General features: G+C 37.0%; 213 protein-coding genes and 1 pseudogene (2 of these 214 cut by a window edge). 49 read left to right on the top strand and 165 right to left on the bottom strand.

Going from position 1 to position 230,686, the window contains the following annotated elements; translation table 11 throughout:
- The 5 genes from ACFOOI_RS01065 to ACFOOI_RS01085 all read right to left on the bottom strand — a co-directional run.
- A protein-coding gene (locus ACFOOI_RS01065) for an efflux RND transporter permease subunit (protein ID WP_379834011.1) crosses the window boundary here: on the bottom strand, positions 1-291 show its 5' end (the start). Its footprint begins 2,811 nt before the window's first position; only the first 291 of its 3,102 coding nucleotides appear in the window; it begins with the start codon at positions 289-291; the stop codon falls past the left edge of the window.
- 7 nt (positions 292-298) lie between these two features.
- The gene (locus tag ACFOOI_RS01070) at positions 299-1,375 is read right to left on the bottom strand and encodes an efflux RND transporter periplasmic adaptor subunit (protein WP_379834014.1); all 1,077 of its coding nucleotides are present in this window, start codon (positions 1,373-1,375) and stop codon (positions 299-301) included.
- Between the two features lie 4 nt (positions 1,376-1,379).
- Positions 1,380-2,624 carry a TolC family protein gene (locus tag ACFOOI_RS01075; protein ID WP_379834016.1) on the bottom strand — a complete coding sequence of 415 codons (1,245 nt, stop codon included), beginning with the start codon at positions 2,622-2,624 and terminating at the stop codon, positions 1,380-1,382.
- Between the two features lie 83 nt (positions 2,625-2,707).
- Positions 2,708-4,057 carry a sensor histidine kinase gene (locus ACFOOI_RS01080; RefSeq protein ID WP_379834019.1) on the bottom strand — a complete coding sequence of 450 codons (1,350 nt, stop codon included), beginning with the start codon at positions 4,055-4,057 and terminating at the stop codon, positions 2,708-2,710.
- A 4-nt stretch (positions 4,058-4,061) separates the two neighbouring features.
- Positions 4,062-4,748, bottom strand: coding sequence for a response regulator transcription factor (locus ACFOOI_RS01085; RefSeq protein WP_379834021.1), 687 nt, complete (start codon positions 4,746-4,748; stop codon positions 4,062-4,064).
- Positions 4,749-5,411: 663 nt separating this feature from the next.
- On the opposite strand from ACFOOI_RS01085, the gene ACFOOI_RS01090 reads away from it, so the two are divergent.
- The 4 genes from ACFOOI_RS01090 (at position 5,412) to ACFOOI_RS01105 (ending at position 11,769) form a co-directional block, all read left to right on the top strand.
- Positions 5,412-5,831, top strand: a complete 420-nt coding sequence (locus ACFOOI_RS01090; RefSeq protein ID WP_379834023.1) for a hypothetical protein — start codon at positions 5,412-5,414, stop codon at positions 5,829-5,831.
- Positions 5,832-5,976: 145 nt separating this feature from the next.
- Positions 5,977-7,059, top strand: a complete 1,083-nt coding sequence (locus ACFOOI_RS01095; RefSeq protein ID WP_379834025.1) for an efflux RND transporter periplasmic adaptor subunit — start codon at positions 5,977-5,979, stop codon at positions 7,057-7,059.
- Positions 7,060-7,083: 24 nt separating this feature from the next.
- Positions 7,084-10,329 carry an efflux RND transporter permease subunit gene (locus ACFOOI_RS01100; protein WP_379834027.1) on the top strand — a complete coding sequence of 1,082 codons (3,246 nt, stop codon included), beginning with the start codon at positions 7,084-7,086 and terminating at the stop codon, positions 10,327-10,329.
- A gap of 12 nt (positions 10,330-10,341) precedes the next feature.
- Positions 10,342-11,769, top strand: coding sequence for a TolC family protein (locus tag ACFOOI_RS01105; protein ID WP_379834029.1), 1,428 nt, complete (start codon positions 10,342-10,344; stop codon positions 11,767-11,769).
- 138 nt (positions 11,770-11,907) lie between these two features.
- Here ACFOOI_RS01105 and ACFOOI_RS01110 read toward each other — a convergent pair whose 3' ends face one another.
- The 7 genes from ACFOOI_RS01110 to ACFOOI_RS01140 form a co-directional block, all read right to left on the bottom strand.
- The gene (locus tag ACFOOI_RS01110) at positions 11,908-12,879 is read right to left on the bottom strand and encodes a glycosyltransferase (protein WP_379834031.1); all 972 of its coding nucleotides are present in this window, start codon (positions 12,877-12,879) and stop codon (positions 11,908-11,910) included.
- A 564-nt stretch (positions 12,880-13,443) separates the two neighbouring features.
- Complete coding sequence (locus ACFOOI_RS01115; RefSeq protein WP_379834033.1) at positions 13,444-16,662, bottom strand: PAS domain S-box protein; 3,219 nt, start codon at positions 16,660-16,662, stop codon at positions 13,444-13,446.
- Positions 16,663-17,069: 407 nt separating this feature from the next.
- Positions 17,070-17,963: a cation diffusion facilitator family transporter gene (locus tag ACFOOI_RS01120; RefSeq protein WP_379834035.1), complete on the bottom strand. Its 894-nt coding sequence runs from the start codon at positions 17,961-17,963 to the stop codon at positions 17,070-17,072.
- Between the two features lie 191 nt (positions 17,964-18,154).
- A complete protein-coding gene (locus tag ACFOOI_RS01125; RefSeq protein WP_449274512.1) occupies positions 18,155-18,928 on the bottom strand; it encodes a type 1 glutamine amidotransferase domain-containing protein in 774 nt (257 codons plus the stop codon).
- Between the two features lie 75 nt (positions 18,929-19,003).
- On the bottom strand, positions 19,004-19,585 hold the full coding sequence (locus tag ACFOOI_RS01130; RefSeq protein WP_379834037.1) for a Crp/Fnr family transcriptional regulator: 582 nt from the start codon (positions 19,583-19,585) through the stop codon (positions 19,004-19,006).
- A 70-nt stretch (positions 19,586-19,655) separates the two neighbouring features.
- Positions 19,656-20,105 (bottom strand): acyl-CoA thioesterase, encoded by a 450-nt coding sequence (locus ACFOOI_RS01135; RefSeq protein ID WP_379834039.1) that lies wholly within the window; start codon positions 20,103-20,105, stop codon positions 19,656-19,658.
- Positions 20,106-20,318: 213 nt separating this feature from the next.
- On the bottom strand, positions 20,319-20,660 hold the full coding sequence (locus ACFOOI_RS01140; RefSeq protein ID WP_379834040.1) for a hypothetical protein: 342 nt from the start codon (positions 20,658-20,660) through the stop codon (positions 20,319-20,321).
- Positions 20,661-20,823: 163 nt separating this feature from the next.
- Between ACFOOI_RS01140 and ACFOOI_RS01145 the strand changes: the two genes are divergently transcribed.
- The 5 genes from ACFOOI_RS01145 (at position 20,824) to ACFOOI_RS01165 (ending at position 24,992) form a co-directional block, all read left to right on the top strand.
- A complete protein-coding gene (locus ACFOOI_RS01145) occupies positions 20,824-21,384 on the top strand; it encodes an RNA polymerase sigma factor (protein ID WP_379834042.1) in 561 nt (186 codons plus the stop codon).
- The gene (locus tag ACFOOI_RS01150) at positions 21,381-21,788 is read left to right on the top strand and encodes a hypothetical protein (protein ID WP_379834044.1); all 408 of its coding nucleotides are present in this window, start codon (positions 21,381-21,383) and stop codon (positions 21,786-21,788) included. The genes ACFOOI_RS01145 and ACFOOI_RS01150 overlap by 4 nt, the downstream gene beginning before the upstream one ends.
- 388 nt (positions 21,789-22,176) lie before the next feature.
- Positions 22,177-22,617: a YMGG-like glycine zipper-containing protein gene (locus tag ACFOOI_RS01155; RefSeq protein ID WP_379834046.1), complete on the top strand. Its 441-nt coding sequence runs from the start codon at positions 22,177-22,179 to the stop codon at positions 22,615-22,617.
- Between the two features lie 247 nt (positions 22,618-22,864).
- Entirely contained in the window at positions 22,865-24,142 is a 1,278-nt protein-coding gene (locus ACFOOI_RS01160) for a hypothetical protein (protein WP_379834048.1), read from the top strand.
- A 136-nt stretch (positions 24,143-24,278) separates the two neighbouring features.
- Complete coding sequence (locus ACFOOI_RS01165; RefSeq protein WP_379834050.1) at positions 24,279-24,992, top strand: DUF6503 family protein; 714 nt, start codon at positions 24,279-24,281, stop codon at positions 24,990-24,992.
- A gap of 26 nt (positions 24,993-25,018) precedes the next feature.
- On the opposite strand, the gene ACFOOI_RS01170 is transcribed toward ACFOOI_RS01165, so the two are convergent.
- The 6 genes from ACFOOI_RS01170 to ACFOOI_RS01195 all read right to left on the bottom strand — a co-directional run bounded on the left by ACFOOI_RS01170 (position 25,019) and on the right by ACFOOI_RS01195 (position 31,336).
- On the bottom strand, positions 25,019-25,480 hold the full coding sequence (locus ACFOOI_RS01170; protein WP_379834052.1) for an RES family NAD+ phosphorylase: 462 nt from the start codon (positions 25,478-25,480) through the stop codon (positions 25,019-25,021).
- Positions 25,480-25,995, bottom strand: a complete 516-nt coding sequence (gene parS, locus ACFOOI_RS01175) for a type II RES/Xre toxin-antitoxin system antitoxin (RefSeq protein WP_379834054.1) — start codon at positions 25,993-25,995, stop codon at positions 25,480-25,482. Before parS ends, ACFOOI_RS01170 begins: the two co-directional genes overlap by 1 nt.
- A 375-nt stretch (positions 25,996-26,370) precedes the next feature.
- Entirely contained in the window at positions 26,371-26,739 is a 369-nt protein-coding gene (locus ACFOOI_RS01180; protein ID WP_379834056.1) for a DMT family protein, read from the bottom strand.
- A 65-nt stretch (positions 26,740-26,804) separates the two neighbouring features.
- The gene (locus tag ACFOOI_RS01185; RefSeq protein ID WP_379834058.1) at positions 26,805-28,148 is read right to left on the bottom strand and encodes a monooxygenase; all 1,344 of its coding nucleotides are present in this window, start codon (positions 28,146-28,148) and stop codon (positions 26,805-26,807) included.
- Between the two features lie 1,268 nt (positions 28,149-29,416).
- Complete coding sequence (gene tnpA / locus ACFOOI_RS01190; protein WP_379834060.1) at positions 29,417-29,887, bottom strand: IS200/IS605 family transposase; 471 nt, start codon at positions 29,885-29,887, stop codon at positions 29,417-29,419.
- Positions 29,888-29,986: 99 nt separating this feature from the next.
- On the bottom strand, positions 29,987-31,336 hold the full coding sequence (locus tag ACFOOI_RS01195) for a glycoside hydrolase family 28 protein (protein ID WP_379834062.1): 1,350 nt from the start codon (positions 31,334-31,336) through the stop codon (positions 29,987-29,989).
- Between the two features lie 560 nt (positions 31,337-31,896).
- Between ACFOOI_RS01195 and ACFOOI_RS01200 the strand changes: the two genes are divergently transcribed.
- From ACFOOI_RS01200 to ACFOOI_RS01210, 3 genes are all read left to right on the top strand, one after another.
- Positions 31,897-32,658: a response regulator transcription factor gene (locus tag ACFOOI_RS01200; RefSeq protein ID WP_379834064.1), complete on the top strand. Its 762-nt coding sequence runs from the start codon at positions 31,897-31,899 to the stop codon at positions 32,656-32,658.
- A 478-nt stretch (positions 32,659-33,136) separates the two neighbouring features.
- A complete protein-coding gene (gene bglX, locus ACFOOI_RS01205) occupies positions 33,137-35,383 on the top strand; it encodes a beta-glucosidase BglX (RefSeq protein ID WP_379834066.1) in 2,247 nt (748 codons plus the stop codon).
- 220 nt (positions 35,384-35,603) lie between these two features.
- On the top strand, positions 35,604-36,875 hold the full coding sequence (locus tag ACFOOI_RS01210) for an alkaline phosphatase family protein (RefSeq protein WP_379834068.1): 1,272 nt from the start codon (positions 35,604-35,606) through the stop codon (positions 36,873-36,875).
- Positions 36,876-36,995: 120 nt separating this feature from the next.
- Here the strand turns inward: ACFOOI_RS01210 and ACFOOI_RS01215 are convergent, their stop codons facing one another.
- The 7 genes from ACFOOI_RS01215 to ACFOOI_RS01245 all read right to left on the bottom strand — a co-directional run bounded on the left by ACFOOI_RS01215 (position 36,996) and on the right by ACFOOI_RS01245 (position 44,458).
- Positions 36,996-38,108 carry a hypothetical protein gene (locus tag ACFOOI_RS01215; RefSeq protein WP_379834070.1) on the bottom strand — a complete coding sequence of 371 codons (1,113 nt, stop codon included), beginning with the start codon at positions 38,106-38,108 and terminating at the stop codon, positions 36,996-36,998.
- Positions 38,109-38,164: 56 nt separating this feature from the next.
- Positions 38,165-39,709 carry a glycoside hydrolase family 28 protein gene (locus tag ACFOOI_RS01220; protein WP_379834072.1) on the bottom strand — a complete coding sequence of 515 codons (1,545 nt, stop codon included), beginning with the start codon at positions 39,707-39,709 and terminating at the stop codon, positions 38,165-38,167.
- A 543-nt stretch (positions 39,710-40,252) separates the two neighbouring features.
- Positions 40,253-40,687 carry a hypothetical protein gene (locus tag ACFOOI_RS01225; RefSeq protein WP_379834074.1) on the bottom strand — a complete coding sequence of 145 codons (435 nt, stop codon included), beginning with the start codon at positions 40,685-40,687 and terminating at the stop codon, positions 40,253-40,255.
- Between the two features lie 603 nt (positions 40,688-41,290).
- Positions 41,291-41,866 (bottom strand): YdeI/OmpD-associated family protein, encoded by a 576-nt coding sequence (locus ACFOOI_RS01230; RefSeq protein WP_379834076.1) that lies wholly within the window; start codon positions 41,864-41,866, stop codon positions 41,291-41,293.
- 26 nt (positions 41,867-41,892) lie between these two features.
- Positions 41,893-42,330: a VOC family protein gene (locus tag ACFOOI_RS01235; RefSeq protein ID WP_379834078.1), complete on the bottom strand. Its 438-nt coding sequence runs from the start codon at positions 42,328-42,330 to the stop codon at positions 41,893-41,895.
- Between the two features lie 146 nt (positions 42,331-42,476).
- Positions 42,477-43,211 carry a WGR domain-containing protein gene (locus ACFOOI_RS01240; protein WP_379834080.1) on the bottom strand — a complete coding sequence of 245 codons (735 nt, stop codon included), beginning with the start codon at positions 43,209-43,211 and terminating at the stop codon, positions 42,477-42,479.
- 44 nt (positions 43,212-43,255) lie between these two features.
- Positions 43,256-44,458: an NAD(P)-dependent oxidoreductase gene (locus ACFOOI_RS01245; protein ID WP_379834082.1), complete on the bottom strand. Its 1,203-nt coding sequence runs from the start codon at positions 44,456-44,458 to the stop codon at positions 43,256-43,258.
- Between the two features lie 407 nt (positions 44,459-44,865).
- Between ACFOOI_RS01245 and ACFOOI_RS01250 the strand changes: the two genes are divergently transcribed.
- The 3 genes from ACFOOI_RS01250 to ACFOOI_RS01260 all read left to right on the top strand — a co-directional run bounded on the left by ACFOOI_RS01250 (position 44,866) and on the right by ACFOOI_RS01260 (position 48,329).
- Complete coding sequence (locus ACFOOI_RS01250; protein WP_379834084.1) at positions 44,866-45,846, top strand: hypothetical protein; 981 nt, start codon at positions 44,866-44,868, stop codon at positions 45,844-45,846.
- 250 nt (positions 45,847-46,096) lie between these two features.
- Positions 46,097-46,729 carry a murein L,D-transpeptidase catalytic domain family protein gene (locus ACFOOI_RS01255; RefSeq protein WP_379834086.1) on the top strand — a complete coding sequence of 211 codons (633 nt, stop codon included), beginning with the start codon at positions 46,097-46,099 and terminating at the stop codon, positions 46,727-46,729.
- The gene (locus ACFOOI_RS01260; RefSeq protein WP_379834088.1) at positions 46,698-48,329 is read left to right on the top strand and encodes a L,D-transpeptidase family protein; all 1,632 of its coding nucleotides are present in this window, start codon (positions 46,698-46,700) and stop codon (positions 48,327-48,329) included. The genes ACFOOI_RS01255 and ACFOOI_RS01260 overlap by 32 nt, the downstream gene beginning before the upstream one ends.
- A gap of 5 nt (positions 48,330-48,334) precedes the next feature.
- Here the strand turns inward: ACFOOI_RS01260 and ACFOOI_RS01265 are convergent, their stop codons facing one another.
- The 4 genes from ACFOOI_RS01265 to ACFOOI_RS01280 form a co-directional block, all read right to left on the bottom strand.
- Positions 48,335-48,703 (bottom strand): DUF1801 domain-containing protein, encoded by a 369-nt coding sequence (locus ACFOOI_RS01265; RefSeq protein ID WP_379834090.1) that lies wholly within the window; start codon positions 48,701-48,703, stop codon positions 48,335-48,337.
- Between the two features lie 20 nt (positions 48,704-48,723).
- Positions 48,724-49,638 carry a glutaminase gene (locus tag ACFOOI_RS01270; RefSeq protein WP_379834092.1) on the bottom strand — a complete coding sequence of 305 codons (915 nt, stop codon included), beginning with the start codon at positions 49,636-49,638 and terminating at the stop codon, positions 48,724-48,726.
- 505 nt (positions 49,639-50,143) lie between these two features.
- Positions 50,144-51,553, bottom strand: a complete 1,410-nt coding sequence (locus ACFOOI_RS01275; RefSeq protein WP_379834094.1) for a BNR-4 repeat-containing protein — start codon at positions 51,551-51,553, stop codon at positions 50,144-50,146.
- A gap of 195 nt (positions 51,554-51,748) precedes the next feature.
- A complete protein-coding gene (locus ACFOOI_RS01280; RefSeq protein WP_379834096.1) occupies positions 51,749-52,633 on the bottom strand; it encodes a hypothetical protein in 885 nt (294 codons plus the stop codon).
- Positions 52,634-52,840: 207 nt separating this feature from the next.
- Here ACFOOI_RS01280 and ACFOOI_RS01285 point away from each other — a divergent pair, with 207 nt between their 5' ends.
- The 4 genes from ACFOOI_RS01285 (at position 52,841) to ACFOOI_RS01300 (ending at position 55,198) form a co-directional block, all read left to right on the top strand.
- A complete protein-coding gene (locus ACFOOI_RS01285) occupies positions 52,841-53,227 on the top strand; it encodes a hypothetical protein (protein ID WP_379834099.1) in 387 nt (128 codons plus the stop codon).
- A gap of 132 nt (positions 53,228-53,359) precedes the next feature.
- Positions 53,360-54,016, top strand: coding sequence for a DUF6624 domain-containing protein (locus ACFOOI_RS01290; RefSeq protein WP_379834101.1), 657 nt, complete (start codon positions 53,360-53,362; stop codon positions 54,014-54,016).
- Between the two features lie 43 nt (positions 54,017-54,059).
- Positions 54,060-54,425: a glyoxalase gene (locus tag ACFOOI_RS01295; protein ID WP_379834103.1), complete on the top strand. Its 366-nt coding sequence runs from the start codon at positions 54,060-54,062 to the stop codon at positions 54,423-54,425.
- A 227-nt stretch (positions 54,426-54,652) separates the two neighbouring features.
- Positions 54,653-55,198, top strand: coding sequence for a hypothetical protein (locus ACFOOI_RS01300; RefSeq protein WP_379834105.1), 546 nt, complete (start codon positions 54,653-54,655; stop codon positions 55,196-55,198).
- A gap of 269 nt (positions 55,199-55,467) precedes the next feature.
- Here the strand turns inward: ACFOOI_RS01300 and ACFOOI_RS01305 are convergent, their stop codons facing one another.
- From ACFOOI_RS01305 to ACFOOI_RS01370, 14 genes are all read right to left on the bottom strand, one after another.
- Entirely contained in the window at positions 55,468-56,016 is a 549-nt protein-coding gene (locus ACFOOI_RS01305) for a hypothetical protein (RefSeq protein WP_379834107.1), read from the bottom strand.
- A 47-nt stretch (positions 56,017-56,063) separates the two neighbouring features.
- On the bottom strand, positions 56,064-56,327 hold the full coding sequence (locus ACFOOI_RS01310) for a hypothetical protein (RefSeq protein WP_379834109.1): 264 nt from the start codon (positions 56,325-56,327) through the stop codon (positions 56,064-56,066).
- A gap of 333 nt (positions 56,328-56,660) precedes the next feature.
- Entirely contained in the window at positions 56,661-61,328 is a 4,668-nt protein-coding gene (locus ACFOOI_RS01315) for a 3-coathanger stack domain-containing protein (protein WP_379834111.1), read from the bottom strand.
- A 126-nt stretch (positions 61,329-61,454) separates the two neighbouring features.
- A complete protein-coding gene (locus ACFOOI_RS01320; protein ID WP_379834113.1) occupies positions 61,455-62,006 on the bottom strand; it encodes a hypothetical protein in 552 nt (183 codons plus the stop codon).
- A 163-nt stretch (positions 62,007-62,169) separates the two neighbouring features.
- A complete protein-coding gene (locus tag ACFOOI_RS01325) occupies positions 62,170-65,976 on the bottom strand; it encodes a hypothetical protein (RefSeq protein WP_379834115.1) in 3,807 nt (1,268 codons plus the stop codon).
- 6 nt (positions 65,977-65,982) lie between these two features.
- On the bottom strand, positions 65,983-66,984 hold the full coding sequence (locus tag ACFOOI_RS01330; RefSeq protein WP_379834117.1) for a hypothetical protein: 1,002 nt from the start codon (positions 66,982-66,984) through the stop codon (positions 65,983-65,985).
- A 5-nt stretch (positions 66,985-66,989) separates the two neighbouring features.
- On the bottom strand, positions 66,990-67,358 hold the full coding sequence (locus ACFOOI_RS01335) for a LytTR family transcriptional regulator DNA-binding domain-containing protein (RefSeq protein ID WP_379834118.1): 369 nt from the start codon (positions 67,356-67,358) through the stop codon (positions 66,990-66,992).
- A 111-nt stretch (positions 67,359-67,469) separates the two neighbouring features.
- On the bottom strand, positions 67,470-68,393 hold the full coding sequence (locus ACFOOI_RS01340) for a hypothetical protein (protein ID WP_379834120.1): 924 nt from the start codon (positions 68,391-68,393) through the stop codon (positions 67,470-67,472).
- 113 nt (positions 68,394-68,506) lie between these two features.
- A complete protein-coding gene (locus tag ACFOOI_RS01345) occupies positions 68,507-69,178 on the bottom strand; it encodes an ABC transporter ATP-binding protein (protein WP_379834122.1) in 672 nt (223 codons plus the stop codon).
- An 8-nt stretch (positions 69,179-69,186) separates the two neighbouring features.
- Complete coding sequence (locus ACFOOI_RS01350; RefSeq protein ID WP_379834125.1) at positions 69,187-70,449, bottom strand: ABC transporter permease; 1,263 nt, start codon at positions 70,447-70,449, stop codon at positions 69,187-69,189.
- Positions 70,449-71,531, bottom strand: a complete 1,083-nt coding sequence (locus ACFOOI_RS01355; RefSeq protein ID WP_379834128.1) for an efflux RND transporter periplasmic adaptor subunit — start codon at positions 71,529-71,531, stop codon at positions 70,449-70,451. The genes ACFOOI_RS01350 and ACFOOI_RS01355 overlap by 1 nt, the downstream gene beginning before the upstream one ends.
- A gap of 224 nt (positions 71,532-71,755) precedes the next feature.
- Positions 71,756-72,778: a proline iminopeptidase-family hydrolase gene (locus ACFOOI_RS01360; protein WP_379834130.1), complete on the bottom strand. Its 1,023-nt coding sequence runs from the start codon at positions 72,776-72,778 to the stop codon at positions 71,756-71,758.
- Positions 72,779-72,840: 62 nt separating this feature from the next.
- Positions 72,841-74,181: a GH1 family beta-glucosidase gene (locus ACFOOI_RS01365; protein WP_379834132.1), complete on the bottom strand. Its 1,341-nt coding sequence runs from the start codon at positions 74,179-74,181 to the stop codon at positions 72,841-72,843.
- A 156-nt stretch (positions 74,182-74,337) separates the two neighbouring features.
- Positions 74,338-75,798, bottom strand: coding sequence for an aminotransferase-like domain-containing protein (locus tag ACFOOI_RS01370; RefSeq protein ID WP_379834134.1), 1,461 nt, complete (start codon positions 75,796-75,798; stop codon positions 74,338-74,340).
- 101 nt (positions 75,799-75,899) lie between these two features.
- Here ACFOOI_RS01370 and ACFOOI_RS01375 point away from each other — a divergent pair, with 101 nt between their 5' ends.
- Positions 75,900-76,529: a pyridoxamine 5'-phosphate oxidase family protein gene (locus ACFOOI_RS01375; RefSeq protein ID WP_379834137.1), complete on the top strand. Its 630-nt coding sequence runs from the start codon at positions 75,900-75,902 to the stop codon at positions 76,527-76,529.
- Positions 76,530-76,943: 414 nt separating this feature from the next.
- On the opposite strand, the gene ACFOOI_RS01380 is transcribed toward ACFOOI_RS01375, so the two are convergent.
- The 11 genes from ACFOOI_RS01380 to ACFOOI_RS01430 all read right to left on the bottom strand — a co-directional run bounded on the left by ACFOOI_RS01380 (position 76,944) and on the right by ACFOOI_RS01430 (position 86,566).
- Positions 76,944-77,402, bottom strand: coding sequence for a GyrI-like domain-containing protein (locus ACFOOI_RS01380; protein ID WP_379834139.1), 459 nt, complete (start codon positions 77,400-77,402; stop codon positions 76,944-76,946).
- 171 nt (positions 77,403-77,573) lie between these two features.
- Positions 77,574-78,008: a VOC family protein gene (locus ACFOOI_RS01385; protein ID WP_379834141.1), complete on the bottom strand. Its 435-nt coding sequence runs from the start codon at positions 78,006-78,008 to the stop codon at positions 77,574-77,576.
- 67 nt (positions 78,009-78,075) lie between these two features.
- Positions 78,076-78,429, bottom strand: a complete 354-nt coding sequence (locus ACFOOI_RS01390) for a glyoxalase/bleomycin resistance/extradiol dioxygenase family protein (protein WP_379834144.1) — start codon at positions 78,427-78,429, stop codon at positions 78,076-78,078.
- Positions 78,430-78,442: 13 nt separating this feature from the next.
- Entirely contained in the window at positions 78,443-78,907 is a 465-nt protein-coding gene (locus ACFOOI_RS01395) for an SRPBCC domain-containing protein (protein WP_379834146.1), read from the bottom strand.
- Positions 78,908-78,983: 76 nt separating this feature from the next.
- The gene (locus tag ACFOOI_RS01400) at positions 78,984-79,730 is read right to left on the bottom strand and encodes a hypothetical protein (RefSeq protein WP_379834149.1); all 747 of its coding nucleotides are present in this window, start codon (positions 79,728-79,730) and stop codon (positions 78,984-78,986) included.
- 12 nt (positions 79,731-79,742) lie between these two features.
- Complete coding sequence (locus ACFOOI_RS01405; protein ID WP_379834152.1) at positions 79,743-80,789, bottom strand: MBL fold metallo-hydrolase; 1,047 nt, start codon at positions 80,787-80,789, stop codon at positions 79,743-79,745.
- Between the two features lie 75 nt (positions 80,790-80,864).
- Entirely contained in the window at positions 80,865-81,932 is a 1,068-nt protein-coding gene (locus tag ACFOOI_RS01410) for an NAD-dependent epimerase/dehydratase family protein (RefSeq protein WP_379834155.1), read from the bottom strand.
- 384 nt (positions 81,933-82,316) lie between these two features.
- Positions 82,317-83,225: a helix-turn-helix domain-containing protein gene (locus ACFOOI_RS01415; protein ID WP_379834157.1), complete on the bottom strand. Its 909-nt coding sequence runs from the start codon at positions 83,223-83,225 to the stop codon at positions 82,317-82,319.
- A gap of 146 nt (positions 83,226-83,371) precedes the next feature.
- Complete coding sequence (locus ACFOOI_RS01420) at positions 83,372-84,286, bottom strand: helix-turn-helix domain-containing protein (RefSeq protein ID WP_379834160.1); 915 nt, start codon at positions 84,284-84,286, stop codon at positions 83,372-83,374.
- An 11-nt stretch (positions 84,287-84,297) separates the two neighbouring features.
- Positions 84,298-85,059, bottom strand: coding sequence for an SDR family oxidoreductase (locus tag ACFOOI_RS01425; protein WP_379834163.1), 762 nt, complete (start codon positions 85,057-85,059; stop codon positions 84,298-84,300).
- 97 nt (positions 85,060-85,156) lie between these two features.
- On the bottom strand, positions 85,157-86,566 hold the full coding sequence (locus tag ACFOOI_RS01430) for a serine hydrolase domain-containing protein (RefSeq protein WP_379834165.1): 1,410 nt from the start codon (positions 86,564-86,566) through the stop codon (positions 85,157-85,159).
- Positions 86,567-86,961: 395 nt separating this feature from the next.
- Here ACFOOI_RS01430 and ACFOOI_RS01435 point away from each other — a divergent pair, with 395 nt between their 5' ends.
- The gene (locus ACFOOI_RS01435) at positions 86,962-87,273 is read left to right on the top strand and encodes a hypothetical protein (RefSeq protein ID WP_379834168.1); all 312 of its coding nucleotides are present in this window, start codon (positions 86,962-86,964) and stop codon (positions 87,271-87,273) included.
- Between the two features lie 462 nt (positions 87,274-87,735).
- Here ACFOOI_RS01435 and ACFOOI_RS01440 read toward each other — a convergent pair whose 3' ends face one another.
- The 14 genes from ACFOOI_RS01440 to ACFOOI_RS01505 all read right to left on the bottom strand — a co-directional run bounded on the left by ACFOOI_RS01440 (position 87,736) and on the right by ACFOOI_RS01505 (position 101,110).
- Complete coding sequence (locus tag ACFOOI_RS01440; RefSeq protein ID WP_379834170.1) at positions 87,736-87,945, bottom strand: GDCCVxC domain-containing (seleno)protein; 210 nt, start codon at positions 87,943-87,945, stop codon at positions 87,736-87,738.
- A gap of 179 nt (positions 87,946-88,124) precedes the next feature.
- The gene (locus tag ACFOOI_RS01445; protein WP_379834173.1) at positions 88,125-89,180 is read right to left on the bottom strand and encodes a hypothetical protein; all 1,056 of its coding nucleotides are present in this window, start codon (positions 89,178-89,180) and stop codon (positions 88,125-88,127) included.
- A gap of 149 nt (positions 89,181-89,329) precedes the next feature.
- Positions 89,330-90,169: a carboxylesterase family protein gene (locus ACFOOI_RS01450; protein ID WP_379834176.1), complete on the bottom strand. Its 840-nt coding sequence runs from the start codon at positions 90,167-90,169 to the stop codon at positions 89,330-89,332.
- Positions 90,170-90,778: 609 nt separating this feature from the next.
- Complete coding sequence (locus tag ACFOOI_RS01455) at positions 90,779-91,339, bottom strand: hypothetical protein (protein ID WP_379834178.1); 561 nt, start codon at positions 91,337-91,339, stop codon at positions 90,779-90,781.
- A 295-nt stretch (positions 91,340-91,634) separates the two neighbouring features.
- Positions 91,635-92,633, bottom strand: a complete 999-nt coding sequence (locus ACFOOI_RS01460) for a type II toxin-antitoxin system antitoxin SocA domain-containing protein (protein WP_379834180.1) — start codon at positions 92,631-92,633, stop codon at positions 91,635-91,637.
- Positions 92,630-92,989 carry a hypothetical protein gene (locus ACFOOI_RS01465; RefSeq protein ID WP_379834182.1) on the bottom strand — a complete coding sequence of 120 codons (360 nt, stop codon included), beginning with the start codon at positions 92,987-92,989 and terminating at the stop codon, positions 92,630-92,632. Before ACFOOI_RS01465 ends, ACFOOI_RS01460 begins: the two co-directional genes overlap by 4 nt.
- Before the next feature lie 155 nt (positions 92,990-93,144).
- A complete protein-coding gene (locus ACFOOI_RS01470; RefSeq protein ID WP_379834184.1) occupies positions 93,145-94,302 on the bottom strand; it encodes an exo-beta-N-acetylmuramidase NamZ family protein in 1,158 nt (385 codons plus the stop codon).
- A 211-nt stretch (positions 94,303-94,513) separates the two neighbouring features.
- The gene (locus ACFOOI_RS01475; protein ID WP_379834186.1) at positions 94,514-94,981 is read right to left on the bottom strand and encodes a hypothetical protein; all 468 of its coding nucleotides are present in this window, start codon (positions 94,979-94,981) and stop codon (positions 94,514-94,516) included.
- A 212-nt stretch (positions 94,982-95,193) separates the two neighbouring features.
- On the bottom strand, positions 95,194-96,186 hold the full coding sequence (locus ACFOOI_RS01480; protein WP_379834189.1) for a hypothetical protein: 993 nt from the start codon (positions 96,184-96,186) through the stop codon (positions 95,194-95,196).
- 275 nt (positions 96,187-96,461) lie between these two features.
- Positions 96,462-97,364, bottom strand: coding sequence for a sulfite exporter TauE/SafE family protein (locus ACFOOI_RS01485; RefSeq protein WP_379834191.1), 903 nt, complete (start codon positions 97,362-97,364; stop codon positions 96,462-96,464).
- Between the two features lie 5 nt (positions 97,365-97,369).
- The gene (locus ACFOOI_RS01490) at positions 97,370-98,080 is read right to left on the bottom strand and encodes a DUF2490 domain-containing protein (RefSeq protein WP_379834193.1); all 711 of its coding nucleotides are present in this window, start codon (positions 98,078-98,080) and stop codon (positions 97,370-97,372) included.
- A 278-nt stretch (positions 98,081-98,358) separates the two neighbouring features.
- Complete coding sequence (locus ACFOOI_RS01495) at positions 98,359-98,559, bottom strand: hypothetical protein (protein ID WP_379834196.1); 201 nt, start codon at positions 98,557-98,559, stop codon at positions 98,359-98,361.
- Positions 98,560-99,056: 497 nt separating this feature from the next.
- On the bottom strand, positions 99,057-99,707 hold the full coding sequence (locus ACFOOI_RS01500) for a formylmethanofuran dehydrogenase subunit E family protein (protein ID WP_379834198.1): 651 nt from the start codon (positions 99,705-99,707) through the stop codon (positions 99,057-99,059).
- Positions 99,708-100,327: 620 nt separating this feature from the next.
- Positions 100,328-101,110 (bottom strand): YHYH protein, encoded by a 783-nt coding sequence (locus ACFOOI_RS01505; RefSeq protein WP_379834200.1) that lies wholly within the window; start codon positions 101,108-101,110, stop codon positions 100,328-100,330.
- Positions 101,111-101,632: 522 nt separating this feature from the next.
- On the opposite strand from ACFOOI_RS01505, the gene ACFOOI_RS01510 reads away from it, so the two are divergent.
- Positions 101,633-102,901, top strand: a complete 1,269-nt coding sequence (locus ACFOOI_RS01510; protein WP_379834202.1) for a phosphatidylserine decarboxylase — start codon at positions 101,633-101,635, stop codon at positions 102,899-102,901.
- A 287-nt stretch (positions 102,902-103,188) separates the two neighbouring features.
- On the opposite strand, the gene ACFOOI_RS01515 is transcribed toward ACFOOI_RS01510, so the two are convergent.
- From ACFOOI_RS01515 to ACFOOI_RS01605, 19 genes are all read right to left on the bottom strand, one after another.
- Positions 103,189-103,914 carry a DUF3667 domain-containing protein gene (locus ACFOOI_RS01515; RefSeq protein WP_379834205.1) on the bottom strand — a complete coding sequence of 242 codons (726 nt, stop codon included), beginning with the start codon at positions 103,912-103,914 and terminating at the stop codon, positions 103,189-103,191.
- Positions 103,915-104,304: 390 nt separating this feature from the next.
- Positions 104,305-104,808, bottom strand: coding sequence for a VOC family protein (locus ACFOOI_RS01520; RefSeq protein ID WP_379834207.1), 504 nt, complete (start codon positions 104,806-104,808; stop codon positions 104,305-104,307).
- Positions 104,809-104,885: 77 nt separating this feature from the next.
- On the bottom strand, positions 104,886-105,023 hold the full coding sequence (locus ACFOOI_RS01525) for a hypothetical protein (protein ID WP_379834209.1): 138 nt from the start codon (positions 105,021-105,023) through the stop codon (positions 104,886-104,888).
- On the bottom strand, positions 105,020-105,700 hold the full coding sequence (locus tag ACFOOI_RS01530; RefSeq protein ID WP_379834212.1) for a DUF6597 domain-containing transcriptional factor: 681 nt from the start codon (positions 105,698-105,700) through the stop codon (positions 105,020-105,022). Before ACFOOI_RS01530 ends, ACFOOI_RS01525 begins: the two co-directional genes overlap by 4 nt.
- 401 nt (positions 105,701-106,101) lie before the next feature.
- Positions 106,102-107,331, bottom strand: a complete 1,230-nt coding sequence (locus ACFOOI_RS01535; RefSeq protein WP_379834214.1) for a glycosyltransferase — start codon at positions 107,329-107,331, stop codon at positions 106,102-106,104.
- Between the two features lie 380 nt (positions 107,332-107,711).
- Entirely contained in the window at positions 107,712-108,674 is a 963-nt protein-coding gene (locus tag ACFOOI_RS01540; protein WP_379834216.1) for an MBL fold metallo-hydrolase, read from the bottom strand.
- A 62-nt stretch (positions 108,675-108,736) separates the two neighbouring features.
- Positions 108,737-109,312 carry a Crp/Fnr family transcriptional regulator gene (locus ACFOOI_RS01545; RefSeq protein ID WP_379834219.1) on the bottom strand — a complete coding sequence of 192 codons (576 nt, stop codon included), beginning with the start codon at positions 109,310-109,312 and terminating at the stop codon, positions 108,737-108,739.
- A gap of 482 nt (positions 109,313-109,794) precedes the next feature.
- On the bottom strand, positions 109,795-110,577 hold the full coding sequence (locus tag ACFOOI_RS01550) for a hypothetical protein (protein ID WP_379834222.1): 783 nt from the start codon (positions 110,575-110,577) through the stop codon (positions 109,795-109,797).
- 1,447 nt (positions 110,578-112,024) lie between these two features.
- Positions 112,025-113,389 carry an IS110 family transposase gene (locus tag ACFOOI_RS01555; RefSeq protein WP_379834224.1) on the bottom strand — a complete coding sequence of 455 codons (1,365 nt, stop codon included), beginning with the start codon at positions 113,387-113,389 and terminating at the stop codon, positions 112,025-112,027.
- A gap of 411 nt (positions 113,390-113,800) precedes the next feature.
- On the bottom strand, positions 113,801-114,847 hold the full coding sequence (locus ACFOOI_RS01560) for a serine hydrolase domain-containing protein (protein WP_379834227.1): 1,047 nt from the start codon (positions 114,845-114,847) through the stop codon (positions 113,801-113,803).
- Positions 114,848-114,986: 139 nt separating this feature from the next.
- Positions 114,987-115,367, bottom strand: a complete 381-nt coding sequence (locus ACFOOI_RS01565; protein WP_379834229.1) for a KTSC domain-containing protein — start codon at positions 115,365-115,367, stop codon at positions 114,987-114,989.
- Between the two features lie 478 nt (positions 115,368-115,845).
- Positions 115,846-116,058 carry a hypothetical protein gene (locus tag ACFOOI_RS01570; RefSeq protein WP_379834232.1) on the bottom strand — a complete coding sequence of 71 codons (213 nt, stop codon included), beginning with the start codon at positions 116,056-116,058 and terminating at the stop codon, positions 115,846-115,848.
- A 353-nt stretch (positions 116,059-116,411) separates the two neighbouring features.
- A complete protein-coding gene (locus ACFOOI_RS01575; RefSeq protein ID WP_379834235.1) occupies positions 116,412-117,035 on the bottom strand; it encodes an MCP four helix bundle domain-containing protein in 624 nt (207 codons plus the stop codon).
- A gap of 219 nt (positions 117,036-117,254) precedes the next feature.
- Positions 117,255-117,851, bottom strand: a complete 597-nt coding sequence (locus ACFOOI_RS01580) for a c-type cytochrome (protein ID WP_379834237.1) — start codon at positions 117,849-117,851, stop codon at positions 117,255-117,257.
- 177 nt (positions 117,852-118,028) lie between these two features.
- On the bottom strand, positions 118,029-118,457 hold the full coding sequence (locus ACFOOI_RS01585) for a hypothetical protein (protein ID WP_379834240.1): 429 nt from the start codon (positions 118,455-118,457) through the stop codon (positions 118,029-118,031).
- Positions 118,458-118,853: 396 nt separating this feature from the next.
- Entirely contained in the window at positions 118,854-119,234 is a 381-nt protein-coding gene (locus tag ACFOOI_RS01590; protein ID WP_379834242.1) for a hypothetical protein, read from the bottom strand.
- A 41-nt stretch (positions 119,235-119,275) separates the two neighbouring features.
- Positions 119,276-119,590, bottom strand: a complete 315-nt coding sequence (locus ACFOOI_RS01595) for an HPF/RaiA family ribosome-associated protein (RefSeq protein WP_379834245.1) — start codon at positions 119,588-119,590, stop codon at positions 119,276-119,278.
- Positions 119,591-119,620: 30 nt separating this feature from the next.
- Positions 119,621-120,127 carry a hypothetical protein gene (locus ACFOOI_RS01600; protein WP_379834248.1) on the bottom strand — a complete coding sequence of 169 codons (507 nt, stop codon included), beginning with the start codon at positions 120,125-120,127 and terminating at the stop codon, positions 119,621-119,623.
- Positions 120,128-120,511: 384 nt separating this feature from the next.
- Positions 120,512-121,546 (bottom strand): GntR family transcriptional regulator, encoded by a 1,035-nt coding sequence (locus ACFOOI_RS01605; RefSeq protein ID WP_379834251.1) that lies wholly within the window; start codon positions 121,544-121,546, stop codon positions 120,512-120,514.
- A gap of 516 nt (positions 121,547-122,062) precedes the next feature.
- Here ACFOOI_RS01605 and ACFOOI_RS01610 point away from each other — a divergent pair.
- From ACFOOI_RS01610 to ACFOOI_RS01620, 3 genes are all read left to right on the top strand, one after another.
- The gene (locus ACFOOI_RS01610) at positions 122,063-125,173 is read left to right on the top strand and encodes a SusC/RagA family TonB-linked outer membrane protein (protein ID WP_379834253.1); all 3,111 of its coding nucleotides are present in this window, start codon (positions 122,063-122,065) and stop codon (positions 125,171-125,173) included.
- A gap of 12 nt (positions 125,174-125,185) precedes the next feature.
- Positions 125,186-126,739, top strand: a complete 1,554-nt coding sequence (locus ACFOOI_RS01615; protein ID WP_379834255.1) for a RagB/SusD family nutrient uptake outer membrane protein — start codon at positions 125,186-125,188, stop codon at positions 126,737-126,739.
- A 328-nt stretch (positions 126,740-127,067) separates the two neighbouring features.
- Positions 127,068-129,101, top strand: a complete 2,034-nt coding sequence (locus tag ACFOOI_RS01620; protein ID WP_379834258.1) for an aceric acid hydrolase — start codon at positions 127,068-127,070, stop codon at positions 129,099-129,101.
- 412 nt (positions 129,102-129,513) lie between these two features.
- On the opposite strand, the gene ACFOOI_RS01625 is transcribed toward ACFOOI_RS01620, so the two are convergent.
- The 8 genes from ACFOOI_RS01625 to ACFOOI_RS01660 all read right to left on the bottom strand — a co-directional run bounded on the left by ACFOOI_RS01625 (position 129,514) and on the right by ACFOOI_RS01660 (position 140,062).
- Positions 129,514-130,662: a glycoside hydrolase family 130 protein gene (locus ACFOOI_RS01625; protein ID WP_379834261.1), complete on the bottom strand. Its 1,149-nt coding sequence runs from the start codon at positions 130,660-130,662 to the stop codon at positions 129,514-129,516.
- A 655-nt stretch (positions 130,663-131,317) separates the two neighbouring features.
- The gene (locus ACFOOI_RS01630) at positions 131,318-131,728 is read right to left on the bottom strand and encodes a DoxX family protein (RefSeq protein WP_379834264.1); all 411 of its coding nucleotides are present in this window, start codon (positions 131,726-131,728) and stop codon (positions 131,318-131,320) included.
- A gap of 82 nt (positions 131,729-131,810) precedes the next feature.
- A complete protein-coding gene (locus ACFOOI_RS01635) occupies positions 131,811-132,335 on the bottom strand; it encodes a Crp/Fnr family transcriptional regulator (RefSeq protein WP_379834267.1) in 525 nt (174 codons plus the stop codon).
- A 321-nt stretch (positions 132,336-132,656) separates the two neighbouring features.
- A complete protein-coding gene (locus ACFOOI_RS01640) occupies positions 132,657-133,061 on the bottom strand; it encodes a group III truncated hemoglobin (protein WP_379834270.1) in 405 nt (134 codons plus the stop codon).
- Between the two features lie 197 nt (positions 133,062-133,258).
- Complete coding sequence (locus ACFOOI_RS01645; protein WP_379834273.1) at positions 133,259-135,685, bottom strand: glycosyl hydrolase 115 family protein; 2,427 nt, start codon at positions 135,683-135,685, stop codon at positions 133,259-133,261.
- 208 nt (positions 135,686-135,893) lie between these two features.
- Positions 135,894-136,655: a type VI secretion system tube protein Hcp gene (locus ACFOOI_RS01650; RefSeq protein WP_379834276.1), complete on the bottom strand. Its 762-nt coding sequence runs from the start codon at positions 136,653-136,655 to the stop codon at positions 135,894-135,896.
- A gap of 118 nt (positions 136,656-136,773) precedes the next feature.
- Positions 136,774-137,478 (bottom strand): endonuclease/exonuclease/phosphatase family protein, encoded by a 705-nt coding sequence (locus tag ACFOOI_RS01655; RefSeq protein WP_379834279.1) that lies wholly within the window; start codon positions 137,476-137,478, stop codon positions 136,774-136,776.
- A gap of 118 nt (positions 137,479-137,596) precedes the next feature.
- Positions 137,597-140,062, bottom strand: coding sequence for a glycoside hydrolase family 95 protein (locus ACFOOI_RS01660; RefSeq protein ID WP_379834282.1), 2,466 nt, complete (start codon positions 140,060-140,062; stop codon positions 137,597-137,599).
- A gap of 715 nt (positions 140,063-140,777) precedes the next feature.
- Between ACFOOI_RS01660 and ACFOOI_RS01665 the strand changes: the two genes are divergently transcribed.
- The 4 genes from ACFOOI_RS01665 (at position 140,778) to ACFOOI_RS01680 (ending at position 145,488) form a co-directional block, all read left to right on the top strand.
- Positions 140,778-142,019: a ribulose-bisphosphate carboxylase large subunit family protein gene (locus tag ACFOOI_RS01665; protein WP_379834285.1), complete on the top strand. Its 1,242-nt coding sequence runs from the start codon at positions 140,778-140,780 to the stop codon at positions 142,017-142,019.
- A 10-nt stretch (positions 142,020-142,029) separates the two neighbouring features.
- On the top strand, positions 142,030-143,316 hold the full coding sequence (locus ACFOOI_RS01670; protein WP_379834288.1) for a four-carbon acid sugar kinase family protein: 1,287 nt from the start codon (positions 142,030-142,032) through the stop codon (positions 143,314-143,316).
- Between the two features lie 74 nt (positions 143,317-143,390).
- The gene (locus tag ACFOOI_RS01675; RefSeq protein ID WP_379834291.1) at positions 143,391-144,080 is read left to right on the top strand and encodes an aspartate/glutamate racemase family protein; all 690 of its coding nucleotides are present in this window, start codon (positions 143,391-143,393) and stop codon (positions 144,078-144,080) included.
- Between the two features lie 136 nt (positions 144,081-144,216).
- Positions 144,217-145,488 carry a bile acid:sodium symporter family protein gene (locus ACFOOI_RS01680; RefSeq protein ID WP_379834293.1) on the top strand — a complete coding sequence of 424 codons (1,272 nt, stop codon included), beginning with the start codon at positions 144,217-144,219 and terminating at the stop codon, positions 145,486-145,488.
- A 158-nt stretch (positions 145,489-145,646) separates the two neighbouring features.
- Here the strand turns inward: ACFOOI_RS01680 and ACFOOI_RS01685 are convergent, their stop codons facing one another.
- From ACFOOI_RS01685 to ACFOOI_RS01715, 7 genes are all read right to left on the bottom strand, one after another.
- Positions 145,647-146,531, bottom strand: coding sequence for a carboxypeptidase-like regulatory domain-containing protein (locus ACFOOI_RS01685; protein ID WP_379834296.1), 885 nt, complete (start codon positions 146,529-146,531; stop codon positions 145,647-145,649).
- 81 nt (positions 146,532-146,612) lie between these two features.
- Positions 146,613-147,137, bottom strand: coding sequence for a hypothetical protein (locus ACFOOI_RS01690; protein WP_379834299.1), 525 nt, complete (start codon positions 147,135-147,137; stop codon positions 146,613-146,615).
- 279 nt (positions 147,138-147,416) lie between these two features.
- Positions 147,417-147,638, bottom strand: a complete 222-nt coding sequence (locus ACFOOI_RS01695) for a hypothetical protein (RefSeq protein ID WP_379834302.1) — start codon at positions 147,636-147,638, stop codon at positions 147,417-147,419.
- 217 nt (positions 147,639-147,855) lie between these two features.
- Entirely contained in the window at positions 147,856-148,725 is an 870-nt protein-coding gene (locus ACFOOI_RS01700; protein WP_379834304.1) for an NADAR family protein, read from the bottom strand.
- Between the two features lie 11 nt (positions 148,726-148,736).
- Complete coding sequence (locus ACFOOI_RS01705; RefSeq protein ID WP_379834307.1) at positions 148,737-148,991, bottom strand: hypothetical protein; 255 nt, start codon at positions 148,989-148,991, stop codon at positions 148,737-148,739.
- A gap of 46 nt (positions 148,992-149,037) precedes the next feature.
- Positions 149,038-149,421 (bottom strand): DoxX family protein, encoded by a 384-nt coding sequence (locus tag ACFOOI_RS01710; RefSeq protein ID WP_379834310.1) that lies wholly within the window; start codon positions 149,419-149,421, stop codon positions 149,038-149,040.
- Positions 149,422-149,703: 282 nt separating this feature from the next.
- Complete coding sequence (locus ACFOOI_RS01715; protein ID WP_379834313.1) at positions 149,704-150,306, bottom strand: NAD(P)H-dependent oxidoreductase; 603 nt, start codon at positions 150,304-150,306, stop codon at positions 149,704-149,706.
- Positions 150,307-150,401: 95 nt separating this feature from the next.
- On the opposite strand from ACFOOI_RS01715, the gene ACFOOI_RS01720 reads away from it, so the two are divergent.
- A complete protein-coding gene (locus ACFOOI_RS01720; RefSeq protein WP_379834316.1) occupies positions 150,402-151,310 on the top strand; it encodes a LysR family transcriptional regulator in 909 nt (302 codons plus the stop codon).
- Between the two features lie 154 nt (positions 151,311-151,464).
- Here ACFOOI_RS01720 and ACFOOI_RS01725 read toward each other — a convergent pair whose 3' ends face one another.
- From ACFOOI_RS01725 to ACFOOI_RS01800, 16 genes and pseudogenes are all read right to left on the bottom strand, one after another.
- A complete protein-coding gene (locus tag ACFOOI_RS01725) occupies positions 151,465-151,776 on the bottom strand; it encodes a cyclic nucleotide-binding domain-containing protein (RefSeq protein ID WP_379834319.1) in 312 nt (103 codons plus the stop codon).
- A 65-nt stretch (positions 151,777-151,841) separates the two neighbouring features.
- Positions 151,842-152,255 (bottom strand): VOC family protein, encoded by a 414-nt coding sequence (locus tag ACFOOI_RS01730; RefSeq protein WP_379834321.1) that lies wholly within the window; start codon positions 152,253-152,255, stop codon positions 151,842-151,844.
- Between the two features lie 47 nt (positions 152,256-152,302).
- Positions 152,303-153,076, bottom strand: coding sequence for an NPP1 family protein (locus tag ACFOOI_RS01735; protein WP_379834323.1), 774 nt, complete (start codon positions 153,074-153,076; stop codon positions 152,303-152,305).
- Between the two features lie 78 nt (positions 153,077-153,154).
- Positions 153,155-153,619, bottom strand: a complete 465-nt coding sequence (locus ACFOOI_RS01740) for a hypothetical protein (protein WP_379834325.1) — start codon at positions 153,617-153,619, stop codon at positions 153,155-153,157.
- Between the two features lie 85 nt (positions 153,620-153,704).
- Positions 153,705-153,848 carry a hypothetical protein gene (locus ACFOOI_RS01745; RefSeq protein WP_379834327.1) on the bottom strand — a complete coding sequence of 48 codons (144 nt, stop codon included), beginning with the start codon at positions 153,846-153,848 and terminating at the stop codon, positions 153,705-153,707.
- Between the two features lie 192 nt (positions 153,849-154,040).
- A complete protein-coding gene (locus tag ACFOOI_RS01750) occupies positions 154,041-154,472 on the bottom strand; it encodes a DUF6326 family protein (protein ID WP_379834329.1) in 432 nt (143 codons plus the stop codon).
- Positions 154,473-154,482: 10 nt separating this feature from the next.
- Positions 154,483-155,109 (bottom strand): hypothetical protein, encoded by a 627-nt coding sequence (locus ACFOOI_RS01755; protein ID WP_379834331.1) that lies wholly within the window; start codon positions 155,107-155,109, stop codon positions 154,483-154,485.
- A 199-nt stretch (positions 155,110-155,308) separates the two neighbouring features.
- Positions 155,309-155,935, bottom strand: coding sequence for a hypothetical protein (locus tag ACFOOI_RS01760; RefSeq protein WP_379834333.1), 627 nt, complete (start codon positions 155,933-155,935; stop codon positions 155,309-155,311).
- An 83-nt stretch (positions 155,936-156,018) separates the two neighbouring features.
- Entirely contained in the window at positions 156,019-156,600 is a 582-nt protein-coding gene (locus ACFOOI_RS01765; RefSeq protein ID WP_379834335.1) for a Crp/Fnr family transcriptional regulator, read from the bottom strand.
- Between the two features lie 237 nt (positions 156,601-156,837).
- Complete coding sequence (locus tag ACFOOI_RS01770) at positions 156,838-157,773, bottom strand: hypothetical protein (protein WP_379834337.1); 936 nt, start codon at positions 157,771-157,773, stop codon at positions 156,838-156,840.
- 114 nt (positions 157,774-157,887) lie between these two features.
- Positions 157,888-158,637, bottom strand: a complete 750-nt coding sequence (locus ACFOOI_RS01775; RefSeq protein ID WP_379834339.1) for a hypothetical protein — start codon at positions 158,635-158,637, stop codon at positions 157,888-157,890.
- A gap of 503 nt (positions 158,638-159,140) precedes the next feature.
- Positions 159,141-159,401 (bottom strand): annotated as a pseudogene (locus tag ACFOOI_RS01780) (type II toxin-antitoxin system RelE/ParE family toxin); the annotation flags it as partial.
- 42 nt (positions 159,402-159,443) lie between these two features.
- A complete protein-coding gene (locus tag ACFOOI_RS01785) occupies positions 159,444-159,665 on the bottom strand; it encodes a hypothetical protein (protein WP_379834341.1) in 222 nt (73 codons plus the stop codon).
- 345 nt (positions 159,666-160,010) lie between these two features.
- Entirely contained in the window at positions 160,011-160,847 is an 837-nt protein-coding gene (locus ACFOOI_RS01790) for a maleylpyruvate isomerase N-terminal domain-containing protein (protein WP_379834343.1), read from the bottom strand.
- Between the two features lie 674 nt (positions 160,848-161,521).
- The gene (locus ACFOOI_RS01795; protein ID WP_379834345.1) at positions 161,522-161,824 is read right to left on the bottom strand and encodes a type II toxin-antitoxin system RelE/ParE family toxin; all 303 of its coding nucleotides are present in this window, start codon (positions 161,822-161,824) and stop codon (positions 161,522-161,524) included.
- Complete coding sequence (locus tag ACFOOI_RS01800) at positions 161,821-162,063, bottom strand: type II toxin-antitoxin system ParD family antitoxin (RefSeq protein WP_379834347.1); 243 nt, start codon at positions 162,061-162,063, stop codon at positions 161,821-161,823. Before ACFOOI_RS01800 ends, ACFOOI_RS01795 begins: the two co-directional genes overlap by 4 nt.
- 286 nt (positions 162,064-162,349) lie before the next feature.
- Here ACFOOI_RS01800 and ACFOOI_RS01805 point away from each other — a divergent pair, with 286 nt between their 5' ends.
- Entirely contained in the window at positions 162,350-162,670 is a 321-nt protein-coding gene (locus ACFOOI_RS01805; protein ID WP_379834349.1) for a hypothetical protein, read from the top strand.
- Between the two features lie 519 nt (positions 162,671-163,189).
- Here the strand turns inward: ACFOOI_RS01805 and ACFOOI_RS01810 are convergent.
- Both ACFOOI_RS01810 and ACFOOI_RS01815 read right to left on the bottom strand, forming a co-directional pair.
- Positions 163,190-163,567 carry a hypothetical protein gene (locus ACFOOI_RS01810; protein WP_379834351.1) on the bottom strand — a complete coding sequence of 126 codons (378 nt, stop codon included), beginning with the start codon at positions 163,565-163,567 and terminating at the stop codon, positions 163,190-163,192.
- Between the two features lie 4 nt (positions 163,568-163,571).
- Positions 163,572-165,209: a M43 family zinc metalloprotease gene (locus ACFOOI_RS01815; RefSeq protein ID WP_379834353.1), complete on the bottom strand. Its 1,638-nt coding sequence runs from the start codon at positions 165,207-165,209 to the stop codon at positions 163,572-163,574.
- 376 nt (positions 165,210-165,585) lie between these two features.
- Between ACFOOI_RS01815 and ACFOOI_RS01820 the strand changes: the two genes are divergently transcribed.
- The gene (locus tag ACFOOI_RS01820) at positions 165,586-165,867 is read left to right on the top strand and encodes a group II intron maturase-specific domain-containing protein (protein WP_379834355.1); all 282 of its coding nucleotides are present in this window, start codon (positions 165,586-165,588) and stop codon (positions 165,865-165,867) included.
- Positions 165,868-166,238: 371 nt separating this feature from the next.
- On the opposite strand, the gene ACFOOI_RS01825 is transcribed toward ACFOOI_RS01820, so the two are convergent.
- Positions 166,239-167,444, bottom strand: a complete 1,206-nt coding sequence (locus ACFOOI_RS01825) for a hypothetical protein (RefSeq protein WP_379834357.1) — start codon at positions 167,442-167,444, stop codon at positions 166,239-166,241.
- Positions 167,445-167,553: 109 nt separating this feature from the next.
- On the opposite strand from ACFOOI_RS01825, the gene ACFOOI_RS01830 reads away from it, so the two are divergent.
- On the top strand, positions 167,554-167,964 hold the full coding sequence (locus ACFOOI_RS01830; RefSeq protein WP_379834359.1) for a hypothetical protein: 411 nt from the start codon (positions 167,554-167,556) through the stop codon (positions 167,962-167,964).
- Between the two features lie 482 nt (positions 167,965-168,446).
- Here the strand turns inward: ACFOOI_RS01830 and ACFOOI_RS01835 are convergent, their stop codons facing one another.
- The 8 genes from ACFOOI_RS01835 to ACFOOI_RS01870 form a co-directional block, all read right to left on the bottom strand.
- Positions 168,447-169,052, bottom strand: a complete 606-nt coding sequence (locus tag ACFOOI_RS01835) for a VOC family protein (RefSeq protein WP_379834361.1) — start codon at positions 169,050-169,052, stop codon at positions 168,447-168,449.
- Between the two features lie 217 nt (positions 169,053-169,269).
- Entirely contained in the window at positions 169,270-169,782 is a 513-nt protein-coding gene (locus ACFOOI_RS01840; protein ID WP_379834363.1) for a DinB family protein, read from the bottom strand.
- Positions 169,783-170,324: 542 nt separating this feature from the next.
- Entirely contained in the window at positions 170,325-170,615 is a 291-nt protein-coding gene (locus ACFOOI_RS01845; RefSeq protein WP_379834365.1) for a hypothetical protein, read from the bottom strand.
- Positions 170,616-171,168: 553 nt separating this feature from the next.
- The gene (locus ACFOOI_RS01850) at positions 171,169-171,990 is read right to left on the bottom strand and encodes a carcinine hydrolase/isopenicillin-N N-acyltransferase family protein (protein WP_379834367.1); all 822 of its coding nucleotides are present in this window, start codon (positions 171,988-171,990) and stop codon (positions 171,169-171,171) included.
- A 39-nt stretch (positions 171,991-172,029) separates the two neighbouring features.
- Positions 172,030-172,875 carry a hypothetical protein gene (locus ACFOOI_RS01855; protein WP_379834369.1) on the bottom strand — a complete coding sequence of 282 codons (846 nt, stop codon included), beginning with the start codon at positions 172,873-172,875 and terminating at the stop codon, positions 172,030-172,032.
- A 6-nt stretch (positions 172,876-172,881) separates the two neighbouring features.
- Positions 172,882-173,400, bottom strand: a complete 519-nt coding sequence (locus tag ACFOOI_RS01860) for a DinB family protein (protein WP_379834371.1) — start codon at positions 173,398-173,400, stop codon at positions 172,882-172,884.
- 163 nt (positions 173,401-173,563) lie between these two features.
- Positions 173,564-174,193 carry a hypothetical protein gene (locus ACFOOI_RS01865; RefSeq protein WP_379834373.1) on the bottom strand — a complete coding sequence of 210 codons (630 nt, stop codon included), beginning with the start codon at positions 174,191-174,193 and terminating at the stop codon, positions 173,564-173,566.
- Between the two features lie 21 nt (positions 174,194-174,214).
- A complete protein-coding gene (locus tag ACFOOI_RS01870) occupies positions 174,215-174,379 on the bottom strand; it encodes a hypothetical protein (RefSeq protein WP_379834375.1) in 165 nt (54 codons plus the stop codon).
- 104 nt (positions 174,380-174,483) lie between these two features.
- Here ACFOOI_RS01870 and ACFOOI_RS01875 point away from each other — a divergent pair, with 104 nt between their 5' ends.
- Together ACFOOI_RS01875 and ACFOOI_RS01880 are read left to right on the top strand one after the other, a co-directional pair.
- Positions 174,484-175,395: a tyrosine-type recombinase/integrase gene (locus tag ACFOOI_RS01875; RefSeq protein WP_379834377.1), complete on the top strand. Its 912-nt coding sequence runs from the start codon at positions 174,484-174,486 to the stop codon at positions 175,393-175,395.
- Complete coding sequence (locus ACFOOI_RS01880; protein WP_379834379.1) at positions 175,374-176,516, top strand: IS91 family transposase; 1,143 nt, start codon at positions 175,374-175,376, stop codon at positions 176,514-176,516. Before ACFOOI_RS01875 ends, ACFOOI_RS01880 begins: the two co-directional genes overlap by 22 nt.
- A gap of 241 nt (positions 176,517-176,757) precedes the next feature.
- Here the strand turns inward: ACFOOI_RS01880 and ACFOOI_RS01885 are convergent, their stop codons facing one another.
- The 9 genes from ACFOOI_RS01885 to ACFOOI_RS01925 form a co-directional block, all read right to left on the bottom strand.
- Positions 176,758-177,132, bottom strand: a complete 375-nt coding sequence (locus tag ACFOOI_RS01885) for a hypothetical protein (RefSeq protein ID WP_379834381.1) — start codon at positions 177,130-177,132, stop codon at positions 176,758-176,760.
- A 13-nt stretch (positions 177,133-177,145) separates the two neighbouring features.
- Positions 177,146-177,418, bottom strand: coding sequence for a hypothetical protein (locus ACFOOI_RS01890; RefSeq protein ID WP_379834383.1), 273 nt, complete (start codon positions 177,416-177,418; stop codon positions 177,146-177,148).
- A gap of 112 nt (positions 177,419-177,530) precedes the next feature.
- Positions 177,531-178,991: an alpha/beta fold hydrolase gene (locus ACFOOI_RS01895; protein WP_379834385.1), complete on the bottom strand. Its 1,461-nt coding sequence runs from the start codon at positions 178,989-178,991 to the stop codon at positions 177,531-177,533.
- 73 nt (positions 178,992-179,064) lie between these two features.
- A complete protein-coding gene (locus tag ACFOOI_RS01900) occupies positions 179,065-180,429 on the bottom strand; it encodes an IS110 family transposase (protein WP_379834387.1) in 1,365 nt (454 codons plus the stop codon).
- A 364-nt stretch (positions 180,430-180,793) separates the two neighbouring features.
- A complete protein-coding gene (locus tag ACFOOI_RS01905) occupies positions 180,794-182,047 on the bottom strand; it encodes a hypothetical protein (RefSeq protein ID WP_379834389.1) in 1,254 nt (417 codons plus the stop codon).
- A gap of 127 nt (positions 182,048-182,174) precedes the next feature.
- Positions 182,175-183,512, bottom strand: a complete 1,338-nt coding sequence (locus ACFOOI_RS01910; RefSeq protein WP_379834391.1) for an alpha/beta hydrolase family protein — start codon at positions 183,510-183,512, stop codon at positions 182,175-182,177.
- 129 nt (positions 183,513-183,641) lie between these two features.
- Positions 183,642-184,712 carry a HEAT repeat domain-containing protein gene (locus ACFOOI_RS01915; RefSeq protein WP_379834393.1) on the bottom strand — a complete coding sequence of 357 codons (1,071 nt, stop codon included), beginning with the start codon at positions 184,710-184,712 and terminating at the stop codon, positions 183,642-183,644.
- Positions 184,713-184,810: 98 nt separating this feature from the next.
- Complete coding sequence (locus ACFOOI_RS01920; RefSeq protein WP_379834395.1) at positions 184,811-185,533, bottom strand: SMI1/KNR4 family protein; 723 nt, start codon at positions 185,531-185,533, stop codon at positions 184,811-184,813.
- 70 nt (positions 185,534-185,603) lie between these two features.
- Positions 185,604-186,761 (bottom strand): tyrosine-type recombinase/integrase, encoded by a 1,158-nt coding sequence (locus ACFOOI_RS01925; RefSeq protein ID WP_379834397.1) that lies wholly within the window; start codon positions 186,759-186,761, stop codon positions 185,604-185,606.
- A 361-nt stretch (positions 186,762-187,122) separates the two neighbouring features.
- Between ACFOOI_RS01925 and ACFOOI_RS01930 the strand changes: the two genes are divergently transcribed.
- Positions 187,123-187,356, top strand: coding sequence for a hypothetical protein (locus tag ACFOOI_RS01930; protein WP_379834399.1), 234 nt, complete (start codon positions 187,123-187,125; stop codon positions 187,354-187,356).
- A gap of 114 nt (positions 187,357-187,470) precedes the next feature.
- On the opposite strand, the gene ACFOOI_RS01935 is transcribed toward ACFOOI_RS01930, so the two are convergent.
- The 14 genes from ACFOOI_RS01935 to ACFOOI_RS02000 form a co-directional block, all read right to left on the bottom strand.
- On the bottom strand, positions 187,471-189,102 hold the full coding sequence (locus ACFOOI_RS01935) for a tail fiber domain-containing protein (RefSeq protein ID WP_379834402.1): 1,632 nt from the start codon (positions 189,100-189,102) through the stop codon (positions 187,471-187,473).
- A 1-nt stretch (position 189,103) separates the two neighbouring features.
- On the bottom strand, positions 189,104-190,741 hold the full coding sequence (locus tag ACFOOI_RS01940) for a tail fiber domain-containing protein (protein ID WP_379834404.1): 1,638 nt from the start codon (positions 190,739-190,741) through the stop codon (positions 189,104-189,106).
- A complete protein-coding gene (locus ACFOOI_RS01945) occupies positions 190,738-192,375 on the bottom strand; it encodes a tail fiber domain-containing protein (protein ID WP_379834407.1) in 1,638 nt (545 codons plus the stop codon). Before ACFOOI_RS01945 ends, ACFOOI_RS01940 begins: the two co-directional genes overlap by 4 nt.
- A gap of 394 nt (positions 192,376-192,769) precedes the next feature.
- On the bottom strand, positions 192,770-193,267 hold the full coding sequence (locus tag ACFOOI_RS01950) for an SRPBCC family protein (RefSeq protein WP_379834409.1): 498 nt from the start codon (positions 193,265-193,267) through the stop codon (positions 192,770-192,772).
- 5 nt (positions 193,268-193,272) lie between these two features.
- Positions 193,273-193,584 (bottom strand): ArsR/SmtB family transcription factor, encoded by a 312-nt coding sequence (locus tag ACFOOI_RS01955; RefSeq protein WP_379834412.1) that lies wholly within the window; start codon positions 193,582-193,584, stop codon positions 193,273-193,275.
- Between the two features lie 398 nt (positions 193,585-193,982).
- The gene (locus tag ACFOOI_RS01960) at positions 193,983-194,300 is read right to left on the bottom strand and encodes a hypothetical protein (RefSeq protein ID WP_379834415.1); all 318 of its coding nucleotides are present in this window, start codon (positions 194,298-194,300) and stop codon (positions 193,983-193,985) included.
- A gap of 326 nt (positions 194,301-194,626) precedes the next feature.
- On the bottom strand, positions 194,627-196,024 hold the full coding sequence (locus ACFOOI_RS01965; RefSeq protein ID WP_379834417.1) for an ADP-ribosylglycohydrolase family protein: 1,398 nt from the start codon (positions 196,022-196,024) through the stop codon (positions 194,627-194,629).
- Positions 196,025-196,107: 83 nt separating this feature from the next.
- Complete coding sequence (locus tag ACFOOI_RS01970; protein WP_379834419.1) at positions 196,108-196,932, bottom strand: alpha/beta fold hydrolase; 825 nt, start codon at positions 196,930-196,932, stop codon at positions 196,108-196,110.
- A 317-nt stretch (positions 196,933-197,249) separates the two neighbouring features.
- A complete protein-coding gene (locus ACFOOI_RS01975; protein ID WP_379834422.1) occupies positions 197,250-197,636 on the bottom strand; it encodes a DUF1801 domain-containing protein in 387 nt (128 codons plus the stop codon).
- A gap of 9 nt (positions 197,637-197,645) precedes the next feature.
- The gene (locus tag ACFOOI_RS01980) at positions 197,646-197,924 is read right to left on the bottom strand and encodes a DNA-directed RNA polymerase subunit alpha C-terminal domain-containing protein (protein ID WP_379834425.1); all 279 of its coding nucleotides are present in this window, start codon (positions 197,922-197,924) and stop codon (positions 197,646-197,648) included.
- Positions 197,925-198,103: 179 nt separating this feature from the next.
- Positions 198,104-198,475 carry a DoxX family protein gene (locus ACFOOI_RS01985; RefSeq protein ID WP_379834428.1) on the bottom strand — a complete coding sequence of 124 codons (372 nt, stop codon included), beginning with the start codon at positions 198,473-198,475 and terminating at the stop codon, positions 198,104-198,106.
- Positions 198,476-198,479: 4 nt separating this feature from the next.
- Positions 198,480-198,893 (bottom strand): SRPBCC family protein, encoded by a 414-nt coding sequence (locus ACFOOI_RS01990; protein ID WP_379834430.1) that lies wholly within the window; start codon positions 198,891-198,893, stop codon positions 198,480-198,482.
- A gap of 218 nt (positions 198,894-199,111) precedes the next feature.
- On the bottom strand, positions 199,112-199,801 hold the full coding sequence (locus ACFOOI_RS01995; RefSeq protein WP_379834433.1) for an ABC transporter ATP-binding protein: 690 nt from the start codon (positions 199,799-199,801) through the stop codon (positions 199,112-199,114).
- 6 nt (positions 199,802-199,807) lie between these two features.
- Entirely contained in the window at positions 199,808-201,271 is a 1,464-nt protein-coding gene (locus ACFOOI_RS02000; protein WP_379834435.1) for a DUF5687 family protein, read from the bottom strand.
- Positions 201,272-201,683: 412 nt separating this feature from the next.
- On the opposite strand from ACFOOI_RS02000, the gene ACFOOI_RS02005 reads away from it, so the two are divergent.
- Complete coding sequence (locus tag ACFOOI_RS02005) at positions 201,684-202,520, top strand: oxidoreductase (protein WP_379834437.1); 837 nt, start codon at positions 201,684-201,686, stop codon at positions 202,518-202,520.
- A gap of 219 nt (positions 202,521-202,739) precedes the next feature.
- Here the strand turns inward: ACFOOI_RS02005 and ACFOOI_RS02010 are convergent, their stop codons facing one another.
- The 10 genes from ACFOOI_RS02010 to ACFOOI_RS02055 all read right to left on the bottom strand — a co-directional run bounded on the left by ACFOOI_RS02010 (position 202,740) and on the right by ACFOOI_RS02055 (position 215,699).
- Complete coding sequence (locus ACFOOI_RS02010) at positions 202,740-203,090, bottom strand: helix-turn-helix domain-containing protein (RefSeq protein WP_379834440.1); 351 nt, start codon at positions 203,088-203,090, stop codon at positions 202,740-202,742.
- A 2-nt stretch (positions 203,091-203,092) separates the two neighbouring features.
- On the bottom strand, positions 203,093-203,392 hold the full coding sequence (locus ACFOOI_RS02015) for a type II toxin-antitoxin system HigB family toxin (protein ID WP_379834443.1): 300 nt from the start codon (positions 203,390-203,392) through the stop codon (positions 203,093-203,095).
- Positions 203,393-203,909: 517 nt separating this feature from the next.
- Positions 203,910-204,665, bottom strand: coding sequence for a 3-keto-disaccharide hydrolase (locus tag ACFOOI_RS02020; protein WP_379834445.1), 756 nt, complete (start codon positions 204,663-204,665; stop codon positions 203,910-203,912).
- Positions 204,666-204,738: 73 nt separating this feature from the next.
- Positions 204,739-205,149, bottom strand: coding sequence for a VOC family protein (locus ACFOOI_RS02025; RefSeq protein WP_379834447.1), 411 nt, complete (start codon positions 205,147-205,149; stop codon positions 204,739-204,741).
- Between the two features lie 431 nt (positions 205,150-205,580).
- Entirely contained in the window at positions 205,581-206,087 is a 507-nt protein-coding gene (locus ACFOOI_RS02030; protein ID WP_379834448.1) for a fasciclin domain-containing protein, read from the bottom strand.
- Between the two features lie 342 nt (positions 206,088-206,429).
- Positions 206,430-212,375, bottom strand: coding sequence for a 3-coathanger stack domain-containing protein (locus ACFOOI_RS02035; RefSeq protein WP_379834450.1), 5,946 nt, complete (start codon positions 212,373-212,375; stop codon positions 206,430-206,432).
- An 11-nt stretch (positions 212,376-212,386) separates the two neighbouring features.
- On the bottom strand, positions 212,387-212,701 hold the full coding sequence (locus ACFOOI_RS02040) for a LytTR family transcriptional regulator DNA-binding domain-containing protein (RefSeq protein WP_379834453.1): 315 nt from the start codon (positions 212,699-212,701) through the stop codon (positions 212,387-212,389).
- Between the two features lie 205 nt (positions 212,702-212,906).
- On the bottom strand, positions 212,907-214,562 hold the full coding sequence (locus ACFOOI_RS02045) for a tetratricopeptide repeat protein (protein WP_379834456.1): 1,656 nt from the start codon (positions 214,560-214,562) through the stop codon (positions 212,907-212,909).
- A gap of 51 nt (positions 214,563-214,613) precedes the next feature.
- Positions 214,614-214,760 (bottom strand): hypothetical protein, encoded by a 147-nt coding sequence (locus ACFOOI_RS02050; RefSeq protein ID WP_379834458.1) that lies wholly within the window; start codon positions 214,758-214,760, stop codon positions 214,614-214,616.
- 180 nt (positions 214,761-214,940) lie between these two features.
- Positions 214,941-215,699, bottom strand: coding sequence for a hypothetical protein (locus ACFOOI_RS02055; RefSeq protein ID WP_379834461.1), 759 nt, complete (start codon positions 215,697-215,699; stop codon positions 214,941-214,943).
- Positions 215,700-216,180: 481 nt separating this feature from the next.
- On the opposite strand from ACFOOI_RS02055, the gene ACFOOI_RS02060 reads away from it, so the two are divergent.
- On the top strand, positions 216,181-216,588 hold the full coding sequence (locus ACFOOI_RS02060; RefSeq protein WP_379834464.1) for a hypothetical protein: 408 nt from the start codon (positions 216,181-216,183) through the stop codon (positions 216,586-216,588).
- Positions 216,589-216,640: 52 nt separating this feature from the next.
- Positions 216,641-216,913: a hypothetical protein gene (locus ACFOOI_RS02065; RefSeq protein WP_379834467.1), complete on the top strand. Its 273-nt coding sequence runs from the start codon at positions 216,641-216,643 to the stop codon at positions 216,911-216,913.
- A gap of 36 nt (positions 216,914-216,949) precedes the next feature.
- On the opposite strand, the gene ACFOOI_RS02070 is transcribed toward ACFOOI_RS02065, so the two are convergent.
- Positions 216,950-217,534: a thymidine kinase gene (locus ACFOOI_RS02070; protein WP_379834470.1), complete on the bottom strand. Its 585-nt coding sequence runs from the start codon at positions 217,532-217,534 to the stop codon at positions 216,950-216,952.
- 98 nt (positions 217,535-217,632) lie between these two features.
- Between ACFOOI_RS02070 and ACFOOI_RS02075 the strand changes: the two genes are divergently transcribed.
- Positions 217,633-218,832 (top strand): hypothetical protein, encoded by a 1,200-nt coding sequence (locus ACFOOI_RS02075; RefSeq protein WP_379834472.1) that lies wholly within the window; start codon positions 217,633-217,635, stop codon positions 218,830-218,832.
- 448 nt (positions 218,833-219,280) lie between these two features.
- Here ACFOOI_RS02075 and ACFOOI_RS02080 read toward each other — a convergent pair whose 3' ends face one another.
- Positions 219,281-221,599, bottom strand: a complete 2,319-nt coding sequence (locus ACFOOI_RS02080; protein WP_379834475.1) for a RecQ family ATP-dependent DNA helicase — start codon at positions 221,597-221,599, stop codon at positions 219,281-219,283.
- 176 nt (positions 221,600-221,775) lie between these two features.
- Between ACFOOI_RS02080 and ACFOOI_RS02085 the strand changes: the two genes are divergently transcribed.
- The 3 genes from ACFOOI_RS02085 (at position 221,776) to ACFOOI_RS02095 (ending at position 224,771) form a co-directional block, all read left to right on the top strand.
- Complete coding sequence (locus tag ACFOOI_RS02085) at positions 221,776-222,750, top strand: KpsF/GutQ family sugar-phosphate isomerase (protein WP_379834478.1); 975 nt, start codon at positions 221,776-221,778, stop codon at positions 222,748-222,750.
- Positions 222,751-222,787: 37 nt separating this feature from the next.
- A complete protein-coding gene (gene nadB / locus ACFOOI_RS02090) occupies positions 222,788-224,380 on the top strand; it encodes an L-aspartate oxidase (RefSeq protein ID WP_379834480.1) in 1,593 nt (530 codons plus the stop codon).
- A gap of 169 nt (positions 224,381-224,549) precedes the next feature.
- Complete coding sequence (locus ACFOOI_RS02095) at positions 224,550-224,771, top strand: PspC domain-containing protein (RefSeq protein WP_379834482.1); 222 nt, start codon at positions 224,550-224,552, stop codon at positions 224,769-224,771.
- On the opposite strand, the gene ACFOOI_RS02100 is transcribed toward ACFOOI_RS02095, so the two are convergent.
- Positions 224,772-225,986 (bottom strand): NADH-quinone oxidoreductase subunit D, encoded by a 1,215-nt coding sequence (locus ACFOOI_RS02100; RefSeq protein ID WP_379834485.1) that lies wholly within the window; start codon positions 225,984-225,986, stop codon positions 224,772-224,774.
- Between the two features lie 63 nt (positions 225,987-226,049).
- Here ACFOOI_RS02100 and ACFOOI_RS02105 point away from each other — a divergent pair, with 63 nt between their 5' ends.
- The 6 genes from ACFOOI_RS02105 to ACFOOI_RS02130 form a co-directional block, all read left to right on the top strand.
- On the top strand, positions 226,050-226,613 hold the full coding sequence (locus ACFOOI_RS02105; RefSeq protein ID WP_379834487.1) for a hypothetical protein: 564 nt from the start codon (positions 226,050-226,052) through the stop codon (positions 226,611-226,613).
- A gap of 69 nt (positions 226,614-226,682) precedes the next feature.
- Positions 226,683-227,495, top strand: a complete 813-nt coding sequence (epsC, locus tag ACFOOI_RS02110; RefSeq protein WP_379834490.1) for a serine O-acetyltransferase EpsC — start codon at positions 226,683-226,685, stop codon at positions 227,493-227,495.
- A gap of 3 nt (positions 227,496-227,498) precedes the next feature.
- Complete coding sequence (locus tag ACFOOI_RS02115) at positions 227,499-228,257, top strand: class I SAM-dependent methyltransferase (RefSeq protein ID WP_379834493.1); 759 nt, start codon at positions 227,499-227,501, stop codon at positions 228,255-228,257.
- A gap of 81 nt (positions 228,258-228,338) precedes the next feature.
- Positions 228,339-229,844 (top strand): glutamate--tRNA ligase, encoded by a 1,506-nt coding sequence (gltX, locus tag ACFOOI_RS02120; protein WP_379834496.1) that lies wholly within the window; start codon positions 228,339-228,341, stop codon positions 229,842-229,844.
- A gap of 22 nt (positions 229,845-229,866) precedes the next feature.
- Positions 229,867-230,598: a tyrosine-protein phosphatase gene (locus ACFOOI_RS02125; RefSeq protein WP_379834499.1), complete on the top strand. Its 732-nt coding sequence runs from the start codon at positions 229,867-229,869 to the stop codon at positions 230,596-230,598.
- A gap of 55 nt (positions 230,599-230,653) precedes the next feature.
- Positions 230,654-230,686 carry the start of a hypothetical protein gene (locus tag ACFOOI_RS02130; RefSeq protein ID WP_379834502.1) on the top strand. It continues 858 nt past the right edge of the window, so only the first 33 of its 891 coding nucleotides appear in the window; it begins with the start codon at positions 230,654-230,656; the stop codon falls past the right edge of the window.

Consider the following 230,686-nt stretch of genomic DNA (forward strand, 5'->3'; position numbering starts at 1 on the left):
TTTAATGACCGAAAGACCAAACATGGTGATGCTCCTTACGCTCGTTTTTTTCTGAACCGAGTTCATGGCTATTTCTACCGGAGTAGTCACGAAACGCTCAATTTCTTCGGCACTTCGGCCGTTCCATTCGGTTACAATTATTATCTGTGTGTTGGTTACATCAGGAAAGGCTTCGATTGGCATATTTTTAAATGCCACCACACCTGATATCACCAATGCACCTACCCAAAAGAAGGTGAAAGGCTTATTCTTTAAAGAAAAAGCAATTATGTTTTTTATGAACTTATTCATCTTTTAATCAATCGTTTAGGGCGTCGTAAATTAGCAATTGATTTTCGGTGATTACCTTTTCGCCAATGGCAAGGCCAGAAGTTATATACGTCACATCGCCTACTTGTCTAAACACTTCCACCTGTCTGGTTTCTATGTTGTTGCGGTCTTTAAATATCATCACGTAGCTTTTGCTTTTATCAAAAATTACGGCCTGCGAAGGCACCGATATCATCGACGTGTTTTCGTTATATGAGAGTTTTATGGTGGCTCTCATTTCTGGTTTTAGTAAAAAATCTTTGTTAGAAAGCTTAATTCTAACTTTCATGGCCTTGGTTTCAGGGTCGATGATGTTAAAGATTTTGTCTACTCGGCCATAAAACTTTTTGTCAGGATAACTCAATGTGCTCACGGCAGCGTCAATACCCAATTTTACTTGGTTTATGTCGCTCTCGTTTACGTTTGCTATGGCCCATACGTCATCTATTTCGGCTATATCGAAGATGTTGTCTGACTTGTCGCTTCTAAGTAGCATGTCAGCATTTATGTTTTTTTGGATTATAAAACCACTCAGCGGCGAACGAACCTCAAAAGTGGCTCCGCCTTTGATGTTATAAATTTTATACGTTTCCTGAATTCTGTGCAGCTGTGACTGTGCCTTGTCAAAATGGCTCTTAGCTTCCACCACATCTCTCTCAGGGCTTAGTTTGCCTTCGTAAAGTTCTTGTGCTACTTTTAGACTATTTTTTGCTACCAATAAGTCGTTTTTGGCATCGTCTAGATCTTTCTCAAAACCCGCCACTTCGGTACTTCTGATGGTTGCTAGCAGCTGTCCTTTTTTTACGTAATCGCCCAATTCCACATATACTTTGGTTACGTTTCCTCCTACAATCGGAAATATCTCGATCATTTTGTTGTTGTCTGCCGTTATTTTCCCATAAAAATTAAGCTCGTTTTTAAGAGGCAATTCTTTGGCTAAGTCAGTTTTGGTTGAGGCCAACATTTTGTCGCTCAATACAAAAGTCTCCTGTACTGTTTCTTCCTTTTTTTCTGTTTTACAGGCAGCGGTAAGGTATAAAAGACCGATAATTATATAGATTCTCATTTTCTTAAAATATTTCTTTGTTAGTGATATAGTTCAAACTGATGCTGGCCAAAATCCAGCCTTTTTTTATTTCGTTTATCTGCAAAGTAGTTTGGTTGTAACTTTCCATAAAGTCGGTAAACTCAAGCATAGAAATGTTTCTTTTTTGAAAATTAGAAACCACACCATCATATACCGCCTCGAGGTTTTTTGTGGTAGACTGCTGTATACTATTGAGCTGGTTTTGGTTCATTACATACAGCTTCCAGTATGCGTCTACTTTGGTTTCAAGTTCAAATTTCTTGTATTCGATATTTGCCTGAGTTTGCTTCACCTGTGTTTCCACTATTTTAATATTTCCTTTGTTTTTGTTCCAAAGCGGTATCGGCATGCCAAACGTGAGGTTTATTTGATTTTGGAAAGCTCCACCACGCTGGTCATAAGCTAAGCCTGCGGTTAGATCAGGCGTATTGAGTGATCTTTGCCATTGCAAAAGCAATTCCTGACTCTCCGAAATTTTCTTGGCGGTTAGGTAATCGAGGTTGTTTTGTAGGGCGTAAGCCAGTATGCTGTCTTTAGATACTTCCGTGTTTTGGAATTTCGAAACCAGCTGGATTTCATTTACCGAGGGTACTATGGTTTCGGTTACACCGGTGAGCAAAGCCAGTGTTTGCTGAGCCTCTATGGTGCTTGTTAAGAGGGCATTTTTCTCATTTTTAAGGTCAAGAATCAAACTTTGGAGTCGCACCACTTCTTTAAGGGGAATGTTTCCATTACTCACCTGTTTTTCATAATAACCATAAAGGGTCTCGAGCTTGGCTAGTTGGTTTTCTATGGCCGTTATTTTTTGGTTGTCGTAGTAAACTTCATAAAAAGTTTGGGCTAACTCATACTTAAGATTTCTGATAAGCTGCTCAAACTGAAGTTGGGCTATTCCGATGTTAGACTTGGCAAAAGCAACCTCGTTTTTCTTTTTTCCTCCTAAATATATGAGTTGCTGTACGGCAAGGCCTTTCTGACCTTTTCCTCCTACGCTAAGCACGCTTTTGTTTTGCGGGTTTATGGCATTAAACTCACCAGACACATAGGGTAATTCCCATATTTTGGCTTGGATTACGGCTGCTTCAGCTATCGGGATGTTGTATTGTTCTGCTAAAAGCAGCAGGTTGTTTTTTTGTAGTTCCTCTTCAGCTTCTTTTAGGGTAAGCGTTTTTTGTGCGAAACTTAAAGAGGTGGATAAAATTAAAAATAGAACGATGTTTTTTTTCATTTGCACTTTTGAAATGTTTTTTCAGCGTGCAAAAATGCGTTTGTGAATCTTTAAGGCGGCTTAAATATGGACTTAAAAACACCTTAAAGCTCAAAAGTTAAGAGGAAATTGTTTGATGTCTGGGTATTTGAAAAATAGAAAATACTGGCATTGTGCTGAATAAGAATCCGCTGTACGATACGCAAGCCTATACCCAGGCCCGATTTTGATTTTGCGTTTTGTCCCCGCATAAATGGCTGGAAGAGTGTGCTTTGTTCCTCGTCAGATAGCGAAGGGCCATTGTTAGAAATCCAAACTTTAAGTTCCTTTTCGTTTGATTCTATTTTGACACTCGCTTGCTTATTTTCGGAGTATAAATAGGCGTTTTTAAATAAATTATTAAATGCTATTATGAGCAAAGATTTGTTTCCTCTGACGTCTAAAGTCTCCACATTTAAGATATCAAGGTCAAGTTTAAAGTCTGGGTAAATCTTATTTATGTTTTCTAAAGCCTCAAAAATTAGCTCATCTACACGGCATTCTTCTAGGTATTTGTTGGTTTCTAAATCCAGTTTCGAAAGCAAAAGCAATGAACTGATCAGCTCCGAAAGTTGGTTTATTTCCTCAAGCAGCGATTCATAAAACTTGGTTGTAGTTCCTTCTAGTTTTGCGGCTATTATTTTATTTTCTAACTGTACAGATATCCGGGCAATGGGCGTTCTAAACTCATGCGAGGCATTTGCGGTAAATTCCTTTTGTTTTTTGTAAGAAACATCAATTCGTTCCAACATTTGATTAAACTCGTTAGCCAGCAAATCTATTTCGTCTTTTTGGTCTTTTACGGCTATTCTGGTGTCGAGGTTATTTTCGTTTATTCCTTTTATTTTATTTAAAAAAACGTGAATAGGAGTTAAAAGTCGGGCCACTAAAAAGTAGGTAATAACCCAACAAACTATAGTGAATATGATGTAGGTTATAATTAGTATTACGAGTAAGTATTCTAGTTTTCGTTTGCCGTAATTGTCTTTGGCAGACACCAACGCATAAAAATCTTTGTTATTAGTATCATAAAACACACCATAGATTTCTTGCTCTTTGTCTCTCTTAAAAAACGATTTATTTTTCTTTAAAAATTTCAGATCATCCAAGGTCCATTTTACTTCAGTGTCGTCTAGTGAGCTGTAAATTAAGTTGTAGTCTTGGTCAAAAATGAGGGTTTTCTCTTCGTAAAGTTTGTTGATATCATTTTGGTCGATTATTTTCAGAAGCTGGCGGTCAATCTGCTCTACTTCTACCAAAAGTTTGATAGAAGACATCGCTTTTTCATTAAGCCTACTTTCAAATTCTTCGGTACGAAAATCGTCAAATAAGAAGTAAATAACAGAAGCAGAGATACCAAAAATAATGGTAAACAGTAATGAAATTATTAACGAGATCTTATTTCTTAAAGACATGTTTTTAATCTTCTAATTTTAAATAATATCCGTAACCTATTTTGGTGTGAATGAGCTTTTTACCAAAATCTTTCTCTATTTTTTTTCTTAAAAAATTAATATAAACCTCTATTGTGTTTTGGTTGGTTTCTATGTGGTAGTCCCAAAGTTCGTCAGCAATCTGGCTTTTAGATAGCACCCTGCCGTTAGCTTTGGCGAGGATGTTTAGCAGTTTAAATTCCTTCGGACTTAGGCTTATCTCAATGTTATTTCTGCTGACCTTCATCTCGTCGTTATCTATCTGGAGGTCATCTATTTTTATAATATTGGTTTTGGCTTGAGGTACTTCTTTTCTTCTAAAAAGCGATTTTATTCTCACTAAAAGCTCTTCGAAGTGAAACGGTTTTACCAAGTAGTCGTCTGCTCCGGCATTGAAAGCCAATACTTTATCTTCAACTTCGCCAAAGGCGGTAAGCATCAAAATAGGAATTTTGGTGTCATTCTCTCTCAGTTCTTTGCATACTTCTGTGCCGTTTTGCCCCGGTACATTAATGTCTAATATTACGAGGTCATATTCTTTCAGTTTAAACTGACTTTTTACCAAAGAGCCATCGTACACACAGTCACAGTTGTAAGCATTGTTTGTTAGAAACGTGCTTATTTCTTTTGAAAGAATGGCGTCGTCTTCAAGTAAAAGAATGTTATAGCTCATGTTTGCTTGTTGGCCGAAGCCAAGAATATGTTAATAAGTCAAATTTACTAATGTTTGGATGCCAAAGCTAAATTATCTTTTTCGGAGGTATTTTTTTTACAATAAAAATGTTGCAAAAATATAGTTGAGTAATTACAATTTACTGTCAAACGTTTAACTTTTATTTTTAAAGAAAACATAGCTTAAACTTATCATTGAAGCCATTTTTTTAAACATTTTGAAAAACACCCCCCTTTCATTTACTGGGTCGCCTGCCAGCGGGGCCTCCATTTTTTTTCGAAAAAAAACGGAGCAAAAAAAACTGCACCCTGCAAACTCGCACAATTAAAATTCTTGTTGTCAATGTTCTAATAAAATATACCTCCCAAAAGAATTTTAACAGTGCTCAAACAGTGCAGGGCGATGTAAAGATTTATTTTCTATTTTTTTACCCGTTTGACAGTAATTACAATTTAAATAAATAATTGAATAATAATGTGAAATTGAATCTCAAATTTTTGGGGAATAGCAAGGCGTTGAATTATGATAAAAATCATTTTTTGAAAAATTCATTGGTAATATTTCAAGAATTTATTTTGGTTTTAAAAGTAATCCGAACTTTTATTTGATTTATCTAATTTATCTTTTGTCTGTTTAAAATACTCTCTTTTACTTTCGGACCTTATGCTGAAATCAATAAAAAACCAATTTTTCATTCTGCTCTGCCTTTTGGGTGTGCTTTCGCAAGTACAAGCTCACAAGGCTACGGATGGAATTAGTGGTTTTCAGATTGAGAACACAGCACCGCAAACTGAGACTACTTCTCAAAATCTTGTTCATAACCACTTTCACAGTTTATCACTTGCACATTACGAACTCACCCAAAGTGTTTTTGTCTTGGATGTGGAAGAAACCGAGGAAGAAGAAAGAGAAACTACAACGAATTTTAATTTACAAAAAGAGTATCCTGCCCAAGGTTCTATCTTTGTATTTTCGGCTTTAGTAGTTCATTTATATCATTTGAGTGGGCCTGCTCCTCAAATAAATACCCATTTTTTTTCAAAAACCAAAAGCTATATACTCCACGAAGTGTATAGAATTTGATTGTTTCTAACCTGACTTTTATCAAAGTCTGAAAGTCCTTTTTGTCGATGCTCGTTTAATCTATTTAGGTTCTAAAAACCTAAAGGAAAACGTTGCGTTTCGGCCTACCTCTATATTTCTAATTTTTATAAAAAATCATTTTATTATGAACAAAGTACTCATGGCCATGAGCATGTCTGCTCTATTGTTTGCGACAGCCTGCCATTCAGAAAAAGAAAAAGCTAAAGAAGAAGAGACGTTTTTGGTAACAAGTCCAATTCTTAGAGACACGACCGTCACCAAATCGTATGTGAGTCAGATTCATTCCATACAGCACATTGAGCTTAGGGCTTTAGAAAAAGGTTACTTACAAAACATTTACGTGGACGAAGGTCAATTTGTTAAAAAGGGCCAACTGATGTTTCAGATTATGCCTGCCCTATACAAAGCGGAGCTGCAAAAAGCAGTAGCTGAGGCAAATTATGCTGAAATAGAATATGAAAACACAAAGTCTTTGGCTTCAACTAATATCGTTTCAAAAAACGAATTGGCATTAGCAAAAGCAAAATTTGATAAAGCCAAAGCAGAGCAATCTTTGGCACAAGTTCATTTGGGATTCACCGAAATTAGAGCCCCTTTCAGTGGCATCATGGACCATTTTCAAGTAAGGCTCGGTAGTTTGGTAGACGAAGGCGACTTGCTGACTACGCTATCTGACAATAACCAAATGTGGGTGTACTTTAATGTTCCTGAGGCTGAATATTTGAACTTAAAACAACACGCAGCAAACGATAACATGTTAAAGGTGAATTTGTTAATGGCTAACAATGAGATTTTCGAATACCCAGGTGTCGTGAAGACCATCGAGGCGGATTTTAACAACGAAACGGGTAACATAGCCTTTAGAGCTACTTTTCCTAATCCAAAAGGACTGCTAAGACATGGCGAAACAGGAAATATTCAAGTTACTATTCCGCTAAAAAATGCCATGCTGATTCCTCAGAAATCTACATTTGAGGTTTTGGATAAAATATATGTATATGTTTTAGATAAAAACAATGTGCTTCATTCTAGAAATATCACAATAGCAGCCGAAATGCCACATTTATATGCGGTATCAAGTGGGTTACAAATTGGAGATAAGATTTTGTTAGAGGGATTACGTAAAGTAAAAGAAAATCAAAAAATCAAGTTTGATTTCGAAGAGCCTGCAAAAGTGATTTCGAATTTAAGTCTTTATGCTGAATGAGTTAATCCCTAAAAAAATAAAAATATGTTTAGTAATATAATACACAGGCCGGTGTTGGCCATTGTGATTTCTGTAATCATAATATTCACCGGATCCTTGGCAATAAAACAATTGCCCACCGCCCAGTTTCCCGAAATTGCCCCCACTACCGTCAATATTTTTATTGCGTATCCGGGTGCTAGTGCAGACGTTTTAGTTAAGTCGACTTTGATTACCCTAGAGAATGCCATCAACGGTGTTCAAGATGTGAGATATATGGCCACAGATGCCACCAGTGCGGGTGAGGCCACGTTGCGTATAATTTTTGAACCCGGCACAGACCCCAATCAGGCAGTAATACGGGTAAAAACCAGAGTGGATCAAGTTATGCCACTTTTGCCTGATTTGGTTCAGAGAGAAGGGGTGGTAATAACGCCCATACAGCCGAGTATGTTGATGTATGTGAACCTCTACAGTAAAGACAAAAACTTAGATGAGAAGTTTTTGTATAACTATGCCAGTATAAATATGATTCCTGAAATTAACAGGATACACGGAGTAGCAAGAACACAGATTTTGGGGAGTAGGCAATACGCCATGCGTGTCTGGTTAAACCCAGACCGCATGCGAGCGTATAGTATTTCTGCTGAGGAGGTTATGGCATCGTTGGCAGAGCAGAGTATCATCGGCCGCCCGGGCAGGTTGGGTCAAAGTTCGGGTATTCAGGCTCAGTCATTGGAGTATGTATTGACCTACAAAGGTAGATTTAGTAAGCCAGAAGAATACGAAGATGTGATTATCAGAGCCAATCCTAATGGAGAGAGCATTAAACTAAAAGACATAGGGAAAGTAGAATTGGGTAGTGAGTTTTTTGATATATATTCCAATCTTGATGGGCATCCGTCTGCGGCAATTGTCTTAAAACAAAACTTCGGTAGTAATGCCACCGAGGTAATAGCAGATGTAAAAAGCAAACTGGAAGAAATGAAGGTTAATTTCCCTCCAGGAGTTGACTACAAGATTTCGTATGACGTTTCTAAGTTTTTAGATGCTTCGGTAGAGCAGGTTACGCATACACTTAGAGATGCATTTATTCTGGTGGCCTTGGTGGTGTTCCTCTTTTTGGGAGACTGGCGATCTACTATTATTCCCATTATTGCGGTTCCGGTTTCGCTCATCGGGGCGTTTTTTGTGATGCAGCTTTTTGGCTTGTCCATTAACCTTATCACACTCTTTGCATTGGTTTTGGCTATCGGTATCGTGGTCGATGACGCCATCGTGGTGGTGGAGGCCGTCCATGCCAAGATGGAAGAAGAACACCTTTCTCCGTATAACGCTGTCAAGAAAGTAATGGGTGAAATCAGCGGTGCCATTATAGCCATCACCTTGGTTATGGTTTCGGTGTTTTTACCTATTGCGTTTATGTCTGGGCCAGTCGGTACATTCTACCGCCAGTTCTCTATCACCATGGCCAGTGCTATTATACTTTCAGCGGTAGTAGCATTAACGTTAACACCGGTTTTGTGTGGCATGATTTTGAAAAATAATCACGGTAAACCCAAGAAAAAATCACCAATAGACTGGGCCATTGATAAGTTTAATCAAGGTTTTGATAAACTTACGGGTCGTTATGTAAGTATTTTAAGGCTTATTGTAAACAAACGATTGCTCACGTTCGTGATTTTGTTTGTGTTTGGATTGGGTATTGTGTTTGTCAATAAAATACTTCCTTCTGGTTTTATTCCGGGCGAAGACCAGGGTACTATTTATGCCATTATTCAAACTCCTCCGGGAGCTACTTTGGAGCGGACCAATCAGGTTTCAAGAGAATTACAGAAAATATGTGAGGACGTAGAGGGTGTAGAGTCAGTTTCGTCACTTGCGGGTTACGAAATCATGACCGAAGGTAGAGGTTCAAATGCAGGAACGTGTTTGATTAACCTTAAACCTTGGGAAGACAGAGAGCATACCGTTCATGAGGTGATAGAAGAATTAGAAGAAAAATCAAAAGATTTGGGTGCCATTATCGAGTATTTTGAGCCGCCAGCCGTACCGGGCTTTGGTTCTTCGGGCGGTTTCTCTATGCGTCTTTTGGATAAAACTACTTCTACTGACTACCAAGAGTTTGATAAGATAAACAAAGCCTTTATGGCGGAATTGGGCAAAAGAAAAGAGCTTTCGGGGCTGTTTACATTTTTTGCAGCAAACTATCCGCAATACGAACTTGAGATAGACAATCAGGCGGCTATGCAAAAAGGCGTTTCTATCGGTAAAGCCATGGAAAATCTCAATATTTTGATTGGTAGCACCTACGAGCAGGGTTTCATTAGGTTCGGAAGGTTCTTTAAAGTGTATGTGCAGGCTGCACCCGAATTTAGGAGGCTACCTACTGATGTTTTGAATCTTTTTGTAAAAAATGACCACGGTGAAATGGTGCCCTATTCTTCATTTATGAAAATAATAAAGAAACAAGGTCCAAACGAGATTACGAGATATAACATGTATAACTCGGCCTCTATTCAAGGTTTGCCTGCCAAAGGTTATACCACAGGAGATGCCATTGCAGCTATAAAAACAGTAGCCAAAGAAACGCTGCCAAAAGGCTATGATATTGCCTGGGAGGGACTTTCGTATGATGAATCAATTAGAGGAAATGAGTCTATTTACGTTTTCTTGGTTGTTTTGATTTTCGTTTATTTGGTTTTAGCAGCTCAGTACGAGAGTTTCTTATTGCCACTTGCGGTTATATTTTCGCTTCCGGTCGGAATATTTGGTTCATTCCTTTTGCTTAAGCTCATGGGCTTGGCCAATGACGTGTATGCTCAAGTAGGATTAATCATGCTTGTGGGTCTCCTCGGTAAAAACGCCGTGTTGATTGTGGAATTTGCCGTTCAAAAACGCCAGCAAGGTTTCACCGTTTTTGAGGCAGCGATAGAAGGTGCTAAGGTGAGGTTTAGACCAATTTTGATGACTTCGTTTGCTTTTGTGGCGGGACTTATACCTTTGGTAATGGCACATGGGGCAGGTGCTATTGGTAATCGTACTATTGGTGGATCTGCAATGGGTGGTATGTTGTTCGGAACGCTCATCGGTGTGGTTATCATTCCTGGTTTGTACTATATTTTTGGTACACTTGCTGATGGTAAACACTTGATTAAAGATGAGGACGAGGAGTCATTGTCTGAGAAATTTGTGAGAGATTCAGAAGAACGTAGTTCGGTTCTTGAAGACATCAAGAATGCCAATGCTAAACTGAAAAAATTGTTGGGTTTAACAGATAAAGAAGACTAAAATTTAAGAGAAATGAAAATATCAAAAATAATAATATTCTTTAGCTTTAGTACCTTGGTGTTTAACGCATGTAAAGCACCCGAGATAGTTAGCAAAGATGCAAATAAGTATATTCCGAGCAGTTTTAATGCATCAAAAGATACCACTAATTCAGCGGCTTTGAAGTGGCAAAATTACTTTAAAGATCCGTATTTGAGTGCACTGATAGATACTGCTTTGATAAATAATCAGGAGTTAAATATCATAATGCAGGAGATAGAAATCTCTAAAAATGAGATTATGGCCAAGCAAGGGGAATACAAGCCTTTTGTAAATATTGGCGGCGGTGCAGGTCTTGACAAAGTAGCCAGATATACGTCTAGAGGTGCCATGGAGGCTAATACCGAAATGAAGCCAGGCAGAGAAATGCCAGATCCGCTCCCTGACTTTCAGTTTGGGGCGTATGCCAGATGGGAAGTAGATATTTGGCACAAATTACGTAATGGCAGGAAAGCCGCCGTGGCTCGTTATTTGGGTTCTGTAGAGGGTAAAAACTTTATGGTAACGCACCTGATAGCCGAAATCGCCAATTCATATTATGAGCTCCTTGCCTTGGATAATCAGCTTGAGATAGTAAAACAAAACGTGGAGATACAGTCAAATGCTCTTCAAATAGTGAGACTTCAAAAAGAAGCAGCTAGGGTCACGGAGTTGGCCGTGAAAAGGTTCGAGGCAGAGGTATTTAAAACCAGAAGTATGCAGTTTGAAATTCAGCAGAACATCATCGAAACCGAAAACAGGATTAACTTCTTGGTAGGTAGGTTTCCAAAAACTGTAGATAGAAACAAGGCAGGGTTAACCGATATAGTGACCGAAATAGCAAAAGTAGGGGTGCCGGCTCAATTGATTCAAAACAGACCGGATGTAAAACAAGCAGAGCTAAGGCTGCAAGCGGCTAAAATAGACGTAGAGATAGCAAGAGCTAATTTTTATCCTTCATTAGGTCTTTCGGCAGGTATAGGTCTTCAGGCCTTTAATCCACTGTATTTTGCTAAGTTGCCGCAGTCTATCCTTTCTAATATTGCAGGAGACATGATGGGACCATGGATTAATAAAAACGCAATTAAGGCGACCTATTTTAATGCCAACGCTATGCAAACTCAGGCGGTGTATGATTACGAAAGAACGGTTTTGAGTGCCTACCTCGAAGTGGTAAATCAAATGGCAAAAATCAATAACCTCAAAAGTAGTTTTGATTTAAAAAGCCAGCAGGTAGATGCTCTTACGCAATCCATTGATATTTCAAACCGATTATTTAGTTCGGCTCGTGCAGACTATATGGAGGTTTTGCTAACGCAAAGAGACGCACTAGAGTCTAAGTTTGATTTAATAGAAACTAAAAAAGCTCAAATGAATGCCTGGGTAAATGTGTACCAGGCACTGGGGGGAGGTTGGAATTAAATCTCTTGATTTCGGAACAAACAAAAAGCCTTCGAATATTATTTTCGAAGGCTTTTTCCGTTTTTATCTACGCAATAGATGGTGCTTATCTTTTACGTTTTTATGTTAAAGTATTGTTGTCGTCATAGGCGAAAGGCATTATTTGTTAAACGCTATTTTTACTAATTCTTTAAATATTTTTAGTGAGTCTTTGAATCCCAAGTTTGAACCATCTCTGTGAATCCACCTTTTGAGCGGTTGCTCACATATCATACTCGAAGATCTTTCTAGTCCAAAACTCGCATTCATTCTTTGGAATATCTCTACATCAAATAACCATTTGGTTTTAAATGGCTTCGCAAAAGTCTGGTTTATAATTTGGCGTGTCATTACTTTGGCTCCACACTGCGTGTCTTGAAAGTTTAGTTTCAAAATCGTGTTTATCATCATATTTATGCTTTTGCTAATCACGCTTCTCGACGATTTTCTTTGAATATTTGCCCCCATTCTTTCTATTCTAGAGCCGCTCACGATTCCAAATTCAGATTTTTCTATCGTGTAAACCAGATTTTTAAGATCTTCGAAGTCCGTAGACAAATCAGCATCTAAAAAGCCGAAATGCTCTATTCTAGTATATCTTTTTATGTAGTTTATACCCGCTCTTACAGCTTCGGCTTTGCCTTTGTTTTTTAGGCAGTCTACTACTATTACTTGTTCTTTGTAAGCTATTCTTAGTTTGTTTAGTACACTTAGTGTTCCGTCTGAGCTACCATCGTTTACAAAACATAACAGGTAGTCGGGGTGGGATTCTATAAATGTTTTAAACTGCTCAGTTTCTAGTCTATCGTGTTCGTTGTAGCAAGGTATCACGATTCCGTTTTTAGGGAAAGAATACGTGATAGAAGTATTTTGACCCATTAGGTTTTTGATTTCATTTTTTCTAGCATTTAAAGAAAAAATCAAATCATCGTACACGTGTATTTCATCTTGGTTGTTGTATTTTTTAAAATTTTCTGGACTTCCTGTTTTTACATAAGTATTTCCGGTGTTGTTTTCTACCAGTCTAACATGTTTGAAATTTAAATTGTCTTTGTATTTTGGTACAAATAACGGACGCACAAAATTTGTCATAGATACTTTAAGTAATTGGTTAGTTTCTGTTTAGTATATTTTTTTGGGGATTACACCTTGGGAAAGATTTGTCTCCTGAAAAGTCTTATAATTCACAATCATTTAGTATCAAAAGGTGAAAAATCCATGCCAAAACCAGTAATTCTGTCGATAAAACTATATTGAAGCCAATGCTACCGTTTGTTAAGTTTAATTCAGAAATAATTCATTTTTATATTTCTCGGAATGATTGTTGAGACCCTAAAAGCATACACACAAACTCCATTTTTCTTACTCTTCTTTCAAAATACACATTCATTCATTTTGTCCATTTTTCTTCTAATTGCCATTTCAGATGCATTTATATTTGGTTGAAAGAATTCTTTATATATTGACTATTTGCCTTCATAAATGCCTCTAAAATGCCTTTATGTCTATAATTTTTATAGATTACAGAATTGGTGGTATTAATTGAGGTAAAAAAAAATGACCAAAGAGTTCGATTCTTTGGCCATTCTGAAGTTCGATTTATATGATTTGATTTCAAGAAAAAAATCCAGTTTCTGGAAAATCGCCTTTAACTGATTACGTCAGATCACATACTTCCTTTATTTTATCAATCAATTCTTTTTGTTTAAATGGTTTTGCTACATAAGCATTCATGCCGAGATCAAAACATTTGGTTTGTTCACCTACTAGAGAGTGAGCCGTCATTGCAATAATTGGGATGTCCATTTTGAGCTCCTGACGTATAAATGTGGTTGCTTGATACCCATCTTTTACTGGCATCTGAAGGTCCATTAATACGAGGTCGTATTTTTTCTTAACCAAAAGGTCTATGCCTTCTTGTCCATTGTTTGCGATATCTAACTCAAAACCGAAGTTTTCAATCACCTTGGCTGCTAATAGCTGATTCATTCTGTTGTCTTCACAAAGTAGCACCGATAAGCTTCTACTTGGTTTCGTAGGTTTAAAGCTCTCGGTTTGCCTTGCCTCTACTTCTGACTTGACTTTTGGAAACGTGAGCACAAAAAAGAATTCAGAGCCTTTGCCCAATGTACTATTGACTTGAATTTCCCCTTTTTGGAGCTCTATCAACTGTTTGACAATATTTAACCCTAAACCCGTACCTCCAAATTTGCGAGTAGTACTTTCTTCAGCTTGCCTAAATCTTTCAAAAATAGCAACTTGCTTGTCTTCCGGTATTCCTATTCCAGTATCTTTTACAGAGAATCTAAGTGAAACTGTTTCTTCGGCTTCTTCTACTTTTTTAACTGAAATAGTAACTTCTCCTTCCTCTGTAAACTTAAGTGAGTTTCCAGCCAAATTCATCATTATTTGGTTTAGTCGGCCTTTGTCGCCCATTACATATTCTGGCATGTCGGCGTCTAGAAGCAAATTGAAATCGAGGTTTTTGTTTGTTGCTTTATTTTTTAGTAGATCATAAACGTGTTTTAAGGTAACTTTTAGACTAAACGGCTGACTTTCTATAACCAACTGACCAGATTCTATTTTTGATGTATCTAATATGTCATTTATGATATTTAGCAAATTGTCTCCCGCCACGTGAATATGATCCACATACTCACATATAGTATCGGGAAGGTCTTGCTGCGTCAATAGTTCCGTAAAACCAATAATGGCATTCAAAGGGGTTCTGATTTCATGACTCATATTTGCCAAGAAACTGTCTTTTACTTCAGCTGCCTGAACAGCCATGTTTTTGGCGTTTAGCAAATCCAGCTCAGCTTGTTTCTTTTGCGTATAGTCTTCTGCCGCACTAAAGAATCCAATTGGTTCACCTTTGGTGTTTTTTATACAAGTGATACTCACCCAAACTGGAATATGTTTTCCAGATTTTGTAACGTATGTCCATTCATTGGCTTCGGCACCTTCTTTTTCGCAAGTTTTTGCAGCCAAAGTCATAAAGTCGGGTGTTATTTCTCGATTTAATTCTTTAGTTAGTTCATTAGCACGAGTATAAATTTCTTCTTGTAAATGAAAATCAGTGAGATTCATGTTATTTAAAATCTCTGCCTCAGTGTATCCCAATAAGTTTAAGCATGCCTTGTTTGTTCTGACAATCTTTCCTGTTAAACTTGTAAACATTACCGCATGGCTTACCCCATTAAATATCGCAATTTGGGTTTCCATCAAAGTATTTATCTGTAGGATTTTTTCTTTCTTCTCAGTTATATCAGAGCCAATAGAAATAAAGTTTTTTACTTCACCTTCTTCATTAAAAACTGGGCTAATGCCGAGTTCAAGCCAATATTTAGTGCCATTTTTACTTCTATTTTTAATTTCTCCTTTAAATGGTATATTTTGTTCTAAGCACTCCCTAATTTTGTTAATGGTTTGTGGGTCAGTGTCTTCGTATTGAACTAATTTGCCCGGGCTTGTGCCAATAAACTCTTCTAAAGTATAACCTGTTTTGGTTTCACAGGCCTTATTTACCCATTCTACTTTCCGGTATTTGTCTGTGATTATTACAATGTTATCTGTTTTTTTAGCCACTAACGAAAGCCTTTTGTTTTCCTCGTCTATGGCTCTCATTAGCGATATGTCTCTTGCGGTTGCATATAGCATCCCCGATTCTTTATCGGCAGAGGCGTGCCAGCTGAGAAGTTTATAGCTGCCGTCTTTACATTTAAATCGTGTTTCAAAATTTATAGTCGGTATTCCTAAACCCAGATTCTGAATTTCTAATTGCGTTTTTTCTAAGTCCTCTTCGTGTATAAAATCAAAGAAAGGTCTTGAAAGTAATTCATCATTAGAAAAACCCAATTCTTTTGAGAAAACATTACTTATTTTTTCAAAATAGCCTTTCGTATTTGCCAAGCAGAAATAGTCTATCGATAAGTCAAAAAACTTATCCAGCCTGTTTTCTTCAAATATCTGCTTTGTTATATCTCTTTTTATAGAGATGAACTTTAAAGGCTCATTATTTTTATCTAAAAAAGGCACCACGATAGTGTCTGACCAATAGTAAGTGCCGTCTTTGGCTTGATTGTTAATTTTACCTTTCCAGATTTTGCCCTGCATGATGGTTTCCCATAGATTGGCAAAAAAATCATCTGGGTGGAAGCCAGAATCAAAAATGGTGCTGTCTTTTCCTATAAGTTCCTCTCTTGAATATTTTGATGCCCTACATGTTTCTTCGTTTACAAATGTAATTAGCCCGTTTTTATCAGATATTATTACGCCTGCAGTTTCATCAAGGGCTATTTTATAACTATTGAGCTCGCTCGTTACGTTTTCTATTGCGGTTTCAGACAAGGCATAAACCTCATCAAGTAGTTCTGAGTTTTTCTTTCTTAATTCCAAATGTGTAATAACATGCTTTGCCAAAGTGTTTAAAGCTAGTCTTTGTACATCGGTTAGTTTTTTTGGCACTTCGTCTACCACTACCAAAGCCCCTATGTTGTAGCCTTCGGGTGTAGTTAAGGGCATGCCAGCGTAAAATCTAATGTAAGGTGAGTTTAACACCAATTGGTTGTCTCTGAAAATCTCACTTTCATGGGTATCACAAACCTCAAATATGTCTTCGCCTAAAAGTGTGTATTGGCTAAAAGAGACATCTCTCGGTAATTCCTCAAATCTCAAACCCACACGCGACTTAAACCATTGACGATTGGCATCGATGAGCGAAATGTAAGCTATTGGCACTTCGCAAATTTGTGAGATAAGCTTTGTGATATCATCGAATTTTCCTTCGGGGAAAGTATCCAGGATATTGTAGTCACGCAAAGCCTGAAGTCTTTGTTGCTCGTTTTCAGGAATTAGATTTTTAGTTATTACCATTTTTGGAAAAGGGTTTTGGTCTAAAAAGTTTTCAAAATTTCAAATTCTCAGGACTGAGTTTATCTTTAGTTTTTTTTAACTTTTACAGATTCTATTTTTAACTTTTGCAGCAAAATTTATACCGATGTATCTTTCTGTTAATAAAATACTTATTAAACGGTGTAGTAATTCATTAATATTTTTAAATCAAGACTTTATTTCTTTTTTTTCGAAGGAAAATTGATGTCTTATTTTTGGAATATTCCAATTTTGGGAAAGATTAAGTGTAATTAAAAAACCTTAAAGTGATGACTAGAAAGGTCCTTTTTTTTGAAGAGATGTGCAGGATGGTATTAAACGATTTTACTATTGCAAAAAGCTTCTTGGGCTAAAATAAAAGTATTTTATTTTAATTGAAAAAAACAAAATCAATTAGGTTCGATATGAATCAAAACCTGCCCCAACTGCGGAAACTTTAGTTTGAGGGTGTCTTTTAAATCATGTGAAATTTGGTGGCCTTCTTTTACCGAAATATGGGCGTCTACTATGGCGTGCAGGTCTACATGATAGGTCATGCCGGCTTTTCTGATGTAGCATTTTTCTGTGTCTAAAACTCCCTCAACAGTGGTTGAGACTGCTCGGATTTCTTCTAAAAGGTCGTCATACAGGTGTTCATCCATTATTTCGCCGAGAGCCGGTCTAAATATCAAATAGCTGTTATAAAGTAAAAATCCTGAAGCGAATAGTGCCGCCCAGTCGTCGGCGGTTTCGTAACCTTTTCCAAAATAAACCGCAATAGAAATTCCAATAATTGCCGCAATAGAAGTAATGGCGTCGCTTCTATGGTGCCAAGCGTCTGCTTTAAGGGCACTGCTGTTAGTTTCTTTGGCTTTTTTTGATACCAATTGATACGATATTTCTTTCCAAATAATAAGAGGAGCAAGCACCAGAAGTGTCCATGGTTTGGGTATTTCGTGGGGTGTTTGAATATTTAAAATGCTCTCATAGGCTATAACTGTAGCGGAGGTTATCAGAAAGCCTACGACCAAAAACGTAATAAGTGGTTCAGCTCTTCCGTGGCCGTAAGGATGATTTTCATCGGCAGGTCTATTAGCGTATTTTAACCCAAATAATACTAAAAATGAAGAGAAAATATCTGTGGTAGATTCTATTGAATCTGCAATTAAAGCATAAGAATTACCCAAAATACCCGCGATACCTTTTATGATAGCCAAAGCGAAATTTCCAACTATGCTGAGATAGGTCGCTTTTATAGCGATTTGTTGTGGTGTGTCATTTATTTGGGTCTGTTTTTCTTTCATAATTTGAATAGAGCCCAAATCCAAATTGAGTACTCTGCTATTATTCCTCAAAATTAATAGCCTGGCATTGTAAAAGAGAATAATTAGGAATTATTTTTAGTATTTAATTCAATTTAAGAATTAAAAAATAGTAAAAAAAAGGCCCATTTCGTAAATAAACGAAACAGGCCATATCGAATTTCAATCCAAACTTACTTCAATTTTTTTAGTAACAATTCAGCTACTAGTTCAGACGATGCAGGATTTTGTCCCGTTATAATCAGTTCGTTTTCAACTGCATACGGGTTCCAGTCTGCTTTTTTAGAATAAATGCCACCATTAGCTTTTAGCATATCTTCTACCAAGAAAGGTACTACGTTGGTAAGTTGAACAGCCTCTTCCTCTGTGTTAGTAAATCCTGTTACTTTTTGACCTTTCACAAGCGGCGTTCCGTCTGCTTTTTTGGTATGTTTAAAGATTGCAGGTGCATGACATACGGCTCCAACTGGCTTTCCGTGAGCATAAAATGCCTCGATGAGGGCAATTGAGTTTTTGTCTTCGGCAAGGTCCCAAAGTGGTCCGTGTCCGCCCGGATAAAACACTGCGTCATAGTCTGCCTGATTTACATCTGCTAGTTTTAAGGTTTTTGCCAATTGTGCTTGGGTTTCATTGTCTGCATAAAATCTAACAGTAGCAGGTGTTTGAGACTCAGGGGCTGAGCTTTTAGGGTCAATCGGGGGCTGTCCTCCTTTTGGAGAAGCGATTGTGATTTCAATACCGTTGTCTTTTAAATAATAAAAAGGAGCGGCAAATTCTTCTACCCAAAATCCGGTTTTATGTCCGGTGTTTCCTAGTTCGTCGTGGCTGGTTAATACAAAAAGTACTTTTTTCATTTTAGTTTGTTTTTGAGTGTTGTAACTATTTTCTTGAGGATTTGTAAACGAAAACAAACCCAAGGCCATGGCCATTACAATTGCGACTTTCAATAAATGTTGTTTTTAATTATGACACAAAACTAAGGCGAAGAAAATCAGGAAAAATTGATGTATGGTAAGAAACGATTATTGTGAAATTTCTTTTCTAATTCTGCTGAGGCTTTCAGTGGTTATCCCCAAAAAGGAAGCGATGTGGTAGTTTTTAACTATCTGCTCGATGTTTGGATAGGTTTCAATGAAGCTTATATAACGCTGAGTGGCCGTTTGTGAAAGTGTAGCTAATATCCGTTTTTGAAAACTAGCGAAAGCCCGCTCCATTTTCCTTCTAAAAAATGTTTCTACTTTAGGTATTTGGGCATAAAGCTGCTCCATTTGTGTGTGTGATACTTTATATAAGGTGGCGTCTTGTATGCATTCGATAAACATCATCGCTTTGCCTTCTGTGAAATATGCCGTGTAGTCGCTTATCCACCAATCGTTTATGGCAAACTGCAAGGTGTGCTCTTTGCCCGAAGGGTCAATAAAGTAGGTGCGTAAACATCCAGTTTGAACATAATATTCAAAATTTACTTGATCATGTGCTTGTAATAAAATATCTCCTTTTTTGACGCTTATTTTCTCAAAACTATCACAGACTAGGTTTACTTCAAAAGGTGTTAAATTTTCGCTTTCAAATATTTTAGTAACAATTTCGCTTTCGGGTTTCATGGGTCAATTATATAATTTGTGTATGAATTTAGAATCATTTTTCGAGTAATTAATCCTCAAAAGCTTTATCTCAACCCAACTTTTTGCTTTTGTATTCATAATATTCGCCACTTGGTAATGATTGAAATGCTGCAGTTAATTCAGCCGGTGGTAGGGTAAGCTTGCGGAGTTCTAAGTTCATCCAAGCTCCTTTTGCGGTAATGTGGGCACATTTATCGCCATTTTGATTAAAAATTTCGTGGTGTACCGTCCACCTACCTCCATCTTCCGAAATCTCTCCTTTTAGTATATTTACACGCACGGTGTCTTGTATCTTAAGTTCTTTTATGAACGTACATTCTTCTTTAAACAGGATTGGCCCAATCTGCAATTCCGCCATTTTTTCTGAATTAAAGCCGGACTCTATGAAGAAACTTACCCTGCAATGTGCACCGTAATCGTAATATTTTGAGTGTGTTACGTGTCTGTTTGGGTCACAGTCTGACCACCTAACTTCCAGTGTTTTTTCGAAGGACTTCATGCCGATTTTTCTGAGTTTGTTTTAAAAGTATTGCTTTACATACAAGATACAGCAGTTTTTAGTTTCCAAACCAATATGGCTGTTGAAGTTTTGGAAGAAAATAAGTTGAGCAATGTTTAAATGTTTCGTTTGGGATAATTCAATTTTTAAAACAAAAAAAAAAGGAAAGGGCACTTAGGCTCCTTTCCTTTTAGTTTTCTGGTGATACTGTTTTTAATCCACCTTGTTTTTTACTAAAAAATAGTATGTTAAAAAGCCAAAAGCTACCATCACCATTTCTACGCCGATGGGCAGTACTGAGTCTTCTCTCAAAAAATGTGGCAAATGGGCGATTAGCATAAATCCTATTCCGCCAAATAATAAGATGAGGCCCCATTTGAGGTTATCAAATTTGAAACTTGTAAAATTTTTCGAGATTAGCGAAAGGCTCTCTGGATCTAGCTGCTTGCTGTCTATCATTTTTCGTTTCAAAAAGAAGTTAGTGATTGTCATGGTGAACAATAATAAACTCCCAAAAATGGATGCTACTACTAATACGGTTGTTAAATCTATCATTTTGTTTTCTGGTTTAAATGTTTTGGGCAGTAGACAAACTAACTTTGAAAAATGTTGCAAAGCAGTTGGTATTATTTTTATGGAGTAAATTGGGGCCGTTTATTTTTCCAAAAATTATTTCTCACCTTGCAACATATTGGTGGAGGTCATTGTCTAATGCAATATGTTAGAAGAAAAACACGTGGTTTCGTTGGTATTGGAAGGCAATCAGGCGGCTTTTAAGAGCCTCGTGAAGCAATATGAGCGTATGGTGTTTTATATTGTATACAAGCTAACCGACAATCCTGATATAGCAAAAGATATCGCACAGGAAGTTTTTATTAAGGTTTATCGGAATATTTCGAAGTTTAAATTTGAGTCTAAACTTTCTACTTGGATTGGTAAAATAACCTATAGCGAAACCGTAAATTATCTCAAAAAAGAAAACAGATACACCACCGCAGATAGGTTAGACGAAATACACGCCACCACACTAAAAAGCGACGATAATCCGTTTGATAATACGCATAAGAACGACATTTCTTTTCACCTAAAAAATGCGATAGCCCGATTGCCTGAGCATTACAGAAGGGTTTTGGTGCTGTATCATCTGGACGAGTTTGACTATAAAGAAATAGGGGATATTTGTCAAATGCCGGAAGGCACCGTAAAAAACTACATTTTTAGAGCGAGAAAGCTACTCAAGGAAGATTTGGAATTAAACTTTAAAGAAGAATGGGTATGAAACAGAAAAAAAATATAAGTGATTTATTAAAGGAACAAGCTGAATTTGAACATGCAGCTTTTGACCCCAAAGATCAAAAAATATACGAAATGATTTTTGAGGAGCTTTCAGTTAAGCCAGAATTAGACATCGATGTGTTTTTTGCTCAGGAAGTGGTAGAGACCATAGAAAAGCAGGAAGAAGTGAAAGCCAAAATATGGATGTACGCGACTCATTCCTTGTTTTTTGTGCTGATGTGTGGCGTCATTTTCGGGACCATTTTTTATCTAAAAAAATCTTCGAATGTCTTTTTACTTGAAAGTCTAAGTGCAAATTTTGTTTACATATTATTAGTTACGTTTGTTTATTTCGTGATTCAGACCTTGGATACCCTTTTGGTAAAAAACAAAAACTCCTTCGTTTAGAGGTTTTCAGTTTTATAGTCATTCTTCAATACCGATTGCATGTTGTATTTTCCAAAACCGCAATCGGTTTTTTTTATGTGCAATCCTGCCTGATTCGCAACTTTGAATTTGTGTGATTTTTGTAGAAATTCCTTAAAAGCTATTAAATCCACCTTAAATTTTCCGTTTTAAGGTAAATTTAATCCGCCTTTTTCTACTAAAAAAAGCCTATGTAAAGCATTGATGTTAAGAAAATTGAATGTTAAATATATTGATAATGAGTATATTATGAAATTAAAATGACCTTAAAGCCATTTTTTGTTTCGATATACTTGCTATACTTTTATGCCAAGAACCAAATGAGGTTCGGAAATAAACAATATTTTAAATCACTTTAAAAAATACTCTCATGAAACATTTAATGATTATCGCTTTATTTACTTTTGGTTTAATGAATTGTGCAAAGACAAGTTCAGAGTCAAATCAAGAAAGATTAGAAACGTTAGAATTATCTAAAAGAACGGCAGACTCACTAAACGCCATCGCTGAAATCAGAATTGCAGATTCTTTGAGTACCGTGGCTGCCCAAGAGTCGGGTCAATTGAGCAGCGGGTCTGCTTCAGGCTCTGAAAATGCAGTGGCTACAGCCAATACGACTCCCGCTGCTCCTGCAAAAAAGAAATGGTCTAATAAGAAAAAAGGTGTTGTAATAGGTGCGGCTTCTGGAGCCATCACGGGTGCAGTAGTAGGCAAAAAGCCTGTTAAAGGAGCCTTGATAGGTACCGCAGTAGGTGGAGGTGTTGGTTTGGCAGCAGGTGCTATTCTTGACAAAAAAGAGAATAATAAGTAAGGATTTCGTTTCCCCATATATAAGTAAGAAGTGCTAGTCGGGTTTATCCTGATTAGTACTTTTTTTTTGGATTAATTTCTATTAAATAAATGAAAACCGTTATTCACACATTCAGACTCGTCATAAACTAAATTAGGCAGTTTGATTTTTATTAAACCTATAGTTTTGTTATAAAAAAAGGTCATTTCTATTCATTTCTGTCTTTAAATATAGGCTTTAGAATGATTTTTTTAGAAAAAATGAAACTATGAAAAATACACGCCTCACTTTAATTCTCCTCTTCACCTTTAGTCTGGTTTCTACCTTTAGTTGTAAGAAAAACTCAGATTTAGGTCCCACAGATAATGCCTTAAATATAGAATTCCAAAGCGGAGCCGTGGTTTTAGATAATTCGGTTTCTAATCCTGTAGTTTCTATAGATTCGGTAAGTCAAGTTTATGTAATGAAGACTTCGGCTTTTAAGTCAAAACCAAGCAAAGGCCAAACCATTTTAGTGCCTGGTAAATATATGCGTAAAGTTGTTTCGGTAGAGAGCACAGGTGGGAATTATAAAATAAAAACCGAAGATGCAATACTTACAGATGTAATAAAAAATGGGGAAATTAGTTGGGAGGTTTCGCCCGACTGGGATCAGGTTTCGTCTATCGTTATTGACGGAAACAAAGAGATACCATTTGCAAACTTGCGTAGAGGCGGCCCCATAGAATTTACCTACAGCGAAGGCAACGTAGATCACTTGATATCAATAGAGCCAATGCTGGATAACGGAAAAATAAATGCCTGCAAGTTTACTTTTAAAATGGCAAAAAAGGTCGGAGGCTCTGCCACAGCGGCATTTACAGTAGAAGGAACGGTAAAACTTCCAACGCAAAACACGCAGATTAATATTGAAGAAGGTAAACTCACCAAGTTTAAATCAGACAATAAAGGTATAACGGCAAACGTAAAATTGAGCTTATCGGCGGCCGGTTCAAAAAGCGGTTCTCATTCTTTAAAATTGCCGGGAGTGGCACTTAAAATTCCGATTAGTTTTATCCCTACACCTGCAGGATTGGTGCCGCTTCCTATTCCTGTTTCTATCGATATCGGCATTCAGTTTGTTACCCAAATGACCATGCCCGACGTAAATTCGTCTGCACAAGCGAGTAGCTCAGTCAGTCTTTCGGCCGATGGCGGTTTTGAGTACAAAGGCAGTTCGGTCAGTACTTCAGGAAGTATAGGGAACGATAAGTTTACTGACGGCAAATTTGATTCCGCGGCATTTATAGGAACGCCGGTGGATGTACAGTTTGGCGTTGCTTTTCCTAGAATAGGCCTAAATATTGCCGGGCAAGAGGTTGCATATATTCATACAGGTTTTACTAGTGGGAGCAGTTTGCAGTGGGGGCCTGTCTGTAAAAAAGGGTATGTAAAAATGGTGGTAGAAGGTGGTTATGAACTAAAGGTTTTGGGGCAAACACTCGCCGCAGAAAAGAAAACCTTTGCTGAAAAATCAAAAGAAGTTAAAGGTGATCAATGTCCGTAAGGTGCTGCATTACAGAGTGTTGAGTTTTTTCTAGATTTGCTTTTCTAGTTTCAGTTTGTTTTTAGTTTTTATTCTAAAAGGAGAAATCTATTTTTTTATGTGAACGCAAATCGTAAATTGAGAAAAATAATAAAACATGAAGTATAAAATTCTCTTAGTTTTAGGTTTGGTCTTTAATCTAAAAGTTTCAAACGGCCAGACGCTTTCTGCAAATGATTTTCTCAATAAAGTAATAAAACATCATGACCCGAAAGCGAAATGGGAGAAATTTAAAGGTGATATAGTGGTTACTATGTCTACGCCAAATAAGTCGGACAGAGTCACAGATATTTACATGGATAATTCGAAGGGTATTTTTATTCTTTCGAACATAAAAGAAGGCAAGAAAATTACAAGTTCAGTGGTAGGGGAGCAGGTTACGTTTTTGATGGATAAAGTTGTTGTTTCTGATGAAACAGAATTAGATGCCCAAAAGCTTACCAAAGAGAGGGCACTTTTTATGCGTAATTATTATACGTATTTATACGGTTTGCCCATGAAACTAAAAGACAAAGGCACTCAAATAGACCCGATTTTAAGTACTAAAGAATTTAAAGGGAAAACCTACAATGTAGTTAAGGTAACGTATGATAAAAGCGTAGGTAAAGACACATGGTATTTCTACTTTGACCCTAAAACCTTAGATATGGAAATCTATCAGTTTTTTCATAATGAAGCCAAAAACGACGGCGAATATATTCTGCTTTCAGATTTTATTGACATGAAAGGAATGAGAATTCCAGCCAAAAGAGCATGGTACACAAACTTAGACGATAAACTATTGGGAACAGATGTTTTAGTAGTAAAATAGGAGCTTTAAGATTTCTAAAAAGGGCCTTATGCTTTAAATATTCTTTTATCAAATGGAAACTCTTCTATACTTAAAATGTTGATTTTCTTCAGGTCTCTGTGATAGGGATTAATTAAGTAATTGTAATCTCCTTTTACCACCGCCGAAGGTACTTTTAACACACAAAACTCCATATTGTCTATAAAAGCATCTCCTATTTTTTGAGTTTCTTGTATGGGTGGGTGAGAGTTCCAGTCGGTTGAAAGGTCATTTGGGCTAAGTTTTGAAATTTTAACTTCTTCTGGTATCTCGATTTCTATCATTACATAGTCGCTAGGTAAATTTCCTAAGGGCAAATGCACGACAATTTCTGCCATGGCCAAAGCCCGACTTTCGGCGGTATAGATAATCTCCGTTCCCTTGGAGTTCCATCTATTGCCAAATTTGGCAGCACCTTTTCCATTGAGCTCACTGGCGTATTTTCTTTTAGATAGCCTAAATACCTTCATTATACGAATATTCCGTGTTCAATTCTATTCAGCTCGGCCATCACCATTTCTTTGCCATATGAGTCTTTCAATAACTCGGCTGGCTTTAGGTCGCCCATTGCAAATGATGGCGTATTTAACCAAAGATAGAATTGCTCCTTAGAGTCAAAAACCTCTTTGCCATAGTTAGTTACCTCGGCTAGTTCTATTATCTTTTCGGTATGAATCGGTTTAAAATAATAGTCGGTTTCATTGCTATGGCGTTGTAAAGTCTTTTTAGAAAGATTCAAATAGTCTGCCCAGTCATCTTCTGTAAACGGGGTTAGTTCTTTTATTTTGGTAAATAAATCATAGGGAAGCCCTTGTCTAATGGCATGGATAATCAACATTTTGTTTTCAAAAAAAGTGGTATACGTTATTTTTTCACTTTTAATGTTAAAATGAGTTTTTTTGTCGATTTTCTGCACATAAACTCGAATGGCCTTGTTTACCTCGTTAAAATCGCTCGTTTGTTTTTTTAGATCTTCAGTTACCATATTTCAGACATTTGTCTACAAATATAAGACATTTGTTTTAGGTAAGAAATATTTTAAAGATAGTTTATTAAAAAATAGTCAATTTAGGATGTTTAGATAGATTGAGTTTAAAAAATAGAGTAAGATGGTTTTGGATGAAAACATTATTTCCAACTTTTTAAAATGTTAAATTCAGAAAAATATTAGCATAAAAAATGAGGGAGAGATAGCATTTCGCTTGCTTTTTATAAGATTGATTCAAAGCTTGGTTGGCTTATGATATCAAATCTATTAAAAGGAAATTGTTTCAAAATTGATTAGGTACTGTGATTGAAGTTGGTATTTTAGTTTTTGAAAGAATGTCTTAAATGAATACATTTAAAATGGAAGTTGAATTTATTTCTTAAACATAAAATAAACAGCTAAAATAAGAAATGCGAACGAAATGAGGTGATTAAGCCTGAAGCTTTCAGTTTTGAAAACAAATAATGTAAATATCGCGAAGACTATTAAAGTGATAACTTCCTGAATAACTTTTAGTTGGATGAGGGTAAAAGGGCCACCGTTTTGGTTAAACCCGATTCTATTTGCAGGTACTTGAAACATATATTCAAATAAGGCAATGCCCCAACTGACAAATACGATAGCTACCAATCCGAGCTTATTAAACCAACTCCATTCCGAAAATTTAAGGTGCCCATACCAAGCCATTACCATAAAAGAATTGCTTAAAAATAAGAGCCCAATCGTGAGAAATGCTTTCATTAAAAAAATAAATGGTGTAAGTGTACTTAAAGTAAATTAGTGTGATTTTGATTTGAATTATTTACTTATTCTTCAAAATAGTAACCAAAAATAATTCCCATTTCGTCTTCGCTAGTAAAGCCAAAACGGACTACTTTGTCGCTGGTGTTGTTATACGTTATTCGTGAGGTTAAACCTTCGCCTTTTTTGAGCGAAATAGGAGTAGCATAGTCGGTTTTGGTGGGGTGTTCCCAGTTTTTACTTGTGTAGATTATTTCCCCATCACGTGAGCCCCCTTTAATCAGGATTTCGAATTTTTGACCCAATTTGTGTGTATGTGAAAATAGCGTAACTATTTTGACATTGCTATTAAAAGTAAATGACTTAGTGGCAACGGTAGTTTTGTTTGGTGGTAACTCAAAAGTAGTATTTCCTAGGTCAAGCACCTTCAATGGATTTTTTACTTCAGACTTTGGAACTGTATGCAGGTTAATGTTCACTTCGCCATTGTAAGGTTTAGCTCCTTTGTTGAAATAGTGCGAGTTCATGTCAAATTGCATATTAGCGGGAAGTTCAACAGCAGTTCCAGCAGGAAAATTAAAAGTAAAATTACTCTCACTACCACCAAAATAAAAAATGTGGTTCGACATTTCGGTAAATGTACTGATATTTAAAGAGTTGTCTTTATTACGTAAATCTCTAACTGCGTTTGCAATAGGTAATGTTGCGGTATTTCGGAAACCATAAAGTATAAAATGGTGGCTTCCAGGATGCATTTTTATCTGAAATTTATTCACATAAACGGTCTCGGAGTTTTGAAGTGGTTTTCTAACAAAAATCTCTCTTTCGAAATAAGGAAAAATTTCAAATGGGTCAAGTTTCATTTGAAATCCCTGCCCCACAGCTGGCGGGCTTAATGGCTCAAAGGTGGCCAATGAAGGGGTGCGGTCATCAAGTAATGCTACGTCGGCCACTATACCGGTTTTGGGTGCTCCGGCTTCTATCCATTTTCTTATAAATTCTACTTGGCCTTTAAAAAGCATGTCGTTTCCAAGAGGCATAATACTTCCAAAATTCAGTTCGCTTTCGTGGCTACTTTCAAATAATAGTTTTTGGTATAAAAGACTGTTTTCAAAGTCATAAGGAATCACTCTTTTGAGATGATGTTCTTGGGCTGTGATGTTTTCAGGAGATTTGTTTACTAGGTTTTCATAGGCTACATCTGACGTTAAAATCAGTCCGTGCTGAATAAAACTCGGATCTTTTTCTGATTGGTGGCAACCTGAAGTTGCACAACTTTTATTTAGTATTTCGGATTGTATTACACTGAAAGTATCGGCACTAGTAAGGTCAATTTCGGTAGGTTTACAGCTGTAAACCAAACAGCTTGCAAATGAAACGATCACAAATAATCGAAATATGTTTTTCATCTTAAAAATAAGGGAATAAATAAGGTATAAATGTACGCTATTCTTTTATAATTTAATTGGGGCTAATTGGAAAAAAAGTAGTCAAGGTTTGAGAATGTATTTTTTCAATAATATATCGTTCCTCTAGAGCCTTTGATATACTTGCCCCATCGGGGCAATATATCAATAGAAAGAAAAGTTAAAGGAAAGCAAAACGCTCCAGCGGAGCGTGACACTATTGCTTATGAATAGCAAATAGCACCTCCGAAATTAGAGGAAATCAATTTATGTATTGCTCCTCTGGAGCAAATTTCCTATCATGTTTGTGGTGTTTTTTTATTAATATATTGCTCCTCTGGAGCAAATTGGCATATGATATCTTGGGTATTTTCTATTAATATATCGCTCCTCTGGAGCGAAGCGAATTCTTGCCACATCGGGGCAATATATCAATAGAAAAAAAAGACCATGTAAAGCAAAACGCTCCAGCGGAGCGTGACGAAGTTGGTTATGAATAGCAAATAACATTTCCGAAATTAGAGAAAATCAATTAATGTATTGCTCCTCTGGAGCAAATGTCCAATCATTTTTATGGTGTTTTTCTATTAATATATTGCTCCTCTGGAGCAAATTGGCATATCATATCTTGGGTATTTTCTAACAATATATCGCTCCTCTGGAGCGAGGTGTATTTTTGCCACATCGGGGCAATATATTAATAGCAAGAAAAGGCAATGGAAAGCAAAACGCTCCAGCGGAGCGTGACAAATCATTTTACGAATATTATATCGCACCTCCGATTAAAGAGCTTATTTATTAATGTATTGCTCCTCTGGAGCAATTGGCATATCATATCTTGTGTATTTTCTATTAATATATCGCTCCTCTGGAGCGAAGTGTTTTTTTTGCCCTATTAGGGCAACATATTAATAGAAAGAAAAGGCAATGGAAAGCAAAACGCTCCAGCGGAGCGTGACAAAGCATTTTACGAATAGAATATCACATCTCCGAAAAAAGAGCTTGTTTATTAATGTATTGCTCCTCTGGAGCAATTGACATATCATGTATTTGGTATTTTCTATTGATATATCGCTCCTCTGGAGCGAGGTGTATTCTTGCCCCATCGGGGCAATATATTAATAGAAAGAAAAGTCAATGGAAAGCAAAACGCTCCAGCGGAGCGTGACATAGTTGCTTTGGTTTAGCTAATGATGTACGAATAATATATCTCTCCTTTGGAGCGAGTTGAATTTTATCACATCGGGGCTAAATATCAATAAAAGAGAAACTTAATCCTTGTCTTCAATATCTTTGAAAATGTATTCGGGTTTAAAGTCAATTTGATAGGCTTTTAAAAATTCTGTGTATTCTTCTTTAAAGGTCTTTTTATTGTGGTGCTCTTTTTGATTTAATATGTATTTTATGACCGCATCTATTCCTGACTGACTTACAGAAAACGCACCAAATCCTGTTTGCCACTCAAACTTTCCTACCACATGTTTATTTTCATGTATCCATTTTGTAGAAGCCACTTTAACATCCCTTATTAAGTCAGATAAATTACAATCAGGCTTCAGACCAACCAAGATATGTACATGGTCGGGCATGCCGTTAATAATCATCATTTTTTGGTTTTTATTTGAGATAGTGCCCGTAATATATTTGTAAAGTTCAGCCTCCCAAATAGGGGAAATTAAACTTGAACGACCTTTAACTGCAAAAATAATATGGGTATAAAGTTGGGTGTATGTATTTGCCATGTATCGATTTATTTTCTGAAAATTAAAGAAAAAAATCTAATTTGAGAAAAGTAGATACAAGAAAATTACTTGAAGTGTAGCCTAATAAATTGGGGGAGGCTAGTTTTTAATAATCACATTGTCAACGTTTTCTGAAACTATCCAAGGTCTCGCATCAGCTTCATTTACAGTGACTTTACAGTTTGTAAAAGTGATGTTATCAGCGTGTCTTACATAAAATCCGTGAGTTCCAGTATTTCCAAATTTGCTTCCTTCTGGGTAAGTGCCATCATATTCCATCACTTTTTTTTCAGAAGTTTTAATGCCGCCTTTCATTTGGAAGTTCAAGTTTTTAAAACTCACATTTTGAATATTATGGCCTTTTATTCCGGTGATAATGCTTGGGTAATTTTGAGTAAAATTGCTCCCATTTATATGTTCAAAACTAACATTTGAAATACTGCCAATTCGTGCTTTACGACCGGGTACGGTTCTTTTTCTGTCAGCTAAAATTATAAAAATGGCCTGTCCGCAGTTGGTAATATTGCAGTTTTTAAAGTTTAGATTATCAATAACTGCACCGTCCATAGACTCTATAACTATGGCAGAGTTTTGGAAAGCATTTTTTAAAACTAAATCAGAAACCTCGAAATTCGTAAAGCTACCTAAACCGTCGGTTCCAAGTTTAAAGCAGTTGCCGGCATTTACATTTAATTTGTCTATTGTGCAGTTTTTTACCACTATGTTATTACATCCGTATTCGCTTCCAGATTTAAAACAGATGCCGTCGTCTTCGGATTTAATTTGGGCGTTTTCTATCAATACATCGTGACAATCTACAATGTCTATGCCATCACGGTTAGGGGTCAGTTGCCCGGTGTGAACATTTATATTTTGAATTTTAATGTTGTTCGACTCAATATATACCTGCGTCCAGCATGCAGGATTCAGCATTGTAATATTTGAAACGCTAATGTTTTCACAGCCCACAAAAGCCAAAATAGAAGGGCGGTCTTTCTCGGTGCCCAGTTCCTTTACGTGCATCCAAGGTTCGTAGTCGCCTTGTCCATTAATGGTTCCGCCACCTGTTATGCGTACATTTTGGATATGGTTTCCGTACAAAAGCCTTCTCTGACAGTCTTGCAGCATGCGGTTTGGGAATTTTGTTTCTATCAAATGGTGTGGATAGTCTACTTCTTCGTTTGATTTTATCCCCAGAAGCGTGGCTGTTGACTCAATTTGTAGCGTAAGGTTGCTACAAAGCAAAAGTTGGCCGCTTATAAAATTTCCATCTTTAAGAATCACAGTTCCACCTGTTTTTTTACAGGCATCTATCGCTTTTTGAATCGCCTTTTGGTCGTTGTTAATTCCGTCACCCTTGGCTCCAAAATCCTTTACATTATATGTTTTTTGAGCAAATATAGCATATGGTAAAAGCATAACGAGGGCAGACAAAAAGTAGTTTTTCATATTTTATTCTTTTTAAGAATTAGGAATTGCCTAAAGTTAAAATATAAAATGAGTGCCAATGACATGTAGTCTACTGCTTTTTAGGAAAAATCAGCTAATTTTCAAAAGCTAGGAGGGAAATTGACTGTGAAATTAAACCGGACTTCGATATGCACCGAAGCACATATCGAAGCGATTAGAAAAAGGTTGTGAATTTAAATTTATTCTTGGCTATAATACTTTCAAAATGGTCAACAATTATTATTTTTTGTGTGTAATCTAGTCCTGTTTTTTAGTGTGATTTAATTTTAAGTTGAAATGTGAAATAAAAGCGTGAAAGGCGTAGTCGAATTTTCATTACAAATAAATAATTTCATTAAGTTTTATTTCTTTTGAATATACTTTTTGGGTTACTTATTTACATTTTATTTACTTTTTGGTTCAAAAAAATGGCATTAATGATTTTAAAACATTTATAAATATTGTGCATTAATGTCAAATCGACTATTTTGGACATGTTTTACAAAATTCAAATTATTTTTTTAATTCCTTTTTACACTAAAGTGTAGTATTTTTGGTAAATGGAAGAGACAATACAGAGCCTTTTGAGCAGAAATAGAGTAAATGAAATTACTGATAATGACAAAAGACAATATGGTTTTTATCTTGATGTGGTCAAGTCTTTTGCTCAAATAACCTATAGAAGTTTGTATGTTATTGACTACGAAAAAATGGTTTTTGAATACGTTTCTAATAATCCACTTTTTCTGTCGGGCTATACCTCAGATGAGGTCTTAGAAATGGGGTATGATTTTTATCTTAAAACCTTACCAAAAGCAGACTTGGAGCTGTTAGGTGAAATTAATATGGCAGGGTTTGATTTTTTTGACAAACTCCCCAATAACGAAGATCGAAAACTTTACAGTATCTCTTATGATTTTCATTTGAAAGGAAAATACGAGAAGCCTGTCTTGGTAAATCAAAAGTTGACGCCAATTTTTTTGAATGAGAAAGGGATGCTTTGGAAGTCACTTTGCGTCGTTTCACTTTCTCACAGTAAAACTGCTGGAAATGTAACCATAAATAAACAGGGATCTGGCCTTTGGTGGAAACTTGATATGATCACAAAAACTTGGATTCAAGTAGATAAGCCAACATTAAAGGAGCGAGAACTTGAAATTTTAAGACTTTATGCTCAAGGACTCACCATTACCGAAATAGCGGACTTGATTTGTGTTTCGCCTGATACAATAAAGTATTACCGAAGAAAAATATTTGAAGCTTTTGAGGTTAAAAGTTTTGCCGAAGCCTTGCATTTTGCGATAGATAATAAAATTATTTAGCTGTTCTGAGGCAAATAAGTCCTTTTTATCGAATATAAAAAAAGCTAAAAAGCATACTAATAAATTGCTAAAGGTCTGATAATTAGATTCTATCCATTTTGTAAGATGGTTATTACTTTCTTCGTTTTAAAAATAAATTGCCTCGTGTTTTAACTTATATTTTATTGATGCTGACTTCTGTTACGCTATCCCAAAAGTTCGGTTAGTTTCTTTTTTAATCTAAATCATTAAAGCTCATTTAGAAGGTCTTTAACCAAGTTTTCGTAATTAATTCAAGGTTTGAAAAAATGTATACCTTCTAGTTAATATTTCGCTTGCTCCATTCTGTTTCTTTTTTTAAAAAGCAATTTAGAGTCTTTTTGAAAAGAATTATTACTAAAATTGAACCCACTCAAAAGGGTTTTCACAACTAGCTTCGAGGTTTTTTTATCCATTTATATTGTTTAATTTTGATTTATTCTTAACCAAAAAAACATATATGAAAAAAACATTGATATTCACATTTGGCCTTTTGATAAGCGTTAGCTGTCTGGCTCAAATTCCTGCATATAAAGATAAAAATCTAAGCGTTAATCTGCGGGTAAAAGATTTGCTTTCGCGAATGACTGTAGAAGAAAAGGTAGGTCAGCTTAATCAAGTAAATGGGGGAGTACTTACAGGCCCAACAGTGGCAAACGACCCAGGAGCGGCAGGAAAAATGAATTTGCTTAGACAGGGTAAAGTAGGTTCTTTTCTCAACGTGGTAGGTACCGAACAAACGCTTGCGGTTCAAAAAGAGGCGATAAATAATACACGATTGGGTATTCCGCTTTTGTTTGCTTTTGATGTTATTCATGGCTATAAAACCGTTTTCCCTATTCCTTTAGCCGAAGCTTGCTCGTGGGATCTTGCAGGTGCACAAAACACCGCGGCTATAGCCGCTAAAGAGGCGTCTTCGGCGGGCCTGCATTGGACTTTCGCACCAATGATGGATGTGTCGAGAGAGCCAAGGTGGGGTAGGGTAATGGAGGGCTCAGGAGAAGATCCTTATCTACAAGCCCGATTTGCGGAGGCTAGAGTTACTGGTTTTCAGGGAGATTTGTCAGACAATGAGCACGTAATGGCGTGTGTGAAGCACTTTGCTGCTTATGGTGCTGTAGAGGCGGGCAAAGAATATAACACAGTGGATTTAAGTCGCTACGCACTTTGGAACTACTATATGCCTTCTTATAAGGCTGCGGTAAAGGCAGGTGCAGCTACTGTAATGAATAGTTTTAATATTTTAGACGGAGTACCAGCAAGCGGAAATGGCTATTTGGTAAATGACGTTTTAAAGAAAAAATGGGGCTTTGACGGTTTTGTGGTATCAGACTGGGCGTCTTTTGGAGAAATGATTGCTCATGGATACTCGGCAAACGAAACTGAAGCAGCCAAACAAGCCATAATGGCGGGGTCAGACATGGACATGGAGTCTCAGGTGTTTAATAAAACTTTGGTAAATACCGTAAATGAAGGCGATGTGCCACTTGCAAGGCTCGATGAGGCCGTAGAAAGAATATTGAGAATGAAGTTTAAATTGGGTTTGTTTGACGATCCCTATAAATATCATGATGCCGAAAGAGAAAAAAGAACGTTGTTAGCCCCAGAGCATATAAAAGTGGCAAGGGACGCGGCTTCGAGTTCAATGGTGCTTTTGAAAAATGAAATATTACCTCTTAAAAAAGAGTTAAAAAATATTTTGGTTTTGGGGCATTTGTCTGAAAGTCAAGACGACGTCTTAGATTTTTGGAAAGGCCAAGGAGACCATAAAAATACGGTCACGATTTTGGAAGGAATTAAAGCCAAATATCCAAATGCAAAAGTAAGTTTTGTGAAAACGTGTACTCGCGATGGTGAGTTTATAAAAGGTTCAGAAAAAGAAATAAAAAGCTTAGCTAAGAAAGCAGATGTGATAATCGCAACTATAGGTTTGTACGGCGACTTAGCCGGCGAGGCTCGTGCCTTAGGAAACCTAAACCCACCTGCAGGGCAAATGGAAATGTTAGCAGCCGCAAAAGCTACTAAAACTCCAATGGTGGTATTGGTTCAGGCAGGCAGGCCTTTGATTTTGACCGATGTGGTGAAAGAGTATGGTACCATATTATACACTTGGATTGGAGGTTCGCAGCATGGTAACGGGGTTGCAGATATATTGGCCGGCGACGTAAACCCTTCTGCAAAAACCGTTATGTCGTTTCCTGCTAGTTTGGGTCAGGTGCCAGTTTATTATAACCACTACAACTCGGGCAGGCCGCATTCTGATGGGCAAGAAGGTCCCGACCATTTTTGGGTGTCGAGATACAGGGATATTCCCAATGAACCATTGTTTCCTTTTGGTTATGGTTTGAGCTACTCAACGTTTGTATATAGCGACTTGAAACTATCTAAAACAGAGATTAATAAAAACGAAACGGTAACGGTAGAGGTAAAAGTTACGAATACGAGCAAAATAGATGGCATAGAAATCGTGCAGCTGTATATTAGAGATCTTGTGGCTCAGCCCATCAGACCTGTGAAAGAACTGAAAGATTTTAAAAGAATCATGATAAAAGCAGGTGAAACTGCGGTTGTTAATTTTGAGTTGCCAGCTGTTAAATTAGGTTTTTATGACGAAAACGGCGACGACCTTTTGCAGAAAGGTGCCTTTAAGGTTTTTGTTGGTACAAACTCCAAAGAGGTTTTGAGTGCTGATTTAGAACTGAAATAATTATAAAATATTTTAGAATTTGGTCTAGTCTTGTATTGGCTTTTTGCTTTCACAAGACTAGACTTTTTTTATGTAAAAAGTAAGAAAGTGTCGTTTTCTTTGGATCAAAAAAAAATATTTTAAGAATTGAAAAATATTTGATTCCAAAAAATAATATTGCTAGGGCTATTTTCAAGCAGATTACCCTTATTTTTGCACTACTTATTACAAAAATCAACAAATGAAACACTTATTCGCCATTGTTTTGGCATTCTTTTTCGTGGAGGCAGTTGCCCAAGTGCCCACTTATGATGAAATTCTCAAAAATGAAATTCTCTCTAACTCTTTAGAAAACTCAAAAGAAGGCCTCAAAAAGCCGTACGTGATTATCGTTTCTATTGACGGTTTTAGGTATGACTATGCCGAGAAATTTGGAGCAGAAAATATTTTAGATATCGCCAAAGAAGGCAGCTCGGCTAGCAGACTGATTCCTTCTTTTCCGTCAAAAACATTCCCCAATCACTACACATTGGTAACGGGGCTTTATCCTCAAAATCACGGTATAGTTTCCAATTCGTTTTATGACAAAACCATTAACGATACCTACAGCATTGGCAAAAGAGAATCTGTAGAAAATGGGTCTTGGTACGGTGGAACTCCAATTTGGAATTTAGCTCAACAGCAAGGCTTAGTGGCAGCATCTTATTTTTGGGTGGGTTCTGAGGCTAATATCAATGGTTTACATCCAAGATATTATTATCCGTATTTGAAGGTAAGCCCTATCGAGTACCGTGTGCAGCGTGTGAAGCAATGGTTGGAGTTACCAGAGAAAATTCGACCCCATATGATCACCATGTATTACTCAGACGTAGACGATAAAGGACATGCGTTTGGACCTGAATCAGAAGAAAATAAAGAAGCAGTTTTAAAAATAGATAAACAAATCGGTGAACTAAGAGCTGCCATAAAAGCTTCTGGACTACCAATTACACTGATTGTTACGGCCGATCACGGTATGGTGGAGGTTAATCAAAATATAAATGTGCACGATTACATAACCTTAGAGAAAGGCCAGTTTTATAGCGGTCCTGTGGCTATGATTTATACCAAAAACGAACTTGAGAAAGAAACGTTTTTTCAGGCTTTGAGTAAACAAAATAGATTTAAAGTTTATAAAAAAGAGGCAGTGCCAAATTACCTTAATTACAACCACGGCGACAGAATTGGCGACCTAGTTTTGGTAGCTGATGCTCCAGATGAAATCATTTATACAGAAAAAGAAATGTACCCAAAAAAGCCAGGCGGTACGCACGGATACGACCCTTTTGAAGAGAGAAAAATGAGCACTATTTTTTATATAGAAGGACCTAGAATAAAGAAAGGTTTTAAGTTGGCAGCCACAGAAAACATCCACGTGTATCCTTTGATTGCAGAGATTTTAGGATTGAAAATTACCGAACCTATTGACGGCAAATTAGAAGCCATGTCTGAGGTTTTAATAAAGGAAAAATAGGCTTAAAACTTTTTTTTAGAAAATATATATTGAAGGCCGAAGCACTTACTGTTTCGGTCTTTTTTGTTTAGGAAAAAGCAATTCTTGATTTTCTCAAAAATGTAATTGCTGTAAAAAAATCTATTTCCAACCAAGCGTGCATTTGCCAATACCAAAGAAAGGTAGACCGGTTGGTCTTGTATATTTTGCGGTATAAATTACTGTAAAAGTACCGTCAGCTTCTTCAATGGCACACAGAGGCGTTCGCATAGCGTGGTCGCCGTCGTCGCTCCATTTGTTTTGGTCGGTTTGAATTTTTACTCGGATTTCTTTTTTCCAGTTTACGCCATCTGTGGAGGTGCTGTAACCTATTTCTTGGTCGCCAAATGAATCAAAAACTATAAGGTAACGACCATCTTTAAGTCTACTAGTTACCGGGTTTTCCATAAATATATCCACGATTTTGAGTGGATTAAATGGCTCCGGCATACGTGTCCATGGCCCATTTAAATTATCAGCAACTGCCAAGCCCGTTGGCCATGGTCCGATAGGTAAATGTGTATGTCCATCATAGAAAGAGTACCATTTGTCCCCAGCTTTGTAGGGGTTAAAACTTGCCACGGCTTGCTGGCCCTCCCACGCTTGTGAGTTTTGGTCGGGTTGCAATACTATCGCCATATCTGCGTATGGTCCCGCTATGCCATCCAAGCCGTGTACCACAGATTTTGCTCGCCAAATTCTACCTGCATAGTCAGCACCTGCAATTTCGCCCTTTGTAGCGTCGCCGCCTCTATAGGCTACATAGAATATATTCCATGCGTTTTCTTCTTCATTAAAAATCACAGCAGTTACCCAAACTTCTGATCTTGGGTTGGTATGCGTTCTGCCTGGAATTGATTGCACAATTGTAGATTGTCGGTTCCAATTTACAGCGTCTGTGCTCGTCCAATACGATACTCTTAAGTCACGGTGTGGGCGGTCAAACATCTCATTGACAAACATGTGGTAAACACCTTCAAGTTTTATGACTTGCCCAGTTTCAAAACCCGATTTGTTATTTGTAGCCAAAACATCTTTGTGCATTTCGTTAATCACCGGACCTACATGTTCAGCAATTAACACTAAAGTATTTTGCTTATTTTCTTTAAGGTCACTTTTTTGACTAAATGCGTTTTTTAAAGTAATAACTAAGGTAGTTAATACAATAAAATAGAATTTCAAATGAATCTGCTTTGGCATTTTGTTTGCGTACATTTTAGCTTTTTAAAATTAATCTTCTTTTTGGTTAAAAGTCTGTTCTAGAGAGAAGATTATTTTATCTCTTTTACCAATTTTTGTTCAGGGTTTGCTATTTCGGCATTGGTCGATTTATACAGTATTATTTGCTCTTTTTTTTCATTGGGCAATTTTACTTTTTCTATTTTTAGATTTTTGACATCGTCAAATACAAAAGCAGGTCTAAAGTCTTCTGCTTCGAGGTTTAGTTTTATGTTTTTAAAAGTGATTCCATTAATGTGTCTGACATAAAAACCGTATGAGGGCAGTTCGCCAAACTTGCTAAATTCGGGATAACCGGCGATATCCTCAGGTATGGTGCTTAGTCTCCAGAGCGGCACATACGCCATGGCTTTTGAGGCTCTGCCTGGGTAGGTTATTTCTATGTTTTCCAAGCTGATATTTTCCATGTCGTGTCCGGGTATGCCTGCTATCACCATCGGGTGTATGTTATGAAAATAGGTAAGTGCTGGTCCACGCAAGTCATAGTTGAGGTCAGGTCTGCCAAAAGGTACCTGCACCTTCACGTTTTTTATGTTTACATTTTTTACATACCCAGGTTTTTCGCCTGCTCGGTGCCCAAGTCGCACAAAAACGGCGTTGCCAGTGTTTATGGCATTGATATTAGAAACTTCGATGTTTTCTATAAAGCCACCGTCTACAGCCTCAAGTGCCACTGCCGAGCGGTAGGTGTCGTATACTTCTATGTTTTTTATCGTTACGTTTTTAAAACCGCCATACGACGCCGTTCCAAATTTTACGGCACTGGCACTGCTTCTTATTCGGCAGTTTTGAATCACTACGTTATCGCTAAATTTGTCTGGAAAATAAGACTTCAGCGTGATGCCGTCGTCTGCCGCGTTTATGTCACATTTTTCTATCAAAACGTTTTTGCTGTCGGTGATGTTTATGCCGTCGTTATTCCAATAGGCGGTGCTGTTTATTCTTAGATTTCGGATAATAATGTTTTCTGACAGTTCATAGGTTTGTACCCAACTTGAGGAGTTTAAAATGCTCAAGTTTTCCACTTTTATGTTTTCACATTCCAGCACATTTATGATTTTCGGTCTGACGGTTTCGCTTGGTCTCTTGCCATAGTTTGGGTCTATCACTATGCCCGAGTGGTGTAGGCTGTCTATCGTCAAAGCCAATGCTCTGCCTTGCCCGTCTATGGTTCCTTCACCGCAAATGCTAATATTTTCCGCTTTGTAAGCCCATATCAGGGCCAGTTTGGAGTTGTCGTCGGTTTTGCTTGAAACCTCTGTGCCAGACAAGTCTAACTTTGGGTAATCTTTTGGGTCGGTGCTGCCTAGCAATGTTGCGTTTTTCTGAATGTCGAGTTCCACATTTGACTTCAAAATAAGCGTGCCCGTCAAAAAACTGCCTTTCGGAAAAATTACCTTTCCGCCTCCGCTTTTGTGAGCGGCGTCTATCGCATTTTGTATTGCTATGGTGTTTATAGTTTTGCCATCAGGCTTGGCGTTGTAGTCTAAAACATTATAGGTTTGTGCAAACACACCTGTGATTGATAGATTTATTAAAAGTAGAAGGATACACTTTTTGAGGAAAATAGCAGGCATGTTTTTTTCGGAGGAAAAAATAAAATTTAAACGATTCATATTCTTATTTAAGGCATTAAATATTATCCAAAAATAAGAATTAGTAGGGGAGTATACTTATACTTTCATCGCAAATCATGATGCATTTGCAGTTAAAAGCTTTGGTTCGACTAGCTTACTGCCAATATTTTTAAATATATCTCTGAAATGGATATGGCCACTCCGAAACTAATCAAAGTGCCTATCAGGATATATTCGGTGAGTTTTATTTCTTTATTTTCTTTTAGGTCGCCAAACCTAAAAATAGATTTTGCTGCTTATTATTGACAGTAAACTACCAGTTCAGGGAACAGTAGGCTTTTTTTGACCAATATTAATGAATTGGTTTATATTGACCAATTTGTAATGTAAGCTTTTTATTGAAAGCGTTTTTTGAGAGAATAAACACATAAAAAGAAAAGAAGTAAAAAATACATCCACAGCGGCAGAATTTGGCAATAGCAAGTATGTGATACTGAAAAAAAACAGCACCTTAAAATTAAAAACATACTCAATATGAAGGAATTACTTTTCGCTTTGGTAAATTTCTAACAAAACATTATTCATTAGCTGATTTTGAGCAGTAATCATTTTTTTGAAAAACAAACGACTGCCAATCATCCTACTTTTCATATAAACCCTAAATTTTATTTCAAATTCTTTTTCGGTAATTTCAATAAATTCATAGTTGAAATTAAGCTTGGTAAAGGGGAGTTTTTTTATTTGAAAACCAATCAAATTTTTGTGTTTTTTTACCAATGCTTGGTACCTAACTTGAATAGGAACCCAACCAAATGGCCGTTCGCTTACTTCAAATAAAGAAACTGATGCGTCTTGAGTTTTGAGTTCTTTAACGGTCCTAATAAGCGGGTGTAATTTCCCATAAACCTTTAAATCACTGAAATAGGGCTGGATTTTTGCAATTTCACCCTTGAAGTGGTACTGGCTTTTAAATTTCATAACAATTATTGTTTTTCATGTTAGCTATATTGTAAACTTATATTGGGTGTGGAACGAGGTGACAGTTGCTTATAAAAAGCAACTAAAAATTCATGCCTTTTTTATGAGAAAATTTTCAATAATTTTCAAAAAGGAAGAGGGGTATTTAACTTTTATAATGGTTTTATATAATATGGCTTATTAAACTGAGCACATATTTTGTAAGCGTGAAAGTAAGTTTTTTTAAAGGAAGTCAATGTTAAATTTTCCATAATTCATCGAATTTCCACGTTCTTTTTTTGAATAGTTATATTCAAAAATGATATAGTTAAATTTACAAGCAAAAAAAGTATTATCAAGGCTATTTCGCATTTCTGCCTTGTTTTTGGTAAGTTTTTGGCTAAAAACAAGAATGTATCCACTTAATCAGTTTTTAGGTGGTTTTGGATTTGTGAGGAAAGCGAAATATGGCGGTTATTAAAATTTTATAATAAGCAAATTAAAGGTGGTTGGTATTTTTAGATAAAATAGGCATTACTAAAACCATATCTCAACACTAAGCTTTAAGCATTTAAAACATACAATTGGAATTAAAAAAAACTCCAAATTCGTACGAAGAAATTTTCAGGTTTTTGGCTTTGCTTTTTGCTTCGCTGCAGCTATTACTTCGCTAATTCGTTTTTGTCTTGTTTCGGGTAGTTTGGCTAAAGCCAGCTTATGCAGAATTCCCTTTTTGCCGGTTTTACTTAGTGCCCAGTAAAAATTTCGGACATCAGCGTTTGCTTCAAATTCCATTTGGAGGTCAGCCGGTACTATGAGTGCTTCTGCCTCGTCAAAGATGGTCCAAGAGCCATTGGCTTTGGCTATTTTTATGCATGCGTGGCCCGCGGGCTCCATTAGGCCTTTTTCTATGAGTTGTTGAACTTTCAGTTTGTTTATTTTTGACCAGGTACTCTTTGGTTTTCTTCTGCTAAAAAACTGATGGGAAGTTTCGCTATTGATTTTTACTTTTTTGCTATCTATCCACCCAAAGCACAAAGCCACATCGACAGATTCGCTCCAAGTGATCGCCTTTTTGCCGGAAGATTTAGAATAAAAGACAAGCCAAACTGCGGATTCTGTAGCATGATTTTGTGCTAACCACGCCCTCCAATCAGCGAGGTTTGCTGGACTAAATATTTTGATTTCAGCGTCTGCCAATTTCTTTTTGAGTTTGTTTTAGAATGCTATTTTTTAATTTCATTTTTGATAGGTTCCCAAAGCTCTATTTTGTTGCCTTCGGCATCCATTATGTGCACAAACTTGCCGTAGTCGTAGGTAGCGATGCTGTCTAAAACATTTACGCCGTTGGCTTTGAGTTTTGCTACCAAACCTTCTAAGTTTTGCACCTGATAGTTAATCATAAACTCCTTTTTTGAAGGCTCAAAATAGTCACTACTTTTTTTGAAAGGCGTCCATTGCAAGGCATTTATTTCTTCAGGCTTTTTTATGTCTCTCGACTCAAAACTAGACGATCCCCAATCATTAAATTCAAACCCGAGAATTTTGGCATACCAATCTTTCATTTCTTTCGGGTTTTCTGCAAAAAAGAAGATGCCACCTACGCCCGTTACTTTTGGTGTTTGTTGGTCATCTGATGCTGCTTGGTCAGTTTGGTTTTTCATTTTTGTCTTTTTAGGTAAAGGTTTACAGTTTACACATATAAGTACCGAAATTATCAAAAAAAAGCGTTTCATACTACGGATAATTGGAAGAAATAATCAAAATGTAACGAAATATTATTAAACTAATTTATACAAAAAAAGTGAATTCATACCTGGTTTAAGACCTCCTGCATTTTTGCTATATGCTTTAGCCTTTCTTCGTCTCCATGCTGGTCTAAAATCACATTTAGTGTTTGCCTAGTCAATGCGTTTTTTGCAATATTTTTTAATTCCTCATCAATCTTGCCTTTTAATACCAGTTGCCCAAACGCTGCCGCCCAGATGGCACTGTCTTGAATAATTACATAATATAAATCTATATTCAGAGCTTTGAGTTCTACTTCATCAATACAATTTAGGTCTTTTAGTGGATAGACTTCTGTGCTTTCATTGAATATATTTAATAAAAAATCAAGAGTTTTTTTTCCGGGGTTTTCTTGGTAAAACTCTTTCAAAAATGAAAATGTATCGTCTCCTTCGTCGCTTCCAAATGGGCTAGATTCTTCAATACAACTCCAATAAAAAGGCTCATTCATTAATTTTTTAGATATTGGGCTGGCTTTTACATCCCAATTCTCTTCAAATTCTAAAATATTTAGATGAGTTTCGGCGTCCTTTATTGGCCTGTTTGAAATCAAGGTTTCTTTATATCCTTTCTTTATTTTTGAAGCTATTTGTTTTTCTGCCTCTTTTATACATTCTTCATTTGTAGCAAAGCTTTTTTCTTCTACTCTTCCTGCTGAGCCTATACGTCCAAAAAAAACTGTACTTTTAGTTTCTTTACAAACTATCTCCCAATATTTATCAGATTTTTCATCTGTAAAACGTAAGTATTTTTCCATTATTAAAATTTGATAATCAATAAACTATGTAGTCATTAATTCATTCATTTTCCTTCCAAGTAATCTCTCAAATATTCGAAGTCTGGCCCTAAGGTTTTGTTTTGAGCTATTGTGGCTTTGTTTAACATTTCGCTGTTTTCTTTCTGTAGTTCGGGCAAAACATGTGCAATAAACATATCGCCGAATGCCTCGGAGGCATCTCGCGGCAGTTCGTTCGGCAGGTTGTCTACGGTCATCATGTCTATGGTGTCGGTACCAAAAGCCGCTACTTCAGACTTAGTTTTTGGGTCGTAGCCAAACACCGGCTCTGCAATGGTGCTCGCCCTCAGCGTGGAGGGAATTGAACTTACAGGAGCTATGTCGCAGGTGACATCAGCTATAACCTTTATCTTGAAATTTGGACTTGCCATCTGATCCGCCGTAAAAAACGCAGGACCGGTGTTTGTCCAGTAAATGCCATTAATCATGATGTCAGACATCGGCAAAAAGTGGTCAAAATCGGAGTCGTAGTCTTGTGGGTTTTTATAGAAATCAAGCACTTCGTCAAACACCTCGCCGTCTTTTCTTTTGGCATAAAAAAAGCTGTTTAGCTGGGTATATACGGGCTTGTCAAATTCATTTTTTACATAATCTATTGGGCGTACTTTGGTAAAACCCATGTCGTTTAAAACCATGGCTGCACCTTTGGCCACGCGGCCCGTGCCGGTCAGCACTATTTTGATGTTCGGAAACTTAGTTTTGCCATAAACCTCCTTGGCGGCTTGGTAGTCGAAGAGGTCTTTCATGCGGGGCAACTCAAACTCGGCAGTCCGCTTGCCGTAGGTCCAGAGGGCATTGTGGGCACCCACCATTCCGGCAAATTTGCCAAAGGCGATCACACGGGCGTTGTTTTCGTTTGTCAATACTTCATAGTCTATCAGGCGTATATTTTTGTCTACTATCGCTCGCAATAGTTTTTGATTGTATACCTGTGATTTGTAAGTATGCGAAAAAAAGAAATAGGTTTTGTCGGCCAAAAGTGAGTCAATAGGCACCTCTTTTACGCCAATCAAAATGTCTCTGTCGCTCAAGTCTTCGGCCATCGGTACACCGTTTTGTAAATAATCAGCATCAGGAAAACACCTCACCGCCGAAGGCTGCACCACCAAGTCAATGCCCTGCTCAATCAATGCTATACAATGCCTCGGACTTAATGTTACCCTACTATCTGGTGGATTTTTCTCTTCTCTTATTATTCCTATTTTCATTTTTTCCCTTTGGTTAAAAGTCTCTCCTCGTTCACCTGTTTCTCACAAACTTACTAAAATAATACACGCCATTCTCGGGAGGGAATCTAGTTTTTTTGATTTTTTGGGTGAGTTTTTTGATTTTGAGCGTTTAATAGAAGGGAAAATCAATGAACAACTTTTAAATTATTAAAACTTAAATGCACTATTTTTTTCAAAATAAACATATAATCTAGTGATTAAGGGGGTATTTATTTTTAAGTTTTAATTTAATGTGTTGTTTAAATTATATAAGTTCGTGAGAGTTTCTTAAAAAAAAGATAGTTATTAAAGCCAATAGTAACTTACAATGTTTAGAAATCGACAACGTATAGAAAACAACTACACAGTTTGAAATACTAATCACATAAATATATAAAAAAATTAAAATGAGTAAAAGAAATTATTGGTGTTATAGAATTGACACAAGCAAAATTGATTTTTTCACCAACGAACTAAACGAGGGACGATTAAGACAAGGTTGGGGTTGGGATGAATCCCAAGATTTAAGAGACTTTAAGTTAGACGAAGGTGCTGGACGAAACAAGCCAATGTTTAACAGCGTTAAAAAAGGTGACATTCTCTTAATTCCTCAATTACCGAATTGGGGTGAAGTTGCTTTGGTAGAGGCAACCGAAGACTGGAACAAAGGATATTTTTTTGAAATAGACAAAAAACTTGGGGATTACGGACACATTTTCCCAGCAAAATATCTAAAAAAATTTACAAGGAACAATGAGAATGTTACAGGAAGCTTACGTTCGACATTGAAAAATCCTTCAAGATTTTGGAACATTAATCATTATTCAAAAGATGTCGATTTATTGCTGAACTTGCAAGTAACAGAACTTTCAAAAAGACAAGATTACAACAGTAGATTAGAAAGTTCAATTGGAACTGTGTTTAATGACGTTTTTGACGAAAGATTATTTTCAAATAAATTATATGAAAAATTAACAGAACAATTTACAAGAGAAGAGTGGGAATTTGCATTAGTTTATGGACTGAAACAAATGTTTCCATTTTACCAAGTTGAACGAGTTGGTGGAATGGAAGAAAAAAATCACGGTACAGACATTTTGATTAAAATTCCAAGTATTCTTTCAAATTATGGTTATGCAATTGCTATACAAGTTAAGGATTACGAAGGTTTTGTAGCTAAAGAAGTTGTTTCTCAAATAAATAAGGCTGACAATTACTGGGATAGTGAGAACTTAAAATTGATTGAAAAAATAGTAATTATCACTAAAGCAAAAAGAGACGATAATATTAGCCTTCTTGATCATGACAAGAATATAAAGTATATTTTTGCTAACGAGTTAAAACAACTATTGTCAGAAATTGGAAAATGTTTTATCGGAATGAAATAAATACGCCAGGTTACAATATATATATATTAGGCGTGATAGTATTAGCATCAAGGATTAAAGCTCGTTTCAACTTTCTTGTAACTTGAAAGATAAGTGCATTGAAATCGCTTGCTATTTATATTCTTTTCGTTACTACAAATTAAACTCCAATTTTAGTATTTACACAAAAGAAAACCCAAGCCATCTGCAATGATTTGCCTAGTAAGCGTGTTATATCAGAAGTGTCGCTTCAATCACAAACCTAAAGTTTATGTTAGCCATATTTAAAATCATTCCTTTTTTTCTTAGCTTAAGCATTATTTTTCCTCCCAAAACCACCTCCAAACCTGTTGTTGTTGCTGTAAAAGAATCATCTTTGTATGAGTCTTGTGGCCTTTCGGGTATTGTCAGTGATGCCGTTTTTGAGGAGGCTATGGCTGGCATTGAGAAATATAAACCTGAAAAGCCGGTGGTTACCATCGTAGACTTTTCGCTTCCTTCTACCGAAAAACGTTTTTTTGTTATAGATTTGGAACAGAAGAAATTATTGGTGGCTACGTGGGTGGCACATGGCAAAAACTCGGGCGACAACATGGCACGAAAGTTTTCTAACGTGATGGAGTCGCATCAGAGCAGTTTGGGTTTTTACAAGGTTGGGAGTCAAATAAATAGCCCCAAACATGGTGCAGCACTTCTGCTTCATGGCTTAGAAAAAGGCCTAAACGATAATGCCCGCCGCAGAGAAATTATTATTCATGGAGCTACCTATGTAAGTGAGTCATTTATTAAACAACACGGAAGGCTTGGCCGCAGCTACGGATGCCCGGCATTGCCAACTGACATAATACCGCAGGTAATACCTGTACTAGCAGATGGAAGTTTACTCTACATTCACGGAGCGTAAAAAATGGGCCGCAGGGGCTGTGGTTATTGCCGTTGTAGGCATTATAGCCTTTTGGTCTTTTTCGAGCTACAACAGTCGAAGAGCTCAAATCGGTATTTTACCAGACTCCACGCTTTACACCACCGAAAACTACACCGATATATTTTTGGATAGCAATGTGGTTGTCAACTTCTTAAATTCGCACCAAATATCAGACTCGGCCAAGGTGCAAGTAAGCGAGTTTTATGCCCGTAGAAACTATCAATTTGCTTGGCTAAACTCCCAGGACTTAAATAGCTCCGTCGATATATTTTTGGCCCAACTGCATAACTACGAATTTGAATTTGATGACAATAGCCTCAAAAATGCACATTTTGATAGCCTGCTGACGATTGCCCAACAAAACCCCAAGAAGTTTTTAAAAGACAAAACCCAAGCCGAGCGACTGGAGCTTTGGCTCACGAGTACATTTTTTGTGTATTCTCAAAAAGCCTTTGGTGGCACAGTCGAAAATACGCTTGACCTAGAATGGTTTATTCCCCGTAAAAAGAAAAACTACCAAACCCTGCTTGACTCTTTGGTGACAAACTCGAAAGATTTAGCTCAGCAAGAACCAGTAAATAGATATTACACGGCTCTGAAAGCCAAACTAAAACAATATAGAACCATACAGAAAGCAGGCGGCTTGCCGAAGGTCGAAAATCTTTCTGGTTCGCTTTCATTGGGCGATTCACTCCCTGGAATTGTCTCTCTTAAGAAGCTTTTGTATTTAGTGAACGACCTCCGTTTTTCGGATGATTCGCCTGTAGTAAATGAGAGTTTGTTGGCAGGAATAAAGAGCTATCAGCACCGCATGGGCTTGGTAGAAAATGGCAAATTAGACAAGAATACACTAGCCGAACTAAACAAACCGATAGATGAGCGGATTAGACAAATGATGGTAAACCTTGAGCGTCTCAGATGGGTGCCTGTGGAAGTAGAAAGCGATTATCTGTTGGTGAATATCCCGGAGTTTAGGCTGCATGTTTTTGAGAATAACAAGCAAGTGTGGGTCACCAATGTGGTGGTGGGCAAGGAGGTACACAAAACCACAATATTTAAAGGGAATATATCGCAAGTGGTGTTTAATCCGTATTGGGGAATTCCGAATAGCATCGTTCAAAATGAGATTTTGCCGAAGATTAGACGCGACCCAAATTACTTGTCTCGCAACAACATGGAGGTGGTAAATGGCTACTACAGACAAAAGCCAGGCAGAAACAATGCCTTGGGGCAAATCAAGTTTTTGTTTCCCAATCAATATTCTATTTATCTGCACGATACGCCTTCAAAAGGCCTTTTTGAATCAAATACGCGGGCGTTTAGTCACGGGTGTATTCGGGTAAAAGACCCTAAGACATTGGCGAAGTTTGTACTCAGAAACGACGATAGTTGGTCAGAAGAGCGAATGGACGAAGTGCTGAAAACTAACACAGAAACCCAAGTTAATGTAAAGCCTACGCTGCCGGTGTATATTGCGTATTTTACATCATGGGTTGACAATACCGGGCAACTGAATTTCAGAAAAGATATATATGGCTTAGATGCGAAACTGGAGAGCGATATTTTTGGAAAGAAATAAGGGATTTATTTGACTTGGATAGTGCCGTTTCTGTAAAGTGTTAAGCCTTCTTGTAAAACTTCCTTTATCGTATCAATATCCAAATCTTGGTTTGGGTTTACACTAAGAATTTTCATTCGGGCTCGGCTTCCGGCTTCTAATTTGGGGTGGGAGAGGAGCATTCCTTCTACCATCAAAATATAAGGCTCAGCGGTTTTTTTGTCGGTCCACAAATAGCAAAACATCTTCTTTTTGTAACAAAAACATGGCATTCCGTATTTGACGGTTTCTGTTATGTCTGGCGACAGTCGCAATATTATGCTCCGAAGTGCCAATAAGCAGCTTTTGTTTGGTTCAGTTTTTGAGAGATAGAAGTTTTCATTAGCTGGATTCATGGTGTCAAATTATTTTTTTTCTAAAAAATCGAGGACTCGGTTTTAGTGGTAAATTTTTCTAAGAATTTCATGCCGCGGTAAGAGTTGCCTTTGTAGTTTAGTCTTGGGCTCCACACCGCTATGCAGTATTTGCCCGGATGAATGGCTATAATGCCGCCACCGACGCCACTTTTGCCCGGCAAACCTACTCGGTAAGCAAACTCGCCCGATTCGTCATAGAAACCACAAGTTAGCATAACTGCGTTTATTCTTTTGGCTTCACTGAGTGTTAATATTTGACTTCCGTCTGCTCCTTTAAAGTTATTGTCTGCCAAAAATAAGAAAATCCGAGAAAGTTCTTGACAGCTCATCTCTAATGAACAAATAGTAAAATAAAAATCAAGGACAATGTCGGTGTCGTTGAGGATATTTCCGTACGATTTTATGAAATTACAAAGGGCAATATTTCGATATCCGACAGACTTTTCGGAGGTGGTGATTTTATCCGAATATTTAAGTTCTTGGTTGTTGGCGATGTTTTGGCAGAAACGTAAAAACTCTTCTTTGGGGTTTGATAAATTACTAATCAATATATCACAAATAACCAATGCACCCGCATTTACGAAAGGATTTCGAGGAATTCCGTTGTCGAGCTCAAGTTGTGAAAGCGAGTTAAAGGCCGTGCCCGAAGGCTCCACATCCAGCCGCTTCCAAATATCTTCTCCCACGATCTTAAATGCTAAACTAAGCGAAAGCACTTTTACAATACTCTGAATAGAAAATTTCTCGAGGTGATCGCCTGTACCAAACCCAAAGCCCTCAACGGTGGAAATATGAATACCTAATTTGTTGACATCAACGTTGGCCAGTTCAGGAATATATGACGCCAAAGCACCATCATTTTCTCCCGATTTCACTGTTTTGTGAATGTCCTCGATTATTTCTTTGTAGTTCATTTTGTATTTGTAAGTGCTTTGGGCACAAAAGTAATTCTTTAATCTAAAAAATGGCGAATAAATATAGTTTGACTGGAAACTGGATGGTGTGCAAATGTCTAAAGTGTTTCGTCTAAAGGTCACTTTTTAGTATTCTGTGGGAGGGGAGTTTTAAAATGTCGTCCCGCTGGGGCTTGTACTTTTCCTTTTAAGCTTATGGTATTACCATAATGCCGTACCTATGGTGCTGGGTGTACGTAGGTAGGTTTCGCTGTTAGTTATTAATGTATCGCCCCGCTGGGGCTGTTTTTTTGAGAGGTTTTGTTATGTTGTTAATATATCGCCCCGATAGGGCTTTTGTTTTACATACTATTTGACTTATTATTAAGATATAGCACCTCTGGTGCTAATGCTAAATTTAGATAAGTGGGTTAGAAAAGGCCCATCGGGCCGATATTTTTGTAAAAAACGTGAGTCGGTATGTGTTAGGAGCCCCATCGGGGCGGCATTTATATCTTCTGTTTTTTTACGGCTTTTCTAATACTATGCCCATCACATTGGAGTCGTAATCTTTGTAGGTGGCCCATGGCCCATTTAGCCACATGACTACTTTATATCCTTCACCTGCTACCACCATTGGTCTTAGGTTTTTGTGGTTTGAGTTTGCCGTTATTGGTTTCCATTTTATGTTTTTTATGTCAGCACCATTTTTTATTTTGGCCGTATAAATCTCATTGTTTTTTGCAAATGGTTCACCAGTTTTTGGGTTTACTTCGGTGGCTATAAATGCTCTTTTTGGATTTGTGGGGTCTAAGGTTATCAGCCCTATATAACTACTTTCTGCAGGGTAAAGGCCATCTCCAGCATAAGCTACCTCTCGGTCTATCCATTTTTTGCCGTTCCATTTGGCCATTCTATATCTGTGGTCATGGTCGTTTATGGTTACGGTGTATCCTATCACGGGATTTCCTTTTTTGTCGGTCGACATGGTGCTTGTCCAGGCACTATTTGGCACGCTGTCTGCACCTTTTGGTTTTACTTTCGTTTCGCTACCGATGTATATCTTTTCGCCTTCTTTTGTTTTTAGTGGGCCTTCAGATAGATCTTTTATTTTTTTGCCTGAAACTGTATAAAAGCCTCCGTCGTGATATTCTACGTAGTATAGACTGTTGCCATAGTCTCTAGGGTGGGCGTCTGAGTATGAAATACCGATTGTATTTTCGTCTTTTTGGAAATACCTGGCATATGGTCTCTGGAAACCAGAAACGTCATTTGCTATGAAATGGGTTCTATTTTTCCATGTCGCTCCTTCGTCTGTGGACGTTATAAATGTGGGGTTATAGTTTAAACCATCTCTGAAAATATTATATAAAAGGCCTTCATTTTTTATGGTCAAAAGGTTCATGTAAGTTACCCCTTGTTTGCCTTCATAGTCATGGGTGAATGTCTTAGTTTCGCCCCATTTTAAATAATCATTTGGGTCTGAAATACTGTAATAGTGTTTTTTCTCTACCGAGTGTTTGGCCCAAACCGCCAATATGCTTCCATCGGAGCGTACATGCAGTGCCGGCACGTTGTGGTCGTCTCTTTCAAAATCTTTGTGAAGGGTATGCTCTCCCAGCATCTTTTCATTTTTTAAGTCATATACGCCAATCCTTACATCGCCACTTACACCGCTCAGTCCTGCTATAATTAGTTTTCCTTTGCTAATTACCGCACGAGGGTCTTGGTACCAACACCAGCCTCCATCGCTCATTAGCTTCACTATTTTATTTGATTTTTTGGGAGATTTTAGGCTCTTTTTATTTTCCTTAGAAATATTATTTTGCGAATATTCCGATTGGTTTTGTGCTATACCAGTAAGCGTACAAATTCCCAAAAAAGTAGAAAGGGCAAAAGCCTTTAGACGAAATGAGTTTGTGATAAACTTTTTCATGTTTTTATTTTTAGTTGAATTTCCAGTTTTGTTATAACGTAATCAAAACCTGATAGTGGAGTAAGTTTAAGGTATTTTTATTAAGAGTACAAATTACTTTTAATATTTACCAATATTGGATAAAATCAGACTATTTTAACTTGATGCAGTTTTGATTTTTTGCATAAAATGCATACAACTTGTTTTAAGCTAATACTATTTAATTGCCGACTGTGCATTTGTGTAGGCGAATATTTTATAGCCCACAAAGCTTAGGTCATTCAATAGGCTGGGGCTTTTCTGAATGAGTTGCTGCATAAACTCTTGGTAGGCTATTTCAAAAGTTTTATTTTTCTCAAAATAGGCATGCATAAAATCTGTTTCGGCACTAAAAAGCATGACAATTTCGGGCTTTTTGCCTAGTTTTTTTGCGGCTGTAGCCATTTGAGTAAGTCTTTCTTCGGTATATGAAAACCTCGGAGCATCTGTGTAGCAATGCACCAAAATTCGGTTCATGTTATTTACCAAAAACTCAGGTTCGGCAGTGCCCAATTTGCTATTAAACCAGCCTATATACACTTCATTGGGTAGTTTGTCTTCCGGGTTTGTGGGGTTGTTGAGGTGGTCTATCATGCTTTTGGTACATTCAAAATCGCACTCGGGGTTGCTTAGCCACCACTCGTTTTCTATCGTAAAAGCATCGAATTTTTCTTCTGGAATATATCGAGAAAAATTATATGAACGCGAATATGAAAAGCCGGCCTCCGTACTATGAACCGCCGAAACAGACGACATGCCATAGGTGGTCTTGGCTTTTTTTATGAAGTTCGCCAAAGACTCATATTTACCTCTGCGGTTTGTGACAATATAAAGTCCATACAGACTCAGGTTTTTGAACCCTTGTTTTTGGCACCAGGCTAGAGCCGTATTTTCTGTGGCTGTATCGCCTAAGAAATTATTAAACCCATCGATATATATTCCCCTGTAGGAAACCTCAGGGATTGGAATAGGGACTTCTATGGTGTTTTTAGAACAACCATTAATTAATAATATAGATAAAACGCTGGCCAAAAGCCAGACGAGTTTGATGTTATATTTCATGCTGGGAAAGCTCTTTTAAAAAACAATATTTATGCAAAAAACGAGCCATTTTTATGTGCCCATCTAATCATAAAGGCAGGTTAACCTTGATTTTGTTTTTGTATAAAAGAAGCTCACGAAATCTGTTCTGAAACAGTACAACATGTGATGCAACTCATAAAAGGTTTCAAGTAGAAAATTGACATTTGTATCATAAATTTTAAGAATATGAAAAACGAAGAAAAATACATCACAGAAGAGCATCAGGACCATGTAAAATGGACGAAAGATTTAGAATTTTACACAGAAGATCTTGCTTTTTTAAGAAAGCAACTTGAAGAAGTAAGTTCAAAAAATACAGCTACCGAGGTAAAACAAGAAGTAGAAAAATATCAGAATCAATTCATCATTCAAAAAAATGAGATTGATATCCTAAACCATGCTATCAACGCAGAAGAGGAGCTTTTGGTAGAAAATGTAGTGGATAATCCTGTGGCTGTAGACCATAGAAAAGTAGAAGACAATGTATCACTTCGTGACCGTGTAGAAACGTTCGCTAAGTTATTTAAAGAAATGAAGGAGGAATTCAACACTTTCTTGGCTAAGAACTTTTAAGAGTTTTTCCTTTTATATTAAAGCCGGCATTTGTCGGCTTTTTTTATGTCTTTTTTTTGCTAAAATTGAAATGAAATTCTATTTTTATAAGGATATTTAATTTTCAAAAAATTCAACTCAACTTTATTTTTTATGAAAATCATTTTGTTTTTTATCACACTTTCCTTTTTTTCTTTTCATTCAAAAGCTCAATCTGAAAGTGAAATTAGTTATGAAGTAAGAAAAGAAATTACTGAAAAACTGCATGAGGTACACATAAAGGACCAAGAGAATAGGCTTAAAATAAATGACGTTGCAGCTAAATATGGTTGGGATTCTAAAGAAATGAAAGACTTTTGGGAAGAAATATCCCAGCAAGATGAAAAGAACTTTATAATTGTAAAGGAAATATTAGATAAATACGGTTGGGTTGGCAGTAATAAAATTGGTTCTGAAGCGAATACTACCTTGTTTTTGGTGATTCAACATGCTAATTTAGAAAAACAAGTTAAATACTTGCCGATGCTGAGAGAAGCTACTAAAAATGGGAATGCAGATTTACAAAGTTTAGCTTTACTTGAAGACAGGGTTTTATTGGCTTCAGGAAAAAAGCAACTGTACGGTACACAAATTGGCCGTGACCCGAAAACAAATACGTATTTTGTTCAACCTTTAGAAGATCCTGATAATGTGGATAAAAGAAGGGTAGAGATGAAAATGGAGCCGATTGCTAGTTACGTTAAGACATGGCATATTGCTTGGGATGTGGAAGAGTACAAAAAAGATTTAAAATTAAAAGAAAAGAACTAAAAGCTATAAAAAATTCTACTTTTGAAAATAGAAATAAAACAAAATGGAAATTAAATTTAAATCTCTTATTCCGTTTTTGGGATGTAGAGACTTCAATGTTTCGCGAGGGTTTTACAAAGCCATGGGTTTTGAAGAAATAGTGATTGAGCCCAAAATGAGCCTTTTCAAAATCAATGAAAACCGTAGTTTTTACTTACAAGACGCCTACGTCAAAGACTGGATAGACAATACCATGCTTTTTTGGGAGGTAGAAAACTTAGAAAAAGTACAGGAACATATTAAATCCTTGGATTTAGAACAGCAATTTGAAGGTGTCAGAGTTTCTGAAATACGGTTTGATGTATGGGGCAATGAGTTTTTTGTGCATGATCCCGCTGGTATTTTGTGGCATATTGGGGAGTTTAAATAGGCGTTCTTCAGTTTTATAATAAACTCCGCATTTTCTCATTATTAAAATATTTCCGGATTCAGTACACATAAATTCATTTTCTTTTTGGTTAAAATGTAGAAATAAAATTTAGCAAATTTGCACCTAGAATTTTGCTTTGTGGGTTTTAAAACTAGCTCTAAATTTGATATTTGAGAAATTTGGCTATATTATTGTATAGTTGTGTATAGAACATCAAATTTATAGTTATGAATAATATTAAGAGAACGTTTTTGGCCATCGGTTTTATGTTTTTTGGATTGCTTGCATGTAATTCTGAACAAACCACCGAACAATCCACTGTAATTGACAATCCTTCTCCAAGTTCTGAAGCAAATGAAGCGTCTGAATATCCGCCATTGTCTTCAATTCCTGAGTCAACTCCCGTAGGACCTACGGATGTTCCAATTCCAGAATCATTGAAGCCTACACTTTCATTTGCTACTCCTGGAGCTTCTTTAAATACTGCTCAAGCTGCTACTAGTACTGCTCGCTTAAATCCTGCCCATGGACAGCCCGGCCATGATTGTGGAATACCTGTTGGTTCTCCACTGAAAGGTAGTGTGGCAGCAAAAGCAGCCCCAGCAACCGAAATGCCCGTGGCAGTTTCTTCGCCTGTAGAAACTAAGGCTGTTGATTTTTCAGGATTGAGCTCAGAACCAAAACTTGACCCCAACGTAAAGATAAATCCAGCACACGGCCAGCCCGGTCATGATTGTTCGGTAGCGGTTGGTGAACGCTTACCTGTAAAGTAAGTTCTTGGGTTTGTTCGAAATTGATTTCTTCTTTCTTAAAAGTAAAGTTTTTAATAAAAGCATCTGAGATTTCTAGGATTCTTGTAAGGCGAAATTCTGTGTAGTTTTTAAATTTCAGCAATATCTAAAATTTATGAATTTCTGAAGGGTGGTAATAAAACCTCTAAGAGATTACTTAGTGTTTTCTTTGCCTTGTTATAACAAATTTTAATTCTTTTTTGAATTGAAAGAGGAGTAATATAATCTTCACAAAGTTTTATCAAACAAGGTTATATGCTCAATATATAGCTAATGTCATCCTGTAAAAAACTCTTGCCTCGAAATAACGGTGGCCTCGAAAATATTAGCTCATCAGATTTGGTTGGATTTTCAAAATAAGGTAATGAAATAGACTCAAACGGTTCTTTGGATATTTGCAATAATTGTTGTTTGCTTACAGGTATCGTAAGGAAAGTAATGTACCCGTCTTGAGACCGAAAAAGTATAAAGTCGTTTACTTCATTGTGTTCTACAATCGAAGAACTAGCCTTTTCAAGGTTCAAATAAATTGCTTTTCCACTTTTAAAAGCTATTGATAAATAGCTTTTCTTGGATAAGTATACCTCCTTATACTCCATTGATGGAATATAAAGTCGGAAACGCATATAATATGAAGTATCAATTTTACCTACAACAATTCCAATATTTAAACCTGGGAGTTCTGTAGTTGTTGCACCCACATATTTTATTTTTGTTTCGATCTGAGAAAAACAAATCTTCGAAAAAAGTAATAAAATTATGAAAAGTAATGGGATTGATTTGATAGGATTTATAGCCAATGTTTTTCTGTTTAGATCAAGTTCAAATGGTTAAATATATTATAACCTCAAATAGATTTTTTCTCAATTTCAGCTTTTACTTGCTCAATCATTAGTTTGATTTTCTTGCCTCCTTTACTTAAAATATAAATCAAAAAAAGTGAAATAGAAATGTAAACCCACCCAAAGCCTTTTGTGAAAAAGCCATAAGCCATAACGCCTACCATAAAACCAATTAGAACCGCCGTGGAAATTTGCTGTGTTTTTAGCTTTTTTTGTTCCAAAAGTAATTCTTCCTTCGTCATTTCGGTGTATTTGATAACTTCAGCCATATATGTATTCTTTAATAAGTAAATGTTTTATTTGAAACTCAGTTTAGTTTTTCAACCAAGTACACAAATGTATTAAAAAATGCCAAAGGACACCATCAGTAGACATCTGAAAATGTAGATTAAATTTTTACTGTATTACTTGAAATAGTTTCATATTTAAAGCATATCACTGTTTTTTTACTTATTAAAATAATCTCGATTCAGCCGAAATATCCCAATCTTTGTTTTTTTTAAGAAAGTTTATTCAATCCAAATAAAATTGTTTGATAATTACTTTAGTGGGTAGAAAACTCATATTTATGGACATATTATTTCATGCTAAATCTGTTTTTATTAGTTCCCACATCCGCCAATTTTCGCTTCAAATACCACTCCTTGTTTGGCTTCAAAAACACCTTGATGGCCGTCAATTAATATAGATTTTCCCGAATTAAAAATTGTATTCGCGTTTCCTTGTATTATGATATTGGCTTTTATCTCGAGGTTAGAACTCTTGGTGACCGAGCCGCCTGAAATATCATCTGTAGGACTGCTTAAAACCAATATGCTGTTACAGTCATTGGCACCACAAGCTATTGAATTTTGGATTTCGGTGACCAATACATCATCTATAAAATAGTAGGCGTTATCGCTGTAATTGCTGTTGTATCCACCACTATTGCCTCCTGATATATCTGAAGCAGCTTGACTTATGGTATTTTTTTCACTAGAAAAATTTCCCAAAAACAAATGTGTATAGGCTTGGTCTGCCACAAATGATGCAGAAATGTTTACCCAATTTTCGGATTCAAAAATTACATTGTTTTGCGTTGGCAGTATGACTTTGTTTACTACTAAGGTATCTAAAGTAACTACGCTTTTTTCTTCTATATTTAATCCAAAACCTAAATTGTTTGAAGCATAAGCATAATAATCAGCTCGGCTTACATACATACTCAGCAGATATTTTTTTCCTATAACCAAAGGAGAAGTAAGTGGGGTGGACAAATACTCTCTGTAGCCGCTTGGCCCACCTGTAAAAATGCCTCCATTCGCAGTTCCGTTTCTTGGGTTCTGGGTTCCAAATGTATTGTTTCTTGGGTTTTCTATTGGAGCATCAAAGTCTGCACAATCGTTAAAATAATCAGATGATCCCATAGTGGGAATTTTCCAGAAGTTATTTGGAGATAACCATTGACCTGGGGTAGAAGGCGAAGGGATATAGTTAGTGGGGCAGGTTACAAAATATTCAAATCCCGGATTTGGAAGTAAATTAGTGCCTAAACAGCTCAGATCATACAATGGGTTTTCATTTGGTTCAGGGTTAGGCTCGGTATAGATTCTAAACTCAAGCGGTACTTCATAAAAGTTAGGGTAAGTGCCGGCTTCACCTGTGGTTATTACACGCACAAAATAAGTTTCTCCGACTGTAAGTGCCGAAAGGTTTAGAATATTGTTTTTTAAGGTAAAAAGTTCCGCCACATACGTGCAAGCAACCTGAGTTAGTGCTCCGCAGTTTCCTCTATAAACGGTTATGGCACTATTTGTATTTAGGTTTTCTACTATCACTTTCATTTTTGGGTGTGTGGCGGTCATGGTAAACCAAACATCAGATTTAGGTTTGTAATAACAGTCCGCTTGGTCGGCAGTAGCTAAGTTTGTGGTATGGTATGAGCCTTGCACGAGCGGAATAGCGTTAGAACATAAATCGTTTTGTGGCACCGTTGGAGTACTTACCGCAATTTTGAAATTACCGACAGCATCTACGCCACTATTACTTCCAATAGAAATGTAATATTGAGCACCTACAGTCAAACCAGATGCACTCATGGCGTTGCCATGTATGGCCGTCATACTTGCAAATGTGCTTTTGTTGACACAAGTGCCTGATAGTAAGCAGATTTTTACTCCCTGAATATAGCCTTCATAGTTTATCCTTTGGGAGGTGGCTGTGGCTGTAAATTTATAAAATACATCGGGCCCTCCAGAGCATGTTCCAGTTTCTGCTTTTGCGTTTTCGGTGTTTCCATTTACAAAATTCGGAATGTTTGTGGTGGACACATTTAAGGCTATTGCATTGTCGCAAATATCATTTAATGGGATATCGGTATCTTCAGAGAGTCCTATTTTTATGAATCCCCTAACCGTAGCTGAGTTCGCACTACTAAAAACTCGGATTAAGTAGGTTTGACCTACCACCAAATTTTCGATCACTTTATTAAGTTTTCTATCGCTCGATAAGTCAGTCTTTTGGCAGCTGTTTGACACTAAACTGCCGCAAGTTCCGCCGTAAATGGCAACGCTAGGAGAAACATAGTTAGAAGTAAGTAAAACCCTAATTCGAGATTTGGTGGCTGTGAATTTATACCAAATGTCGTCATCAGCGGTGCCAATTGAAGTACAAATTAGCCCTTCAGTGCTAGAGGTTGCTTGTATTGTATTGCCTTCTTTATAGCTAATTTGGTTTGCTTTCGGTGCTATGTGGAGTGTTTCGGCATTCATACAGTCGTCGTTACTAGGTGGAGAGGTTTGGCTGTTTACTTGTATATTGAAAAAACCTTGGTTGGCAATACTAGCAGTGCTGCTGTATACTTTTATTATATACTTTTGGCCAATGTTTAGGTTTGTTACTTTTAAAACATTTTCGCTGGCATTTGTAAATTCGGCAGATTTGCAGCTTATCGGTGTAAGTGATTCGCAGACTCCGGAGTAAACCGCCACTACCATTCCGTTTAGGTTTATATTGTTTGCTTGTTGCGAAAAAGCAATATTTTGAGTTGGATTGTTGGCTATAAATGAATAATAAACCGCATATGCATTTGCTTGGCCGCAAGTGTTTGTTCCTGGAGAAGTTATTGCGTCATGAGTGCTTCCACCTGTATTGTTTAGGCTATTCCAGGTTGCGAAAACTGTCAAAGGTGTGGCTCCTGTGCAATTATCGTTTAAAGGGGGCACTATTTTTTTTAAGCAATGTTCGAATTCTACGTTATAGTCTGAGTTGGTGTAAACACGTATAAAATAGGTTTGGCCAGGCGTGAGGTTTGAAAATGTTTTTTCAGAAAATGTGGTGATACTTGAAGGGCATTCCATAAAAATTAAAGCTCCGCAGGTGCCTCCATAGAGTTCATATTTGAAATTTTGGCCTGAGGTTTTGGCCATTCTAAATCTTTGATAAGCAGCAGTGGCGGTGAATTTGTACCAAACGTCTTTATATAGGTTACTATTTAATGAAGGCGAAGCTCCGCAATCTTTATAAAAAGATTGAGAAGAATTCTGGAAGTTGCCTTGTGCTGGAAAGCATGTGATGGCGTCACCTTTTGGTGTTAAAGTTTGTGCACCTGCACACTCGTCATTACTTACAAATGTAGGCGTAGTGATACAAATATTATAAAAATCAGAGGTGTTGCCGAAAGTAATGATTCGGATATAATAGGTTTGACCTATGGTGAGGTTTCCCAAAAAGGAATTTGTATCTAAGGATGATCGGCAGCCTAGTGTTTGGAAGTTGCCGCATGTTCCACTCAAAAAATTGGCATTAAATGAGGTGCTATTTTGACTGGCGATTTTAATCTGATGCTGTATTGCAGTTGCTACAAATTTTAAATAAATATCGTTTCCTGTATCGTAGCAGGTACCGCTTATAGTAGATGGAAGTGCAAATTTTGAGCTGACAAGGGTGTTTGTGCATTGGGAATTATTGCTAACTGAAACTAACTGTGCATCCGTACAATCGTCTATAGTAGAGATGTTTGGAGAAGTAACTGTCACCAAAAAAGAGGACTGTATGGAGGTGGTACTGGCACTATATACCCTAAAAAAATAGGTTTGGCCGGCTATTAAATTATTATAAGTGCTGATGGTGGTATCGCCTGAAAGCGAAAATCCGGTACAACCCAAAGAAACTAATGCGTTACAAGTGCCAGAGAAAGCCTCAATTCTACCGAAATTGCTCGTCCAACCTTTCAGTTTTATTCGGTGTACCTTTTGGGTGGCCGTAAATGTATACCAAACGTCATCGTCTGTGGCAGTTGAGTTATTGCAGTCGTTTGATGAAAGGGTGGCGTCTATACTATTGCCGGTTTGAGGGTTTTGAAAACCATCGACCGTACCCACGGTCAACGCTACAGCCTCGGGACAGTTATCATTTAAAGGTTTGGAAGTTATACCGATATTAAAATTCGTATTATCATTTAAACCAGAGGTATGCACGCGAATGAAGTAGGTTTGGCCAACAGTTAGTGAAGTCAGTTTAGCAGAGGCGTTTTCTGAAGTGCCAAAGCCTGAGGTGATGCATTGCTTACTAAACAAGGAACCACAAACCCCCGAAAAAACTTCTAAGATAACACCCGACGAGTTATTTGAGGTTTCTTGTACATACACCCTGTGCGAAGTCTGTGTGGCTGTAAACTTGAACCATACGTCATCGTCTGCATTTCCGCTGCATGCCGCTTGGCTTTGGGTAGCAAAATAGGTAGAACTTGTTGTTTTTACAGAGGGAACATTACTCGGGTTTACCGTTAAAGTGACAGCACCTGCACAATCATCATTGGTTGGGGTTGTGGGTGTAAACACACAAATATTAAAGGTGCCTAAGTCATCCGTAGATAAGGTCGAAACTGAAATCAAATAAGTTTTGCCTACCACCAAACCGTTTTTTACGGACTGCACCTCAGCTTCGTTGTGGGTACTGTATTCACAAAAACCTACTCTGTTATAGTTTTCACAATCTGTGCTTAGGTCTTCTTCAAAAATATCAATGAAAATGTTTTGGATTGTCCCCCTCGAAACCTGAATTACCTGTGTGGTAGCGGATGCGGTAAACTTATACCAAACCTTGTATTTATAAAAGTCGCAGCCGTCGTATGTGGTTTCGGTTAGACCCGAGCTGTTTCCAGCCGTGGGGGAGCAGCTACTGCCGGGTGTTAAAACTACAGGAGAAGCACAGGTAGCATTTGGCGGCAATTGGGCAAATGCATATAGCTGCGAACATAATAATAACAGGGTAGATATAATTCTTTTCATAGCTTTTGAATATTTTCTCAAAGCTATATAATTGGTTTTTTCGCTGGTACTACTAATGTTAGTAGGGTTTAGGTAAAGGGCTTGATTTTATGAGAATAAAGGTTTCAGTTAAAAAAATAAGTTTTCTTACCTGCATCGCTGATTTTGGGTAATAAAATAGCGTTTTCCATTTAGGTCTATTTCATTTGAAGCAGTCCGTTTGTTTATTCTAAATTCCCTTGTTAATCCATTGTTTGCTTTTAACTGGAGCGTAAAAACATTGCCATTTGTCACAACTTTCCAAGTTCCTGATCCGCCATTTGCAGTAGCCGCACTGAAGTTTCCTCCGCTGGTGTAGGAGGTGTCGTCGCCATTGGCGTAGGATCCGTCAGAGCAAAGGTCAAAAAACCATTTTTCTGAGTAGCCATTGCCAGTGTATAGGTACAAAAGTCTTTTTCCTTTTATTCGCTCTGCCCAGGGGATTGATTCTTTAGTAGTGCTTGTTGAAGTTTTTGCTACGGGTTTTGCCTTAAGTGGCGTTATTGTCTCTGAGGTTTTTAGCATCGGAATATCCACGCCTTCGGAGGTGAAATAAAATTGCCCCAAAACCTTGGAAAAAGAAAAGTTAATCGCCCTAGAATTAAAATCATAATTGCCATTAATGTAGCCCAAAACATCGGTGGCTGTTCCGCTATACAAAACCCCTTGGAAAAGTAATTTGACCTGATAGTCTTGAGTTTTTTTTCCACCGTCATTAAAAAATCATACTGTTTGTTTTCAAAAGTACCGTTAAATTTTGACTGGGCAGATGTTGAAAAATGGCATAAGAATAGCACAATGAGGGTATAATTGTTCATGGGTTTCATGGGTTTATGCAGCCGCCTATTTTTGCTTCGAAGGTTTTATTGACAGTTGCTTTTATTTCAAAGCCAGGCTGGAGTTCTATGCCTCCTTCTGAGGTGTAGCTTGCCGGATTAATTACTGATCTATTGCTTTCCAATAATTTATAAGCGAATTGTTTTGTTGGTAAATCATTCAATACACTTCCTTCAACTCCTGAAAGCGTTAAAATGTCTGCATATCGCTTTAAGTGAACCGTGCTGATTCTTGAAAAGCATGTTTTTCCCATTAATAAATACCTAAAGCTTAGTTTTATACTATCAGAAAGTACAGTTTTGAAAAATTGACTAGTTTGGCCATTTGACCACTCAAGCTGGCTAGCGTAGGAGCTGTATTGGTTGGCAGAAGGTGGGCCATATGAGTTTATCCCAGTATGGACACTTGCTGTGCTAGCACGAACAAAGACTGTTTTGCAGAATTGATTTTCATCCGGGTTTTTAAAGATTGCCTTATTTAACTTTAGTAATACAGGGTATCGCTGGTTTATTCCGCCTATATCCAGATAATTTATTGAGCAATTGAAGGTACGTGTAATTGTGGGCATGCAGAAGAGATCACCGCTTTCTGTTTCTAACAAAGGGGTTGAAACATCATAGCCGCAGCTCCCAAGTATATAATCTGTAATGATATCACCATTTTGATTCAATTCAATAAGCCATACATCTTGAACAAAGATTTCATTCAGCGAGCCATGGGAGAACCCTGGCGATTGGCGTTCAAAACTAGGAGTGATGGTTTTGGTATTTCCTAAGAATACTAGGTTTCCCTCAACAGTACTGTCCATAGCCACCAAAACCTCATCTTTGATACCACCGAGTGTTTTATCCCAAATTTTTTGCCCATTGGCGTTAGTTTTTATAACCCAAAAATCATTTTCTCCTCTTGCATTCTGACTTTTTGCCCCCGAAATTTCCGAAGCCGAATGTCCTGAGAATATGATATTTCCATCTTTTAAAACTAGGGCCTTAATAGCCGTTTCGTTGGAATTACCACCATAAACTTCTTGATGTAGGATGCTTCCGTTGGCATCAATCCATATCGCCCAATAGTCTTGGCTATTATTCAGATTGGCTACAGTTTTGTTCCCGCTTATTCCCGAGTTGGATGTGCCAAAAAGTAGAAATAAGTTATCATTAATTTTGGATATACTTTTTAACTCGTCTTTCTGGTTTCCGCCATAGGTAAACTCAGCTAATTTGTTACCGTTTGCATCAGTTTTTACAACCCAAAAATCCTCTTGTCCGAAGTTGGCTGTTGTTTTATTTCCGGAAATCCCAGAGGTGGTGGTTCCTGCCAAAAAAAGTGTACCGTTGCTTGTCTTTGTAACAGACGAAATGATATCTATTCCAGTCCCACCAAAGCGTTTGTCATAAACTTTATTGCCAGAGAAGTAATTGTATTTTATCATCCAAAAATCCAATGAACCAAATCCTGCTTGGCTAATATCTCCGCTTATCGGAGAATCAGAATACCCAAACATCAAATAGGTATGAGGCTCGGTTTCGATAAAGCCGTTCATCCAGTCGTTTCCAGAACCTCCAAAAAAGGAAAAGGTCCCGCCACTATTAGTGGTTAGGCTTTGACGAATAAAAAAGTCACTTTCGCCTTTTTGAGTAAGGTTATCAGCAAAAATTGGCCCATTAGAAGAGCCAAAGAAAAGCCTACCACCTCCAAAAAGAGACTTCATTCCTACCAACTGTGCACCATCATAGGTGTTTATGAAATCAACTTTTGATAAAGACCTGTAATTGGCCGGGAAAGGTAATGTTGCAGCTTCCAAAGGGGAAGGATTTCCTTTAAATCCATTTGAATTGGCTACTAATTGATTGCTCGTATTCCCTAAACATCCATCTGAGCATCTTGCTGTAATAAAGCTTGTTCCTTCTAAAGCATGTGTAATCGAAGGTCCGATTTTGCCATTCCACCAAATGGTTTGACTGCTACAACCTGTGGCAGATAGGTGTAGTGTGTCCCCACCACAAAAAGTAGTGCTCAGATTTTCTTGTGCACTTATGGTTGGAACCCCCACGTCTATTCCACCGTAACTTAGGTTTAGCACGGCAGAGGGTATATCCACACAAGCTCCGATACTTCCTTTAACCAAATATTGTCCTGACGAATTATTTACCATTAGTTGAGATGTAGTTTCACTTGGCAATAAAGTAGTATTCTTAAACCACTTGTAAGTAATTGTTTCCTGAAAATTATCGTTTGCCTGCAGGTTTACCGAATTTCCCGTACAAACCAGTAAGTTATTGGTACTAGTTTGAGGACTTATGGACATACTAAGGTTTCGGTTAGAAATTCTGATACTATCTGAATCAAAAGAAAGACAAGAGTTAGAGAAAATAGAAAAGTTTACCTTGGCTTTATAAACACCTGGTTGAGTGGTACTTTGAGTTGAACTACTCGAATTAACCGTTAGTGCGTTTCCATCACGAAACCACGAAAAAAGTGCAGGAATGCCAACAGGTAAGTTTGAATTGGCGGAGTCGATAGAAATCACAAGGTTCTCATTGCAAAGCATTTCAGGTTTTGAAGACTTTAGCTTAATGATTGTGCCGCCCACAATATTCACCTGCACTTCTGGAGAACTGATGTTTGAGCATTCAGCGGTAGATAACTTTACGCTGTATTTTCCACTTTCTAATGCCGTAATAGAAGAATTGGAGGAGTTTAAGGCAATTCCATTACGAAACCATGCTAAACTGCCATTGAGTTCCGGATTGGTTTTTAGGGCATTCAAGGGTAGTGGGTCTGTACATGAAAGCAAACCATTTGGAGCTGAAATGCTCACCCCGGGGCAGTTAATAAAAGACTTGTTTGCTACGATGCTCCATTTGCCATTGGCATCTTGTCCACGTAAGGTAAGCTGATGAGAGCCAAGTCCTATGGAGTTTGGAACATTAAATAGTGTATTGCCAGCACTTATTGAAAGGCCTGGGGTAATAGCAATTTGTGTACCCTGACCAAATCCTGGGTCAGCACCAATAAAATACTCAAGTTTGGTAATGTTTTGAACATTAGAAAGTTCATTTGTTATATAAAAGTTTTGAGCATGCACCACACTCCATTTGCCATTTGCATCTTTTCCTCGTATAAAAAACTTATGAAAGCCCAAGGGTAAATTCGCAGGAATGGGAATGTTTAAGGGTGTTGTTACAGATGTGGATGGCGTTATCGGAATGTCGATACCATTCCCAAATCCCGCATCGACATCAATAAAGTATTCTAGTTTTACAATGTTTTGGATTGAAGGTAAGTCATTGGTTTTGAAAAAACTCTGAGCAAATACGGTACTCCACTTTCCTGAAGCTTCTTTTGCTCTGATAAAAAATTTATGAAAACCATTAGCTAAATCAGAAGGCAATGCGATATTTAAACCTTGATTTACCGTAGTATTAGGAGTAATAGGTATATTTATTCCTTGCCCATAGCCTGCGTCAGTATCAATAAAGTATTCAAGTTCAACAATATTTTGAATTGTAGGTAAATCATTGGTTTTGAAAAAGTTTTGAGCATTTACCATACTCCATACGCCATTTGAATTTTTAGCTCTAATGTAAAATTTATGAAAACCCGATGTTAAACCAATAGAAAGTGGAATACTGAGGTTTGCTGAAACCGTACTGCCACCTGTAATTGGTACGTTTATACCGCTTCCAAATCCAGGGTCTGTATCAATAAAATACTCTACTTTTTGGATGGTTTGGGCAAAACATAACCTCGACCACCCCAAAAATAAGATGGTATATAGGATATTTTTCATGGCTATTTAGTTATTTGACTGAATAGTTATACTTCCTGAAAGCCCAGAGGTAGTTGAACCTATGGTACTTAAAAAAAAGTTTTTAATAACAGGAATACCAGCTTGACCAGACAATCTATACGGGTCAGTTCCTCCAAAAGGGCCAATATTTTGCCCTGTGTTACCAGTTCCTATGGCAGGGGAGCCAACTTTTAATCGATAGTCTTTATCAAGTAGAGGGCTTGATGATTCAAAAATATTAGCTAGAACAGCGTTCTCAATGTTATTTGAACCTGGTGTGCCGAAAACACCAGCTATCTTTATACTAAAACTAAATGTTGAATTAGTACCCACATTATAATTATTAGTTCCCACAATACTGTTGGTAAAAGTACCATTCACAATACTTTGCACTCCTCCCAGAAAACATTGGTCAACCAATGGATTAATTTGATTAAACATTATATCTTGAATAATACAATTTTTGAATATATTGCTACTCCCATTTCCATTAATATCTCCATGTCCTCCACCGTTTAAACTAAAAAAGCACTGTTCTACAATATTTGATGATGAATTTAATACTAAATTTCCGCTGCTACCTAAGGGAGTAAAAAAACATCTTTTGAATAATACATTTGGAGTATTTACAGTAATGTCACCATTAAATCGTAAACTTAAAAAAACAGAATTTGAAGCTCCGGAATTTATAGAAAAACTACCTGAAATGATGGATTCATTCAAACTAAAAGACAAGGGACTAATTAGATTGGCATTTGTACCTTTTTGATATCCATCACCTATAAAAACAATCCTTTTGACAAGTGGCCCAGTCAATGGGTAGCTTGTGGTGGAAGGTTCAACATATAAAGTATCGCCATTAGAAGCATCATTTATTGCAACATCCAGTGAGGTATAGACCAAATTGTTAACAGTTACAATTCCAGGATTATTATTAACCCGACGAATAGTGGCAAAAGCATTTGCATAAAACCCAAATGCGATAAGTGTAAAAAAAAGTTTTTTCATGATTTTTATTTTATTATTTGAATAGCATTAATTAAATCGATTCTTTTTCTTCTAGAAATAACACACTGATTATCATGTGTTAAATAAGCTTTTGTGCCGTCTATAGACTTGAGGTATCGGGTGTTTATGATATGGGACCTGTGCACCCTGACCATGTTTCTTACACCCAAAAGTCGCTCTTGTAATTTTTGAATATTAGTGCTTACTATAATCCTTTTGCCATCATTTAAATGAATATAAGAATAGCTCGTCTCCGCCGATATCATCACTATTTCGGACGAGCTCAAGTAGGTTCTGCTACCTACATGGATTTGGCTAAAAGGCGAAAGTCTTTTGTCTGTCGTCTCTATTATTTTCTTTCTCTGTGTTTTCATGTTATTGTTTTTTATCAAAGCAATTTATAGCCTCTATTATATGACCCGAAAATCGGACGCTCTCAGAGATTCCCGAATTATTAAATGCAACAGAACCCGATGCAGAATTCCTTAAAAAGTCGGTGCTATTTTATCTCCAGCATTCAGTTTTATTATAGCAGTGTAGGTATGAGAATTTTCTATGTTACTCCCTTGTCTAAAAGACAGAAATAGGGGTACACTTGGCGTATTGCCGACACCTACCGTGTAAATACCAAAGGTGAAGTTATTTGCCGATAAAAAACCACCTACAAAATCAAATTGGTAAATACCATCTACTGGAGCTCTAAAATAATGGAAGTCGTTATCGCCTTGAATATCCACAAAAACAGTGGCATCACAGATATCAAATACTTTCGTGACGAATGGTAAAAATTGGACTGTGCTGCCAGAAATATCTGCTTTTAGAGTTCTTGTAAGGGAAAAGCTACATTTGCTTATACAGTTGCCATCTGCCCATTTGGCATTGCCGGTTTCGTCTGTAGAAAATAAAATATAACCTGGTTTTTCGTTTATATTTTGAAGTCTAATGTTTCCGATTGAATTAAACTCAAATCCACTTAAGTCACTGTTTTCTAATGTAAATGCATTATCTGAACTCGAAATTCCGCCATAATATGGAAGACTCAAACTAAAACTAGGGAATGTGGCCCAAACGGCGTTTCCGTTTGCATCAGAGGAGCGGAGGTATCGGCCGGCTGCGGCACCCGTAGGAATCTGTAAACTTCCCGGAATTTTTACTTTTACTATTGGCGAGCTAGGGATTATTTCTGTGGAGGTGCTGCCTATTTGCCAAAATGCTGAGCTTAAAGGTATGGACTGCCAACTGGCATTTCCTTTGGCATCTGAAGTTAGTACTTTTCCAGAGGCTTCGTTGTGGTTTTTTATCCGAAGTTTAGAATTGATGATTGTTGAATCCGTACGTAATTCTACGGTTTGTGCTTTTGTGATGTAAACACCAATGAACACGAATAACAATATAAATGAAACTCTCATAGCTTTGTTTTGATTTGGTACAAAGCTAGTTTTGCTTATTGAGCGGTGGTACTACTAATGTTAGTAGGGTTTTATCAAATGGTTAATCTTAATAGTGGATTTGGGTTAGTTTTTCACAAAATCATGCCGTCTTCCATTTCTATTATTCGGTCCGTTTTTCGTGCGAAGTCTTCGTCGTGCGTAACTATGAGTAGCGATAGGTTTTGTTCGTGGCTGAGTTGTTTAAATATATTAAATACATTTTCGGCGTTTTTACTGTCCAAATTTCCGGTAGGCTCATCGCCCATAATAATTTTGGGGTTATTTATAAGTGCTCGGGCTATGGATGCCCGCTGCTTTTGCCCTCCCGAAATCTTCGATGCTTTTTTGTGAGCTTCATTTACGATGCCGAGCATGTCGAGCTTTTCCATCGCATTTTTTTTGATTACCGACTCACTCTCTTTGCCTAGTTTGAGGGCAGGAAGCATCACGTTTTTTAGAACGGTAAACTCCGGCAATAAGTAATGAAACTGAAACACAAAGCCAATCTTTTCGCTTCTGATACGGGCTAGTTCGTCGCGGTGGAGGTTCGTCATTTTTTGACCATCCAAAAAAAGCTCCCCCTCATAACTGGTGTCCATAGTAGAAAGTATATAGAGCAGCGTAGATTTTCCACAACCCGACTTACCCATAATAGACACAAACTCTTTGGCCTGTAGCTGAAATGTGATGTCTTTTAAAACCTGAAATTTGACAGGCTCTATAAAGTACTTATTGATATTTTTGGTTTCTAATATTGGTGTCATGCTAGGGTTTATTGTCCTCTGATTATTTCTACAGGATCTATTTTTTCGGCTTTACGAGCAGGCAGGTAACCCGCTAAAAACGTGGATATTAAGGCAAAGCCAATTCCCGCGAAATAAAACATGGGGTTGTAATTTATCGGATAGGTTTTGATGGTTGGCAGTGCTTCGGTTACAAACGGTACGTTGTCTATAAAAGCCGAGCCGCCGTAGCCAATGGCGATACCTAAACTGCCTCCTAAAAGGCCAATGATGAGGGCTTGGGTTATAAATATCCATTTGACATCGGCACCCGTAAATCCGGTCGCTTTTAATATGGCGATGTCATTCATTTTTTCATAAATAAACATGTTCAAAATATTATAAATACCAAAACCCGCTACTATCAAAAGCGTAATAGAAACTGCATAAGAAATCAGGTTTCGGATGCTTGATCCCGTGTCAAACTGAGCATTGGCAGTTTTAATATCCAAGGCATTTACTTCATACAAACTCTCTATAGTTTTAGACATGGGTACCGCCTGATTCATGTCAAAAAGTTTCACATGTATTCGGGTGATATAATTGCTTCCCATACCTAATATTTGCTGTGCCATGTCGAGGTTTACATAGCTCTGAATGTCGTCTACCTCCGCTAATCCACTCTGATAGATACCCGATATAATTAGGGAATATGTAGAACCACTTGTGTTCATCACTTGGATTTTATCACCAATAGTAAGCGAAAGTTTTTTTGCAATGCCTGATCCTAACAGTATCGCGTTTTTTCTTTTCAAAAGGCTGTTTATGTCGCCCTCAACTATATAGTCTTTAAAGTTAAAAAGTCTTGCTTCTTCGGCTACCTCAATGCCGTTTATTACACCGCCCAGTTTGTTAGAGCCCGCCAAATAAAACACTTTGCAGGTAGTTTGTAAACTTGCTCCGTTTACTTTTTTGTTGTTTCTTAGTTCGGCCAAAAGGGGCAAAGCATTGTGAATCCGTTCAAGTTTTAATTTGGGTTTTATAGAATGAATATAATTTAGATTTCCATCTATTTTGCTTAGCTTATCTATGGGTTGGGTTTCGGAAGGTTCTATTTTGTTAAAAAGCTGAATATGAGGTGTTCGGTTAAGTACAAGGCCGTCCAGGAGGTCGTTTAGCCCCGTCATGAAACTCATCAAAATAATAAACGTGCCGATACCGAAAGTCACGCCCAAAGCTGCCACAGCGGTCTGCTTTTTCTTCGAAATTAAATGTGTTTTTGATATGTCTAAAATTAGTTTTAAGTCGCTCATTATTTTTTCTGTTTTATCAAAGTGGTGGTAGAATCTATTCCTGAGATAATCTCAACAAACTCCATGTTTTTAAGTCCAGGAACCACTTCTTTTTCGCCGTCTTCGGTCATTACTTTATTTCCTGGAAGCAAATAATCTGTTGGAATAGTGAGCACACCTTTCCGCTTTGAAATAATAATATTAGCCTCTCCCGAAAGTCCGTTATAAAGTTTTGGTGGGTTTTCTACAAAATGACTTTCCACTTTAAAAGTCTGCGTGGCCTCGTCTTTTTTAGGGAATATCTTCGTGATTTTTGCTTCAAATACCTGTTTCGGATATGCATCTAGCGATATGGCGACTATGTCGCCTACATTTATTTTGGTAATGTCTATTTCATCAATATCCATTTTGATTTTAAAAGTGCTCACACTTCCTATCTCTGCAAATGGCTCTTGTTGATTTATGAGCTCGCCCACTTCTTTAAATAAATTATAAACCCTTCCCGAAATTTCAGATTTAACCGTGTATTCTTTCAAAGAAGTTCGTTCTGAACTTACTCGGTTCGCAGCCTTTTGGTACGAATTTCTGAGATTTACAGAAGTCTGTGCATATTTTTCCTGAAGCGACTTTAACGTGTTTTGTGAAGTTTTATAGGTGATTTTTGCTTTGTCAAAATCTAAGGCTGAACCAATGTTTTGTTTCCAGAGATTCTCTTGTCTTCTAAAGTTAATAGAGTCGAGTTGCAGCTTTTGTTTCTGAGTTTGAATATCAAGTTGTATGTTTTTTAAAAGACTTTCTTCTCCGTTTAGGTTTGCCTTGGTTTGGGCCAAATCTAACTGTGCGTCTATTATTCTATTGTCTACTAATGAGGTCGTTACTTTAAATAATACTTGCCCTTTTGTTACGGTGTCTCCTTCTTCTACTGCTATTTTCTCTATTACGCCCGGCATGGTTGTATACGGAAAATACGACTCCTCGGGTCCCACCGAAACGGAGGCATAGACCGACTCCGTGATATCGTTTAAGCTAGGTTTGGTTTTTTCGTTGTCAGACTTACATGCCAAAAAGAGTACCGAACTTATAATGAAAATGAAGTTTCTCATAAATGATTGTGATAAAGTATTTTTTATAATACGATTTCGAGGTTTTTTGATTCCAAAACAACAAAGTAGGCTTTGCCCTAGCCGTGTATGTAAAGCAAGCACTTTTGGGCGTGTTTTTATATGATTTTACTCATACTATCAGCTGACATGTATAGACTGCGGGTATAAACAAACGCCATAATATAAGAATGGGTAGGCAGCTTAATAGCAATAAAAACTTCAAGTTATTTCATGCCCGCGTCTACCTCTTTTATGAATTTTATTACCCCATCCATAAATACCTTTTGGTCGTCCCACATAGCGAGGTGGCTACCGTTGGGACAATAGAGATAAGAACCATTTTGCACCATTTTGCTCTGTTCTTCCATGGCTTTGGGGTCCATGGTGTCGTGTTTTGCACCTATCATTAACGTAGGTGTTGTTATTTCTTTCAGTCGGTTTTTTATGTCCCAATTGGCAAGTCTACCACTTATACCAAACTCGCTCGGTCCTTGCATAAGGGTGTAAATTTCACCGTTTACGTGTTTCATTGCTCTATTAAAGCCATCCGGCCATTCTTTAAGTCTACACAAATGCTCTTGATAAAAATTAGGGATCAGCAGTTCCATGTATCTCGGATTAGCAAAGTCTTTTTTGGCTTCCAAAGCTTTAACTTCGGTGAGTACCTCGGGTTTCATTTGCTTGCCTAGTACCTCTTCGGCGTATTTGCCATACTCAGGAGCACTTGCTACCATGTTGGCCACTATCATTCCCTTTAAATTCTTTTGATACTTTAGTGCATATTCCATGGCCAATATTCCGCCCCAGGAGTTACCCAATACATAAAAATTTGTGCTATCGGCGTTTATGGCTTTTCTGACTTGTTCTACTTCTTCCACAAACCTTTCGGTTGTCCAAAGGCTTAGGTCAGTGGGTTGGTCGCTGTAGTACGAACCCAACTGGTCGTATTCATAAAACTCAAATGCTTCTTTTTGGAAAAACGTCTCAAAGCACTCCATGTATTCGTGGGTCATAGCTGGCCCGCCATGAAGGAGCAGGATTTTGATTTTGGGGTTACTGCCAAAGCGTTTGGTCCAAACTTTAAAGTCTCCCACAGGCGTGGTTATGGGTATCATTTTTACACCGCCTGCTTCCACTTCTTCTCCATAAGAAAAGTAGGTACTAAGTGGGCTTTCTTTCTCAGTTTCGGTTTTTGGTTTACAAGAAATAAAAAAGAAAAAGCTTAAAATCAGGAGGGTTACTTTCATTTGGCTATGTCTTTAAAGTGTTTGAAATTTGAATAGGTATTTCAAATTTACAAAAAAAACACTTACTTTTTAAGAAATGATTTTAGCCAATAAGCAGATTTCTTTAGTGTTCTTTTTTGAGAAATAAAATCATTGTAGATAATTCCGAAGCGAGGTTTTATGCCATCGGCCCATTCAAAATTATCCACCAAAGTCCAGATGAAATAGCCTTTGAGTTTTATGCCTTTTTTTATCGCTTTTTTACAAATTTTAAAGGTCTTTTGAAAATACTTAATTCTGTTTTGGTCGTCTATTTCTCCATTTAAAATTTCTTCGTCAAAACATTGACCTGACTCTGTAATATAAATCTGTTTTACGTTTTCGTAAGCACTGTATTTTTCTAACATTTTCATAAGGCCTTTCGGATAAATCTCCATGCCCATGTTATTTATTTTGGCGTTTCTTTTTTCGGCGGCAATCTGGTTTGCAAATAGCAGAGGTGGGAAAAGGCTGTACTGGGCCACTATTCTGAAATAATACTGAATACCAATAAAGTCAAAGTCAAATTTCATAAGGTCTTGGTCGCCGAGCTCAAAGTATTTCTCAATTTTTTTTAGCCCCGGAATCTCATCTGTGGGGTAGCCCAAACCCAAGGCCGGCTCAATAAAAAAGCGATTTAAAAGTGCATCTAGCCTTTTGGCGGCTCCTACATGCCTTCTGAAAAAGTTCTTTGGTTTCACTACTGAACACGAAAAAGTGGTTCCCACAGAAGCCTCTTCTACGTTTTTGCGTATTATTCTGCCACCGATGGATTGGCATAAAGTAGCGTGATGTGCCGCAGGCAGGAAATTGCCCAAACCCCTACGGCCTGGGGCGTGTATGCCCATGAAATATCCCAAACCTACAAAACTCATGGGTTCGTTAAGCACCATCCATTTTTTTACTTTGGTGCCATATTCTTTGGTGCAAAACTCAGCAAAGTACGTGAACCAGTTTAGAACCTCGCGGTTTGTCCAGCCACCTTCGTTTTCCAGTACTTGGGGCAGGTCCCAGTGATATAAAGTTACCCACGGCTCTATCTCGTTTTTGAGGCAACAATCTATCACTTTGTGGTAGAATTTTACACCTTTTTTGTTTGGTTCGCCTATACCATCCGGAAATATCCGCGACCACGAGAGCGAGAAGCGAAACGCACCAAGATTTAATGCTTTGATTTTTAAAATGTCTTCTTCGTATTTAGTGTAAAAGTCTGTGGCGATGTTTCCGTTTCCTTTTGTAAATTTCTTGTCGTTTGTGAAGGTATCCCAAATCGAGTTTTTTTTGCCGTGTTTGTCAAATGCACCTTCTGTTTGATAAGCAGATGTGGCTACTCCCCACACAAATTTTTTTGGAAAATCTTTAGCCGTAATTTTACCTAAAGGCATTTTATAAATTTAAATAAAATAACGCAAATCTACACTCTATATATCTTTTTAGGCCGATTTGTATGCTATCAGAATATTAAGTTTTGGTAAATTTAATGTTAGCTCAGTAGCCAAATTTCCTTTTTTTTAATTAGTTTTTGAAAAAATAAAGAGCCTTCATTTTTTGAAAACCAATGAGCGTTTTAGAATTTCTACCGACTGCTCAAGTTGACTTTCATTTGACGAGGCAAAGCCAAGGCGTGTAGCATTTGGTTGTAGTTGCGGAGAATCAAACTGACTTCCATCTGATATATATAGGCCGTTTTTGAAGGCCAATAGGGCAGTGGCTACTAGGTCAATCTTTCTGTCAAATTTTGTCCAAATAGACATACCGCCTTCGGGCAAATCGTATTTAACAAAATCGGATAAATGTGTGTCTAACAGTTCACTAAAAACACCTCTTCTTTCGCGGTAGGTTTTCAGCGATTTTCTGAGAAATCTTTCTAAAGTTCCGTCTTTTAAAATATCGGCTACGGCCATTTCTAGCATGTTGTCACCTTGGCGGTCTATTATTCTTCTGTGAAACGCCAAGTGGTCTATGGCCTCCGTGGGTCCCACCAAATACCCAACCCTAAAGGCGGGCGAAATGCTTTTTGTAAACGAACCTGAGTAAAGCACGAGCCCTTCAGAGTCAGCACTGGCAAGTGGCAGTAGCGGCTTGCTTTGGTAGTGGAAATCGTAGTCGTAGTCGTCTTCAAAAATTATGAATCTGTATTTTTTGGCTAAATCTAATAGTTTAAGCCTTCTATCGGCTTTCATTATTACCGTGGTGGGGTAGTCGTGGTGCGGTGTTACATAGACCATTCGTAAGGGCATTTTTTTGCACACTTCTTCCAGTGCGTCTATGCACATTCCACCTTCGTCGGTAGGTATTTCTATTAAATTGGCTCCCGCTTGCTGAAAACCAATTTTACCACTTTGCCAACTCATTTGCCCCACGGCCACATTGTCATTTGGGTTAACAAAAGCCAAGTTAGATAAGTAAAAACCCATCACGGTGCCTCGCACTATCAGAATGTTTTCAGCTCCGATGTTTAGTCCTCGGGTTTTGTTTAGATATAGGGCAAGTTCAGACCGAAGTGCCAACACACCTTTGGTGTCTCCGTAGCCAAGTTTTTGGTAGAGATTTCCTTTCGAAATATTGGTTTTGTATGCTCGGCTCAGTTCAGTTAGTGGTGCCAAACGCGGGTCTGGAAAGCCATCGTCTAAGTGTAAAGCCGAACTTGATTTGACTACTGGGCGTACAATAAATGGTTTGGGTGAAAACTCAAAACCTGCTTTTATGCGTTGTTTGGGCTGTTTTGAGAAGGCCTGGGGGTTTATTTCAGGCAAGGTGTCAGATATAAAAGTTCCTTTGCCAGCAACCGAAGAAAGCCAACCTTGGAGTACCAAGTCTTCGTAAACTTTTACTACTGTTTGCCTGTGAATTTTTAGTTCATCTGCCAGAAACCTACTACTTGGGAGCTTTTGTCCGCTACTGAGAATTCCGGTTCTGATCAACTGCTGAAACTGGTTTATCAACTGCGTCTGAATGGTCTCAGTTGGCTCAATTTTTAGAAGTGAAATTATCGGATTCATGCAAAGTGGTCTATTCGATTTGTCAAAACTGGACTATTTTAATGATCCGCCAAAGGTATACTTTTGTTTCAGAAAATATAACATTTGAAATCAGAAAATTTATGAAAACAGAAAGAACCACTCCCAGCAGATACGCCAATCAAAGAATGCATTACGACGAAGCCACCTTGTATCCAATTTTAGACGAAGCACTTTTTTGCACCATCAGTTATAGTCACGGAGGCCAGCCGTTTTCTATTCCTACGGCATTTGTGCGTAAAGAAAACAAACTTTATATACACGGTTCGGTAGGGAGTCATTTTTTGAGAGAAATAGAAAAAGGTATTCCTGTTTGTATCAGCATCATGCTTACGGACGATTTAGTGGTGGCCAAATCCGCATTTCATCATTCGGTAAATTTCAGGTCGGCCATTATTTTTTCCAATGCCGAAAAAATCGAAGAATTTGAAAGTAAAGCAAACTTTTTTAGGGAGTTAACAGAGAAAATTGTACCCGGTAGCTGGCATTACCTGAGGCCCATGCGTGATTCGGAAGTAAACAAAACCATGCTTTTGGTATTTGATATTTCGGAGGCTTCTGTTAAAATTAGATCGGGTATGCCCAATAACGAAGATGACGAGCAAAATTTGCCAATTTGGTCAGGTTTGATTCCAATACCGAGCAATAGATTGACTCCTGTTCCAGACGAAAGCAGTGTGAATATTCCATTGCCTGAGCATTTGAAATATTGAAATTTTAGTTTTTTTACTGTCAAACGACTAATTTTTAATTTTAAAGAAAACATAGCTTAAACCTACCAATGAAGCCATTTTTTTAATCATTTTGAAAAACACCCCCCTTTCATTTACTGGGTCGCCTGCCAGCGGGGCCTCCATTTTTCCGGTAGGCCGGACCCTTCAAAAAAAAACGGAGCAAAAAAAACTGCACGGCAGCGGCCGACCGTCCTGCAAACTCGCACAATTAAAATTCTTATTGTCAATGTTCTAATAAAAATTTACTTCCCAAAAGAATTTTAACAGTGCTCAAACAGTGCAGGGCGATGTAAAGATTTATTTGCTATTTTTTTTACCCGTTTGACAGTAGTTTTTTTTGAAAAATAGTAGAACCAAGTGGTTACATTTTGTAGCACACTTGGTTTTTTTGTGCTATTTGATCGCTATAAAAATATCTACCTGTGCCTCTGCTGCGTTTTGAGCGGTCTGTCTATATATTTCAAAATCTGACGTGTAGGCTCTGTTGAGGTCCATTTCCCAGATATTTACCCACTGCTGATAAACTATTCCTTGTGTCAAATCACCTTTTACCTCAAATTTTGTAAACGTTTGCTTTTCTATTTTGTGCCCAACCATACCTTCAGGTATTTGACTCAAATTATGTACTTTGCAGCCCAATATGGTGGTGTAAGCACCCGTAAAATCTGATTCATAGTGGGTGTAAATCGCAATGATTTCCTCAGAGACTTTATTGGGGATTTGTTGCCCAATATTTTCCGAAAAAAATCTTTCCCACAGTTTAGGTATATCAAGGGCCGCTTTGCCTTTTTCGTTGCTAGTTTCTACGGCAATTCCTATTACCAAGATTTCTTCCATTTTTAGTTCTTCCATTTTCTTTTTTTTGATGCAAATAAAAGTCGACCTAGTGACAGCAGTATGTCATGAGTGTTCTTTTGTAAATTATAGATTTGAAAAATTAGTAATTTTCAGCAATAAAAAAAGGCGACACCCAAATGTGCCATCTCAATATATTTAAAATCAGTTTTTCTAAAAGAAAATAGCTTATTTGTTAGGGAAATTAATCATCCAGTTGATGCCAAATTTGTCTTGAAAGCTTCCGAAATAGGCACCGAAAAACATGTCTTGCATAGGCATTTCTACTACTCCGTCTATCGAGAGTTCATTAAACAAACGGTCGGCTTCTTCTTTTGAGTCCGGCTCAAGTTGGATGTGCATGTTATTGCCGGCCGCACAGTTAAAGCCCATTTCTTTTGGGGCATCTGTGGCTCTTAAAATATGCCCGCCCAAAATCGGTAATTCCACATGCAGCACCATGTGTTTGATATTTTCAGGCATAGGCGGATTGCTTGGGTCTTCGGGCAAATCGCCAAAGGTTTGGATACCGTTTACAAACTCAGATTTAAAAACTGCTCGGTAAAACTCAAAGGCTTCTTTGGTGTTGCCGTCGAAATTTAGGTAGGTGCCCACGCTTGCCATAATTATTTTTTTAAGTGTTATTTTCTATTGCTCAATTTGATATAAAAGTAGGATTTTAATCTAAATTTTACACAAAGAAAATGGCATTTTGATTTAGGTCAAAAATTCCAAATTCATGGGTATTCCATGGGGTGTTAAGTCTGAGCTTATCAGAGGAAATACTTTTTTTGTTTAACAGATCCTGGTAAATTGAGTAAATGTCTTTTACCAAAATCCGAATTAGCGATCCACCTAAAAGAGGATCTTCTGACGTATTTGCATGCCATTGCAAATGAACTGAAATCGTTTCTTTTTTAATCAATGCATACATGTTATCACTCCAAACCACCTCAAAACCCAGTTTAGAAACATACCAAGCCGTGTCACGGTCGATATTTTCACTAGGTAAAACTGGAATTATTTCGATTATGTTTTTGTCCAAAATTTGGATAGGTTTAGGGTATTTGAAGTAATACGTTCTCTAATTTATCAAAATTCTCTTCATTTTTTTCAGGTACAAAACTTATTAATTTTGCTCGTTCTTCTGAAGTATTAAATAACATTTTGAAAATTAATCTTGTGTTCGCTTTATCCACTTTTTCGAAAGTCAAGTGCATTTGAAATAAAGGCTGAGATATACGATTCCAGACTAGAAGTTCATTAGGTATGATTTTTAGAAAGACACATTCATTTTCATAGTTTCCTTTTTCAGGGCCGTGTATGGTAAATTTCCAAGTGCCGCCTTCTTTGAACTCAAATGTATGAAATGTGTTGCTAAAACCTTTTGGCCCCCACCAAGATTTGAGATGTTTTGGGTCGGAGAATGCTCTAAACAAAGTTTCAACATTGACCTTGAAAATCCGCGAACTCACTATTTCGGTTTCGGGAGTACTTCCTAAAATCTGCATCGGTAATTCCATATAACAGCATATTTGAATTTAAAAAACTAATGCAAATTAATGATTTCTATTGCGATGTGGTAGCGTTGCTAATCAATTATTTCATGAATTTATATCGTATGGGAGCAAACAAAGAGCCTGCATTGGCTTGCAAAATCCCGTACGTTTTAAAGCCGAGCTCTTCTGATGCGGCATCGCCATATAAAAAGTTAAAAATCAAAGAATAATCAGTCGAGTTTTTGTTTTCGGAATAAAATGAAATAACTGAATCGATATTAAGTAGGGGAGTATCGTTTGGATTTATTTTGGAGGTTTGATAGGCAAATGCCTCTTGGTCAATGTGTTCCTCTAAAGTTTTGGGAGTGCCTTTTTTAATCTGAAATACCGTTCGATAACAGGCTTGTGTAATTCTATCTCGAATTATTTTTTCAGATAATACTTCGCTACTCCAAAAAACAGGCACACAAAACCTTCGCTCCAAAAAGGCATTAAGCTTAAACTTGGCGTCATAGTCACAGGTGTATTTGCTTGTCCAGGCACCTTTTAGGTCATCGGCGAGGTTTATCACCATTTTAAATGTGGGCAGATTTTCGGACGCTAAGGTCCGATTAACTCCATCAATGACTTCCTTGGCTATTGCTTCAGCGTTTAAGTCAATTAGTTCTTGTATTTTTTCGCCTACATGCTCTTTACCCATCGGGTTATAAAACGAAACCGGCACTTGCATGTCAGCTTTGCTATCGCCATTCAATATTTTCAAATAGGCAGAAAACCTATCCATGCCTTTCGGCAGCTGATAGAAATTCAGCATTTTATCTAAAATGGGCAATACCTCAAAACTCATATCTCGGTTATTTTATTTTTTCCACCACTCAGTGCTTGCTTGCGTTATTTTTGGGTCAACTAACTGTCCTATTTGGGGGTAAATAGCCTCCAAATTATTCAAAACTGCTGACTTTGCAAATTCATCGACGGGTTCTGTCCAGGCATGTTGAGCCAAGGCGAATCCCGCCCAGTGTACAGGCATAACTTTTTTAACGCCAGCGTCTTTGGCGGCTTGCACACTTTCCTCAGGATACATATGTATGGCGTGCCATTTTTCGTTGTATTGGCCACATTCCATAAATCCAAAGTCAAAAGGTCCGAGTTTTTCGCCAATTTCTTTAAAGTGTTTTCCGTAGCCGCCGTCGCCACTAAACCAAATGCTTTCGGTCTCTGTTTTAAATACCCAACCACCCCAAAGCGACTTCTCGCGGTCAGTTATTCCCCTTCCTGAAAAATGTCGAGTGGGCGTATATGTGATTTCAATATCCGCAAAATTTGCATTATTCCACCAATCAAACTCTTTGATTTTGTCTGCTTCTATGCCCCACTTTACCAAGTGTCTTTTTACGCCTAAGGCCACATAAAACTGCTTGGTTTTTTCTTTTAACCGTAATATGCTGTCGTAGTCAAGGTGGTCGTAGTGGTCGTGACTAATTAGCAAAAGGTCTATCTCAGGAAAGTCAGTGATGAGATCAAGGGTGTTTTCAGAAAAACGTTTGGTTTTAAAAGGAGCTATTGGCGAGGCATTTGGACCTAACATGGGGTCTATCAGTATGGTTTTGCCGTTCATTCGCATTAAAATCACCGAATGCCCGTACCAAATGAACTTAAAAGTGCCATCTTTTTTGAGAAAAGCTTCTTTGTCAAACGGAACAATCGGAATTGGAGTTTCGGGCTGCCTTTTGGCTTTGTCGGTAAACTGTTTGTAGAGCATCTTGGGTATGTCTTTTACACCCATATCCATGGTGGTTACTTCCAAGTTTTTAAACTTACCATCCGACCAATTCTCCGATTCTTTATATTGATTTTGAAGTTCTTTCGTGATTTTTCCTCCAAACTGCTGTATTAACTTTCTCACCTTAATTCTTTATTAATAAATAGTACTGCTTTTGCCTAAATACATTTTTCTAGCCTTCCTGAAAACACCATTTTTTTACTTTGCATTCAAAATACCTGCATCTATTAAGGCTTGGAAAGAATCTTCCATGGTTTCTTGTAGCGGTCTAAACGACATCTTAAGTTCTTTTTTGATTTTAGAATTATCAGCTACCCAAGGAATATTGACGTTGTTTTTGATAAATCTTCGCGTAAAAAGTTTGTTGGTAATTGGTCCTATCAGCATCAATAACCACTTTGGCAATGCCTTTTTTGGAAGCGGATATTTGTCACCATATTTGGGTAAAAGCACCGTGCCCAATTCTAAAAAATCGGTATTATGTGCCGAAGTGAGGTATCGGCCAGAAGATGCGGGCGTAAAACCTGCCCTAAAGTGTGCTTCTGCTACATCGCGAACATCAACTACCCCAATTCCCATTTTAGGTGCTCCCATTTTCATTTGTCCGTCTCCTAGCATTTTAAGAATATTTATGCTTTCTGAAGTGGTGTTCTTTGGATTTAGCGGTGGACCAAATACACCCGGAGGGTTGATGCTCACAAGGTCCCAATTACTTTGTGCTTTGGCCATTTCCCAGGCTTTTCGTTCGGCTAAAGTTTTTGAATAATAGTAAGGTTGATACTCCAACGACGCCGTGGTGTTCCAAACAGCTTCTGTAAGTTTTCCACCTGGAGCATCCGCACATTCTATGGCGTCTGTATAAATAGCGGCACAACTACTTGTCAATACCACACGTTTTACTGACCCTACCTTATTCACTGAGTTCAATACATTTTCTGTGCCTTTAAGTGCTGGGTCAATCAATTCTTTTTGCGGATTTTTTACATTTATGGTATAAGGAGACGCCGTATGGAAAACAAGCTCGCAGCCTTCCATGGCTGCTTCATATGAACCAGGAGTTAACAAGTCGCCTTTGAAAAACTTAAGCTGTCCTTTCGAATTTGCAGCTGCTTTAATCAAATGTTCTACTTTTTTTGTATCCTCCGGATTTCTAACTGCCGCATGTACGGTTAGGCCTTCGTCTAAAAGTTTTTTTACCAACCAACTCGCCACATATCCGTTTGCTCCGGTTACCATTACGGGCTTTGTTTTATCTATTTCTGTCATTTTTTATATTTATGAATTATGAATGTTGATTTTTTGAATTTTAGCTTATCAATTATTGATACGCAAAAGTCGGGAAGTTTTAATGAAGTAAATAACACACAATGCTGAAGTGTAAACACAAAATGCGGTTGTTTGTTAAATGGAACTTTGTAATTGTGAATGGTTAATGGTGAATTTTTGAATGATTAATGTTTAATGGTGAATTGTGAATTGTTAATGATTTTTCTATTAATAATCATGATTCCCAATTGGTTGCTCCTGTGTTTTGTACTAAATGGCTTGTTATTTGGGTGTTAGGTTTTAGTTTTTTATAGATAAATGAGGATATCATATTAGAAAGTTTACGGAAAAACTGAAAAAAGCTTTATGCTTTCTAAATCATTATTAATTTAAGTTCCTATACTCCAAAGGTGTTTTTCCGGTTTTGGTTTTAAATAATCGGGTGAAATAATGCGGATAGTTGAAACCCAGGTTGTACGCTATTTCGCTCACAGATTGCTCTGAACTTCGGAGTAGATTTTTGGCTTTTTCAATCACAAAATCATTGATATGGTCTTTGGGACTTCTGCCCGTTTCTTTTTTAAGCAAATCACTAAAATAATGCTGAGATAAATTTGCGTTTTCGGCAAAATACTGAATGCTTGGCAAGCCAGACTCTAAATGTTGCTGTGAGGCAAAATATGCTTTTAGGTTTTTCTCAAACTGCGTTATTATGTCTTTGCTTTGGCTGGTTCTGGTGTTAAATTGTCTCTCATAAAACCGCAAGCTATAGTTAAGTAATAACTCTAGGCTCGAAACGATCACCCTTTGACTCAAATTGTCTATGCGTTGTTCGTATTCAGATTGAATATTTTTTACAATTTCTAAAACCTTCTTTTCTTCTTCTTCAGACAAATGTAAGGCCTCGAAAACTTCGTAATTAAAAAACGAATAGTCGTCTATTTCTTTTCCCAAATTGGTGTTTCTGATCAAATCAGGATGAAAAAACAACATCCAACCCTTGATGTCTCCCAATTCTACAGGTTTTGTAGGCACATACACTTGTCCGGGTGCCGAAAACACCAAAACACCTTCGTCGAAATCAAATGTATTTCGACCATATTCTACTCCACAACTTTTGTCTTTGCTGGAAATCATATAAAAATCATAGACAAATTTGTCTTTTATATCGGCTTCCGTAAGTTTTATTTCAGAGGCATCAATGAGCGAAATGAGCGGATGTTTGGGCTTCGGAAACCCCAACATGCTATGCAATTGGCTGATTGACTTAATGGATAATATTTGGTCTGACATACTTTTAGTTCTTTATTCAATGTACAAAATTCAGTTATATTTTTCACAAAAAAGAACACAAAGTGCGGAAACACTAACACAGAAAAGGGAATAGTGGGGAATTCTAAAAAATGAAGGTTGTTTTCAGTGTTTTATGCTGAAAATCTTCAATTAAACGAACGCCTAAATTCCAAAGGAGATTGGTTTGTTTTGGATTTGAATAATTTACTAAATGACTGAGAATGCTCAAAGCCAAGTTGAAATGCTACTTCGCTGACGCTGAGCTTGGTGGTAGATAAGGTTTCTTTGGCTTTTTCTATTAGTTTTTGGTGGATAATCTGCTGGGCGTTTAGGCCAGTCAGGTTCTTTAGTAAACTGCTCAAATAGTTGGGGGAGAGGTTCATTTCTTCGGCAATGAATGCCACAGTGGGCAAGCCTTCTGTCGTTATTTTTTCTGATTCAAAATAGGCGTTTAGTAGCTCTTCCACCAATTCTAAAACTTCGCTGTTGTTTTTTTTTCGGGTAATAAATTGCCGCTGATAAAAGCGGTCTGCGTAGTTAAGCAAAAGTTCTATTTGCGACACAATGATGTTTTGACTGAAATTGTCGAGGTTGTTTTCTATTTCGAGTTTAATGTTTAGCAAAATGCCTTCAATGATTTTTTCTTCTTTTTCAGACATAAAAAGAGCCTCGCTGATGGCATAGCCGAAAAACGGATATTTTTTAATGGACCGGGCCAAGGTTGTATTCCACAAAAAATCGGGATGAATAAGCAAAAGCCAACCCGAAGGTGTCAGATTGGCTCTTGAATTGGGTTCTATGCTTAGGATTTGTCCGGGAGAAATAAACGACATCAGGCCATTGTCAAAATCGTAATCTTTTTGTCCATAACGGAGCGTTCCCACGTTTCTTTTTAGGCCAATCGAGTAAAAACTAAAGTTCCAATGCTCACCCAAGTGTGCAGGCAAAACTGAGGTTTGGCTATAGTCAATTAAACTCACCAATGGGTGGAGTGGACTGCCTAATCCTCTTATTTTGTGCATCTCCGCTATGGTTTCTATTTTCCGGATGTTGTTTTGCATCGCTTTTGTTTTTAGAGCATTATACCACCCGAAACCTCAATTCGTTGGCCATTTATCCATTTTGAATCTTCGGTACATAAAAACGCCACTACGCCACCTATGTCATCTGGTTCTCCTACACGACCGAGGGCTGTAAAATTAGAAACCGCCGCTCTTTTTTGTTGGTTATGCAGGTTTTCGCCACCGCCAAAATCGGTTCCTATTGCACCTGGTGCTACTGTATTTGCCGATATTTTTCGGGCTGAAAGTTCTTTAGCTAAGTATTTTGTAAAAACTTCCACGGCTCCTTTTGCTGCTGCGTAAGCGGATGAGTTTGGCAATGAAAATCTCGTGAGGCCTGAAGAAATATTGATTATTCTTCCTCCGTCATTTAGAAACGGTATTGCTTTTTGGGTTAAAAAATAGACGCCTTTGAAGTGGATGTTCGTCATTTCGTCAAATTGAGCCTCCGTGGTTTCCAAAAACGGAATGTATATGCCTGTGCCCGCATTGTTAATCAAAAAGTCAAACTTAGACGCACCGTAGGTGTCTAGCAAGTAAGTATTTATCTCCTTAAAAAAAGAATCAAACTTGGCGGTATTGCTGCTATCTAACTGAAATGCTTTGGCTTTTTGTCCCAAATTTGTGATTTCATTGACTACTTCGACTGCTGCAGTTTTATTGGTATGGTACGTGAAAATGACGTCAATGCCTTTTTTGGCAATGTTGAGGGCCATGTCCCTTCCCAATCCTCGGCTTCCGCCGGTTATCAATGCGATTTTAGTCTTATTCATATTTTTGTTTCATTTTAATAGCACAAATCTACGCAGTTGGTTTTTGGCAATTGTAGCCAAATTCATTGACTTTGTAGCCAAACTCAGGTGCTGTTTATTATGGATTGATTTTATCAAATTTTAGGTTTTTTACTCTTCCTGCATTTGCATCAAAACCCGTTATTTTGCCATTTTTTCGTTTAAAGCTAATTCCAAATAACTCCGCTTCAAATATGTCAATATTAGTTTGCTTGAGAGTTTCGGCTGTTTTGTGTGGTATTTTTACTTTCAAAATGCCATTTTCTGAGAAAATCTTATATTCGGTTTCCAATTCAGGACAAAAATATTTCCCTTCAAATTCACCTAGGTTGCTTACCGATATCTCAAGTTTGTTGGTCTCGGTAGTTAACGGTTTTTCTTCCATTTTCTTAACAGTTTCTACTTCAGTAAAGCTATCCTTTAAAACCACATCCGCTACTTGGTAAGACAGCTTAGTTGGGTTGCCGTCTTCTCTGTTTGACAGAATTATTACCGAAACTTTTTGCTCAGGGAAACGCACCAATTGTGAGCGATAACCAGCCAAAGAACCGCTGTGGGCCACGGTTTTTACTCCTCGGTAAGTTCCATTATTTATCGCAAAGGCATAGTTAAGCACTTCGCCGCTGTTTAGTTTTCCGTTCTCATGCATTTTTTTAATAATCGCTTGTCCGCCTTTCCCCAGCTTGTTGTGGTAAAAGTTTTGGTCCCACAGAAATAGGTCTTCTATGGTTGAATATATTCCGCCCGAACCCACCAAATCATATCGCATGATGAGGTTGTCGAAGCCTGATTCGTTTTCTGATTTTTGGTAACTAAATACTTTGTTTTTTAAGAGTCCGGCGTTATCATCGTAAAACAGTGTGTTTTTCATACCCAAAGGGTCAAAAATCTGTTCTTTGGCAAATGCCCGGATAGTTTGGCCCGAGGCTTTTTCCACGATTAAAGCCAACATAAAATAACAAGAATTGCTATACAGGTATTTTTCGCCAGGAGCGAAGTTAAGCTCTTTTTGACTTTTGATTAATTCGTACACATCATCTACCTGAATATCGTCGAGGTAGTTTATGCCTTTTAGCTTTAGTAAAGTTATAAAATCGCGGATGCCGCTCGTATGGTGCACAAAATGTCGGATTGTGAGTGGTGATTCATATTCAGGGAAGTCGGGAAAGTATTTCTGAATTTTGTCGTCTAGGCTAAGTTTTCCTTGTTCTTCTAACAGCAAAATACAAAACGTAACAAACTGTTTTGAGACCGAACCAATGTAAAAAACAGAACTTGGCGTAATCGGAATATCGTGCTCTAAATCGCCGCTGCCATAACCTTTGGAGTAGATGAGTTTACCGCCTTTTACTATGCCCACTGCACCCCCAGGCGTGTCTTTGTGATTCCACTCTGCAAATATTTCGTCTATTGCTTTTGGATTTTTAAGTTGGGCGTAAGAGCTGAAAAATATTAGCAAAAGAGCTAATGAAAGAATTGCTTTTTTCATGGTAAGATAGAAATACTATGGCTAGGTTTCCTGGGTTTATATCGGAGTAATGAATGCCTAAAATTAGGCAAAAGTACCTTTGCGTACAATATTCCCAATCTATTTTAGAATGTGAAGTGGGTGTTTTTGGTGTTGTTTATTTTTAAATAAAGCGTATTTGAATTTTAGCGATTTCTTTTTTTGAAAACAAGTGTTAATTATAGTAATGAATGTTTGATTTATTTCGATTTGAATTTTGATTATTATTACTTCTTGACTCGAAATCCTCTTTTTTTGTGAAATATTCTAACATACATATCATAATCAACATGCTTGCAAGAGTGATTTTTTGGAAAATAGCAAGTAGTTCATAATCGCGAGACCCAAATAGATATAAGGTAAAATAAAATATAATTATGCAACTTACGCACAGTATTTTAAATGATTTGAGCCTAGAACGGATGATGGTTATGGTAATAAAAAACAGGCTGATTATAAACATGACGCCCACAATAGTAATCACGAGGTTATGCATAGGTGAGCAAATGAAAATTGAAAAAAACATACCCCCAATTCCCAAATATTTGATTACGTTGGAATCACTTTTTTTTGATATTTTTTTTGAAAAATTAAAGAAAAATAAAGCTAAACTTGCGGATAAAAACATCATTGCTGGGTCTGCCCAGTTTCTTGAAATGTTGACTTGTCCGTTTAGTGCTTTTTCTTGAAATAAATTACTAATGAAATTTGAAGTCCATGAAAAACCGACGGTGTTTGGGTCTTGCCAGGTGCCACCCGGGTAGAGTTTAATCGCGACAGAAAAAAGGACTATTGAAATGGTCAAGCCAAGCAGTACTAGATATTTTTTTATCATGGCCAAACAGTAATTTAGAATTAATAGGGAAACTACTATCTAATAAAAAATCAACGTGTAAGTCGCTTGTTTTGAGTAAATAAGCCGGCTGTGGGTTTGTTGTTTTCTATTAGTAATCTAAATATATACAAATGTTTCTTTTAAATAATCAAGTGGTTTGTATATTTTTTTTAACGGTTATTTTTTGTCCTTTTTTTTATCAAAAAAAGTAACGTATTGCTTTAAGATGGAAGAAAATAGACTGTTTTATTGGGATTGTTTTATGGTTGTGGGTCACTTATTTTTTAATGGTAGTGGCTTTTTTGTTTACTATTAATTAGCCACAACACGGTTTGTTTTCTTGAATTGGGGGGCAAGGTACCGTTCCGTAGGAGCAATACACGCAGCAATCGCCTTTTATCGGTTTTAAAATAGACTTGCAGTTTTCACATTCATAAAAAAACTGACAAGCATTTGTTGGCATTTCTTCTACTTTTTTATAGCCGCAGTTTGGGCATGTAAGTTTAGATATTAAATGTATTTCCATGGATTATTGTTTTTGACTTACTTGGTATCCCGTTAGTGCAACAGTTTGGGTTTGTATTTTTTTTTAAAAAGTGGTGGTTTTATTAGATTTAAATTTATTGGAATAGTTGATTCCCTACAGCTTTAAATCTGAAGTTATAATTTATTGCCATCACTTCTACTTTTGTTTATTTCTATTAATCATTTGAGCTTTGTGAGGGCTTTTGAGTTTCTTAACAAAAACACATACTGAAAATAATCGCAGGTATTGGTGCCATTTACTGGTACCATGTTTTCTCCAAAAACTCTCGATTTTACCTGAATTAGATTTTGCGATTTATAGTAGGGAGAATTAGGCGAGTTTAATTTAAAAAGCGTTAGGGTGTTTGGTTTACTTAATGCTTTTAAGTCATTTATGCCCTTTACCACCTGCAGCGGACCATCCGCGTTATACCAATCTACTTTTTCATCTTCTGGTGTAGGAAACTGCGGATTTTTGGGTAGATACATGTCGCTGTCGAGGGTGTAAGAAACCAAACTGCTGGTTTTAATTCCCGCTTTTTTTAAGTTTGAGGCAAATGTCTCTTTGCCGTTTTCTATTTTAGTTTGTAGGGTATGGAAATACCCGAAGAGTCCATAGAACTTTTCGTTCTCTAGTTTTTTTTGCTTCACTATTTGTTCGAAGTTAATAAACATAGCGGAGTCTCTTGGCAATGAAGATTCATCATCAAAGTTTTTGTCTAGGCCGATCACCGTGATTTTTAATGAATCGTTGAGGGTTTTGTTATAGTCATAAATATCATTCCATTTGTCAAACAGTTCTTGGCTCGACTGCTGCGGTATTCTGTTGCCTATCGCCAACACCACCTCTTTTAGTTTAGCTTTTTCTTTCTGACTACTATTTAAGAATTCGTTTAGTTTTTTGGCCGTGCCGCTGTCCATTTCGGCGATATAATACTTGACACCTAGTTTCCTATTTAAGAAAAAAAGCAATTCTTTGTCTAATTTTTGATTGTCCGCAAAACCGTGAACTTCTCCCAAAAGAAAAACCTTGGATTGATAAAAATCAGCATTAAAAAAGCTTTCATCCAATGTCTCGTCTATACGTGCGTTATTGTTTTTCAAATAGGCAATATTATCTTCTTTTTCGGATTCTAAAAATAATCTGTTGCTGATAAAAAAATAAAGGAAAAAAGCGAAGACCATGCTAAGCAGCGAAATGAACGTGTATTTGATTACTTTTAGAAATTTTTTCATAGTTTGTTAATTTGCCACAAAAGTATGGAAGTGTATGCGAATTTCAATTTTCTTATCTACAGTTTTACGAATTAAAGGATTAATAATTCAACGCGATAATTTATTCAGGAAGTCATTTTCTATTTAACTGAAAACATAATCGAAAACCGTTACTTCTTTCGCTGTTTAAATAGCCACTTTGGCATGGTTTCGCCCAAAATCGTGCTTGAAAAAACATTATTATGCGTGGTGCCCTTTAATTTCCAAAACAGGACTTTTTTGTGCATTTCTTTATAAAATTGTTCGTCGCTATCGATGGGGTTCTCGGTATCGTCCATGCCGTGTATTAACCAAATCGGAATTTCGGAAAGTTCAGACAATTTGTTAAACTGTGGAATGCCCGAAATGCTAATGCCTGCTGCAAATAAATCGGGTCTTGTTGACAGGGAGTTAATCACCGTAGAGCCGCCCATCGAATAGCCCACTACATAAATTCTTCGTTTGTCGATATTCAAATTAGATTTTAGGGAGTCAATTAGTTGAAAAACTGAATTAAGACAAGGTCTATGAACAGAGTAAAGCACATTTCTAACTGTAGAGTCCATGACATAGTCTGACGAACGGGTTGAAAACTGCGGGGCTAAAACGTACGCCGGATACTTACTTTGAATTTCAGGACTTGCAAACAGCTTCTGCAGTATTCCCAAGTGGGATGCATTGTCAGTGCCAATAGGCCGCCCCGAACCGTGATACACGACAACCAAAGGGTATTTTTTATTTGATTGTTTCGGTTTAAATAAGCGGTATTTTATCTCAAGCTGTTCCCTACCCGTAAATTTGCCCGCGTCAAAAATATCGGGATTTAAGCTTCTGATTTTTGATATTTCCTGCTTCGTTAAGGTGCTGTCTGCCGTGTTTTCGATAAGTATTTCACCAAATTGTTTTTTGGAAGTGGCACAAGAACTTAGTAGGGTTATGGAAATTACTAAACCTAAAAATATTTTAGTCATTGTTGAGGATTTTTCAGTTTGGTTTACTTTATGGTTATTCTTTTTTAAAGTAAGAAGAAATGGTTTTTTAAAAGAACACGAAGGTACGTGTTTTTGAATATCCGCCGCAATAGCCGAACATTTGATTTTTGTCTTTGAAATTTAACTTATTGTTTTTGTGAAAAATAAAAAGTTTAGTGCTGTGAATGTGGTTTTTAATAAGAATGGAAAAAAGCAAGCCATTAGCTTTTGGCCAATGGCTGTAAATACTACTTAAATTGGTTTTTTATTATTGGCGTCTGAATAAAAATAAACAAATATGGGTCATTATATCAGCCAGCACTGTTTGAACGCAATCGAAATTCTTTTTCGAAAATAGTCTCAATATAAACTACTGATTAAAAGAATTTTGAGTGCGTGAGTTTGCTGGATGCTATTTTTTTTGCTTCATTTTTTTTTGAAAAAAAATGAAGGCCCAGGCGGCAGCCGACACAAAGTAAATAGGGGGGCATTTATACTCAAAACAAAAAAAGTAGATTGAATTACTATTCGGGGCCGATTTGTTTTCAAAGTATATTTTGGTCGGACGCTGTTAGTTTTTTTATCATTTATCCGTAAATCTTTCCTGTTTTAGCAGCCGTCTGTGCGTGGGGCACGTTTATAAATCACTTTGCCGTTTAGCTCAACATAGTTGCCCGTTACTATGGGGTATGCATACTTGGGGGCTTTAGATATGGCATGGCTTCTGATACTTATTTTGTCGTTTACTTTTAGGCTTCGTAGTTGTTCAAATTCTTTAGAAGCTCCCGCACCAAAACTCAGAATATAATCTTCATTATCAATCTTTACCATCATCCCAAAGCCTAGTCTTGCCCCTTCTGGAAGTGTAAGTGAGCGTATCACGGCCTCCATTTTGGTATTGTTTTTAACAGAATTGCTTAATTTATCGGCACTGGCTTGTATTTTTTTACCAGCTGGCGACGCCGCCCAGTTATTGAACATAATTCCATCAGCAGAAAAATCCCATTTTCTTCGGGCCTCATACTTTTCAGCTTCAGTAAGTGGCTTCGGGCTTGGATTTTTCGGAGACTCATTTTTAAGTTCGCGTTTGGCATAAACCAGTCCGCTTACTACAAGCAGCAGGAGAATTAGTCCAGCAATGATCTTTTTTATCGGCTTAATTGGCAACATAGTTTTATCTCGTTTAAATTTTTCTGTAGCAATATTACCCTATAAGTATCCAGTGATTGGGATAAAAAGTGTAAAAAAAGTGTAAATTTTAGTAAATATAGGTAAAGGTCTCTCTAATGGTTTTTGAATAGGTCATTTACATCAACTGTATCACACGGATTGGAACCTTTAGTTAGTTTTACTCGCCTGAAATATAGAATTAGGAGTAGGTATTTTTTTCATAAAAACCTAAATATTAATATAATATATCTCACTTAGAGTTGTTGTCTTAGCTTTGAAAACCCTATATTGTTTTTCAGTTTAATTCGAAACTATAAGAATAATCAATCAGCTTTCTTTCTGGAATATTATCAAGCCAGGCTTTTTCTCTATGACTGATTTCGATTATTTCATTGGTCGATGTGGTTTTAAATCTTTCTGCTACTGACTCTAATATTTGCAATTCAATTTCAGTAAACAATTTCCTGTCAAATATTTTGTTAGGATTTGGCTTAAATTGTTCCCCTGTGCCGCCATCGCTAAAATTGATATAGTTAATATCTAATTCGTTTTTATTGGCCAAATATTCAAAAATGCTATTGAAGTTATTGGGTACAGGACCCATAGGGATTGCTCGATACTGAACACCACTCATTGAAAACCCGGATTGTCTGTGCATCATAAAATCAGCATAGAATAATAGTTTGTTCATTTTGGATTTCCACGGTTCTAGTTTTTCAGTAAAAAACACGATCATCTCCGAAAATTTCTTAAAATTAGGAGTTTTAAAACCAGTTAAATTATTGGGAAGGCATGTTCCAAAAAAGTAATTTTCTAATTGCTTTTCAAATTTGTGTTTCTTTTCATCTTCCAATAAATTTTCAATAGTCTTATATGTTTTTTCAATGATTTTCTCGTCGAGCGTGGTACAGTAATTAAGCAGTTTCTTAAACTCACGTGGGTCTTCGGCCAATTGAATTAATTTGGCGTTTGATTGGTTGGGAACTTCACCACTTTCATATTGTCGGTATCCGTTAGTGCCAAAACCTAATATCTCAGACATTTTTGTTGCTGAAAGGTTATATTTTTCTCGAATTGCAATAATTTGTTCAGGAAAGGGGATGCTGTATTTTACCCTGTATTTATTTACTAATTGATTGTAGTTCAATTGGGCAAATGCCTCATCCTCAAACTGCTCGCCTGTATCTTCACATTTGTATGCATGGAATAACACCTTGAATTCGTCTTTGCGAAAACTCATGGTTCTATACGCTTTTACAATGCTCATTTCTTTACCTGTAAATGGACTTTTCATGATGTTTGTTTTTTAAATGGATAATTCATAGCATGTTCGGCAATATGAAAGGAGATACAAATAGCTCCATTGTTTTCTAGTCCCATACTTACTTTGATGTATACTTCTTTATTTTTTACTTGTTTCCCAAATACCCACATAGGCAATATGCCTCGCATTTTTTCCTCCAAAGGGCCTTGTGAATATTCTTCGATTTTTAACGAACTTATAATTTCTTTTCGCTTGGCAGGCGAAATTTCTAAATCGTGGAGCGTTTGTTGATTTTTGCCACGGTCGTCTAGGAACAGTATGCCGAAAATTTCAATTTTCAGTTTTAGTTCCTTTAGGTATTTTTCAACTTCTTGTTTAGACGCCATTTGTAAATTTAGTTCATTGCAAAAGTATAGAGTGTTTTTGTGTTTTCCAATTATAAAGTTTATTTTGTGATTAATTTTATTGATAATTTAACTTTATAGTTGAACTCTCTGATTTTAATAGTTTGTTTTTTTTATTCTTAGTACTTTTTCCTAAATCAATACAACAGATAAGGCTCTATCTCATCTTGCCATTGCTTAGGCTTTAGGTTGGTTTGAATTTCCACGCCAGCCTTTAGGGTTTCAAACGAATTTTGGATGCCCAATAGTTTGTCTAAATGCCCTGCTCCGCTGGGGTTTGCATTTGTTTGGTAGAGCCTTTCATTGCAGGTTTGGGGATAGTTTAGAATTAATTCTTGTATCAGCTGAATACCAAATGAGACGGGACAAAATGTGTGCTTGTCGCTAATGCCCAATTGCAGGCCAAAGCAGGTTTCGCCGGCATATAATCCCCATTTTGGTATGTACTCGGTGGTAGAAATTTCAATGCCCTGTATATTGTGTTTGTCTAGCTGCTCTTTTAATGAAGGAGCATGAATCCATGGAGCACCCAAAACCTTGAAATCACGATTTGTGCCTCTTCCTTCGTTTATATTTATGCCCTCCAATAAACCTAAGCCGGGATAAAAAAACGCCGTTTCTAAGTCTTTGATAGCAGGCGATGTAGGCACGAAATTCCAGTTTGTGCCGTCTGGGAACTCATTTCTATTCCAGTTTTGTGCTTTTACTACGTGTAGCTCGAGGGTGGGAGTGTAGGTGCTGCCAAAGTACTTGGCCAACTCGCCCAAGGTGCAGCTGTGTCTGACAGGAACGCTCCATCTACCCATAAATGATGCACAAGCATTCGCCAATAATGGCCCTTCTGCCTTCTCCAAATCGCCGCCCAGCGGATTGGGCCTATCTAACACGATCAAGGTTTTATTTTGTTCGGCACAAGCTTCCATTATGTGGGTCATGGTCCATAAATAGGTGTAAAACCTACACCCCACATCGGGAATGTCAAACACTACGTTGTCTATATCTTGCAGGTCTTCTTTGCTGGGTTTCAGTTTGTCGGCATATAGGCTCACCACCGGCAAATTCGTCAAGGCGTCTGTGGCGTTTGGCACCCAAGCACCATCTGCGGCACTGGCCGACAAGCCATGCTCAGGCGAAAAAAGCTTCACAATATTAAAACCAGACTTAAGCAAAGCCACCCGCGATTTCACACCGAAAGCATCCGTGGCCACGTCATTGGTCACCAAAGCCATACGGGTATTCCGCATAGGATTTCGTAATTCACAAAAAACATCTACCCCAAAAAGTACCTTACGCATCCTGATTAGTTTTTGATAGTCAAATATAAGGGGAGAATGTTGTTATTGGGTTGGGGGATTGATGGATATAGGCTTAGTTAATGTTAATTATATTTTAATTAGACTTTGTATATTAATTAACGCACTGAGTAGTGAATTATGCTTTTAATTAGCTGAACAACTTTGCAAATTATACTAGCAGAGCTATTTCCTATTTTAAAATATTTATATCTTAAAATTCAAAATCACGACATTCTACCTCACAAATACGACAGTTGATTGCTTCTAACTTGGGTATTAGCTGATTCAAATAAAAGCTAAAGTCGGTGTATCTGTCAGCTAATAATATCCGTTTGCCGATTCCTGGACTAAAATGCAATTCATAATGTTTACCAAATGCATTATATTTATTTTCTAATGAGTAAATTAAGAGTTGAATATTTTCAGAGTAATTAGTGTCCCAAATTATAAGGGCGTTTACTTTTTTTGCCTTTTCTCTTTTATCCAGAATTTCATAGACTACTTTGGTGTCTGGAAAATCATGATATTCAAATTTGTCAATATCATCTTCAGAAATGGAGGTAACAGTACCGGTTTTACTTTTTAAGTTCCAAAAGTTTTCAGTAAAGCTTTTAATTAAATTTGATTGGCTAGTATTATCTGTGAGAATTCTAATTTTTATTGTTCTTGAAACACCCATTTATTAAGATTTTTTTTTGTGCTTAAATATTTCTATAGTTTGTGGTAAACTTGAATAGCTATTTTAATAAACTACGGTTCGATTTTTGAAAATGTATTGTTTACCTTTTTTCGGTTTGAAGACTTCATGACACTATAGCTTATATAGAAAAATAAATAGAATGTTTAATTTTTTGGGTTATTAATAAATATTCCAAAGCCAGCGTGTGCTACTTAAATTTTAGTATAGTTTTTAAATAAATTTATCTTTGTCCGTAATTTAGGGTCATGTTCAAAAGCATTTTCTTCAAATGTTTGCCTGTATTTACTGAGAATACTTTTTGGAATAGTATTATATAATTTTGGTGACATTGCCCAAAACTCCAATCGAAGTATAATGAAATCGCTAATTTCTTTGAGTACTTGTTTATTTTTAATTTTCCCAATTTTGTTTATTTTATTTATTGTCCAATCACATTGGAATTCATTAAGAAACCCAGCTATAAAAAATGACTTTGATTTATAAGGAAAAAGGCTTAAAAAAGATGTTTTGAAAGGGTTAGGCTGTTTACTTTTCCATGCTTCAAAAGTTTCTCCGTTCTCTCTTTTAGGTAACTTGTCAATATTTAGCGGAACAGAAAAGCAAATATCTATTCTTTCAATTGGTTGAGTAAGAAATGTAAATTCGCTGTAGTTTTCACTCCTGAAAGCATCTTCGAATTTTTTTTTGTAATAATTTAAATTTTGTATCCCTTCTTTCGTCCCGTCATATAATAATCTTTTTATTTCATGAGTTTGTGGATTTCCAAAGTCGGCAAGTTCATTTATGTGATCTAAAACTTCTTCTTTACGACGTATTTCTTGACATAAACCTCTATAGCAAAAAAGTGCCTGAGTCTTGGGTTCAAATAGATTCAACTTCACTCCATTTTCAATGTGTTTAAAGACTTCTACATCATGAAATGGACAAAACCCTAGAAATGCGAATGCTTTATTTATTCCAACTTTGGTAAATTTTTGAATTCCTTTTTCCTCTATCTCAAAACCATTTGTTCTTTCCAACTGAATCAAATGATTTTTTATACTCATTTCTCTTAAAATTCCATTTTTTTGTAATATATGAGAATTTATTGCTTGTTTTTCACAATCTTCAAATAAGCATATCCTTTGCTTATTTGTTACGTTTCGAAGAGCATTTGTTAATGCTAATTTATTTTCAATCTTCATTTTTATTGTGTGTTTTTTTAAAATTTTAATAATTTCTCACCATAAATTCTTAGAAATCGAATTATTTTTACAGGAAATTTTAAAGTCTACATATTCAATATTAAAAATTCAATAACCATTATTTTAGATTTTTTTCTCGACTTTTTGAGAATCAGGAGTGTTTTTTATAAACCGAACCAACATCCACCCTCCAAATCTACACCAAAATCCCAACAAACTCCCCAACCCACCCACTTATTGATTTATCGGTAAAAAAACTATGGTTTCCCCCTATATCAAAAGAACTTAACGAGGGTTCGCATGCTTAAAAATATGAGGAGTAGGCCTACCAATACGGTGATGGGTTTTCTTGGGATTTTGTTTACCAGGTATGCTCCTAGGGGTGCGGCTATTACGCCTCCTATCACCAAACCGGCTATCACTCGCCAGCCGCTGATGCCATCAAAAAGTATAAAGGTGATGCCACTCGCAAACGAAATTGCAAATTCGGCTGTGTTTACCGAGCCAATGGTATATCGCGGGTCGCCGCCGCGGCCCATCAGGGTAGAGGTCACGATGGGTCCCCAACCGCCGCCGCCCACTGCGTCCATAAAGCCGCCAAATACGGCCAATACACCTATTTTTTTGGTTTCTTTTTTTACTATTTTCTTGCGTAATCCTTTCAATATAATCACGATGGCCAGTATCATCATGTAGGCCGCTATGTAGGGTTTTATGGCGTTGCCGTCTATCACGTCTGCCAGCAGGTAGGCTCCGGTTACACTGCCCAGCACGCCGGGTATAATAAGCTGCAGTACGAGTTTTTCGTTGATGTTTTTAAACTTATAGTGCGATATGGCCGAGGCACCGGTGGTGAATATTTCGGCCACGTGTACGCTCATGCTGCTGACCACCGGACTGACGCCAAATGACAGTAAAAACGAGGTGGAAGTGGCTCCGTAGCCCATGCCGAGGGTGCCGTCCACCAACTGAGCGAAAATGCCGATCAAAAGAAATATCACGAAGTCGGAATTGAATCCGTTCACGATTTTGGTGAGGTTAAATTTGTCTTGGTAGTTAAACAGGATAGACAGCAGCAGGGCTATCAGGATGGTCATGGGTATGAGGTACCAGAGGCTTTTCTTAAACTTGGACTGCCCCTCAAGGGTTTCGATACGCTCTAAATGTTCTGTGCTCATTTTTTTTATAGGTTTATTTTATGATTAACGGTAAATCTGATAATGTCTCGCTCAAAAAACTGGTAGCCAGACGCCCGCTGCTGATACCAATGCAGGTACCCGAGTTCGAGGGCGAGTTTGTTTGTGAGGCTTTGTTCTATGCCCACATAGAGGCGGTTTTGGTCAAACTGATTGTACAATATTTTTTTGCCCGCATTTACCATGAGTTCGTCGCTGAGTTTTAGGGCGGTGGGATTTTTGGAGGTTTCGGGGCTAAGTTTATAGGTAGCTTGCAGTCGATATCTAAACCTAAAATTAAAGTCGTGGCCGGCAAGCAATTTGTTGCCGCTGTTTCGGTGAATAAACCGCTCGTCTATTCTAAATCGGTGTTGGAGTGTAAGCCTTTTGTTTAGGGGGTTTCGGTGGTTTATTTCTTGTACGGGCCTTATTTCGGGCACCACCAAGCTAAGGGGTGAGGCAGGGCTTTGCGGACTCTGCCTCGAATAGGTCAGGCCCACGGCCACGTCGGTGTTGGGGCTGAGTTTGTAATGCATCCGCGAATGCACAATAAGGTGATGCTGTATGTTATGCTCAAAGAATCGTCTGTCTTCGAGTTCGTTGTGCCAAGTTAGGGTTTTGTTTATGCTGAGTTGGTTGTAATACCGAAGCCAAAACAGGCTTTGGTGGCTTACCTGTTTTGACTGTGCTTTTGCTCCAACATACAGCAGCCAAAACAAGGGTAGGAGGAGGACGTTTTTAGTTCTGATAAAATTCTTTGGTTTAAATTAGAATACAAATATATATATACTCTACTTAATCTACCAAATTTATAGACTAATACTTTTCCTTTATTTTTTGAGCTTAAACTTTTTGAGGGGAAAGTGGGGGAGAAGCTACAGGAATTGTGTTTTGGTAAGTATCAAAAATACCTATTTTGGGGATCAAAACTGGGGTGGTGAACTTTTGACTGACTTCTATATATGGTAATAGGTGTTTTTACATGCTGTGTGCTATGTTAATATTGAATTTCATTTTTATTCGGAGAGTTTTTAGCCATAAAGGTGATTTCATCACTTGTCTGCTTTACCGATATTTGGTTATCGTTTGTAAATGTGTCTGCAGGCACATTCCGTGATTGGTACGTGGACCATTGCCAAATAAAAAACACGGTAACTAGGCTAAACCATATTATTCGGAAGATATTTCGTTTTTTCATTTTCATAAGTTTCCTAAGTGAAGTTCTTACTCCAATTTGCCAATAAAGTGGCAGACTTGAAAGTTTTCAAGGTCTTAGTTTCGCTAATTTTCCTAAACCAGCTTTGGGTGTTTTTCTGTTTCTGTTATTAGTTATGTACTGTCAAACGGGTAAAAAAATAGGAAATAAATCTTTACATCGCCCTGCACTGTTTGAGCACTGTTAAAATTCTTTTGGGAAGTAAATTTTTATTAGAACATTGACAATAAGAATTTTAATTGTGCGAGTTTGCAGGACGGTTGGCCGCTGCCGTGCAGTTTTTTTTGCTCCGTTTTTTTTGAAGGGTCCGGCCTACCGGAAAAATGGAGGCCCCGCTGGCAGGCGACCCAGTTAATGAAAGGGGGGGGGGGATTAAAAAATGGCTTCAATGGTAGGTTTAAGCTATGTTTTCTTTAAAAATAAAAATTAACCGTTTAACAGTATTAGTTATGTATGTATTATGCGGACAATAGCCTAATTTATTTATTGCATTTTGGCTGTTCTTTGTTGAGTATATCTGTTTTGGTAAAGGTGTTTTTGGTGCTCGGTTGCCAAGTGAAATCTTTAACTTTTATAACTGTAAATATTTTATTTGGGTCAGCATTATATAGTTGGTTAGTGAAGGTATCTTCTAATACTCTCAAGCTGTCAATGCCACATGGCGAAAGCTTTTTTTGCGTAGCCAAATTACCTAAACTGTCAATTACACTTGGTTTTATGCCACTATTTAATGAAACAGAAACTGCTTGGTTATTATCTAATCTTTGTACAATATAGAGCCCTTCTATAGCGGTGTCTACATAAAAAGTATTGAATTGGTAACGGCCGCCAGTTAGGTAAATCGCCACGTCTGTTAAGCAAGGCGAAGGCTTACTAACAATCCTTAAATTGGTTCTGTCAATAGGTTGATTGGGATATAGGGCTATTAAGGCTTGTTTCATTGCCAAAGTGCCCACCACCAATCCATCGCACAAATGTCCGTGAAATTTTTCAAGGTCTTTTATAGAAACAGTTTGTTCGTTGGTCAATCTTCCTTTTGAAAAATCGGTATCGATCGTTTTAAATGAAATGTGTTTGTTTGTGCTGCAAGCAGTGGCAACTATGACGATAATGAATAGGTATATTTTCATGTCAATTATTAAATCTATGTTTAGGCTAAAGTTTAGTTTCGATAAGAGTTATCGTCGCAATTTCCCGTTTTAATTTTCAATTTGGGTAAAAAAACACAAGTATTTGCCTTTTTGGGCTAAAAGCTACTGCAAAAGTTTATGGACAAGTGCTAATCTAAAGTTTTGATAAAGTTGTAGGCTTGTTGATTTCACAAATGGCGAGCTTTTCAGCTAACAAATTGTTTTTTAATGAAGAACATTTGGTTAATCTCGAAATTGTAGCTAATACTTACGTAATACAAATACCTCTGGTGGGGATAAAAAATCCAACTATTAGACAATTGGAGTAAAATGGAAGTAGCCGTTTTCTTAAATAGGGGTTTATTTGAAATATGTAGGTAATTCTATGTGATGTACCATTAAAATAGGCTGTGTTTCTAATCAACCTTTCTGATTTATTAAAAATAGAAAAAGGATTTATTACGCTAATAATAAACCCTTTTTCGGAATGTCAATATTTTCTCCTTTAGAAAAAACGTTTGTAACGATCTTGAGTTGAATCAATGATCTTGAAAAATAATATTCTGTTTTAAAGGGCAAAACTCCCAATAACTGAAACGAGGATAATCATAAAGGCAAAATCAGTTTGTAAAAGTACCTTTTGTACCAAAGTAACTGCCTGTTTTTAACAGATAAAACCTGCTGCCCAAATACGCTGTATTACTTGCATGATAATGATAGATTGGGGTTGAGAAATCGGCTGTGGTGCCTACATGACCACCGTTGGCATCCAAATTAGAAGGATAGGTTCCGTCGGCATCTTTTCGTGCATAAATAGGGAATCCATCTCTTAAAAAGCCGATGAGGTTGGCGTTGTCGTTACCCGTAAAATCACCTGTGCAATGGTAGTGGTAGGTGTTGCTCGGTCCTGGGTGTGCACCGGCCCTGTCGAATGCCGAAAGTACGCCTGAATCTACGGGTACGTTTCCTCCTTCTCTATCGTTGTAAATCGGTACTCCGTTTAATGCCATACCTATTGGCCCCAAAACGGTGGCTTCTTTGGTACTAGCTTCAGTAGGGTTTGTTGGTAAAGTCATCGAATAATTTTGAGTGGCAATCTTACCCGGATTTAGGTTTTGGCCTGTATAAGGTGTTTCGTATAGAGCAGCACCTGTTCCCCAATAAGGAGATACATGGTCGGGAGTACCGTTAGATTTTAAAGTGATGCTGTTATCACTTGTTGAAATGGTGACAGCACTCATGTATTTTGATTTTACAACGCTTGTGATAGAAACCCCTGTTGTAGCAGTTCCTGTACTTGGTGTAACTGTGGTATCTTCAGTAGATGACTTGCTGCATGAATACAAGGCAATACTTAAAGCAATAAAACTTGCCGGGATAATAACTTTTTTTAATTTGTTCATTTTTTTTAGTTTAGTATGAAAGAATTTCCTTTTAAAGAAGACCTGTTTATTTTTAATACGACCTTTTATTTTAATTCGTTGCTCGGTAAAATAATTTATTTAATGCCTGTTTTTTGGTGTGGCTTAGTCTGTGACTCTTTTTTTTGTAGGTAAATGAAGTTGCAGTCGCCGAATACGAAACACACATTTTAAGTGTTTAATCGTTAGTTTTGATATAGCTTTTTCAATTGTTTTATTGGGTGGAAAGCCATTTTACCAATCTGCAGAGAGTTTTTTTATGTTTAGCTATTATTCTCCTATACTTCCTAAAGGTTGGTGTGTTTATATTGTTTAAATGCATTAACTAAGCATGCATTTTTCATGTAATTTTTATTTTTTTTGTGAAAGATGTAAAAATACGCGGTTTTATAAACAGGTATTTACACTCACTTAATTATCAGGGTTTTATCAGAAATTTGTTTTAAAGGCGAAATCTGAAAAGCCTATTTAAAATAGAGTAGGAAATAATGTAAATTATTAAGGATGGAACATATACATGCTATTACAAAAACTCAAAGTCCAGTTGTACAAAAGCTAAAAATTCTTCTCGACCAAAATTTGAATTTGAAAGGTGCTCTTCTTTCTTCTTTAGTTATTGCCGCAAAAAACGCTACAGCACTTAATGACCAACTATACAAGGGTTTAAATGAAGTGTTTGAAGGCAAAGCTTGGCCCACTACACTAACAGATTATTATGAATATTTGGAGTTATATTTAAAGTTAGTTCCTAATGAAGAACTCTCTGGAAACTATCCCGACGCCTGGAAAAGCAGCCTGACCGCAAATGGGGTAAACCAAAAGGTGTATGACTTGCTGTGTCAGTTTTTTTGGTTGGTAGATCAAAAGGAGCCGGGCGAGGAAGTTACCATGCAGAGTTTTCCGGAATTTGCAGCATGGTTGGTGGAGTTTTCGGACAGTTGGGGAGACTTTTGTAGCACCACGGATTCACTAACCCCTGCATCAAAAGCATCGTTTAAAACCAATCCGATGTACAACTGGGACCTATACGCCGACAATGAAGCGAGCTGGACCACTTTCAATGCGTTGTTTTATCGCCAATTTAATGGAGCAGCTCCTGGCACTGGCATTAGCCCATTGCGACCCATAACCGATCCTACAAATAATAAAACCATAGTAGCCCCAGCAGATTGTACGTTTAAGGCGACGTATCCGATTGATAAAAATGGGAATGTTACCGAAGTAACGGGAGAGAAAGCCAAAGTGACTTTAAAACACACCCACACTATCGGTACGGTCAAGCAGCTTTTAGACGACAGCCCGTATGCCGATGCCTTTAATGGAGGAACTTATGTGCATTACTTTTTGGGGCCATTTGACTACCACCGTTTCCACACTCCGGTTTCGGGATTGGTGCTAGAAAGTAGGGCTATTTCCGGAAATGTATACTTACAAGTTGATATTAGCGACGACCAGTTTGATGCCCCTGACGGCGGCGGAAATGGCTATGAATTTAAGCAATCACGAGGTTTGGTGGTTATGGATACCAAAGAATTAGGCAAGGTGGCGATACTTCCGATAGGAATGTGCCAAGTATCTGGTGTGCTGATGAATCCCGGTCTGCAAGGCAAGGAGGTGGTAAAAGGGCAGGAGTTTGGCAAGTTTCAGTTTGGCGGCTCAGACATTATTATGTTGTTTGAGAAATGCCCCGAAGAGTTGTATTTGTATAAAGAAGACCCAAGACACAATGCCATCCATTTTCAGTATGGGCAAGCTGCCGTATTAGCCATTTGATGGGCTGATTCACTAATAAATACCCAATAAAAAAATGCGGTGTATATTTTTGATATGCATCGCATTTTGTTTGAAAATCAAGCAAGTTGTAGTTTGTACGCTATTGCGTTTAAGATTATAACAGCTGCTTTAGAGCTATAAAAGACCAGGTTAAGCGTTTTGGATAGAACATATATTTAATAATCTGCCTCATATAATCCTACTTTGCTATTGGCATCATAGTAATTAGTAGAAACGCTATTTTACTATTAATACAAAAAGCTCTTAAAAAAAATGCTCCATGCTTATCAATGCTTGTTTAATAGGTCTATGATTGTCCCCGAAAGAATTGGAATAACCCAGAAAGTAATCATGCCTAATATATAGGCAGCGAGTGCTTTAAGGTAACTACTAGCTTTTTTGTTCTCATAAAACTGCCCAATGGCCCATACACAATACGCTATGCCGATGACACCCGCAGCTGTCATAATGCTAAAGTGAGTCAAGCCCTCTAGTTTCACAAAAACTGAGAAAATCAACATACCCATTCCCATCACAAAACACAGCATAATCAGAATTTCGTAGAAGTTGTAGCTCGATTTTTTGAAAAACACTTTTAACCACAACGCTATACATACGCCCATAAAAATATTTGCGTAGCCGTAGTGGTCTTGTACCCATTTTACTGTGGAACCGATTGCACTTTGGTTTTCGCTTTCGGTGCCTTGAAATTTCACGTAGCCGTCATCCACATGGAAAAAGTGCGTTAGGAGCGTGTAAATAAGAGAAGTAATGATGATAAAAATGATTGGCTTTACCAGCCGAGTTCTATTTTCTGAGAGGTATTTTCGGATGTTTTGCCCCGGATTGATAGAGAGCTCGCGGATGGTATATAAGATGCCACGTTCAAAATGCAGAATGTGTTCAATTTCATGGACGATGTAATGTCCGTCAATTCCTTTCAGGCTTTTGGCTTGTCCGCAGTCTGGACAATATTTTGAATTTACTTCGGTGCCGCAGTTAGTACAGTTCATTTTTATGCTTAGTGTTTTATAGTTCAGTTTTTATCGAGATTGGGTAAAATGGCTATTGAGTTTTCGGTGGATTCTCAAAAATAGCAAAAGACGCTCAAATAAGTAGTATTTTACTGGGGTTTATGTTTTTTATTGGTGGTTTTGGGATGTTTTTTTTACTGAGACGTTCGTCTACTTTTTGGTAAAACCTATGGTTAGGTTTTTTGTTCTTTGAGTCTGCCATACTTTGAAATTTTGTTATTGCTCAAGTTTTTGGATATTTCAAAATGCATTGGTATTGATTTAACTTTTAAGGTTTTTGTTATGGATAGGTTATAATGGAATACTTAAGAAAACGGAAAGCCTGAATGATAAGATTATTCAGGCCTCCGAGTTTTCCAGCCCAATCTTTTAGTTTGGTGAATTTAGGGCCATCTTATTTCCTTCCGAGTCTATGAAAATCGCAAAAAAGCCACTGCCGTCTGCATGTGCTGTTTTAGGGGCAATAATTTTACCGCCATGCTCTGTCACCTTGTCAAGTATAACTTGAAGGTTGTCGCCACCGTTTAGATATATCGTTACGCCGTCTGCCGAAGGTTTGTAGCCGTCTGCTTTAATGATTACGCCTGTAACCATTTGACCCTCATAAGGCAATATGCCCATTTCCATGCCTTCAACATCCATTTTTTCAATTTTGATGTCCAATATGGCTTGATAAAAATCTACGGCTCGTGAAATATCTGTGGCAGGAATTTCGAACATTGAAATGTAGCTGTTCATATTTTTTTCTTTTGTAATTGTTAATGAATCACTTGTTGTTGCTTCTGAATTTACTTTGTTTGAATCAGGGTGTGTGCACGAGGCAAAGCAAACTCCCAAAACTGCAGAAGCGAGGGCTATTTTTTTTATTACCATTTTAATTGTTATTTATTTTTTGATAAAAGTAGGCAGTTCATTTGGGTCAAAATAGTATAAATGCGACAAGCCAAAATCTATTTGTAGAAAAGTGTAGAAAGAGCCATGTTTTCATTACCCAAAAAATCTTTTGGCCTGATACCCACAAATTCTTTGAAGTCTTTTATGAAGTGATTTTGATCAAAATATTCATTTTCGTAGGCAATGTCCGTCAATGTTTCGTTTTTTGGCTGACTAACATTTGTAAAGTGACATGTAAGCGTATTACCTTGCTCAACTGCTTTGGGCTTATTCCGATTTGCTTTTTAAAATGCCTTCCAAGTTGTCTTCTTTTAGATAAATTGTCTTTCAAAATAACATTAATTGGCGTGCTTCCTTTTGTGTTTAGAAGCGTATCAACCGTAGTTTTTACGATATTTTCTATTGTAGTTTCTTCCTTGAGTCTATTCAAAAGAAAGGTTTCAATAATCTCGATTCGTTCATTTGTGTTGGCTGCGTGTATAATGTTCTGCTCCAACTCGTTTGCCTGTATTTCATTGAACAAATCTTGGATAGGCGTCTCTTGGTCAACCAAGTTTTCGAGCGGTAAGTTTACGAAGTTTGCAAACCCATGCGGATAGAAGCAGATCGCAATAGTGTTGACATCTCCAATTGGCTCAATGTCGTATGATTTGGTCCGCTGACCCATTACCATCGCATCGGGATTAAAAATAAACTCGGTTTCAGACGTATATCTTTTGATTTTGTCGCCAAGGTTAAATGTCATTTCAATACACCCGTCAGGTACTATTTTTTGCTTTTGATTTTTTGGGTCAAAAGGCACCTCCAAAGTCCAATAGAATTTGACAATAGATGCTAGATTTTTATGTGGTGTATAGGTCTGATAGTTCATCTAAGGAATGTGTTTTATGAGGTGAGGTATTTTGGTTTATTGTTTGACACTTAGAGTTTTTAAACAACCAATTTAGCAATTAAAAACCAAATAGAAAACCCGAGAGGTTTATCGTAAGAAGGATACAACTAGCAATGAAATATTCACGGTTTGTAAGTCTTGAATGCCGAGAATTTATCCAAAAAATGGATTATCCAAAAGGTTGAAAAATTGGGCTTTACTTTTCTGCTTGAAGGGAAAACGTGACCACAAGTTTACATAAAAGCAAGGTTGGCATACTTTAACAGTAATTTGTTTTTTGAAAAATCAAAACGCTTGATAACCGAAAACTACCACAGGTTGGGACTGAACCTGTATTGCCGAGACTAAAGCGTCACTTAACCTCGACTAAAGTAAAATAATCAGCTCTTTAATTTTTCTATTTTATCTATGGTTTCATCTATTCCTTTTTCCTTGTCAATTAATGTTTTCATTTCGACCGCATTTTTATACAATTCTTTGTTTGTCAATAATTCCAAAATACTACTCATAAATGTTTTTTCTGTCATTTTACTAATTGGAACTGGTTTTATAGCAATTTTTTGTTTGTAACCGAGTTCTCCCCAAAATTGCTGATCGCCAACTGGATAAAGAATAGGGCAAATGAAAAATGGTTTTCCTGCTCTCAAGCACTCGGCTGTTGTGCCGATACCACCATGGTGAATGATGGCTCTTGTTAAAGGGAATAGTTTTTCATAAGGTGCGGCATTTATAACTTTTATTTTGGGATTGTGATCAAGCTTCTCCGTTTGGTCAAGTCCCCATCCTTTAATTACAATTATTCTTGTATTGAGCTGTTCTGTAAGTTTTATTATAGCATTTTGCAAATCAAACTTACTTTTGAAAGGCATACTGCCAAATGTCAAAAGAAGAGGTGCATCGCCGCTCTTTATAAATTCTAATACATCGTTTGGTACCATGTCATTGGAATTGCCAAACCAAAAACCGTCAAATGTGGATTGACTCGAAAAATCTTTTGGTATAGGCAAAAAACTTGGACTTAAACCATAGATGTTTTTTACCTGTGGTACTTTAAACTTTTTTGGTAATCTAAATTCGGTTCTAAATTTCCCAATCGGTTTTGACAATATTTTGATGCTCAAATTTGAAAGTGTATAGCTAATTCTATTCAAAAAATTAGGTAGGGGAAAACCGCTAAATGCGGGGTTTGCAAATTCGATTGTTGGCTCAACTATTGGCAAAACCGATGCCCGAATCATTTTTTCTGGAAATTGGTCTGCAAAACTATCTGCCAATGTTTTAACGTGATAAAGTATTAAATCACTCTCTTTTGCTAGTTTATAGAACTCAATCAATGAATTTGTGATTAATGGATAAATCCAGGTATGTAGATTTCGCCTTATTGAAAATGGATTTCCTTTCATCATTTTTTTGCCTTCGTCTGAGTCTAAAATTGCCTGAAAGTCCGCTTCCACAGGTAAAAAGTCAATGCCATAAGACAAAACTAAGCTTTCGAAATTTTTTGCAGTAGAAAGTGTTACTTGATGTCCACGATTTTTTAATGCTTGGCCTAGAACCGCATAAGGTTGTACATCACCACGGGTACCAAGAGTCAATAATGCTATTTTCATTCTTTTACGTTTTTTCTAAAAATTAAATGCCTTTTGGATTTTCGCTGACTTTCCACAACTCTCCGTGTTTTTATTTAAGGAAAAGCATTTTTTTTGTCGGAAATCGCAAAGCTCAACATAGGCTTAAGAATCTATATTTAAAACAAAAAAACATCTTAAATTCACTGAATCACAAGCGGTATGTGGCTTGTTCTGTCTTTTTTTATGAATGAAATAAGTTAAAAATCATCCAAACAAAGCAAAGATTTTCACTTTCTGATTTATTGGTTTTGTTTTAAAATATTGTGGGTCAAATTTATAGAAAACCGAAGATTTTTTGTCTAAGTTTTGAGTTTAAAAAAAACATAATTTTTGTACGTTCTTTCTTCCATTTCCAAATTTTAGAATTCTACCTTGGGAAAACGAGCGATGTTTTTTTGAGCCTCAGCGTCATGGGCCGGAACCACCAAAATTTCAGGTTTTTTCTTCATAAGGTAATGAACCTTCACTATGTTTTCCTTTACTTTTTCAGGTTCTCCATCTACTTTATTTCGAGGAATAAAATGTTTTTCTGAGGGATTAATAAATGCCTCAAGTGCCCATGTTAAATCGCCCGTAAAAAAGTAGCGTTTGCCAGATTTTAGATTAACAAACATGCCAATAGAGCTTTTTGTATGTCCGGGTAACTTTACCAATATCACCGTGCCGTCGCTAAACACGTCATAATTTTCATTAAAAACCTCATAGGTATTATCGCTAAAATCTAAGAATTTCCATTTTATAAAATCGGCATCATACTGTTCTTTTATAAATGCAGGAAGATTTGCCTCATCACTATGGGCATGTTTGTATTCTTCTTTTGTGGTCCATACTTCGGCTTGTGGAAAATCCTCAATGCCGCTTGCGTGGTCAAAATGTAGGTGCGATGGAACAATGAAGTCAATGGAATCAGGGCTAAAGCCATGCTCACGGAAGGTTTCGGTAAGCGACTTTAGTTTGGTGAATTTAAACATTTGGCGGTCTAAAAATGAAAACTTGTCGTGAAACTGTGCCTCAATATGGTTTCCCAAGCCGGTGTCAAATACGAAGGTACCTTTTGGATGCTGAATTAATATGGCTACATGCGAAAGCTTCCGTGTTTTAAATAGACTCCCTCCCCTAAAAACAAAGGCTTCGGATGTTTTGGCATATCCGGTTTCAATAATCGAAAGCGAAAAACTAACGGTGGTGTCTATTGGGTAATTGGTAGTAGAAAAACTTGGGGCAGGATATTGGCCAATGTCTATTGAGGGTTTGCACCCTTGTAAGTAAGTCAAAAAACTAAAACCAAAGGCCAGCAATAAGCTTGTTATTTTATTCTTCATTATGTTTTTTTGTTTTGAAACACAAAGAAAAATTAAACCCAATCCATCTCCATTGACATTTGTTAAGTGCTTGAAATTTCTTTTCTAATACGACTTAATGATTCAGGTTCAATACCTAAAAAACTTGCAATTTGATATTGAGGTACGTTTCGAAGTATCTTTTCATCATAGTTTTGAATAAAGTCTAAATATTTCTCTTTGGCTGTTTTTGTCTGCATGGTGTAGGTGCGGTCTAGCACACACAAATAATTTTTTTCGGCCAATATTCTTCCAAGTTTTTCAAATTTTCTTGATTCTTTGTACATCTGATTCAAAAACTGATAAGACAGTTCATAAACCACGCTATCTTGAATGGTCTCTAAAGTTTCAAAAGATGGCGATTGATTTATAAAGCTGGAAAAAGTGGAAATAAACTGATGGTCACAAGCAAAATAGGTATTGATCTCTTTGCCAGCGTGTAAATGATAGGTTCTTACCAAGCCAGATTCTATGAAATATATGTTTTTTGCTACACTGCCTTCTTTCACTATTTGTGTTTTGGCTTTGTATGCTTTGATTTTCAGATTGGTGCTAAAAAACAACCACTCACGCTCTGTTAAGTCTATTAAATCTACTACTATTTTACGAAGCTCGTTCATTTTACGGTCGTCTATCTAAATTTTAATTTTCACAAAAAAATAGTCCATTTAGCTTTGTATAGCCTCCTACACGCACAACGTTTTTTGATGGAGCAATACCTCTAAATAGCCGTATCGCTCAAAATGAGAAACAGGATACAATTTTGATAAATAACCCCAAAATACCACCGAAAATTCACATTGCAACACCTGGCCCAAGTTACTTGACTATTAATTAAAAACAGTAGGGGAAGGGGTAAAGCTTAAGCCCCAAAAGCAGCTATAAAAAGTAATTGTCTCCTTCCCGTATTTGTTTTACCATTCCCAGCTGGGATACAAGTTTGAAAAAACTAAAATCCAAGACCGTACTACAAGAGCCGTATGAATCTAGAGGTTGACGACTACGTGTCTCGGAATTTTTATGTTAGAGGTAAGGGGTGAAATTCTCCTTATCTACTCGACTGTGGTGCGTTTTTTTCTTTCAATTTCTTACACAAACTTTTTCACTGTTCGAATCTGTATCCATTACATCTAAAACATATTCCATTTTCTACATGCGAAAATTCTTGAAGGTAACCAGCACCATAACATCTCTTACAAACATTCTTTTCTTCTAAAAACTCACCATTCCTCCCTAATATCTTAATTTTAGTTTTTTTATGAAGGTTTTCGTGACATTCCCAACACAAAGTCAATAAAGCATCATTTGAATATTCCCATGCTTTATAGCCAATTTGATAATAATTGTGATGCACATGTAAATTACGTAAATGATACCATTCAACTACATTTTCTAAAGTCTCTTTAGATGGCTCACTTGTCAGCAGTTTAAATTCTTGTCTAATTAGTTTATTAAGTTTTTCTTTTCCAATTAGTACTTCTATTGCCTTATAATATCCAGTATTAATATTTTCGTAGTAGATTTTTCTAATCTCATTAACTTCATTTAGCTCTTTATTATATTTTCTTAATTGTAGATCATATTCCGTAACATTTCTTAGAGCCACATAATTTCTGACTTCATTACACTCTTCTTCTATTAAGTAAGCAAAAATAGTCTTAAAATTAGCTAATGATTTATTAATAAATATTCTACCAATTAATTTATCATCTACTTTATAAATATTAGAACTGCTAGTCTCTTCATATAATGATGCTATAACACCAATGAAATTTGTTTCATAACTACTATTGAAACAATTTTGGCATTGATGACGATCTCTCTCCAGTATTTCCAACCTTTTATTTTTCCAATTAGTTGTTTGTAGTTGTTCATAATAATTCATCGAAATCTATTTAGCATATAATTTTTATTTTTTACTACCATCTCTATTTAATGATTACTTTTTATTCTTCAATGCCCAAGAACTATAGTAATACCCCCAAATCCAGAAGTAGCACCTACATCCTTTTAGCCTAATTTAGTGTTAAATATCTAAAAATTAGGCACATATCCGTTTGTAAGCATTTGTTGTCGGATAAAACGTGTTGGTTTCTTATGTTCTAATTTTGCACAATTTACAGTTTTATTTCAAAAATAAAACCAAGGGAGTCGTTTATTGATTTATCGGTAAATTGTTTGATTTTGGTGTGTGGTTTTTGGTTGTGTTTTTTAAGTATTGGACAAGTATTCACATAAAACTTAAAGCATTTGATGTGTGGTTAAGAAATAGGTTGAGGTATTGTATTTGGACGGTCTGGAATAAGCCTGAACGTAAGCGAAAGAACCTTATTAGGCTTGGAGTGAACCAAATTCAAGGATATCGGTGGAGCGGTTCGCCGCCCGGTCGTACAAGAATGGGAGGGTGCACTGGGCGTGCCCGGCAGCTCGAAGCCCTATTCTAAAGACTACTATCACGCTTGAAAAGCTAAGATTAGGTGGTTACGAAAGTATGTTGGAGTATTATCAACGCTTGCAATCAGAGATTCAGTGAACGGGGACGCCTAGTCCGCCGTATAAAGACGGGCACGCCTAGTGCCGTACGTACGGTGGTGTGACCGGGCTGGCGAACCAGAAGCGTACTGTTGGCTTTACGGCCTACGGCCGTTTACTCGATTAGCAGCAGCCTAATTTAGTTATTCTCATCTTTCAATTCATGTTGAGCTTTACTTTTTAATAATATTATTCTTTTATGTAATTAACAATATAGTTCTTAACAAGATAAATAATAAATATTATTATAAAAGATCCTAAGGCAATATAAACGAAAATGTCTCTATATTCTATCTTGTCTAAGATAGACATAGCAATAATTATTATTAAAGAGAATATGCCAATAAGTCTTAGCATTCCAATGATTCTTTTTGTTGTCATTTTTAAATTTTTGATTTGAGTAAATTATTAGTTTTCAAGTGTTTTTAATTTTTTGCAAACATATTTGAACAAAAAACACTTGAAAAATTTAAGTTTTTCAAAGAGATATAATTTTAAACTTAATTTGTTTTGCCAATATATGTATTGATGTCTTGATTAATCGGGTTAAGTTAGTTTTTATTCAAAAATTATTTCTTGTTTATAATCTCAAAATGACATTGTCAAATCTCAAACTGTCTTGCTGATGCATATTTCAAAAAGCTTTAAATAATTTATATGTTGAGAAAAGAATAGATCACTTTTCAGGTTGTTTTAGAATTCCTTAGTTATTGCAATTTTCTAATTAATTTCTATTATTTATCTTATATAGTATTTGTCTTCAATACGTTCTGACTAACGTTTTTTTTATGCGTTGAATATCAATTGATTATCACTTCGAGGTCTTCGCTTGTCAATCCAAATTTATCAATTTGTTTTTGAATTCTTTTGACCAAGCCTAGCTTTCTTTTTTGATCTAAAAACAAATAGCCTTCGGGGTTTATGTATCTTGTACCTTTTGTTACCATATTCCATACTATTACCGCCAATTTTCGTGCAGTAGCACTAATTGCTGATACTCTTCCTTTTTTAAAGTTTATTCTCTGAAAAAAATCTCTTAAAGGAGTTGAGTCTTTTAAATTCCCAATTGCATTCGCAGCGTTCCTTAAGGCTATTTTTAGTCGATTACTTCCTTTTGGAACCTTACTTGATATTATTTTACCACCAGTTTTCTTATTATTGGGAGCTAACCTTAACCAACTTGCAAACTGTTTGGCTGTTTGGAATTTCTTTATACCTTCTAAGCCAACTTCACTTATTAAATGCAGGATTGTTCCATGCGAAAAACCTTCAATTTCCATGAGGTCAACGCCTTCAAAATATTGGTAGCCTACTATGTTTAAATCTATGTTTTTGGGAGTATTTTTATTGATCCTTTTATGTGATTTTTTGTCAATATAATGTTGCCTTTTATTATCGTCTTGATCAATAATCTTATTCAGCATTTTCTCTATTTCTGTATCACAAGCTGTGATTTTTGTTTGAATGATTTTATACATATCAAGTTCTTGCTGAAGAGCAAATAAATAGTCCATTCTACCATTAGTTTCAAGAGCTTTAGCTATTTCAGCTTCTGATTTTCTACAGTTCCCATGTCTAAGCTCTGCTAGTTTTTCAGGTTTTGTTTCGCCTTTGCAAATTGCTTCTATTATTGCCATTCCTGTAAGTCCACATATGTCATTTACTACCACGTCCAGTCTCAAATTAAGAAGTCGCAGGTATTTTTGCATCTTCTTTTGAGTGCTTGCAGCCATGTCAAGTAAGTTGGCTCTGTGTCTGCAATAAGTCCGTAGTTGCTCGGTGGCTTCATCGGGCAGAAAACTACCTGATAAAAGACCAATACTGTGGAGTTTTTGAATCCAAGCACAGTCTTGAATGTCCGTTTTACGGCCTTTAATGTTTTTGGTAAATTTACCATTACACAAAATCACCTGAAAACCGCGATTTATCAAAACTGCATAAAGTGCCTGCCAATAAGTACCCGTGCTTTCCATGGCTACAGTGGTTACTTTGTTTTCGTCAAGCCAATCGGCAATGGACTGAAGGTCTTCATTAAAAACACCAAACTCTTTGATGTCTTTTTCTTTTTGACCTACTGAGACCCAATGAGAGCGGCTACCTATGTCAATTCCTGCGGCATTAGGATTGACAATTTCCATGGATAATGATTCAGTTTTTTGATCCATAAAATTTGAGTTTTAATTTAAAAAATACTCAAAGGGAGTGCTCTTTTGGAATAATAAATATTCTGAACGGGGTTTCGTATTCTGATAGTAACCGGAACAGAACCGCCACTTAAGTTATGACACACACTCCAACCAGGATTGCCCTCGTACTATTACGCAACAGTTTAAAAATCGGCCTTGCAATGAGTTTTCAAATTTAAGGAATTGTTTCATAAGTGCTTCCACGTTAGCATACTAAGTTAATGGGCGAGGCTTATATGCTGGATTGCTGCTAACGTCCGGCAGCTTGCCGAAGTGGCGGAAATCGAAGCACAAATGTTCAATTTTGTACAAAAGTTGAATCGAAGAACTGCTTTTGAATTCAGCACTAAACCCGCCATTTTGCCAAACTGTTGTATGTGCTGTTTATTTTTACTTTATCTCGATGTCATCATATAAATTACCAACTACTTTTTCTAAAATTTCTCCCGTTCCATCAAAGCTCGCATTTGTCAATATGGATATTCCCATATTTTTTTTAGGATAAATCACAAACCAATTCTGCATTCCATATATACCTCCGTGATGTCTGAAAATTAATTCATCACCATTTTCTATGATGTACCAATGATAGCCTTCCCAAAAATCCGAACCTTCTTTAAATAATTTTTTATGAGATTCATTTACAATAGGACTCGACTTGTCGAGTTGCAATTTCATATATTTCACTAAATCCGTAGTCGTAGAGTGTAATCCTGAAATTCCACCCCATAAAGTTCTATTAAAATTAGGCATTAACTCGTTTTTACCGTTATAACCTTTTACCAATCTTTTTCTATCATTTTCATTGAGTGAAAATTTGGTTTGGTTCATTTTATTTGGTTTCAAAATATACTCTGTTACCAATTCCTCAAAAGGTTTTTGATACACTTTTTCAAGTATATATGCGGTCACCTCTGGAGCCGTGTTTGAATAGAAATATGTTTCTCCAGGTTTCGTTTCAATTTTGATTTGTTTTAATCCTTCAAAAAAAACCTTTTTATTTTCACTTTTTGGAGGCATATTAGGAAATCCACTTGTATGGGTGATGAGGTGTTGGATTGTTATAGGTTCACCTTTATATTCTAAATTGGGATAAGGTTCATCAAGATAGATTCTAATATCATCATCTAAATTTACTTTTTTTTCAAGTACCGCTTTCGCAGCTATATAGCCTGTAAAAGTTTTAGTTACAGATGCTATTTCATAAAGTGTAGAATCGTTTGGTTTGTTTCCTTTTCCGATAGTTAATTCTCCAAAATGTTTTATTGTGGCTTCTCCATCTTTATACAGTGAAATAGAAACAGAATGAAACCTTTTGTCCTCTAATAACTGAAGAGCATTTTTTGTAATCGCATTTTCAACATTTTGTTTATTGATTTGCTGAGCACTTTTACATCCAAGTAAGGCAAAAAATATAATAGTGATTAAATATTTCATTGTTATAATTTATAGTTTAATTTTTTGGTTAAGTGGTTAAATAGCACATAACGGCTAAAATATGCGAGGGCTTTTTGAGCGTTAGCCTTATGCGAGGAGGATAAAAGCTCTCGTATATTTTTGTGTTATAGCAAGTTATTTATTCATCTTTCAAAAGGCTTAATTTAAACTTGCCTCTAATATTTTGGTTATAAAATGAACCTTTAGACTTCGATTTTTTAAATGAAATCCAATAGTTCAATGGCACTCCACCATGAAAGTATTTCTTGTCCTTAACTTGTAATACGAAATATCCTGTTTTTAAGTCGCAACTATAATAAAAGCAATTCGTTATCCATGAACTATTACCTAATCCTAATTCTTCAATAAAACTAAATTCCGTATTTTCTAATTGATATTCTAACTCGACAAAAGTTGATGGTTTTTTAAGTTGGTTATCGCAAGAAACCCCATTATTACAACTAATTAAAAATAAAATTGTCAATGTGTAAGAAAGTTTCTTTAACCAATATTCTATCATTTTAATTAATTTTCATCTAAGTTAAAGTTGCCGAATACTGGGAGGACTAATGAAGAGAGAATGAATGATAATATAAAACCTAAATAAGCTATGCCGACAAAAATAGTTTTTATTGGACTTTCATCCCAAATTGTCCTTAAAAAGCTCCCATTTTGATTGCTACTTTCAATTGGATTATAATAGAAAAAATAGAGAATAGCTATTATACCTAAGATACCTGATATGGTATGTAATAAAATTATAAACTTGTTGAAGTTAAATAGTTTAAAAATGAAAATCCTCAATAAAGAAGGTATTTCACTGACAAAAACTGTGATTAGCCCATAAATCATTGAAAAACCAAGAATAAGCCAAATCCAACTAAGAGAATGTAAAAATAGAAAACCTAGGAGGCCAAAATAAATTCCATAATAAGTGAAACAATAGAATAGTAACAATGTCAGAGGAAGCAATAAAAATTTTAAGTATTTCATGTAAATTAGTTATTAATTACATTATAAATTGTTTTAAGGTCATAATTAAGTTCGTAAGAAATATTCTCTCCGTCAATTACAGACTTTAATACTATTCTTACGGTATGTTGATTAATTTGCTCAATACAGGATATACTCAAAGGGTCTATTAGTAGAAATTTTCCATCTACGCCATTAAATTGTTTGAGATTGTGTTTTTGTTTTTCGTTCGTGTCCATTTTCTTATTTTTTTAATTTGCTATAACATAAGTGTACCCCCAAATCCAGAAGTAGCCTCTATATCGTTATTGTCTTTTTTAATGTTAAATATTTAGAAAATAGACATCCATCCGTTTGTAAGCGTTTGTAAGCATTTGTAAGCATTTGTTGGCGGATAAATCGTGTTGGTTTATAATGTTCTAATTTTGCACAATTTACAGTTTTATTTTAAAAATAAAACCAAGGGTGGCGTTTATTGATTTATCGGTAAATTTTGTTTGAGTTTCATTAGGATTTGGTCCGTGTTTTGGTGGTTTTGTCTTTCGTAATAGGTTCAAGTTTTTGATTTTTATATTGAATATTCAATAAGGTCTCAGTTGAGGTTGTGGGGCATATTTCGGTTGGTGGGTTTCAGGGTTTTAGACGCAAATACCATGGCCTGCAGCACCAGTAATATGATGATGATAATCGCAAATACAAACTCGGAGGAGTTTTTGCCCGAAAGGTACAGTTTCTCCGCCTGATTCATTATTTGTTTTGACTCTTCGAGCTGTATCACAGACAGTTCGTTTAATATCGCCAATGCCTCATCTGCGGCTTTTAGTTTTTGTTGGGCTTGGTCTATTTCGGTATCCATAAACCGGTTTAAGGTCGTGGTCAGTTCCGCTGCCTTACTCTTTTCTGCTGCGGTTAATTTTGTCTTTTGGTAGGCCGCGTTTTTTTCTGAAATATTTGTATTTAGCGTGCCTATTTTATCTGTTTTTACGGTTTTTCCCCAATCGGCCTGGAGCACTTCTTTGATTCTAAAAACCTCATTTGACATTTTGAAAATGTAACCCTCGGCTATCAGCCTGTCCTCATATAAAGTACCGATGGTGTTTTTCACGTTTTCGGTATGGTTTCGGTCTATGTAGTTGCTGATCAGCACCAACACACACAGCGAAAGCAACGAAACTGAGGCTATTATTTTGTTTTTAATTCGGTAGGTCCATTTCATATCTTGTAGCGGTTGATTTTATACGAAAGATATTCTTTATTCGATATAAACCCACACCCGAAGTTTATCAAGACGGTTTTAGTAGCCCAAGTCCGTGTTTTTGTATATGTTAAGCTTTTTTATAAAAAAATAAGCAGGTAATAAGAATTTGATTTCTGTTTTACCTGCTTCAAAATGGGCGTTTATGTAATTTTTATTTCTGTCAATGTTTGTCTAGTCTTACATTTTGTCGGGAGTGATAGGGTCGGGCACAACGTTTTTGACTGGCTTTATGCTTTTTAAATAGGCAAAAATGGCGTCTGAGTCTTCGTCTTTGAGGAAGGCGTAGTTAAACCATGGCATAGGAGGCAGTAGCATTCTTTCGGTATCGAGGCCTTTGTATTTACCTTTGGTTAGGGCGTTTTTAAACTGTTCTTTGGTCCAGGTGCCTATGCCGGTGGCGTCAGGCGTAATATTGGCTGCAAACGAGACACCCCACGGTCCATTGGCTCCTGTTAAGTCGGGGTAAAACATAGAGAAGCCCTCTTTTTGGAGGGGATTGTTGAATTTGACAATCGGCCTTTCAGCCGGATAGCCAGAGAGCATTAATTCCGGAATAATTTCGGGGCCTTTGGCTCCCATTTGTTTGGGCGAGTGGCAGTCGTGACAACCCATAATCGCCACGAGGTACTCGCCTCGTTTTACGTCATTTTCTGTTTGGCCTACCACCAAAACTTGTTTTTCAGTGGCTTTTTTCTCGTCTAGTGAGCAGGAGCCTAAACTCACAGCCATAGCCACGGCCATAAAAGCGGGTAAAGTAAAATTGTTAGTTTTCATTTTCATGTATATTATAGTTCCAAAAAATTATGGCAAAGTCAATAATTAAGTCGGGCTATTTATAAGTTTTGGGCTATTATTTTCTTTAACATTTTAAAAAAATGATAAAGGTTTTTTAGTTTTTTATGGGATGTCGTTGTGTTTAATCAATTGTGGATAAGGTTAAACGTAATCAAGTTAAAAATACAAATCTTCTTCAAGAATATTATTCATGAGTTCATCTTGGGCTTGGATCATTTTTTTTAGAAATATTCTTTTCCCCAAGAGTTTACTTTTTAGGCTTAATTTAAACTCTACTTCACATTCCATTTCGCCAATATGAAGAAAATCATACTCAAAACTCACCTTAGTAAGCGGTATTTTCTTTATTTGATATTCTATTTTATTGTTTTTTTGCCTTACCACAGTCAAGTACTTCATTCTAATCGGAATCCAATTAAAAGGTTGCTCTTTGACGATATACTCGGTTTTCGATGAGTTTTTGCTGTTTACTAATATTACGTTTTTTATAAGTGGGTGATATTTTCCGTATGTTTTTAAATTGCCAAAAATATCTTTTAAATCGTTGATGTTATTTTTTAGTTTATACTTTTTCTTAAACTGCATCTCTACCTTTGGTTTGAATTAGAATTGTTCATATTTTAATTTGAATAATTATTTGAGATGAGATAATATTCAAAAAGATTTCCAAAAGAATATGGTCTTGTATGCAGTTGACTATTAGCGTAATAGTATAGTTTTTCCATTTTTTTGTTGGACTTTTTGTAAGTTGCCATGCTTGTTTAACCTATTTTCTGGATTTTAAAACGAATGTAGGTTTTTTTATGAAATTAATTCTATTATTTTTTATTTATTTATTCAAAGGTTGTGTCCATTTAATCAGTTAGCATTAAGTAGGTTTACTCTTTTAGTTTTGGGATAAAAAAAAGCAACCCACCGAAATGGGCTGCTTGTGATTTAAAAGCTAAGGTTTGGGAATATGTAAAAAGGATCTGCTAGTAATTATTGCTTCTCAAAATGGCTTTTTACACGGGCATTTTTTTCATTATCCGTCATTTTATCCGCGGCTTCTACTTCTATTTTGATATCCTTATAATGTGAGTCTTTCTGAAGGTAATTGTGTAGCTCTGTTTTGGCTTTGGTTGGGCCAAAAAGCAACACATCGTCATATTTTAAAATCACACTGCCTATCTCTTTATAAAACGCCTCGTGCATTTGCTGCTCTTTGTTGTGCATCACATGCTCACTGTTGCGAATCGCCTCGTCTTTTACTTCATAGGTAAACTTTGAGTCTATGGTGTAGCAGTTTTCTGCTGCGTTTAGGTCTATTAAGTTGGCTTCCGAATGATCCATCCAGATTCCCAATTGTTTCGTATTGTTCATAATTATTTGTGTTTTTGTTTTTGATATTTTTCAATATCAAATTAATGGTTTTGCATACGGCCTACTACCGTTTCCAGGGCGGCCTTTAGTTTGTCTATTGCACCCGAAATCGCCAAATTCATAGAATCCGCTTGCTCGCTTACCGTTATCGGGTTCTTACCTTCCACGCGGGCTTCTATCTTACAAACGATGTCATTATGACCTGCTTTTTTGCCATTTTCGTCAGTTAAAAAAACTTCTATTCTTGTTATGCGGTTTTCGAATCTTTCTAATTTCTTAGCTATTTGACCCGAAAAGTATTCCTCGTGTCTTTCGTCTCCATTTATTGATTTGTCTGTGTTAAATTGAATTTTCATTTTTAATTATTTAAGTGTTTCGTTATAATTTTAATCCTCATCGAGGTCGTTGTGGTTATCGCCGCCTATGCTGTAGTAATTATTTTCTTCGTCTTCGGAGCCTATGTCTTCCTGTGCGTCGTCGAGGTCTGCACCGTGCACGTCTAAGTCAGCTCCCAAGCGGCCATCTTCAAACCTCAACTCTTCAGTGTTTTTCTTTTTCAAATCAGCCACTTTTTTTTTGCTGATGTCTTCTGGGTTTATATCCATTTCCTTGGTGCCGCGTGCATAAATGTCTTCAGAAGGCGGATAAGCCTTATAGCCAGGAAATTCCTCCGATTCATCGGGTTCAGCCTCGTGTGTTTTGGCGTATTCCAGCATAATTTCTTGCAAAGAATTAAGATATTGCCTCAGGTTTTGCGTGTTTACCAAGTCCCCGTTTCCTGCGGTGGTGTCTATAGGTATTTCATTGATATATTTTGAAAGTTCCGGATATTCCGAATGCATTTTCATGGTGATTGTTAATATCTCTTTTTCTAATTCGGCTTTTGTTTTCATAGTATTTAGTTTTTTTGACCTTCAGAACTGTTTGTAATAATACATACGCTACTTTTTTTAGGATTTAAAAAGGGTAGTTTGTCAGACTCAGAATGAGTAGTTACTGTTTAGCGTATCTGCTTTGTGAAAAGTGCAGTTTTAACTCTTCTTTATATTTAGAAGTTACGAAGTATTGATACTACTGGATTAAGCTTAGAATACTTTTTTATTAAAGGACGTTTGGCTAAAATCTACAAATTGCCCAATTGATTGGCTTGATAAGCATTGCATTTTTTGATGTACATAAATATAACAATTTTCTTGACTTCATTGCTATGACTATGGACATGTTTTGTGATTAACTACTAAAAAAGAAGTAAAATGCTTTAGCAGAAGCTCTCAAAATTACAAGGAAGCTCTCAAAGTCAAATAAAAGGGCAATTCTATGTGCTCTTTTGAGTTGTTTTGAATCAGTTCTGCGGTTTTTTGTCCCATCAGTTGAAAATCAGTGGAGATGGTGGTGATGCCGTTAAGAATTATTTTTTTCAGAGGGGTTTCGTTATATGATATTACGCCCACGTCAGTACCGACTTTGTAAGGCGAGGCAATCGCCTTTTCTACCAAAGAAATCAAATCGTTTTCGGTTAGGCTTATGTACACTACGCCTTGCTGTATAATTTCATCTGATAAGTCGCTAATGGCTTCATAGTCAAACGAATACTCGTTACAAAACTTGGCAAGTCCGGTTAGTATTTCCTTGGGATGGTGAGCGTCTTGTGGGAATATTATCTTGATTTTTTGGTACTTAGACAAAGGTTTCAATGCCTTCACTAGGGCATTGTAAATATCTAATTTGAAGTTTTGGCACACGGCTCCATATTGACCTTCTAAGCCTAAAATGGGCTTGTCTACCACGATGAGTTTTTGACTCGGAATTACCGTATTTATCAGTTCGTGAATCTTTTCGCTTCCTTCCATAAAATGCGGAATAATCACGTAGTGCGTATAGTTCTGATTGTTGTTTTGAAGTAGTTTTTTGAAATAGTTGTAGTCGTTGTTGTATACAAAAAAATCTATGAAAACTTTTTCGTCCAGAGACGCCACCAGCGAATCATAAATCAACTTTTTGTGGGCATTGAGTTTATTGGCCAGTAGCAAAATGTTGGGATAGGCGTTAATACTGGTGTTTTTTATGAAATAGCCTTTTCCAGGTACCGAATCCAAAATGCCTATTTTTTTGAGGTATTTATAACCTTTCTCTGCAGTATCACGCGAGATATCAGACTCAAAACTCAACTCATTTATAGAAGGTAAAACCTCATCTTTGGCCATGGCCCCTTTGCCGATGGCAGACAATATCGAGTTCGCTATTTGAAGGTATTTGGGTGTAGCCGAATAACAATCTATCGAAATAAGCTCTATTAAAGGGTGTTTTTTCATTGTTAGTTAGCAATGCCTGTTTTCCTGGTAGTATGTATCAATAAAGATACTACTCTTTCCATGACTTTTCAAATACTGTTTTTATTTCTCTTCAAACTTATTTTGCAGAAAATAAGCGTCTTCTGAAATTCCATAATCAATCGTCTTCTTTGGGTGATACTTTAGATTAGGTATCATTTAGTTTTTATTTTATTTAAAAAACGTCAACAAATAAAAATTATAGAAATAATAAAAAAAAGTAATAGTGTTGAAACTACACATTTTTTTAATCAAATACAGAATATAGAATCTGGGTGATTTTCATCTAATAAGTACATTAAAGCTATATTTTGGTGTTTTTTATGATGGTTTACAAAGTTTGCCTAAAAGGTAAATAAACGAAAGTAGGAATAGTGCTGCAGGGCTTCACTCAGGATGGTTCAGGACGGCTCAGTGCCTAAGTCCTTTTACATTTGTCTTATAAATGCCATATTTTTTGACCAGAAAATCACATTTTTTAACGTAAACCTTAAAATTATGATCCCATCTTTCCCTATTCGGTACTTTCGGTACTTTTCTATTTTTTTGTTTTCTTTTTGTGCCTTGCAAGGTTTTGGGCAATCAAAACTAATTACGGGTAAAATCACCGATGAAGCTGGCGAAGTGCTAACTGGCGTTTCGGTTGCATTAAAGGCATCCACCGTCGGTACTTTTTCTGACCAAAACGGTGCCTACAGCATCTCTGTACCCGATAACGCCATTTTGGTGTTCTCATTTATTGGAATGGAAACCTCGGAATTTTCGGTGGCTGGTCAAACCAAACTAGATGTAGTCATGAAAAAAGGCCTCATAGACCTAGGCGAAGTGGTAGTAGTGGGTTACGCAGTTCAGAAAAAAGTGAACCTAACGGGTGCGGTTGACAATGTGTCGGGCAAGGTGCTGACTACTCGACCGCAAACCAACTCTGCCAATTTGCTTCAAGGTAGACTTACGGGTGTGGTGGTAACACAACCAGGTGCTGAGCCGGGTTTAGATAGCCCCAATATCCGAATCAGAGGTATGGGGTCATACGGTGCTAGTAATGATCCTTTGATTTTAATCGACGGTGTTTCGGGTTCACTAAATAACCTTTCTCCTGCTGATATTGAGACAGTTACAGTATTGAAAGATGCGTCTTCGGCGGCTATTTATGGTGCTCGTGCGGCAAACGGGGTTATTTTGGTAACTACCAAAAGAGGAAAAAAAGGAGCTCCAGTGGTTAGTTTCAATGCCAACCTTTCTATTCAGTCGCCTACGAGGTTACCTAAGTTTATAACCAATTCGGCTCAATATATGGAGATGCTAAACACGGCATCTGCAAACGACGGCAAGGCGATTCCGTTTACACAAGCAAACATAGACGCTTACAAAAACGCACCTGCAGGCAGCAAAGAGTATCCGAATTTTAATGCCTTGGATTATTGGTTTCAAAATGCGACTGTAAAAAACAATAACCTTTCAGTATCGGGTGGGGGTGAAAAAAACACATATAGTGTTTCGTTTAATGCCCTTAACCAAAACTCTATGATTCCCGGATATCGCTTTAACCGTTACAATGCTCTGATTAACAATAATCTGGAGTTAAGCAAATGGATTTCACTAGGAACTACCTTAAACCTTACCAGTAAATATACACAGCAACCGGCGGCGAACTCCTTGTTTACACCTATGTATATTTATACTACCAGCCCTTTAAACGAACCATTTTTGCCAGATGGAAGCGGTAGAGTGGTAACCCGTTCGTATGCCTCTGAGGCACCCATTCGGGGTAGGCCGGGTTTACAAGAATCGTTTTTGATGGGAGAGCAATATTACAAAGAGGTTAACCTTAACCCACAAGTTTATGTAGACATTAAGCCATTCAAAGGCTTTACTTGGACCACTAAGGCGGCCATTAACTATGTAGATATTTTCTACAAAATGCATCAGCAAAACTATACGGCGTATTCGCTTCACGAGAAAGACCCCGTTACGGGCGATTACCTGGCTATACCAAAAAATGCTGATGTGCTAGGTGTAACGGATGATTATTCAAAAGACTATATGAAAACGTTTTACTCGGTAGGTTCATACCAGACAAAATTAGGCGAAAATAATAACCTAAACGTAATGGGTGGCTATGAGCAAAACAGCTTTAGACATCAGCAGCTGAGGGCCACAAGGTCAAACACGGTAGATCCGGCTCTAACAGAACTGCAAGCTTATACGGCTACAAATCAAGAATTGTTCAAACAAACGGCACGTATGTTGGGCTACAATGCCCCTTACGAATGGTCACTACAGTCGGTGTTTGGTCGCGTAAACTATAGCTACAAAAGCAAGTATTTGTTAGAAGGAAATATCCGTTATGACGGCACTTCGCGTGTGTCGCCTAGTTATCGTTGGGGAGTTTTTCCATCGCTATCTGCTGGATGGGTGATTTCAGACGAAGACTTTGTTAAAGACAATGCAGATTGGTTACAAAACCTAAAACTTAGAGCCTCTTACGGTGTTTTGGGTAACTCCGAAATTGGAGCATATGCCTACCAAGACAACATGGATATCACGGTTTCGTATCCTTACGGTTCTACTTTGACTCAAGGAGCGGTAGTAAACACATTCAGAGACCAAAGCTTAAGATGGGAAACCACTCGAATAGCGGATATTGGATTAGACTTGGACATTAAGAACGGCCTTTTGGGGGTTACGTTTGATTGGTTCGATAAGTTTACGTATAACATTTTGGCAAAACAACCGATACCAGCAAGTATGGGATTGGCAGATCCTACACTCAATGACGGAAAGATGCGTAACCGTGGTTTTGAGTTGTCTTTAAACCACCGCAACCACATCGGAAAACTAAACTACAGTTCGTATTTCCAGATTTCACAATATAAAAACGAGGTAGTTTATATCAGTGCTCCTAGCATTGGAAATACCATCAGAGCCATTGGCCAGCCGTATAATGAAATGAACCTTTACATCTGGGATGGCATCGTGCAGCAGTCTGACTTGACAAGTGGTAAACTGCCAAAAAGTACATTGAATCCAAATCAAAAGGCAGGCGATTTAAAAATGAAAGACCTAAATAACGATGGCGTTATAGATGGAAATGACCGTCAGCCGGTGAGTGGTTTGTACCCTAAGTTTGCCTATGACTTTGGCTTTAACTTCGGTTACAAACAATTTAATCTAAATATCTTCTTCCAAGGTATAGAAGGACAGAAGTCTGTGATGTCGTTTTGGGGACCGCAGCCGTTTGCAGGTGGTATGCCTCCAATGACCAAGTGGGTTAATGCATGGACACCTCAAAATCCTACGAATGAGCTTCCGGCTCTGCATACAGACGGTTATGCAGGGGTAAATAGCTACAGCAATTCTACGTATTTTTTACAAGATGGTTCGTATTTACGTCTCAAGAGCGTCATGCTTTCGTATGCAGTGCCAGCTAAAATCGCCAACAAAATCAAAGCGAAAGATTGTTCGGTGTTTGTCTCGGGCGACAACCTCTTAACTTTTACCAAATTCGAAGGTCAGGATCCAGAGCGTTCATTGACTAGTTATCAAAACGTGTATTTGTCGTATCCGCAGGCCCGTATCCTCAACTTTGGATTAAATGTTAAATTCTAAAACGTATTAAAAATGAAGAATAAATATAAGATTTCACAATTAACGATTACCATCCTTTTGGTGTTTTTCTTCACTTCGTGTGAACAAGATTTCCTCGACAAAAATCCGTTAGACAGTGTAGCCAGTCAAGGGTTTTGGAAAACCAAAGGAGATGTGGAAACAGGGCTTGCCGGCGTGTATTCGCGTTTGCAACAGAATTTTCTGGGCTACGAAAGAATCTATTTTGAAGGCCTAACAGACAATGCCTACAGTGTAATCAATTTTAACCAGCGAAATATTTTCGAAATGACCTTGGGCAATATTTCGCCTTCTACGGGCGGTGCCATAGACAATATGTATTCGTCGCCTTACCGTGCCATCACGAGTTGCAACTTGTTTTTGGACAACGTAGACAAAGCCAAAGACAATATTTTGCCTGCACAATTAGACGCCTACAAAGCCGAAGTAAGATTCATAAGAGCCTTGAGTTATTTTGATTTGGTTCAAATATTCGGAGAGGTGCCTTTGTATAAAAAGTATTTTACTACCATAGAAGAAGGCAAAATAGCCAAAAGCACCAAGGCCGAAATCTATGCTTTTATAGAGGAGGATCTGAACTTTGCCATCTCGAAACTTCCAGATACCAAGTATTCAGGTCATGCCGTAAAAGGTAGTGCTCAGGCCTTGCTAGGAAGGGTTTTGTTGACCCAAGAAAAATGGAACGATGCGGCTACCGTATTAAAACAAGTGATAGATGGAGGTAAATTTCAACTGGCGAATAATTACAAAAACATATTTTTGGTAGACGGGCAGGCCAATCCGGCTGTAAACTGCGAAATCATGTTTTCTACCAATTATGCACCGGGCAATCCACAGCGTTCTTCGCCACAACCGGCAGGTTATGAAGTAGAAATGGCCAACTGGGGGCTTTTGCAGCCTTTCAAAGGTTTTGCTGATTCATACCAAATGACCGATGGAAAATCTGCGGCCAACTCAACTTTGCCAAATGAAAACTACGCCAACCGCGACCCGAGATTAGACATGACCATGAAACTGCCAAACGAAACCTGGAAAAACCCGAATACGCAAGTGAGTCAAGTGATTGACAATCCAAGTATTACGGGATATATCATGGAGAAGTACGTGGATTTAAATAAAGTGCCAATTTCGGGTGCTACGGCTCCTTCGTCTCACCAAGACTATGTGCATATTCGATATGCCGACGTGCTTTTGATGTATGCTGAAGCAAAAAATGAAGCATCAGGACCTGACGCTACTGTTTATGCAGCCATTAATCAAGTGCGTGCCCGTCCCACTGTAAACATGCCTGCGGTAGTGCAGTCTGAAGTAAGCACCAAAGATGCATTGCGTGAGTATATCCGCAGCGAGCGTAGGGTAGAATTATCCATGGAAGGTTTCAGATATTTTGACCTAAAACGTTGGAAAATAGCGGTGGCTAAACTTAACGGGGTAGCTACAGTAGGTACCCAACCGATGTTGTTTTTACAAAAGAATTATTACCTGCCACTGCAGCAAAGCGAACTGGATAGAAATCCAAAATTGGTTCAAAATCCGGATTATAAATAAAGGACTTTCATAAGGTTAGTTTGGTATAGATTGAAATCCGGGGAGAGCGTCAAATCTCTTCTCGGTTTTTTTAGTTTAAAAATGCTAAGTATTGACTCTGTCTTAGAAATAGCATCTGGATTTTTGATAAAAAACAATAGTTTTTAAAAGCATTTAATATGTGTTTTAGAAGTTTAATAATATACAGAATTTGTGTATTTTTATGAATATTAACACAATCGTAAAAAAAACTAAATATTAGTTGGTGTTCAAAAGTTGGATTCCTACTTTTTTGATTCCAACTAAAACAGTAAGACTTAATTTATTCAACCATTTTTACTCTTTTTCAATGATCGATTTAAAAAAAATAAGTGTATTTGTAGTAGTTTTGGTATTGCCGGCAAGCCAATTATTTGCACAAAATAAAGGTTTAACCAATACTTCTGCCAGTAAATTTTCGCAGCTTAACAGTGTAGGCTTAGGCGATGTGCAGTTCACCAAAGGTTTCATGGCAAATCGTTTTGAAGTATGTCGAAATACCATGGTGCCCACACTTTGGGAGCGATATACAGATACTACATCGTGCTACGCTTTCCGAAATTTTGAAATTGCAGCAGGGTTACAAGCAGGTACGTTTAAAGGACCCTCTTTTAACGACGGCGACTTTTATAAAACCTTAGAGGCCATGGCCAGCATGTATGCTCAAACCAAAGACCCCAAAATAGATGCTTTGATGGACAAGGCCATTGCGGTGATTGGCAAAGCCCAAAAAGCAGATGGATATATTTATACCAAATCTATAATTGAGCAAAAAGCCAGCAATAAACCCAAGATGTTTGATGACAAATTGAGTTTTGAAGCATATAATTTTGGACACCTAATGACGGCGGCCTGCGTGCATTATAGAGCCACAGGAAAGACTAATTTGTTAGAAATAGCAAAAAAAGCAACGGACTTTTTAATTGTTTTTTATAACACTGCATCACCAGAACAAGCCCGAAACGCCATTTGTCCGTCGCACTACATGGGTATCGTAGAAATGTACCGCACTACCCGCGAAACTAAATATTTAGATTTGGTTAAAAAACTTATAGATATCAGAGGACAAGTAGAGGGCACAGACGATAACTCAGACCGTGCACCATTCAGAAAAATGACCAAGGTGATAGGACACGCCGTAAGGGCAAATTACCTGTTTGCAGGTGTGGCTGATTTATATGCTGAAACTGGAGATGAAACCCTTTTGCGTACATTAGATCTTATGTGGGACGACGTAGTGAATCACAAAATGTATATCACAGGTGGTTGTGGGGCACTTTATGACGGAGTTTCGCCGGATGGCACTTCTTACAAACCAGATACAGTTCAGAAAGTACATCAGTCTTATGGAAAGGCATTTCAGTTGCCCAACCACGCTGCTCACAATGAAACCTGTGCTAACATTGGCAACCTGTTGTGGAACTGGCGAATGCTCCAAATCACGGGCGATGCCAAATATGCGGATATTGTAGAATTAGAAATTTACAATAGCATTTTATCGGGAATTAACCTCGATGGCAACAAGTTTTTTTACACCAATCCGCTGAGTGCTTCTGACGATTTTCCGTATAAATTGCGTTGGAATGGTGGCCGGCAGTCGTTTATTAGCTTGTCAAACTGCTGCCCGCCCAATGTGGTGCGTACCATTTCAGAAATGAGCAACTACTTTTATAGCCATGTAAAAAATGGCCTTTATGTAAACCTTTATGGTGGAAATAAGCTAAATACTACAACCGAAAACGGTGCACTTTTGGCTATCGAACAAGTCACCAATTACCCTTGGAATGGCTCGGTGGATATTAAAATAAATGAGATTCAGGCTGCTGAGTTTTCGTTTTTCTTACGAATTCCGGCATGGGCAAATGGGGCTCAAATAATGCTAAATGGCAAAAAACTGAACATCAATGCAACTGCAGGAACGTATGCAGAAGTAAAACGCCTTTGGAAAAAAGGCGATGTGTTATCGGTACAGTTACCTATGGAAGTGCAGCTGATGGAGTCAAATCCTTTGGTAGAAGAAACCCGAAACCAAGTGGCCGTGAAGCGTGGGCCGATCGTATATTGTTTAGAGTCAAATGATTTAGAGTCTGGCAATAAAGTAGCCAATGTGTTAATTCCTGCCGATACTAAATGGTCGCCTAAAATACGCCAAATAGCGAATACAGACGTGATGACGCTAGACGCAAATGTTAGATATGAAGCCAAAAAAGAATGGAAAAATGCCTTGTATCAACCAATCAGAACCGAGAAAGCGGCTACGGCCAATATTACCTTAATTCCGTATTTTGCATGGGCAAATAGGGGGCACTCCGAAATGAGTGTTTGGCTGCCGGTGAGTAAATAAGTTATTTTCAAATTACTGTCAAACGGTTAATATTTATTTTTAAAGAAAACATAGCTTAAACCTACCTTTGAAGCCATTTTTTAATCATTTTGAAAAACACCCCTTTCATTTACTGTGTCGCCTGCCAGTGGGGCCTCCATTTTTTTTCGAAAAAAAACGGAGCAAAAAAAACAGCACCCTGCAAACTCGCACAATTAAAATTCTTATTGTCAATGTTCTAATAAAAATATACTTCCCAAAAGAATTTTAACAGTGCTCAAACAGTGCAGGGCGATGTAAAGATTTATTTTCTATTTTTTTATCTGTTTGACAGTATTATCAAATTAAACATTTTACGCCTTTTTTCTCTATGGAATTATGAGAAGAAAGGCGTTTTTTTTTGTGTAAAGTAATAATATGACCAATTGGAGGTTTAATTTGCGTTTACCGCAACGGCTATTTTGGAGTCTGCGGTGCCGTAATAGAGAAACCATTTGCTTTTAAAATGCACCAGTCCTTCTACAAAACAAACCTCGTTTACCTCCCCGATTTTTTCATAATCTTTGTCAGGGTGAATAAAATAGTCTTTTGTTCTATCTATCAACTTGTGCGGGGCATCTTTGTCGAATAAGGCTTGGCCAGCCGAATACGAGAATTTTGGTAGTTGTGAGTCGTTGAAGTTTGCTGCATTGCTGCCATTATAGATGAGTAGGATACCTTCTTTTTTGTATAAGGCATAAGGGCCGGGCTCCACCAATCTGCTATCGAAATAGCCCATACGTGGGTGAAGAACGGCTATTATATTTTTAGACTCATCGTTTTCGCAAATTGTCCAATTGATTAGATCATCCGAACTGGCAAGAGAGATGCTTGTGTCGCCAAAATACATCCAATATTTTCCATTTATCTTTTTGGCTATAATTTTGTCGCCCGTTTGCTCTACCACTATTGCACCGGATTTTGACCATTTGTCTTTGTATTTTTCATTTTTAAAAACCAGGCCGTGTTTGGTCCAGTGGTTTAAATCCGTAGATGAGGCAATCGCGAGTCGAGCCGTTTTTCCATCATATGCGGTGTAGGTCATTATGTATTTGTCAGGGCTTTCTATAATTCTGGGGTCTTCTACGCCATCAAAATAGGTGTCTTTGCCCGTTACATTTTCGACGGGTTTTATTAATTTTTTGTAATTCCATTCATAGACCTTCATGTCGTCATTGTCAGGAAAAAATACCGGTTTTTCTGTTTTGCTAAAGTGTAGGCCATCCACACTTTTCGCTAGACCTATTCTGGATGTGCCGAGTAGGTCTTGGGCTCTGTAAAATAGATAAACCGTATCGCCTTTTACCACCGCAGATGGATTTAAAACGTTTCGTTCTTCCCACTGGGTAGGTGTTTTGGTAATAGGACAGGTAAAAGATAAATCGGAGCTTGGGTTTAAAATTGGATTGAGGCTATCTACTTTTTCGAAAGAGTTAAACTGCCAGTTTTGCTCAGAAATTGCGATAGCATCCGTTTTGTCTTTGGTGGTTTTGTCGCAAGCCAAACAAAGACTTATTAAAGCCAAGGTGATTATCTTTTTCATATATCCTTATTTAATTTACGGAATATACAACAATAATTGGCTAAACTTTATTTGAGGGAAGCGTTTGGGTAGTTGGCTATTTATGAGGAGGTTTTGAACTCACGTAGTTCTCGAGACATGCGGTCGCAACTGCTTAACTGCTTCCGTGTTTAAATGAAGTGCTCAAAAAGTCATTAAAATATCGCTCGAAAAGACAGAACTTGTCAGGTCGAGCGGTAGCCGAGACCCATGCCAAGTTGTTCAAAATATGTTGTTTTCGAGTTCACTCGGCTCTTAAGACTTTCAGTCCCATTTTCATAACTGATATCTAGTATATATGAAGTGCTCAAAAAGTTATTAAAATATCGCTCGAAAGGTCAAAACTTGTCTGGTCGAGCGGTAGCCGAGACCCATCCTAAGTGCTTCATAATAAGTCGGTTTTAAGTCCCCTTAGCTCTTGAGACCTTCAGTCCCATTTGATATACTTCTGTCCCGATTAATTGATATGCTTTAACAGACTTTGAAAATCGCTTTGAAATTATAAATAAAATTTCCTGCTGGAAATCAAAACGATGCCGCTGCGTTAACGATTGCAGCGGCATCCTTTTTGGCTGTTTTTCAGCCGAAAAGATATAGCGGAAAGCGTGTTAAAACGCCCAAAAAACACTTTTGTTTCTTAGTTTTTTGCAAGGATAGGGGCTTTAGAGCTTCTTCCCCATGCGATAAATGCAGCAATGGCCATGATAAGGACGTTGATACCGATATTAGAAAACTCGCCTCTAGTTGCATGGAAAACTGCAGCCAAAAGCATCACTACTGCTAAGCCGATGGCCGCCCAAGTAGTCAAAAAAGGTTTGATACGAAGCAATGCTGGAAGGATAAGCCCAAGGCCACCTAATACCTCACTAAGGCCGATAAAACGGACCAATGCGATGGGAGTGGAGGTTACCCAAGGGAGCGACTGTGCGAGTACCTCAGCCGGTTGAGAAAGTTTGGTAGCACCTGCCATGATAAACATTGCTACTAATAATACTTGTGCAACCCAAAGTGTAATATTGATTGCTTTGTTGTTTGTTTGATTTGCCATTTTTTTAATGTCTTTTAGTGATTAATGACACAAAGGTCGGGCAGAAAAACAGGAAAAAAAATAAGATACCTTAAGAAATGGCTTAATGTTTGTTTTTGGCAATTTTGCGTCTGATGTCGCTCAGGTATTCGGGTGTTACGCCAATGTATGAGGCTATTAGTTTGAGTGGAAGTCGCTGAACGAGAGTAGGATATGTTTCTGTAAAGTCAAAATATCGCTGCTCTGCTGTGGCACTTAGGAGGCCGATTATGCGTTTGTTTGAGGCTATTAGGTTGTTGCGGTATTTGTTTGCGATTTCGATTACGGCCTCTTTGCTGAGGACGGTGATGTCGTCAAAGTCTTCGTTTGATATTATTTTTATTTCACTCTCTTCTATGGCTTCTATATAGACCAAAGATGGTACTTGGTTGGTGAAGCTGTCGAGGTCTGAAATGAGCCAGTTTTCGGGGGCAAACTGCATGATGTGTTCTTTGCCGGCGTGGTCTAAGGCGTAGCTTTTGAGACAACCCGAAATCACATAAAAGCCGTATTTAGCTACTTCGCCTTGCTTGAGTAAAATGTCGCCTTTTTGTACGATTTTGGTTTTAAATGTATTTAAATTAATCATTTTTAGGGTTTGTTAGAGGGTTAATCTCCTCTGGATTTTAATACTATATGAGTTAGCTAAATTATTGATTTTTCTGCGTATTACTAAAAATACACTTTGCATTTTTATTTTCTGCTCAAGCTAATAGTTTGTAAAAGGGGTGATAGGAATACTAAAGTATTTAGCAATTATTTTTTTAATGAAGTTTTCAAAAAAAGGTGACCTATTCTGAAATATTAAAGTTTTCTATCAAAGTATGAGCCCATTTTTTTGTAGTACTTATATTTTTTGAAGAAAATTATGATTTATGTGCATTACTTAAGTCGAAACTTTGGGATTTATCTACGACTGCTTTAAATGTTCAGGTCTGTGGTTCCAAATGGAAATATATTGACCAGTTGACATTTTACGGGCAGCGTTTTTTGCTTTATCTGCTGTTTCCCCCTCGAAAAGCTCGTCTATAGTTGCAAACCAAAGTTGCAGCCACATACCGAAATGCTCCTGCTCGATGGTATGGTTTAAATTTTTGTCTACCGCAATGTGTTTTTGTGTCGGATTTCCTTTGAAATTGGCTACGCCAAATAGATTAGTTTCCCAAAAATCGGTGAGTTTACTCAAGTGTTCTTCCCATTTATCATCAGGGATATGCCCATTAAAAATGGGAGCCAAAAGCTCATTTTTTCTAATTTTTGAGTAAAAAATATTAACCAAAGTGCGTATATCGTTCCTGTTTTCTATTAATTTCATCTTGATTGTTTCTAGTTTACTTTGTCCCAAAAGTTTTTAAATTAGATTTTTTGGGTAAAAACTATTTAATTCTACAATTTCGAGTCTTTTAAGCAGATAAGCTATTTCTTTGGGATGGAATTTGGGAATTGTGCTAATATGTTTTGACCTAGATAAAAATATTTTAAACGAGGTATTAATCTTGAATCAAGTTTTCCTCATTTCGATTCACTAACGATTATGGCGTCAATCAAAACACCTGGATCTATCATGCTGATCTTGATTTTATGTGGTCCTTTTTCGAGTGCTTGGAGTTTTATACCTTTAATGGTTTTATTGCTCAAGACGTTTTCTTTCCACTCCTCGCTACGGTCAAAAGTCTCAAAATCAATTATTTCTGAAGGTTTTTCATCTATTTGTAATCCTATTTTTTGACCCATTTTGCTATTTACTGGATGTAGCGGAATGGCCTGAACATTAATGTCATATTCGCCGCTCACTGGTATTTCTAACTCGTATTCTACATATGTTTCGTTTTGTAAGTTGTTTTTCAAAGGCTCTTCAAGCGTGAATGGCTTCGAAACCAAAGCATGTTTATTTATGCTAGGCTCGGATATTTTTTGCCAAAAAGTACTTGCTCCATAGCTTATTACGGTATAGTTTCCAGCTAAAATAATTATGTCTTTTTGATTGGGTGCTGCACTTGTTTTTTGGGCTACATCCTTAAGTTCTTCCGGGCTTTTAAACACAGGCAAATCTCTCGGATTCATACTCATCATGTGGTTCCATTTTCCATCTGAGATTTCCTCATTGTAGGTTTTGGTTAATTTAATAATGTCTGAATATGCCGCCAATGCCTTTTTATAATTCGGATTTTGATCATTTCGGTTTTCTGGCTTTTCGGTGTAAAATAAATCCAAATTCAAGAATTTCTGATTCATTTTACTTGCAGCCAATACTGGATATTCAACCAATTGAAAGTAAGTGTCTTTATACCTTTTTTTATTTGGCCTTTGCTTTTTTACTTGCTTTTCTAGTTCCTCAAAATCGGATCGTCTATTTTCATTTTCGCTTAGGTTAAAAGCAGTGGGAGCGGTTTTTGTGATAGGTTCCACTTTGCTCCAACCCATAAACTCGGGTTTCCTAACAAAAGAGAGGTCATAGTTTTTCCAAAGTATTTTGCCAATATTCTTATTCCCTAAGTTTTTCAGCGTCCAGTTTTGGAGGTGGCTAAGAGTAGGTTCATCTTTCAAGAATGGACTTATATTATACGCCATATCCAAAAACAGTTGCGTTGGATATTCGAGCGGTTTTATATCGCCAACATTTACCACCCACACATTTCTAGCTCCTAGTTCATAGGCTTTTTGCATTTCAAATCGCATCAAAGCGGGGTTTGTGGAGCTAATCCAAAGGTAGTCGTGCGGGCGGCCCCAATACGAAGCATGGTAATATACGCCTGAACCACCCGTGCGATCTCGCTCGGTGGCATTACTGAGATTTTTGATATATCCATAGTTGTCATCCGGCCAAATGAGCGTTACATCTTCAGGGACTTCAAGACCCACTTTGTAGAGTTCCAAAACTTCTTTATACAGGGTTAAAACCTGCGGTATTGTATTTTTGGGTTTGCCCATTTCTTTAGCCAACAGATTTTGTTGGTCTTTTATAATCGCATTGGTAAATGCCACTGCTTCTTCCTTTGATTTTATACCTTCCATGCCGCTGTCATGCTTGCCCCGCATACCGATTGAATACAGATTTTCGTAGTCTTTTATCTCATCTATTCGTTGTTTCCAATAGTCTAAAATCTTGGTTTTGTTGGTGATGTAATTGTATTGCCCCATGGTGCTGTCCACCCATTCGTCCACATTATTTCGCATCATCGGTTCGGCATGTGAGGTGCCCACTACGATGTGATATTTGTCTGCTACCTCTTTATTTTCAGGATAATAGTAAAAGGCCTTGGTGCTTGGGTGCATGGCAGGCCAAATGAGGTTGGCTTTGAGTCTGAGCAGAAGCTCAAATACTTTTGCATAAGTTTTTGGACCAATATCTTTCTTGTCCGTTTCAAAAGTTTTGGCAGCCCACGGTTGTAATCCCCAGTCTTCATCGTTTATAAAAATGCCCCTGTATTTTACTGATGGAGTTTGACTGATTGTATCAGAAATCGAGTACGCGGATTTCCTAGTTTTAATTGGTACATCTGCCCAAAAATACCAGGGACTAACGCCTATTTTTTCTGATAAATCAAAAACACCATATGCTAAACCCCTTGCGTCAGAACCACTTATTATTAAGTAGTCGATGTCTTTGGTTTTATAATTTTTATACGAAAAAATCTCCCATTTCCCAGTAAGAGAATCGTCTATTTTTTTGAAAACTTCGTCCGAGATTTCTGTAGTTTTTTCATTTATAGTTCTTAAAATTATTTTTTGTTTGAGTGTTTTTTTTCGTTTTGTACCAAAGACTTTTCGGGTATCTTCAGTTAAAAAATCGGCTAAAAGTATGCTGTAAGAATTGCTTGGATCTGCCGTGACTATCTCCACATTTCTATTTAAAGCAAATGGTTTGGGATTTTGAGCAAAACTTAAATTTGAGTAAACAAAAAATATAAAAGTAAACAGTTTGAACTTTAAGGGCATGAGTTTTCAGGTATTTTTAAAGATTTACCAAATTAGTTGGTAAAATTTGATTTTACACTTATTGAAATACTTTTTTGATTTTTTAAAGGGGTATATTTTAGATATTGAAAATTTATTTCGAATAAAAAAATATAAAAAATGCCTTGATTTTCGCAAATCATGGCATTTTTATAGGAAATATTTTAAAATATTGCATTACCAAATACTACTAAAAACCTCTTGTAATTCCATTCCATTCTAAATTCAATACTCTAGACCAACCAAATTTCTTTTCATACTGATATCTTTGACCAGAAGGAGTGGGTACTAGACCATATTTTAATGTGTAATGGATGGCTCCCATTTGAATTACCACATCTGTCTTTACAGAGCCATCACCCAAAGAAATTGAAGTATTTAAATCTTGTACCATTACCAAGCCCAATTTTGCAGTTAAAAACAGCAATGGAGGGCTTTCAACTGAATTTCTATAGAATCTAATTTCGAGATAATCTGTATGAGTTCCTTTGGCTAACATTTTGGCCAAATCTAGAATGCAAAGATTCTCTGTAAGGGTAAATGATACCTCTTTAAATGTGGCTTTTCCGGCCCCACCTCCACCTGTAACACTTCCTATATTTATATTATTTTCTAAGCCAAAATCAATGGATGTAAGTTTAATTTCACTTCTATGGCCTTCCTCTTGTATTTCATCTGGGGTAAGATCGCCTGAGGCTGAGTATAAAAAAACGGAGACAGGTTCAGTGGGTTCTACTACGGCATTTGTAAGGTTTTTCCACGCTACGTTGTCTTTGTAGTAGATATTATTGTCAGTGGCATTGTATACTACGGCACCGCTTGTGGGGTTTGTAACTTGGTTGGTGTTATTTACATTTGGCAATGTCAAAACATCTGGTGATAATGTGATATTTTGACTAAATGCTGTAAAGTTTAAAGCCATAAAAATGGCAAGAGGGAAAGTTTTGAACATTAATTGATTTATTAATTATTGGGTCATTATATGCAAAATAGACAAATATAACCATAAAGCAATATTCTTTTACTGAGTGGTAAGTGGCTTTTGAAACGTTTTACTATTATTAATCGGGTTAGAATTCGCATATAATGGGCAAATGATCGCTTAGTTTTAAACAGTCATGCACATCTCCAAATGTCATTTTTTTTAAACTTGAATTGTATTTTGAACTTCCGAAAATGTAGTCGATGTGATACGGCTTTTGGATGTTTTTGTGTAGGAAGAAAGTTGCTTGCGTTTCAGAACCTTGTGACTCATTGTGATAACGGTGATATAAACTTTGAATTCCTATTTCATTTAATTCTGCCACCACGTCGGTGTGATTCCACCACCTGTCCCATTTATCCCAGATTTTGTTGCTATTAAAGTCTCCTAATATCAAGCACTCATGCAGGTTGGATTTGTTAATTTGCAGGTATTTCCACAGCTGACCGATGTATCCAAAAGTAGGGGAGTTATTGCGGTGATTCCAAACTGCTAGTAAGTTAAAATCATCATTTACCATACACGGCAAAAAGTATTTAACCGAATGATTTTCGTATTTATCTGACCAATTTAGCCTTTTTATTTTGATGTTTTTCTTTGCAAAAATACCCAAACCTTTGCTTTTGTTATCTCCAATCCAAAGGTGGTTTTCTGCCCAATTTTTATATGCTAAATGCTTGGTTTCAGTCGGGTTTTCGCACTCTTGTATCAATACTATATCCGCATCAAAATCAGTCAAATATCCGAATTTATTTCGCAAAGCTCCATTGCAATTCCAAGTTATTATTTTCATAAATGGATTGGTTTATAGGGTGCTAATTTTTGAACTTAAATTGGAAATATTTTTAAATTTTTCATTTTTTATAAAAAAAAACAAAACTCGTAACTGTTTATTAAATAGTGGTTTAAGGTCAGTTTGTCGTTACCTCATACACTTTGCCACTTTCTGTTTTAAATATAGTCCTGAAGTATGGGTTGCCGTTAATTATTACTTTTGAAACCTCTGTTTTTGCATTTTTTATTATTAAATTTTCTTTCGTTTGAAGCACACAGGTGTTGCCGAGTTTTGATTTTATTGTGGCGGTTTTTAGTTCTCCTTTTGACCAATTCATGTTTACTTCAAAGCCACCTCTTGCCACTAAGCCACTTACGGTGCCGTCGCTCCATTGTGTGGGCAATGCCGGTAGCAGCTGCACAATGTTTTTGTAACTCTGAATTAGCATCTCTGAAACGCCGGCCGTAAACCCAAAGTTGGCGTCCATTTGAAAGGGCGGGTGGCTCCCAAATAAGTTTGGATTTGTACATTTCACCAACACTCTATTCACGTTGTCAAGGGCGTTTTCGGAATCCAGCAAACGGGCATATAGACTTATCAGCCAAGCGGCACTCCATCCCGTATGGCCGCCACCGTTTGCCAATCTAAAATTAAGCGATTTTTTCGCTGCTGCTGCCAAGTCGGGTGTATCTAAAACGTTTATTTGTGAACCCGGATGCAAGGCAAATAAATGCGACATGTGGCGGTGCCCTGCGTCTGCTTCCTCAAATGGAATCGCCCATTCCAGAAGTCTTCCATCTTCTCCAATTTTTGAGCCAAGTAGTTGCTTTTGAGCTTCTGAAACCTCATTAACAAAATCGTCTTTTATACCCAATTCTTTTGACACCAATATGAAATCATCAAATAAACTCCAAATCACCTGTTGGTCGTGTGTAGGCCCCATACTTATTTGATTTTTAGTGCCTTCTGGTGTTATAAACGAGTTTTCAGGAGACGCCGCAGGTCCTGAAACCAAGAGGCCTGTTTTGGGGTCTTTGACTAACCAACTAAGCGAAAACGCTACCGAAGATTTCAAAACTGGATACATTTTTTTAAGGAAATCTTTGTCGCCCGTAAAAGCATAGTGCTCGGCTATATGTTGGCAAATCCATGCTCCGGCTCCAGTGTGCATGCCCCAGCTGGCGGCCTCGCCTGGGGAGGTGTAGCCCCAAACATTGGTGATGGGATGCACCACCCAGCCGTTGGCGTGATAATGTGTTTTTGCGGTTTTTGTACCCGGTTCTACCAAAGACGAAATGAGATCAAATAAGGGCAAGTGCATTTCGGGTAAATTGGCTACTTCCACCGGCCAATAGTTCATCTGCAAATTGATGTTGGTGTGGTAGTCGCCGTTCCACGCGGTCTTTATTTTATTGCTCCATATTCCTTGCAAATTGGCAGGTAAAGTACCTGGGCGAGACGAAGAAATTATCAAATATCGGCCATATTGAAACATGAGTTCTACCAAGTGCGGGTCGTTTTGAGAATCCTTAAAAGCGGCGAGTCTTTCGTCTGTCGGTATCAAGTCCTTCTCCGCTTTTGATAGTTCAATATTCACTCGCGAATAGTATTTTTGGTAGTCGCTGATATGCTCTTTTAATAATTGCTCATACGTCTTTTTTGAGGATTTTTCGAGGTTTATCTTGGTGATTGTTTTATAGTCTCGCCCTTTGTAAGTCGGGTATTCAAGTTTGTAATCTGTTGATGCTGAAAGATAAAGGATTACTTCGTCTGCATTAGTAAAGGTCAATTTTCCGTCTTTACACGTGAGTGTTCCATTTTTACAAACGGCTTTTAGTCGGGCCATATATTGCAGTCCGTCACCACCTTTTCCGTCAGAAAGTGCACCGCTCATTACGAGCTCATTTCCCTCCGAAAATGTTGTGAATCTTTCGGGTCTGTCCATGCTGCATCTAAACGATATTTTGCCTTTTTTGTCGGCCGTAAACTTAGCCACCATTACCTGGTCTGGGGAGCTTGTAAATATTTCCCTTTTGAAATTTACACCGTTTTGTGTGTAGCTAACGCGTGCCACGGCATCGGTCAAATCCAGCTCTCGGTGGTAGTTTTGATAAGCATCTGTCTTATTGAAATCTAACCATAAGTCGCCCATTGTCTGAAAACTTCCAAAAGGCACTTTATAGCCTTGGCCTTTGCCTGAGCCGCTGCCGATACAAACTTGAGTTTTGTTGGTGAGTTCGGTGGCTTCTTTGTATTTGCCCTGAAACAGTAAGTTTCTGATTTCGGCCAAGGAGTTAAACGCCTCCGGATTGTCGCTATCCTGCGGGCTGCCCGACCACATACTTTCTTCGTTGAGTTGTATTCTTTCCTTGTTTACATCTCCAAATACCATCACGCCCAGAGAACCATTTCCAAGCGGTAAAGCTTTGAGCCATTCGGCGTCGTCTTTGTAGGTGCTTATATCATCTTTTATGGTAGCGTTTGCTGGAGTCTTGTACCACAGTTTCATCGATTTGCTTTTAGATGGAGATTGTGCTTGTATTTTTTCGATAGAAATTAAAACAAAAAATCCGCTAAGTAGGATTAGTAAGCTTTTTTTCATGGCTGAATGTTTTAAGGTATAAAAACTTAAAGTTATAGGTTAAAAATGGAATCACAAAAACTCGTATCTGGGTACTTTTTTTTGACATTCAAAAGTTTAGGTTCATTTTATCTTAGTAATTAGTTCATTTTTTAATAATTGTACAATTTGAATATTTCTTAAATTCAGGCTCTAATTATATTTTAGTTTTTTTATACTGTCAAACGGGTAAAAAAAATAGAAAATAAATCTTTACATCGCCCTGCACTGTTTGAGCACTGTTAAAATTCTTTTGGGTGGTATATTTTATTAGAACATTGACAACAAGAATTTTAATTGTGCGAGTTTGCAGGACGGTCGGCCGCTGCCGTGCGGTTTTTTTTGCTCCGTTTTTTTTGAAGGGTCCGGCCTACCGGAAAAATGGAGGCCCCGCTGGCAGGCGACCCAGTAAATGAAAGGGGGGTGTTTTTCAAAATGATTAAAAAAATGGCTTCAATGATAGGTTTTAGCTATGTTTTCTTTAAAAATAAAAGTTAACCGTTTGACAGTAGTTTTTTTATAAATATTAAAGCGAAGAATTTTTTCCTTTTCAATCAATTGCATTATTTAGCATAAGTTTTTTCAGAATTTAAAGTTTCTTATTTTGTTTATAGCGAAGAAATTACCTGTTTTTTTTAACGCAAATCATTTCTAAAAAGCAATCAATTATATTTTATATTTGTGCAAAAATTGGACAATGGAAAGAATTACTGCAACGTATTATATAGAAACTCCCTACGAGGTAGCGAAAGCTGCGGCGGTTTTAGCAGGTGAGCAATCTTCAGGGACTTTTGTGGCTGTTCCTAACGAAACCGAAGAGTTAAAGCAACGCTTTGCTGCTCGGGTAGAAAGTATTGAGCACCTTCAAACCGTTTGGGAGCCAGCCATACCGGGTGCAAGAAGCAAAGACGGCAATTACCGTAGGGCAATAGTAAAAGTAAGTTGGAGTATAGAAAACTTCGGGTATAATCTGCCAGTTTTGATTTCCACTCTCCAAGGAAATCTATATGAAATCACGCAGTTTACAGGTCTAAAGTTAATGGACATTGATTTTCCGGAGAGTTTTGTGAAGCACTACGCTGGGGCAAAGTTTGGCGTAGCGGGTTGTAGAGAGTTAACTAAGGTATACGAGCGTCCTTTGATAGGAACCATTATAAAGCCATCTATAGGCATGAGTCCGGAGCAAACGGCTCGTATAGTAAAAACTTTGGCCGAAGCCGGAATAGACTTTGTGAAAGACGATGAACTGATGAGCTCTGCCGCGAATTCACAATTTGAAGATCGACTAAATGCCGTAATGAATGTGATAAACGCAAATGCAGACAAGACTGGAAAAAAAGTCATGTACGCATTTAACATCAGCGGCGAAACAGACGAAATGCACGACCGCTACGAAAAGATAGTAAACGCTGGCGGCACCTGTGCCATGGTAAGCATAAACACAGTAGGGATGTCTGCCACCAAAAAGATATGCGACCAAGGAGCATTGGCCATTCACGGCCACCGAAACGGCTGGGGAATGATGAACCGACACCCGCTTTTAGGCATAGATTTCAAGGCCTATCAAAAACTTTGGCGTCTCGTTGGGGTAGATCAACTGCACGTAAACGGCATACAAAATAAGTTTTGGGAAACCGACGACAGCGTGGTAAACTCTATCCAATCGCTCAAAGAACCTTTATTTCAACATAAAAATATTTTGCCGGTGGTGTCTTCTGGGCAGTGGGGCGGACAGGCGTTTGAAACCTACCGAAGAACCCAAACTGTAGACTTGCTTTATATGGCTGGTGGCGGCATCATGGCACATCCGATGGGAGCAGCAGCTGGGGTAGTAGCCCTGCAGCAAGCATGGAAAGCCACTGTAGACGGTTTGACTTTAGACGAAGCCAGAAAACTATATACGGAATTTGATAAAGCCGCCGAAAAATTTGGAAAATAATAGAAGCATTATGAATCCATTACTTTTAGCATTTTACGGCGATGATTTTACAGGTTCAACCGACGCATTGGAATTTATTACCACAGCCGGTGCCAAAAGTATCTTGTTCATAGAGCCGCCCACGCCCGAAACTTTAGCCGCTTTTCCAAACCTCAGAGCCTTTGGTGTAGCAGGGAAAACCCGTGCTTTGGCTCCCAAAGAAATGGAGGAAGTGCTTATGGAGGCCTTTACGGCTATGAAAGTCATTAAGCCCAAACATGTGCATTACAAAGTCTGCAGTACTTTTGATTCTTCTGATTTGGTGGGCAGTATCGGCAAAGCCATAGACTGCGGTTTGGCCGTATTTCAAAATAAATTAATACCTGTAATAGGTGGCACACCCGCACTTGGTCGCTACTGCGTTTTTGGTAATTTGTTTGCTCAAATGGGCATTGGCAGTGGGGGAGAGGTGTATCGTTTAGACCGCCACCCTTCTATGAGTAAACACCCGGTTACGCCATCGTCTGAAAGCGATTTGCGGGTGCATTTGTCAAAGCAAACTTCTGAGAAAATTGGGAGCATAGACTTCGTGAAAATGCAGCTGCCATTTGTAAACTGGACAGATAAATTAGGTAACGAGAACGTGGTGTTGATAGATGCTCTCTACAACGAGCAAATGACAAAAATTGGAGCTTTTTTAGAAAATTTAGCTAAAGAAGATTCTACCTTGTTTTCGGTAGGTGGCTCCGGGGTAGAAATGGCCTTGGGAGCATTTTGGCAAGAAGAAATGGTTTTAAATCCCATGCAAGAGTGGTCGCCTATGCAGCCTTCCGAAAAACTTTTGGTGGTTTCAGGGAGCTGTTCGCCCGTGAGTGCAGGACAGATTGTATACGCAAAAAATCATAGATTTGATGAGATAATCATAGATGCGGCGGCTATTTGTGAAAATGACGAGGTTGATGCTGAGGTTTTTGAAGTTTTGAAAGCCAAGTTTAAGGTTTCGGACAAAATAATAGTACATACCGGAAATAAAAAAACGGGTAATTTGCCTTCTGAAATATTGGGCAAAGCCTTGGGTTTAATCGCTAAATATGCGGCCGAACATTGTGATATCAAACGAATAGTGGTGGCAGGTGGCGATACCAGTAGTTATGCGGCCAGGGCCATGGAAATAACAGCGGTGGAAATGATTGCCCCCGTAGTGAAAGGAGCACCACTGTGCAGGGCGTATTCGGATAATCAAGTGATAGACGGATTAGAAGTGAATTTTAAAGGCGGACAGGTTGGCGGCGAAAACTATTTTACCTTGTTTGTGTAGCAAAAGGCAGCATCTAAAAAGACATTTTTTTGATTATTAAACCAAGCCTTTCTAATCAAATTAAATTAAAAAAAATGTCTATGTCTACCGATACCCAAGTAAACCAACAAAAAACACTAGGCCTGATTCACACATCAGCTACACTTGTTCCGCTTTTTGCTGAGCTTTGTACCAAATATTTGCCAAACGTAAAGGTGTTTAACATCGTAGACGATAGCCTTATCAAAAACACGATTGCCTGTGGTGAACTTACCAAATCAACCTCCGTACGCGTTGTAAACTATGCCGAGTCCGCCAAAGAAGCAGGGGCAGACTATGTGCTATATACGTGTTCGTCTATTGGGCCAGCCGTAGAAATAGCCGCGAGTTTACAAGACATTCCGGTGCTGCGAGTAGACCAGCCCATGGCAGACAAAGCCGTGCAGATTGGAAGCAAAATAGGCGTTATAGCCACCCTTAATACTACTCTTGAGCCCACCTCAGACTTGGTGCTTAGGCGTGCAAAAGCTGCGGGAAAAGAAATAGAATTAACCGCTGTACTGTGCGAAGGAGCTTTTGAGGCCCTTATGAGTGGTGATGCAGCCACCCACGACCAAAAAGTAGGCGATGCCCTGAAAGAATTATCCCAAAAGGTAGATGTGATTTTATTGGCTCAAGCCAGCATGGCTAGGGTTGTAGACCAACTTTCAGAAGCAGATAAAACGGTGCCAATTTTGGCCAGTCCAACCATCGCTTTGGAATATTTGGCTTCGGTTATTGGCTGATTTTTATTTGTTTACATTTCATTTGTTAGCTGTCTTTTTTTTGATAAAACATTGATAGTGAGTCTTCTGTTTTGAATATTGATGTTTTTTTACTCAAAATTAATTTTGTTAAAACGCTTAGTTTTTAAAATATAACATGAAAAAAACGCAACAGGTAGGTTTAATAGTTTTTGTGATTACCTTGTTTCTTACACTAGCGGGTGTGGTACTAAACAAGCCCACGCTGTATACCTATTGCGGCCTTATTTCTGCCATTGCTTTGGCGTATGGCATCCCGGTTATAGAAACTCTTAAAGGCTATCAATACACCTTGTGGATTATTGCGGCGGTGGTGGCAGGTATGCTATTTCCGCAGGCGTTTGGTACAGTGGGTGGCATAAACCTGAGAGATAAAACCCTCATTTTGGTTATAATACAGTTGGTTATGCTCGGCATGGGAACACATATGAGTCTCCATGATTTTAAAAGTTTGGCCACTACTGGCAAAGGCGTGTTGGTAGCACTTTTCTGTCAGTTTACCATAATGCCCCTCATGGGCTTTTTGCTCACTAGAGTGTTTGATTTTGAACCCGAAATAGCAGCAGGCATAATTTTGATAGGCAGCTGTAGCAGCGGCATGGCCAGCAATGTTATGGTGTATTTGGCCAAAGCCAACCTTGTTTTGAGTGTTATCGTTACGGCCATGGCTACTTTGCTTTCCCCATTTTTAACGCCTTTTTTGATGAAAATGCTGGCAGGCACACTTATACATATCAATTTTATGGACATGATGATCGAAATTGTGAAGATAGTCTTGGTGCCCATTGGAGCTGCTTTATTTCATGATTTTCTAAAAAATGCTACATCAAACCAATATAAAAAGTCACTTTACGCGGTTATAGGCTGTGCCATCTGGATTGCTATAGTGGTGGTGTTTGTAGATCAAATTTCATCACTTGAAGCCAAACAAAGTTTTATATTGAGTGGCTTTATAGCCGGAGCCGCAGTGGCAGGTTTTGTGTATAATTTGCTTTATAAAAACTTCCTTGTTATCAATAAAATAATGCCTTACATCTCGATGTTTGGTATCATATATTTTACTACAGTAACCACCGCCGCGGGTAGAGACAACCTCATGAAAATCGGGTATTTGCTGTTTATGGCCTCTGTGATACACAACGCCGCAGGCTATTTCTTCGGGTATTGGTTTAGCCGTATGTTTGGAATGGACAAAAACAGCAGCAGGTCTATCGCGTTTGAGGTCGGTTTACAAAACGGAGGTATGGCGAGTGGCCTAGCCGGAAGTATGGGAAAACTAGGAACCGTAGGCCTGGCAGCTGCCGTATTTAGCCCGTGGATGAACATCAGCGGCAGCATATTAGCCAACTACTGGAAAAAACATCAGGTAGCAGAGGAAGGGGTAAAGTAACTGAGTTTCCTTTTTGTTCTGATGATTTTAGATGGGTTAAATTAAGAATGTTTGCTATTTTAGGATGTAATAACTCAATTTTTTACCTACACGGTTGATATTGTTTTTTTTACTTTTTGCACTTTAATACAAGAAAAAAAACCTTACTCATTTTTTACTTATCGGTTAATAATTGGCTTTTTTCGATGATATGAAAAGTCTTTATTTACCCCTAATGAAAGTTCGTTAAAACTTTTTATCGAATAGAATCTCAAAAAAGTGGTAAGTGAATTAAATTGCCTACTAACTTCAATATTTGTTTCTATAAAATGCTTGTTTAAAGTAGATTTGGCCTCGATGTTTAACCGCAATGGTATTGAAGTATTTTTTTTAAAGCCCAATGTTGGCCCATATTTTATTTTATGATCAATTTGATTTCTTAAACTCCCTAACCCAACTATAAGTCCGATTTTTTTTAAATTAAGGTCTGTCGAAAAATTAAATGTGGATAAGTCAAGTTTTTGCTCGTATTCTAATTTTTTATAATTGAAGTTTATGTCAGCATCAAAATCGCAGGTTACAAACAAGTGATAAAGTCCAATACTTCCGTTTAAATAATTGTTACGCTTGAGGTCCGACTGATAGCTGAAAAATGTTTTAATCAATGGAAGCTTTTTTAGAGGCACAAATGAAAGGTTAAGTTGCCCTCCTAAGGGTGTATTTATCAATCCACTTAATAATCCAAATCCAATATTGTGATAATCAAACCAGTCTATATTACAGCTTTCTTTTAAAATAATCGACAAATTAGATTGGCCATTTATTTTTACCTCTTTTGGTTGAAATCCAACCTCAGAAACTGTAAGGATTGCGTTTTCGTCGGTAACAGTCAATTCAAATTCTCCATAATTATTTGATATTGTTCCATTTGTTGTGCCTTTTTCAATTATCTGAGCTGGCAAACCTAGGTTGTCTGTTTTTGAAAGTACAAACCCTTTTATTTTGAACTGACAGAAACCCAAAATTGGAAACAGGAAAAGTAATATGGTATATATTTTCTTCATTTAAGAAAGTCAAGTATTTGATTTTGCATCAATCAAAGGGTAATGAACGTTAAAATAGCACAGTATAAATTGTATTTTTTTCTATACTATCATTGCTTTATCACCAAATTTAGCATTTCGAACCCTTTCTGAATAACCTTTAAAAAAGTAGGGGATATTATCTTCAATACCGTTTTCTAGTCTCATTTTTACTTTGTCGAATGCTACAATTGATATTTCGAAATTTGGTAAACCTGTAACTAATATCGGCTGATTAAGATGTTCCAACCAGAAATATTTCCCCCCAAAATTTCTTCTAGCTACTTCAAAAATATAAGAACCAGCTTGAGCAATTAAATCATTCTTCATGCTATCATCCATTTGCTCACCAAAATCGATAATGTTATCGAGAAGTTCGTCTAATGTTGCTAAACTTTCTTCTGAATAATCAAATGCTCCATTATTATTATCATTGAATGCTCGGACAATCCTTTCCGCATTAGAAATTGAATTGTCAATGAATTCTTGTTGTGCATCATCAAGCGTTTCTTTTTCTAGCGAGTGTTGATTATTCTGTATTTTATTACTGGCAATTTTATTTTTCTTGAAAAAATTAAAAAATCCCATATGTTTATTGTTTTTGTTTGATGTGTTGTTATTTATTCCGGAGGTGTTATTAGCTCTGTTATTTTTGTAAAGTATTAGTTGTCAATAGTATATGTAATATAAATCTAAGTTTACTTGGTTAGTGCTAAAACGAAATTTAGAATTGTTTAACTTCAAATAGAATGCCAATAGTGATAAGTTTTTGGTGTGTTATTAGTTTTTGATTTATGAGTAAAAAAAGCACAATGTTATATATTATTGGAAGATACTAACAGTTTAAAATCATTAAACCCAATCTCCTCAAGCCGCCGCCGCCATAGTTGCAAGTTGGTATTTGAGTGCATGGTAGGTCACGAGTAGCATTAGTTCTTTGTGTTGGATATTTTCGAAAAGCTCGGTGCATATTAGTTCATAGTCTGAATGCATTTTGTTCCATTTAAACTTTGATTTTGTGTGTATCAATTCGTTTTGGACGGCATCCAAAAGCACGAAGGTGCTGCTCAATATTCCTTTTAGTTTCAAAAGGTATTTTTTCTCTTCTCCGCCTATATTACGTTAAATATATGAGGCGTGGCGGTTTTTCAAAGCAATATAGTATCGGTTTACCACTTTGTCAAATCTGCGATTTGACTTGCAAATTTCTTCCACCAAAGCGAGTCAAATCGCAAATTTTACGGGCTGACTACGAAGAACCACCGCCTCGCCACACTACTACACCTCTATGAATTCAAATATAGTGTTACCAGCTCTTTATCATTTTTGTTTTAAATTCTTCAAGTGTTAAATATCCATTTTCAAATTTGTTTCCAAGAAACTCTTCTCTAAGTTCAGTTAAAACTATTCCGAGCCAGTTTGTTCCTTTCCATGTAAAAATTGACTTTGCCTCTTCCTGCTTTTCTGTTAAACCAATTCCCCAAATATTGTCATCTGGACTTGCTTCCACAATTGTCTTTCCTTTGGTAGATGAAAGTAAGTCTAGCAGCTCATTATTTTGTATAAATTTTTCTCTGTTTCCTCGATATACAATTGTCGGTGCGTGTAGGTCCCAAATTTCTTTATTAAAATTTTTTACTTGTCGACCAAGTTGTTTCTGCTCTCTAACATTATTTGTTCGTAATATTTTCGTAGCCGTTTCTTTGTCCCCAAATAACATTGCTTTTCCGTACATCATGTATTGTTCAGCACTAGTAAAGATTTTGTCTTCTAGTTCAAAACTACATTTATGCCATTGTGAAAATGGATGTTTAGTTTCCCAAAAGTAATAGTACGATTCAACTAATAAATCAGGTTGATAAAAACAAATATCACCGCCTGAAAGTCCCAATTCTATTCTTTTAGGGTTGAAATATCCAGGTTCAAAAGATTTAATTGGAAAGTCTGGTGCTGCAACTAGTGTAGTGTGTTTATTATCTCCAATATTAATTCCACGTTGAATATGCTTTGAGATCAACTTAGAATATTTATCTGAAGTAATACATTCAATAATTTGTCTACCGAAAATGGTGTCACTCAATTGTTTGTCAAAGTCAAATTGATGCAAACTGGCATGCATTTCTCCTGCAATAAATTTTGCCGTTCCGAGTCTATATTGATAATACTTTAATTCCACTCAGTTTTTTTTTATAGCTGGTAACTTGTAATGTTTACGCCTTTCCAGCCCATTTTATAGCTGATGAGTAAGGTGTCGTTTTGGTATACTTCTAAAGTGGTACCGAAAAAACCTTTGGCAGTAATGGAGTATTCGGCACTATTTGATAAGCGAATGTTTGCGTTGCTGTTGTACCATTTGGTGTAGGTCAATTCACCTAAGGATTGCTCGTTGTGAAATAATTTAAATTTTCTCGATCCCTGAAATATTACCTTGTAGCTGTTCATTTAATAGTGTTTTTTGGGTAAAAAGTATTCGCTATACTATTTTTAATCAAATATTTTCTAAACTTATTTTGCGGTTTGCAGGTCTAAAATACCAAGAGAGCACTACAAAAATGGTTTGAAACAAAGGTCCGAAAATGGCACTGCCGCCGTCGCCCATAAAAAGATGCGAAACCAAGGCTCCAGACATCAGAAAGAAAAAACCGGCGTAGGCCCATTCTTTTAAGAGTTTAAAATTCGGCATTAAAATCGCGATTACGCCCAGCACCTTCCACACGCCAATGATATACATAAAATACAAAGGATAACCCACGTGCTCGATCAAGGCATTCATATCTTCTAGGTGAAGGATTTGCGAAATGCCGCTTCCCAACATACCCAATGACAATAAGGCGGTAGATAGCCAATAGATGATTTTGTTTCTCTTTTCCATTTTTGTTTAAGGGTTTAAAATACGATAGTATCGGAAATTAAATTTATAAAAAATAAATAGACAAAAAAAGACATAAAAAACAAGGCTCAATTCTTACTAAGACGAAAGTAGTTTTAATTTTTATTATTGCGTTTAGAATTCCTAAAAAAAGCAAGTTTAGGTTTCTCTCTTTTATTGTTTAAAAATACATTTTTTAGTCTTTTTTTGAAGGGTTAGCGAATAGAATTGCATTATGTGTGGATAATTTTTTTGGCTAGTTTAAGTGACCATATATTACATGTTTTAAGCCATACATCCTTTCATAGTTTCATCTAGAAAGCTTTGATATTCTGCTAATTCATGTGGTACATCGGCGTTTTTTTCGATGTCATGAAAATGGTGCGTTGCCAAAACTTGCATGCCTGCAAACTTATTCATTTTGTGAAATCCAAACAACGGACCTTCGTCCACACTTTTTTGGTCAAAAAACTCATTTTCTAAAGTAAAAGCAGTCTTTGGTGCATTCCAGCTTGTAGTTAAAATGTATTTTTTGCCATGCATTAAGCCACCCGTGCCGTAGTTGATGTTTGGATTGGAACTGCTACGGCCGTCGCTTTTATAAATACCGTTTTGATGCCCTTCGGTAAATACTTCGTCGATGTATTTTTTAAAACCATACGGAAGTTGAAACCACCAAATAGGTGTATGATATATGATGAGGTCGGCCCACTTAAACTTATTAACCTCTGTTTTCGGGTCATAGGTGTCGCCTACACTTGTATATTTTACCTCAAAATCGGCAGTATTTTCAAAATAGGAAATTGTTTTTTCAAAAAGTGTTTGGTTAAATCGACCACCCGAATGTGCAAATGGATGAGCTCCATTAATTATAAATATGTTCTTCATTATTAAGAGATGTTTGTTTTTGTTACAAAAGTATTTTAGTTTTTGTTATTGTAAAAATAATATAAATCATAGTTTTGTATTATAATTTTAATAGTATGGTAAATCTAGAATGGTACAGGACGTTTAAAGAAATATATATAAATGGCACTTTAACAAAGGCTGCCGATGTGTTATATAGCTCACAACCCGGAGTCAGTGTACATCTAAATGCCTTGGAGGCGTATGTAAGTAAAAAACTTTTTGAGCGTACCTCTCGGAAAATGATTCCGACGGAGGAAGGTAAGTTTTTGTATGAATATATTATAGAATCTATAGATAAACTCGAGATAGCGGAGCAGCATTTTAAGAAAACTACACAAGACAAAAAGCCATCGGTAAATATTGGCATGTGCTCCGAAATGTTTCAGCACATTATAGAAGCCGAAATACCCAAGTTGAATTTTGATTTGGTGGCCAAATTTGGGGTGCATACAGATTTAATCAAAGATTTAAACAACGGACTTTTGGATTTGGTAATTACGCCAAGGGCACACACTGACCGAAAGTCTTTGGCGGTATACACGCCTTTTTCAAAAGAACGGATTATATTGGTGGCCGGCATAGATACTGATTGCTCAAAATTAGAAAAACATCTTTCCAACAATGATTGGAAGGGGTTAGAAAAGGAATTGCAGCACGAGGTTTGGTACAGTGCCTCTAACGAAATGGAGCATTTCAGACGGTTTTGGTTTGAAAATTTCGGAAATAGACCTGCTTTTAAACCCAACTATATTTTGCCAAATATCGGCTCCATAATCAGGTGTTTGAGCAATGGTAGCGGATTAGCCTTGGTTCCAGATTTTTTATGTCAAGAAGGATTGGCTAAAAGCGAAATTAAGTTGGTTTGGGAAGGGAAAGTAAAAACCGAAAATACCTTATATTTTGCCAAAAGAACGGACCTGAAATACAAAAAGGAAATAAAGATATTGGAAGGTATTTTCGAATCAAAAATGAATAGTATTTAAGACGATTTCCTCTTCAACATATAGAGGTTCAAGTAAATTTTCCTAAAAACTCAATGCAAAATCAGTTTTGGAAACCTAAAAAGAGAAGAATAATATAGGCAAGCCTTCAAATTCATTTGTTTTTTATGAAATAAAGGGCTTTGAAATCTGAAAACTAAAAAACTTCGGTGTCTACCAAAGCCTGAATGGTAAGTTTTGAGGGATTTTCAAATGCAAAACTTGCCAAATCAGCTGAGAAATATCCCTTTTTAGAAATCCATTGGTTGATTTCTTTGCCATCTATGTCAACAAACATTCTCAATAATCCAGATTGCACAAAACTTAGTTTGTTGCATTGTCTGCCTGCTTTCAAATGAACGTCATTTTTCTTTACTATTGACATTTTAAACATCGAAACAATCGTTTTGAGGTCATCCGCGTCCACTACGCCAAAATATGATTTTATATACTGCTCTAGTTCAGTCATTGTTTAAATTGTAATTCATGGATTATTTGGATGATGGTTTCTGGTATTTTTGGCCTACCATTTCATTATATTTCTTTAAAAACTTTAAATTCCTCAATGTCAAGGTGAATGATTCCCCACGTGTGGCCGTCTGGGTCTTCTAAGGTTCTAATTTGCATAAAACCTAAGTCTTGCATCGGGATTGGTTCTTTTCCGCCTGATTTTAGACCACTTTCTACCATTTGATTTACCTTATCAAGGCTTTCTACAGGTAGTGTAAAACTAGCCGATGCGTGGGTGTGTGTGGCTGCCGTAATTTTATTATTTCCAGAACCAAAAAAAGCTTTGGTTTGCAGCATAACATAAATTTGGTCGCTCCAAACCATGCAATTTTGATTTTCACCAGAAAATAAAGGTTCGTTTTTAAAGCCCAATGCCGTATAGAATACACTTGAAACCAACAGGTCATTAACGGGTAAATTGAGGAATATCTGTTTCATTTTTCAAGAGTTTTTTAGGGCAAATGCTTGGGATTTTTATTTTAATCTTATTTTTCCCATTCAGCTCTTTCCGGGTAGTTAGGCGGCAAGTATTTTCCTATTTCTTTATAAAAGTTTTTGTCTATCGTTGGTGGGTTTGCACGCCCCCAATCTTCAGAAAGTAGCTTTCGCTGTTGGTCGCTCATGAGGTCCCATTGCACCAATTTTGGGGTTACCCATTTTTTGAATTGATTTTTGGCTTTCTCGTCTTTTTTTGCAAAACGCATGCAATGTGTCGTAAAGCCATCTTGATGGTAGACTATTTTCACATGATTTTCCATGCCACGGTCAAAATATAAGGTGCTCACGTGTTTTGTTTCACCGTCTTTGCCATGTGCACTGTAGGTGGCGTGTGTGAGTTTTCCATTAGTTAGCCACACAGAGGCGTATTCCCAGTCGTGCCTGTGTGAACCCTTTAGTTCGGTGGGTGTCCAAGCGGCATATTGGTCTTTTTCGAAGTATAAAGAATACATGATTACTTCATACGTATTGCCGTTTTTTGTAATAGCTTTTGTTCTACAAAACGTGTTTGCGTTTAGGAACTGTTCGCTTTCTCTGCAATCTCCGGTTTTTAATCCTGTAGGTTTAAGTCCTCCGTTTTTTCTACCATCGCTCGAAAGGGCAGGGGCGGGGTAGCAGCTGTCGTCATCAAAATCAAAAACCACGGCCCATTTCTTTACTTTTTCAGAGGCGTTTTCAGGTAATCCACTAAAAATTTGAGCGATAGCAGTTTGGGTTTTCAGAAAAACGCTTAGAATAAAAACTAGGTAAATAGATTTCATTTATTTAATTGCCATAAAGGGCTTTAGACTTGAAACAGTTTTTAGATAACTTTAGCGTTTTTCAATAAATTGATAAACTTAAAATTTAGACTCAAAATTGAGTTGTCTACCTTCTTCAGCGGCTTTTTTGTCTAAAACACTTCCAACGGCTATTCCTATTCCCATGCCGATTGGAAAGCCAACACCAATCATGCCCATGTTTTTTATTACTGAGCCCATCACCACCCCGATTGGAACGCCAAAAACAGACATCCCAAGCACCATCCAAAGGGTCTGGTAATATCTTTTTGTAACCAATTTGAGTTGTTTTTCCAGTAGTTTTAATATTTGATTCTGCTTTTGTTTTACCAGTTTTCGAAGAGCCGAGCCAGTAAGTGGAGAGGCATTTATTTCATCAACATCATGATTTATATGATCAATTACGTCTTTCGGTAGTCTTCTTTGATTTAATTCTTGTATTAAGGATCTCAATTGGTCCAAAAGGTTTTTTAGCTTTAGATCCTCAGACTGATCTGCTCGTTCTTTTAAATGATGTAAGTTCATGATGTTTTCCGTATTAGGGCTATTGGTTTGGGCTTTGTTCTGTTGGTTTTGAATATAAAACGAAGCCTTTTATTTAAATACAGAGCTAAATTAGCAAAAAAGTGTGAATCAGGACTTTTTTATTTATTCCCTGAGCTGTTTCTATTTTGTTTGCTTCAGTTTTTGAAGAATCACATGCGTTAAAGTGAAGAATGCTTAATGCAAGAATAATATAAAGTTGTCGTTTCATATTTTTATTTCTGTTTGTTTTTTGTAAGCTTTATTTTAACCCTTCCTAGTACCTGAAAGAACAAACACTTGACCACTTTTAAAAGAGTTATTCGGTTTGAAGTTATTCACTTTGTTTTTAACTTCCTTTGAGTAAACCTACCTTTCTATATTATTAAAAAATATATTTTCTCAAGAGACTTTCTATTTAATTTCAAATCTCCACCCGGGGCCATTTCCAAGCATTATAGATTATTAAGCAAAGAATGATAACTTCAACTACGGCACCATAAAGCATGTGCAGCCATGCCTCTCCGGCCAAATTAAACAAAGAATATGGAACTAAAATTGTGGCAATTGTGATATTTAACCCGCGATTAATCTTGGCAGGTAGGGCAGCAGAAAGGAAAATCATCAGGGCAGGAATGCTCACTGAGACGAGTGCAGCCAAAAGAAAGCCCTGTGAAATATCAAAAACAAACACTTTTCCTTGTATGATTCCTGCTATCTTTTTGGGCATATATAATGCGAAGTGATCCACATAGATATACAGAAACATGAAGCTCGCCCAAAAGGCAGCAAGCTTCAGTTTTATGTTGACTTTGATGTCTTCCAATGTGTTTTGAGGTGTTTTTTGCGTGTTCATAGTGAATTAATTAAAGATTAAAGCCAAAGTGAAAGCCCGGTTCTCCTATGATGAATTTGGGCCATTTATCGTCTAGTTGTTTAAAACCATCTGGCAATTTGGTGTGATAAGCCCGGTGCGTAATGGCTAACGATGGCTGTAAGAAAAACCTGTCTTTGAATAGTTTAATGTGGTACCCAACCCGGTAGGTGTTAAAAACCTGAAAACCATTCCCAATTTTATCGCCTTCGTCATTCATGAATTTCTGTAAAGTAGGCATAACATTGAGTTCAGTATATAATCCTTTGTGCAAAAAATGCTGATATGCCACAGAAAGGCCAAACTCACGCACGTATCCGGGGAATTTTTCTTCCGGCTTTCCGTATGAATTATTAAAAAATGGATGAATGCCATTGGGCCATGCATATTTCCAGGTTTTGGGCTCTAAAATAAGCACATCTTTGCCGCTTAGTCGGTAGCCGATATTCAGCTGAGCAAAGTCAGGGGGATTTGTAGGGGCCAAATTACCCAATAAAAATACCGTACTTCCTAAGTACCAACGCTTGTAGGTGCTGTCTGCTTTTGTATATTGTGCTTTTATATTTGGTGCATTTGTTATCGTTAAAATAAAAGCGTACCATAAAATTTTCTTCTTCATATCTTTCCTATTTGTTGTTATCTGATGTGACAAAAGTATTTGGCTACCGAGCTTAAACTCGTTCACTTAAGTTAAGAAAAACCTTTTTTGTCATTTAGTACCATTTTTACCAATGGTGCGTATATCCACGGATTTTGATTTTACTTCTAAAAAAAAATCGAGCTTGATTGGGTAGTTTGGCTTATTCGCTTGCTTATGCTTAAAAGTTAAAACCAAAGTGAAGCCCCGGCTCATAGCCAAAGTATTTGGGCCATTTGCTTTCTACGGCCTTAAATGCCGCCGGCACATTGGTCCGGACTGGCCAATGTGTAAACCCAATAGAAGGCTCTATAAAGAAGCGGTTTTTAAGCAGTTTTATTTGGTAACCCAATCGGTAGGTCATGTATAAGGTGTAGCCATTTCCAATCTTTTTGTTGTCCTCATCCAGAAATTTTTCAAAGGCATTTAGTGCATGAGCGGATGTGTACACACCTTTCCACCAAAAATGCTGGTAAGCCACCGTAGGGGCAAGTATACGAACATGCCCCGGATAGTTGAGACCCGGTGCATCAAAAGATGGCCCCCAAGGAATACCCAAAGGCCAGGTATAGATGGATTTTTTAAACTCAAAGGAAACGGCATCTTTGGGGCTAAACCTGTAGCCAATGTTTATTTGGACAAATTTTGGGGGATTGGGGTCATCCGGAATAAAATTTCCCAGCATTAAAAAGGTACTGCCTACAAACCATTTTTTGTAGGTGCTGTCTGACTTGGGATGTTGAGCTTTTAGTTGTAGCAAACTTGCCATCAGTAAGACCAAACTCAGGGCTATTATTTTCTTTTGCATTTCTTTACTGTTAATGTTAATCGATGCTGCAAAAGTAGTTTGGGGAGCTACTGTAACTCGTTCACTTAAGTTAAGAAAAGAACTTAGTCTTTGCTTTTTTCAACGATTCTTGCCCGTATGCGGCTTAAAGATTGTGGTTTCATTCCTAAAAAACTCGCGAGTTGGTGTTGAGGCACACGCTGGATAAGGTCAGGCCTTTTTTCCATCAGGTTGAGGTATCGCTGCTCGGGCGATGAGGTTTTGAAGGCGTCAAAGTCTACTTGTTTTTTAGCTAGCAACTCTTCCGACAATTTTCTGCACATGACATCAAACTTTGGGAATTTGGTGTTTATTTCTACTTCCATGTCAGAATCTGAAACTAAAACTATGCTGTCTTCCACACAAGAAATGAAATATTCTGAAGGTGTTTTGTTGATTACACAGTTAGGCGTCAATGCGTCCATTTCTGTATAAAAAGCAGTGGTTTTTTCTTCACCCTCTATCACATAATAGGTTCTTATGCAGCCTTTTAAAACAAAGTAGCTGTTTTTTGTTTTTTGACCTTCGTTGAGCAAAATCATTCCTTTTTTTACCGAGCGAAATATATCCAAAGAAACGATCGCATTTTTCTCGTCTTCATTTAGCGTGATGTACTTTGAGATAAAGTCAAATAATAAGTTTTGCATTATGTTTTAAGTAGTTAAAGTATGCTTTTACACTTTGGGCTGAGAAATTTCGATTATAAAAAGCGATCAAATTGACACTTCAGTGAGGTCAAATTTATTAATTTGTTTTTGAAATCCTTAGAGTAAATCGGCCTTTCTTTTTTTTGGACTTTAAATAAATAACAAGCAAGTTTAAAAATGTGCCCGATTAAATGCTCAGAAGAATAGATTAAAATAAGATTATGTAGCTTCTTAGTTTCATTTTTGAGCGAGTAACCATTTTATTAGTTCGTCGTTGTCCACAATACTCCAGGAGTGCGGGTGTCTGCTGTTGTCGGGTTTTCGGTATCCCTTGTTTTGGGTTGTGATGAGCGTTGCCTTGGTATTTCCGAGTCTATTTAGTTCGTTTATCAGGGCCGAGCACTCCGTTGCGTTCATGCTGGTATAGTCGGCTCTGCGTTCTTTCATCCACCAATTGATATCCGGTTCGGTGTAAATTCGCAAAGGCATTTTACTTAACTTTTTTATAGCTGTTTGGGTAGTGTCTGAAAACGAATACGGCGAAAACTTATAATATTCGGATAGATAATCCGCTGGACTTCCACCGGTTTCTTTCTCGAGCCTTTCGATAATATATATGTTTTCTGGGTTGGGTTCACTTTCTTTTGAAAGGCGAATGTCTCGCTTTGCTGAGTTGTAAACCCTTTCGAAGTCTAACGGTGGGTCTATGGCAAAAATGGCCGTGGGTTTTGTGGGTGCGTTTTCAGTATATTTGAGGGTGCAGCTACCGCCTATGGAATAACCACCTACATAAAATCTAAGGTCTGTAAGCGGGTGTTTCACCCTTACGTCTTTGAGTATTCGATTGAAACTTTGCTGCGTGAGACTGTCCACGCCAAACGATAAAACGCCATCTTGAAAAGTGGGAATGATAGTCAATATGCCATTTGAGGCTAATTTAGTGGGCAAATCGGTTTGTTGCATAACCCGCTCCGCCGTTTCACCAAAACCCGGGAGTAAAAATAGGTAGCCCCGCCAAGGAAGTTTGGGTGGGTAAATGACCGTATAACAGTTTTTTGAGGAGTCCGTTTGGTCGAGGTAAACTTTTTCTATTTTGGGAATACCGGACTTTTGAGCAATGCTAGTGTTTGCAAATAAAATGAAGGTCAAAAAAGTGATTAAAAGTTTTGCCATGGGTTTACCTATTTTTTGATTCTGCGTTTTAGGACTAAATTTAGATAAATGATTTTTATGCTGCAAAGGGGAGAGAGCCCCAAAAGCAAAATCAAGTTAATGCTACTTTTATTTTCAATTAGTTATTCCTTTACCAAGCGTCAAACAAAAAGCTATGTAAAGTATAAACACGGCTAGTTCCACATAATAATTTTGTCTGAATTGGTATGTTTTGTCTATTGTGTTTTTTCTAAATTTTAAAAAAAGAATGGGTAATGAGGCCGCCATTTCGAGTAAGCCTTCTAATCCAGAATGTAGCCTGTCGGTGGCATAAAATAGGCCTGCCACAAAGGATCCGAGAGCAGCAAATATAAATGAATAGAGAATGTTATGTTTTGTTAAAGGCTCGGTTTGTTGTTCATTAGTGTCCAAACTTAGATAATAATTCAAGATGCGTAGGATCATCATGTAAAATAAGATACCTGCTGAAATTAATAAAATTTTGCTGTACGGTTCGCTTAAAAGCTCTTTCATTGCAAATGTCCAATCGCCAGTATGGCTTATTGCCGAATGTAGAATTGTTCCTGAAAACCAGAATAAATTATACGCTGTTACTTGAAATAAAAATAGCTGGGCAAAAGATGATTTGGTTAACATATAATATGACAAGCCACCAAAAAACAAATTTGCTATTGGACCGCCGATGTCTACCAAAATATTTCCTGGGGAACTTTTAAAATAGACCATCGTCAAAAGCTCAATTTTATTTCCAGTAATCAAACTAGTTCCTCCGTGTCCTATTACTTCGTGAATGATGTCAGCAACCATATAAGACAAGATGCCTATTGCCGCCAAATACCATAATTTTTTATTTTGTTTATTCATAGCTCCATGTTCATATGTTCGAATATCGGTCAGCATCACTAAAATCCTGCATCTAATTTATAGCAATTGGAGCATTATTAAATATGCATTTCAATTTAAATGCAGCCAATTTTTATTAACCACAATGAATCATGAATAAAAAGGTTAAATCAAGTCTTTTTAAAGGAAATTTAAGGGTAGATAAGGAAGTGGTTGTTGTGTTTTATTAGCCATTATCATGATATTTTATTTATGTATTTGTCTTGAGAGAAACTTGAAAGTTGTAATTATGGAGCTATTGTAGAGTAGATGAAATGTCTGAAAGAATCTCAAAATGAGGATTTTAAAGTAAAGTATTGTATTAGAAGCAAAAAAGCCACTCAAAACAAAAATGAACTACACTTAAAATCTGATCGCAATATGACGAGAAACTAACAAAGGTTAAGCTCTATCCTTCGCGGCCCGATTACTTTCATCGCTTGGCTGTTGGCCACGACTAACGCATAGCTGTTGTAAAGGGTGGTTTACTTGGTTTCCTCTTTCAATTTTTGAGGGTTCATCCTATTGTCATAAATTGTCACAATATTAATAGTTTTTGAATCAAACCGATAAAATACAGAAGTTTGCTTCGTAACAACAAGCATATACAGCCCTTTTAAAAAATCAGTTTTTTGACAGCTTTCTGGGTATTTTTGAATTTGATTAAGCGATTTGTCTAGTTTTTTTATAAATTCTAATTTAACTTTCAAAGACCATTCTGTTTCAAGATATTCAAGTAGTTTATCAAGGTTTTTTTGACGCTCTCTTGGATAATTTTATTATCCTCATTATCTATGTTTCTGCATAAAATCTTCGTAATCCACAACTTCTCCATTTTCTATTTCATTGATGCCTAGTATAATATCATCCTTTTGGTCTTTAGAAAGATTTGTCCAAAAATCCCCGGTTTTATTGGGATTAAAAAGTGCTTTTATTGATTCCAAAATGTTTGGATTATTAGTTTCTAAAACCAATTTCATTATCTCTAATTTTTCGGCCTGAATATTCATAATTTTAGTCTTTATGCAAATCTATAAATTTTATTTGAGAGTATTTTACAATGTATGAAGCCACCATTCTTTACAACGTTTTGGGGTTTTGCGATGATAGAAAAATAGAGGCACAAATGTTAACATCATCACCTATATCAAATATATAAAAAAATGTTCAAGTTTGCACAAATGCTTCACTTTTACAAAACCCATGAATATGCCATATAAATCCATAAAATGGATAATCCAAGGGGTGAAAGACTGACACGTATACGAAACCCGTACTTACGGTAGTGTTAGAGCCCCAGCCTATTTTGTTTTTTGGTGGGTCGAGATACTCGATAGTTTATGGTTTTATTTTTTCTATGCCAATACAGCAATCATATCGAATATTTTCTCACCAAGTCTTTTCTCACCGATTATTTCAGATGATTCAATGGCTTCTTTCCTTGTCATTCCTTTTGTGAATATTTTCCAAGCATGTTCAAATCCGATTCTTACTTCACTTTTAGGTTTAGCATTAATAGAGGTTAATAGTTCCCAACCATTTTCATAGTATAGAAACCAACTTTTTTCTGTTTTTCCTATAAAAGTAAATTTTATTAAATCCTTAGCTTCTCCTTTTACATTTCGATAATGATGGGGAAGGGCTCTAACTGAAGTATCTAAATATGGTAAGTACCATTTTGCTTCAAGTAACTTTTGTTCGTCACCAACGGCCAGTCTAATCTGTTGTTGATGATGCCATTTTTCGGTGTATTCCCTTGCAATGTGAAACCAATTTTTTGATTCATTCTCTCCTGCCCAAGCTACTGAGAATTCAGCTTTATCGTTGAGGTTTAAGGTGGCTAAGAAATCGCAATATTCTTTTCCCGAAGACTTTAGTAAATCAATTATGACTTTTGGGCTGAGTCTTTTAGTCGCTTTGACCCAATCAGCATTTAGTCTATTTAAGAAATCTATTAAATCTTGATATGAGTTAATATTTTCAGGTTTTTCGCCATAATATTCATCACGTAGCATTGAAAGTGTTCTCAAATTCCCGTCTAGTAAGTGGACAGCAACATCTTTCACTTTCCATTTTGGAGCGATTGTTTGTTTTTCCCAATCTTCAGCTGATAACCCTTCCAACAACTTGAAAAGCTTCTTGTCAAGTTCTGGTATCAGGGCAATTACATTAATTTTCTCTGGCTTATTCATTTTTCTTTAAATCACACACAACATTCAAGTATTCCCGAGTTATTGCGGGTGTGCGTTTAGGGTTCAATTTATGCAAATTATTTTAACCCGCAATAAGTCATCAACAAATCCAATCGACAAAGCTGCTTCGATATTTGTTGGGGTAACTTAGATTAGAAGCCTACCTATGGGATTTTTTTACTTCTTTAGCGTTCTGGTTATTTATTCAATGATAGATTTTAGGGGACTTTTTATTGTCAAAAGCTATTCTTTTTTGACTTTCAAAATTTAACTACATATACCGGAAAAAGTGCGGCCTTGTTCATGCGGAACGCCGTCCGGCTGCAAAAAAGGCACTTTAAGAACCATCTTGAGCTTTGATTATCGAGGGCCACCTAGTTTTTATCAGGAAATGTGGGCTACTATAAATTCCTCAACTCAAAAATGAGCTTGGGTAAGGGAATCTATGTCCACAGGAAAAAATAAATGAGTAACTATTGAGTAAAAAACAGCAAATAAAACACTTAAGACATTAAAACCCGAAATGCACTACTAATAAAATCAAAATCTAACATAACGAAAAACCCATAGCGGGCAAAAGTGGTGAAAAACTACCGAAGGTTAAGTTCAACATTGCTTTCATCGCATGTCCTGCGGACACGACGAAAGCTTAGCTGTTGTAAACAGTTTTTATTTTAATCTTTAAGCCTATTTTCAATGTCCATTTTTTGATGTAGAATCCTTACAATCTCGATTACATTGTCTGCTGATTTTTTAGCAAATATTAAATGTGATTTTACTTTTGTCATTCTATAACCTTCTCGGATATAGTCTATTTTACGGCTTAAATTGAAATTGTTTACCATAAATTCAATTTCATCAATTATCAGATTATGGTATCTGTCAGCTTGCACTTTTGACCATTTTTTATATGTATAAAGCCAAATTTTTTCTAAATCATTTATAGCTTTTTCGCTTATACGATATGGTTGAATCATAAATATTTCCGGTGTAAGTCGTCAAGATGTTTTTGTGCATCAAAATTTTCAATCATTTGGCTATTTTCTCCCTCAACCAATGCATTTCTTAATTCTTTAAGTTTACTTTCTTCTGATTCCAATAATCTTAACGCCGTACGAACGACCTCACTTGCAGAACTATATTTTCCTGTCGCAATCGAAGTACTAATAAAGTCCTCGAAGTGGTCTCCTAATGATATAGATGTATTTTTTCCCATTTGATTATTTTTTTTCGAAATTACCAATTCTTGGTAATTAAATCAAATAATTTTTTAGGGATTATATTAACAGTCTGTAAATCTATTGTTTTTTGTAGTTTTTTAAATTACACACACGGTTTATGTTATAGTACCATGCGGGACAACGAAGCGATTTCATATCAGTTTACACCGACCTTTTTTGCGTGCCACAAACCTTCGAAAACCTCTGAAACCTGCATGCATTATACCGCGTGTGTGTGCCTTCAATGGCGAATTTAAATCCAAATAATGGATAATCCAAAGGGTGAAAGTCTGGGGCGTCTCGGTCCGCAAGCAAGAGCTTCGTTACTTTAAGATATGCAAGTGGCAAGGTTGGAGGCTTGCTAATAAGGCAAAAAATGGCATACGAAGACCTTCTAATTTTGAGCTTTTGGGCCATGCTTTTGTGCCTACTTCCAAAAAGGGAGAGAAAGGCAAATACCAACTTGTAGTAAAAGAAAGCAGCTGGCAAAGTTTAAAACGCAAGCTAAAGGCAGCCACCAAGAAAACCAAACCATACAGTTTTGACCTGCGACTAGCCAAAATCAAAGAAGTTTATATTGGATGGGTGAATAAAACCGATTGAGCAATGCCTGTCCCGTTTTTACGGGATATTCACGGAAAACTCAAAGCACTTGATGAGTGGTTAAGAAATAGGTTGAGGTATTGTATTTGGACGGATGGGGACGCCTAGTCTGGAAAAAGCTTGAACGTAAGCGAAAGAACCTTATTAGGCTTGGAGTGAACCAAATTCAGGCATATCGGTGGACGGGGCCGCCCGTGAGGTCGTACAAGAATGGGAGGGTGCACTGGGCGTGCCCGGCAGCTCAAAGCCCTATTCTAAAGACTACTATCACGCTTGAAAAGCTAAGATTACGTGGTTACGAAAGTATGTTGGAGTATTATCAACGCTTGCAACCAGAGATTCAGTGAACGGGGACGCCAAGTCCGCCGTATAAAGACGGGCACGCCTAGTGCCGTACGTACGGTGGTGTGACCGGGCTGGCGAACCAGAGGCGTACCGTAGGCTTTATGGCCTACGGCCGTCTACTCGGTTGGGTGCTGCTGCTTTTATTCGGTATATAGATAACTTCCCTAAAAAGGCTTATTTCACCTTCTCCAAATTTGAAATTCTAAATGCCATTTTATTAGGGCAGGGAGCATCTCTATCTATGACACCACCATCAACTTTTACAATCGTACTATCGGCTATTTTTTTTATTTTGATTAGATTAGTAAATATTGAGTCATTACAAACACTAAAATAAGGGCTAATATCACCGCCACCAAATTCTGGTATTAATATACCGTAAGAGTCTTTAGGGTTATTAGGAAACATAATTATTCCTTTTACTCCTTTTCGCTCAATAATTATTGGCAAGCCTTTACAGTCGCAAGGTATTAGTGTTTGCGTTATTATCTCTGTTTTCTTACAACTTACCCCCGTCAAGATAAATAATAAAATAAATTTGACTGTTCTCATGACTTTAGTGTTGAATTATGATTTGTTTGATTACTTTATTGGCATCATCTCCAACATGAAGAAAATAAGTTCCATTAGGTACTTTCTGCACATCAAATTTAACTTTTTTGTCTGTGAATTTCCCTTTCAATGCTATCAGTCCGTTTTTGCCATATAGCGAAAGGTCAACTTTCTTAATATCGTCGGTGATAAGTAGTTGTTGAGTTTTGATTAAATCGAGAGCCTCTTGCTCAGAAATCACTTCATCGGCAGATATACTCAAATCTGTACTTGCAGGGTTGGGAAAAGCAGTAAGGCTAAAACTTCTACTATAATTATAGCAGTTGAAAGTAGTGGTTGGACTATTGCCACAAATGTTGCTGACATAGCAGGATATGTTTCGATAAGCCCCTGCCGACAAATTAAGACTTGCATTTCCAGCATTAAAAGAAAAAGTAGAAGTTCCCCCACTCGATACAGTTGCCCAATTAAAAGAAGCATTAGGGTCGGTTTGTAGTAAATTTATATAAATATTGGGTGTACTACTCGAAACAGATATGCCAGTAGATGGATTGCTGATAGGATAGGTAAAAGTACCGTAGCTGTATGTTCCAGTCAGCATACTTGGCACACCTACAAACACCACCTTAGAGGCGTAATAGTAGGAGCAGCCTTGAGCAATGGTGGCAGTAATCGTTACCAAGCCATCACTAACTTTGGTTAGCACTCCACCCGAGTTGATAGTAGCCACAGCAGTATTGGAACTTGTCCATCCAATAACAGTATAGCCAGCCACCAAATTGGAACAACTAAAATTAGAAGAGCTACACACATTATTACTACCATTGACTGTGGGGAAAGCCAAACTTACAACCTCACTCGCCCCAACCAACCTATTTTTCATGGCATAAACTTGCTGTGTCGAAAACCTTGTTTTGCAAGGTGAATAAGACATAATATTTCGTGTGTCGGGATTGTAGATAACCCCATTTTGTGTCCAACCAGAGGGGTTCAAATAGTTACAATTAGCATCTACGGCTCCTAAAATAAGGTTGGGAGAAGCTGGTGTATCGCAAATTTTATCTCCACAAGTTGTGCAATTTGAACCATTAATATTCTCCATACAGCTACCTGTTCCAGTTTCAGGACTAGGTCCTAATGGATTGCCTCGATGTGTGTGATAAAGACCCAAGCAATGTCCCATTTCATGACTAACTGCATCATTAATTGCGGAGTTCACAATCCAAAAAGCTGATGATGGAATATCTTGAGCACATCCAGCAAAAGTTGGATTCGTGCCTGTATAAGAATTTAACAAATAAATGTTAATTACGTTATTGACATTTGCTGAGTATGGGCTTGTGCCTGCCCCCAAATTAAAGTAGGAGTCATTGTCTACAAAGTCAGACCCATTAGATACGAAATATATGCCGTATTGGTTAAAATCTTGATTTAGCTTTGAGGTAATATTGCATAGCAAAGAGGGGGCATATCCCCCCGTATGACTTGAAGTCCTTACGATGTGATAATACACTTTTACCCAATATTTATTTGAGTTACTTGCTGTGTTTGGCGTAGAAGTACCAGAAATACTACCACAAGCCTGAGAAAAAACAGCTATAGGTAAAAAGAACAAAAGAGCGGAGGCGATTATTTTTTTCATGCAATTTAAAGTTAGAATGAAACAAAATTTGGAAATATTTTAAAAATGATTGTTAGTCGGTTTTATTCAGTAGCACCCAACGGTCTCGTGTATGAGCAGTTGGGGATTTTACGCCCTAACTTTTCGGTTTAGCACCGACCTTTATTTTATGTTTATACTTTCGTTTTAGCACTTTTCCCGCTATTTTTTATATACATTGTGTGTGCCTTGAATGGCGAATATAAATCCAAATAATGGATAATCCAAAGGGTGAAAGACTGGTGCGTTTTAGTTCCGTAAACAAGAGCGTCGTTACTTTAAGATATGCAAGTGGCAAGGTTGGAGGCTTGCTAATAAGGCAAAAAGTGGCATACGTCGACCTTCTAATTTTGAGCTTTTGGGTCATGCTTTTGTGCCTACTTACAAAAAGGGAGAGAAAGGCAAATACCAACTTGTAGTAAAAGAAAGCAGCTGGCAAAGTTTAAAACGCAAGCTAAAGGCAGCCACCAAGAAAATCAAACCATACAGTTTTGACCTGCGACTAGCCAAAATCAAAGAAGTTTATAGAGGATGGGTGAACAACTACCGATTGGCGAGCATTCACGGAAAACTCAAAGCTCTTGACGAATGGTTAAGAAACAGGTTGAGGTATTGTATTTGGACGGATGGAGACGCATAGTCTGGAAAAAGCTTGAACGTAAGCGAAAGAACCTTATTAGGCTTGGAGTGAACCAAATTCAAGCATATCGGTGGACGGGGCCGCCCGTGCGGTCGTACAAGGATGGGAGGGTGCACTAGGCGTGCCCGGCAGCTCAAAGCCCTATTCTAAAGACTACTATCACGCTTGAAAAGCTAAGATTACGTGGTTACGAAAGTATGTTGGAGTATTATCAACGCTTGCAACCAGAGATTCAGTGAACGGGGACGCCAAGTCCGCCGTATAAAGACGGGCACGCCTAGTGCCGTACGTACGGTGGTGTGACCGGGCTGGCGAACCAGAGGCGTACCGTAGGCTTTACGGCCTACGGCCGTCTACTCGATTATGCATAGTTATTTTTCATCAGGTACAATCCAATCAGCATTTCTAACGAAAAAAACATATTGTGCATAGTCGGTTGTTGATGTACCTTCAATAATATCAAATCCTTCCCAAATTGGTATTAATCTTTTGGTTTTTGTTCCTCTTGCAGAGTACAAATAAGGCGAGTCTTTTGAGTCAAGTTTTATTAAACTAATGGTATTTGGTCTTGTCACTTTTTTATAATCAGCAATTCCTTTAATGTACATAAATAATCTATTATCGTATGAAAATTTAAATCTCGTAAAATCTTTGCCTTTATCTTGTAAAAATTTTGGAAGAGCAGCACTTTGAACAGTTAATCGTGAGTTAACATAAAGTGCATTCATACTTACCATTTTATTTTTGTACGGTAATAATGTATCTTTTTTAATTCGACCCGCTAGAGTGTAGTCATATGCTTGTAAAGTATGGGCAAAACCAAATCCACCATATATTTTTTTATTTTTCCATTCTTTTTCGAGGTAGTACCTTTTAAAGTTTTCAAACATAAATTTGTCTCGAGATTTGATTTTTGAGTTGGTTGATATATTGAATTGTATGTCTTTAAGTATGGATATTTCGTTATTTTCTGATAACCCTGATTTTATTATTTTATCTAAATTTTTTGATGACCAAACACTCCATTTTTCGTCATCTGTTGGTAATTCGGTTAGAAACTGTTCAGGTATTTTTTCTTCGACAAGTTTTCTCAACAAGGTGTAATCAGCAATTTTGTCTAATCCAACGATTTGAAATTTAGATTTTTCAGGTAATTGTGCATAATATTCTCTTAATTTAACCCATTTATTTCGATATTGGTCGGAAATACTTCCTATGTAAACCACCCAATTTTTTAAAATGTCTTTTAATTCCATTTCGTTTGAGCCTTCAATATACTTTTGCAAATAATATGCTTGGGCAATATCCATTTCTGCAAGGTATAACTCAATATTTACTTTTTCATTTAGTTGCGTAAACAATGCAAAATCAATTCTTGGAGATGTTTTTACTTCATGAATTTCTCCCACAAAAAACAAATCATTATTGTAGAAATCTGTGTTTAAGCTTGTAAATTGTAGTGAGTCTTTCATTTCTACAATTTCTACATTTGTTTTTAGGTAATTCACATATTTGCGGGAAGCACAACTCGAGAATATAATCGATACTATTGCGAGGGTTAAAATGTTTTTTATCATTGTCTGTATGTTCGTTATAATTCTGACTAACGGTCAAGTATAAGAGCAGTAGCGGATTTCAAGGCGATTACCTGTCCGCCACCACCAAAGTTTATTAAATGCACAAACCTTGATTTTACCACTTTACCCGCTATTGCTCATATACAATGTGTGTGCCTTGAATGGCGAATATAAATCCAAAAAATGGATAATCCAAAGGGTGAAAGACTGGGGGGGACCGTCCCGTAAGCAAGGGAGTCGTTACCCTAAGCTAAGTAGGAGGCAATGGTGGAGGCTCTTCAATAAGGCAAAAAGCGGTATTCGTCGACCTTCTAATTTTGAGCTTTTGGGTCATGCTTTTGTGCCTACTTACAAAAAGGGAGATAAAGGCAAATACCAACTTGTAGTAAAAGAAAGCAGCTGGCAAAGTTTAAAACGTAAGCTAAAGGCAGCCACCAAGAAAATCAAACCATACAGTTTTGACCTGCGACTAGCCAAAATCAAAGAAGTTTACAGAGGATGGGTGAATAAAACCGATTGAGAAATGCCTGTCCCGTTTTTACGGGATATTCACGGAAAATTCAAAGCACTTGATGAGTGGTTAAGAAATAGGTTGAGGTATTGTATTTGGACGGATGGAGACGCCTAGTCTGGAAAAAGCCTGAACGTAAGCGAAAGAACCTTATTAGGCTTGGAGTGAATCAAATTCAAGCATATCGGTGGACGGGGCCGCCCGTGCGGTCGTACAAGAATGGGAGGGTGCACTAGGCGTGCCCGGCAGCTCAAAGCCCTATTCTAAAGACTACTATCACGCTTGAAAAGCTAAGATTACGTGGTTACGAAAGTATGTTGTAGTATTATCAACGCTTGCAACCAGAGATTCAGTGAATGGGGACGCCAAGTCCACCATATAAAGACAGGCACGCCTAGTGCCGTACGTACAGTGGTGTGACCGGGCTGGCGAACCAGAAGCGTACCGTAGGCTTTACGGCCTACGGCCGTTTATTCGACTGTGGGCAGTTTTTATTTCAGTTCTGATAGTATTATTTTATTTTGCTGCAAGGTGTTTTTCATGGCCTTCTCTCTGACTTTAGGGTCGTCATTGTTTATTAAGTCAAAATATTCAACAGGAACAACTTGCCACGATAAACCATACTTGTCTTTACACCAACCGCAAGAACTTTCTTGTCCACCGTTTGTTGTTAAAGCATTCCAATAGTAATCTGTTTCGTCTTGGTCTTTTGTGTTGATAACAAAAGACACTGATTCATTAAATTTTTGAAATGGACCTGCTGCCAAAATACTAAATTCCATACCAGCAATTTCAATAATCGCTGTTTCAAAATTTCCGCCTCCAGCTTCTAGTGGGTTTTGGTATTTGTGATGTTCTTTTAGTTTACCATCTTTAAATATTGAAAGATAATAGTCGGCAACTGCTTTAGCATCAGTTGTTTCTACCCAAATTGAAGGAGTTATTTTTTGAGTAATCATATTTTTAGTCGTTTCAAAGGTATCATTTATTGCTACAGTCTGGCTGGTTGCTTTGTCAGTGTTATTCGATTTGGTTGAATTTGAACAAGAGGTTGTTAAACCAATAACAATTGCTCCAAGAAATAAATAATTATTCATTTTTTATTTTAAGTTTTTGTCTATTCATTAATTGTGTTTTTTTAATTGCCCATAACTTTTTGGGCTTGGCGAAGGTGGGGATTAAAAAGTACTAAAGTTTAAATTTAGCACAAAAGCTAATAGAAAGTACAAATGTTCAATTAAGCATTAAAGCCCCACTTTTGCCAAACCCATGTTGGCTGTTCGTTGTTTTTCTGTCTATATATTTTATAAGTATTTATAAATATCTTTCTCTAATAATTCGTATATGATGTGATATGTGCCCTATCATAATAAGTCCTAAAGCTCTTGCACTAAAATTATGTGTTACACCATTTCCTAAAAATTTACTTTGTTCTTCTGAAACATTTTCAAAAAGAACATTAGAATTTGCTCTGACAATTTTAAACTCTTCAAGCAAACTTTCTATAGACCTATCTGTAACTACTATATTTGACGCATATAGGTTGTCGTCCATACTATGTAATGGTGTTTTGCTGTCTCCTCTCAAACAAACAAGAGTTCTGTAAGCAAATACTCTTTCGGTGTCAATAATGTGCATCAAGACTTCTTTTATTGTCCATTTATTGTCTGCATATTTATAGTCGTGTTTTTCGTTTGGAATCGAGCTAAAAAAGTCAATCGTTTTAAGAGTATTTTGTTTGAATATAGTATGAAAATCGCCTAATTCTACCAAGTTGATGTAGTCTTGAAAATAAGGATTGTATTCAACTTCTTCTGGTCTATTCATATTTGTCCAATTTTATGTTTTTATTAATTCTATTTTGTTATTAAGTGGCTCTTGTCTGATTTGTATCACTTAAAAGTTTTCAACTAACTACAAAAGCTTTGTTTATAGAGGGTCTTCTTACAATGACAGCCAACGGTTTGTGTATGTGGCGTGGCGGACTTTTGCCCGACATGAACACATACACTTTGTGTGTGCCTTGAATGGCGAATATAAATCCAAATAATGGATAATCCAAAGGGTGAAAGTCTGAGGTGTCTCCGTGCAGTAAGCAGGGGAGTCGTTTCCCTAAGATTATTCAGGGGCAAGGGTGGAGGTTAGCCTTTGAGTCTATTTTATTTAAATTGTTTTTTTGTATAAAACAAAAATGAACTACGCCTAAAATCTAAACACAACATGCCGAAAAATCCATATAATTGAAACGGTGAAAGACTATGGGCACGCCTAGTGCGAAGGTTAAGTTCAATCCTACCTAAGCGGCCCGATTGCTTTCATCGCATGTCCTGCGGACACGACGAAAGCTTAGCTGTTAGCGGATGTTTTTTTTATTTATTGTTTTTATCTTTTAATACTAAACTTAAAACGAAAAAACTTAAAATAAACATTACTAATTGAATAATAAAAACTGGATACAATAAATCAGATTCTGCATATCTATAACCAAAGCTAATTATTGAAACAGGAAATGTAATTATTAAACCATATAATGACCATTCTCCATAAAACAAATCTTTTGGATAAATAGAACAAACTGATAAAGTTCCGAGTAACACGTAGAAAAAAGAAATCTTAAATGCTAATTTTCTATTTTCAATTATTTTCAGGAAGTTATTCATTTTTTCTATTGTGATTTATTTTTAACTGATATGCAATTTCCCAAAATATAATAGAAAATATTGCATTACTAATTATTGAAGTTAGAATATCGTATGGATCGTATTTTGAGAATATATGTAAATCGCCAAATTTCAGAGCTAAAAATAGCGATACAATAGCGATAAAAATTGATAGTAAAATATTAAAAGTTGTGTTCCATTTTGTTATGAGAAATGAGTAAAGAATATTTATTATGCTAAAACCGAAACCTAATGTTATGAAAACCTTATTAATTTTTAATATTCCGTCTAATGAAATTAATAATGAAGTTGAAAACCAATAAATGATTAACATTATCAAATAACTAATTATTCTATATTGTAACTTCATTCTTCAAAAAATTCTATTTTTACGCGATTTTTTCTCAAAATATCCGCTAACGTTTTTCACCTATACGCAGGCTGGGATTTTAACCACTGAACTTCCTACGAAGAACTGAACTTCAAATTTAGCACTTTCCTGTCCTACGAATTAAAAAAAAACTGCTTGCGTATAGGTGATGTTGGCGGTTCGTTATTTATCGATTAATTTGATTTTATGTCCTTTGTCTTTTAAAAATTCTTCGTTCAAATTTAGCTTCACCACATTTTTATTACTGAGTTTATAAGAAAGCACAAACTCCATATCTGTTAGATTAATGAATGAAGTATAAACTGTTCCTCCAACTTGATTATTTTCGTCTGCTTTTGGGGGTTGAACGGCTTGTCCAATAGTATTCCCAACTTTTAAAAGGTTGACTTCTTCTCCAGATGCTTTAAGTTTTTCTAAATTTTGCTTAATGGATTCATAACGATAGCAGGGATAATTTCCAGCACTCGTGTCTGAAAGTAAGTAGTTGGTCATTATTAGTTTGTTGTCATTTACCCAATGTAATTTTTTTTCTCCATTTACCCATTCAACTATTACCGCTTTGCCCGACTTATCACCAAACATCATATGGCTTTTTGTTAGAGCAATTTTTCTTTTCTCTAAATAAGCTAAAGCATCTTCTATTGTTTTGCAATTTGCGAGAATATCGTCTCCCAAATTACTTTTTGGATTTCCATAGCCATTTATTTTTGGTTGCTCTGGTGCTACCGCTGCATCAAAAAATAAACCTGCTTCGTTTACACCACCTTGGGCAAACTTATCCCACCCATACCAGAGGCGAGCCAATTGTTTTTTTGATTTGGGTTCAATTTTAATAAAGGCATTTACATCATACCAATAATCTTCATTGTTTACCACATATACTTTTCCAGTTGTAGAATCTACATAATATAAGACGGAACAAGCTATTGAACTATTCATTTCAAGTCCAAAAACGAAAAGCATCAATATTATGGGTCTCACCATAGTTATGATTTTGAAAAAAATAAATAAAATTTGAGGAAACTATAAGTCATGTAGCCCTATTTCTCTAAAAATTTTCAATGAACCATCAGCTTGTCTTTTCCATATCCTGATACCTTTGCCTGTAGTTTTTCCTTGAAAGTTTCCTGCCTGCCAATTAACGTTAAAGCCATTATACTCTATGAAACCATCCTCTAATTTTTCATAATCAATTGTAAAAACATTTATTTCCTTAATAGTTACATCTCCACTATTGTATTGGATAAGATAAGGCAATAAGACTTTCTTTGTGATTTTTGGGGTCTCTTCAAAAGGGAAAAAAGAAGCATCTTCAGTGAAAAATTCGGCTCTGAGTACCCCATCTCTTTTTTTTACGGCTTTTTCCATTAGGGCATTGTAAGCCATTAACTCAAAATTATCCTGAATGGGAGTATTGAATGAATCCGTTTCAATTTGGAATCGAAGTAACTCCGGGCTGATTGCTTTATGATAAAATCCAAAGGAATGACTTTGCAATACATAGACATCTTTTTCAATAAGTTTCCAAACATTCCAATACTTACCTCTTTCTCTATTATTATTTCTTTCCCAATCAAGATTTCCAATATCTATGACTACATCTTTATATAGATATGTCTCTAAAGATTTGAATCGAATATCCGAAAAAGTATTGTGCGTTAATAAACTATCTATGTAGCTTTTTATTGCGAAAGCCCCAATTATTGTGGGTTGGTAATCTATCATTAAGACAGATTCTTCATCAAACAATCTTTCGTTTACTGCACCCTTTTGATACATTTTTTCTAACATAATGTTAGACTGGTTGATGTTCTGTGCAAAACTCAAACTATTAATTAGAACAAGGAGACTTGCTACTAAATATCTCATATCATTTTATTTTTTTAAACCAAAGTCGTGTCTTTCAGCAACAATTCTTTTTAGAATTCCAATTTGTCCGCAGTGATACATGGTATGTTTAACATTCCAGTCCAAGGCTTCCAATTTGTTTTTTGCTATGGGATGAGGAACTGGACTAGGTTCAAGAGGTTGATATAAATCTTCGGATTTTAAGTTCTGAATGAGAGCTAAGGAGCTTTGTTGAATAAAGTCCAATTGTTCAAACAAGGTCTTTGAATCTACCTTTCCAATTGTTAATTCTGGGCCACCATTTGTAAAATATTCATCATACTCTTTCATTGGAATTCTTTTTATGATGTCCATTTGATGTCCTTTGATGACCATAATGGAATGGAAATAGTGGCTCATAATTAAATGACCAGCCTGCCAGTTCAGGGTAGATTTAATTACGTCTGGGCAAACATCCCATTTGTCAAAGGGTATTGTTTTCAGCAGTTCATTAGTCCAAGTGTATGAGTCACTGGTTTGTTCTAATATTAGTTCAATGTCTTTCATATTCCGTGTCTTTTATAATGACCGCCAACGGTGGTGGTATGAGAAGCTGCCGATTGCGGGCGAATTCTTTATCAAGCTACACGAGTGTTGGTGCGAGTGATGAACCTGCAATTTGTGCAACTCCCGGCAGTTTTTTATACCACGTGTTGGCAGCTGGCCTTTTTTATTTTTTTAGTTTATCAATCAATCTCTTAATAATATTTGGCTTTTGAGTCCAATCCTTATCAACAACTCTTATAGTTTCAAAAACCTTATAATCCTTACGAATCACCTTTTGATTCAATGTCAATTCAAATGTATCCAAATCAAATTCAAAATCTAAATTGGATTCATACTGATTCTCAACTGAGGCTAAATCACCTGTTACTTTTCTACCGATTTGACTTTTAAAGTAAATCCCATCAATAGTCATGTTAGGTGTAATCTCTTTGATTAATTTATCAGTATCAAATACGTAAATACTATAAAAAGTCCCTGCTATAAAATAGTCTGGGTCATTTGTCTGAATCAAACTTCCAATCATAGGATGGTCTTCTGTTTTGTGCTTAATAATCCTGTTGTTAATATCAACTAAATATCCGATTCCGCCCGACACAACAAAAGCTGATTTATTTTCTTTATCAACAAGCACTTTATTTAAAACACTCGGATAATCACTCGAAAAACAACCTAACCATTTTTCAGAATCATTATTGACAAATTTTATCCATAGCGGATGTCTAAAATGCTCTCCAAAATGAATCTCTGGAGCATTTCCTGAAGTCGGTGTAATTGTCAATATTTCAGCACTCATAATCTGTGTGTCGTGTCTTTTTTAGGCTTGCTGCCAACGTTTTCGGGCTTGGCGAAGGTGGCGATTTTCACCACAAATGTTGATGCGGAGAACCAAACTTTGATTAAACACAAAGCTTGATTTAACCACTGAACCGCCACTTTTGGGTAGGTGCTGTTGAACTAAACCTTCGGTAGTTTTTGGCATGATATTGATTTATATATAAGATTTTAATCATTAAATATTTATACTTATGACACCAAAAAAAGCCTGAGTACTTAGGCCTTCATACACTAATTGTACAAGCCCAAATGAAAGTTACGGGCTTCTTAGAATTATCCCAAAAATTTGAGAAAAAACTTTCTATTTTGGGTAGAAGTCGCAGTACTTATTTTAACTACATTCGGCATCTTGCTAAACTAGCCTTATACTTTAATTGTCTACCAACTGAACTTGATGAAGATCAACTTACTGATTATTTGAATCTAGTTAAACATGAGCACAATACGCCTTCTGAAAGTTACTTTAAGTATACCGTTTATGGACACAGAATGCTCTTTAAAATAGAAGGAATAAAACCAATCGACGCTGGTCTTCCTAGCATAAAGGCTAGTAAAAAACTACCCTCTGTATTGAGTAAAGAAGAAATGTGGCGACTTCTTCAAGCCCCTGATTTACTGAAACATAAAATCTTAATAGGTTTACTTTATGGCTGTGGCCTTCGCTGTTTTGAATCACGCAATGTCCGCCTTCGAGACTTAGATTTTGACCGTAAAATGCTTCATGTGCAACAAGGGAAGGGGAAAAAAGACAGATATGTTCCGCTAAGTGAGCACTTAATCAGAGGTATAAAGGCTTATATATCAGCAGAAAATCCATCTGATTGGCTATTTAATGGACAACCGGTAGAAAATAGAAAAGGTGGAGACTTTGATAGTAGATATAGTCAAAAAGGTGTACAATGGGCAGTTAGTTCAGCTGCAAAAAAAGCAGGTATACTAAAGCACATAAACGTGCATACATTAAGACATACTTATGCCACTCACCTCCTTGAGGACGGTACGGATATTATGACATTGAAGAGTCTCTTGGGACACGAGCGAATAGAAACTACGATGATTTACCTCCATGTAGCTCAAAGTGGGCGTATTAAGCCATTTAGTCCGCTTGATACTTTGTTTGCCGCTTGTAGCCCAGCGAGATGCACGCCAAGTACGAGGTAGCCGATGTATTAGACCGATTGGGTGCAAACATTGAACAATTAGGCCTAAATACTTGGCAACTACGCACGCTTTCGGCTATTCGAAGATGTCGGACAGCAGCCTTGGGCGGCCATATAGACGCTTGCGATGGTTGCGGTAATATCAGTATCAGCTATAACAGTTGTCGAAACCGACACTGCCCAAAATGTCAAGGCGAAAAGCGTGAGCAATGGATAAAGGCCAGGGAGGTGGACTTATTACCAGTGCCATATTTTCATGTTGTATTTACCTTACCCAGTGAGCTGAATCAGCTGGCAATGTATGAGCCAAAAATGGTTTATGACAGTCTTTTTGAGGCCACTTGGCAAACGATTCAAGCCTTTGGCAAAGATCCGAGACACCTCAACACACCTACCGATAAAGGCATAAAAAACGGTATGGTAGCCGTACTGCACACTTGGGGCCAAAACTTGAGCTTACATCCTCATTTACATTGCATAATACCCGGTGGTGGCGTAGATGATGCCGGAAACTGGCGACTTACCAAAGCTAAAGGCAAGTTTTTGTACCCTGTAAAAGCACTAGGTAAGGTATTTAGAGCAAAATATGTAGCTATTCTCAAAAAGAAACTTAACCTAGGTCGCTGCTTTTATGATAGCTTGTTTGCTAAGAACTGGATAGTATATGCAAAGCGGCCGTTCGGCAGCCCAAAATCAGTGGTAGAGTACCTAGGTAGGTATTCTCACAAGGTAGCCATAAGTAACCACCGAATAAAAAGTATAGACGATAAAACGGTAACTATAAGCTACAAAGACTACAAAACTGGAGCCCAGAAAAAGGAAATGCCCCTGAGCCATGTTGAGTTTACGAGACGGTTTAGCCAACATATTTTACCAAAAAGGCTGGTAAGAATACGGCACTACGGGATACTCAGCAGTACTTGGAAACGCGAAAAACTAAAGAACTTACAAGAAAAACTAAGCTCAAAATCCAAGCCAGCAGAAGCCAAAACGCAGAAAGTGCGTCCTTGCCCATGCTGCAAAAAAGGCACTTTAAGAACCATCTTGAGCTTTGATTATCGAGGGCCACCTAGTTTTTATCAGGAAATGTGGGCTACTCTAAATTCCTCAACTCAAAAATGAGCTTGGGTAAGGGAATCTATGTCCACAGGAAAAAATAAATGAGTAACTATTGAGTAAAAAACAGCAAATAAAACACTTAAGACATTAAAACCCGAAATGCACTACTAATAAAATCAAAATCTAACATAACGAAAAACCCATAGCGGGCAAAAGTGGTGAAAAACTACCGAAGGTTAAGTTCAACATTGCTTTCATCGCATGTCCTGCGGACACGACGAAAGCTTAGCTGTTATAGGGCGTTTTATTCATTCAGTTGTTTTTCAAAGTGAATTATAATATCGTTAAGGATTCTGTCAAATTCAGAATCAATTATATCTAGTCCATACAAGTAAACTGATATTTCTTTATTCGACTTTTTGAGCACTTCATTTCTAAGAAACTTGTCTCCAAATTTTGATTTTAAAGAAACAATAATACCATCTGCATAATCTAAATGATGCAGACTCAAACTAAATGAAATAATTGTTGCTCTCTTTATGAATTTTGCACTTATCCATTGTTGTTCTTCTTTAATTACATTTTCAGTTATAAATCCAAGGTTAGATAAATAAGGATTAATTTTTCCAATTATATTTCTTTTAAACGCTTCAAATATTTCAGTTTGTGTATTAGTCATATTTATGATTTTTTTATTTCCAATCATATGAAGCCACTCGAACAATGATGGAGATACTCTCGTCAGTTAATTTAAAAGTATCTTTTAGTCGTTGATGCGTTATTTTACAACCTAACACCAAATCAGAATCACTCCAGTTTTTAAAGTCTATTGCTGTTTTCCAAATATTGTCAAATGCATGAATATCGTTTTTTGTTAATGTTTTAGAATTTTGAATTTTTTCAATCAATTGAGAATAACAACTCACATCCTTGTTTGATACTATGACAGTTTCAAGTTCACTCATTTATCATTAATTGAATTTTATCCGGTTGTTCTATATGCCCTATAACGGTAAGTATATGCGTAGTGCGACCGATAGGGAGCATTATCGCATATACAATGTTGTAAGCAGTTATTTATTCTGTTTTAAATTCAGGACTCATTATTTCTCCCAAACAAGTAGGATTTGGTTTTTCGGCTGGGTTATTGAAAAAATCATTTGCTGCTTGCATCGCACATTGATTGCTCCAATTGGTGGTTGGTATATGTTTCCACCCTTTAAAAATTAGATGATAGCAATTAGTTAAATTTAGCATCATTGATTTTGCCCATTTTGCTGGTGTTTCGTTATCATACTCTCCACTTATGAATAAAACAGGAATATTGCTCTTGACCGCTTGGTTTTCAATCTCAGATTTTCTTTTCACACCCCATATTTTGCATATTTCATTTTCAAATACAGCAGGAGACAAACCTTTCACTTCTGGATATTTGTTTGTTTCCATCTTTATTCTTTCAACGGAGTTAAATGGGTTTTCTTCCGCACACCAAACCGAAAGACGCATTCCTATTCCTGCACCTCCACTTGGATCTTGGAAAAGATATGACAATTGTTCTTTAACCGATGTCAGGTCGTTATTCAAAAGTCTGTTTATCTCAAAAGGAATATTCGGAACGTCTCCCGTAGATGCTGAGGTGAAAACGCTTATTAAATCTTCACCCTTCAAATAAAATACCTCAGTTTTTCCATTTTTGGGATTTTCGACTTCAACTTTTAGTGGATTTTCAGTTTTTTCTCGCAAATACTCAAAAAACCTATTTTTAATATTGGGATAAGCCGAACTGCATTCTTCATTATTTTCACAATCATCAAGTAATTTTGTTACTGATTCCAAAAGATTTTGCACGCTTTCTTCATCATAGTTGACTTCTAATGGTAGAGGTGAATCCATAACAACGCTTCTGATTTTATTGGGATAATCACGCATTAAAACTTGAGCGATTTTCGTACTATACGATATAGTCAGAAGATTATATTCCTTAATTTCTAAAACATTTATCAAATCGTTTATATCTGCTGCAATTTCATTTGTGTTATAGCCATTTAAGTCTATACCTTTTTTTTCGAGTCTCTCTTTGCAAGACTTAGCCGCTTGTTCTAAAAGTTCATCATATTTGTTAGCATCAAAATTTGGTAGATTTGATTCGAAGATTGCTTTTGACCATTCAGGACAATCTAAATGTGGTCTTGCGTAATAGTTTCCACGTTGCTCCACCAAAATGAAATCTCTATCGTCTAGGTATTTGTAATAGTTCATATACTGTGCTGTCGGCATTGTGGTGGAACCTGGACCGCCAACGGTATAAATTATTGGGTCTTTCTTTGGATTTTTACTTCTACTTTTGAAAATGTAAACAGGAATTTCAATCGTTCCACTGTTTGGGTCTTGTCTATTTTCTAATACTTCCAAATATCCAAAAGTAAATAGTTGTCCATCTTTTATTTTATGTGTCGTCTTTTTTGATTCTTTAAATTTTGGATGGAATTCTGCATTTGTTTGTCCAAAAATATTTGAGCAAAGAATCAGAAATGCCATTATTGAAAAGTATTTGATTTTTATCATCATTGTTTGTTTTAATTCTGACTAACGTTTTTTTATGCGTTGAATATCAATTGATTATCACTTCGAGATCTTCGCTTGTCAATCCAAATTTATCAATTTGTTTTTGAATTCTTTTGACCAAGCCTAGCTTTCTTTTTTGATCTAAAAACAAATAGCCTTCGGGGTTTATGTATCTTGTACCTTTTGTTACCATATTCCATACTATTACCGCCAATTTTCGTGCAGTAGCACTAATTGCTGATACTCTTCCTTTTTTAAAGTTTATTCTCTGAAAAAAATCTCTTAAAGGAGTTGAGTCTTTTAAATTCCCAATTGCATTCGCAGCGTTCCTTAAGGCTATTTTTAGTCGATTACTTCCTTTTGGAACCTTACTTGATATTATTTTACCACCAGTTTTCTTATTATTGGGAGCTAACCTTAACCAACTTGCAAACTGTTTGGCTGTTTGGAATTTCTTTATACCTTCTAAGCCAACTTCATTTATTAAATGCAGGATTGTTCCATGCGAAAAACCTTCAATTTCCATGAGGTCAACGCCTTCAAAATATTGGTAGCCTACTATGTTTAAATCTATGTTTTTGGGAGTATTTTTATTGATCCTTTTATGTGATTTTTTGTCAATATAATGTTGCCTTTTATTATCGTCTTGATCAATAATCTTATTCAGCATTTTCTCTATTTCTGTATCACAAGCTGTGATTTTTGTTTGAATGATTTTATACATATCAAGTTCTTGCTGAAGAGCAAATAAATAGTCCATTCTACCATTAGTTTCAAGAGCTTTAGCTATTTCAGCTTCTGATTTTCTACAGTTCCCATGTCTAAGCTCTGCTAGTTTTTCAGGTTTTGTTTCGCCTTTGCAAATTGCTTCTATTATTGCCATTCCTGTAAGTCCACATATGTCATTTACTACCACGTCCAGTCTCAAATTAAGAAGTCGCAGGTATTTTTGCATCTTCTTTTGAGTGCTTGCAGCCATGTCAAGTAAGTTGGCTCTGTGTCTGCAATAAGTCCGTAGTTGCTCGGTGGCTTCATCGGGCAGAAAACTACCTGATAAAAGACCAATACTGTGGAGTTTTTGAATCCAAGCACAGTCTTGAATGTCCGTTTTACGGCCTTTAATGTTTTTGGTAAATTTACCATTACACAAAATCACCTGAAAACCGCGATTTATCAAAACTGCATAGAGTGCTTGCCAATAAGTACCCGTACTTTCCATAGCAACTGTGGTAATTTTGTTCTCAGCTAGCCAATCGGCTATGGCCTTTAGGTCTTCATTAAAAACACCAAATTCTTTGATGTCTTTTTCTTTTTGACCTACTGAGACCCAATGAGAGCGGCTACCTATGTCAATCCCTGCGGCATTAGGATTGACAATTTCCATGGATAATGATTCAGATTTTTGATCCATAAAATTTGAGTTTAAATTTAAAAAATACTCAAAGGGAGTGCTCTTTTGGAATAATAAATATTCTGAACGGGGTTTCGTATTCTGATAGTAACCGGAACAGAACCGCCACTTAAGTTATGACACACACTCCAACCAGGATTGCCCTCGTGCTATTACGCAACAGTTTAAAAATCGGCCTTGCAATGAGTTTTCAAATTTAAGGAATTGTTTCATAAGTGCTTCCACGTTAGCATACTAAGTTAATGGGCGAGGCTTATATTCTGGATGACGCACAACGTTTGCGATATACGAGGGCTTTTTTTGTGCGTTGGTTTGTGCGTTGAAAAAGCTCTCGGAAATCGTCTTGTTGGCAGATGTTTATTTTCTAGGTGCACTGAAAGCAGTATCCACTTACTTTGTCTTTGTCGCACCAATATATGTAACATATACCCCCCGTACCCCAAAAAAAATCACCCCCAGTATCCAATTGCATAAAAAAATCCATTTTCCCTTTACAATTTGGACAAATTAGGACTTCAGGGCTTTGAATTGCTGTTGGCTCTCCTCCAAGCCGAAATAAATTTTCCCTACTATTTGCCATTCCCCAATCTTGAATTCTCCATCTTGAAGGTGTTTGGGCAAAAGCGACCTCTCTTTCTTTATATTCATCGTCGTCGAAGTATTTTATTTCATAATTAATTCCATTATTTATTAAGGATGGTTTCCCATATGCATCATGCGTATAAAAAAAAGGGCCAAATTGTTCATTTAATAGATTTATATGTAATCCTAATGTAAGCATCTTTAAGTTTGTCACTTTTATACCCTCTGGAATTATATCGAAGGTAATAATGTGATAAAATGGGTTTTTTAAATCTTTTTCTAAATAGCCTCCAAACTTAAAAGATTTTGTTGAGGCTTTGAATTTCCAAGTTGGATGTTCAGACTTATTGTCCAACCAAATAGGTTCATTCTTTGAAAAATAATTCTTAGGGAATACAAAATGATAGGCTATATTAGGACAATAACTTACTATTGTATTTTCTTTCATTGTTAATCCAACACATTCAATATGTGTAATTAAATCCTCCATTGGATAAAGTGATTCGAACAAATTATTCTCCAATGCATACTTAAATGCAATTTCAATAGATGGTAAATTTCTAGTTTGTATTAATACTTCAAATATTTTTTGCTTTTCTATTTTGGAAATATCGGTTCTGAGAAATTTGGCAAGCAATTTTTCTATTTGTATTTCTTCAAAGTTTCGACCTGGAGTGATTGACCAATTATAATATTTTTCATTATAAAGTTCTAAAACCTCATTTAAGTTTTCAGTCATTAGCTCTGGAAATTGTAATATGGCATAATATATTACACTTTGAGCAAGTTCGTTTTCCCTTTTTTTTAGAATAACTAGAGCAATTTCTAATAGTTCTTCGAATTGGCCTTTGCTAATATAACTTAAAGAGGCGTCGAATAAAGTGGAACCAGAATGATAATTTTCTAAGTATGCTTTTGTAAAGGAATATATTTCAATAGGATTTGATGCTAATTCAAAAAGTCTTTCATAAATGCGTTCAGTGTACATTCCTCTTTCACGAAAATCTAACCAAAATTTTTCCGCTCTTTCTGTCATTCCAAGTACCTTTTAAATTTCTGCCAACGTTTAGTATATGAAAAGTAGGCGATTTAAAAGCACCAAACTTTCGGTTAAATACAAAGTTTGATACGAGCCAAAACCCTTGATTTAATTACTGTTTCGCCTATTTTTTATATACATTGTTAGAAACAGTTTTTATCCAATTTTCAATTGTTGTTAAATAATCAGGATGCAATTTAAACCAATATGGGAAATCACTTCCTCCAATATTAGACATCGAATGAGAGGCTCCTTCTAATAAAACTGTTTTATAATTATCATTACCTGATTTCTTAATTGCATCGGTAATGAGCAAATAACTATTGACTGGTATTATTTCATCCATTTTACCTTGTATAATTAAGATAGGTTGCCTTGTTTTTTCAAAGTAGGGTATTGGACTATATAGAAGTCTTTTATCTGGTTGGACTTCATCCAAATTAGGTACCCAAATATTGGCAAACCACGATGCTGATTTTTCAGAATTTATACCATTTTCTAAATCTGCTCTTGATATTTTTCCTGCCATAAATTCAAAAACTTTTCGTTGCAGTAGCGTAGCGTCATCCAAGTGATTCCCTAGTAATTTAGCATTTCTATTCCTCCAATAATTTAAATCGCTTTCTAGTAAGGTAACTCCCGGGCAACTTACTACAATCCCATAATTCAAATTCTCTAATTCATTTAAAATAGATGGTATTTTTATAGCTCCTTGACTACTCCCTTTTATTCCTATTTTCTTAAGTGGTATTCCAGTCTTCTCGGAGAAATATTCTATAGCTGTAACATCATCTGTTATATATTCCTCAATTGTTGCAGTATTCCAATCACCCTCAGAATTTCCGGTACCTCTTTTGTCATAATGAAATGTAGTAAATCCTTTTTGTGCAAGTAGTATGGCTTCTGCACGTGAAGCACTGCGGTCTTGACCTCCAGAAGAAGTCACAATTACAAGGGCTCTCCCTTTATTGTTATTGGGATACCAAATAGTTCCATTTATACGTAATCCATTGGATTTAAAACTAATCTCCTCACTTTTTGGAGTATTGCTATTATCTAAAAATTCCTTTTCCAATGTATAGAGGGTTGTAATAGTGTCAACAGTAAGTGACCCTTGAAGTTTGCTAAAATTATCAATCCATTTGTTTTTGAAAGAGTATGTGTAAAAATCGCTTTGTAACTTAAAATTTATCGAATCTCCATTTACTTCAACATTTTGAAGCGGAATTCGTTTGGCATTTTGCTCTAAACTTGAAAAGAAAACTTTGAAACTTACAGAATCTCGTTCTATTTCAAATAGGATCTTGTCGGAAAAGTTACCACTTTTAAATATTCCGCTAAAGTTCCCTGTCTTCTCATTTTTTTTATTTCCTGAATTGGGATTACAAGAAAACATTCCAAATACTAGGAATATGATAATTATTCTTTTCAAACGTAAATTTTTTAAATGCCTGTTTTTCATATTGTTACTAACGGTAAGTATATGCAAAGTAGGCGATTGCGGGCTTCAAACTTATCAAACCGTTACAATTTTGAAGCGGGCTACAGCCATTGAATTTACTACTATTTCGCCTATTTTGTATATACATTGTTACCTGCTGTTTTTCTGGTTTTCAAGATAATCTAAAATGCTAAAATATTCTTTTCCTTGTTTTACCCATTTATCAATAACAAGGTCAATATATTTATTCTTGTCAGGATTGTCTCTAAAAATATCAATTTTCTCCGTTAGCTGACGTGAAACTACAAAGTCCCAACTTGTCCCATAAAGAGTATCATAAATTTCATTTTCTCTTCGAGTAAAATCTTCAAATTTCATATTCCCTAAATCACCAAGCATATTTACCCGACTAAACAACTTTGGTAATAATTCACTATTTATCAGATTGATAATTTCAATTACATAATTATCTGGACGCATTGTTTTAGTTTTTGCAAAAAAGCTATCAAAAAGTCTGTTTTCGGAAATATAGAATTCTGATGGTGTAAAGTATTTTGAAAATGTTGTCTCATGATATTTAGGTATACAATAGACATTTATAAATCTAATGAAGTCTTTTTTCATTTTTTCAATATAGATATGAATGTCATATTTCTCATTTTCTACAAATATCAGATTTAGCTTATTTTGATTTAATTGTTTCTCAGCAATTTGACTCCAATTTTCTTTTGTTGTTTTTTCTGCTTTTTTTAAGTCAGTCCAGTAGCCTTGAAAAAATGGATATTCGTTGCCAATCAATTTGTAGATTCCATCTTTCACACCCTCTGAAATGGTATTTCTGGCATTTATAATTCTAAGCGTATGGATAATTTCAGATTTAATATCAATGCTTCTTGTCTTTTTGTAGAAATCAAGCAAAAACTGAGCTGATTTCTCGCTACCATTCAAATTCAATCCTCTGATACACCTACATACAATAAAATTATCGTTTTCAGACTCAGATTTCTTAATGAAAAAATCTTCTAATTCCTTATTGTTATAATTCGTAAGTAATCCAATAGCATAAATCTTAATTTCCCGAACTTTATTTGTCAATTCTTTAAGTTCTTCAATGTAACTTTCATCTGGTTCTATATCAGTTAAAGTGTTCAACAAATTAGAAATCTTGGCTTTTTCTTTTGTTTGCTTTATGGAGTCAAAAACTTGTTTATAATCTGTCATGCTGTTGTTTTTTAAAATAGCAGGTAACGCTCCTCATAAATGACGTGCCTGACGAATGGAAGGCATGGACATTTTATGAATTGTTCTCGGCATTTTTTTTATTTTCTCAACAAATCGTAAATCTTTCTTAAAAAACCTTTCTTTTTCTCTAAAACCCAAATCGGTCTATCTCCAAACCTTATTATCCTCGTATTAGGTCCGAATTTCGCCCAATTAAAACCAGATTTTATTGGTTGATTCTCTAAATCAATTATAACATAATCCTCTGGTAGCTGCGTTATAAATTCATCAGGAAAATCAAATTCATTTATACTTTTCTCATGATTTTCAACCTTTCCTTCATAAACATCAAATACTATCTTTTCATGAATTATATCTAAATTGGATTCGCTCCCCAACCTTCCAAACTCATCTACATGCTGAATAAATTCCGATATATTTTTTGAATGTTTTACAATAGCAGCAGGATCATGACATACAAAGTAAACTTCTTTCCATTCTCCATTATTTCCAATATCTAGAACCCAATAATTTCCAAATCCATCACTTGCTAATTGAATAGAATTTGGAAATACTTCTTCTAACCCAAAATGACCAAAGGCATTAAACGATACATCTTCAAGTCCATGAAAGTTAAATCCTTTTGAAAAACGAATTAATTCTTTTATACTTTCGTCTAAGAAGTTATTGGGCAATACTTTTACAAATGACTTAATCTCTGATTCTGTCATCCCTTCCTCTAGTTCAACTTTATACCTATCCCCATCTTCCGTTTCATATTCATTATTCAATATAGATTTTAATATATCAATAGGTTCCATCTTATTTTTTATTATCTCTCTTTATTTGCCGAGAACATTGTTGTAGATCCAAGTTTACATCGAGTAGCGTCTATATCGCATTTGTCGGAGACGGTTTCTGTTGTATTGAATCTGTTTTTTGCTCAAAAATATCTATTTTTTCTAAAAAATCAAGAGGGCTCTTCACTATTTTATTATTAATAGATAAAACATGGGTGTAAATCTCCGTGGTTTTGCTACTGCTGTGGCCTAGCATTGTTTGTATAATCCTCAAATTTACCCCTTCTTGCAATAAATGAGTAGCAAAGCTATGTCTAAGTGTATGCACTGTGCCCCAAGGATTTACACCTGAGATATCAATAGCTTTCCTCAATATTTGCTGTATGCTTTTTGTACTGTATTTTCCGCCTTCTTGTCCTTCAAAAAGCCAATAACCAGGTTTGTACTTTTTGTAATATTGCCTCAAAACGCTCAATAATATAGGTGATAATATCGTTTTTCTATCCCGTTTCCCTTTTGAATCTTTAATAAACAGATAGCCTTCGTCGCTATGAATATCATTTATTCTTAAATTAACGGCCTCGCTTACTCGAAGGCCTGCACTGTATATAGTAAGTAGAATAGCTTTGTGCTTAAGATTGGTGGTTGCAGATATAACCTTCGAAATTTCTTCTTTACTGAATATATTGGGCAGGTTCTTTGATTTTTTAGGTCTTTGTATATCATAATAAGTTCTCTCCATTCCCAAAACATGCTCATAATAAGACTTTATGGCATTAATTACCGTGTTTTGCTTCGTATCAGAGATTTTATATTTCGTTTTTAAGTGATAGACATATGCTTCTATTTCAGGTTTTTTGATTTCTTCAAATACTTTGTCTTTATAAAAAGAGAAAAAATAAGTCAAAGCCCCCAAGTAGTTTTTGATGGTAGATTGACTAAATGATTTAAGAATAAATTTCTGTTCACATTGAGCTAAAGCCTCACATATTTTTTCATTTAACGCTATTGGTTTTTGGTTAAGTGTTTGACTTTCATTGGTTTGTACTGTGTACTTGCCTTTAAATTGGCCTGCTACTAGTTTTTTATTTTCAGGCGTATTTACAAGACTCCAAAGTCGCTGCTGGGGGTGGTAAAAGGCTGTGTTTTGGCTTTTTAGCCATGTTCTTTCGTCTTTTAGATTATAGGGAATATAAATCTTAAATCTTTGACTCCTTGGCATGGGTGTATAAATAATAATCTGCTGCATTTTACTTACATTTTTAGAATTTGTAAATAAAAGAAAACGAATTTTAAATAAACGACATTAAACGTTTGTAGTCGTTTGTAAATGTTTTTAACCGTTAGTAACATTTATTGATATTTTAAAATAAAGTATTTATTTTGTGAGAGTTATAAGTAGTAGTCGTTTTGGGTTGTGCTAAATGTGGTAAAGCATTCTATGGATTTGAGCTATAGGTATTTTTGTGAATTAGGAAAGTAAAAATATGAATTGTAAAATTTGTAAAAAGAAAATTTCAGGAAGGTCTGATAAAATCTTTTGTTCTATAAATTGTAAAAATTATTATCATTTAAAGCTTAGAGAGGCCACCGCCCTCAAGGTTCGAAAATTGGATAAGATTTTGCACCGAAACAGGTCTATTTTGTTAGAAATAATGGGTAAAAAAAATGAAAAGTTAAAGGTTCCGAGGTTAACCTTAGAAGACAAAAAGTTTCAATTTAAATATCACACCCATTATCACATAAATTCAGCTGGGAAAATAATGCATTTTGTTTATGATTTCGGTTGGATGGATTTTTCTGACGACGAAGTACTTCTGGTAAAAGGTAAAACTTTGGAATAAAATATTTCAAAGTTTTACCTTCGCCTCTAATGTTTCATTTTTTTTACTTTCATACCTTTTCATCAATTTACCAAAATATTTGATTCACTTTTCCTCATTTTCACTCCCCTTTACTCACCGAACCCCAAGCAATTCTCCCTGTCTCGTTTTTCTAAGAGCAGAAATGTGAGCTTCAAGCTGCTTGTTTTCGGCTTGTATTTGGGCGGTTTGGGTGTTTAGGGTGTTTAGCTTTTGGTTGAGTTCTTTAACTGCATTTATGAGAGGTAGGCTTAGTTTGGCGTAGCGGATAGAGAGCGTCTTTTGTTCGTTTTGGTCTTCGGCTACGAGGTCAAAGTCGGGGTATTGATGATCTATTATTTCTTTTACGTCTTGGGCTATGAGGCCGTTTCTGAGGTTTTGGTTTTGGTCGGCGGTGTAGGTGAAGCTCGCGGTTTTTAATTGATTGATAAACGCAAGGCCTATTTCTTGGGTATAGACGATGTCTTTTTTGAGTCTTCGGTCTGAAAACACCGAGTAGCCGGTATGCAAGGCACCAATTTGGGTCACTTGGCTGTTGCCAAATACGTATTTGTTGCTAGCGTCTGTTATGGCTTCGTTTCCTATGGCCAGACTGTTGGTTTGTCCGGTGGCGTTGGCGGCGGTGTTGGCGTTATAGCCTATGAATATGTTATTAGTGCCCGACTGTAAGTTGCTACCTGCATTATGGCCCATGGCGGTGTTACCATCGCTGGTGCTGGCTGTGAGTGCTCGGTAGCCTATGGCGGTTTGGTATCTGCCTGTCACGTTGCTGGCCAATGCTTGGTAGCCGGCGGCAGTGTTTTTTTGGCCGGTGGTGGTTTCTTTTAGTGCTTGATAGCCAAATCCCACATTGTATTCGTCTTGGTTTTTCATGAGGCTTTCTTCGCCTATGCCTATGGAGTTTGAGCTGCCCGAGGTGTTTTTCATGGCGTTTATCCCCATCGCGATATTCTTGGTGGGGGTGGGGTCGGTGTCCATGCCACTTTTAAAAACTATGTTTAGCTGACAGTCTGAGCAGTTATTGAGCAGGCTTTGTCCAAATACGATATTGGAATACCCGGTTTGGTTGCTTGGCATCAGGTTATTTCCAAAACCGATGTTAAAATATGCATTTACGGTGCTCTGCATGTTGTCGTTTCCTATGAGGGTGTTGTAGCTGGCGGTGTGGTTATAGAGTGGGGCGTTTAGTCCACGGAGCGACTTGTTTCCTATCACCAAGTTGTAGGGGCCGCTTATGCCAGGCACGGCATAGTGCCCAACTACGAGGTTGAGGGTGCCGTTGTCGTTTTCTGAGAGTACCTTGGTGCCTATACCGATGTTGTCAAACTTGTTTCCGTTTTTGAGTAGGGCGGAGTCACCAATGGCGATGTTTCTTTCGCCGGAGTTATTGAGCGATAGGGCGGAGTTGCCAAAAGCGGTATTTTGGTTTTGAGATCTGTATATCAAGGCCAAATAGCCCACCGAGGTGTTTTCGTTTCCTACCTGACTAAAGGCACTGGCGAGGCTAAAGTTGCCGAGGGCGGTGTTGTCGCGGCCTGAAGTTATATTGGTCAGAGCCGCATACCCAAGCATGGTGTTGCTTCCGGTTTTTACGCTGAGGTTGGCTTTGGTGGTATAAAACTCACTTGGGCTAATCAAGACCGATTCCCGGCCACTGTGAAAATGATTGGTTTGTGCGTGTGCTATTCCGCTGCATATAATCAGGAGTGTTGCTAATTTTGTTTTCATGTTAATAGCTGTTTTGGTCGTTGTTAACAGTAAAAGTTTTTGGGTCAAGGGGCGTCCAGTTTTGGGTGCTTTGGGTAAGTTTTTTGTCTAAGGTCTGAACGGCATTGATGAGTGGTAGGGCGAGTTCTGCATAGGCCACACTTTTGGTTTTTTGTTTGTTGTCTGCTATTCTGAGGGCAGAAAACTGCACATTTTTTTGGTTTAAATATTGTTCGAGGTCGTCGGCCAAAATGCCCAACTGCTTGCGTTTGTTTTTGTCTGTTTTGTAAATATAAAAGGCAGGTTTTAATGCTTTTATTAATTCCAAACCCAGGGCGTCACTGTAGTTAATATTTGACTTTAGTCTCCTGTCTGAATACAGCGACCACGCTACTTTACCTTCTACTTTGTCTACGTCATCATTGCCAAAAACTATCTGGTTTGAAGCTGTGATAATGGCTCCATAGCCTATGGCGGTGCTGTTTTGAATGAAACTTGTAGTTGATGAAGCCAAGTCTGTTTCTGCTCCGATAAAGGTCATTCTTGAGTCAAAATCCGCCGTTTTTCCGGCTGACCAACCAACTGCCACATTGGCTTGAGCTAAACCATCTAAATTTTGAAGTGTTAGGCTTCCTATCGCTACATTAGCTATTATTTGATTTTTGGATCCTGCCGCTGCCCCATATCCAATAAATATGTTATTTGTTCCATTAGTAAACCCATAGGCTTGGTCGTCTCCATATCCAAAACCACCTGAATAGGCCCCTATGGCGAGGTTGTGGTTGCCATAGTTTGTATTGTAAAGCGACTCATAGCCAATGGCAATATTACTCAAACTCCCGATGTCGTTTCTCATCGTCCGTCTGCCTACCGCTATGTTTGAGTTTCCTCTTGTGTGTTTTTGCATGGCTTCGTAGCCTACCGCTATGTTTTTTGTAAATACATACGGAGGTTCGTTTGCTGACAGGGTGTTATACCCAATTCCGATGGATTCGCTGCTATTTGCTCCATATAGCAGTGCCTTGTGGCCTACGGCTATAATGTTTTGTGCACTTAAATCGCCTCCATTTCCCGGAGCTGCGTTAAGTGCTTGGGCACCAATCGCTACATTTCTTACCCCAACCAATATAGAACTGCCAGCCGAATGGCCCACCAAAACTGAATTGGTGTTAAAACCCGAATAGCCTGCCAAGCCGCCAATGGCGATGCGATTGTCAACCTGTGCCCCTGTGCCAGCCAATGTACCCAAGCTGATGTTATAGTCTACATTCACTATGTCACCTGCTGCTCCAAAACCCATGGCAATGAGGTTGTTGCCTTGGTTTGTGCCGGCCGCCAAAGCACCCAAAACTGTATTGGCATTTCCAGAATTAGCTTTTTTCATAATCCCGACGCCCACCAAGGTATTTCGTGAGCTGTTTGAGAGGTTGGTAGCATTGGAGTCGCCTACCACAGTGTTGGCTTTACCCGCGATCAGTTTTTTAAGTACGCCTACGCCCGAGCCCAAGTTACTGGAGTCGTAGGTAGGTTTGTTGTGGTAGAGTTTCACACCGTATGGTGTTATTTCTACCGATCTGCTAGAGTCTTGCAAACTGACTTTCTGAGCTTTTGCTCCGAAAAAAAACAAGCTTAAAAATAAAGTATATATAAGTTTTTTCATGGCTTTAGGTTCTTTTGGGTGAGTAATTCTAGTTCTGCTCGCAAGGCCGCGTTTGCTTCTAATGCTTCTGCGTTTTTCTGCGTGGCCACCGATATTTTTTGGTCGAGCTCTTTCACGGCATTTATAAGTGGCACGGTTAGCATTTCATAACCAATGCTGTAGTATTCGTCTGCTTGTTTGGGAATATTGAGTGCCGGAAAATCCGTTTTAGTTTCTTGCGTAAGTGCATGCAGGTCTTGGGCTATCAGGCCATATCGGGTGTACGTGGGGTCGTCTATCATTTGGTATTTGGCTGTTTTTAGTCCCAACACAAAGTCTAGTCCCGGGGTGTTTTTGTAAGATATTTTTCTTTTTAATCTTTTATCCGAAAAATTGGTAAAGTTCTGATACCCGCCAATAAATGCGACCGAAGCGTTACCGATTTTAACCGAATTGCTGGTATTCGTTACCACCGCATACCCAATAGAAGTGGCATTCGTAACCACAGTGGCAGAGTTATTTACGCCTGAAAAGGCTCCAATACTCGTGATTTTGTTATCGGTATTGGCAAAAGTACCCGAAAACCAACCGATAGCGGTATTATAGCTACTGTTAGTTAGGGAAGGAAAAGAGGCGTTGCCCACACCTGTGTTATAACTGCCGGCATCAAAATTTAACATACTCTGAGCCCCGAATATGGTGTTTTCGGTGGCAAAGCCTGCAGCGGTTTTCATAGACAAATCGCCCACCACGGTGTTTTTACCTGCTGGGGTTGTCATGTTTTGCATGGTTTCGTATCCAATGGCGGTATTGAAAACCGTATTGTTTCCGGCGTTTTTCATGGCTTTGTGGCCTATCACGGTATTTCCGGAGCTGTTGCTCGATGCCGAAATCATGACTGAGTCGCCTATGATGGTGGCATCTTTTACAAATTTGCCGCTTAGGTTACCAATGGTTACGCCCATCTGAAATGCCTCTTCGGCGGCTTTGTATCCGATAGAAACACCACGGTAACCGCCGCTTTTGGCTGAGCTGTGCCCCACGGCCACGTTTTGGTGGGAAGGATACCCGTTTTGGTTGGCCGAATTTAACATGGCATTGTGTCCGATGGCTACGTTTAAACTGTTAGAGTCTGCCGCTGAACTTACGATGCTGCCACCGTTGTGGTTGAGGGCATAGTTTCCGAGAGCCACATTGTTTTTGCCGGTTTGGCTAAAGTACATGGCATCTTTGCCTATGGCTACATTCATCGTGCCCGAAATATTGGCGTATAAAGCAGTTGGTCCTACTGCGAGGTTATGAGAACCCGAGGTGTTTTCGTACAACGCTTTGAAGCCCAAGGCGGAATTTCCTAAGCCATTTATAGTACGCCGCAGTGCTTGGCTACCCACTGCGGTATTAAAAATCGAGGTGCTGGCATCTGCTAAGGCAAAATAACCAATGGCGGTGTTGTAATTTCCCGAAAGGAGGCTTCTGCCGGCATCAAAGCCTAAAGTGTAGGTGTTTAGGTAGGTGGCACCCGTCTTTTTTGAACTTATACCTGTCGGAGTTACCTCAAATGAGGTTTGAGAGGTGTTTAAATACATGTATTGTCCAAAACCAGTTTGACTTATCAATAAGCCGAGCAAAAGCAGTAAGTTATGTTTGGTCTTCATAGTTTTTATTTAATGGACCAAACTTATTCATTTCACTTTAGAGAAAAATTACCACTTAGTTATTGACCGGTATCAGCATGTAATCTGCCACTTAGGTTTAGTTTTTGGAATGATCGGTTTTGTGTTTTCAGGATTTTAAAAACTGAGAGGGTGCAGTTTATTTTTGAAAAAATAGGTGTGGCCAAAAAGTTCTATCTTTTTTAAAATTGGCTTTTAGAGATGTGAAATTTAAGATTTTTATTCGAAAATCATGATTGCTAAAGGTAGATTTTTTGTTCGTTGTTTCTCAATATATATTTCTGTGTAGAGGATATGTGTAAATTAATATTCGAACCAATCAGTGCCCCTCGTATGTGACACTGATTGGTTAAATGAGAAATAAAGTAGGTAAAAATTATTTCCCAGAAAGGTTTGCCAGAAGGCTTTCTAAGTTTTCCAAAGATGCTGTAAAACCGAGTTTGAAGCCTTCCAATATGGCTTCCATACGTTCAAATGATTCATTGAAAATAGTGATTTGCACTTTGGTGAGGCCGTTTTGTTCACTAAATGTATAGTCCCAATCAGAGCCATGTGGGTCCGGGTTTTCGTCTTTGTCAGTAAAGACATTAAACATTTTAAAGTTCGTTTTTGGGCTGATGGAGGTATATTCTTGGAGTGCCCATCTCTCTGTACCATCTGGACTTACCATGGCATAGAATCGTTTGCCGCCAACTTCAAAATTCATATATTTTGTTTTGGATATAAATGGCTTAGGAGCCACCCATTGATCCAATAGTTCGGCTTTGGTAAAGGCATCCCAAACCATTGAAAGTTCGGCGTCAAATTCTCTGGTGATGTAAACCGTTTTTGCGGTTTTGTCAACAGTAAAATCGAAGAGCAAATTGTTTTCCATATGAGTTATTTTTTAATTGTTTTTAAAACCTCATCGAGTTGATTAAATCTTGTTTCCCAAATACTGCGGTATTGAGCTAGCCAATTATCTATTTCTTTCATTTTTTCAATTTCTAGCGAGTAAAAGATCTCTCGTCCTTGTTGCTCTTGCTTCACCAATTGGCATTCCGTAAGTATACGTAGGTGTTTTGAAACCGCCTGTCGGGTGGTATTGAAATTTTCGGCTATGGTGTTTGGCGTCATTGCCTGTAAGGCTATTAGGCCAATTATGGCCCGCCTTGTGGGGTCGGCAATCGCCTGAAATACATCTCTTCTCATTTATTTTTTAGTTATGAAACTAATTGGTTGCTAATTTATGTGCAACTTTTCGGTTTCGCAAATTTTTGAGAGATTAATTTAGATACTTGGTTTTTGCTTATTCAGAATCTCCTGTAAGGGACTCTGAATTATACTACTGCTATGGAGTTAAGTTACTTTGCAGAGTCCCTGTCGGAGACTCTGCTAAAGCCTGATTTTTTTGAGAGATTAATTTAATTGAATTGAGTTTTTTGCTTATTCAGAGTTTCCTGCAAGGGACTCTGAATTATACTTCTATAATGGGTTAAGCCACACGCAGAGTCCCTATCGGAGACTCTGCAAAAGCCTGAATAGATCATTTTTTAATAACTAGGAGATAAACTGGAATTTGAAAAAAGACGCCAATAAGAGTTCTTGACTCACCTTTGTTTTGTGCCTTTCGAATTTTTAGTTGATAAATAAACCCCTACAAATTGTCCAATTAACATGGTGTAAAAGGGGATAGTGGATATAGTTCCAGGGGCGTCCCAAGTATCGGTTTCCACTTTTTTTATGTACCAAGCCACAAAAAATATAACTAGCCCGAGCAAGGTTCCTATTAGACTAAATTTGAAAGTTTGCTTAAATGACTCAGGTTCATTAGGAATCAAAAGTTTCTTAAAAACAAAAGAAATAAAGGCCGCGGCAATTACAGTTGTACCCGTAATTATTAATAAAAGTGACAATGGGTTTTCCATGATTATGTATTTGTTAGAGATCGTTTTTTATAAGATTTTACCGTCTATTTGGTATGGCCGTTATCGGAGTATTGAAAAATGGTTTTGTAAACAATTTTCCATCAAAAGTATTTAAAAAATCTAACAGTCATTTGGCTTTTCTTTTATTATTAGAAAGTAGAATTTTGAAAAGGTCTCTTAACTTCGCTTTTTCAGAGTTTCATAAACTGTATTTTGAATTTTACTACTGTTATGTGTAAAGTTACACACGGATTCCCTGACGAAGTCTCTACCAGTGGGAAAATAGCTTTTTATCAAAAAGATATGCCTCAGTCTTAGCCTGTTTTTTACTTTTTAACTGGTATGTACCATTGGTTTTTAATCAAATCTACGCCACCGCCCATCTGTTCTTGCACTACACGATCTACTATAAAAACTCCTTTTTTTGCCATGTCCCCAAAATTATCGATTCCATTGTTTGGGAAGCCGATTCTTGTACGGTGAATATTAAACCTATCTGAAAACTTCCTTCCGAATGCATTTTCTACGCCTTCTTTGCCAAGCATAAAACCCAGCATACCGCCCCAAGTGGCAGTAGGGTTGTCAGAGTCCCAACCTGCGAGCGTACCGATTTTTATGGTTTCCACAATATCTCCTTCTCCATAAAATAAACTCACTAAACTCGACGCAAAGTTTATTCCTGCCGCAAAACAACCGTTGCAGTATCTGTTTTGAGAAGTGATGGTATAGCCATCTGCCTGCTCTACTTGGTACCTTTGGTATATTTCGTCGCGGGTTTGTTCCCATGGGATGTTTGTCAAGTATCTGCTTTTTACAAAATCATACATTTTGGCAGCATAAGAATCCTCGGGCAGAACTTTTCGAGATTCGGTAGCCATCCAAAGTACTTTTTCTTTATTCGTTTTTTTTGAATCAACTGCCGAAGCTAAGGCATACATCGAAACATAAAATTCTGAAATCCATTGGGCGTTATATCGTGCAGTGGTTTGGATTGGAAGTTGGGCCATTTTTAGAGCAATATTTGCTCGGGTAGGAGCAAAGAGACCGAAAATTTCAGTGGTAAGTTGAGCGTCAATCATTTCAAACTCGGGATTGTTTTTGGGGTCACCTGTGGCAGGTGGAACCATTCCTTCTTGCATTAGGTCAAAGGCTTTTTGGTTAGACACCCACAGGTAGTTTTCCTCTTCTTTTTTGATGTGAGACAGCCATCCTTTTCGTATTTGGTCACCCGTGAGAATCGATTGTTTGTTTTCTATCAAAAGTTCTTGATACATATATTCTATGTCGGTGTCGTCGTCAGAACCCCAAATGCTGTCGGGTTTCACAAAAACAAAATCTATGGTAGGTGATAAATTACTCGGAATGCCTTGGCCCCAAATACTCGGTTGGTCAGGTTTGCCCCAGTCATTTCGGGTGTAAAAAGCCCCCGTTTTTATTTCGCCTATTGTGCCTATTTTGTCCATTTCGGTCACAAGGCCCGTCCAATTTGCTATACACTGGCCTAGCCAAAATCCATACATTTTATCAAAGTAATTTGCTCTCGAAATCACCTTGTCGCTCTTTTGAGGTACATAGTTTTGGTAAACCAAGTCAGTATCAAGCACGACTTTCGGAGCAGTTTGTCCATATAAGTTCCCAAAAAAACCAGAAGAGAGGAGAACTATGAAAAGAGACACTTTGAGCCAAAGAGAATTTGAAGTATGTATCGGTTGAATATTTTTCATGCGTAATATTAAGAATTTGTTTTCTTGTTTCTAATTCTTACACGAAATACATTCAAGTTTTACCTTGTACAGATGTGTTTATATTATTCTTTTGCCAATTTAGAAATTAACAAATTTAAGTTTTCTAATACTAAATTTGGCTCGTCCAAAAATATGTAGTGTCCTGATTTTTTGGTGACTATATGAGTAAAGTCAGAAATGCCAACTTTGAATAATTCGTGTGCATTAAACCACTTCTGTTTATCCGATGCGTCGTGTTCTGCATCTTCTTTCATACTAGTGATAACTACTATGGGTACATTTGGTAAGTTTTGAAGAGTCGCCATATATTGCGTGTCTTCCACTATTTGTCTAGCTTCTGTGGTTGCACCATAGTCTGCCCCATAAGCTTTTAAAAACTGACTGTATATCAAATCTTCTTGTTCTTGGGTAGGTTGATTATATGCTTCGTGTGATGGGTCAATAAGTAATATTCCTGCAATTTTTTCAGGGTTTTTTAATGCATAATCTCGAAGGATCATTCCGGCAATAGAATGTCCCACAAGGATTAGCGTTCTATTGTTTGAATACTGATCAATCACACTTCCAAGTTCGCTGCTTAGTGTTGCTATGGTTCGTGGTAGGTCACTCTTGCCCGAATTGCCATAACCTGCTCTGTCATACAATAACACATCTTGATTGGTGCTCAATAAGGAAGGTAAGTTTTTCTTATTCCAAATGGTATGGTCATCACCAAGTCCTGATTCAAACACCACCAAATATTTAGTGTTTTTAATCACTGTATAAGTTTGTAAACTGTGTGTCTGTAATTGAATAGTTTCAGTCGAAAAAATGTCAGGAGACAAGGTTTTTTTCTTACAAGAAACGAATGTCAATAATGATAGAATAAATATCGGAAGGAATTTCATGGAGTTGTTTGATTGAAATAAATTAAGGTTCAAATTTTAGACGAATGTTTTTTTGAGAACTATATATTAAACTTTGAAACAGTCGTTAACCTATGGATGCGATTACTGTACTAACGGTTGCTTTTGGAATTATGTAAATATTCGGTATATAAAATTCTTCGTCTAATATGCGTTTCCCAAAAGGACTTTAATTTTTAAAGAATGGAGTTGTATAACTTCGCAGTGTTCCAGTCGGTGAACATGCTTAATCTAATGGAATTATGATATTTCGTAGAATTTACAACTGAGTTTCACTTTAGCCCAAATTTCCTCAAAAATTATTTTGTAGCACTTATCCATTCATTTACAATGGCTACAAACTCTGATTTTGCGTTTGTGATTTCGTCTAAGCTTTTAAAAGTTATGATTGCTCTGTCATTTTCTTTCCAAACCAACAATTTACTCGGGTTGGCTATAAGTTTGGTTGCGGGTTGTATTTGTTTTTTTGCTCCTCTATGAAAAATTAGTTGTACTTTTTTTGCAATAGGCTGAACCCGAATCGTAATTCTGTCTTCGTTTTCAATGCAATAGTTTGGGCCATTCCACTTTATATTTTCAGTTAATTGGTTATTAGATGTCATTAAGTAATTTCTTAAAAGCTCTATTTCCGCTCTGAATGGATGATTTAGCCCATCTAAAAATTCGCTTACTTCAATATTTAGCATTTCTTTTTTTTATTTAAATGAAAAACCATTTTCCGTTAACACTTTCTTAAGTTTCGGAATAGAGCTTTTACCCATTCCGTGGAATTTCAAAACCTCCGTTTCACTGTATTTGGCAAGTTGTTCTATTGTATAAATTTCGTGGTTTTCTAATGCTCTTCTTGCTGGTGCCGCTATTATTTTATGGAATGGACTCGGAGCTGAACGTTGTTTTTCGCAAGTCGGACAAACCGGGCATTCGGAACTTTTATAAAATATGTGCCCGTTCACACAGATTTTTTTATCTCCCATGTTCATTTTAAATATTTAATACTTGAATGCCTACCAAGCAATTGACAGTATCGCCTGTTCAGAGTCTCCTTCAAGGGAATCTGAACTATACTAATTTTTTAGGTTTATATACTTATCAAAGTACCCAACGGAGACGTTGCTTAGGTATGAAAGAACTCTTACTTAGTATTATTTGAGGCTTATTTTTCTTGAGCTATTAATTTGTGGTAATACACATAAGACACAGCCAATATACCGAATACCACCATCGGGAAGAAGGTTTGTCCATTTATGCCGTCAACGGCTCCATGACTGATAGTGGCAAAAATAAAGTCAAAAGCAAAACCTGCATACGCCCATTCTTTTACGCGTTTGGGTATTTGGGGAATCACCAAAGCCAAAACGCCTAAAATCTTGAAGACTACCAAGGCTGTGCCGAAATACTCGGGGTAACCCAAGTGTCGGATACCTTCTTTGGCCAGCTCGGTTTGTGAAGTCAAGGCCGGCATTACCCCTTCAAACAAAGCGATAATGGTGGTGGCGGTCCAATATATGATTTTATCTTTTTTCATTTGTTCAATTGTTTTCCGTGTAAGATTTGAAATTGTTTAATATCGCTTGCCAGCCATTTCTTTGGAGTTCGATTGAGTTTTCGTCTTCTGGGTCAAAGGTAACCACTACTTCTGTTTGGTCTCTCAAATCAGTAAATTCTACCGAGACTGCTCTTCCCCCAAATTCATAAGAGAAGCTTTTGCCTTCTGCTATTTCGGTATATATGGTCTCGAAATCAAAACCGAAGCTGCCGTCTTTGGCTTCCATTCTTGCTTTGTAGGTGCCACCAATACGCATATCGTTTTCGGCACTTGGGCAATGCCAGCTCGGATCCGCAAAGTTCCAATTGACAATGTGGATCGGATTTGTGTAATAATCCCATGTTTTTTTTGCGTCAGCATTAATGCTCGCTTGTACCGTTATTTTTGAATTGCTCATTATTTTGATTTTTTAAACGCGAATTGAGAATACAAATATGCATTGATTTTTTAAACTTAAAAACGTCAATAGATATTCTGTAAAATAATCACTTTATTATTGTTTCCAATAATCTCAATTTTATGTATCTAGAAGTCAATTTTTCCTTACTGATAAGAGCTCCTCAGCCATTATGAGTTTGATGTTAATTGACCGAAATTTCAAAAGAAATTAATTGTTTAAATTTCAAAATACTTTTCCAATTCTATTAAAGTCTCGTTACTTGTGTTTGCGTCTTTTACTATCCTACCTTCCTCAAGTAGCAATATACGGCTGCAAATTTCGGTTACGTGTTTCAAATCGTGGCTTGAAATAATTACAGTTACACCTTCCTTGCTTAGGTCTTTTAACTTAGATTTTAACCAAGATTGAGAACTTGGATCTAGATTAGAAAAAGGCTCGTCGAGTATTAAAAACTCGGGTTTTGATAGAATAGAAGCTAAAATGCCCACTTTGTTCTTATTTCCAGCAGACAGTTCGCGGATGTATTTTTCTGAAAAAACATTTATGTCAAAAAAAAGCTTATTTTCTTCTAAAAAACCCAATACATCGGTTTCGTTTATTCCATGTAACCGGCCTATAAATGACAGGTATTCCACTGGGTTTAAAAATGGTATCAAGAAGCCTTCATTTAAAAAAGACCCGGTATAACTTTTCCATGCATCCGTATCTGAAACTTTAACAGATTTTGAGGTAACAAATCCTGAAGTTGGGGCTATAAGGTCTAGTATTAAACTCAATAAAGTAGTTTTTCCGGCACCATTATTTCCAACTAAGCCTACTAGCTCATTCTTATTTATTTCGAGTTTTTTAATCGAAAGTGCTACTTGGTTTCCGTATCTTTTTTGAATGTCAATTATTTCTATCATGTTTTTTTATTTTTGTCTGAATCCTAAAGCCATTTTGTATTTTCGTTTGTTAAAACGTTTCACAATCAATTCTAAGAAGTAGTTATTTAGTGCAATTCCAATTAGTCCAATTAGGGTTATTGTGTAAAAATAATAGGACAAAATTCCCAAGTATTGGTGTAAATAATAAATTGAAATTGGGATGCCAATAATAGGAATGATAAGTAAAAAATGGGTGATGTTGGTACCTTGATAGTTCATTACTTGGCTTCTTCCAAGGTCGATATATGAGGTGTTATTTGTTGAAAAGAAAACCATTAATAACGCAGTGATTCCCACATTATAGCTTAAGAATGCAATATTATAGAATACTATTTTATAGCTGATAATTGCAAATGGTAGAATAAGAATAAAACCCAAAGTATTGGCAAATGCCAATAATAAGTATTTTGATTTTAAATAATTAAAAATGGATACCTTATTTGAAAGATAGCAATCAAAAAAAGAGCTCTCCCACGAAAACAAAAACTGTCCGTAGTTTGTAGAAAAAGAAGCAGTTAAAAAAAGACTTACCAAAGACATCATCAGATAATTGTCTACTTGCTCTTTTTTAAAAAATATAAACCCATAAATGAAGAAAAAGCCACTAAAAATCAATAAAGAGCGAGGTCTTTTATTGCGTAAAATTAATTTTAATTCAACTCGGATTAATTGACCTATTTCACCGAAGTTTTCTAAAAAAGATAATCCATTCCCTTTTTTAGTGGATATTTTCTGAGCGTCTTCAATGTAGGAATGTTTTTTTAAAAAATAGTATGCCAAAATATAGCTGCCCGTAGCCAAAAGCGGTGGAAATAAAGCCCAAATCGGTGATGCAGCTAATAAATACACTCCTTTAGCAAAGTATTTAGAAACTGAAATAATCTCCGCAAAATCGAGGTAAAGTAATAGGCCAGCTCCAACAATGAAAAGAATGGAAATAGCTGCCTGTTTAGAAAAGTACTTTTTTAGAGTAAAATTCAAAAAGTTATTAGTTGCTATTAAAGACAAAACGGTCGCTAACCATAACAAACTAAACTGGACAGTTTGGGTCGGAATAATATTTTTTACATAAAATGGGATTAATAGTAATAAGGCAACTAAATTAAAAAAGCTAAAAATACTTTTTACGATCTGATAATGTAATAATGTGCTCTTTTTGAAGGGTAGTGTTAGATACGGCTGTATAGATAAAGTCGGAATCTGCTGAAATAAGAACCTTGCGATTAGGTCATATAAATAATAGTAAAACAACAGTCGAGTAAATGTTTCTACTAAGTCACAGTTTTTATAAATTTCGGACAGGATTTTATCTGCAAAATAGCTTATTACAACGAAGTTTAATAGGAGATAAAAACCTAACAAACCCAAAAGTAGGTTTATGAAAATGTTTTTTTGCCAAAAAGTAGATCTAATCTTTTCTAGCCATTGGTGGACTAATAATTTATACATATGGCTGTGCTTTAAAAGTAAGTTTATTTGTTTATTTCTTACCTTATAATAAGGTTTTAATGCCTTTAAATCAAAGAATTAAAAGGTTGTCTACATAAAAAAAGTCGAACAAATATATATTCTGGGTTTGTTATTTACAAAAGTTAAATTGTATTTCTAAAATATCTCTATGCTTATTTAAAATTCGGTATTTTTAATATTTGATACCATATCTATTTGATGTGTGGATCTGAAAGTCTTCCATTTTAGACTTAAATTAAAATGATTTAAATTTTAGTAAAATGAATGGAAATATCACTTTTTAATGACTTAACAGCTTTATTTGACAATAATTAGGTGCAGGTCTTCAATTCTTATGGTAATTTCACAAAATATATTTCATTTTCGGAAATAAGAATTCAACAAAACAAAAATGAGTAAAGAAAAAAAAGTTTGGTTTATTACGGGTGTATCATCAGGCTTAGGTAAGCAACTGGCCAACGAAGTTTTAGCACAAGGACAAATTGTGGTGGGGACTTTTAGAAAACAAGACCAAGTAGAGGCATTTAACAATGAAAACCCAGGTAATTCTTTTGGGGTACTTATAGATGTGGCTTCTACTGCAATGATAATTGAGGGAGTAAAAACTGTCATAGAGAAATTTGGAAAAATCGACGTGCTGGTAAACAATGCCGGTTACGGGGTTATGGGAAGTGTTGAAGAGATATCGGACGAAGAAGTAAGAAGACAATTTGAGGTGAATGTTTTTGGGGTTTTGACTACCATCAGAGAAGTATTGCCAATGATGCGTAAGCAACGTTCGGGTCATATTATTAACATTACGTCTATTGCGGGTCGCTTAGGCTCACAAGGTTTAGGGATTTACAACGGGTCTAAATTTGCTTTAGAAGGTATCGGTGAAGCTCTTGCCGCGGAATTGAAGCCTCTAAATATTAAAGTAACCAATGTAGAACCTGGTCCGTTTAGAACCGAGTGGGCAGGAAGCTCTGCGGCATATGACAATACAAAAATAGAAGATTATGAAAGTACAGTGGGGGAGCGTATAAGAGGCCTTCAGGCTTTAAACGGCAACCAACCTGGCGACCCGGCAAAAGCGGCCGATGCGATATATAAATTAGCGAACTTAGAAGAAGCACCGGTTCATTTGCCGTTAGGTAAAATAGCCTATGATGTTTTCGGAAAAGTAAACAATGGCCTAATAGAAGAGTTAGCCAAATTTGAACATATCGGTAAAGAATGTGATTTTTGATAATTGCTTTAAAAGATTTTTCTATACAAAAAACCGCTCGAATGGCGGTTTTTTGTTTGTTCACAGTCTTCTGCAAGGGAGGGAGTGTATTCTTTACTGAAATGTTGTAAATCGGCTCCGCAGAGTCCCTGACGGAGACTCTGCTAAAGCAAATAAACAACTTCTTCGGCCCGTTCAGAGTCTTCTGTATGGGAGTCTGAACTTTACTAAATATTTTGGTTAATCAAGTAATATTTCTGCAGGAATCTTTAAACCTTTGTAGAGAGATTTTATCATTTTAAGGGTGAGCGTTCTTTTTCTATTTAAAATTTCACTCACTCTATTTTGGCTACCGAGGTATTTTACCATCTCAGTTCTGCTAATACCCATTTGCTCCATTCGAAACTTAATTGCATCAATTGGGTCAGGTGGAGCAATCGGGTAATGTTTCATTTCATATGACTCTATTAGGGTTACTAATAAATCTAGTTCATCACCCTCAGCTGTATCTTTTTTAGCTCCCCACAGTTCTTCAACTCTTTTAATAGAAGCATTATAATCTTGTTCAGTTTTTATTGGTCTTATATTCATGTCTATATATTTTTTACGTCAATGTTGTCATATTGTTTATGTGTTCCAATGAATCGAATGAATATCACTTGAAATTCATAGTCTATTGCTACCACCAACCTATATGTATTGCCTTTAATGTTAAATACAACTCTTCCATCGCCTACAATACTCGCATTTTTATACTGCTGTTTTAGTTCGTTGGCATTTTTCCAATTCGATGTTTTAGCGTAATAATACCAAGCTCTTATAGGTATTTCAGAATCAGAATATTCAGGTTTCTCAAAAAACTCCCTTAAAGTTTTAAATGCGATTATGCTCATGTTACAAATATAAAATAAAATTCACGTAATTCCCAAATTGGGATATAAGATTGTCTTTTGTTACTCGTTTACAAAACTTCCTTAACCCGTTAAGTGTCTCCTGCAATGGGCCCTGAACTTCAATTTTAATGTTGACAAGGTGACTCCACAGAGTCCCTGACGGAGACTCTGCTAAAGCAAATTAAAAAGTTCTTAGGCAGTTATAGAGTCTTCTATATGGGAGTCTGAATGGGCCCTGAACTTCAATTTTAATGTTGACAAGGTGACTCCGCAGAGTCCATGACGAAAACTCTGTTTAGGTCACATTTATAAAATTTGTCTTAAAAGATTTTTTATATCAAAATTACCCGCGGCCCGGATAGGAGCGGCATCCTTTTGGTGGCTGGCGAAGCCGCTACCAAAAGATATAGCGGATAGCCGGATAAGCCGCCCAAAATCTAATTCATTTTGTTTGTGAGCAAAAATAAACTTACTAATTCTTTCTGAGTTTGACTATTAGGGTTTGGTTTTAATTTAGTTAATCTAGATTTTGAAGGGTTATGTTTTTATAGAATACTTCTGATCCTTCGGCTTGTAGCAGGATTTTGCCTTTGGTTAGGGGTACCCATGCTTTTTGGGTTTCGTCGTAGGTTTTCATGTCTGTGGCTTCGTTTACCAGTATGCCATTTACATAGAATTGGGCGAAATCTCCTTTTACCAGCACTTGTACTTTGTTCCAGCCGTAGTTTTCCCAGCAAAATGACCTCGGGAAGCGGTTGAAGGTTTCTTGGCTACCGATGGTTTTTAGGGTGCCTTTGGCGTTATAGTTGTGGTGGGTGGTTTCTTCTTTTACGGTGGCACGGGCTTTTACTAGCCATAAGTCGCCGGTGTCTCCTTGCTGGATTTGGCATTCAACGCCGCCGGGCCAAACCTCTTCTTTTCCGAATATGTGAAACAAAATGCCGGCATCGCGTACGTCATTGGCCCTAGGTTGAAATTTCTTTTCGCCCCATTTGTATTCCAAAGTGAGTAGGTAGTTTTCGTAGGCTTGGTCGGTAATCAGTGCTCCGAATGATTGGGTACTGTTGGCGGCTTGTTTGGCGTAGGTTCTGATTGCTCCTTTTTCTACTGTAAATAGGGTGCGGTCTGTGCCGTAGTCATTGGCTACTTGGTGCCAGCCGTCGAGGTTTTTACCGTTAAATAAGCTTATTACGGCTCCGTTTGCAAGGGGAGTTTGTGCCTTGGCAAAGCCAATGCAGGCAATAAACAAAATAAATGGGATAAGTTTTTTCATTGCTATAAGTAAGGTTTTGGTCAATTTTAAATAAAAAGTGGGAGGATTGTTTAAGGATTACGCAAAACGGAAATTACCCGTATGCGATCATCCATTGAACGTCAAATTGGTCTATACACATGCCAAAATACGCACCCCAAAACTGCTGAGCCATGGGCATTTGCACTGTGCCGTTTTCGGAGAGTTTGACAAATAATTGGTCGGCCTCTTCTTTGGTGGAAGTATTTAGCATTACATGGAAATTATTTCCGAAAGTAGGCCCTCCTGACTTCGCAGGTGTGTCGCAGCCCAAAATCGACGTATTTTCGTTGATGATTAAAGAGGCATTCATCACGTGGGTTTTGTCGGCTTCGGCATCTGAACCATTGGCTGGGAAGTCGCCGTAATGAGTAAAGGTGAGGTCGCCTCCACATACGGATTGGTAAAAATTGAATGCTTCGCGGCAGCGGCCATTAAAAACTAAATAAACGCTCAGATTTTTCATTTTTGGAAAAGAGTTTACGGTAATCGAATTATTGTTTTAAGGGTTTCTTTGCGATTCAAATAGATTGTTCCGTAATAAAAGTTAACAATTAATTGTGTTACAATCTATTTAGAAAAATCACACTTTATGAATCCTCGGTAAATGTATCTCGAATTTTGGGCTTTTACAAGTTGAATTTAATCTGTTTTTTTTAGCCATATTTTTAAGTTTAAGGCTTTTATGTGAGGACTTTATGGGTTAAAGAATTAGGAAAGTGAATAAGTCGCAATTTGATTTTAGTGTTCTTATTTTTTTCAAATTTAATTTGTTCTCAAAAAAATATTAGTCTGTGACTTTTTAATCTCAGTTTGAATAAAATTGACGGATTTTTCATAAAAACAGAAAAAGCATTTCCTTTGATGGAAATGCTTTTTTTGGGTAGTTGGATGTTATTATTTTGGAAGAACCACGCTATCTATAACGTGCACTACTCCGTTGCTACCTTTGAGGTCTGCTGCTACTACATAAGCAGTATTTCCTGCTTCGTCTGTTAGCATTACCTTGTTGTTATCTAAAGAGGCTGTTAGTTTACCTCCACTTACAGTTGTAACTACCGCTTTACCGTTTCCTGCTTTTATAGCAGCTACTACTGAGGCAGCGTCTAAATTACCAGCTACTACGTGGTACGTAAGAATTTTAGCTAATTGACCTTTATTTTCTGGTTTCAATAAAGTAGCAACTGTTCCATTTGGTAGTTTATCAAAAGCAGCATTTGTCGGTGCAAAAACCGTAAAAGGCCCAGCACTCTTTAACGTAGAGACTAAATCGGCAGCTTTAACCGCCGCTACCAAAGTAGTGTGGTCAGCAGAACCAATCGCAATATCAACCACATCTTTGGTTTGACCATATGAAGTTGATGAAATAACAAGTGCAATAAAACCTAAAAATAAATTTTTCATTATTATTTAATTGTTGATTGTAGTTAGAACCTTGCTGAAGGTCAATTGTTTACTTACACCGATTTTTTAACACTATTCTAATCTGTTTTTTATATGAAGTTTATAAAGTAATAAAGGGCCAAAAAGAATTTAGCACATACTTAAAAGGGGTTATTTAATATTTTATGTGCTTCGATAATAAATTCCTTGATTATCTTAAATCCAATATATGGGCTCTTGAATCAGGCGGATGGTCTGGTTGTGGGCAAGGTGCTATCAACTTTAAGGTGAGTACAGTCTATTTTTTTACAAAAAAGAAGCCCCCAAGCGGAGACTCCTTTATATGATTTACTTAACCGTTGTCTACTTAATGCTTACTTTTTGGTAAGTTTTTTTGTTTTTAGAAATCAGCTGAATGTAATAGTCTCCTTTCTTTAGGTTTTTAGTTTCTATTTCAGCCGTATAAGTTCCCGCTTGGTAGTTGGTGTTATCTATGATTCTTAGTTTCTCTCCTGCGAAATTGTTTAAAAGTGTCAGTGTGATGTCATCTGCATTCTCAAGTTTGAATTCAAAGAAAATCTTATCTGATGTTACCGCAGCTATCACGGTGTTTTCGTACGTAATATCAGACGAGATTAAGTTGCTTTCTACTCGTGTGGCATCGCCAAATGACGCCTTTAAGAAATTACTGGCGTCAAAGTTTTGCTTATTGTGAGTTGCAATGCTATAAGCAGTTACTGCTGGAGGACATCCTTCTATTATTGCCTTAAAAATACTGCCTGCCTTTACTTCAAAACCTGGGTTTAGAGATACTGATTTTGCGGCTTTTATGGTCACATTGCTAGGAGACACTACTTGCCCGTTTGAGACCATTATGGATTTGTGGTAGGTTCCGTCTGTTATAGCAGAGCCACTTACGTTGTTGTTAGTTAATAAAAATTCGTTTCCGCCGTTTAGACAATCGTCACCGTCATCATTTAAAATCACGCCTGTTAGAGAATAACTATTGGTAATTCCATAATCACCGCCTTCGTTTACAGTAAATATGATGGTTTCGTTCCCTTCAAAAATATTATCACCGGTTGGGTCTACTTTGACTATGGCTGTTTTTTGACCTTTCAAAATGGTTACAGTTCCAAATGTACCGTAAAATTGATTGGAGGTTATTTTTCTTCCATCAAGTCTTTGGTTAGGGAAAAAAGACACCGTATAGTCATTAGATGCATCTGCACTTCCCGAAACTGAATAGTTGATTAATATGTCATTTGGTGCATTGGCAGGAAGGGTAAAGTAAAAATCTAATGTACCGTTTGCGTTTTCTACTTGAGAAATATCAGCTACTAAAATCGATGATTTGGTGTCTGTTACGTCTGTTTTACTGCTGACACCTGCTGGTCCTGTACCAAGCGAAAGGGCAGAATTTCCAGTAGCAGCGGTAGAAGTTCCTAGAATAAATTTCCAAGAATCTGTAGATGTTTTGATGTTTCCATATACATCGGGAATATTTTGCAAGGTCACTCTTACACTGTCGTTGGTAGCTCCCATTGAAGCCAATGGCACAATCATGATTTTGTTTTGGAAACAACCGATTTGAGCATTTATTGGCGTATTAGAATTTAGATTTTTAACGATAAGATTTGCTCCCGAAATATCTCCACAACCTAAGTTTTCATTGTAAGTAGCTGAAATTTGATCTCCAATTACATAATTATCGTCAGAAGGTTCGGTGTTACCAAACAAAATGGGAGCTGAACGGTCTATTACACCTGTTACTGTTTCAGAATACACCACATTAGATGCACACAAAAGTTTAATTCTAAAGCTGTATTTGCCATCTTTTAAATTGCTTGGCAATGACCAATTTACTAAAGTTCCACTTGCATCCGTAGAAAGTTGAGCGGCAGTTTTAGTGAAACCAGTTGCCCAGCTGCTTGACCCCGTCTCTGCGTATTCCATTGACACATTGGTAAGGTTTGCCACATTATAATCTTTAATAACAATCGGAATAGTATTTTGATTTATACCAAAACCATTGTTAGGAGAAAACAAAGTAACGTCGCTACATGGGCTATTAAAAAACGCATTCAGCGGTACAGATTTACTTATGTCTCCACCACAAGCATCTGATAAAACAAACCTTAGACCTGTATAAGAGAATACATTTGCTGCTCCTTTTTTTACTTTTACTATAACTTGAACGCTACCCAAAAAGGCAATAGTATAGTTTGTAGCTCCAACTACGGGACTACCACCAATAGTTACCACGGCTCCGTCGGGGTTGCTTGATTGATCAAATGTCAAAGCATAGGTTCTAGCCTCGCCACTTTGGCTAGTGTTAGAAAGTATTAGTGTAAACTCGGCTTCGCCGTTTGCTGCGATATTTGAAATCTTGTTAACGGCACAAACTAAAGTCATTTCGTCTCGTGGCTGTGTACCTTCTTCCCAAGGGCAACTTGAGGTTCCGGCTACTAACTGAAACACCGGAGTGTCATAAACGGGATCTTTTTTGATATCTATAGAGAAATAATCGCCGTTATCGCCGTCATCTAAAACATAACCTGTCGTGGTAGTTTGTGTCTGTACGCCTGTCGTGCTACTTCCTGTTTCTAGTTTAGTGTTTATCACTACGCCTCCACTTGCTCCGCTTCCGCCAATCTCAATTCCTAGTTCGGTTGCTAACTCGGCATTGATTTCCAAACCAAATTCTATTGTGCTTGATTTGGTAGAAGAAGAGGTAGTGATAGATTCTACAGGTCCTGCGGCACCGTCAAACGAAAGGTTTTTTTCAAAAGATGCACGCTTTTTATTTTGAGCATTGTTTGATATTATTTGTTCCCAAACCGAAACTTGGTTGCTATATTTGGCTTTTTCTGGAGCGGTGTTAGCAGGGTTGTCTCTAAAAGCCCTTAGTGTAGGAATAACCGTATTGATGATATGGTCTTCAGAATACACATATTCGGTAGCAAAGCCGTCTGGAGCTATGATAAAGTCAGCCTTTAATACCAAATTACATGGATCGGTATAACTCAAAATGTGCGTTTTTGAATATAATAAATTTAAAGCGGAACCGATATAAACATCGCCTTGCGAACCTACCACTTCTTCGTTATTGGCAGTTGAAAATATCTGTGAATTCGATATCGTAAGAATAGATTCATGGTCGGTGGCATTTCTTGCACCCACTCCCAAAGCTCCTTTTATACTTCCCCATATCTCGGTCTCTACAGAAACTCCAATTCCAGCTTCAAACTCAGTACCTAATTTTATTTCTGCCCAAGCATTTATTTCATCGCTCGACTCTCTAAAGAATCTGATGGCCTCTTCGCTGGTTTTGTTTGCCTCCCAAAAACTAAAACTTAGGTCACCCTGCGGATCATGTAAGATTTTAAGTGGGATTTCTGGTGAAACAGTCGTAAATGTTCCGATGTCAGACTTTAAACCCGTAACCACCACATTTTTATTTACATCAGTGGCTAATCTATCATAAACATCCGCATAGTGAATATTGAAGGTTTTATAATAAGGACAAACAATGTTTGGCAAGCCACCCATTAATTTTGTAACAATAGTACCTGTAGTATTTTTAAATTCAAATTCTTCGTTTGCGTCATCCTTTTGAATATTACTTGCCAAGTAAATGATACTGTCTTTTGCTGGACACGTTTTGGCTACACCTTGCCAAACCTTTATGGTAAACTCAGTATAGTCATTTTGTGTCATTAAAGAGTAAGGTTGACTAGGTTTAAGAGGGTCACATACATTAGCAGTAAGCGAACAAACGGGTAATAATCCCAAAACCTCTAAAACAGGTGGGCGAGGGTAAACGAAGTTTAAAACTTTATCGGCTTCGTCTATATCTCTTATAAGTGAGTCTTGAAGTAAAATAACGTCATTCATAAAATCTTTGACAGTTATTTCATTAAGGTCGCTTCCAGATCCACTTTTTGTAAAACTACCAATACTTGCTCTATAGCGTCCAGCAGGTAAGGTGATGCTATAAGCACCGCCTACGCCAGTATTTACAGATTTAGTAAAGCATGCAGTAGGGGTTACACCTTCTACCTCTGGTAATATTTGACTAAAGACAATATTGGCTGACCCAATAAATTCATTGCAGCCGGCCGTAAAGGTTCCAGATATAGCATGCGTAGTGTTATCTACAAACTTTACGTTTTCTATGGATGGTTGGTCGCCAACGGGCAAAACTATCTGAGCAGGTGCAAAGGTGTGGTTTTTATATCTGGGCTTAATGGTGTAGTTTCTTTGCTCATCCATTGAGAGTTCGTAAACTCCATTTGCTTCGGTGTTATTTGCCAAGTAATTATTATCTATCAATAACTCCACATTAGCAATTGGGCATTCTACGGGGGTAGTAATGTCTCCACCTAAACAGTCCTCGCATTTTTGGGTTATGGTACCCGATACGCTAAAAACTGTTTTGTCTATAAAGTTAGCGTCAGCTGGTGTAGTTATTAGTTGCGTTACCGTTTTATTTAGTGAGGCAGGGTCAAAAATATGGGTATTTTTGGAAGGTGTCAATGTAAAACTTGCACTTGCACCTGAAGCCGCTGTGGTCTCTCCATAGTATACACCACCAATGGCATACGTTCCGTCAGATTCCGTTAAAACTGTATACGTTTTGTCTACTTCTCCACCTGGCAAACTTGTGTTTCTTTTGGCGGAAATGGTAACACCGCTTACGCCACCTCCTGTTTTGCTCGATACCTTTCCTTTCAGAACACCATTTGGGTTTATAACTGAAACTTGCATTGGAGTTGTATATGCCACACCTGCACAGCTGTTTACTACTTTACGTCTAAACTGGGTAGATTGTGAAATTATGGCAGGCAGTGTATACGATTGTGAATTACTACTATTATCAGCGGACACCCAGCCATTGCTGTTTACATTTTTTTCCCAAGATATCACTTGGTTAGGAGACGCACTTGCGTTTGTAACGCCACTTGTAATTGTTCCATTTAATATTTCATGGGGAAAAGGAACAGTTTTATCAGCTGAAAGTGTCCCTGCATTTATAGTAACATTGTATTTGTCAAATATTACTTGATTAGACCATACACTTGTGCCGCAGTCATTGGCTACCCTTGCTATCCAACATATTTCGGCATTTTCTATTGTTCCAAGATTTGTGGCTGATGCACCAGACCCAGCTGCAGTATAATGAACCCATCCTTGAGCAACACCATTTATACTTAACTGCTTATACCATTTATAGGTAGGAGCACTTACAGTGCTTGATGCACTCGTAACATTTGATATGGCTGGAATCGCGGCTGAGGGGCATAAAAAAATAGAAGTACCACCAGTGACTAGTTGTATTGATCCCGCTGTAACAGATATATCACTACTTGTTACAGTTAATTGAAATTTTCCGAGACGAGTGGCGGTATAACCATCTACCACAATATAATAAGTGCCAGGACAAAGGTCTTTTGTTAACAAGGAGGTATTATTTTGTCCTCCATCATCATTATAAGCGATTACGGTACTAGATGCATTTAATAAATACAAATAGCTGTCCACCATGCCTGTGTTAGTAGTGGAATTATCAGTAGAAACGGTTACCCTTTTTGTTTTTCCAGTGGGAACCACAAATTTGTAGGTTACATCGTTTCCCGGTCTAAAGTTAGTACTCCATTCGTTTGAGTAACCAAGCGAAGCATGTGCACTTGTAGGAGCATTTGCGTTCGTGTTTGTATGCGACTTTGTGCCTGTAGTCAAGGTTCCGAAATCTAGAGGCGAGGCTCTAGTTCCGTTTGTGTATCGCCAAGTACTTCTAAATCTTTCAATAGAGTTGTTATTCAAAGACCTGTCTGGGTGATCAAACCATTCTGATTGATTTTTATCACTTCCTGTAGCATATCGACTCCCCCATACATCTGAAACTCTATCATCGTCACTATCATATGCACAACTATTTCCGCCATCATCTTCCCAACTTCTAAAGCTAAAGTTAAAATATCCGTTGATACTACCATTAAGTAGTCCCATCCTTTGATTGATAGTAAACCACCTATTGGCGTCTGTAGCATCCACAGCACAAGAACCGCCTGCTCCACCTAGGTTTACTGCTGCGGAATAGTTATTATTAAGTACGGCAACGCCCGTATGGGTTTGTTCACCAACTGTAGTTGGGTCTGTTTCAATTTTACCATACGCTTGGTAATGATTTACCTCAATAGTATAATTGGAGCCATTTGTTACGTGCGTCAGGTCTTGAGCTTTTAAACTGAAATTTCCTAAAAAAAACAGGCTAAAAAATACTTTCAAAAATAAAATTCTTTTCATAATGGTTTATTTTAAAGGTTAAAAAGAGTAGGGTACAAGTCTGTAAGAAGTGTTTTTCTTCTACGGGGAATGGTGAGCGAGGAGTCGTTTTTAAGGTATATCTGTCCTTCTTTTGAAATCCAAGAAATGAATCGCCTGTTCACCAAGTTTGAACGATTTACCCGAATGAAGTTTTTGGTATCAAATAATAGTTCAAATACATTCAGACTATAGCCAGACATTTTTGTCTGACCGTTAGTTAGCCTAATAATCGTATAGTTTGAATCAGCTGTTAAGATCTGAATACTTTCGGGTGGAGTTTCCTCTAAGATTTTTGGGTTTTTCATAGCTATAGCGTTTTATTTTTTCTACAGCTGCAAGGTGTTTACTTATTACTAAGAAACTAAATTTGGAGGGTGGACAAAAAGTGGACAGATTTGAAAAGTGGCCTTAAAAGGCCAGGAAAGGCATTTTTGTCTTCAAATAATAAGTATACATCCTTATTAAAAGGTATTAAATGGAATATTTTTACTTGAATTATTAAAGAGAGAATTAACTATGGGAGATCAAAAAGGCCTGAATGTCTTCATCAGAGGGAAGTAAAAGTTTTTTACGAAGGCGATATCTCGCTTTTTTTATTCCGTCAGGTGATATGTTTAAAATATCCGCAATGTCTTTTGAAGAGATGTTCATTTTAAGTAGCGAAATTAGACGAATTTCACTTTTTGAGAAACTCCCATAGTTAGCCACTAAACTTTCCAAAAAACTAGCATGTAATATCGCAAACTCGGCTGAAAATTGCTCCCATTGTTTTTCGTCAGTGTGGTCCCTGTGTATCAGGTTTGAAATTTTTGTACTGGTTTTGTTAAGGGAGCCGTCTACATTTGTTTTTAGGTTTTCTACTTCGGTTTCTATTCTATTCAAAAACTCATTTTTTCTAGCTAATTGTAAAACCTTGGTGGTTATCTCTTTTTGCTTCAGTTCTAGTTCTAGTTCGTTGTTTTTTAGTTTTTCTGCCTGAAGTAAGCGTTCTTCTTTTCTTTTACGATTAATATTCCAATATACCAAGGCTCCCGTAGCTGATAATATTAATATTCCAAAAATCAAAAAGAGCCTTTGGAGTTTATTAAGCTCCGCGTCTTTGTTTAAAATTTTTATTTCATCAATTTTCTTTTGAGTTTCAAACTTGGAGTTCATTTGAGCTATTATACTCGTCTTTTCTATCGAAAAAAGGCTATCCTCTAAGTTTCTCACAAAATTAAAATTTTCAAAAGCTTCTTTATAGAGTCCGGCACCTTTCTGGGCAGTATATAAAGCCGAATATGCATTTATTTGACGGTGTGTGTTTTTTACTTCATTGGCTATTTGGGTAGCTTTTTTGGCAAAAATAATTGCAGTCTCAAATTCATTTTTTGCTGAATAATTATAAGAAATATTTCGGTAGGCATGTTCTTGACTGTTTTTGATATTATTTTTTTGATAGATTGAAATAGCTTCATGTAATAAAGCGATAGCACCGTCGTAGTTTTGGTCAGCCTCTCTGTATATCTGCGAAAGGTTTGCTTTTAAGATCCCCATCGAATAGCTTTTGTTTTTATTTTCATTTCCAAGTGCTATTCCTTTCAAATAGCTCACGCGAGCTTTTTCTAATTCTTTGAGGTCACGATATATGATTCCAATGTTTGAATATACCCTCAGTAAGCCTTCGATATTGTTTGCCAATTGATAATATCCCAATGCTTTTTGTTCATACTGGAGCCCTATTCTCAAAAAATCCTTTACTTTTCGGTTGTCCCCTCCGTTTATTTTATAGTTTAGGCCAAGGGTATTATATGCTTGTGCTAAGCCAAGGGTATCTTTAAGCTTTTCATATATTAATATTGCCTTTTCGCTGGCCGCCATGCTGCCTTCAAAGTCGCTTCTGTTTTGTAAATAGTTTGCTTCTGTATTATAGGTTTCGGCTATAACTTTTGGGCTTTTTACCTTTTGAATGAGTTTTTTGCTCATTTCGAGATATTTGTTTGCAGAGTCAGGTTGCAGTCTATTGTATTTTTGAGAGAGAGCTAAATAAATGCTAACTGTTTCTTCAATACTAGATTTAGGCTTTAAAAGCTTTTTTTTGAGTGCTGTTATTTCCGAATCGCTTTGGGCTAAACTACAAATTGAAAAAGTCAAAAAGCAGCCTATTATAAATAGTCTTTTAGTCATTTTTTAGGGAGGGAGTACCTTCAAATTAGTTTAATAATATGTAATTCCCTATTATTTACGTTCTATTTTCTTCTGGAATTTCTCAAAATGGGTGTTTATCTCTGATTTAAGATTTTCGAATTCAGCACAGATATTTTTTCGAAGCTTTTTGTCTTGCTTCAGTTTTTCTATTTTGTCTCTCAAATCATTTTTTTCCATTCTTCACTTTTGCTTTCCACTTCACAATAATAGATTTTGTATTTGGACTTTTAAATAAATTAAGGTGGACAAAAAGTGGACATTCAAATAAATGAGTTACAGATGCCTATTTTTTGGTAAAAAAATAGGCGGACAAAAAAAATGTCCGCCTATCATGCTTACTCCCTTTATCTCGCTTTCTTATTCACGATGTCTTCTGTTATTTTCTTCTCTATCTCTTGGCCCTCTGTGGTGGCCTTTTTTAACTTTAAAGTCAAATACCCCCAGTTTTATGCCTGAATTTACACTAAAACCGCTAAGCTGACTTGCACTTAAGGTTGAGGTTTGGTTGTCGCCGTGGCCTTCGCCCATAGCAAACCTATAGTTGGCACCTACAAACACTTTTCCATATTTAAACAAGTTAAGCTCTGTCTGTAAGCCTGGCTGAATCAACATATATGCATTTTGATTATAATCCCCTCTTTGATTGTTATTGAAGCCAACTTGTTGATTATGGTTAAAATTGCGGCCGCCTTGTATGTTTCTTGGGTCAAAGCCAAAGTTTTGGTTTCTTTGGTCCATAGAACGGTCAAAACTGCTAGCCATACCCAGCACCAACGGAAACGAGACGTGCAATAACCTATTTGGCATTACGGTATATTCTAATTTTAAACCACCAAAAACTGCATTTGAGTTGTTGCCATCGTGTCCCATAACTCCGTAGGTTGTTACTCCTGCAGACCACCGCTTATTCAATATCGCCATAGCAGACACGCCCGGCATTGGCCTAAACTCTCCGTTTATTTGCCCTGCACCCATTTCTGGAGCAATGTATATACCCACGGTTTTTACTTTCTTCATAGGTTTCCAGTTATCAAATAAAGTCTTGGTTTCTTGTGCTTTTGTAACGGCTCCTGTTAGTAGCAATCCAAAAACCATCGCATAGGTCTTAATATTCATTGTACTTGTTTTGGTTAATACTATATAATACTCGCTTTTAGCACCAAACGTTGCCTACAGTTTATATTTTTCACCAAAAGGTAATAATGCGATATTTATTAGACATTGATTACTAGACGAATAGTATAATTTTAATAATAACTATAACTCATTGAAGGAAGATTTAGCTATATCATGCTTTTAGCATAAAAGGAGGATATTTATTAAAACAAAATTAAATTTTGAAAATATTTATAGAAAAGGTAAAATATTTTTTTCTGAAGAACTTCTTCACTCTTAAACAGACTTTTGTTTGTTTTTATATTTTTTTTATTAAAGGAGTACTTTTTTGAGGTTTAATTTCAGAAAAATAACATTTTTTAACCTAAAAATCATAAAAAACGAACTTGAGATGCTCCAAGTGGGTATTTTGTGGTTTAAAAAAACTTGTATTGCTTTGTTGCATCAACAATAAGAGAACAACAAAAAACGAACTAAAAATATGAACTCAGCAGAACACATAGGAGGCAACTTATATTTAAATACAAACGAAGTAGAAGTAGTAGACTTCTTAATAGATAATAATCTTTTCCCTAAAAACTTAGGAGAGACATTCATAGCTACAAATTTTACGGGCATGGATTTCAACTTGGTTTTTTATAACAACCAAGACGAAGAGCAACGTTTCATGCACTTTAGATTTTATGATTTCGCATCAAACGTAGACACTTTCCAGTACTTGGTGTCGATGTTTAAGTTTTTGGCAGAAAAAAACTACGCACTCTACACTCCTGTGCAGCGTAAACTTGAGCAAATGATATACATGTTGCCAACTTACAAGGCTTTGTTTAAATATAAGCAAAACGAAAATTCAGACGAATATCAGTCAGAAGACAGCAGCTTGTACTGAGCAAGTCCAATTTTAAACACAAATATTTTTTAAAAATTAAAACAACAAAATCATGAAAATTTTATTATCGTCGATTTTTGCCCTAGGAATGATAGGAGAGGTCGAAGTTGAGGATAAAAATCCTTTAAAAAACAACAGGAACTATAAGGTTTCATTAAGTAAAAGAAATCCAAGCGGATCTGGCAGTGGTTTTTTCAAAACAAAAACCACGAAAGCGAGAAACTATAAAATGCCGCAAACAAAAACTGAAAGTAACACTTTACAAACATCAACAAACGTTAAAAGTGCTGCGGAATCATTAAAAGATAGAAATTATAAAAATTAATATTCTCGTTAGTATTTCTTTTATTAAAGCAAGTTCCTAGGAACTTGCTTTTTCATAAAAACACTTCCTACACAAAGCCTCGTAAATATCAGTTTCACCCAGCATCACCAATTTGTCATTTTCTACTTTTCTATGTGAAAAATGTGCGATATCGCCACAGTCAACACATATAGCATGTACTTTGGTTAAATATTCTGAGATTGCCATCAGATGAGGCATTGCCCCAAATGGCTTACCGTTTGAGTCCATATCAAGGCCTGCTACTATCACACGTTTTCCGCTATTAGCAAGCTTGTTACAAACATCTACTATTCCCATGTCAAAAAACTGAGCCTCGTCTATTCCTACTACATCACTAGCACCTGTATATAGCAATATCTCTTCTGATGTATTTACCGGCGTAGAGCGAATCACATTTTGATTGTGAGACACGATGTCGTTTTCATCATAGCGGGTATCTATTTGTGGTTTAAAAATCTCAACATTTAGTTTAGCTATCTTTGCTCGCTTTAGTCTTCTTATTAACTCTTCAGTTTTTCCTGAGAACATCGAACCAGAAATTACTTCTATCCAACCATTTTTTGTATCTTTTCCTTTCTGTCTTTTTGGTTCAATGAACATTTTTTAAATATTTTTACGTTAGTTACTTAAATGGCAAAAAAGTTGCATAGGGTTAGAGGTATTAGCCAATTAAAATACAAAAATAAAAGAATATTCTAATGAGTTACAGCGGAAGCGTTTCAGATTTTCAAAATAATGCAAATGATTTTGCGGAGGTCATCTGCAAAGAGTTTTTTATATCGAAAGAGGCCATCTCTGGAGCGGAGATTATTAACCTTACGGAAGTAAAGCAATTAAACCTTTTTATTCTTCGTGAACTATACGCCGAATGGCAAAAAGAAACAGATAAACTTAAAAGTCCATTTTTTGATTATAATGAACCCGAGGCAAAAAAAGCATTAGAGGATTTTATGAATGTACTTTCTCGTTATATTTTAGTTAAAAAAGACGATTTCAAGCCAATATTGCAAAAGGCAACCAAATCTACTTTAGAGTTGTATAACGACCCCAAAACTTTTTTTAATGAGCAGCTACGTGCTTTGCCTAATTTTAAGTTAGATCAAAGTTGGTTGAGCAAAAACGGAAAGTTTTTTAAAGACTACAGTTGGGTGTTAATCGAACTGTCAAATAGATTAAATGGAACTACTTTTGTGTATGTTAATGAAGCCATAGACTGGATAAACGATCTTCTGACGTCTGACAAAAAAGAAGATTTTTCTAAAAATATTAAAGATATCATGGAAATAGTTGCCTTAAATGGCAATCAGGTAGAGGAAAAAGGCAAATCATTTTTTGATTCAATAAATACACATGCCGAAAATGAGCCTCAGCCAAAAATAGAGAGAAATCTTGCCTTTGTAGCTCCCAAATTAGAGGAGGTAGTAGTTGATCCGATAGTAGAAGAAATTAAACCCGAGCCTGTTAAGTTGGTCTCGGAAGATGTTTTTGTGGAAGAGAAAAAAGATCAAATTGCATTTGCAGAGACTATCACAGAATCAATAAAAGTGGAGGTGGCAGAACCTAAAGTAGAAAACAAATTTTTGAATGAAACGCTTAACGATGTTCACAATCGTAAAAATGGAGAGACAACCTCGCTTTCAGACTTTCATGCGAAACGCAAAATAGAGTCAATCAAAGGGAATATTTCACTTAATCAGCGATTCTTATTTATAAACAATCTTTTTGGTTCTAAAAGCTCAGAGTTTGACCAGGCCATTGAAGAACTAGAAACTTGTCAAACATTTGGAGAAGCTAAAGATCAAATGATTAAGAAATATATGAGTCAATATAAGTGGGATTTGAAAAGCCCTGAGTCAGAAGAATTCTTTGATTTGCTCAAGAGAAGATATAATAATTAATTTAGTATAAGTGTAAGATTTTCAGAGTGTTGTGCTCAGGGTTTTATTCAAAAACCTGAAATTTATTTAATTCAAAGATAAAAAAAATATACTGTCAAACGGGTAAAAAAATAGAAAATAAATCTTTACATCGCCCTGCACTGTTTGAGCACTGTTAAAATTCTTTTGGGAGATATATTTTATTAGAACATTAATAACAAGAATTTTAATTGTGCGAGTTTGCAGGGTACAGTTTTTTTGCTCCGTTTTTTTTCGAAAAAAAATGGAGGCCCCGCTGGCAGGCGACCCAGTTAATGAAATGGGGGTGTTTTTCAAAATGTTTAAAAAAATGGCCTCAATGATAGGTTTAAGCTATGTTTTCTTTAAAAATAAAAGTTAACCGTTTGACAGTAAAAAAAATAGTCGACTTCTATGAAGTCGACTATTTTCAGTTAAGGCCTTTTTATTGTTAGTTGGCCATCTCCGATATAAACTTGATCCGCATCAATCGAAGCTCCTCTTCGGTTACTTCATCATCATAATCTTCAAATTCTACTAAAGCGGCCTTAATATCGTCAGATGACGATGTCATAAAGTACTCATAGATATCTTTTTGTTTTTCTTTATCTATTACCTGATTTATATAATAATCTAAGTTTAGTTTTGTTCCCGAAAAACAGATGCTTTCTATCTCAGAAATAATCTCGTCAGCTGCCATTTCTTTGGCTTCTGCTATTTCTTCTAAATCAATCTTTCGGTCAATCTGCTGAATAATGAAAATCTTCTTCTTAGACTTGTTTACGGTAGTTTTTACCATTAAGTCAGCAGAAGTTTCTATATCATTATCGTCGATGTATTTATTGATTAAAGTCAAAAACGGCTTGCCAAACTTCACTACTTTACCCATTCCTACACCATTTACCTGCGATAGTTCAAGTTCAGTAGTAGGGTAGGTGGTGGCCATTTCTTCCAAAGATGGATCTTGGAATACCACATAAGGCGGTACATTTTTCTCTTTGGCTATTTTTTTACGTAGAGCCTTTAGTAATTCTAACAAGGCTTGGTCAGAAGCACCGCCGCTGCTTGTAGGTCCGCTACTTTGTTGCAGTTCGTCTTCGCCACTACCTTCGGTTTCGTTTAGGTCGTGGTCTTCTTGGAAGGTGATCGTGTAAGGGTCTTGTAAAAACTTCTCTGCTTTTTCAGTAAGTTTTACAATTCCGTAGCTTTCTATGTCTTTTTTCAGATATCCAAATACAAGAAGCTGTCTGATGATAGAAACCCACTTATCTGCGGCAGTGATTTTACCATCGGCATTTATATCTGCTTTAGGTTTTTTGTTTACTACAATCGCATCTTCGTCTTCCTCTTCCTCTTCTTCAAACTTATCTGATAAGTTGAAGTATTTCAGCCCTTTACCAAACGAATCCAATTTGTCGTGGCCATAGCTTACTATTGCCGGGTTGTCTTTGGTGTTGGCTGTTAAAATATCTGCTATATGATTTGCTGAGAATCGTTGTTCTGTTTTTTTGATGGTATCTAAAACCAAAACAACCTCTTCTTCTCCTTTAAATGTCTTGGTAGGTTTATTGCAGTTATCACAGAAACCGCAATTTTTTTCCATTTGCTCACCAAAATAGCTCAACAATTGACGTCTTCTACATACACCCAAAGACGAATAAGCCACCATTTCCATTAGTAATGCTTTGGCGTTATCTCTCTCGGTTACGTTTTTGTCTTTGTTAAACTTCTCAAGTTTTGTGATGTCGTCCAATGCATAAAACATCAAACATGAGCCATCAAGTCCGTCTCTTCCACCTCTACCAGTTTCTTGGTAGTAACCTTCAAGCGACTTTGGAGCATCATAATGCACCACAAACCTAACATCGGGTTTGTCGATACCCATACCAAAAGCTATGGTAGCTACCACAATGTCGCAATCTTCTTTTAAAAATGCATCTTGGTTTTTCATTCTCACGTCTGAATCCAAACCTGCATGGTAAGGCAATGCCTTAAATCCATTAACAACCAAAAGCTCGGCTATTTCCTCCACTTTTTTACGGCTCAAACAATACACTATTCCTGACTTGCCTTTGTGTTGGGTCAAAAACTTGATTAATTGCTTTTTGGCGTTTTGTTTCGGACGAACTTCGTAATAAAGGTTAGTTCTGTTAAACGAAGTCTTGAAAATATGTGAATCGTCCATATTTAGACTTTTCTGAATATCTATCTGCACCTTTGGAGTGGCAGTGGCCGTTAAGGCAATAATAGGAAGATCAGGATTGATATTCTCTATTATTTCTTTGATTTTACGATATTCAGGCCTAAAATCGTGCCCCCATTCTGATATACAGTGAGCTTCGTCTACAGCTACAAAACTAAGGGTTGCTTTTTTTAGGAAAACAAGATTGTCTTCTTTGGTAAGCGACTCAGGAGCTATATATAACAATTTGCAGTTTCCTGCTATCACGTCATTTTTGACGCGATTCATTTCAGACTTATTTAGGGTAGAATTAAGAAATTGGGCATTTATTCCAAATGCTTTCAATTGGTCTACCTGGTTTTTCATTAGGGCTATCAAAGGTGATATCACGATTGCAGTTCCTTCTAATACTGTGGCCGGTAATTGATAACACAATGACTTACCTGCACCTGTTGGCATAATCACAAAAGTATTCTTTCCTGAAACAATACTTTTGATAATCTTTTCTTGCTCTCCCCTAAAATTGTCAAACCCAAAAATCTCTTTTAGGTTCTTTTTTAATTCGAAATCTATTGATTCATCAATCATAGCTAAATCACGTATTGGCGTTAAAAAAAAGCACGTTCAATAAAAACGTGGTGAATTAATTCTATAGCCAATATACAAATTTTGTTTTGTTGTACTTAAATTATCCTAAAAAAAAATCTTTAGTAAAATGGGCGTAAAGGCTTATCTTTGCGTAAAAAAAACACCCCTTTTTTACAGTGCGGACGAAATTAGATAAAAATATTATTGATATAGCCAAAAAAGTCTTAGTTGATGAGACTGAGGCTATTAAATCTTTGATAAATACAATTGACGATAAATTTGAGGCCATTATCCACGAAATATTGGCCTGTAGAGGCAAGGTTGTGATCACAGGAATAGGTAAAAGTGCCATTATTGCTCAAAAAATAGTTGCAACTTTTAACTCCACAGGCCAAAAGGCCGTGTTTATGCATGCCACCGATGCCCTTCATGGCGACCTCGGTATCATAGACGATCAAGACATCATCATGTTTCTTTCAAAAAGTGGCGACACACCCGAAATCAAGGTAGTGCTACCTATGATCAAACGCTTGGGAACCAAAATAATAGCATTGGTTTCTAACCTAGAGTCTTATTTGGCTATCAATAGCGACTTCGTTTTAAATGCCCATGTAGACAAAGAAGCCTGCCTACTTAATCTAGCTCCTACTACTTCCACCACTGCAGCATTGGCTTTGGGCGATGCAGTAGCGGTTTGTTTACTTGAAGCAAGGGAGTTCACCAAAAAAGACTTCGCCAAATATCACCCGGGCGGAAGTTTGGGTAAAAAATTATATTTAAAAGTAGCAGACATTTATCCAAATAATGCCTGCCCAGTCGTTAAAGACTCGGCGAGTATACAAGAGGTGATTTTGGAAATGACAACCAAGCGACTTGGGGCCACGGCTGTTGTAAATGCCACAAATGAGTTGATTGGAATAGTAACAGACGGTGACCTAAGAAGGATGCTGACTTCAAGCAGTGACTTTACGAGTTTGACCGCCGAAACTATTATGTCTAGAAATCCAAAATCTATCGCTCCTGATGAATATGCCGTAAATGCACTCTTACATATGCAAGAGTTAAGTATATCTCAGCTAATTGTTGCCGAAAATGGGAAAGTGTTTGGATTTGTTCATTTGCATGACTTACTTAGAGAGGGTTTAGTGTAGTTTTTTTAGAGAGAATTAAGAATATTATAATATAGAAATGAGAGAAGCAGATTTTTTGGTGATAGGTTCGGGCATCGCGGGTTTAAGTTTCGCACTTAAAGCAGCAGAAAAAGGCAAAGTGCTTATACTAACTAAAGTTAACGCCGACGAAACCAACACCAAGTATGCTCAGGGCGGTATTGCGGGAGTTTTTGACCCTGAAACCGATAGTTTCGAAAAACATATTTCTGACACCATGATAGCCGGAGACGGCCTGTGCGACAAAGAAATAGTAGAGATAGTAGTTAAAGAAGGCCCTGCTCGAATTCAAGAATTGATAGATTACGGTACCAATTTTGATAAAGAAGATTCAGGCGAATATAACCTCACTCGTGAGGGAGGGCACTCAGCCAAACGTATATTACATTATAAGGACATAACAGGTTGGGAAATTGAGCGAGCCTTGCTTGAGCAGGTACATGCCAATCCTAACATTGAAATATTGACGCATTATTTTGCAATAGAAATAATTACACAGCACCATTTGGGTAAAAACGTGGATCCTGCTGAGCAACCTGTAGAATGTTACGGTATTTATGCCTTAAATATCAATTCTGGTCAAGTGGAAACTATTCTTTCTAAACTGACCTTGATGGCCACAGGAGGAGCAGGGCATATTTATGCAGCCACTACCAATCCGGTTATCGCCACCGGAGACGGCATCGCGATGGTTTATCGTGCCAAAGGCAAAATTAGAGATATGGAAATGATGCAGTTTCACCCTACCTCTCTATATAACCCAGGTTCTTTTCCTAGTTTTTTGATTACCGAAGCCGTTAGAGGCGAAGGCGGTGTGTTAAGAAACAAGTCAGGCAAAGAGTTTATGTACGATTACGACGAACGCGGCTCTTTGGCTCCAAGAGACATAGTGGCCCGCTCCATAGATGCTGAAATGAAAAAGACCGGGGAGGAGTTTGTTTACTTAGACATTACCCACAAACCCAAAGAATTGATATTGGAGCATTTCCCTAATATTTATGAAAAGTGCTTAACCGTAGGTTTAGATATCACAAAAGACCAAATACCTGTGACTCCTGCGGCACATTACCTGTGTGGCGGTGTTTTGGTAGATGCGTATGGACGTACTTCCATAAGTAATTTATTTGCATGTGGCGAGTGTTCATCTACGGGTTTACATGGAGCTAACCGTTTGGCTTCTAATTCTTTGCTGGAGGCAGCTGTTTTCGGAAATCGTATTTCACAAATCGCTTTAGAGGCTATTTCAGATGTGCATTTTAAAGACGATGTGCCAAGTTGGAATGAGTTTGGTGCTGTACAATCAAACGAAGAGGTTTTGGTAACCCACAATACCCGTGAGCTGCAACGCATGATGTCAGATTATGTAGGTATCGTTAGGTCTGACTTTAGGCTTGAAAGAGCAGAAACTAGGCTAAATATGCTTAAAGAAGAAACAGAAGCTTTTTACAGAAAAACTAAAATTTCGGTAAAACTTTGTGAGCTTAGAAATCTAATCCTTTGTGCCGAAATGGTTATCAAATGTGCCAAAATGAGGAAAGAATCGCGAGGCCTACATTTTACAACTGATTACCCGTATAAGCTAGGTGGTGATCCCCAAAACTCAGTGATTTAGGAATAAATAATTTAAAAAGTTTTAAACAATTACACTATTTTGAGCGTATTAAGCCTTAATGCCTTGATATAAAGACCGTTTAATAGTTTTTTAACATTAAAACTTTCATTTTAAATCTTTATTTACGATTTTTGAAAACTTTATCACCCCAGAAATAAATCCAAATTCTATGAATAAGTTCAAATATTTACTCGAAAGCAATATGTTTGGTGTTTGCTCAAGACTAGGAGAGAAACTCAATTTTTCTACTGGAAGCGTGCGTAAATACTTCATTTATGCCTCATTTTTTACCTTAGGTTCACCAGTTTTAATCTACATGATCATGGCCTTTTGGATGGAAATGAGAAGACACATTCGCCGCAACCAAAACCCAAGTGTTTGGGAATTTTGATTATCGGTCTACTTCGCCCATTACAAAATCCAATGAACCTATAATGGCTATCAAATCTGCAAGCATCATTCCTCGCGAGAGCTCAGGAAGCACCGAAAGGTTGTGAAACGAACATGCCCTACACTTTAATCGTACCGGAATATCTGACCTACCGTCGGTTCTGAAAAAGAATCCCAGCTCACCTTTTGAATTTTCAGCTCTCGCATAAAAATCCATTTTTTGTGGGCGTATTTTTTTAGGTACAAATACCTGAGGGTCAAAGTCTCGTGTGCGTTTGTGGTCTTTGTTGAGTTTTTCGAGGCATTGCTCAATAATCTTTAGCGATTCCCAGCACTCCTGCACCCGCACATTGTTCCGATCCCAGCAGTCGCCCACTTTTCCTACAGTTCCTTGTCCTACCGGAATATCAAAATCCAACTCGGGATAAACCGAATATCCATCTACTCTTCTTAAGTCATGTTTTAATCCCGAACCTCTCAAAACAGGGCCTGTGCATCCGTAGTTTATGGCTAAGTCTAGATTTAATACCCCGACGTTTGCCGTTCTTTGGATAAAAATGTGGTTGTCAATTACAATCTGCTGCAGTTCCACCAATTTGGGTTTGAGGTAGGCCACAAACTCCCCGCATTTTTCTTCAAAACCAATAGGTAAATCATAAAATAGGCCACCTATCCAAATATAGTTATAAAGCATACGAGCCCCTGAAACCCATTCCAGCATACGCAAAATAGTTTCGCGGTCGCGGTTAAGCCAAAGAAAAGGTGTAGAAGCTCCAATGTCAAGAGCGTAAGTGCCAATTGCAATAAAATGAGAGGCAATTCGATTAAGTTCTGCTACCAACACACGAATATATTCTATACGCTTTGGAAGGGTATTTTCTATACCGAGCATTTTCTCTACGCCCATCACATAAGCATGCTCATTGTTCATAGAGGCTACGTAATCAAGGCGATCAACGAAAGGTATAATTTGATTGAAAGGGAGATTTTCGGCGTGCTTTTCAAAGCATCTGTGCAAATATCCCAGGTGAGGAACCAGGTCTTTGATAAGCTCTCCATCCGAAATAACTTCCAAACGCAATACGCCGTGGGTAGACGGGTGCTGCGGTCCCAAGTTGAGAAGCATCTCCTCATTTTTGAGATTTTCAACTTTAAATTTCGTCGGGTCCGATTCCCTAAGGTTTTCGGGTTTATATTTGTACTGAATATTTTGCATCGTTTCTTTTTCTGATTCAAAAATAAGCACAAAAAATTAAGATACTTTACGGACATACAAAAAATGCACGATATAGAACCGTTTTATAATTGGCAGCGATATTATGAGGGGTACAAAGACCCCAAAAATCCGTTTTTTGATAAAGAGATTGGTAGCGTTTATACCAATACTGTTTATGGGTATTACATAGACCCAAATTGGGACGAGATAGGCTCTGAGACCTTGTATTTAAAAATTTTGATGATAAATTATCAAAAAAAATATGCGGTCATAGAGCTTTTTGGCGAATGGAATGACACCCTCCATAACGACATTATGTATTTTAAAAGGTACGTAATAGATCATTTAATCAAAAATGGAATAAAATATTTCATACTTTTGGGTGATAATATTTTCCAGTTTCACGGAGGAGAAACCGATTATTACGAAGAGTGGTTTGAAGATGTAGAAGACGGATGGATAGCGGCAGTAAATCTTCGTGCTTTTATAATGGAAGAGCTCACCAAGTATCGTTTAGACTATTATTTAAACTATGGGGGTACTTTACAAATGGAAAATTGGCGAACGCTAAAGCCTGATTTATTTTTTGAACTGATAGAGAAACTCATTCAAAGAAGGCTTACGTGAACCATAAAGCCTTATTTTGGTTTATTATTTTAACAAAAAAAAAGAATTTTATAAAACATATATATAGAAATGGATAAGAAATTTTTGGAGCATATATTTTTAAAACATCAAAATACAGAAGCTGTTCCGCAGACCAAAGAGATTGCAGATTGGGCAATAAAGCTTATTCGCTTATTGTTTCCTGAGCAAGCCAAAGATTTTTTTAGAAGTGTTGACGAGATAGAAGGGGAGTTTTGGAACTTAGGAAACGAGCTGAAGTTTATATTAAACGCTACCGATCGCTGCAAAGATTGTGATTTGGAGCAAAAGACAAAGTCATTTACGGAAGCCATACCGGAATTGTTTCGAATACTAAACACAGACGTGGAAGCCATCATGAAAGGTGACCCCGCAGCCAAGTCTGAGTTTGAAATCATCAGAGCCTATCCGGGTTTTTATGCCATTTCATTTTACAGAGTGGCCCATATGTTGCATCAATTAGAAATCAATTTGATTCCGAGAATTTTAACCGAATTTGCACACTCAAGGACAGGAATCGACATTCATCCCGGGGCCAAAATTGACGAGTATTTCTTCATCGACCATGGAACAGGAGTGGTAATAGGGGAGACTTGTCACATCGGTAAAAATGTAAAAATTTATCAAGGTGTTACTTTGGGAGCCTTGAGTGTTGACAAAGATTTAGCCAATACCAAAAGACATCCAACGGTAGAAGACAACGTGGTGATTTATTCGGGAGCGACGATTTTAGGTGGTGAAACTACGATTGGTACCAATAGTATAATAGGGGGTAACGTTTGGTTGACCAAGTCAGTACCTGCCAACTCTACAGTGTATCACAGACCCGAAATTAAAGTGGTAGAAAACGAAGCGACACACTAATCTATGCTGATAAACAGGGCAGAATACGAAGCGATGTATCAGGTGGAAGAGCAGCTTTGGTGGTACAAAATACTGCACGAACGCGTTTATGAGGCCATTAAAGCTGAATTTGGTGAAAAAACTGATATCAAAATATTGGATGCAGGTTGCGGAACGGGTGGCATGCTTTCGTTTTTAGCTGCCAAAGGGTATAAGCAAATACAAGGCTTTGACTTTAATGATGCGGCAGTTGAGTTTTCTAAAAGCAGAGGGCTACATGTTAGTCAAGCCTCTATTTTAGAGCTTAAGGGTATGTTTGAAACGGGTAGTTTTGATGTCGTTATTTGCAATGACGTGTTGTATCAATTTGAGGTTGAGGAAATTAAAAAGGCATTACTAGATATTTTAAGTTTACTAAAACCTAACGGGAAGTTCATTAGCAATAACAATGCTTTTGAGGCATTCAGAGGTACGCACGATATTGCTGTAGGAAGCAAAAAGAGGTTTGTACTCGCTGATTTTAAAAAATATTTAGGTGCCCAAAAAATAGTCAAAGCTACCTATTGGTCTTTTTTCATTTCGCCCTTGATTTTCTTGGTGCGTTTTGTCCAAAGGCTTCAATTGCGATTTGGGAAGGTGAACTTAGCTGAAATCAAATCAGATGTTTCCTTGCCTTCTCCGTTTTTAAATTCATTTTTTTATCGATTGGTAAAATTTGAAAGTAGGCTTTCATCCAATTTTCCATTTGGTAGTTCGCTTTTTTTGATAATATCTAAAAACTAACAGACACTTAAAGGGCCGTAAGTTTCCTTTCTAAGGCAATTTTGCTAATTTTGCATCCCTTTTAAAAATACAAATATTTATATGAGCGTTAGAGTAAGATTTGCTCCTAGTCCAACCGGACCTTTACATATTGGTGGCGTTAGAACCGCCCTATACAACTACCTTTTTGCAAAAAAAATGGGTGGCAAAATGTTGCTACGTATCGAAGATACAGACCAGACACGCTATGTGGCAGGTGCTGAAGATTATATCCGTGAGGCTTTGGATTGGGTTGGAATAAAGATTGACGAAGGTGTGCTTGAAGGAGGACCTTTTGCTCCATACAAGCAATCAGAAAGAAAAGAGATATACAAAAAATATGCCCAGCAATTGATTGATTCGGGCAAAGCATATTATGCGTTTGATACTGCAGAAGAGTTAGATTTATTGAGAAAAACTTTGGAAGAAGCCAAAGTAGACAACATTTCATACAATGCGGTTACACGTATGCAAATGAAAAACTCACTAACACTTTCGGAAGAAGAAGTAGCTCAAAAATTAGCTTCAGGTGAGCCTCACGTGATTCGCTTAAAAGTGCCTTTGAAAGAAGAAATAAGATTCAAAGACCTTGTGAGAGACTGGGTGGCGGTACATGCATCTACCATTGACGACAAGGTTTTGATGAAATCAGACGGAATGCCCACTTATCACTTGGCCAATATCGTGGATGATCATTTGATGGAAATTACGCATGTGATTCGTGGGGAAGAGTGGTTGCCGTCTGCTCCGCTACATATTTTACTTTATAGAGCGTTTGGGTGGGAAGCCCCACAGTTTGCTCATTTGCCCTTATTGCTTAAGCCAGAAGGAAACGGAAAACTAAGTAAGCGAGATGGCTTATTGGGTGATTTTCCGGTATTTCCTTTAGAATGGAAAGATCCGGCTACAGCCGAGATTTCAAGAGGATTTAGAGAAGATGGTTATTTCCCTGAAGCGGTGCTTAACTTTTTGGCACTTTTGGGCTGGAACCCAGGCACAGAGCAAGAGATAATGTCTATCGACGAGCTTTCGGCGGCTTTTTCATTGGAAAGCATACATAAAGCAGGAGCGAGATTTGATGTAAATAAGGCCAAATGGTTTAATCAGAGTTATTTAAGAGCCAAAAATGACGAAACTTTAGCTGCTTTAATCGCAGATAAATTGCCTACTGGATTTGATGGCGTGAAAGTTGCTAAGTTGATGAAAGAGCGTGTAACTTTTGTAAGCGAATTGGTGTCTGAAGTACCGTATTTGTTTGAAGAGCCAAGTGTGTACGACGAAGAGGTTGCCACAAAAAAATGGGATGATTTGGCTAAAAAAGCGATGCCTTTAGTAGCAGATGCTTTGGGTAAGATGTCATCAGCGGATTTTGAAAGTGCCGCCATTCACGATGCTATCTTTGCAGCTTTAGAAGCAGCCGAAATAAAGCCAGGTAAAGTAATGCAAGCCTTGCGACTAGCCGTAACAGGTGATGGCAAAGGCCCTGACTTGATGTTGGTTATGGAGATTTTAGGCCAAGCCTCAACCATAAAAAGAATAAACCAAGCCCTTGAGGTTTTGGGTAAATAAATTAAAATAAAAGAGAGCGTGTATGTTTAGTTTTTTTTCTAAAAAGAATCCAACCGAAAATGCATTTGCGTTTTTAGGAACTGACATGCACGCTCATTTGGTGCCTGGCGTTGATGACGGCAGCGACAGTATAGAAACTTCTTTGAAGTTAATAGCCGGTTTGGAGCATTTGGGTTTCAAAAAGCTCATTATCACACCACACATCTACGAAACTTTTTATAAAAATTCTGAAAAAACACTCCGAAAGCCTTTTGATGAAATGAGTTCGGCACTTGCTACGCAAAGCAAAGTAGAAACTTTTTTGTCTGCCGAATATTTTGTAGATGAAGCCTTTGAGAAATTAGTAGCAAATGCAGCATTAATTCCGTTTCCTTCTAAGCATATTTTAGTAGAAATTTCTTTTGTAGGTTACAATCCACGCCTAGAACAAATCGTTTTTGATTTGGTAACCTTGGGTTACACGCCTATTTTGGCCCACCCTGAGCGTTATTTGTACTTGAGTAAAAGTCTTAAGACTTTCCAAAAGTTAAAAGACATGGGCTGCGAAATGCAATGCAACATCAACTCGTTAGGAGGATATTATGGCAAGGCTTCCGAAGAGATGGGCTGGGGGCTAATTGCGGCCGGTCTAGTAAATTATTTGGGCACGGATATGCACCATACCAAGCATTTGGAGTTTTTAAGTAATATGGCTTCTCAAAAGAAAATAATGGATAAATTAAAACGTTTTTATTGGAAGAACTCCCAACTTTAATAAAGTGAAAACACTGTGTTTGCTGCGTATTTATTATAATTAAAATCTAAAAATATTGAATACATTATTTCGGATATCTTTTTTTTTG

The sequence above is a fragment of the Lacihabitans lacunae genome (assembly GCF_042649125.1).
Classification (GTDB): domain Bacteria; phylum Bacteroidota; class Bacteroidia; order Cytophagales; family Spirosomataceae; genus Leadbetterella; species Leadbetterella lacunae.

Coding starts and splice junctions, on each gene's coding strand:
- ACFOOI_RS01070 (WP_379834014.1), bottom strand. CDS start 1,375: ATGAGAATCTATATAATTATCGGTCTTTTATACCTTACCGCTGCCTGT.
- ACFOOI_RS01075 (WP_379834016.1), bottom strand. CDS start 2,624: ATGAAAAAAAACATCGTTCTATTTTTAATTTTATCCACCTCTTTAAGT.
- ACFOOI_RS01080 (WP_379834019.1), bottom strand. CDS start 4,057: ATGTCTTTAAGAAATAAGATCTCGTTAATAATTTCATTACTGTTTACC.
- ACFOOI_RS01085 (WP_379834021.1), bottom strand. CDS start 4,748: ATGAGCTATAACATTCTTTTACTTGAAGACGACGCCATTCTTTCAAAA.
- ACFOOI_RS01090 (WP_379834023.1), top strand. CDS start 5,412: ATGCTGAAATCAATAAAAAACCAATTTTTCATTCTGCTCTGCCTTTTG.
- ACFOOI_RS01095 (WP_379834025.1), top strand. CDS start 5,977: ATGAACAAAGTACTCATGGCCATGAGCATGTCTGCTCTATTGTTTGCG.
- ACFOOI_RS01100 (WP_379834027.1), top strand. CDS start 7,084: ATGTTTAGTAATATAATACACAGGCCGGTGTTGGCCATTGTGATTTCT.
- ACFOOI_RS01105 (WP_379834029.1), top strand. CDS start 10,342: ATGAAAATATCAAAAATAATAATATTCTTTAGCTTTAGTACCTTGGTG.
- ACFOOI_RS01110 (WP_379834031.1), bottom strand. CDS start 12,879: ATGACAAATTTTGTGCGTCCGTTATTTGTACCAAAATACAAAGACAAT.
- ACFOOI_RS01115 (WP_379834033.1), bottom strand. CDS start 16,662: ATGGTAATAACTAAAAATCTAATTCCTGAAAACGAGCAACAAAGACTT.
- ACFOOI_RS01120 (WP_379834035.1), bottom strand. CDS start 17,963: ATGAAAGAAAAACAGACCCAAATAAATGACACACCACAACAAATCGCT.
- ACFOOI_RS01130 (WP_379834037.1), bottom strand. CDS start 19,585: ATGAAACCCGAAAGCGAAATTGTTACTAAAATATTTGAAAGCGAAAAT.
- ACFOOI_RS01135 (WP_379834039.1), bottom strand. CDS start 20,105: ATGAAGTCCTTCGAAAAAACACTGGAAGTTAGGTGGTCAGACTGTGAC.
- ACFOOI_RS01140 (WP_379834040.1), bottom strand. CDS start 20,660: ATGATAGATTTAACAACCGTATTAGTAGTAGCATCCATTTTTGGGAGT.
- ACFOOI_RS01145 (WP_379834042.1), top strand. CDS start 20,824: ATGTTAGAAGAAAAACACGTGGTTTCGTTGGTATTGGAAGGCAATCAG.
- ACFOOI_RS01150 (WP_379834044.1), top strand. CDS start 21,381: ATGAAACAGAAAAAAAATATAAGTGATTTATTAAAGGAACAAGCTGAA.
- ACFOOI_RS01155 (WP_379834046.1), top strand. CDS start 22,177: ATGAAACATTTAATGATTATCGCTTTATTTACTTTTGGTTTAATGAAT.
- ACFOOI_RS01160 (WP_379834048.1), top strand. CDS start 22,865: ATGAAAAATACACGCCTCACTTTAATTCTCCTCTTCACCTTTAGTCTG.
- ACFOOI_RS01165 (WP_379834050.1), top strand. CDS start 24,279: ATGAAGTATAAAATTCTCTTAGTTTTAGGTTTGGTCTTTAATCTAAAA.
- ACFOOI_RS01170 (WP_379834052.1), bottom strand. CDS start 25,480: ATGAAGGTATTTAGGCTATCTAAAAGAAAATACGCCAGTGAGCTCAAT.
- parS (WP_379834054.1), bottom strand. CDS start 25,995: ATGGTAACTGAAGATCTAAAAAAACAAACGAGCGATTTTAACGAGGTA.
- ACFOOI_RS01180 (WP_379834056.1), bottom strand. CDS start 26,739: ATGAAAGCATTTCTCACGATTGGGCTCTTATTTTTAAGCAATTCTTTT.
- ACFOOI_RS01185 (WP_379834058.1), bottom strand. CDS start 28,148: ATGAAAAACATATTTCGATTATTTGTGATCGTTTCATTTGCAAGCTGT.
- tnpA (WP_379834060.1), bottom strand. CDS start 29,887: ATGGCAAATACATACACCCAACTTTATACCCATATTATTTTTGCAGTT.
- ACFOOI_RS01195 (WP_379834062.1), bottom strand. CDS start 31,336: ATGAAAAACTACTTTTTGTCTGCCCTCGTTATGCTTTTACCATATGCT.
- ACFOOI_RS01200 (WP_379834064.1), top strand. CDS start 31,897: ATGGAAGAGACAATACAGAGCCTTTTGAGCAGAAATAGAGTAAATGAA.
- bglX (WP_379834066.1), top strand. CDS start 33,137: ATGAAAAAAACATTGATATTCACATTTGGCCTTTTGATAAGCGTTAGC.
- ACFOOI_RS01210 (WP_379834068.1), top strand. CDS start 35,604: ATGAAACACTTATTCGCCATTGTTTTGGCATTCTTTTTCGTGGAGGCA.
- ACFOOI_RS01215 (WP_379834070.1), bottom strand. CDS start 38,108: ATGTACGCAAACAAAATGCCAAAGCAGATTCATTTGAAATTCTATTTT.
- ACFOOI_RS01220 (WP_379834072.1), bottom strand. CDS start 39,709: ATGCCTGCTATTTTCCTCAAAAAGTGTATCCTTCTACTTTTAATAAAT.
- ACFOOI_RS01225 (WP_379834074.1), bottom strand. CDS start 40,687: ATGAAATTTAAAAGCCAGTACCACTTCAAGGGTGAAATTGCAAAAATC.
- ACFOOI_RS01235 (WP_379834078.1), bottom strand. CDS start 42,330: ATGAAAAACCAAACTGACCAAGCAGCATCAGATGACCAACAAACACCA.
- ACFOOI_RS01240 (WP_379834080.1), bottom strand. CDS start 43,211: ATGGAAAAATACTTACGTTTTACAGATGAAAAATCTGATAAATATTGG.
- ACFOOI_RS01245 (WP_379834082.1), bottom strand. CDS start 44,458: ATGAAAATAGGAATAATAAGAGAAGAGAAAAATCCACCAGATAGTAGG.
- ACFOOI_RS01250 (WP_379834084.1), top strand. CDS start 44,866: ATGAGTAAAAGAAATTATTGGTGTTATAGAATTGACACAAGCAAAATT.
- ACFOOI_RS01255 (WP_379834086.1), top strand. CDS start 46,097: ATGTTAGCCATATTTAAAATCATTCCTTTTTTTCTTAGCTTAAGCATT.
- ACFOOI_RS01260 (WP_379834088.1), top strand. CDS start 46,698: ATGGAAGTTTACTCTACATTCACGGAGCGTAAAAAATGGGCCGCAGGG.
- ACFOOI_RS01265 (WP_379834090.1), bottom strand. CDS start 48,703: ATGAATCCAGCTAATGAAAACTTCTATCTCTCAAAAACTGAACCAAAC.
- ACFOOI_RS01270 (WP_379834092.1), bottom strand. CDS start 49,638: ATGAACTACAAAGAAATAATCGAGGACATTCACAAAACAGTGAAATCG.
- ACFOOI_RS01275 (WP_379834094.1), bottom strand. CDS start 51,553: ATGAAAAAGTTTATCACAAACTCATTTCGTCTAAAGGCTTTTGCCCTT.
- ACFOOI_RS01280 (WP_379834096.1), bottom strand. CDS start 52,633: ATGAAATATAACATCAAACTCGTCTGGCTTTTGGCCAGCGTTTTATCT.
- ACFOOI_RS01285 (WP_379834099.1), top strand. CDS start 52,841: ATGAAAAACGAAGAAAAATACATCACAGAAGAGCATCAGGACCATGTA.
- ACFOOI_RS01290 (WP_379834101.1), top strand. CDS start 53,360: ATGAAAATCATTTTGTTTTTTATCACACTTTCCTTTTTTTCTTTTCAT.
- ACFOOI_RS01295 (WP_379834103.1), top strand. CDS start 54,060: ATGGAAATTAAATTTAAATCTCTTATTCCGTTTTTGGGATGTAGAGAC.
- ACFOOI_RS01300 (WP_379834105.1), top strand. CDS start 54,653: ATGAATAATATTAAGAGAACGTTTTTGGCCATCGGTTTTATGTTTTTT.
- ACFOOI_RS01310 (WP_379834109.1), bottom strand. CDS start 56,327: ATGGCTGAAGTTATCAAATACACCGAAATGACGAAGGAAGAATTACTT.
- ACFOOI_RS01315 (WP_379834111.1), bottom strand. CDS start 61,328: ATGAAAAGAATTATATCTACCCTGTTATTATTATGTTCGCAGCTATAT.
- ACFOOI_RS01325 (WP_379834115.1), bottom strand. CDS start 65,976: ATGAAAAATATCCTATATACCATCTTATTTTTGGGGTGGTCGAGGTTA.
- ACFOOI_RS01330 (WP_379834117.1), bottom strand. CDS start 66,984: ATGAAAAAACTTTTTTTTACACTTATCGCATTTGGGTTTTATGCAAAT.
- ACFOOI_RS01335 (WP_379834118.1), bottom strand. CDS start 67,358: ATGAAAACACAGAGAAAGAAAATAATAGAGACGACAGACAAAAGACTT.
- ACFOOI_RS01340 (WP_379834120.1), bottom strand. CDS start 68,393: ATGAGAGTTTCATTTATATTGTTATTCGTGTTCATTGGTGTTTACATC.
- ACFOOI_RS01345 (WP_379834122.1), bottom strand. CDS start 69,178: ATGACACCAATATTAGAAACCAAAAATATCAATAAGTACTTTATAGAG.
- ACFOOI_RS01350 (WP_379834125.1), bottom strand. CDS start 70,449: ATGAGCGACTTAAAACTAATTTTAGACATATCAAAAACACATTTAATT.
- ACFOOI_RS01355 (WP_379834128.1), bottom strand. CDS start 71,531: ATGAGAAACTTCATTTTCATTATAAGTTCGGTACTCTTTTTGGCATGT.
- ACFOOI_RS01360 (WP_379834130.1), bottom strand. CDS start 72,778: ATGAAAGTAACCCTCCTGATTTTAAGCTTTTTCTTTTTTATTTCTTGT.
- ACFOOI_RS01365 (WP_379834132.1), bottom strand. CDS start 74,181: ATGCCTTTAGGTAAAATTACGGCTAAAGATTTTCCAAAAAAATTTGTG.
- ACFOOI_RS01370 (WP_379834134.1), bottom strand. CDS start 75,798: ATGAATCCGATAATTTCACTTCTAAAAATTGAGCCAACTGAGACCATT.
- ACFOOI_RS01375 (WP_379834137.1), top strand. CDS start 75,900: ATGAAAACAGAAAGAACCACTCCCAGCAGATACGCCAATCAAAGAATG.
- ACFOOI_RS01380 (WP_379834139.1), bottom strand. CDS start 77,402: ATGGAAGAACTAAAAATGGAAGAAATCTTGGTAATAGGAATTGCCGTA.
- ACFOOI_RS01385 (WP_379834141.1), bottom strand. CDS start 78,008: ATGGCAAGCGTGGGCACCTACCTAAATTTCGACGGCAACACCAAAGAA.
- ACFOOI_RS01395 (WP_379834146.1), bottom strand. CDS start 78,907: ATGGAATTACCGATGCAGATTTTAGGAAGTACTCCCGAAACCGAAATA.
- ACFOOI_RS01400 (WP_379834149.1), bottom strand. CDS start 79,730: ATGAGTTTTGAGGTATTGCCCATTTTAGATAAAATGCTGAATTTCTAT.
- ACFOOI_RS01410 (WP_379834155.1), bottom strand. CDS start 81,932: ATGACAGAAATAGATAAAACAAAGCCCGTAATGGTAACCGGAGCAAAC.
- ACFOOI_RS01415 (WP_379834157.1), bottom strand. CDS start 83,225: ATGTCAGACCAAATATTATCCATTAAGTCAATCAGCCAATTGCATAGC.
- ACFOOI_RS01420 (WP_379834160.1), bottom strand. CDS start 84,286: ATGCAAAACAACATCCGGAAAATAGAAACCATAGCGGAGATGCACAAA.
- ACFOOI_RS01425 (WP_379834163.1), bottom strand. CDS start 85,059: ATGAATAAGACTAAAATCGCATTGATAACCGGCGGAAGCCGAGGATTG.
- ACFOOI_RS01430 (WP_379834165.1), bottom strand. CDS start 86,566: ATGAAAAAAGCAATTCTTTCATTAGCTCTTTTGCTAATATTTTTCAGC.
- ACFOOI_RS01435 (WP_379834168.1), top strand. CDS start 86,962: ATGCAACTTACGCACAGTATTTTAAATGATTTGAGCCTAGAACGGATG.
- ACFOOI_RS01440 (WP_379834170.1), bottom strand. CDS start 87,945: ATGGAAATACATTTAATATCTAAACTTACATGCCCAAACTGCGGCTAT.
- ACFOOI_RS01445 (WP_379834173.1), bottom strand. CDS start 89,180: ATGAAAAAATTTCTAAAAGTAATCAAATACACGTTCATTTCGCTGCTT.
- ACFOOI_RS01450 (WP_379834176.1), bottom strand. CDS start 90,169: ATGACTAAAATATTTTTAGGTTTAGTAATTTCCATAACCCTACTAAGT.
- ACFOOI_RS01455 (WP_379834178.1), bottom strand. CDS start 91,339: ATGTTGCCAATTAAGCCGATAAAAAAGATCATTGCTGGACTAATTCTC.
- ACFOOI_RS01460 (WP_379834180.1), bottom strand. CDS start 92,633: ATGAAAAGTCCATTTACAGGTAAAGAAATGAGCATTGTAAAAGCGTAT.
- ACFOOI_RS01465 (WP_379834182.1), bottom strand. CDS start 92,989: ATGGCGTCTAAACAAGAAGTTGAAAAATACCTAAAGGAACTAAAACTG.
- ACFOOI_RS01470 (WP_379834184.1), bottom strand. CDS start 94,302: ATGCGTAAGGTACTTTTTGGGGTAGATGTTTTTTGTGAATTACGAAAT.
- ACFOOI_RS01475 (WP_379834186.1), bottom strand. CDS start 94,981: ATGGGTGTTTCAAGAACAATAAAAATTAGAATTCTCACAGATAATACT.
- ACFOOI_RS01480 (WP_379834189.1), bottom strand. CDS start 96,186: ATGAAGATTGAAAATAAATTAGCATTAACAAATGCTCTTCGAAACGTA.
- ACFOOI_RS01485 (WP_379834191.1), bottom strand. CDS start 97,364: ATGAGCACAGAACATTTAGAGCGTATCGAAACCCTTGAGGGGCAGTCC.
- ACFOOI_RS01495 (WP_379834196.1), bottom strand. CDS start 98,559: ATGAAAAAACGAAATATCTTCCGAATAATATGGTTTAGCCTAGTTACC.
- ACFOOI_RS01500 (WP_379834198.1), bottom strand. CDS start 99,707: ATGAAAATATACCTATTCATTATCGTCATAGTTGCCACTGCTTGCAGC.
- ACFOOI_RS01505 (WP_379834200.1), bottom strand. CDS start 101,110: ATGAACAAATTAAAAAAAGTTATTATCCCGGCAAGTTTTATTGCTTTA.
- ACFOOI_RS01510 (WP_379834202.1), top strand. CDS start 101,633: ATGGAACATATACATGCTATTACAAAAACTCAAAGTCCAGTTGTACAA.
- ACFOOI_RS01515 (WP_379834205.1), bottom strand. CDS start 103,914: ATGAACTGTACTAACTGCGGCACCGAAGTAAATTCAAAATATTGTCCA.
- ACFOOI_RS01520 (WP_379834207.1), bottom strand. CDS start 104,808: ATGGTAATAAAAAAAATAGCCCTCGCTTCTGCAGTTTTGGGAGTTTGC.
- ACFOOI_RS01530 (WP_379834212.1), bottom strand. CDS start 105,700: ATGAACTATCAGACCTATACACCACATAAAAATCTAGCATCTATTGTC.
- ACFOOI_RS01535 (WP_379834214.1), bottom strand. CDS start 107,331: ATGAAAATAGCATTATTGACTCTTGGTACCCGTGGTGATGTACAACCT.
- ACFOOI_RS01540 (WP_379834216.1), bottom strand. CDS start 108,674: ATGAAGAATAAAATAACAAGCTTATTGCTGGCCTTTGGTTTTAGTTTT.
- ACFOOI_RS01545 (WP_379834219.1), bottom strand. CDS start 109,312: ATGAACGAGCTTCGTAAAATAGTAGTAGATTTAATAGACTTAACAGAG.
- ACFOOI_RS01550 (WP_379834222.1), bottom strand. CDS start 110,577: ATGAATTATTATGAACAACTACAAACAACTAATTGGAAAAATAAAAGG.
- ACFOOI_RS01555 (WP_379834224.1), bottom strand. CDS start 113,389: ATGGATCAAAAAACTGAATCATTATCCATGGAAATTGTCAATCCTAAT.
- ACFOOI_RS01560 (WP_379834227.1), bottom strand. CDS start 114,847: ATGAAATATTTAATCACTATTATATTTTTTGCCTTACTTGGATGTAAA.
- ACFOOI_RS01565 (WP_379834229.1), bottom strand. CDS start 115,367: ATGATAGAATATTGGTTAAAGAAACTTTCTTACACATTGACAATTTTA.
- ACFOOI_RS01570 (WP_379834232.1), bottom strand. CDS start 116,058: ATGGACACGAACGAAAAACAAAAACACAATCTCAAACAATTTAATGGC.
- ACFOOI_RS01575 (WP_379834235.1), bottom strand. CDS start 117,035: ATGAAATGGACCTACCGAATTAAAAACAAAATAATAGCCTCAGTTTCG.
- ACFOOI_RS01580 (WP_379834237.1), bottom strand. CDS start 117,851: ATGAAAACTAACAATTTTACTTTACCCGCTTTTATGGCCGTGGCTATG.
- ACFOOI_RS01585 (WP_379834240.1), bottom strand. CDS start 118,457: ATGCAGTTTAAGAAAAAGTATAAACTAAAAAATAACATCAACGATTTA.
- ACFOOI_RS01590 (WP_379834242.1), bottom strand. CDS start 119,234: ATGAACAATACGAAACAATTGGGAATCTGGATGGATCATTCGGAAGCC.
- ACFOOI_RS01595 (WP_379834245.1), bottom strand. CDS start 119,590: ATGAAAATTCAATTTAACACAGACAAATCAATAAATGGAGACGAAAGA.
- ACFOOI_RS01600 (WP_379834248.1), bottom strand. CDS start 120,127: ATGAAAACAAAAGCCGAATTAGAAAAAGAGATATTAACAATCACCATG.
- ACFOOI_RS01605 (WP_379834251.1), bottom strand. CDS start 121,546: ATGAAAAAACACCCTTTAATAGAGCTTATTTCGATAGATTGTTATTCG.
- ACFOOI_RS01610 (WP_379834253.1), top strand. CDS start 122,063: ATGATCCCATCTTTCCCTATTCGGTACTTTCGGTACTTTTCTATTTTT.
- ACFOOI_RS01615 (WP_379834255.1), top strand. CDS start 125,186: ATGAAGAATAAATATAAGATTTCACAATTAACGATTACCATCCTTTTG.
- ACFOOI_RS01620 (WP_379834258.1), top strand. CDS start 127,068: ATGATCGATTTAAAAAAAATAAGTGTATTTGTAGTAGTTTTGGTATTG.
- ACFOOI_RS01625 (WP_379834261.1), bottom strand. CDS start 130,662: ATGAAAAAGATAATCACCTTGGCTTTAATAAGTCTTTGTTTGGCTTGC.
- ACFOOI_RS01630 (WP_379834264.1), bottom strand. CDS start 131,728: ATGGCAAATCAAACAAACAACAAAGCAATCAATATTACACTTTGGGTT.
- ACFOOI_RS01635 (WP_379834267.1), bottom strand. CDS start 132,335: ATGATTAATTTAAATACATTTAAAACCAAAATCGTACAAAAAGGCGAC.
- ACFOOI_RS01640 (WP_379834270.1), bottom strand. CDS start 133,061: ATGAAATTAATAGAAAACAGGAACGATATACGCACTTTGGTTAATATT.
- ACFOOI_RS01645 (WP_379834273.1), bottom strand. CDS start 135,685: ATGCCCTTAAAGTTCAAACTGTTTACTTTTATATTTTTTGTTTACTCA.
- ACFOOI_RS01650 (WP_379834276.1), bottom strand. CDS start 136,655: ATGTTCAAAACTTTCCCTCTTGCCATTTTTATGGCTTTAAACTTTACA.
- ACFOOI_RS01655 (WP_379834279.1), bottom strand. CDS start 137,478: ATGAAAATAATAACTTGGAATTGCAATGGAGCTTTGCGAAATAAATTC.
- ACFOOI_RS01660 (WP_379834282.1), bottom strand. CDS start 140,062: ATGAAAAAAAGCTTACTAATCCTACTTAGCGGATTTTTTGTTTTAATT.
- ACFOOI_RS01665 (WP_379834285.1), top strand. CDS start 140,778: ATGGAAAGAATTACTGCAACGTATTATATAGAAACTCCCTACGAGGTA.
- ACFOOI_RS01670 (WP_379834288.1), top strand. CDS start 142,030: ATGAATCCATTACTTTTAGCATTTTACGGCGATGATTTTACAGGTTCA.
- ACFOOI_RS01675 (WP_379834291.1), top strand. CDS start 143,391: ATGTCTATGTCTACCGATACCCAAGTAAACCAACAAAAAACACTAGGC.
- ACFOOI_RS01680 (WP_379834293.1), top strand. CDS start 144,217: ATGAAAAAAACGCAACAGGTAGGTTTAATAGTTTTTGTGATTACCTTG.
- ACFOOI_RS01685 (WP_379834296.1), bottom strand. CDS start 146,531: ATGAAGAAAATATATACCATATTACTTTTCCTGTTTCCAATTTTGGGT.
- ACFOOI_RS01690 (WP_379834299.1), bottom strand. CDS start 147,137: ATGGGATTTTTTAATTTTTTCAAGAAAAATAAAATTGCCAGTAATAAA.
- ACFOOI_RS01705 (WP_379834307.1), bottom strand. CDS start 148,991: ATGAACAGCTACAAGGTAATATTTCAGGGATCGAGAAAATTTAAATTA.
- ACFOOI_RS01710 (WP_379834310.1), bottom strand. CDS start 149,421: ATGGAAAAGAGAAACAAAATCATCTATTGGCTATCTACCGCCTTATTG.
- ACFOOI_RS01715 (WP_379834313.1), bottom strand. CDS start 150,306: ATGAAGAACATATTTATAATTAATGGAGCTCATCCATTTGCACATTCG.
- ACFOOI_RS01720 (WP_379834316.1), top strand. CDS start 150,402: ATGGTAAATCTAGAATGGTACAGGACGTTTAAAGAAATATATATAAAT.
- ACFOOI_RS01725 (WP_379834319.1), bottom strand. CDS start 151,776: ATGACTGAACTAGAGCAGTATATAAAATCATATTTTGGCGTAGTGGAC.
- ACFOOI_RS01730 (WP_379834321.1), bottom strand. CDS start 152,255: ATGAAACAGATATTCCTCAATTTACCCGTTAATGACCTGTTGGTTTCA.
- ACFOOI_RS01735 (WP_379834323.1), bottom strand. CDS start 153,076: ATGAAATCTATTTACCTAGTTTTTATTCTAAGCGTTTTTCTGAAAACC.
- ACFOOI_RS01740 (WP_379834325.1), bottom strand. CDS start 153,619: ATGAACTTACATCATTTAAAAGAACGAGCAGATCAGTCTGAGGATCTA.
- ACFOOI_RS01745 (WP_379834327.1), bottom strand. CDS start 153,848: ATGAAACGACAACTTTATATTATTCTTGCATTAAGCATTCTTCACTTT.
- ACFOOI_RS01750 (WP_379834329.1), bottom strand. CDS start 154,472: ATGAACACGCAAAAAACACCTCAAAACACATTGGAAGACATCAAAGTC.
- ACFOOI_RS01755 (WP_379834331.1), bottom strand. CDS start 155,109: ATGAAGAAGAAAATTTTATGGTACGCTTTTATTTTAACGATAACAAAT.
- ACFOOI_RS01760 (WP_379834333.1), bottom strand. CDS start 155,935: ATGCAAAAGAAAATAATAGCCCTGAGTTTGGTCTTACTGATGGCAAGT.
- ACFOOI_RS01765 (WP_379834335.1), bottom strand. CDS start 156,600: ATGCAAAACTTATTATTTGACTTTATCTCAAAGTACATCACGCTAAAT.
- ACFOOI_RS01770 (WP_379834337.1), bottom strand. CDS start 157,773: ATGGCAAAACTTTTAATCACTTTTTTGACCTTCATTTTATTTGCAAAC.
- ACFOOI_RS01775 (WP_379834339.1), bottom strand. CDS start 158,637: ATGAATAAACAAAATAAAAAATTATGGTATTTGGCGGCAATAGGCATC.
- ACFOOI_RS01785 (WP_379834341.1), bottom strand. CDS start 159,665: ATGAATATTCAGGCCGAAAAATTAGAGATAATGAAATTGGTTTTAGAA.
- ACFOOI_RS01790 (WP_379834343.1), bottom strand. CDS start 160,847: ATGAATAAGCCAGAGAAAATTAATGTAATTGCCCTGATACCAGAACTT.
- ACFOOI_RS01795 (WP_379834345.1), bottom strand. CDS start 161,824: ATGATTCAACCATATCGTATAAGCGAAAAAGCTATAAATGATTTAGAA.
- ACFOOI_RS01800 (WP_379834347.1), bottom strand. CDS start 162,063: ATGGGAAAAAATACATCTATATCATTAGGAGACCACTTCGAGGACTTT.
- ACFOOI_RS01810 (WP_379834351.1), bottom strand. CDS start 163,567: ATGAGAACAGTCAAATTTATTTTATTATTTATCTTGACGGGGGTAAGT.
- ACFOOI_RS01815 (WP_379834353.1), bottom strand. CDS start 165,209: ATGAAAAAAATAATCGCCTCCGCTCTTTTGTTCTTTTTACCTATAGCT.
- ACFOOI_RS01825 (WP_379834357.1), bottom strand. CDS start 167,444: ATGATAAAAAACATTTTAACCCTCGCAATAGTATCGATTATATTCTCG.
- ACFOOI_RS01835 (WP_379834361.1), bottom strand. CDS start 169,052: ATGAATAATTATTTATTTCTTGGAGCAATTGTTATTGGTTTAACAACC.
- ACFOOI_RS01840 (WP_379834363.1), bottom strand. CDS start 169,782: ATGAATAGACCAGAAGAAGTTGAATACAATCCTTATTTTCAAGACTAC.
- ACFOOI_RS01845 (WP_379834365.1), bottom strand. CDS start 170,615: ATGAATAACTTCCTGAAAATAATTGAAAATAGAAAATTAGCATTTAAG.
- ACFOOI_RS01850 (WP_379834367.1), bottom strand. CDS start 171,990: ATGGTGAGACCCATAATATTGATGCTTTTCGTTTTTGGACTTGAAATG.
- ACFOOI_RS01855 (WP_379834369.1), bottom strand. CDS start 172,875: ATGAGATATTTAGTAGCAAGTCTCCTTGTTCTAATTAATAGTTTGAGT.
- ACFOOI_RS01860 (WP_379834371.1), bottom strand. CDS start 173,400: ATGAAAGACATTGAACTAATATTAGAACAAACCAGTGACTCATACACT.
- ACFOOI_RS01865 (WP_379834373.1), bottom strand. CDS start 174,193: ATGAGTGCTGAAATATTGACAATTACACCGACTTCAGGAAATGCTCCA.
- ACFOOI_RS01870 (WP_379834375.1), bottom strand. CDS start 174,379: ATGCCAAAAACTACCGAAGGTTTAGTTCAACAGCACCTACCCAAAAGT.
- ACFOOI_RS01875 (WP_379834377.1), top strand. CDS start 174,484: ATGAAAGTTACGGGCTTCTTAGAATTATCCCAAAAATTTGAGAAAAAA.
- ACFOOI_RS01880 (WP_379834379.1), top strand. CDS start 175,374: ATGCACGCCAAGTACGAGGTAGCCGATGTATTAGACCGATTGGGTGCA.
- ACFOOI_RS01885 (WP_379834381.1), bottom strand. CDS start 177,132: ATGACTAATACACAAACTGAAATATTTGAAGCGTTTAAAAGAAATATA.
- ACFOOI_RS01890 (WP_379834383.1), bottom strand. CDS start 177,418: ATGAGTGAACTTGAAACTGTCATAGTATCAAACAAGGATGTGAGTTGT.
- ACFOOI_RS01895 (WP_379834385.1), bottom strand. CDS start 178,991: ATGGCATTTCTGATTCTTTGCTCAAATATTTTTGGACAAACAAATGCA.
- ACFOOI_RS01900 (WP_379834387.1), bottom strand. CDS start 180,429: ATGGATCAAAAATCTGAATCATTATCCATGGAAATTGTCAATCCTAAT.
- ACFOOI_RS01905 (WP_379834389.1), bottom strand. CDS start 182,047: ATGACAGAAAGAGCGGAAAAATTTTGGTTAGATTTTCGTGAAAGAGGA.
- ACFOOI_RS01910 (WP_379834391.1), bottom strand. CDS start 183,512: ATGAAAAACAGGCATTTAAAAAATTTACGTTTGAAAAGAATAATTATC.
- ACFOOI_RS01915 (WP_379834393.1), bottom strand. CDS start 184,712: ATGACAGATTATAAACAAGTTTTTGACTCCATAAAGCAAACAAAAGAA.
- ACFOOI_RS01920 (WP_379834395.1), bottom strand. CDS start 185,533: ATGGAACCTATTGATATATTAAAATCTATATTGAATAATGAATATGAA.
- ACFOOI_RS01925 (WP_379834397.1), bottom strand. CDS start 186,761: ATGCAGCAGATTATTATTTATACACCCATGCCAAGGAGTCAAAGATTT.
- ACFOOI_RS01935 (WP_379834402.1), bottom strand. CDS start 189,102: ATGAAAACAAAATTAGCAACACTCCTGATTATATGCAGCGGAATAGCA.
- ACFOOI_RS01940 (WP_379834404.1), bottom strand. CDS start 190,741: ATGAAAAAACTTATATATACTTTATTTTTAAGCTTGTTTTTTTTCGGA.
- ACFOOI_RS01945 (WP_379834407.1), bottom strand. CDS start 192,375: ATGAAGACCAAACATAACTTACTGCTTTTGCTCGGCTTATTGATAAGT.
- ACFOOI_RS01950 (WP_379834409.1), bottom strand. CDS start 193,267: ATGGAAAACAATTTGCTCTTCGATTTTACTGTTGACAAAACCGCAAAA.
- ACFOOI_RS01955 (WP_379834412.1), bottom strand. CDS start 193,584: ATGAGAAGAGATGTATTTCAGGCGATTGCCGACCCCACAAGGCGGGCC.
- ACFOOI_RS01960 (WP_379834415.1), bottom strand. CDS start 194,300: ATGGAAAACCCATTGTCACTTTTATTAATAATTACGGGTACAACTGTA.
- ACFOOI_RS01965 (WP_379834417.1), bottom strand. CDS start 196,024: ATGAAAAATATTCAACCGATACATACTTCAAATTCTCTTTGGCTCAAA.
- ACFOOI_RS01970 (WP_379834419.1), bottom strand. CDS start 196,932: ATGAAATTCCTTCCGATATTTATTCTATCATTATTGACATTCGTTTCT.
- ACFOOI_RS01975 (WP_379834422.1), bottom strand. CDS start 197,636: ATGCTAAATATTGAAGTAAGCGAATTTTTAGATGGGCTAAATCATCCA.
- ACFOOI_RS01980 (WP_379834425.1), bottom strand. CDS start 197,924: ATGGGAGATAAAAAAATCTGTGTGAACGGGCACATATTTTATAAAAGT.
- ACFOOI_RS01985 (WP_379834428.1), bottom strand. CDS start 198,475: ATGAAAAAAGATAAAATCATATATTGGACCGCCACCACCATTATCGCT.
- ACFOOI_RS01990 (WP_379834430.1), bottom strand. CDS start 198,893: ATGAGCAATTCAAAAATAACGGTACAAGCGAGCATTAATGCTGACGCA.
- ACFOOI_RS01995 (WP_379834433.1), bottom strand. CDS start 199,801: ATGATAGAAATAATTGACATTCAAAAAAGATACGGAAACCAAGTAGCA.
- ACFOOI_RS02000 (WP_379834435.1), bottom strand. CDS start 201,271: ATGTATAAATTATTAGTCCACCAATGGCTAGAAAAGATTAGATCTACT.
- ACFOOI_RS02005 (WP_379834437.1), top strand. CDS start 201,684: ATGAGTAAAGAAAAAAAAGTTTGGTTTATTACGGGTGTATCATCAGGC.
- ACFOOI_RS02010 (WP_379834440.1), bottom strand. CDS start 203,090: ATGAATATAAGACCAATAAAAACTGAACAAGATTATAATGCTTCTATT.
- ACFOOI_RS02015 (WP_379834443.1), bottom strand. CDS start 203,392: ATGAGCATAATCGCATTTAAAACTTTAAGGGAGTTTTTTGAGAAACCT.
- ACFOOI_RS02020 (WP_379834445.1), bottom strand. CDS start 204,665: ATGAAAAAACTTATCCCATTTATTTTGTTTATTGCCTGCATTGGCTTT.
- ACFOOI_RS02025 (WP_379834447.1), bottom strand. CDS start 205,149: ATGAAAAATCTGAGCGTTTATTTAGTTTTTAATGGCCGCTGCCGCGAA.
- ACFOOI_RS02030 (WP_379834448.1), bottom strand. CDS start 206,087: ATGAAAAATTTATTTTTAGGTTTTATTGCACTTGTTATTTCATCAACT.
- ACFOOI_RS02035 (WP_379834450.1), bottom strand. CDS start 212,375: ATGAAAAGAATTTTATTTTTGAAAGTATTTTTTAGCCTGTTTTTTTTA.
- ACFOOI_RS02040 (WP_379834453.1), bottom strand. CDS start 212,701: ATGAAAAACCCAAAAATCTTAGAGGAAACTCCACCCGAAAGTATTCAG.
- ACFOOI_RS02045 (WP_379834456.1), bottom strand. CDS start 214,562: ATGACTAAAAGACTATTTATAATAGGCTGCTTTTTGACTTTTTCAATT.
- ACFOOI_RS02050 (WP_379834458.1), bottom strand. CDS start 214,760: ATGGAAAAAAATGATTTGAGAGACAAAATAGAAAAACTGAAGCAAGAC.
- ACFOOI_RS02055 (WP_379834461.1), bottom strand. CDS start 215,699: ATGAATATTAAGACCTATGCGATGGTTTTTGGATTGCTACTAACAGGA.
- ACFOOI_RS02060 (WP_379834464.1), top strand. CDS start 216,181: ATGAACTCAGCAGAACACATAGGAGGCAACTTATATTTAAATACAAAC.
- ACFOOI_RS02065 (WP_379834467.1), top strand. CDS start 216,641: ATGAAAATTTTATTATCGTCGATTTTTGCCCTAGGAATGATAGGAGAG.
- ACFOOI_RS02070 (WP_379834470.1), bottom strand. CDS start 217,534: ATGTTCATTGAACCAAAAAGACAGAAAGGAAAAGATACAAAAAATGGT.
- ACFOOI_RS02075 (WP_379834472.1), top strand. CDS start 217,633: ATGAGTTACAGCGGAAGCGTTTCAGATTTTCAAAATAATGCAAATGAT.
- ACFOOI_RS02080 (WP_379834475.1), bottom strand. CDS start 221,599: ATGATTGATGAATCAATAGATTTCGAATTAAAAAAGAACCTAAAAGAG.
- nadB (WP_379834480.1), top strand. CDS start 222,788: ATGAGAGAAGCAGATTTTTTGGTGATAGGTTCGGGCATCGCGGGTTTA.
- ACFOOI_RS02095 (WP_379834482.1), top strand. CDS start 224,550: ATGAATAAGTTCAAATATTTACTCGAAAGCAATATGTTTGGTGTTTGC.
- ACFOOI_RS02100 (WP_379834485.1), bottom strand. CDS start 225,986: ATGCAAAATATTCAGTACAAATATAAACCCGAAAACCTTAGGGAATCG.
- ACFOOI_RS02105 (WP_379834487.1), top strand. CDS start 226,050: ATGCACGATATAGAACCGTTTTATAATTGGCAGCGATATTATGAGGGG.
- epsC (WP_379834490.1), top strand. CDS start 226,683: ATGGATAAGAAATTTTTGGAGCATATATTTTTAAAACATCAAAATACA.
- ACFOOI_RS02115 (WP_379834493.1), top strand. CDS start 227,499: ATGCTGATAAACAGGGCAGAATACGAAGCGATGTATCAGGTGGAAGAG.
- gltX (WP_379834496.1), top strand. CDS start 228,339: ATGAGCGTTAGAGTAAGATTTGCTCCTAGTCCAACCGGACCTTTACAT.
- ACFOOI_RS02125 (WP_379834499.1), top strand. CDS start 229,867: ATGTTTAGTTTTTTTTCTAAAAAGAATCCAACCGAAAATGCATTTGCG.